Origin of the sequence: Paenibacillus intestini (genome assembly GCF_030803945.1) — a bacterium.
GTDB lineage: Bacteria > Bacillota > Bacilli > Paenibacillales > Paenibacillaceae > Paenibacillus > Paenibacillus polysaccharolyticus.
This window is the reverse complement of record NZ_JAURUN010000010.1, coordinates 1-230,686: the sequence shown is the minus strand read 5'-3', so window position 1 is coordinate 230,686 and position 230,686 is coordinate 1. Positions and strand designations below refer to the sequence as shown.

Genomic DNA, 230,686 nt, shown 5'->3' with positions numbered 1-230,686 from the left:
CAGGTGCTGGAGCACTGAACTATGGTCATAACAACGATTATATTAAAGGTCGGATTCTAGATTATCTGACCTCCGATCGGATTATGCATGGTCTCGATATGTACACAATGGCCAAGCGCGAATTCATCCAGAGCTTCTCGGAACGGATCTTGGAGCCAAAGAAGCTGAATTACAAGCTTCAATTCTGCGGTCCGACGGGTACAAATGCGGTGGAAGCGGCACTCAAGCTTGCACGCAAGGCGAAGAAAAGAACCGGCATCTTTGCATTCATGGGTGGTTTCCACGGCATGTCACTTGGCAGCCTCTCGGCAACAAGCTCTAAGTCGATGAGGGAAGGAGCGGGGCTTCCTCTGGATGGAGTTACCTTCATACCACATCCGAGTGGAGCTTTCGCAGATATGGATACACTTGGTTATATTGAAAATATTCTAACGGATTCGCACTCCGGAGTTGATAAGCCGGCTGCCATTCTGCTCGAAACAGTTCAAGCTGAAGGCGGCATTCATGTTGCTGACGCACAGTGGTTACGCGGATTGCAACAGATTTGCCGCAAGCACGATATACTGCTCATTACCGATGAGATTCAAGTCGGTTGCGGCCGAACTGGCGAATTCTTCTCCTTCGAACGTGCGGGGATTGAGCCGGATCTGATTACCCTGTCAAAGTCGATCAGCGGGTACGGCCTGCCAATGTCCCTCCTGCTCCTGAAGCCTGAACTGGATCTCTGGACGCCAGGGGAACACAACGGCACCTTCCGCGGCAACCAGCTCGCTTTTGTGGCTGCCAAGGCTGCTCTTGAGTTCCGGGATAGAGTAGCCTTGGAACAACAGGTGAAGCAGAAGGAAGAGTTCGTGCGAGCGTTCCTTGATAAAGAAATCAAACCTCTACATCCTTCCATCACCATCCGCGGAATTGGCCTGATCTGGGGCATTGACGTTTCGGGCTTTACGGATGAAGCCGGGGCGAAGCGGATGTCGGAGATCAGTTTTGAGAATGGGCTTATTATTGAAAGGGCCGGCAGAGGGGACCTCGTCCTGAAGATCATGCCTCCGCTGACTGTTTCCATGGAGAATCTGGCTGCTGGTTGCGATATTATCAAGTCTAGTATTCAGCAGGTAATCTCTCAAGAGGCCCAGCGTTTGCTGGTAACAACCTAAGCTTGGTCAAATTGACGGGTGCGCTGGCAATAGGAATAGAACTTCTTTCAGGGGGCCGCGCGTCAGGCAACATGGAAATTCCTAGGGCTAACCCGTTCATCTAATACAGAGCATTTTTGAGAACCTCATGAAATACCATCTTCACATGTAATCGCCCGGGAAAAGATCACTACCCCGCGGCCTGATCTTGACTTATCCACATCGGGACTGCGGGGGAATGCACTAAGCGTACATAGAGTGTATCAATGCCCCTTAACATAGGTTTTGATCAAGGTAACTCCGTTGCAACATCCGAAGGTACGGCTGATTTTCTGCTGCCTCTGGAATCCTACAGCACGTCTTACATCAATGGGAGAAGCCTCCCTTGTCCACCTCTAATTCCAATTCCGAATCCAAGGTTAAATGTAAGGTCCGTTTTCGGGCATCTGTGTTCACAGTAAACATATTGAAGCAAGGGAGTCAGTAACAGATACACCTTTTGCGTAAACGATGTCTCTATTTTTTTCAAGCAGTGTAGTCGTTCGAGATCGTTGCCAGGCAGAAGATTGCCATATGCGATCAATTGGATAAGCAGAGCGGTGATTTGGCATAAGCCATAGCTATTGTTATCACATTTTGAAAAGGCGGGGAGCATTGCTGCGGCATAGGCTCTGCCGGATTGCTTTTACCGATGAAGAGAGGGGAACGATCCAGGTGGCTTTTGAAAAAGAAACGTTGTTTTGGAACGAAAAACTCGGTAGTGATGATGATATTCTGACGCGGTTACCTTACAGCAAAACGCAAAGCCCTTTAAGACCCATGATGACAACCGTTAGTGGTTCGCTTTCAGAGAAAGCGTCACAACGTGTCCTACAAATGAGTAAGGGGACTCCGCTGGCGACGTTTATGATTATGCTTGCGGGTGTGCAGTCACTTTTATATAAATATACAGGCGCTTCCGACATTTTGGTTGGTATGCCGATTGTGCCGAAGAAGACAGATCAGCGCCGATCCATTAATCACACTGTCATATTAAAAAACTCGTTTGCGGCGGGTGTGACTTTTAAAACACTTCTGAATGAATTGAGGACTTCCTTACCGGAAGTGATTCAGCATCAACATATTCCGTTCTCGAAAATGACGGAGAAGGTGGACTTGCAATATGAGGACGGGAAGCCAATCATCCATACACTAGTATCTCTAAAGGAGCTACATACGGATGAAATCACATCATATGTGGTCACGGATTGTTCTTTTGAGTTCAGCATAACCGGCGGGACCATACAGTTAGCTCTTTTATACAACGAGCATTTATATGATTCTGAATTCATGACTCGGGTTGTTGGTCATCTCAACAGCCTGTTAACTGTGGGTCTCAACGAGCTGGAACTGGACATCGTGAAGATTGATATGTTGTCTGAAGAAGAGAAAATTAAATTGCTCCAAAGCTTTAACGATACCAAGCAGGACTATGCCCGGGATTGGACAATCCATCAACTCATAGAAGAACAGGTACAGCGGGTGCCAGAAGCGACGGCAGTTGTTTTTGAGAATCAGCAACTTTCATACGCGGAGTTGAATGAACGAGCTAACCGGCTGGCGAGAACGCTACGATCCGTCGGCGTGTTACCCAATCAATTGGTCGGCTTGATGGTAAGGAGGTCGCTGGAGACGGTTGTTGGTATTCTGGCGGTTCTAAAAGCTGGCGGTGCTTACGTACCCATTGATCCCGAATACCCGGAAGAACGAATCCGATACATTCTGGAGGACTCTAACGCGCAGCTGCTACTGACTCAAAGGGAGCTGATGCACCAAGTACCTTTCAAAGGGACTGTTCTTGCGCTGGATGACGAGAACTCCTATGACAACGATGGGGCGGATCTGGAGCTCGCTAGTGGCCCGAATGACCTCGCTTATGTCATCTATACGTCAGGTACGACAGGCAAACCCAAAGGAGTCATGCTGGAGCATCGGGGCTTGGTAAGCTTGAAATTGATGTTTGCAGACAGGCTTGGTATTACGGAGCGAGACCGAATTGTTCAATTCGCCAGTCTGTCATTCGATGCATCCTGCTGGGAAATGTTCAAAGCGCTCTACTTTGGTGCGACTTTGTACATTCCTACAGCCGAAACGATTCTCGACACTCGTTTGTTCGAGCATTATATGAATGAGCATGCAATTACAGCGGCGATTTTGCCGCCAACGTATAGCGCTTATTTGCACCCGGATCAACTCCCTAGTTTAACGAAACTCGTAACGGGAGGCTCGGCAGTATCAGCCGAATTCGTGCAACAGTGGAAAACGAAGGTTCACTATTTCAATGCTTATGGTCCTACTGAAGCGTCCATTGTTACGACACTTTGGGATGCGAATGAGGAGCAACCGGAACACAGAGTGATTCCGATCGGGCGGCCACTGGCGAATCACCAGATTTTTATTCTGGATGCCCACCTGCAACTTGTACCTCCAGGAGTGGACGGCGAGTTGTGCGTGGCAGGTGTGGGACTTGCGAGAGGTTATCTGAACCAACCGGAGCTAACGGCAGAGAAGTTCGTGGAACATCCGTTTGCACCGGGAGAACGCCTTTACCGGACGGGAGATCTGGCCCGCTGGCTTCCAGACGGGAATATGGAGTATTTGGGACGGATCGACCATCAGGTGAAAATCCGTGGATTCCGAATCGAGATTGGGGAGATTGAAGAGCAACTTCTGAAGATTGACTCTGTGCAGGAGACAATCGTAATAGCGAGGGAAGGTAAAAGCGGCCAAGAACTGTGTGCTTACCTGGTCGCGAGCCACCCACTTACACTAGGTGAGCTGAGAAGCACGCTGGCACAAAACTTGCCGAATTACATGATTCCGGCCCATTTTGTTCAGCTTCCAAGGATGCCCCTTACGCCGAACGACAAAATTGACCGCAAGGCTTTGCCTGCCCCAGAAGGAAATGCACTGATTGGAGGCGAGTACGTAGCTCCCCGAAATGAAGTGGAGCGGACTCTTGCTGATGTATGGCAGGCCGTATTGAACGCTGATCGCGTTGGGGTAACGGATCACTTCTTTGAGCTTGGTGGAGACTCGATTAAGTCCATTCAAGTATCTTCGCGTCTTCATCAAGCCGGGTACAAGCTGGAAATCCGGGATTTGTTCAAATATCCGACGATCTCACAGCTCAGTCTGCATGTGAAACCGATTGGACGTACCATCGATCAAGGAGAAGTTACGGGTGAAACAGTACTGACGCCGATCCAGCAATGGTTTTTCGAGAGCTCCTTTGTGGATTCCCATCATTTCAATCAGTCGGTGATGCTGTACCGAAAGGACCGATTCGACGAAGAAACGGTAGGACATGTACTGCAAAAGCTAGCCGAACATCATGACGCTTTGCGAATGGTATTCCGTAAGACGGAACAAGGGTTCAGCGCCCGGAACCGAGCAATTCAGGAAGGCGGGTTGTTCACTCTGGATGTGTTCGACTTCAAGGATGAGCAACACACCGGGCAGGTTGTGGAAGCGAAGGCAACGGACATTCAAGCAGGTATTGATCTGGAGAATGGGCCTCTTATGAAAGCAGGACTGTTTCAGTGTGCGGGTGGGGATCATCTGTTACTGACGGTTCACCATGCCGTGGTGGACGGTGTATCTTGGCGTATTTTGATGGAGGATTTCGCACTGGGTTACGAGCAGGCAGTCAAAAACGAGGACATTCGTTTCCCGGCGAAAACGGATGCGTACCGCACTTGGTCAGAACAACTGGCCGCTTACGCACAAAGTGCGGAGCTTGCGAAGGAGCGAGCCTACTGGCAGGACGTGGAGCTAATTGAGGTTCCGGCCATACCGAAGGATATGGAGACGGATATGACGACACAACAAGACAGCGAATCACTATTCGTCCGTTTAACTCCCGAAGAAACAGAGCTGTTACTGAAGCGGGTTCATCGAGCTTATAACACTGAAATGAATGATATTTTAATTACGGCGCTCGGCATAGCCATTCGTAATTGGACAGGACACGAACGTGTGCGGATCAATCTCGAAGGACATGGACGTGAATCCATCGGAACTGATATCGACATTAATCGCACAGTTGGCTGGTTTACGACCAAATTCCCAGTGGTCCTGGAGCCGGAAAGCGATCGGGATTTGGCCTACCAGATTAAACAGGTCAAGGAACGCTTGCGCCGCATTCCTAACAAAGGTCTTGGCTATGGCGTATGCCGTTATCTCTCCAAGTCGGAGGATAGCTTGGTTTGGGGCGCAGAGCCGGAAATTAATTTTAATTACCTCGGTCAGTTCGACGATGATGTCAATCAAGATGAGATCGGCATATCAGCTTATTCCAGTGGTAGCCCGGCTAGTGATCGGCAGGCCCGCAGCTTTGTGCTGGATATTAACGGCATGGTGCTGGACGGAGCTTTATCGCTTGATCTTAGCTACAGTCGAAAGCAGTATCGGAAGGAAACAATGGAATTTTTTGCTCAAGGACTTGAGCAAAGTCTCCGAGAGCTCATAGCGCACTGTGTAGGGAAAGAACATACCGAACTGACACCAAGCGACGTACAATTTAAAGGTTTGACCATTACAGCATTGGAGCAAATCGCTCAGCGTTCCGGTCATCTCGGGGAAATCGAAAATATTTACTCGCTTACGCCGATGCAAAAGGGTATGTGGTTCCACAGCGCGCTTGATCAGCAAACAGCCGCTTACTTCGAGCAGACGCGATTTACGATGCGGGGAGCACTCAATGTCCAGCTTTTCGAGAAAAGCTGGATGGAGCTTGCGAAACGACATCTGGTGTTACGGGCGAATTTTGTGAAAGGTCCGACAGGGGAGCCGTTGCAAATTGTGTACCGTGATAAACCAGTTGGCTTCGAATATGAAGAGTTGCTTCATTTGAAAATGGATGAAAAACAGAAACAGGCCTATCTGGACAAAAAGGCTGAGGATGACAAACTTCGCGGCTTCGACATGGAACATGATGCACTTGTTCGCTTTACGATCCTCCGTACTGAAGAGCAAAGCTACCATGTATTGTGGAGTTTCCAGCATATTTTAATGGATGGTTGGTGTCTGTCTCAGCTGACACAGGAGCTGTTTGAGGTGTATTCTGCTTTGATCTCTGGTGAGCAACCGGTGGTAGATAAAGGAGCAGATTACGGTACTTATATCGAATGGTTGGAGAAGCAGGACGAAAAGGTAGCATCCGATTATTGGACGGCATTCTTGGCAGGTTATGAGGGGCAAACGGTACTCCCCGGGCAAAAGGAATCAGCGCCGCATAACAGATTTAAAGCCGATCACGTCACAGCTCTGCTGGGCAAGGATTTAAGTGAACGGATGGATCAGGTAGCGAAACAGCACCTGGTTACGGTAAATACACTTTTGCAGGCTACATGGGGTGTAATGTTGCAAAAATATAACGGAACCCACGATGCCGTATTTGGTAGCGTTGTAGCCGGAAGACCGGTGGAGATTCCAGGCGTTGAGTCCATGATCGGTCTGTTTATCAATACAGTTCCGGTTCGTGTCACGAGTGAAGCCGACACCGGATTTGCCAACTTGATGGTGAAGCTTCAGGAGCGAGCGCTGGAGTCCGGGAGTTATGATTACTATCCGCTGTATGAGATTCAAGCTCTCAGCTTGCAAAAGCAGAACTTGATCAACCATATCATCGCTTTCGAGAATTATCCTGTAGATGAACAGATGGAGCAAGCGGGCGACCAGAACCATGGGGAACTGACGATCGCAGACGTTCAGATGGAGGAGCAGACGAACTATAACTTCAACGTGACCGTATCACCAGGAGCCGAGATCGAAATCAGGTTCGATTTTAATGCTGAAGTGTTCGACAAAGATAGTATCGAGCGACTGAAGGGGCATCTCGTACATCTGCTGGAGCAGGTGACGGCTAATCCGAAAATTGCGGTGGGTGAGTTGGAACTTGTGACGGAGGCAGAAAAGACGGACCTACTCGAACGTTTTAACGATACCACCACAGCGTTCCCTCGCGATAAGACGCTCATTCAATTGTTCCAGGAACAAGCGGGGCGCATCCCGGATGCAACTGCTGTCACCTTGAATGGACACGAGATGACCTACCGCGCTCTGAATGAACGTGTCAACCGCCTTGCCCGTACCTTGCGTAGTCACGGGATAACCCGAGGGAGACTAGTCGCTATTATAGCTGAGCGTTCCATTGAAATGGTGGTGGGTATGCTGGCGGCACACAAAGCAGGAGCGGGTTACGTACCAATTGATCCGGAATATCCCGAGGAGCGTATCCGTTTTCTGATCGAGGATTCGGGAGCTCAGGTCATGCTGACCCAAAGCCACTTGCGTGAACGTATGGCGGATTCGGACTCCGTGATCTTATTGGATGATGAATTTTTCTATCACGAGGATAGCACTGATCTACATCCAGGCACGGAAGCGACGGATCTGGCATGCATCATCTATACGTCAGGCACGACGGGCAAGCCGAAAGGCAACCTTGTTTCACATCGTAACATCGTGCGTATCGTGCGAAATACGAATTATATCGACATCACGGAGCACGACCATGTCCTCCAGCTTTCTAGTTATTCGTTTGACGGAGCGATCTTCGATATTTTTGGTGCTTTGACCAACGGAGCAAAGTTAGTACTGGTTCCCCGTGAGACTGTGCTGGAGATTGGTCAGCTTGCAGATCTCATTCAGCGTGAACATATCTCTGTGATGCTGATAACGACGGCGTTTTTCAACGTGCTTATAGATGTGAACATCGACTGCTTGCGAGATGTCCGGGCAATATTGTTCGGAGGAGAGCGAGTGTCGGTTGGCCATGTGCGTAAAGCGCTCGCCCATATCGGACCGGGAAAACTTAACCACCTATATGGCCCATCGGAAAGCACAGTGTATACCACATACCTTCCGGTCGACTTCATTGATGACGCAGCCGTTACCGTTCCTATAGGAAGACCCATCAGTAATACAACGGTGTATATCGTGGACAGCCGGAACCAACTTCTGCCGATCGGTGTGGCTGGCGAATTATGCGTTGGTGGAGAAGGCTTGGTACAGGGCTATAATAACCGGCCTGAGCTGACGGCAGAGAAATTCGTGGAACATCCTTTTGAACCGGGAGCACGCATGTACCGAACGGGGGATTTAGCGAAATGGTTGCCGGACGGTACGATTGAATACGTTGGACGGACGGATGACCAAGTGAAGATTCGTGGCTTCCGGATTGAACTCGGCGAGATTGAAGCTCAGCTTCAGAAAGTGGAGGGCATTCGGAAAACAACGGTATTTGCCAGAGAGAGTGCTTCCGGCGAAAAGCAACTTTGTGCGTATTATGAAGCAGACGTTGAGCTTCCAGCGGCTGAGGTGAAGAGTGTACTTTCCCAGGAGCTACCGGCCTATATGATTCCGTCGTACTTGATCCAGCTAGAGCAACTCCCGCTGACAACGAACGGTAAGGTTGACCGCAGGTCTCTCCCGGCGCCAGAGGAGAGCTTGCAGGTAGGCGAAGATGGGACTCCACCACGGACTCCACTTGAAGCCAGCCTGGCTGATATTTGGAAAAGTGTGCTCGGACTCGCGCACATTGGCGTTCATGATAATTTCTTCGACCTTGGCGGACATTCACTTCGGGCGACAACACTGGTAAGTAAGGTGCACCAGGAGTTGAACGTTGAGTTGCCTCTGCGGGACGTATTTCGCTATTCGACAATTGAAGAGATGGCCCTAGCCATATCCCGGATCGGAGAGCAGACGTTCTCGTCGATTCCGTTGGCAGACAGAAGAGCATATTATCCACTTTCATCAGCTCAGAAGCGGTTGTATATCCTAAATCAGCTGGAAGGTGCAGATCAGAGCTACAACATGCCTGGTGTGTTACTGGTGGAAGGAACAATCGATCGGAGTCTGCTGGAAAAGGCCTTCCGTGGACTGATTGCACGGCACGAAACGCTGCGAACCGGCTTCGAGATCGTGCAAGGCGAAGCAGTACAGCGCATTTATGAGAGTGCCCACTTTGCTGTGGAGTACTGTCTTGGGAACGAGGAAGAAGCGCCAGACGTTGTACAGGTCTTCATCCAGCCTTTCGACTTGGCGCAGCCTCCACTGCTGCGAGCGAAACTCGTAGAGCTGGCGACCGAACGTTATTTACTGATGTTTGACATGCACCATATCATCTCCGACGGGGTTTCGATGGACGTATTCGTTGATGAACTCGTTCGTCTGTACAGCGACGAGTCATTAGAGCCTTTACGCATTCAATACAAGGACTATGCGGTATGGCAACAGTCAGACGAGCAAAAGGAGCAGTCGAAACGGGAAGAAAGCTATTGGTTGGAACGTTACCAAGGCGATTTGCCAGTGCTGGAGATGCCGACCGACTACCCGCGTCCTGCCGTGCAAAGTTTTGAAGGACAGACGTTAACATCTTTCGTCGATGAGAAGACGAACGAATGTTTGAAGCAACTGGCCGCTCAAAGAGGAACAACGCTATATATGGTGTTACTTGCGGCATATACCGTGCTATTGCATAAATACACAGGTCAAGACGATTTGATCGTCGGAACGTCGATTGCGGGCAGAACACATGTAGACACGCAGCCTTTAATCGGAATGTTCGTTAATACGCTGGCGCTTCGCAATTATCCGACTTCGGACAAAACCTTCCTTTCGTATTTGGAAGAAGTGAAAGAAACGACTTTAGGAGCTTACGAGCATCAGAACTACCCGTTTGAAGAGCTTGTCGACAAAGTGCAAGTCACTCGTGATCTGAGCCGCAACCCGCTCTTTGATACGATGTTCTCCCTGCAAAACTTGGAGGAAAAAAAGATAGAACTGAAAGGACTGAAGTTATCACCGTACTCTAGTGACTACGGCTCAGCCAAGTTCGACTTGAGTGTGGATGTTACAGAAGAAGACGGCGTGTTGGAGTGCAACTTTGAATTCGCAACGGCTCTTTACAAAGAAAGCACGATTCGAAGGTTGCAGGCTCATTTCGGACATTTGCTTGCGAAGATCGTAAGCCGTCCGGATGCGAAGATTGCTGAGCTACACCTGTTGACTATAGCGGAAAAGGAAGAATTGATCAGCGCATTTAACCCGGCGCAACCCGAAGCAGAAACGGCTCCCGCGGCTGCGTTCCACCGTCTGTTCGAGGAACAGGCGCAACAAGCGCCTGAATCGGAGGCCGTTGTGTACGAGAACGACCGTCTAACGTATGCGGAGCTGAATGAGCGGGCGAACCGTTTGGCCGCTACACTGCGTGCAAGCGGCATCGGCCGTGAATCCATCGTCGGTATTCTTGCCGAACGTTCGGTGGATTTGCTGGTAGCCGTGCTGGCTGTCTGGAAAGCAGGCGGCGCGTATGTACCGCTCGACCCGGATTACCCGGCAGACCGTGTGCGGTTCATGCTGGAAGACAGTGGAGCAAAGGTACTACTCACCCAGAAACCACTTCAAGAACGTGCCGAAGCTTGGCTCGTTGAAGAGGAACTGGCTTTGTCGGCAGTACTGTACCTCGACGACGAAGCAACCTACAGCGAGGAGCGGGTCAATGCACCGATGAGTTCTGGTATGGGTGATTTCCATGAAGCCCGTCCAGAGGATCTGGCCTACGTGATCTATACGTCGGGAACGACAGGACAGCCCAAAGGCGTCATGATTGAGCACCGCAGCCTGGTGAATACGGCGGCAGGATACCGACGGGAATACCGATTAGATCAGTTCCCGGTACGGCTATTGCAGCTTGCCAGCTTCTCGTTTGACGTGTTCGTGGGCGATATTGCACGCACGCTATATAACGGAGGCACGATGGTCATTGTGCCGAAGGACGACCGGATTGATCCGTCGCGTCTGCACCACTGGATCGAGCAAGAGCGGGTGACCCTTTTTGAATCGACGCCAGCGTTAATTGTGCCATTTATGGAATATGTGCATGAAAATCAGCTGGATATGAGTCAGATGGAGTTGCTCATCACAAGTTCGGACAGCTGCAGCGTAGCCGATTATCGAACCTTGCAGGAACGTTTTGGCTCGCAATTCCGAATCATCAACACCTATGGCGTAACGGAAGCAGCGATTGACTCCAGTTTCTACGACGAGTCACTGGAAATGCTGCCCGAGACAGGGCATGTGCCTATCGGAAAAGCTTGGTTGAATGCGAAGTTTTACATTGTGGATGCGCACCTGAATCCGGTGCCTGTGGGGGTGCTGGGCGAACTGGTTATCGGCGGAGTTGGGGTCTCGCGCGGATATTTGAACCGTCCAGAATTAACAGAGGAGAAGTTCGTAGACAGTCCGTTTGCCGCAGGTGAGCGGTTGTATCGCACAGGAGACTTGGCGAGGTGGATGGAAGACGGCAACGTGGATTTCATCGGTCGAATGGACAACCAGGCTAAAATTCGGGGCTACCGGATTGAAACAGGTGAGGTCGAAGCGAAGCTGTTGCGTGTGGAAGGTGTTCGCGAAGCAGTCGTTCTGGTTCGAACTGATGGAGAAGGACAGAAGATGTTATGCGCTTATTACACAACGAATACGGGAACGGATCTGGCAATGAACGTTCTGCGAGGTGCACTGGCACAAGAGTTGCCGGGATACATGATTCCATCGTACTTCGTTGAAATGGAGTGTCTGCCTCTGACGCCGAACGGAAAGATCGATCGGAAGGCGTTGCCAGCGCCGGAAGGGGAGGCAGGAAGCGGAACGGAGTATGTCGCACCACGCAATGAGCTAGAAAGAAAATTGGCCTCGATATGGCAGGAGGTGCTGGGGCTTACGAAGGAGATCGGCGTGTACGAGAACTTCTTCGACATCGGCGGTCACTCCCTACGGGCAACGACACTGGTCAGCAAGATTCATAAAGAGTTGAACGTGGATTTGCCACTGCGAGAGGTGTTTCGTCATTCTATGATCGAGAACATGGCGGTTGCCATTTCCCGGCTAGATGAGCAGAAATTCGTTGCTATTCCGCTGGCGGAGAGACGTGAGGTGTACCCACAATCTTTTGCTCAAAAACGTCTCTTTATCTTGAATCAACTAGAAGGTGCGGAGCTTAGTTACAACATGCCAGAAGCCATGGTGCTAGAGGGGGCTTTGGATCGTGCAAGGTTCGAAGACGCATTCCGTAAGCTCGTGGATAGACATGAAATGTTGCGCACCGGGTTCGAGATGGTGGATGGCGAAGCAGCGCAACGGATTTACCAGGACTCGAATTTGGCCGTGGAGTTCTATTCAGCAGATGAGCAAGAGGTCGAAGAGATCGTTCATCGTTTTGTCCGTCCGTTTGACTTGGCGAAACCTCCGCTACTGAGAGTAGGCCTTGTCCAGCTTGCTCCGGAACGCCATATTCTAATGTACGATATGCATCATATTATTTCCGACGGTGTATCGATGGAGATCTTTGTTGAAGAATTCGTCCGCTTGTATGGGGGAGAACAACTGGAGCCTTTACGCATTCAGTACAAAGATTATTCCGTTTGGCTACATTCACAGGAGCAGAAGGAACGGCTTCAGCATCAGGAAACGTACTGGCTGGACATGTTCCAAGGAGAACTTCCGGTGCTGGAAATGCCAACCGATTATCCGCGTCCTGCTGTGCAGAGCTACGATGGTCACACACTGGAGTTTTTCTTAGAAGCTTCGAAAACCGATGCCCTGAAGCAGTTGGCTTCAGAAACGGGCACGACACTGTTCATGGTGTTGCTTGCTGCTTATAACGTGCTTCTGCACAAATATTCAGGTCAGGAAGATGTAGTTGTTGGTACGCCAATTGCCGGAAGGAACCATGGAGATGTGCAACCGTTAATCGGGATTTTCTTGAATACACTGGCGATTCGCAGTTATCCGTCTTCGGAGAAGACATTCCTGTCATACCTGAACGAGATTAAAGAAACGACCCTTCATGCTTTCGAGCATCAAAACTATCCGTTCGAAGAATTGGTGGACAAGGTGCAAGTCACCCGTGATTTAAGTCGTAATCCCCTTTTTGACACGTTGTTTACGATGCAGAATACGGAGAACGAGGAATTCGAGTTGGAAGGGCTCCGCTTGACTTCTTATCCGAGCGCAATGGATACCGCCAAGTTTGATATTAGCTTGGATGTGGGTGAGGAGAACGGAGGCTTGGATTACAGCTTCGAATATGCGACGGCTCTTTATAAAAGGGAGACCATCGAACGGCTGGCCAAACATTACGAGCAATTGCTCGTCACGATTGTAAGCCGTCCGGATGCGAAGATTGCTGAGCTGAGCTTGTTAACGGCTGAGGAAAAAGAAATGCTCAGCGCATTTAACCCGGCACAACCAGCAGCAGAAACGGCTCCTGCGCTTGCGTTCCACCTTCTGTTTGAGGAACAGGCGCAACGAGCGCCTGAATCAGAGGCCGTTGTGTATGAGAACGAACGGCTAACGTATGCGGAGCTGAATGAACGGGCGAACCGTTTGGCGGCTACACTACGCGCAAGTAGCATCGGCCGGGAATCCATCGTCGGCATTCTTGCCGAACGTTCGGTAGATTTGCTGGTAGCTGTGCTGGGCGTCTGGAAAGCAGGCGGCGCATATGTACCGCTCGACCCGGATTACCCGGCAGATCGCTTGCGGTTCATGCTGGAAGACAGTGGAGCGAAGGTACTACTCACGCAAACGCCACTGCGAGAGCGTGCTGAAGCTTGGCTCACAGCAGAGGCACTGGCGTTGGCGGATGTGTTGTATCTCGATGACGAAGCATCGTACAGCGAGGAGCAGGCCAATGCGCCGCTGATTTCTGGCATGGATGATTTCCACGAAGCCCGTCCAGAGGATCTGGCCTACGTGATCTATACGTCGGGAACGACAGGGCAGCCCAAAGGCGTCATGATCGAGCACCGCAGTCTGGTGAATACGGCGGCAGGATACCGACGGGAATATCGATTAGATCAGTTCCCGGTGCGGCTATTACAGCTTGCCAGCTTCTCGTTTGATGTGTTCGTGGGTGATATTGCACGCACGCTGTACAACGGAGGCACGATGGTCATTGTGCCGAAGGACGACCGGATCGACCCATCGCGTCTGCACCATTGGATTGAGCAGGAGCGAGTGACCATTTTTGAATCGACGCCAGCGCTGATTGTGCCGTTTATGGAATATGTGCATGAGCAGGGACGAGATATGAGCGGAATGGAACTGCTTATCACAAGTTCGGACAGCTGTAGCGTGGCAGATTATCGGATCTTGCAGGAACGTTTTGGCTCGAAATTCCGAATCATCAACGCCTACGGTGTAACGGAAGCAGCGATCGACTCCAGTTTCTACGATGAGCCAGTGAAAATGCTTCCCGAGACAGGGCATGTGCCTATCGGCAAGGCGTGGTTAAATGCGAAGTTTTACATTGTGGATGCGCACCTGAATCCGGTGCCTATCGGGGTGCTGGGCGAACTGGTTATCGGCGGAGTTGGGGTCTCGCGCGGATACTTGAACCGTCCAGAGCTGACGGAAGAAAAGTTCGTAGACAGCCCGTTCTCAGCAGGTGAGCGTTTGTATCGCACGGGAGACCTGGCGAGATGGACAAAAGACGGCAACGTGGACTTCATCGGTCGGATGGATAATCAGGCGAAAATCCGGGGGTATCGGATCGAAACAGGCGAGATCGAGTCACAACTCTTGCGGGTGGAAAATGTACGCGAAGCCGTGGTGCTGGTTCGAAATGATGCAAACGGGCAGAAAGTGCTATGTGCATATTACACACCGGATACAGGAATGGATCTGGCAGTAAACGATCTGCGTGGAGCGCTGGCACAGGAGTTGCCGGGGTATATGATCCCATCGTACTTCGTGAAGATGGAGCATCTGCCTCTGACGCCAAACGGAAAAATTGACCGGAAGGCGTTGCCAGCCCCGGAAGGGGCGGCAGGAAGCGGAGCGGAGTATGTCGCACCGCGCAATGGACTGGAAATAAAATTGGCCTCGATTTGGCAAGAGGTGCTGGGGCTAACGAAGGAGATCGGCGTGTACGAGAACTTCTTCGACATTGGTGGTCACTCTCTACGGGCAACGTCATTGGCAGGCAAGGTATTTAAGAAATTAAATGTCAATCTGCCGCTGCGCGACGTATTCCGTCACTCGACCATTGCAGCGATGGCCGAGGTAGTCGCCCGGATGGAGCGACGGGAGCATGACGCCATTCCTCAAGCGGATATGAGAGAATACTACCCTCTCTCCTCTGCGCAGAAGCGATTGTTCATTCAGCACACGCTGGACGGAGCAGACCAGCTTTATAACATGCCGGAACTGGTGCAGTTGGAAGGTGAGTTTGATTTAGAGCGTTTTGAAGATGCCATGCGTAAATTGATAACTCGCCATGAATCACTACGTACCGGTTTTGAAGTTGTGAAGGGTGAAGCGGTTCAGCGCATTTACCAGCAGGTTGATTTTGCTATCGAGCACCATCAAGCAGATCCAGAGGATGTGACTCAAATGGAGCAGACCATTCGCGGCTTCGTTCGCCCGTTTGACCTTGGCAAGCCGCCACTTCTGCGCGCCGGAGTCATAGAACTGGAGCGGGACCTGCATATTCTCCTGTTCGATATGCATCATATTGTGTCCGACGGCGTATCGATGGCAATTGTGATGGATGAGTTCTCAAGTTTATATGCCGGTGAAGAACTGCCTCCACTACGGATTCAATACAAAGATTATGCTGTTTGGCAACACTCTAAGGATTACCAAGACCGGATCGGGCGGCAGGAAGCGTACTGGCTGAAAGCCTTTGAAGGCGAGCTCCCAAGGGCCGACTTACCGATGGACTATGAACGGTCTGCGATTCGCGATTACGAAGGCATGCATCTGGATTTTGACGTTGATGCTTCTCTCTCTGAGCGATTGCGTCAATTGGCAGCCCAGCAAGAAAGCACGCTGTACATGGTGTTACTAGCGGCGTATACCTTGTTGCTCTCCAAGTACAGCGGACAAGAGGATATCATCGTGGGTACCCCGGTGGCGGGAAGAACGAATGCCGATTTGGAGCCAGTTATCGGGATGTTTGTTAATACGTTGGCGCTCCGCAATCGTCCTTCAGGCGACAAAACGTTTTTGTCCTACCTTGAAGAAGTGAAGGAGACAGCTTTGGGTGCTTTTGAGAACCAGGATTATCCGTTCGAAGAGCTTGTGGATCGTTTGAATGTGAAGCGGGAACCAGGGCGCTTCCCGTTATTCGATGCTGTTTTCGACTTGCAAAATATCGAAGAACACGACGTCGAACTGGAAGGGGTCAACCTGAAAAATGTTGAACTCGACCAGTTGGAAGAAGCCAAGTTTGATCTAACCCTGTTTATGTATGAAAACAACGGCACGCTGAGCGGAGGCTTCTTCTATGCCACGAAGCTGTTCAAAGAGACGATGATTCGTACCCTGTCCGAGGATTACCTGCGGGTGCTGTCTCAAATCGTGGAAAATCCACATCTTGAGCTAAACCGCATTGAATGTCATAAACCGGAGACAAGCGGAAAGAATGCGGTGGATACAATCGAATTCGCGTTTTAACTCTACAGACGTACCTTTGATGTCTAGCGAAATCTGCACGCATACCAAGTAAGATGACGAACAACATGCAAGCCCATAGATGCACAGATCCGAAAACAAACATTTTGGATCTGCGCGGGGCGTGCGGTCACTTCATTTTAGAGGAGGTATCCATGAAATCTTTATTTGAAAAGGAAGAACAGTACTGGAGCAGCAAGTTTGATGCCAGTGACAGCCTGAGCTTCCTTCCTTACAGTCAATCCTCCAAATGTTCTGCAAGTGGGGAAGTCCAGGCCAAGCCGGGCTTGCTTCACCGCATTCTGCCAAGCGAGCTCTCGGAGAGAATTATTGGCCTAGCGAGTGGTTCCGATTTGGCGATATACATGGTTGCTTTGGCAGGAGTAAAAGGCCTGCTGTTCAAATATACAGGGCAGGGTCAAGTACTGGTCGGTATGCCTTCTTATCATGCAGAAGCGGATGAGATGCCGACGTCCCATGAAATCCTGGTCATCAAAACGGCTGTAAGCCATCAGACGACGCTTAAAACGTTACTTGGAGGAATTAAAACCTCCATCGGCGAGGCATTGGAGCATCAGCACCTGCCTTTTCGGAAAATGGTGGAGCCGTTCCATCTGGGTTACACGAAGGATGGCTTCCCAGTCATTAATACCGTGGTCACCTTCGCCCCGATTCATCCTGAACCGCTGGGCAACCGGATGGTGAACGATATGATTTTTCGCTTCGACCGCGAAGACAGCTCGATCAAGTTGGAGATAAGTTATGACGGGCAGCGGTATGAGCATGCGTTTGTGGAACAGGCTGCCGACCATTTGGTTCGGCTACTATCCTTACTTTTATTTCAGCCCGATCTGGAGATTGGACAAGCCGATGTACTATCTCCAGATGAGAGGGAAACGCTCCTGAATCAATTTAATGACACCGAAACCGGATTTGAACGTGGGCAAACCATTCACGGCTTATTTGAAGAACGGGCAGTGCTTTACCCGAATAACGTAGCCGTTATCATGAATGAAGCGCAGTTGACTTACCGCGAATTAAACGAACGATCCAACCGCCTTGCGCGGAAGTTGCGGGAGACAGGAGTTAAAGCCGATCAACTGGTCGCGATTCTAGCCGAACGCTCGATTGATATGGTTGTTGGCATCCTAGCGATTCTCAAAGCCGGCGGGGCTTACGTGCCTGTCGATCCCGATTATCCAGAGGAGCGCATCCGATTCATGATTGAAGATTCAGGAGCACCGTTATTACTGATTCAAAAGCATTTGCATGAAAAGACCGACTTCGCAGGGACTCGGCTTGAATTAGATCATTTTGTTTGGGAAGAGAATGGACTCGGCTCCGAAGGTACACTGGACTCTTCAAACTTAGAACCGATCTCTGGATCGGGGAACTTGGCCTATGTTATCTACACGTCAGGAACGACTGGTAAACCTAAAGGAACGCTAATTGAGCATAAAAATGTCGTGCGCCTTCTGTTTAACGACAAGAACTTGTTCGATTTTGGGCCAGCCGACACATGGACACTGTTCCACTCCTTCTGCTTTGATTTTTCTGTTTGGGAAATGTACGGAGCGTTGCTGAATGGAGGTAAGCTGGTCATCGTACCACCGCTGACGGCGAAAAGTCCCGCTGATTTTCTGACGCTGCTAAGCCGCGAACAAGTTACGATTTTGAATCAGACGCCAACGTATTTTTACCAGTTGCTCCGTAAGGTCTTGGTCGATCATGCATATCATCTACGGATTCGTAACGTCATCTTCGGAGGCGAAGCGCTCAGTCCGTTATTACTCAAGGGTTACAAGACGAAGTACCCAGAGACAAAGCTGATCAACATGTACGGCATTACGGAAACGACCGTTCATGTGACATATAAGGAAATTACGTGGACCGAAATAGAGGCGGCGAAGAGTAATATCGGCAAGCCTATCCCCACGCTTCGTGTGTATGTTCTGGATGAAAACCGCCAACCCGTTCCAATTGGTGTAGCGGGTGAAATGTTCGTTGCCGGGGAAGGCCTTGCGAGAGGATACCTGAACCGTCCGGACTTGACAGAAGAGAAGTTCGTCGATTCCCCGTTTGTGAAGGGGGAGAAACTGTACCGCACGGGCGATTTGGCAACTTGGTTGCCAGACGGCAATATCGAATATCTGGGCCGGATCGATCATCAGGTGAAAATTCGTGGGTACCGGATCGAATTGGATGAGATCGAGAACCAGATGCTGAAGATTGAAGCTGTGCAGGAAGCCAAAGTGCTTGATCGCGACGACGCGAACGGTAATAAGCTTCTTGTTGCGTATTACGTCGCAGAAACCAGGTTTTCGGCGCATGAACTTAAGGAGGAGCTCTCCAAGCAACTTCCGGGGTATATGATTCCTTCTCACTTCGTTCAGCTTCCGCAGATGCCGCTGACCTCGAACGGGAAAATTGACCGCAAAGCATTGCCCGCGCCAGGGGAAACCGCGGCCAGGGAAGCCGAATATGTCGCGCCGAGAACGTTGCTTGAGATGAAAATCACCCGTGTATGGCAAGATACGCTTGGCGTTCCGCAGGTCGGAGTAAAGGATAACTTTTTTGAGCTCGGTGGCAATTCGTTAAGCCTGATGAGGCTCGTTCAAGCTGTTTACGATGAAACAGGAATTGAGATCCCGCTGAACCGCGAATTCCATCATTTCACCGTTGAAGCCATGGCTTTTGGAGAGGGAGATATGGGGCTAGATCAAGGGGGAGACTCTTTCATTAAGTTGAATAAAACAGGTGATCTTAACGTGTTCTGCTTCCCTCCCGGTAGCGGCTTCGGCATAGGTTACCGGGAACTCGCAAGTAGGCTCGATGGACGATTCATACTCTACGGTATTGATTTTATCGACGATGCCACCGATTACGAGTCCATGCTGAACCGCTATGTGGATGAGATTGTTCGCATCCAGCCAGAAGGGCCCTACGTGTTACTCGGTTATTGCTTTGGAGGCAACCTGACGTTTGAGGTAGCTAAAGTGATGGAAAAAAGAGGGCATGTCGTAACGGACGTGCTTATGGTGGACTCGTGGATTAAGGAAACGCTGACGCCTGCTGAAACGTCAGAGAAAGAGCTTGAAGAAATGCTTGCCGATTTTGACGAAGAAGAGAAGGAATTAATGAGTAACTCACTCGTACGGGAGCGGGTTCATCGTAAGGTTAAAGCGACCTTGATGTACGAGGCACAGCTTATTAATTCTGGAACGATCTCGGCCCGGATTTATGAATTGATTGCGAAGGACAGCGAGGCGTTTCGTCTGGAGCACCAATTGCCATCCTGGAGGCGTGCGACAAGGCAAGCTTACACCGACTATCGTTTGGAAGGCGCGCATGAAGAACTATTAGAGCTTGTGCGTGTGGACGAAACGGCCGTCGTCATCCGGGATATTTTAGAGCAAGTTAAGCGGCAGATCGAGGCGGAGGCTGGAGTACTGCATGGAAGCTGAGCGGCAACCATTCGTTCGAGAACAAGTCACAGCGGAACCTTCCAAGCGTCACACCGCTTACGCCACATGGAAAGCGTTTCGCTGGCTGATGTCTTATGTAGGCCGTCACAAGGGCTGGATGATCGTCGGTATATTGTCCGCAATTGCTGCGGCCGTCATTGAGATATGGACGGGAAGTCTGATCGAGCAACTGACCACGCAGGCCGAGAAAGGGGCAGGGCCAATCGTGTTACAGATCGTGTATGCGGTCTTTGTGGTCATCCTGATCGGTGTACCTGCGAAGTTTTTCATGAGTTTCGGCGTGGAGCGAAGCAGTGCCTCTGCGGTTCAGGATGTCCGTAACGATGTCATGCGTCATATTGGCAAACTTCGGGTCTCCGATTTGGAAAAGCAACACTCTGGTGACATGCTGTCACGGATCAACAATGATCTGCAGCTCATCCAGCAGTTTATGATTCGGGATTTTGCCCAGTGGTTCTATCATCCGCTATTGTTCATTGGCTGTTTTGCATATTTGATCTACCTCCAATGGGAGCTGATGCTGTACAGTCTGCTGTTATTTCCGGTAGCCTTGCTGGTTTCTCAGTGGATTGGCAAGCAATTGGAGCGGTTGACGGAGGAAGCTCAGACCAATATGGGCCGAATGAACGTTAACCTCCAGGATACGCTCGGGGGGATGCCTGTTGTAAAAAGCTACCTGTTATCCGGAATGTTATCTCGATCCTACCAAGTGTTGCTGCAATTGACAGCTCAAAAAAAACTGGCGGTAAAAAAGCGGGAAGCCTGGGTCAACCCGTTGCTTTCTACACTGATGATCAGTCCGATCATTTTTGCAGTCAGTTACGGAAGTTATTTGATCTATCAAGGGCAGTTAGGCGCGGGAGAACTTGTAGCCTTCTTATACTTGCTGAATCTGTGTCTGGAACCGCTGGAACATATTCCCGAGCTTATCACGCGTACGTTCGAAATGGCCGGTGCCTTGAGAAGGGTTTCCGACATCGTTGAGCAACCAACCGAAACAGAAAATGGCCGTTTAATTCCGAAGGCCAACGCAGCTCCTATTGAATTTAAGAATGTAACCTTCGGATATGAAGATCACTCTCCGATCCTGCGGAATGTTAGCTTCTCGGTACCGGAGGGTAAGACGATTGCTCTTGTCGGGGCGAGCGGCGGAGGGAAGAGCACGGTGTTTAAGCTGATTTGCGGCTTTTATCCGCTACCGGAGAAAAGCGAAGGTGAAATTCGCGTGTTTGGCAGCCAGATTGATGGTGCCGATCCGGAGCAACTGCGGTCACATTTCTCCGTGGTCACTCAGGATTCGTATTTGTTTAGCGGGACGATTGCCGAAAATATTGGCTACGGGCAGGAGGGAGCATCGATGGACGCGATTATTGAAGCTGCCAAAGTTGCTCAGGCGCATTCCTTCATTATGCAGCTCTCTGATGGATACCAGACGTATGTCGGAGAGCGCGGAGGATTTTTGTCCGGCGGACAGCGTCAGCGTATCGCCATGGCTCGGGCCTTTTTAAAGGATGCTCCCGTGCTGTTGTTGGACGAGCCTACGTCGGCCCTTGATCCGGAGTCGGAAAGTGCGATTCAGAAAGCTCTGGGTGTATTGATGAAACAGAGAACAACGATGGTTATTGCTCACCGACTTTCTACGGTACAAAGTGTCGACGAGATTTGGGTCATGGAACAGGGAAATATTGTGGAGAAGGGCACTCATGAACAATTACTGGGGATGAATGGGCTGTATGCCCAGTCTTACTACCAGGAGTTTACCGAGTCCGCCGAACGCAGGGAGGTGGCGCACACATGAAAAAGGGCGGATGGATCTCGCAAGTTAAAGAACTTGGCTATTTGCTGACATTTATGAACCGCAAGCAAAAAACTCAGTACGCCACCGGCCTGGCTGTAACGGCTCTCACCCAGACATTGTTTCTGATCGCCTTCAGTTTGGTCGTACATAACTTGGTTGATTTCGCCGTATCTCGAGACACGTCTCTGATGGTGAATGCTTTTATCATTTTGGGCACGGCGCTGTTTCTGGAAAATATCATTTCGCCCTGGTTCATTTACTTGTACCAGCGGAGTGTCGAGCTGACTGTACTGAACATCCGCGAGCGTCTTTATAACAAACTATGCCGAGTACGTCCGAGATTCCTGGAGCAAACGCACCACGGGGACTTGTTGTCGCGGGTGAACAACGACGTAACGACAGTTGAGTTTACATTTTCACAGGTTTACTTCGTTCTGTTGCTACAAGTTGTTTTTTGCATCGGCTCTATTGTTTCCATGGTGTTGATCGATTGGCGGTTTGCTGGCGTATCTTTTGTCATTCTGCTATTGTCCTCCGCGGTCAGCCTGAAATTTGCACGAGATATTCGTGTCTTGTCCGAACAAGGATTGCAAACGCTTGGTAAAATGACTGAAAAATTCAAAGATTTCATGGGCGGCATTCAGATGGTGAAACTGTTTCGAATCCGTTCGATTTATAGCCAGTATGAGACGTTGAACGAACAGATGACCCAGACGCTTCGGCAAACTGCACAGAAGAACGGCATGCAGGCTGCGGTGAATCATTTTATTAGTTACGTCACGTTCTGTGGCATTATCGTCATCGGTAGTCTTCTCTATGCCTATGGACTTATGGGAATGGGGAGTGTTGCTGCCCTGGCGGTTTTGCAAGTGAATCTGACGCACGCTTTATTGAACCTGGGGATGGTTCTGTCCATGACTCAGAATTCGCTCGCGGGGGCTCACCGGATTCAAGAGGTACTTGCAGAGGAAGAGGAACCAGAGCGACTAGGATCTCCAGATAGTAAACATTTTTCGGATGCTGCGGTGGAGTTTCGCGATGTGGAATTTTCCTATCAGATGGATAAAAAGGTGATTGAAGGCATGTCCTTGAAGGTGTTTCCCGGCCAGGTCGCAGCAATTGTGGGAGCCAGCGGTAGCGGCAAAAGTACGCTGATCAAGCTATTGCTCGGCTTTTATCCGGTGGACAGTGGAGAAATCCTGCTCCAAGGCAAAGCGTTTGGCCATTACACACTGGAGGAAATCCGCAGGCAGATTGCTTATGTTCCGCAGGAGCCGTTCTTGTTTGCAGGCACGATTGAGGAAAATATCCGCTATGGCAAGCCGGAAGCCACGGATGAAGAAGTTGTCGAAGCTGCCAAGGCGGCATACGCTCATCATTTTATTCAGGAACTTCCTGAGCAGTATCAAACGTCGGTTGGAGAGAGAGGCGCATCGTTGTCAGGCGGACAAAGGCAACGCATTGCGATTGCGCGGGCGATTCTTAAGAATGCACCAATTCTCCTGCTGGACGAAGCAACCTCTGCACTGGATAACGAATCCCAGCATTGGGTACAGCAGGCTCTGAACGTACTGATGAAGGGGCGTACGACTATTCTGATCGCGCACCGTCTCAGCGCCGTGGAACATGCAGATTTGATTACGGTTATGAACCAAGGGACAGTCGTTGAGCGGGGCCGGCATCAGGATCTGCTCGCGCTCGGAGGTTATTACGCCCGGCTTTACAGTTAGCTGATTTACAAACAATCTCTAAAACGGGAGTGTGTCGATGTGAGAGAAAATACCAACAAGCAATACGGATTAACGCAAGCCCAGCGCCGAATATGGTTTATGGAAATTATGAATCCGGGTACGTCCATCACGATGCTTTCCGCAACTTACCAAATTACGGGTGAGATTGACACACCGCTTCTGGAGCAAGCGACGGGTGAAATCGTCAAAACCTATGATGCTTTCCGCATCCGTCTTAGTGGAGATTTACAACATCCAACACAGTGGTTTGAAGAACTGGAGAATGTGCAAGCCAGGATAAGCCACCTCGAATTAGATACAACTGAACAATTTTATACATGGGTAAACGGAGTAAGCGAAAAACCGGTAAGCGTGTTTGACGAACACCTTTACCAATTTACAATTATTCATTTTGCAAATGGTCAGGTATGGCTTAATTTGACGATAAATCATATCATTGCTGACGGTTTGTCCGTAAATGCTTTGTTGCATGCCGTGATGGAAAAATATCTGAAACTGCGCAAAGACAAAGGTAAGGTAAAAGGCAAAGTCAAAGAGAATGAGAATGAGAATGGCAGAGATAAAGATATCTCAGGTAATGATCAGGCTCCCTCCTATTTGGATTATATTTCTGCTGAGCAAGAGTATGAGCAATCACAACGCTATCAAAAAGGCAAGGAATATTGGCTGACAAAGTACAGTACGTTGCCTGAAACGACGGGCATTAAATCGGTGCCATCATTCTCCGTTGGCAGTGAGTCCAATAAACTCGCCATCACTTTGGACGGTTCCCGGTATGAACGCATTCTGGCCTTCAGTGAACGATATCAGGTCAGCTTATATACGTTATTTCTGTCCACCATGTACGCCCTGCTGTACAAGCTGACTGACAGCACCGATGTGCCGGTCGGCACGGTTTTCGCCAATCGTACCAGCAAAAAGGAAAAAGAAACCATTGGTATGTTCGTCAGCACTGTGGCCACACGGATTCATCTTGATCCAGACGCTCATCTGATGTCCCTGATCCAGACCGTTTCCAAGGAAAATACGGCGGATCTACGGTATCAGAAATATCCGTATAACCAATTGATCCAGGATTTGCGTGAGCAACATGGACGCAACGATCTGTCGGAGCTTTTCCGCACATCTCTGGAATATCTGCCTCTGAAAATTGAGGAGTACGAAGAAATCAAAGTACGCCTGGAGGCTCATTTTGCCAGACATGAGATGGACGATTTGTTGCTGCGCTTCGACCATATGCTGAATGAAGGACATGTCATTCTGCATGCTTCTTACCGTACTGGCCTGTTCAAGAAGGCCGAAATTGATCGGATTATGGAACAGTATGTAACGGTTCTGGATCAGTTCCTTCAGACACCCGAACTACGGGTATGTGAACTTTCTCTGCTCAGTGATGAGGAGAGACATCGCATATTGAACGTTTTCAACCCGCCAGTGGCAGAACTCAGCGAGGCACAAGCGTTTCATCGATATATTGAAAAGTTTGCAAGGGAAATACCGGATCATCCTGCAGTCATCTATATGGATCAACAGCTGACGTATGGCGAGTTGAACGAGCGGGCCGAACGTCTGGCTTCTCTCCTTCGTGAACAGGGTGTGGGAAAGGAGAGCATTACAGGGATCTGGGCGGAACGTTCGGTCGAACTGCTGGTAGGGGTACTCGCTGTATGGAAAGCGGGCGGAGCCTATGTGCCGCTAGATCCTGATTATCCGGCAGAGCGAATCGAGTATATGCTAAGCGACAGCGAGGCATCGGTGTTGCTTACGCAACGTCATTTGTTGGAGCGGGCCGGAGGTTGGCTGGCTGATGACAGGCTGAAGCTTCAAGCGGTTTATGCCATGGACGATGAGCAGCTTTATACCGGGGACGCGGTTGGCATGGGATTTGACTCTGTCGACAGTGCTCCGCAAGACTTGGCTTATGTGATTTACACCTCGGGTACAACGGGACATCCGAAAGGTGTCATGGTTGAGCATGGCAGTCTCGTAAATACGGCGGATGCATACCGCCTTGAGTACCGATTGGATCAGTTCCCGGTACGGCTGCTGCAACTGGCGAGTTTCTCGTTTGACGTATTCGTCGGAGATATCGCACGCACGCTGTACAACGGGGGTACTATGGTGATTGTGCCGAAGGATGACCGGATTGATCCAAACCGATTATACGGCTGGATTCGGGATCAAAACATTACGGTATTTGAATCAACGCCTGCGCTCATTCTGCCGTTCATGCAACATATCTATGAAGAAAAGCTGGACGTTAGCTCCATGCAGTTGCTGATTACCAGCTCGGATGCTTGCAGTGTTAACGACTATCAATTGTTACAGGAAAGATTCGGCGGGCAATTCCGCATTATTAACAGCTATGGAGTGACGGAAGCGGCGATTGACAGCAGCTTTTACGATGAGCCGTTGGACAAACTGCCGACGTCGGGCCATGTGCCAATCGGCAAAGCTTGGCTGAACGCCAGATTCTATATTGTTGATGCTGCATTAAAGCCAGTGCCTATAGGGGTTCCGGGGGAACTTGTTATTGGTGGTGCTGGGGTAGCCCGCGGATACTGGAAACGTTCCGACTTAACCGCTGAGAAGTTTGTAGAGAGCCCGTTTGTACCGGGCGAACGTCTGTACCGGACAGGGGACTTGGCTCGTTGGCTTGAAGACGGAAACGTGGACTTCATCGGCCGGATCGATTACCAGGTGAAAATTCGCGGGTTCCGAATCGAACTCGGGGAGATTGAAACGGCTTTGCTACGTTATCCTGGCATTAAGCAGGCTGTAGTGATCGACCGTATGGATGAACAGGGGCAGAAGTATTTGTGTGGTTACGTTGCTAGCGATGTATCTTTGCAGATAAGCGATCTGCTGTCTCAATTGAAGGAAGAGCTACCTGTCCATATGATCCCGGCTCGATTCGTATCACTCGATAAGCTTCCCCTTACGCCGAACGGTAAAATTGATCGTAAAGGGTTGCCTGAACCGAGCGGAGAGGTAGAGGCAGGACATGAGTATATAGCACCTCGCACAGGGCTTGAAACAAGGATTGCGCTCATTTGGCAACAGGTGCTGGGTATTGCGCGAGTTGGCGTTCAAGATGATTTCTTCGACCTGGGAGGGCATTCCTTGCGGGCCTCCTCACTGGTTTCCAAGATTCGGAAGGAACTGCAAGTCGAGGTTCCGTTGCGGGATGTTTTTCGCTACACCACGATTGAACAGTTGGCCCAGAGAATCGGTGGCTTAAAGCAGCAGGAGACATACGAGATTACAAAGACAGCCCAGGCAGAGTACTATCCGGTTTCATCTGAACAAAAGCGTTTGTACATCCTGCGCCAGCTTGATGGAGCCGAGCGTAGCTACAATATGTCAGCGGCGCTTCTACTCGAAGGTGCATTGGATCATACGCGCGTCGAGCAAGCATTCCGGGCACTGATTCAGCGCCATGAGACGCTGCGCACCGGGATCGAGCAGGTTCAGGGCGAGCTTGTGCAGCGCATCTATGATGAGGTGCAGTTTGCCGTGGATTATTTCCAGGTGAACGAGCAGGAATTAGATCAAATGGTGGAGGCTTATTATCGCCCGTTTGATCTGACCAAGCCGCCACTTCTACGTATCGGCCTGATCCAAGTCGCCAAGAATCGCCACATTATGTTGTTCGATATGCATCATATCGTCTCCGATGGCATTTCGACTGCGTTGCTTTTCGACGAGTTCAGTCGTCTGTATCGGAGTGAAGCATTGGCTCCACTACACATTCAATACAAAGACTATGCTGTGTGGCAACATTCCGAAGCCTATGGGCTGATGCTTGAGCCGCAGAAGGAGTACTGGCTGGAACAGTTGTCGGGTGAATTGCCTGTTTTGGAGCTACCGACGGATTACCCGCGTCCTGCGGTGCAGAGCTTTGACGGCCGGACTGTAAAGTTTAATATCGGGAAAGAACGAACGGAGAAGTTGAAAGAACTTGCGGCACGGACGGGAACGACCCTGTATATGGTGCTACTGTCGGCGTACTCCATCCTTATGCATAAATATTCGGGCCAGGAAGATCTGATCGTAGGAACGCCGATTGCCGGAAGAACGCAAGAAGAAGTGCAACCTATCGTGGGAATGTTCATCAACACACTGGCCATTCGTAGCCGTCCAGAGCGTTCCAAGCTTTACCTTTCCTACCTTGATGAAGTTAAGGACATCACACTTGGGGCTTTTGAAAATCAAAATTATTTGTTCGAAGACTTGGTGGAGAGTCTGCACATTGCGCGCGCGACTGGCCGGAATCCGCTCTTTGATACGTTCTTCTCCCTGCAAAATACGGAGAACGAGCGAATTGTCATCGAGGGGCTTGAACAATCTTTTTATCCGCTGGAAAACCGAACATCCAAGTTCGATTTGCTACTAGATATTTCGGAGCTGGATGGTCAGCTTGAATGTCGGTTGGAGTACGCTACGGCTCTGTACAAACAGGAAACTGCGGAGCGGTTCGCCAGACATTATGACAAGTTGCTCGAAACCATCGTAGCAGCACCGGACAGGGACATTGCATCACTGGAAATGCTTACGGGTGAGGAAATCCACGAGCTGATGCACGGGTTTAACGATTCGGAGGCGGACTACCCACGTCAGAAAACCATTCACGGACTGTTCGAAGAACAAGCAGAGCTCTACCCGAATAACGTGGCGGCTGTTATGAATGAGAAGCAATTGACCTACCGCGAGTTAAATGAACAATCGAATCGCCTCGCACGAAAACTGAGGGAGACCGGAGTCGAAGCGGATCAGTTGGTGGCCATTTTGGCCGAACGTTCGCTTGATATGGTCGTCGGCATTCTGGCGATTCTCAAAGCGGGCGGAGCTTACGTGCCTGTCGATCCCGACTATCCGGAAGAGCGTATTCGTTTCATGATCGAGGATTCCGGTGCACCATTATTGCTGATTCAAAAGAAATTGCATGAGAAGACGGACTTCGCTGGAACTCGGCTTGAATTGGATGATTTTGTTTGGGGAGATGGCAAAGCGGACTTGGGAAGTGCGCTGGATGTCTCGAACTTGGAACCGATCTCTGGCCCGGGCAATCTGGCCTATGTCATCTACACATCGGGAACGACGGGCAAACCGAAAGGAACGTTGATCGAGCATAAAAACGTTGTGCGCCTCCTGTTTAATGACAAAAACCTGTTCGACTTTGGACCGTCTGATACGTGGACGTTGTTCCATTCGTTCTGCTTTGACTTCTCTGTCTGGGAAATGTACGGAGCACTACTGTACGGAGGTAAGTTGGTCATTGTACCACCGCTCACAGCGAAAAATCCAGCCGATTTCCTGGCACTGTTAGGCCGCGAACAAGTCACCATTCTGAACCAGACGCCAACGTACTTTTATCAACTGTTGCGGGAGGTATTGACGGATCATGCATATGATCTGCGGATTCGCAATGTCATTTTTGGGGGAGAAGCGCTTAGTCCATTGCTGCTCAAGGGCTACAAGACGAAATACCCTGATACGAAGCTGATCAACATGTATGGTATTACGGAGACAACGGTTCATGTGACGTATAAGGAAATTACGTGGGTCGAGATAGAGGCAGCCAAAAGTAATATCGGTAAACCGATCCCTACGCTGAGCGTATACGTTCTGGATGAAAACCGCCGTCCTGTGCCGATTGGCGTCTCCGGCGAAATGTATGTGGCTGGGGAAGGGTTAGCCAGAGGATATCTGAACCGTCCGGATCTGACAGCGGAGAAGTTCGTCGATTCCCCTTTTGCGGAGGGGGAGAAACTGTATCGCTCGGGTGATTTGGCGACCTGGCTACCGGATGGCAACATCGAATATCTAGGCCGGATCGACCATCAGGTGAAAATCCGCGGTTACCGGATTGAGCTGGACGAAATCGAGACTCAGCTTCTAAATGTAGAGGGCGTGGAAGAGGCAGTGGTGCTCGCTCGTGAGGACAGCGGAGGTGAGAAGGCGCTTGTCGCTTACTTTGTGGCGGATCGAACGCTGACAGTCAGTGCCATGAGAACTGCATTGGCGGAGGAAATGCCGGGATATATGATCCCGTCATACTTCGTGCAGCTGGAGCGTATGCCGCTGACGTCCAACGGTAAAGTCGATCGCAAATCATTGCCTGAGCCACAAGGTGGCATGGAAACAGGCGTTGAATACGTAGCACCGCGTAACCAGTTGGAGGCTCAACTCGTGAAAATTTGGGAGGAAGTGCTGGGCTATTCTGGCATTGGAGTCCTGAACAATTTCTTCGAGCTCGGAGGCCACTCCTTGCGGGCAATAAACCTTGTCAGCAAAATCAGGAAGGAGATGAACGTCGAACTCCCGTTACGTGATGTATTCCGCTATATGACGGTAGGGGCGATGGCCGAGGCTATTGCCAGCTTAGAAGTAACGAAACATACTTCCATTCCCAAAGCGGAGGACAAAGCATACTATCCGGTTTCTTCTGCGCAAAAAAGGTTGTATGTCCTAAACCAACTGGATAGCTTGGAGCTGAATTACAACCTCCCAAGCGCCTTGCGATTAGAAGGTGTTCTGGATGAAGCCAGAGTGGAAAGAGCACTGGATACGTTGATGGCCCGTCATGATATGTTACGCACCGGTTTTGAAATTGTAAATGGAGAGCCGGTTCAACGTATCCATCCACATGTCGCTTTCAAGATCGAGAAGCTTCAAGCCAGTGAAGATCAGATTGCGTCCATTCTTGAAGGCTTCATTCAGCCTTTTGACTTGAGCGCGCCGCCTTTGCTACGTGCCCTGCTGATCGAACTGGGAGAAGAGCAGTTCCTGCTCGCACTGGATATTCATCATATTGGTTCCGACGGCCTTTCTATGGACGTACTACTGCGTGAATTCGTGCGGCTTTACAATGGGGAAGAGTTACCGGAGATGCATATTCAATACAAGGATTATTCCGTTTGGCAACAATCCGAGGAGCAGCGACAGCGCGTTGAGCAACAGGAGGAATACTGGCGTGGGGTATTTAGCTCCGAGCTTCCGGTTCTTGAGCTACCATCTGACTTCTCGCGTCCAGCTGTTCAGCAGTTTGACGGTCAAACGCTCACGTTTACACTGGATGAAGCCAAAAGTGAAGCCCTTAAACGTCTTGCAGGTGATACGGGCTCAACGCTGTACATGCTTTTGCTGGCCGCATACTCCGTATTGCTTCATAAATATGCGGGACAGGAGGATATCGTAGTCGGCACGCCGATTGCCGCCCGTTCACACGCCGACCTGCAACCGATTATCGGCATGTTTGTCAACACGTTGGCTCTTCGTTTGGGTCCAGCGGCAGAGCGGACGTTCATGGAATACTTGCAGGAAGTGAAGGAAACAACACTTGGAGCCTATGAGCATCAGGACTATCCGTTTGAGGAACTGGTGGAAGTACTTCAGGTGAACCGGGATTTGAGCCGGAATCCGCTGTTTGATACGATGTTTTCTTTACAAAAGCACGAGAGCTTGGATTTAAAGATGGAAGGTTTGCAATGGGCGCTATTCGACATCGAGGAGAAGACAGCAAAGTTTGATCTTAGCTTGGATATCGTGGAAGCGGGGAGAGAACTGGTTTGCAAGATTGAGTATGCTACCTCGCTATTCAGACCTGAAACGATCGTACGGCTGGCAGGGCATTACGAGCATCTTCTGGAGTCGATTCTGGCTCAGCCTGGAGCACGGATTGCGGATCTGGATTTCCTGACGGATGACGAAAAGCATGATTTGCTGGTTGGGTTTGACGTGTCGTCTCTGGCTCTCGCGAAACAATCCTCCGAAGAGGAAGAGGGCACAGATCCGGAAGCACATGAAGCTTGGCGGGAGAGAACATTCCACGAGCGATTTGAGCAACAGGCGGAGCGTACGCCAGAAGCGCTGGCCGTTGTCTACGAAGATAGCAAGCTGACATATGCGGAGCTGAACGCCAAAGCGAACCGTGTGGCATATATACTGCGGACGCACGGAGTGAAGCCTGAGCAGGTGGTTGGCATTTTGGCTGGTCGTTCCACGGAGCTATTGATTGGGGTGCTTGCCGTATGGAAGGCAGGCGGCGCTTATGTACCGCTTGACCCGGATTACCCTGCTGAACGAATTGAGTATATGCTCGCGGACAGTGGTGCATCTGTCCTGCTCACGCAGACTTGCCTGCTGGAGCAAACAGAAGTCTGGCGTACTGATACAAATCTGATGCTGCAAACGGTGCTTGCGCTTGATGACGAGACAACGTACGGACTTGCAGGGGAAAATGGGGCTGTAGGTACACAAGCTTGGGGTGAAACATGCGCTGAAGAGAGAGCTACGTTGCAGGCGGAAGTGGAATTGGCTGCTGCCCAAACCTCTGCCACAGCAGAAGCTGAGAAGCGCACACAAGTAGCAGATCCGGCATCCAATCCTGCAAATGTGAACAAGGCGGGTGATTTGGCTTACGTCATTTACACCTCAGGTACAACAGGCCAACCGAAGGGCGTGGCAGTGGAACACCGTAGCTTGGTGAACACGGCATCTGGCTACCGGAGGGAATACCGTCTAGATCAGTTTCCGATCCGGTTATTACAGCTCGCGAGCTTTTCGTTCGACGTGTTCGTCGGCGATATTGCGCGCACGCTGTATAATGGCGGCACCATGGTCATCGTACCGAAGGATGACCGAATTGATCCAAGCCGGCTGTACGGCTGGATTCGTGACTATGCCATAACGGTGTTTGAATCGACTCCGGCGTTAATCATACCGTTTATGGAACATGTGTATGCCGAAGGTCTCGATATCAGTTCGATGCAGTTACTGATCACAAGTTCCGATGCGTGTAGCGTAGCAGATTACCGTACTTTGCAGGAGCGCTTCGGATCCCAGTTCCGTATTATTAACAGCTACGGCGTAACGGAAGCCGCGATTGACTCCAGCTTCTATGATGAGCCGATGGAGAAACTGCCAAAGACGGGGAGTGTGCCGATCGGGATGGCTTGGCTGAATGCCAAGTTCTATATCGTGGATGCGAACCTGAAGCCGGTGCCAATCGGCGTACTCGGGGAGCTTGTTATTGGCGGTGTGGGTGTAGCCCGCGGTTATTTGAACCGTCCGGATTTGACGGCGGAAAAATTCGTAGATAGCCCGTTCTCTGCTGGAGAGCGGTTGTACCGGACGGGTGACCTGGCCCGCTGGATGCCGGATGGAAACGTAGATTTCATCGGTCGGATCGACAACCAGGTGAAAATTCGCGGCTATCGGATCGAGCTTGGTGAGATTGAAGCAACCATGAACAATGTGGCTGGTGTGCGTCAAGCACTTGTCATGGATCGGATGGATGAGCGGGGACAGAAATATTTGTGTGCGTATGTCGTAGCGGATTCAAGCTTCGATCTGGAAGGGCTGGTGGCTCATCTGGACACAACCCTGCCTTCCCATATGGTGCCTGCGCGCATGATGCGTCTGGATCAGATGCCGCTTACGCCGAACGGAAAGGTAGACCGAAAAGCGTTACCTGTGCCGGAAGGGAGTATTCGCGCCGAGGTTGCATACACGGCACCACGTACTAATGCCGAGCAAGCACTTGCGTTAGTATGGCAGTCTGTACTTGGTGTGGATCAGGTCGGCACAAAGGACAATTTCTTTGCGCTCGGCGGTGATTCGATCAAGGCCTTGCAGGTATCGTCCCGTCTTTTGCAAACGGGCTACAAGTTGGTCATGAAAGATTTGTTCCATTACCCGACAATTTCTGCCCTTAGCTTAAGGCTGCAAACGGTGGAAAAAACGGCTAGCCAAGCCGAAGTAACGGGTGAGGTGATCTTAACTCCGATTCAGCACTGGTTCTTTGGACAAAATCCGGCTGACGTGCATCATAGCAACCAGGCGTTCATGCAATTTTCCAAGCAAGGTTTTGACGAAGAAGCATTACGCCATGCGATGCATCAGCTAGTTGTGCATCACGACGCTCTCCGCACGGTTTACCGTCAAAGCGAGAACGGTTGTACAGCTTGGAACCGAAGCGCCCTGGAGAATGAAGCGCTGTTCGATCTGGAAGTTATCGATCTCAAGGGAGTCCGCGACGTTAAAGAAACGGTAGAGGCTAAGGCGAATGACATTCAAGCGAGCATCGATCTGGAAAACGGCCCCTTGGTGAAGCTCGGTTTGTTCCGCTGTGACGACGGCGATCATCTGCTCATTGCGATTCATCATCTGGTTGTAGACGGTGTATCCTGGCGGATTCTGCTTGAGGATTTGGCTACTGGCTATGAGCAGGCTATGCAAGGACAGCCAATTCGTCTACCGCTCAAAACGGATTCATTCCAAACGTGGGCAAAACAACTTGCTGATTATGCCAACAGCTCGGCAATAGATAGCGAAAGAGCGTACTGGCAACAAGTCGAGCAATTGACCTATGAATCGCTTCCGAAAGATTTTGAACAAGGCAGATCCAGGCTGAAGGACAGCGGGATTGTGACTGTTCGCTGGTCAGCAGAGGAAACGGAACAGTTGCTGAAGCAGGCACACCGTGCATACCATACGGAAATGAACGATCTGCTGCTGACTGCGCTTGGCCTTGCGGTACAAGCTTGGAGCGGTCAGGAACGTGTGCTGGTGAATCTCGAAGGCCACGGCCGGGAAGAACTTTTGCCAGATGTGGACATTACACGTACAGTAGGCTGGTTTACAAGTCAATTCCCTGTTGTACTGGAGCTGAGTCATGTTCAGGCTCTCGGTCATCAGGTAAAGCAGGTGAAAGAAAGCTTGCGCCGTATTCCGAACAAAGGAATCGGTTATGGCATCCTGCGTTATTTGTCGGCACCGCGTGACGGTGAGGCCTTTACTTTGGAACCAGAGATCAGCTTTAACTATTTGGGTCAGTTCGACCAGGATGTCGAAAGCAACGGGGTGCAGCCGTCTCCATTCAGTGCGGGCGCGGATTCAAGCCCGAATGCAGTGATGGATTTTGTCCTCGATATCAATGGTATGGTGTCAGAAGGCATGCTGGAATTCACGATTCGTTACGGGGAGACCCAGTATAAACGGGAAACGATAGAGAAATTAGGCACCTTGCTTCAAACGAGTTTACGCGAAGTCATTCTTCATTGTGTTTTGAAAGAGCGACCAGAGCTTACACCTAGTGATGTACTGCTTCAAGATGTGACAGTGGAGGAATTAAATCAGTTAGCTGAACAGACGGCGGCGATGGGCGAAATGGAGAATGTGTATATCCTGACTCCACTGCAAAAAGGGATGTTGTTCCACAGCCTGCTGGATGCTGATTCGGAAGCGTACTTCGAACAGGTGACCTTCGATCTGTACGGAAGCTTGAATGTCGAAGCCTTTGCTAAAGGATTGGATACGTTGGTGCAACGGAATGAGGCATTGCGGACCAACTTTATTACGGGCTGGAGAGACGAGCCGATTCAAGTGGTATTCCGTGAGCGAAAGTGTGAAGTGTACTTTGAAGATATTCGCTCGGTAAGCGGTGAAGACATGGAGAAGACCATAGCCGATTTCGTTAGCGCGGATAAAGCGAACAAGTTCGATTTGGCTCAAGGCTCTTTGATGAGAGTGACCGTATTGCGTACAGGCGACGAGTCCTACCATGTGATCTGGAGTCACCACCATATTTTGATGGACGGCTGGTGCATGTCCTTTATGATCAAGGAAGTGTTCGAAACCTACTTCGCGTTGCAAGAGAATCGGAAGCTGGAGCTTCCACCGGTTACTTCGTACTCCAAATATATCGAATGGCTGGAAACGCAAGATGTTGCGAAAGCTTCACACTACTGGTCCGAGTATTTGAAGGGTTACGACGAGCAGACCAGACTGCCTCAGGAAAAAATGAAGCTGAATCAGCATGCTTTTGAGATGGCTGAAATGGATGTGGAACTCAGCAAGGAATTGACCGGGAAAATCGAACGGGTGGCACGCCAGCAGCAGGTGACGCTTAATACCTTCATGCAAACCGTATGGGGACTGGTTCTGCAAATATACAACAACAGTGAGGATATCGTATTCGGCTCGGTCGTATCCGGGCGTCCGGCTGAAATTCCAGGCATCGAAAGTATGATTGGTTTATTTATTAATACCATTCCGGTTCGTATTCAAAGCAAAGCATCTGAAACAGTAGCTAATATTTTGAGAAATACTCAGGATCAGGCACTGACATCGGGAGCTTATGAGACATATCCGTTGTTCGAAATTCAGTCGCTGAGTAAGCAAAAGCGCGACTTGATCAACCATATCATGGTCTTTGAAAATTATCCGATGGAGGAACAGATTGAGCAGGTTGTTGGCGGGGACAAAGCAGCGCTGAAAATCGCTAATATCCAGTCACCGGAGCAAACGAATTACGATCTGGACATTACTGTCATTCCGGAAGAGCATATTTGGCTACGATTTACGTACAATGCACTGACCTTCAGAGAAGAAGATATCAGGTCGATCCACGGTCATTTTGCCCGGGCACTGGAGCAGGTCGCGGCTAATCCGAACATCCGTGTGAATCAGTTGGAACTGCTGACAGCGGCAGAAAAGGAACAAATTCTCGGGGGCTTTAATCCTGCACAACCAGAAGCAGAAACGGCTCCTGCGCTTGCGTTCCACCGTCTGTTTGAGGAACAGGCGCAGCGCGTGACTGAATCGGAGGCGGTCGTTTACGAAAACGACCGCCTAACGTATACGGAACTGAACGAGCGGGCGAACCGTTTGGCCGCTACACTGCGCGCAAGTAGCATCGGTCGTGAATCCATCGTCGGCATTCTTGCCGAACGTTCGGTGGATTTGCTGGTAGCCGTGCTCGCTGTCTGGAAAGCAGGCGGCGCGTATGTACCGCTCGATCCGGATTACCCGGCAGACCGTGTGCGGTTCATGCTCGAAGACAGTGGAGCAAAGGTACTATTAACGCAAACGCCACTGCGAGAGCGTGCTGAAACATGGCTGGGTGAAGAGGAACTAGCGTTGTCTGCAGTGTTGTATCTCGATGACGAAGCATCGTACAGCGAAGAGCAGGCCAATACGCCGATGAGTTCTGGCATGGATGATTTCCACGAAGCCCGTCCAGAGGATCTGGCCTACGTGATCTATACGTCGGGAACAACAGGACAGCCCAAAGGCGTCATGATTGAGCACCGCAGTCTGGTGAATACGGCGGCAGGATACCGACGGGAATATCGATTAGATCAGTTCCCGGTGCGGCTATTGCAGCTTGCCAGCTTCTCGTTTGACGTGTTCGTGGGCGATATTGCGCGCACGCTGTATAACGGAGGCACGATGGTCATTGTGCCGAAGGATGACCGGATCGATCCGTCTCGTTTGCACCACTGGATTGAGCAAGAGCAGGTCACTATTTTTGAATCGACGCCAGCGCTGATTGTGCCATTTATGGAATATGTGCATGAGCTGGGGCTGAATATGAGCGGGATGGAGCTGCTTATCACAAGTTCGGACAGCTGCAGCGTAGCAGATTATCGAACCTTGCAGGAACGCTTTGGCTCGCAATTCAGAATTATCAATGCTTATGGTGTAACGGAAGCGGCGATTGACTCCAGTTTCTACGACGAGTCACTGGAAATGCTTCCCGAGACGGGGCATGTGCCTATCGGAAAAGCATGGCTAAATGCGAAGTTTTACATTGTGGATGCACACCTGAATCCGGTGCCTGTCGGGGTGCTGGGCGAACTGGTTATTGGCGGGATTGGGGTCGCGTGCGGATACTTGAACCGTCCAGAGTTGACGGAAGAGAAGTTCGTAGACAGCCCGTTCTCAGCAGGTGAGCGTTTGTATCGCACGGGAGACTTGGCAAGGTGGACGAAAGACGGCAATGTGGATTTCATTGGTCGGATGGACAACCAGGCAAAAATCCGGGGTTACCGGATTGAAACAGGCGAAGTCGAAGCAAAGTTGCTGCGTGCAACGGGTGTGAAGGAAACCGTCGTTGTAGTAAGGGAAGATCAAGAAGGTCAGAAAGCCTTGTGCGCCTATTATACTGCGGAAGAAGGCTTAACCGTAGCAGACCTGAAACGAGCCATCTCAAGCGAGTTGCCGGGGTACATGATCCCGTCATACTTCGTAGAAATGGAGCATCTGCCTCTGACGCCGAATGGAAAAATCGACAGGAAGGCACTGCCGGCACCAGAGACGGGAGCAGATGGAGGTCGTGAATATGTGGCTCCGCGCACCGAACTGGAGGCCAAGCTGGCTGTTATCTGGCAAGATGTGCTTGTGCGGGAGAAAGCAGTGGGCGTAACCGACAATTTCTTCGATCTGGGCGGACACTCTCTGCGGGCGACAACGCTGGTCAGCAAAATGCATAAAGAGCTAGGCGTACAATTCCCGCTTCGCGACGTATTCCGCTACTCCACGGTTGAGGAAATGGCCACGGCTATGGAGAAGCTGGAGAACGGCTCGTTCACAGCTATTCCGGTTGCGGAACCGAGCGCGTATTATCCGCTCTCTTCCGCTCAGAAACGTCTTTATATTTTGAACCAGCTGGAAGGAGCCGAGCTGAGCTACAACATACCGGGAGCTATGTTGCTCGAAGGTGAGCTTGACCGACAGCGGTTTGCGGAAACATTCCGTGAACTCGTAGCTCGTCATGAAACGCTGCGTACTGGCTTTGAGATGATAAAAGGCGAAGCGATTCAGCAGATTTATGATGAAGTCGTCTTCGATGTGGAATATGTGCATATCAGCGGAGATCAAGCGGAAGAGACGGTGCGCCAATTCGTTCGTCCGTTTGATCTTGCGAAGCCGCCACTGCTGCGTGTAGGTCTTGCCGAACTGGCGCCGGACCGGCATATTCTGATGTTTGATACGCATCATATCGTATCTGACGGTGTCTCAATAGACGTACTAATCGAAGAATTCGTACATTTGTACAGCGGTAAGTCGCTTGATCCGCTCCGCATTCAGTACAAAGATTACGCGGTATGGCAACAATCAAACGAGCAGAAGGCGCAGCTTGCTAAGCAAGAAGCCTACTGGCTGGACATGTTCCGCGGAGAACTGCCGGTTTTGGAATTGCCGACTGACTATCCGCGCCCGACAATGCAGCGTTACGAGGGACGTACACTTCAATTGTTTATGAATAGCGAGCAAAGCGAGGGTCTGAAACGACTTGCATCCGAGAACGGTGAAACACTTTACATGGTTCTACTTGCTGGATATACGATATTGTTGCAGAAATACACAGGACAAGAAGACGTGGTCGTCGGTACACCGATTGCGGGAAGAAATCATAGTGACGTTCAGCCATTGATCGGTATGTTCGTTAATACTTTGGCTATTCGCAGTTATCCGGCTGCCGATAAGACGTTCCTAGACTATTTGAAGGAAATCAAGGAGACCACCCTGGGTGCTTTTGAACATCAGAATTATCCGTTTGAAGAACTGGTAGATAAGGTGAGTGTGGCTCGGGACCTAAGCCGTAATCCGTTGTTTGATACGATGTTTGCTTTGCAGAATACAGAGAATTTGGAAATCCAGCTTCCTGGACTCCGCTTATCGACGTACGCCAGCGAAGAGATTGTTTCTAAATTCGATCTAAGTTTAGACGTGACGGAGATTGAGGAAGGGTTGGAATATCTGTTTGAATATGCCACAGCTCTTTATAAAACCGAAACGGTGGAGAAAATGGCATCTCATTACTTGCAACTGCTCGAATCCATTCTCCGTAACCCGTTAGGGACCATTGCTGAATTGGATCTCTTAACCACTGTGGAAAAAGAACAAATTCTCTGCGCGTTTAACCCGGCGCTTTCAGAAGTGGAAGCTGCTCCTGCAGCTACGTTCCACCGTCTGTTCGAGGAACAGGCGCAACAAGCGCCTGAATCGGAGGCCGTTGTGTACGAGAACGACCGTCTAACGTATGCGGAGCTGAATGAGCGGGCGAACCGTTTGGCCGCTACACTGCGTGCAAGCGGCATCGGCCGTGAATCCATCGTCGGTATTCTTGCCGAACGTTCGGTGGATTTGCTGGTAGCCGTGCTCGCTGTCTGGAAAGCAGGCGGCGCGTATGTACCGCTCGATCCGGATTACCCGGCAGACCGTGTACGGTTCATGCTGCAAGACAGCGGAGCGAAGGTGCTACTCACGCAAACGCCACTGCGAGAGCGTGCCGAAGCTTGGCTCACAGCAGAGGAACTGGCGTTGTCTGCAGTGTTTCTCGATGACGAAGCATCGTACAGCGAGGAGCGGGCCAATGCGCTGATGAGTTCTGGCATGGATGATTTCCACGAAGCCCGACCAGAGGATCTGGCCTACGTGATCTATACATCGGGAACAACAGGACAGCCCAAAGGCGTCATGATTGAGCACCGCAGTCTGGTGAATACGGCGGCAGGATACCGACGGGAATATCGGTTGGATCAGTTCCCGGTACGGCTATTGCAGCTAGCCAGCTTCTCGTTTGATGTGTTTGTGGGCGATATTGCGCGCACGTTATACAACGGAGGCACGATGGTCATTGTGCCGAAGGACGATCGGATTGATCCGTCTCGTCTGCACTACTGGATTGAGCAGGAGCAGGTGACCATTTTTGAATCGACGCCAGCGCTGATTGTGCCGTTTATGGAATATGTGCATGAAAATCAGCTGGATATGAGTCAGATGGCGTTGCTCATCACAAGTTCAGACAGCTGCAGCGTAGCCGATTATCGAACCTTGCAGGAACGATTTGGCTCTCAATTCCGAATCATCAACGCCTATGGTGTAACGGAAGCAGCAATCGACTCCAGTTTCTACGATGAGCCACTGAAAATGCTTCCCGAGACAGGGCATGTGCCTATCGGAAAAGCGTGGTTAAATGCGAAGTTTTACATTGTGGATGCGCACCTGAATCCGGTGCCTATCGGGGTGTTGGGCGAACTGGTTATTGGCGGAGTTGGGGTCGCGCGCGGATACTTGAATCGTCCAGAGCTGACGGAAGAAAAGTTCGTAGACAGCCCGTTCACAGCAGGTGAGCGTTTGTATCGCACGGGAGACTTGGCGAGATGGACGAAAGACGGCAACGTGGACTTTATCGGTCGGATGGACAACCAGGCCAAAATCCGGGGTTACCGGATCGAAACGGGCGAGATCGAGTCACAACTCTTGCGGGTGGAAAATGTACGCGAAACCGTGGTGCTGGTTCGAAATGACGCAAACGGGCAGAAAGTGCTATGTGCATATTACACATCGGATACAGGAACGGATCTGGCAGTAAATGATCTGCGCAGCGCGTTGGCCCAGGAGTTGCCAGGTTATATGATCCCATCTTACTTTGTAGAACTGGAAAACTTGCCACTAACGCCGAATGGGAAAGTTGACCGGAAGGCATTGCCAGCGCCAGAAGAAGGAGCTGGAGGAGGACGCGAATACGTGGCGCCGCGAACCAAGCTAGAAGCGAAACTGGTCGCCATCTGGCAGGACGTGCTCGGACCAATAACAATAGGTGTAACGGATAACTTCTTTGATCTTGGTGGGCACTCCTTACGGGCAACAATGCTGGTTAGCAAGGTGCACAAGGAGTTGAGTGTAGACTTGCCGTTGCGCGATGTGTTCCGACACTCGACGATTGAAGCGATGGCTGAAATAATCAGTCAATTGGAGTGGCAGGAACACCGATCCATTCCGGTGCTGGATCAGAAGGATTACTATCCGCTTTCCTCCGTGCAAAAACGGTTGTACATCCAGCAACAGATGGAGGGTGCGGAGCTTAGTTACAACATGTCAGGCATGACGGTTCTCGTCGGGCGTTTGGAACGGAATCAATTCGAGTCCGCGCTCAAAGGATTAATCGCTCGTCATGAAGTTTTGCGAACTGGCTTCGAAATGGTGGACGGTGAACCCGTACAACGAATTTATCCGAACTTGGAGTTTGCCGTCGAGTATACCAAAGCGACAGAAAGTGAAACGAGAAATATCGCAGACGGATTTGTGCGAGTCTTTGATTTGGAGCGGCCGCCGCTGCTACGTGTGGGCTTAGTTGAATGGGAAGCGGAACGGCACTTGCTTATGCTGGACATCCATCATATCATCACGGATGGCATGTCGATGGGCATATTCGTCGAAGAACTCTTACGTCTGTATAACGGCGAGACTCTTGAACCGCTTCGAATTCAATACAAGGAATATGCCGCTTGGCAACAGTCTGAGCCTGTAAAAGAACAGCTGAAACGTCAGGAAGCCTATTGGCTGGACGTGCTGGAAGGCGAACTGCCGACGCTTGAACTGCCGACGGATTTTGTCAGACCTGTCACTCGCAGCTTTGAGGGAGATGTGCTACCTTTCAATATCGACCAGCAGATGACGGAAAGCTTGGAACGCATCGCCAGTCAGAACGGTGCTACTCTTTATATGGTATTATCGGCGGCCTATTCTATCCTGCTCAGCAAGTACTCGGGGCAAGAAGACTTCATTGTAGGCACGCCGGTTTCGGGTCGCACACATACCGACTTGGAGCCACTGATCGGAATGTTTGTCAACACGTTGGCCATTCGCCATTATCCTTCGGGGGAGAAGACATTCCTTGCTTACTTGAACGAAGTCAAAGAAACGATGCTGGGGGCTTACGATCACCAGGATTATCCGTTTGAGGAGCTTGTGAAGAAACTTCAGGTACCGCGAGATCTAAGCCGCAATCCTGTATTCGATGTCATGTTTGCTCTGGAAACGAAGGAAGATAACGTTCAAAGCTTCGGAGAGATCCAGATCGAATCTTATCCGGAAAAGCATACAGTTGCTCAATTCGATCTGACTTTGGTCATTTCGATGCTAGATGAGGGGATGACCGGGCAGTTTGAATATGCGACCAAGTTGTTTACACGCAATCTGATCGATAATTTCGCTCAGGATCTGCTCGGAATCATCAGCCAGATTGGCGAACAGCCTTCGATGTTGCTGAAGGATATTTCCCTGAACGGTCAATCTGAACAGGAACAAGATGAGCTAGAGGCCATTGATATTATGTTCTAATCTTATACCCGGCTTGGGTGTATGCCGTATTTTTTCTCGGTATGCACTCTACCGGGTATTTTTTATTAGCATCAAATACACTCCAACAAATTTAAATAGTATTGTCTCAACGATTCCTTCAACATCTCAGGCTCAACAATCTTAATGGAAGTACCGTACCCTGCAAGGTAGCTCACAATGAACTCCAGTTCATGAGGTTCATAGGTTCCGACGAGCAGATAGAATCCGTCTTGTTCTTCAAGGCGCATGGAGGGATAGTGGTTTTGCTGAAATTGCTCCATGCCCGCCTCACTGATCCTGCATTGAAACGAAATAGCTTGTTCGGAAGGTTTCCATAGGGATTGGAGATGTTCACTTTGTATTTCAGCAAGGTGTGAGACAGGTTCGATATGCGTTAATACAGCCGAAATGATTCGATCACAGCGAAATACACGGTACGCTTTTTTCTTCAGATCGTATGACTGGCAATACCAGTACCCTTTAATGGAATATAGCGCAATGGGCTGTATAATACGGGTGCTGGTTTTTGTTTTGGAAACTGCTTCTGACTGATCATGGTAATCTTCCAGATTCTCTTTCGTAGGCTCTTTGTTCTCAATAGAAACTGTGACTTTACTCTGCTCCGCCGCACTCCTGTTTTTGTCATGATACGTAATTTGAATAACGATCTGCTGTACTGCGGCATTTAATAGAAGCTCCAGATGATCACTGTCTTTGATCTGTTCGGTATGTTTAAAAGCAACACGCTGTTGAATGTTATGAATGTTTTCTTGCTGTCTGTCTGATAATGCTGCCATAAATTTCTTATGAACAGATTCAAATGTGGTTCGAAAAGGCAAACTGGTGAAGCTGCGAAGAGCCTGCATAGCGAAATACAAGGCATAGAGCTCATCTGTATTAAAAGAGATCGGAGGCAGTTGCATCTGCTGAAGTAGACGGTAACCGCCATAACGTCCGTACTCCACATAGATGGGCGCACCCATCTCTTCCAGAGACGCAATATCTCGTAATGCGGTTCGTTTGGATATTTGAAACTCTTGCATTAAGTCAGGCAGCGTGAAGTGCTGTTTATGATTAATAAAGCGAAGCATATGGTGTAGACGTTCAGTCTTTTTCATTTGTTCGCATCTCCTCTTCTCAATGGTGCCATCTATTGGCACCTTTAGTCGTTATAGTAATAAGTGTAAGACAGACAAATGAAGGAGGCAAGCCACATGAATGTTGAAGTTATCCCCTTTCTCTCGATGAACGGAGAGGCGGCAGAAGCAGTTACATTTTACGAAAAAACATTGGGTGCAAAAGTGTTATTCCGAAAAAGCTACAAAGAAATGAAGCAGATGAGTCCCGATTTCACGTATCCTGACGGTCAGGATGAGTACATCACCCATTCGGTGCTGGAGATCGGAGCGAACAAAATCATGATTGCGGAGGAAGCGATGGATACGGAGAGACCTTGGGAACTGGGAAACAGTACATCGCTGTGCATTCAATCTCAGGATCAAGGCCAAATGGATGGACTATACGAGGCGTTGACGCAACATGAAGGGGTGAAGGTGCTTGTGCCTTATGCAAGGAATGAATTTAGTCCCGGCTACGGGATTGTCCGTGATCCGTTTGGTGTTGTCATTCAGTTATGTGTAACGGTACATGATTTCTAAGTTTTTAGGTCAACTTATATAGAATAAAGTTTCCAGAAAAAAGCAAGTTATGATTATCCATAACTTGCTTTTTATGTTGCTTTATGTTCCCACAGATCGTGAATTATGACCCAGAGTATGAAGGTTGTATGTACACAAAAAAATATTTTTTGGGATTCGTGCAAATTAGTGATCCAAAAGTCCCGAATTCGGGTATCATTACTAGGAGTCAACGCATCGCATGAATACATCTGTCATGAACGGCATGAAGTAATTAAATGCAACACTTTATTGACTATGGGACGGATTGTGGGGGATTTGGATGTCTTTATTGGAGACGGGGCGGCAAGATCAGGTGACGGACGATTTAGTGGTCAAGGCGATGGAGAAAAGTTTGGCGATTATTCGCTTCGACTTAAACCGTAGGGTTACATACGTGAATGATGTATTTGCTTCAAGAATGGGGTATACCAAGGAAGAGATGTATGGAATGCAACATCGGCAACTATGCTTTGCAACATTTACAGATAGTCCGGCATATGAGGAGTTCTGGAGAAGTATTTTGGCCGGGAACAGCTTTCAGGACAAGATTGAGCGTATGGATGCCAAAGGCCAATCGGTATGGCTCGAAGCTACATACATGCCCGTGTTTGATGCGTCGAATCAGAAGGTGCTTGGCGTTTGCAAGATGGCTACGGATATTACGAATCGCCAAAATAACATTACAGCCGTTGTTCAGGAATTGAAGACGCTATCTCAAGAGCTGAATGAGCAGGCAGGGGCAGGGATTGGCCGAAGCCATGAATTAATGTCCAGCGTTTCTTACATCTCGGAAGTATCTGCAGCTAACCAATCTACGCTAACCCATCTGCAAGAACAGGCTGGCTCCATTCAAGGCGTGGTGCGAACGATTCGGGAAATCTCTTCTCAGACACAATTACTCGCGCTCAATGCAGCGATTGAGGCTGCACATGCAGGAGAGTTCGGCCGAGGATTCGATATTGTGGCGAAAGAAGTGCGCAAGCTGTCAGCCATGGTGGAGAATTCAATTAATGAGATTCGAGACAGTGTAACAGGCATCACCAAAGAGATTACCAATATTACCAATGGTACGAAAAAGGTAGAGGACTACGTGCAACAGAGTCACGAAAGAATTGAGATTGCGTTAAATGATTTCAAAACGATCGCGGCCGCGGCCACTTTACTGGATGATAAGGCACAGCATGTAACCCGAATTGTGTAAGCGAAAAATAAATACGGTATGAATTCCAGAACGATTCTGTGCTCATGGCAGGGTCGTTTTTTTGCTGTTTGGATCATATTCCTCGCAAATCAAAGTGGTCGTTAACCATCAGGCAAGAAAGTGTTCTATTGCATATCCTGCCAAAATCACGGAATTTTTATGGGTAAACAGGACACAATAAGCCGGGAATACCTGTGGTTTGATTTTACAGAGAAGGGAGGATGGATGGAGGGTGTGGTCAACGATCTTATCTTATGTACCGAAATGGACCATCTGGGCACAGGCACTCATGGTGTTTATTGTACCGATTATGATATATTTCACGACCAACTGGTTCCATACGGCAATCAAGCGGGGCAGCTTCTCTCGCAAAAATAAAATGACTCTTTCCCCGAAAGATATTTCACCAGCGGAAGCGGGCATCGGGCCAGGCACAGAAACGGGGCACTATGCCAACATTAAGTTAACCGGAATATACACGACAGATCTGATAACGGTTCGAGAGACGTTTGGCAAAAATGCAGATGTACATATTCGAGAGTTCACCATTCGAGGAACGAACACGAGAGCGGCGATCATGTATACCGAAGGGCTTACGGATACAGATCTGATCGACCAATATTTAATTGAACCTTTGATGATTAAGGGAATACCTGAACTCAAACAGGAAAGCTTCCTTCATCCTGAACAAGCAGGCTTCCTGTCCACGTATCTGAAAACTCAGATTCTTCCCGTCAGCGAGGTTCAGGAGACAGAGTCTCTACAGAAGCTTGCAAAAAGTGTATTAACGGGCAAAAATGCCTTGCTAGTGGATGGCATGCCGGGAGCCATGTTGATCGGAACGTCCAGATTAAAGACGCGCGGGGTGGATGAACCCTTATCGGAAGGTCTGTTACGCGGACCGCGTATCGGTTTTACAGAGGAGCTTAGTGATAACACGGGCATTTTACGACGTTATGGAAGCGATCAGAGTTTGTTTATCGAAAAGCTTGAAGTGGGCAGCCGGATCAAAAAAGACTTGGCTATTGCTTATATTCAGGATATTGCCGACCCTAAACTCGTAACCGAGGTTATGAAACGGGTGAAAAGTATTGATATGGACATGATGCTGGAGTCCGGTTATGTAGAACAACTGATTGAAGATGATGCCTTGAGTCCTTTCCAGCAGATTCTGAACACGGAAAGACCTGACCGCGTCATCGGTGCTTTACTAGAAGGGCGTGTAGCTATTTTGCTGGACGGAACTCCGTTTGTTCTGGTTGTGCCGGTCACCTTCAGCATGCTACTTCAATCTCCTGAAGACTACTATGAACGCTGGATTCCAAGTACGTTCCTTCGAATTCTACGTTTTATGGCGGCTATGTTAGCCTTGCTTGCTCCGGCGCTTTATATCTCTTTCATTTCGTTCCATCCAGGTCTGATTCCAACGAAACTGGTATTAACGATTATTGAAACCCGTTCGGGCGTACCCTTTCCTTCCATTATCGAGGCTTTAATTATGGAGCTGTCCATTGAGATTCTAAGAGAGGCCGGGATTCGTTTGCCCAAACCTATTGGACCTGCAATGGGAATCGTTGGTGGTCTGATCATCGGTCAGGCAGCAGTACAGGCAGGTATTATAAGCCAATTTCTAGTTATTGTTGTAGCGGTCACAGCGATTTCGTCCTTCACCATTCCAGTGTATAGTGCGGGATTAACGCTCCGTTTGCTCCGTTTTGCCGCCATGTTTAGTGCCGCGGTGATGGGATTGTATGGTGTGGTCATGTTCTTCTTGCTGATGTGCACACATCTGGCTCGACTATCCAGCTTCGGAGTGCCTTACATCGCGCCAGCGGTTCCGTATCATTTGAGTGATTGGAAGGATTTTGTCATCCGCGCTCCGCTTAACATGATGAGAAGACGCCCTGCCATGATGAATCCGACCGATGATGATCGGAAGAAATAATGAAGTTTGAAGTGGATTTTCGTGCAAAGCAGTTCTGTGCAGTCCAGTTTCGTACAATCCACAGATGGTCTGGAGGTGCTAAGAAGTGAATGACTCCCAAGTAAAAATAAGCACGACACAAGCCGTGGTCATTATCGTCAATTACATGCTTGGTGCAGGCATATTGACACTGCCTAGGACAACCAGCAAAGCTGTCGGAACACCTGACGTATGGATTTCTATCCTCCTCTCCGGGCTGATTATCACGGGTGTGGGAATCATTCTGGTGACCTTATGCCGACGTTTCCCGGAAAAGACCGTTTTCCAATTCACTCGGGAAATTACGGGGCGCCCGATTGCTTACATACTGGGCTTTGCGAACATTCTTTATTTTATGGTGATTGCCGCCTTCGAAATTCGGGTGATGGCTGACGTTACCGGAATGTATCTGCTCGAACGTACCCCTACTTGGGCCATTGTGATGGTGTTTATGTGGATTGGAATCTATCTGATCTCTGGCGGACTTCCAGTCATCGTGCGTGTGTTTGAGATCATTTTGCCGATTACCTTGGTCATATTTGTGATGGAAATTTTGCTTAGTAATCAGTTGTTCGAGATCGGTAATCTCAGACCTGTACTTGGAGAGGGCATCATGCCTGTTGTTAAAGGGTTGAAACCTTCCTTGCTCTCATATACAGGTTATGAAGTGATGCTGGTCATTACGGCATATATGCAAAATCCGAAGAAAAGCAATAAGGCCATGACTTGGGGGCTGGGCATATCTACATCGATTTATTTGATCACGGTCGTTATGGTCGTTGGCAGTTTATCGCTCGATGGAATTAAAACGAGAACCTGGCCAACGCTGGATCTGGTTCGAAGTTTTGAGATTCAGGGTTTGATCTTTGAGCGCTTCGAATCATTATTGCTGGTCATCTGGATTTTGCAGATTTTTTCTACATTTGCCATCACCCATTATTGCGCTTCTGTGGGGATTCGTGATCTGTTTAAAGCTAAAAAGATGCGGACCATTATGTACTGTCTTCTACCGTTTATCTATTTGGCAGCCATGGTTCCCAAAAATGTATATGAAACATTTGCACTAGGTGACATGCTGGGCAATGCATCTGTCGTTTTGTTTGCCATCATGCCTTTGGTATTGTTACTGCTGAGCATTATTCGAAAAAAGGGAGGTAAGCATGCATGATTCCAATCCGGTGGATGCGTATCATCTCTGCGTTACTGATTCTCGGTCTGATCTCCGGGTGCTGGAGCAGCCGGGAAATTGAGGATTTGAGCCTGTATGTTGGTCTCGGCATTGATGTTGGCAAGGAAACCGAGTTTGAGAAAAAAATAGCAGCCCAGAGAGGGGGCTATCCCAAAGAAGATAATGTCACCGCAACCGTTCAGATTGCTCCAGGGAAATCGAGTGGTCAGCAGAGCGATGAGGGAGGGTCACCTTCTTCTGGAAAATCATCCTACTCCAATGAACAACTTACCGGGGATTCGTTGCTTCAAATATTTCGTCAGTTTTCCTTACGCCGAGATCGTCCGCTCATTGGACATCATCTGAAAGTTATCGTGATTTCCAAAGATATTGCTAAAAAGTATGGACTACAACAGTTGCTTGATTTTGTGCTGCGGGATAACGATATTCGCCCCAATTGCCTTGTGCTGATTAGCCATCACCGTGCGCTGGATGTACTCACTTCGAGAGATCCTTCCCGGATTCCAGCCTTTTATCTTACGGGTATCACAAATAATTCGTACATCTCCAATAAGATACTGGAGCCGGTTTCGCTAGCCAAACTGGATGCGGAGATGCAGTCTGGATCCAGCTTTTTGCTTCAAAATGTGTTGAATGCAGATGGCGAGGATAAATTTTCAGGAGGCAGCATCTTTAAAGCGAAAACAACGAAATATATCGGGGAGCTTAGCCAAACCGACCTGGAAGCATTATCTTGGATTAAGCCCAAGGAAAAGGCGGGCGGGGTCATTAAAACATACAGTAAAGAAGGCTTCACTGTCCTCTATGAAATTAAGAAAAAGACCACAAAAATCATTCCGAAGGTAGTTCGAGGGGACATCTCATTTCACGTCAAGGCAGAGTCCGAAGGCTGGCTAATGGAGGATTGGCGTTCCCCTGAAAAAGAAGAGAAGGGAGCCTATCTGAAGGAACTGGAGAAGGATTTTGCCAAAATCGTAGATCAACAGATCGATCAAATGCTCTATAAACTCCAGCATACGTATAAAGCTGACGTTGCCGGTTTTCGGGACAGCATTCGCATCCATTATCCAAAAACGTGGAAAAAGGTAAAAGATAACTGGGATGAAGTGTTTGCGACAGTACCTATTACCTATGAGATTAAAACGAGTATTATAAATCCGGGTTCCTCTACAGAGTAGCTCTATACTCCCGTTCGCAAAAACTTTATGTGTTAATTTCAGCACAAGAATATGGAAAGCTCTGCTTGGGTCGGTTATCGTGTTTATTTAAATGTTGACACATCAGGCAGCAGTCGATATAGTTATACAAAATCATTTTCTTATCCAGAGAGGTGGAGGGACTGGCCCTTAGAAACCTCAGCAACAGATCTGAAGGATACTGTGCTAATTCCAGCGGGTGAAAGCCTGATAGATAGGAGCGTTTGTTTTTATTTGTCAGTTACGGCGCACTCTTCAGGAAAGAGTGGGTCTTTTTTGTTTGTTCTGGATGAAGAAGCAGGGAGCAGGTTATATGGAGAATAGTAACGATAAAGGCCAATTTCAGCGAAAAATGCAAACGAGGCATGTAGTTATGCTCTCTCTTGGTGGCGTCATAGGAACAGGACTGTTCCTTAGCTCAGGGTATACCATTCAACAAGCCGGACCGCTCGGTACGATTTTGTCCTATTTGATCGGTGCTTTGGTGGTGTACCTGGTGATGCTCTGTCTTGGCGAACTGTCTGTGCATATGCCGGAGACGGGTGCATTCCATAGTTATGCGGCTAAATACATTGGACCAGCGACAGGATACACGGTGGCCTGGCTGTACTGGCTTACTTGGACCGTAGCGCTCGGATCAGAATTTACAGCCGCAGGACTGCTTATGCAACGCTGGTTTCCGTCTGTGAACGTCTGGATCTGGAGTGCGTTGTTTGCCGTGATGATCTTCCTGTTTAATGCGTTCACGGTAAAACTTTTTGCCGAATCAGAATTTTGGTTCTCCTTGGTGAAAGTGATGACGATTGTCATCTTTATTATTCTTGGTGGTGCTGCCATGTTTGGTATTATTCCGATGGCAAATGCTGAACCGGCTCCGTTCTTTTCCAACATTACAGCGTCTGGGTGGTTCCCATACGGGGCAACTGCGATTCTGATGACGATGCTGGCGGTCAATTTTGCCTTTTCGGGTACGGAACTGATTGGTATTGCCGCAGGCGAAACGGAAAATCCGGAAAAAACCATTCCGAAGGCCATTCACACCACGCTGTGGCGTTTGATTATTTTCTTTATTGGCACGATTGTTATTCTGTCAGCATTGCTTCCGATGTCAGATGCGAGCGTGCTGGAGAGTCCGTTCGTTGCTGTCATGGAGCGGATCGGTGTTCCATATGCAGCCGACATCATGAACTTTGTTATTTTAACGGCGATTCTATCCGCAGCGAATTCGGGGTTATATGCTTCATCACGGATGCTCTGGTCATTGGCGGATAAAAAAACCATCTCTCCATGGTTTGCCCAGTTGACCAAACGCGGTGTGCCGTTCAATGCACTTGTGCTTAGTATGGCCGGTGGTGCACTGGCTTTACTGTCCAGCATCATTGCACCCGGGACGGTCTATATTACACTTGTATCCATCTCGGGTCTTGCTGTGGTAGTTGTCTGGATGAGCATCAGCGTGTCTCAATACATGTTCCGTAGACAGTATCTGCGGGAAGGACATGACGTGAAAGACCTGGTTTACCGAACGCCGCTGTATCCATTTGTGCCTATCGTTTCATTTGTATTGTGCCTCGCATCCTGCATAGGTATCGCTTTTGACCCAACACAGCGGATTGCTTTATACTGTGGTATTCCATTCATTATTTTGTGTTATATCGTGTATTATTGGACGGATCGTACGAAGAAGAAAAGAGGGCTGACTTCATGACTCAACGTGAGCAAACGAATGATATAAATGTGGTTCAACGTATTCTGGACGAGTATCGAATTATGATTCTGGATGGAGCACTGGCGACGGAACTGGAACAGCATGGCTGTGATCTGGATGACCCGCTCTGGTCTGCACGTGTGTTGCTGGAGAACCCGGATGTTATCGTGAACGTGCATGCTGATTATTTCCGAGCAGGGGCAGATTGTGCAATTACCTCCAGTTATCAGGCAACAGTGGAGGGTTTCCGCAAGCGTGGAATCGGAGAAGAGGCTGCCCTGGATCTGATTCGAAAAACAGTGGAACTGGCGGCGAAGGCCAGAGATGATGTATGGGCAGAAGTGCAGGGAGCCACAGTAGCTGAAGGTTCAACAGGACAGCTTGTTGACATTTCTTCGGGACGAGCCGAGAACGTGGGGAACGAGCAGAGTGAATATCGTACTGGTGAACACACTAGTGGCGAGAAGTTGCGTCGTCCGCGACCTGTCGTTGCTGGCTCTGTCGGCCCATACGGTGCCTATCTGGCAGATGGTTCGGAATATGTGGGACATTACGGTGTATCAGATGAGACACTGGCTGCATTTCACCGACCTCGCATGGCTGCGCTAATTGAAGCAGGAGCTGACATTCTGGCCTTCGAGACGATTCCTTCGTTGCAGGAGGCTCGTGTTCTTGTAGAATTGCTTAAGGAGTTTCCAGAGGCTTATGCGTGGCTTTCTTTTTCATTAAAAGATGGGACAAGCATCAGCGAGGGAACATCGCTTGAGGTATGCGCACAGACATTTGGCTCTGAACGGCAGATTGCGGCAATCGGCCTGAATTGCGCTCCAATGGAAGTGGTCACGGAAGCCATTGGTATCCTGCGCCAAGCTTGCGATAAACCAATCATCGTGTACCCGAATTCAGGTGAAACCTACGATGCCGAGACCAAAACATGGAGTGGCCAAGGTTCCTGCGGAAGCATGAAGGACGCATCAGAACAATGGGTTGCCGCTGGTGCTCAGATTATTGGTGGATGCTGCCGGACAACACCGCATCAGATCAGCGAGCTGGCAAAGAAGTGGCGTAGTTAGTAGACCGAATTTTTTTATAGAACAAACCTGAATAAGAACATAAAAATATATATAAACCTAAAAAACTTATATAATCTCCAACAGCCCTTACCTTTTTTTAATAGGTAAGGGCTCTTTTCAGATTTTTTTTAGGTTATTCAATAACTAACATACGTGGTGATGCCTTGCGAATTTCCCGGGATGCCAGCCAGCATCCGATTGCTGCTGCCAATATACTCAAACAGGCGAATAGCAGAATGCCCCATCCATTCAGAACCAAGGGAAGGTGTACGATTCCATATCCTGAGAGAACTTGTTCAAGTAGCCGGGGAAGAAGGTATACACCCGCAATAACACCAAACATCGAACCAATCAGGGATAACGATGCGATACCAAACGTGAGAGATGAACGAATACTACTGGATGTCATACCTATTGATTTGTAGATGCCATACGTCATGTTTTCTTTGCGAATACTGATCCGGCAGGTACTGAAGATGATCATAAAGGTAACGATGATGAACAGTAGACCAATCAGAGCCATTGGATATATAAGAATGTTTGCCGCTTCTGCAAAAACGGAATCCAGCAGTGTTTTTTGCGTGACGATGGAAGCAGAGTCTCTGAACCGCTCATTCAGTTGGGCTGCAATTGCCCCTGCTTGTGATGGGTCGGTGACATTAATAAAGGCAACATCTACATCACTGTAACTTGGATTTACGTTCTTAACCGCCTGAACGGTGATTCTCCCGGATACCGACATGTTTGCGATTGCTTGATAGATACCCGAAATGATGAATGTGCGCTTCTCTCCTTCAACGTAAAGATCGATAAGGTCTCCCAAATCCTTGTTTAACATCTTGGCCACACTGACTCCGATTGAAATTTCATTCTCGCGTTCAGGGTTATTTCCTCTTAACGTCTCGAATCCGGAGTCCTTATAGCTCCCGTCCAATACACCCAAATAAAGACTGATCGATGGACGGGTTGTATGGTTTTCCAAAACTTCGGAGGGAATTACGCCGGTAAGGTTTCCCTGCCAGCCCACATTTTTGATGCGGTGATCTTCTTCCAGTACACGTTGAAGTGCTGCTTTTGGAAATGTCGTTTTGTCTACGACCACAGCAGCAATGTTGGCATTGTCATACCCCCATTGGGCTGCCGTCTGATTGATTCCGATGATGCTGGTCAGAACAACATATCCGAAGACAAGAACGGAAGCGGCTACTGATGTCAGAAGGAGCATTAAGACGGAACTTTTGCTATTTTTGATCAAACTACGTAAACCGATGACCCAAGAAACAGGCTGCTTTCCAAATGAAGCGATATGTGCTAGTGGTGAATTCATTCGTTGCACCATGCGTACATTGTCGCTCTCCGACATACCGTACCGAATGGCCTGAACAGGCTGGATCGTGCGAGCTTTTTTGGCGTATAACACGACAAATGCAATAACCAAGACGAGTAACAGCAGCCCTACAACAATAGCAGCTCCAATGCCCTCAATTGCAAGATCACCCTGGTCAGTCCGCAGGGATGATACGGAGATGTTGATGATGAATTTGGAGACGAATACGCTGAGTACCACCCCGGGAAGAACGGCGATGATGGACAACAGGGCATATTGAATAACGTAGGTAGCAATGGTTGCTCGGGAGGTCAACCCAAGCGACTTGAGGATACCTATCGTTTTGTAGTTGGACAGAATGGCATCGGATATGGTGAAGCCAATCGTAATGAGCGCAATCATCATCATGACGGTCCCTAAGAATATCATAATGAAACCGATGATCTGGTTGATGATTAGATAGAAGGATGAGATACTTTCGAATTCCATTTTGGTTTCCAGAAATGGAGCACCCATCTCGCTTGTATAGCGGTCCCAGTAGCTGGGGCTCGTACTGTAATCATCAAAATGTATGCCCATCATGTGATGTTCTTTGCCTGCAAGCGTGCTGAAATCATGTTGATAATCGCCAGGGTTCATCCAGATTCTTGCCGTATTGCTGAACGGTGCTCCGTAAGGAACATCTACAACAACCGCTGATACGGTGAGACTTAGCGTAGAAGGTCCCGTTCTGAATTGAACGACATCACCGACATTAATGTTATAACTGTAGGCCATCGAAGTAGGAATCCATACATTTCCTTGTGCGGGAGACGGGCTTTCTTTACCGGATGCAAATACGAGTTGATCTACATTCCATGGAGGTGGAGGGGTGTTCATCATATACAGATAAATGTTGGGGATATCCACATTATCCAAGGTCATGCCTGACAACGTACGGTAAGTAAGCAAAGGCGAGACCTGAACACCGTTCTGAGCGGCCCACCAGTCATACACCGTTTGGGGATCATTTAGATCTTTTTCGAATGTCAACATCTGATGCGATCCGTTTGTTCGGCTATGCATTTCCTTGAACTGATGACCTGTGTTCGCCAAAATGATAACGGAAGTGCACACGAGAAGGGTGGAAAGTAATATAAGCAGGGTAATAAACAGGTTTTGGATTTTATTTTGAGTGAGATAAGAAAAACTCAGCTTCAGGATGGCAGCCATAAATTACTCCTTCCCCGATACAAAAGCGAAGACAATGGACTCCCGCTCCGGAATTTGATGCTCGTGATATTTGTCGAATTCCAGAATACCGCCGATTTTACCATCCTGGATCAAGATCAGACGATCAGCCCGGCAAGCGGCTTGGATGTCATGGGTTACCATCACGACGGACTGTCCTTCCCGGTTCATATCTGTCAGGATGTCGAGCACCGCTCTTCCATGTTCGAAGTTTAAACTTCCGGTAGGCTCATCAGCGAACAGGATATCCGGTGAATTGATGAGTGCACGGGCAATCGCAGCCCGTTGTTGCTGACCCCCGGAGGTCTGGGAGGGCAGGCGATTGTGTTGTTCATAGATGTCCATGTCGCGCATAAGTTGTTTCGCCCGCGCTTGAACCTCATTTTTTTTGTTTCTGGCGATGTACCCGGGAAGAGCGATGTTTTCGTGAATAGAAAGGTCGGGAACAAGGTTGATGCTTTGATAGATGTACCCGATTCGACGTGTGCGGAATGCAGACAATTCTCGTTCGCTATAGGTATCAATACGTTGATTTTGAAAATAAACCTCGCCAGCAGTGACTTGGTCCAGTCCACTCAGTAAATATAACAGCGTAGATTTGCCTGAACCGGAATTACCCATGATCACAGTGAAATCCCCTTCATAGATATCGAGATTAACGTTACGAATCGCATGGTACTGTTCATTCCCGGTCTGGTAGGTTTTACACAAATTTTTGGCACGAATGATGGATGTTTTGTTCAAGCAGATTCACTCCCCGTTGCAGTATATCGTTCATCATAAAGGGAAGATATTGAGAAACCCTTATCCAAATATAAATAAAGTATTACAAACCTAGGACAGCTCAGAGTTAAAAAGGTATTCATGATCAGTATCCCTTCATTGCTATTTGTCACTTCAACATAAAGGCAGACTGAACTGAAAGAGAGTTTCTTGACCGTTTTTGCTGGAAAAATGAATCTGCCCTCCATGCGCTTCAATGATGCTTTTGCAGATCGAGAGGCCAAGTCCTGTTCCTTCCTGAATTGGAGTGGAATAGGGGGAAGAGGAAGAGCCACCTCTAAAATACCGTTCAAATACAAACGGCATGTCCTGAGCCTGTATGCCTCGCCCCGAATCAGTGATGGTCAGCTTGAACTGTCCCGAGTGAACCTCGGCATGAATGCGGATATAATCACCGGGAGCAGTATGTTTAAGTGCATTAGATACCAGATTGGAGACGACCTGTTCTATGCGTACCGGATCAATCCGAATAAGTACGTCAGGGATAGGGCTAGGCTGTACGTAGGTCAATCCGTGGGATTGCACGATATGTGCAATGGGTCTCAGCATATTTTCGAAGACGGAACGACTGTATCGTTCTTGTGGCTCAACCGAGATCTGCCCAAGCTCATGTAAGGCGTGAACGAGCAAATCCTCTACTAGCCGGGCTGTTTTGTCTGTATGGATCTGCATAATATCCAAATATTCTTTGAGAGTATCCTCATCTTCGCATACCCCTTGGGAGATCGCATCTATGTATGCCTTTATCGTGGTAATGGGAGTCTTGAGATCATGAGAGATATTGGTGATGAGCTCTTTCTGAGTCTTTTCCTGCCTCATGCGCTGTGTACTCAAATGCATAAGCTCCATCCGCATCAAGTCCAGCATAGCGTAGAGGTCACCTATTTCGTCCGTGCGTTGATATTGGATTTTCTCGTCGTATTTGCCTTTAAGAATCGATTCGGCATGATGTTTCAGCTGATTGACCGGGGTTAACATCTGTCCTTTGATCCGGCGAACGATGGTGTATAGAAGAAACATGAGCAGAAGGGAAAGTATGATTACTGCAACCAGCAAGAATATGGGAACAGTAGACGTCTTGTGAGCAAATACAAGAGATTGGGGTACGGTGAAAATAACATTTCCGACCTGATGGCTATTTGGCTTTGGGCTTCCCATAACGGGAAAAGCAATATCCAGCAATTCATTACCGTCCGCAATCTGTAACACATCTGCCAAATTGTAATGTAACGCAGATCTAAGGTTTACTAATGTGCCTTCGGATGATGGTACAGAGGAAAGTATGATTAGACCATCCAATCCTACATAGGAAAAAGGAATGTTTTCTTTGCTCGCTGTGGCGCGGATTTGCTCCTGAACAACAGGGTTAGCAAGACGATTATGATTTTGCTCCAATTCAAGCAGTATCGGGTTAACCTTCAGGCGCACCTGATTAATCATCGGTGCAGACTCACTGGAAGAAGGAGATGTGAGCATATGAAGGAATAAGCCAAGGCTACACAGCAGAATTAGAAGTAGGATTGCTAATGATAATTTCAGCCATCGTGTAGACCAGTTATGTAGTGACATGAACGCTTCTCCATTCGTGCTTAGTCATGATTAAACTTGTATCCGACTCCCCAGACGGTTTTGAGTAGGGTTGGATGAGAGGCATCGTGTTCGATCTTTTCCCGCAGTCTACGTATGTACACCGTTACTGTATTTTCATCTCCGTAAGCGTCGAAGCCCCAGATCGCATCAAGTAATTGAGATTTGGAGAAGACCTGATTTTTGTTGCTGGCGAGATAATATAGCAGTTGGAATTCTTTGGACGATAGAGAGACTTCATTACCATTTACGGTAACTTTATAAGCCTTCTTGTCAATCTCCAGGTTAGCAAAACGTAGCAGATGGGAGTGATCCTGTACCGTGTTCAGACTGTCGTATCTTCTGAAGTGAGCATTGATTCTGGCGAGCAGTTCGCTCAGGGAGAAAGGTTTGCTCATATAGTCGTCTGCACCAAATCCAAGCCCCAGTACCTTGTCGGTATCACTTCCTCTGGCACTTAGGATAAGAATGGGAATGTTGTTCCGCCTGCGAATTTCACGGCATACATCGATACCGTCCTGATCTGGCAACATAATATCGAGAATAATATAGTCCGGCTGGAGCAACTCCATAATCTGAAGTCCATCCTCTCCAGTGGCAGCAACGGCGGCCTCATATCCATTTTTTATCAGATAATCGCGTAAAATGCGAGAAATGTCATTTTCGTCCTCGATAATGAGAACTTTGCGTTTCGAGTTCATGGGATCACTCCAGTACATCCAGTTTTATAATGAAGGTAATAAGTAATGATTCAGAATACATCGCCGAATGGAATGGAATTAAAGTGTTTCACTTTACACATGCTCCAGATCATCTATCGGTTCATGTTGCTTTGATTTTTGGTACTCTGCTGGAGACACGCCAAAATGCGCCCGAAACACCCGGTGGAAATAGGAGTAGCTGGCAAAACCGCAGGACTCGGCAATATGCTCTAGTGTCATCTCGCTGTATTTCATACGCTCCAATGCTGCATTCAGTCGGATTTCGATGGCATATTGGATCATGGTCTGATTGTAGTGTTCCTTGAATAAACGCACGGCCCGCGATAGACTCAGTCCGGCGTAACGGGCGGCCTCCTCCAATTTGAAGGTAACCGTGGCATGTTCTTCGATAAAACGCTTCAGCTTAAGTGCCGAAGAAACAGCACGGTCGGTCTGAATATTTTCCGTAATCGCCCGATCAATGTACAAGCATAATCCCCGCAACAGAGCGTCCTTCAGCTCCGCATTTTCCTCCAGCGGGCCGCGACGTTTCTCCAGTAGCATGTTGCGCCACAGGCTGATCAATTTGTCATCCAGACCAATACGGCTTACCGTCGGACGTTGCTGGCGTTTCCACCACTTTTCAATCCAGTCGCCTTCACAGAAGAGATAGTAGTCCCCACTCGACAAACGTCCTTCCTTGTGTGGTTCATCTACGACGAGGCGATAATCGTCCCCTGGTTTTAATAAAAGCAAATCACCGCTGGTCATACGGAATTCCTCTTCCTGTACATATACTTTGCACGAGCCTTCCGTCTGCAAGCGGAACAGATAGGTGGCTAGCTCGCCTTTCATATTATGGGTGAATGCCTTGTAGTGATAGGAGTAATCACAGATCAGTACGGATGTGTCCAAAGTTTCCACAGATGTACGTCCCCAATCATTCGATCCTGTTGTATCATCGATTCATCATCCTGTCCGAGTGCAGTTAAACGGCTGAAATGATGGGACAATCCAGGATGGAAATAAAATTTGATCAGATAGTTCATGTTCTGACTATATTGTATATGTTCATTTTAGCCTGTTTTGCGTTAGGATGATACCAGATAGAGCAATGTAAGCAAATTTGAGAGCAGAGGAGTATCTGTCATGAAAAAATTGAACATTGGTTTGCAACTTTTTACACTTCGTGATGAAACTGCAGCGGATTTTCGTGGTACACTGCGCAAAGTGGCCGCCCTTGGATATGAAGGGGTTGAATTTGCCGGATATGGCGACATTCCAGCAGAGGAAATGAAAGCGCTACTAGATGAGCTGGGTCTAAAAGGTTTCAGTAGCCACGTGTCCCTTCATGCGATGCGCGAAGACCTGCAAAAACAAATCGATTACCTGAAAACAATTGGTGCACAATATATGATCTGCCCTTATCTGATGCCTGAAGATCGCCCGGACAATGCAGAAGGTTGGACAAAGCTGTTTGAAGAATTGCAACAGTATGGAGCAGAAGCGGCAAAACAAGGTTTGATCTTTGGTTACCACAACCATGACTTCGAATTCCATGGCCAAGTTGGGGATGCAAATGCTTTTGATGCGATGTTCGCTCAAACGACTCCAGAAGCGGTACAAGTGGAAATGGACGTATGTTGGGTACAGTTTGCCGGACAAAATCCAATCGAGTATATTAATAAATATGCGGGCCGTTTGCCGCTGCTTCACTTGAAAGATTTCAGCAAAGACGAGCAGGGTCAGATGAAAACACTGGAGCTGGGACAAGGTGAAGTGGATCTGCCGGCTGTAATTGAAAGCGCAACAAATGCAGGTGTAGAGTGGCTGATCGTGGAACAGGACGTATGTCAGAACCCTCCGCTTGAGAGCGTTGAGAACAGCCACAACTGGCTGAAACAAAACTATCTGAACCAGTTTTAAGAGTTAAACGACTCAACATAACATCTAATCGTGTCAAACATGAATCTAATTGTCAAAGGAGACTTTTGTACATGAGTAAAATTAAAGTTGCTGTATTCGGCTGTGGAGCCATCGCTCAGCGCAGACATATTCCAGAGTACGCTGCCAATGAGAACGTAGAACTTGTCGCATTTGCTGATCCGGTAGTGGAGCGTGCGCAGGAAATGGCTGAAATGTACGGCGGTAAAGCATATTCCAGTTACGAGGAATTGCTTGCAAACGAAACAACAGTAGAAGCGGTTAGCGTATGCACACCGAACTATCTGCATGCACCGATGACGATTGCCGCTGCCAATGCGGGCAAGCATGTGCTGGTTGAGAAACCGATGGCGGTTTCCACTGAAGAAGGCGAGCAAATGATTGAGGCGGCTAAGAAAAACGGGGTATATCTGATGGTAGGTCACAACCAACGTCTGATGCCTCCTCACGTGAAAGCAAAAGAAATTCTGGATTCCGGCCGATTGGGCAAAGTGCTGACCTTCCGTACTGCTTTTGGTCACCCGGGTCCGGAAGGCTGGAGTTTAGATGGAGCAGGTAGCTGGTTTTTCCGCAAAGAAGAAGCTATTATGGGCGCGATGGGTGACCTTGGCGTACACAAATCCGACTTTATCCGTTATTTGCTGAACGACGAAGTATCCGAAGTAGCTGGTTTCATCAGCACGCTGCACAAAGAAGGTACGGATGTGGATGACAATGCGACATGTTTGCTGCGCATGAAGAGCGGCGCAATCGGCACACTCGTAGCCAGTTGGACACAATACAGAGGCGGAGACAACAGCACCGTGCTGTGGTGTGAGAACGGCGTAATGAAGATCGGTACAGTGGAAGGTGACGAGGTCATCGTTGAGTTGACCAACGGTACGGTTGAAACGTACAAAGTTGGCGCGATGGCTACCAATGAAAAACAAGTACCAAGCGGCGTGATCGATGCATTCGTAGAATCCATCGTAACCAAGACGCCTCCATCCATCTCGGGTGAAGAGGGCTTGCGTTCCCTGCAAGTCATTCTGGCTGCGTTTGAATCCGAGAAAACAGGTCAGGTCGTTAAGCTGTAACAGACTTAATAGGTCGTAACAGGCTGTAATAGACTGTAATGGACTATATTTAGGATAGAAATTGCTATTGGTTTGCAATCATTAAATTTAGAGGACATTCCCCAGCGCAGTGTGCTGGTGGATGTCCTTTTTATGTGAGTCATCAGTTGACATGCGACTGTTAAACACATTACATGCTCGTATAGGATGCAGGCAGAATATAAATTTAATCGAAGGCACATTCTCCAGTAAACTATACTTGAGAATGTCTTTTTTTGCGAGTAATCTAGGGAGGAATCGTATGTGCAAACATCAGGATTGCGCTAACGATCTCAGATGAGCTTATTTGCATGATTTTGGCAGGCTGAAAAATGTAACGATCACCAGCGACGCTATTTCTCTAAAAATACCTCTAAAAGGGCAAAATTGAGGGTGAAAATGAGAAAATAGCGTTTCCTGTGATCGTTAGATTTGAGAATAGGCTAAAATCGGCAGAATAGCCTCATCTGAGATCGTTAGAAATCTAGCGCAAGTCTTTTGGCTGTAATCCTCGACTCAAAGTGCCACAAATGAGGGATTTACTGTGTATCCGTGAGTAATTATACTTTGCGACGGGTGCGGGTGCGGGTGCGGGTGCGGGTGCGGGTGCGGGTGCGGGTGCGGGTGCGGGTGCGGGTGCGAGGTGTAATGCCAAAAACAGCAGGTCCAGCTATTGTTCAACTTCGTAGAGCATGTTGTTTAACCGGCGTCTCTCCATTAGTTCAGTTGCACAGCTATCAAAAAAACGGGACAAGGCGGAAAATCCGTTACCTTGATCCCGTTTTTAGCTTGATTTGTGGTTTATTTTAAGATTTGTTCTTTGCGTTTAGCAAGTTTAGAATTTCAGGACATTATCTTCAGACGCCGGCTGGCTTAACCTCACTAGCCAGATCGATCCAGGCGATCTCTTCCGAAGTTAGCGTGATGCGGGATCCTTCGTCACAGGAGAGCAACTCTGCCTGATTTTGTGCCCCAATTAATGCGCAGGTCGGGAAGGACTGATTCAATACATAGGCTAACGCAATCTGAATCGCCGTTGTATTCTTGGATGCAGCCAATTCCCCGGCACGACGCAGTCGTTCCCAGTTGCCATCACTGTAGAATACACGCACCAAGTCTGCATTGTCGCGTACCTCTGGTGTGAATCGACCAGTGAAGAAACCGCGTGCCTGGGAAGACCAGGACAGGAGTGGCAATTGTGATTGCTCATGCCATGCGAGCGTTTCGGCATCCGCCGATACACAGCCTGCCCAGAATGGCTCGTTCGCTTTGGCGAGACTGAGGTTCGGGCTGCTGAATGTGAATCCTTTGAGACCATGGGAGGCGGCATAAGCGTTAGCTTCTTCTAACCGCTGCCAGGTCCAGTTGGAGGCGCCGATGGCGCCGATTTTGCCAGACTCGATGTGTTCGTTCAGTGCCTCCAGAATGGCAGCCACAGGCATGTTAGGATCATCCCGATGCAGTGCGTACAGCTCGACATGCTCCGTCTGTAAACGCTCAAGGCTTTCAGTTAGGTCTTTGCGAATGGCATCCGCATTTACGCGAGGGCCGTTCTGGTCATGGTGTGCCCCTTTGGTGAGAATCACCATCTGGTCGCGATTGCCGCGTTCCTTCATATAACGTCCCAGTACCTCTTCGCTCTGTCCGCCGCAATAGATGTGCGCTGTATCTACCGTGTTGCCGCCGATCGCCAGAAACGAATCCAGGTTTGTCGCAGCTTTCTCATACGTATCATGAAAGAAATAGTCTGTTCCTTTGATTAGCCTTGAGACTTTTTTGCCAGCACCGGCGATTTCAATATATTCCATAGATAAACCGTCCTCTCTTATATAAAGTTCCTCACAACGTAATTCGTGTACGTTCTTCCGCCGAGCGAAGGCAAGCTTCAAGCACTTTCATATTGGCTGCCGCATCGGAAGGGGCGAAACGAAGTTCCTTGCCCTGAAGTACAGCGCGAGCCATATCGTCCCCTTGTAGCGCATAATGATTGACTTGCTGCACCTCCACTTCACGGCGTTCACCGCCTGCCGTAACAAAGAAGTTGGAGCTACTGTCTGTACGAGCAATATAAGCCGAAGGGACTTCAATAATACCCTCAGAGCCAAGTACCTCCAGCGTATTACGGAAGGCTGCCCACATACTGCTGTCAAACGTAACGCCAACATGGTTATCGAATTCAAGCAGTCCGGAAGCCATCATATCGACCTGATCATGCTCTGGTGAGAACATACCGATAACAGTCACTGCCTTCGGCTCCTGTCCCAGCAGGAGGCGAGCCGCACTAATGGAATAACAGCCGATATCATACAGCGCGCCGCCACCCCATTCTTTGCGGAAACGCACATTGCCGGACGAACCCGAATTGTTAAACGAAAACGTACTGTGGATGCCACGAATTTCACCAATCTCGCCGCTGGCAATAATCTCCCGAATCTGGTCATAACGCGGATGATGGCGGTACATAAACGCTTCAGCCAGATGCACGCCTGCATCTGCACAAGCTTCAACCATCTCTAGTGCTTCTTTTTCCGTGAGAGCGAGTGGTTTTTCGCATAAAATATGTTTGCCAGCTTGTGCTGCGCGGATCGTCCATTCCCGGTGCAGATGATTGGGAAGTGGAATGTAAACGGCATCAATTGAATCATCTTCCAAAATGGCTTCATAGCTTCCGTAAGCCTTTTCAATTCCAAGTTTATCAGCGGTTTGCTGTGCTTTATCGAGATCACGGCTGGCAATAGCGGTAACCTCGTTCAACTCCGATTGCTGCAAGCCAGGAATGACGGAACCTATTGCAATGTTGGCGCTGCCGAGAATGCCCCAGCGTAACTTTTGAACAGAATTCATAACTTGTTTCCTCCTGTAATTGAATGTATATTGTGATTATAAAGAATAGATGAATGAATTAAAATGATAATATATTGAATTGAATTAACACAATATTGCTTAATGGGGTGAACCAACCATGATGAGACAAACCGTATTGCTGACCCTGCAGGATATCCCCTATTTCTGTTACCCGGAGTCCGTTGGACATTATACGGATCATACCCAGCACGCTGTATTACGTGAGGCAGGGGTGCTTAATAATTTCAACATTCACTATGTTGCGGCAGGTAAAGGATATGTGGAGGCCGATGGGATAGTGCACGAGCTTCGGGCAGGTCAAGCGGTGCTCTATTTTCCGCATCAACGGCAACATTACTATAGTAGCGAAGATGAGCCGTGGGACGTACGCTGGGTCCATTTTTACGGAGAACGGCTACATGATTATATGCTGGAACGGGGATTGCACCGCAACCTTTTATGGACGCTGAGACAGCGTACTTCCTGGGAGGACGCTCATCTGGCGTTGCTTGAAGAGGTGGAACAGAACCGGATGCTTCGTCCAGCCCAGTTGTCCACGTTGACCTATGCTCTGCTGGCGGAATTTGTACAGCATGCGGTACCCCTCAAGAACACACGTACCACAAGCAAAACGGAGAGCCGAGTGCTGTCGTTATTGCCGCAGATGCAGCAGGAGGCTTGTGAGCCTTTTCTGTTACAAGACTGGGCAGACCGCGCAGGAGTGAGTACGTATTATTTTTGCAAAATGTTCAAGAATGCCGTAGAGATGACGCCAATGGAGTTTATCACACGTTCACGGCTACAGATGGCCAAGCAGTGGCTACTTGAACGCCCGTCGGCCAACATTGGGCAGATTGCCGAGGAAGCGGGATATCCTAATGCGAGTTATTTTAACCGTCAGTTTATGGCGCATGAGGGCATGACACCTACTGATTACCGTGGGCTTTACCATAAATAAAAAAGAAAAATGGATGAATCAAACCTTCAGCAAAGCCATCTACCTTGGGACTCTCATGTGGATTCGTTTGACAGGGCCTTCAATCAGGTCTATTATGGATAAATTAAATCCGTATATATGAGGTGTTCTCTCATGAAATATTCCAAAGCGACCAACTATGCGCTCCATACAATGTTATATCTGGTTAGCACTGCGCCTGAGCAACTGATTAGCGTGCATCAACTGGCTGAATTTCAGAAAGTCTCCCCAACGTACCTGTCCAAAATACTAACCAAACTGGTCAAAGCGGGCATGATCGAATCCACATCCGGTGCCAATGGCGGTTATCGACTTAGTCGCAAGAACCCTGATCCTTCTTTTCTGGAAATCATTCATGCCATCGAAGGCAAGGCTTCCTTGTTTGAATGCTCACAGAATCATAATGCAGCATGTTTGATCCAGCAGGTTATGGTTCAGGCGGAGGAAGAGATGGAAAGTTTCCTGCAACATAAAAAAATGTCTGAGCTCGCATCCCAGATGAGGGAGGCTCATTCGTTGTAGTATTTATCGCTCTAGTGTGCCTCAAGTATGTTTCTGTTCCAGTGACTTCTAGAAGGAGTATACTTTCTCTGGAACTATACGACGATAAGGCAATCCCCCGAATCTCTCCAGAGAATTGGGGGATTTTTGACATGTGAATCAATATGTTACCTCTGGATTGGAAAAAGGCGTGGGTATCATATATCACAGTAGTGGTATGGAAACTTATGGTATAATAAGTAAATTTTTAGCATCATTCCATTGAAAATTTTTCTTTTTGGAATGAAGCTTCATATTCATATTAGAGAGGTGCCTACTATGAAACATCAACAGCTCACTATTCCGTTAATGTTGATCTCCCTACCAGGTATATTTCTGTGGGTTTTACTCCCGATTTATATCAAAGAGTTAGGATATAGCACGTTTCAATATTCATTAACCGTATCGATTCTATCTTTTACACAAATCTTGTTGAAGCTTGTACTTGGTAAAGTATCAGATCGTTATAGCCGTCATCGTATATTTCTATGCGCATTATTATGTTGTACGGCATCTTACTTTATCTATGCAGCAGCAACGAACTTATCTATTATCATTGTTGCAACTATTATGAATGGAATAGCCGGAATTCTGCTGACGATGGCATTAATCGGCCTCATTTCGGACAGTAATCAAAAGTTAGGCCAACAAATGGGAGCCTTCAGCAGCAAACAGCAGATTGGTCGTCTGGCGGGGGTGGGGATCTGTTATCTCGTATTAAGCAGTTACGAATTTGTTCAAGGCTGGAGTATGTTGTTCCTCATTTGTGGGGTGGCTTCTCTACTCGGATTTATTTATACGTTGAAATTGCCTGAGATCCCCAATAAAGAGATAACAAATGAAAAGAAGGGTAAAGTCAAATTATCCATTGGGCAGCGTAAAATCTGGTGTTTTAACTTATGCCTTAGTATGATATCCGCTATATCGGGTATCATTTTTATTCCATATATGCAGAAGGTGTACGATGCCAGCATCGAGCTTATCACGGTTGTATTCCTTGTGCCCATGATTATTTTTCCTTTCGTAAGTGCAAAACTGGGGAGGGTGGGAGATCAGAAAGGATATCGAAGAACAATTTTTGTGTCTCTGGCTGTATGCAGCATGGGTGCACTCGGTCTGGCCTTTTCACCGAGTTTACTTTTGTTTGCGATTATCTGCACGTTAATAGATTTATTTTCTACTGCTCAGGAGTACGCTTTGGACGGTGCGTTCATTAAAGGAACACCACAAGCTCATATTGGAGATGCATTCGGTAAATTCTCAATCAGTAACAATCTGGGAGGGATGGTCGGCGCAGCAGTCGGGGGATATATATTTGATACGTTTGGTTCCAACGTGCCCTATATTGTGTTTGCTGTGATGATGCTATTATTTTTGCCATTCGGATTGTACCTGATCCCCTCAAGTAAAGAGCAGAGTAGGCAAGAACGGGTAGTCTAGTATTTCATGAAGGCAAAATGCTACAATAAGGAAGATACTATATATACATACTTAATCACATCTTACACCTCTGGAGGGAAAACACATGAGCCAAACGACGACGATGACGGAACTGGAGCAACTGCTTGCACTCGAAAATATTAGAAATACCAAGGCGCGTTATTGCCGCTATATTGATACAAAAGCATGGGATGAACTCGGTGACGTATTTGCACCGGATGCCGTTGCTGATTTCAGTACGGAAGGTAATCCGATTCCGGTTTTGACTGGACGTGACACGATTGTACAGGTATTCCGTGACCTTGTAGACCCGGCGGTGACTGTGCATCACGTACATAGTGCGGAGGTGGAGTTTGTATCTGCGACTGAAGCGAAGGTTATTTCTCCGATGGAGGACTGGGTAACGTTCCCGGAAGGTAACGAGAACAAATCTTTCCACGGATTCGGGCATTATCACGAAACATTTGTCAAGATCGATGGACAGTGGTGCATTAAGCACACCAGCTTGAAACGTCTGCGCCTGGATCTGTTTGAATAACGAAATGTAAATATAATGAGATCGGAAAAGAACCTGAACAATTTCAGGTAAAACAAAGGAAGAAGCCGTTAATTTTATTGGCTTCTTCCTTTGTTTTATTGAAGTATTTTTAAATTAGTTAGAGGTTAATATTACGCCACCTTATCTTTCCGTGGTTGCATCCTCAAATAAATTTGCGAAAAGATAACCGATGCGAGGCCGACCGCGGTCATACCCCAGAAGATAAAGCTATACGCTGAAGATAGCTGCATGTTCTGCATCGCGGTCAAAGCAACCCCGGTTACAGCTACGCTGAATGCACCGCTGAAAAATTGACTGAGCTGGAACAGTCCCATGCCTGCGCCCACTTGATCCATGGACAGATTGCCTGACAATTCGTTGGATACGCTGGTCGTCAAGGAAGAGAAACCAACGCTGAGCAGCATGTACACAACCATGATGGCATAGATGCTTTGGTCTGCAAACAGAGCGAACAGCCCGGCAGCGGCCAGGAGCAGCCAAGGTGCAAACTTCAATAACAACGTATTGCCGTGACGATCAATCATACGCCCGATGCGGTTGGACAGTAGCATGGACACAAGCGCACCCGGGAAAATCACCAGTCCTGATTGTGCAGGTGTCAGTCCATAGAGATGTGCCAGAACCTGTGGCAACAGGAACAGCGTGGCGAAGTTATTAATATACGATACAATTCCCAGTGAGCTGAGGATCATATATTTTTTGTCTTTGAACAATGCGGGTTGCACAAACGGATCAGTTGCACGGCGAATGCGGAACCAGAACAGCAATAGTGCGCTTACCCCGATAATAAGTGTAATGACCTGACGAGAAGTCAGGAATAATAGAATCCCGGTTGTACCGATGGCAAGCAAGACCGCACCGAGCATGTCGAAGGAACCCTTTTGCGGCGTTTCTCGCGGTAACAGTTTATAAAAAACAGGAATTAAAAATAGCGCTAAACCGGTAACGATAAACAGATCATGCCATCCCAAAAACTGTGTAATGCTACCGCCAAGTACCGGACCGAGTCCCAGACCTAGCGAACTGGCGGACATGATGACGGCCATCGATTTACCCCGGCGGTCATTCGGAATGTAGCGTGTAATCAGCACAATCGCTAGTCCCGGAACGGATGCTGCACCTGCAGCCTGAACCAGACGGGCAATGAGCAGAACAATGAAATGGTCACTGAAGAAACCCAAGACAGACGCGCTTCCAAGCAGGGTAAGTCCCGTAGTGAACAGGGTGCGTATCGGTACAAAATCGGACAAACGTGAGAATGTAATCGAGGAAATCGCAAATACGATGGAATAACCCGTAACAATCCAGGATGAAGCGACAGAGGTCAGCTTGAATTCGGCCGCAATTTTGGGCAGAGCCAGATTAAACATCATCGTGTTCATTACGACGAGCACAACGGTGAATCCAAGTAATGCCACAATTAATCCTTCTTGTATGCTAGTCCGTTCCATCGGAGTTGCCGTAGTCGTGTTGTTCATAAAAACCTCCTATCATGATGTGTATTTCGCAACATTTCAGAAACGGTGTGTAACATTTACAAAATGGTGTATAATGTCAGCCCCTGTGTTTCACAACAAGGGATGCATGCGAAATGATATAAGTTCGATTGGTATCGAACATTAGAAATATATCATGGATGTATGTTAGAATACAATGCATAGTCTTAAAAAAGGAGACTGCCGTATGAAAATTTTACATCATCCACAAGTGGCGGATATCGAGCTTTCTTCCGTGCTTTATGCGCTCAGCGACCCGACACGGCTAGGAATAGTGGCCGAAGCCGCTAGAAGCGGGGAGCAACCGTGTAGTCATTTTCATGCTCGTGTTGTGAAATCAACGATGTCGCACCATATTCGCACCTTACGGGAAGCGGGTGTCATTCGCGTCCGAGTACAGGGCACACAGCATTTTATTACACTACGGTCTGAGGATCTGGAAGAGCGGTTTCCAGGGTTGCTACAACCTCTTCTCCAAGCCGCCGCAGAGACAAGTGCAGAAACGGCTGAGTGAATGTCCTTTCTTCTATATGAAGAAGGGGCATTTTTTATTTTTTAGAATTCGATAAAAGATTACTCCTGATGCGACATTCTATGTCGTCCCAATGCCTCTATACTGATGGTGAACAAAAACACATAAACCCTATTGAAAAGAGGTTCACAATCATTGGCTAAAACAAAAAGAGGTCGCGTTCTGTGGAGTCTTCCGTCCAGAGGACGGGGAACGTGTCCAATATGCAAGAGTACACGAATCAAATTGTTGTATACGCAAACGAAAACAGATGGTACGAGTCTGAAAGTTTGCAAAAAATGCTCCAAAGCTGTGCAGTCCAGAGTAGATCTGGCAGAGGCAAATGTGTAGAGCTGAAGGACAAATCACGTAAGGAAATGTATACGGATAACCTGTCATGGCCTGTTCTTCGGAACAGGCTATGTCCTTTTGATATAATACAGGAATAAACGTTGGAATGATTCGGGGGGTGAAATCGCTTGAGTAGCATGCATCGGATTCATTGGTTTGATGAACAGATTCGAGGCGGGCGTTTTCCAAACAGCGGTGGTCTGGCCCAACAATTCGAGATATCTCGGCGTCAGGCGCAGCGTGATATTGAATATATGCTAAATACTCTCAGAGCCCCATTGGTGTATGTAGCCAAGTATCGAGGGTACTGTTACGAGGATCAGACCTTTCGTTTGCCGCATTTATATATGACGGATGAGGAACAAGGCGTTCTCAAATATCTGGCTCATCGATATCGGCATTATGACTATGAGCATTCGGATACGGTGAAACGGGTGGCACACTTATTGGAACGTTTTACGATGGAGGATCACCTGCCCAAAGAGCAGTATCCGGTGTTTACAGCACCGCCCAGGCACCTTCAATGGTTTAAATTGTTGTCCCATGCGATAGAGGATGCACGAAAAGTGCATATCTATTACAAGGATCATGAGGGGGAGCACCAGATTACCTTCTGTCCAGCGAAGCTAACCGCTCAATTTAATGCAGACTATGTAGTCGGTTATGAGACAGACCCGCTGCAACAGACACCGATTCGCCTGGAAAGCATCGTGCAGCTGACGCTGCTGGAGGAACGCTTTGAATGCAGCCAGGATACATGGATGAGCACCTGGGGAGATGCATTGCCTGTTCGAAAACCGTTTGTGGCCGAGATTCGTTTCCGTGAGATGCAGCAATCGGAGCTGTGGCGAGGGTACCGGATTCGGGAGCAAAAGGGGCAGGTCTGCTTGATTGAATTTCACGATGCGGACGTATTTTTGCAACATCTGTACGCTGCGGAGTGGGAGGAACTACTCTCACCAGTATGGCTTAGACGCAAGCTGATGAAGCAGGTAGAAGAAATGACAGAGCGGCTCAGCAGGGGACAGAAAGGGAGAGAACAGGATGGCTGAGAACATGCTGGAGCATCTGGTGATGACAAGGGAATCAAAGTCATTTGTGGACAGCCTACATGCGATTTTGCGGCATACAGGTCAATTCCAGGGTGAGAAGTATATGCTTGCAGGGTACACCGGCATGGCCTTTAAATTGTCCGTCCATAAGAGATTACTGCCGATGTCGGTAACGGCATACGGACAGTGGGGAGTGTCTCATCAAGGCGGTATCGACAATCTTGGCCTATTCACAATATATGGTGCAGGGCGAAGCCGACATCCGACATTTGCTTCGTATAAGCAAGACGCCGTGAATGGGGTCAGACGGAGTTTGGATGAAGGTAAAGGTGCGATCTACTGGATGCCCGAGTTTGGTGTCATTTCTGGATATGATGATGCAGATCGGGTCTTTTATGTGCAGGATGGCTGGAGCAAAGAGCCGCATATTTTGCTGTATGATAATTTCGGATTGAATTTCACCGGTTTCTGGTACTGTCAGATCTTTGGTGATCAGGTGCAACGTACAGAGCAGGAGATGGTGCTGGAATCTTTACGCCTGGCAGTGGAGGATTGGGATATTCCGTACCGTTTGTTACCTGATCAAAATATAGCTTCTGGACGGCTTGCATACGATGTTTGGATAGAAGGACTTCGCTCTGGAGATTACGATGGTGCAGGAGCAGCTTACCTTCTGGATTCGTACTGCCAATCGCGTACCGAGATTCGAATGTATTTACATGATGTTCGCGGCTTATGGACTGAACTGGAGCAGGCCTGGATGTGTTATAACCGGATTGCTGAACTGATCCAGCAGATGAGAGCACTTCTGTTACGGGAAAAACATGGGCTTGCGCTGCGGGAGGATGCCAATGAGCAACTTGCGCAGTTTCTTGGACAGGCGAAGTTACTCGAAGAGCAGGCGGTAGATTCTTTTCGTACCATATCCGCGCAGTATGCGGACCGTAAACGATCTACGGTACCCCGCTGGGGCACACACTCCGCACGTTAGAATTGGGGATGCAGAGGTACGATGAACAAAAGGAAGGCAGAATGGATGCAGGAATGGGGCTCAAAGCATGAAAAAAACGAGGTTATTGACCGATTTGGCTGATTTAATTCAGCGACCTCAGACCAATTCGGGTACCACGAACACGGACACACGGCGATACGGAGCAGGCACCTATGCAGATGCGTTATACCCTATTTTGTTACACAAAAAGTGGACACATCTTCCGCGATATATGATTGCAGGCATGACAGCAAGTCTTTTTCGTTTCGTGGTGGACCGTCGTCTGACGAAAGAATCCATCTCGGCATATAACTGGATGGCAGAAAATTTTGTTGCTGCCGATTTCATCGGAGTGACAGCGAGTCAGGCTGCCGGGTTTTCCTTTGAACCGACGTTTCCGCTCTATCAGAAGCATGCATTACTGAATATCAAAAATTCGATCGACCGGGGAACCGGGGCGGTGTTATGGCATGATCAATTTGTGGTGGTTGTTGGATACGACGATGACGAGGAGGACTTATTTTTCTGCACAGGAGATGAGCCTGACGTGCTTCGTTTACCCTATTCCTTAGTCGGCTGGAATAACTCACCCTATTGGTATTATCAAGTGTTGGAAGCTCACCAATCGATCGATATGTGGGAAGTGTGCAAGGAGTCGTTAATACAGGCTGTATACAAATGGGAAACGCACGACTATATGCTGCCAGCGCAAGATTACGCTTGCGGTTCTGCCGCATACACCGCGGTTGCGGATGTGCTGCAGTCCGGAAACTATGAGAGCAATCAGGCGGCAGCGGTGCTTCGCTATTATGCTTATACAAGAGGGGACATCGCCTCATATGTCAGAGCGCTTGAACATTTATCGCCGCATATGGATCAAGTCATTGTAAAATATACACAGCTCGCTGATCTCTATGCATCTATTGTTGAAGTACTGGATGATTCCGCGGCATGGGATGCAAGGGAACCCGAAAGTGTACAGCAAGTTATTGAACTGATTCGAAACGCAGGGGGTACGGAACAGGCTGCCATTGATGCAATTAAACATGCTTTTCCTGAAACGATCAACAATCGCTTCTCGGATATTGGGCTCAGATAACAATGCGACACTTTAACATCGAATAAGCTGTACATCTAGACATGTTAGACACCAGAAAGGCGATAAGCCAATCTGGTGTCTTTTTGCATATCATTCGAGTTTCGAACTCAATAAGGATAAACGCTGCTTTTAGAAAAATAATATATAAAATTTGAAATAAAGGTAATCTGAATCCTGCTTCATTCCGAATATTATAATATATGGTCTTATCTGGATGATGAATTCAAGGAATGAATGGGGGCAGAACGATGGTACGGAACCCGGAAACCCTTCAGGAATGTATCGAAAACGCAAGGCAGAGACTTTACCAGATGGCAAACCAATATACGAGTCTGCAACATCCAGAAGTCATTCGTCAGTCGATGGTGCTGGATGAATTAATTAATGAATATAACGATGCCAAACGCTTCATTTCACATACGAACCATCGTAGCTAGGGTCAAGTGTACGAACGGCTGACTGAACCTCCGAAACAAGTCGTTCGCGTTCTTCGTAAAGCGGGTACTCTTCTTTGTCAAACTGAAAGTGAATCGTTCGGACATCGCCTTCAGAGAATGTTATTTTTTGTGACTCTAATTCAATGAAAAATGAGTCATCAAACCTAAATCCGTCTCGATCCCGGTAGCAGTACATATAGTCAATATCCTTTTCTTCAAGCACTAACACACCTTGTTCCGTCAACTTCATCATTGGATCCTCCTTCATAAGTGTGGTATGCAATATCTATTTACATTATATAGCGTCTGTTAAAATTTGGGGATAGCTATATCATACATGGCCTGAATATTTTATAACTTAAATGATTTCTGTTTTCCTGAGTCATAGGAGTTTAGTCTTCAAGTAATCATACAAAAGTCGGACAAGGCTATAGACAATTTCATAAATACACTGAAATAGGACAGATGATGTCTACATTCAGTGTTTTTTTTGTGCTTCCTCCGAAGTTTCACGCCGGAGAAGAGACTTGCTACTTCGGCATTGATAGGGAACAACCGTGCGTAAGACTTATTGTTGCGAGTATAGTTGAACGTGTAAAATATAGGTGGATTGCGAACGGAAATACGTATTTAACATTGAATAGACAGGTTGCCGGTCTGGTTGATATAGAATCATTAGGGTTGCAGAACAAGAGTACATACAACATGTTTTACGGAAAGGCAGGAGATAGAATGACAGCAGCAGTGGAACAAGCTTTGGAAGAGATGATTCAGGCTATTCATGAATGGTTTGATGAGCAAACGGCACGTAAGGATTTAGAGCAGACGATCCAAAGAACGAAACTGCAGATGGGCATATTTGATGATATTTTTGTTTTGTACAAGCCGGGAAGAACGATCGTGGATAGCCTGGATATGGGATGGGATGAAGGTTCACTATCGACGCAGACGATCCGGTTTACAGAAGAACTGGTACGCACCGAGATACAGCCGCGGCTGGTCGAGGTGGTTCAGGAGAAGTTAGCCGAATGGGCAGATACACCGCTGATTGATTACCGGTTTACGTTTAGAGGAAAGTTTCCTACAAGCAACGGGATGCTGAAGCTGACGTTGCTGGAATACATCAATGAAGAGAAAAGACAGAAGCTGCTCGAACGGATTCGGACGTATACGGAGCAAAAACTGGAGAATGGTGTATACCCGACCAAGCCGCTCGAAACGACTTTTTTGGCAAAACATCTGCTCGATCCCGTGTTGTTTCCATCGATGGATGCAACATGGATCATTAGACAATATGAACAGATTCAAACGTTAAATCGGGAGCGAAAGGATGCTCTCGCCGAGCACCGTCATACGATCATTTATGCCTTGACGCTATGGGCGGAGAAGCAGTTTTTACCACAGTATTTCGACGTACAGATTTCAGAATATTGTGAAAATGAATACTCGTTGAAGCCAGATCAGAAGCTGGACGGGCAGGTTAAGAGTTCACACTCTATAGATCTGCTACTCTATGCAGCGGTGATGATTTTGCGTTTCGAACCTAGCTACAGCAAGCCAAGAGGGCTTAGGTTTCTGGAACTGGCCAAGCAGCTCGGTAGTGAGCAGGCAGATCGGATGTTGACTGAGGGCAGCGGTACATATAAGCCGGAAGATACTTATGTTAAGACGGAGCAAGTGGAATGCCAGGCCAATGATGTTTTTGCGAGGATAGCGATTCAAATACATCAGGAAGGGGCGGGAGCATATCAACAGGCGCTTACCTTTATTATTCGTTTGCTGGAGCAGGGTTTCCCCAAGAGTTATCACATCAAACTGAAATCCAAAGTAAAACAGTACCTGCCGGTCAAAGGACTTGCCAAATCGGATACACACCGGTTCTTTGCGAATGCTCTAGAATATCCTGAGCTGTATTCACTTCTGGAACAATACGCACGAGTAGCCATACAGGAATTTGAGTTTTATGCAGATACAGAAGGGGAGAAGAGTGGGATGCCGGGAAGTTATGCCGCCTTTGGGCTTGGACTTACGAGCGAGCAGTATTTTCCTCTGATTTACGAATATATGGCGCAGGTCGATGATGAACATCAGATGATTCAGGACAAATTTATTGTTGCTTTTGCCGATAAGTATGGTGTGACAGCAGACTCAGTGCCAGTTCTCGTTCACAGTTTGCGCCGTTCAACGGACGGATTGAAACTCAAATTGTTGCCGGAGTTCGAGCAGGACGAGAAGCTTGAGTGGTTGCTGGAACAGGTTCAGGAGTTGGAATCATATGAAGTTCAGCGAGTGCTCTACCCGATTTTTGGCAAGGTAGAGAAACTGGCTGCACTGGCCCGTAAGGCGGAGGGCAAACGAAAAGAATTGTTACTGAGGCTGTCGCATGCCGCAGGCAAATAAACGAGCTGTCACCAATCCAAATAAACGGGCCTGGTGACTCATTAACTAAAGTATTAGACGCCAAAAGTTGCAGTGAGAGGTGGATGGAGATGGAAGCTTTAACGAAAAGCGTCTGGCAGGGGCTGTCTGAACAGGACAAGCAGGAATGGATGCAACGCATTGCGCTTCAACTGCCAGAAGGGATGCAGTATGAGGGATTGCGAACGTTTGAACGATATGGACAGCGGACTCTGACCGGAGTATTTACACAGGATGAACAGCGATTCGTATTTGTGCCAGGTAACCAGGTAACATTAGGCTGGGAAAAGTGGCATCACGGAATGGATGAGGAAACGACTGCTGATCTGCACGAAACTGCAAGCAGTTACGGGATTGAGGACGTACAATCCTTTCTGGCAGGCCAGATGTCACCTGTGAGAGAGGTCAATATTGGCCCGATGCTTGTGGAGTGTGAGACCATCTCCCTGGGGTGGATTGAGGTAACCGAAGAAGAAGCATTTGCCCAGGAACATGAAGATTTTCCTAAAGCCTTAGCCGAATTCAAGGAATCGGGGCTGAATGAATATGAACTTCATCTGGAATTCAAACTGATTCAAGACCAAGGAGAGGTTCGAATTCTCTGGTTTAATGAAGGGATCGAACTGGAGGACATTGTAAAGGAAGAAACAGCGGCGGGATTCAGTTTGTTGACGGAAGACGAGTGGGAGTATATCTATGGTGGAGGTTGTCGCACTTTATTCCCTTGGGGAGACAGTTTTGACTATACGATGAGATTAAGGCATTTGGGAATACCTAAAAATCAAGATCAGCTAGATTCATCGTTTGTGCATTCAGAAACAGATACAGGTGTGGATACTGGGACAGATGCACTTACGGAGCCGATTGAATCCTCGCGAGCTGGAGCAAATCATCAGTTGTATGATCTGGAGTTGCCGAATTTCTTCGGTGTACAGTTTGCCGGAGATCCATATAAGTACGAGCTTACACTGGGTGCAGATGAAGAAGTGATGCCAAAAGGCGGAGATGGTGGAGCTCTAATCTGTGGAGGAACAGGGCCATTACTTAGCTTCCTTCCTTCTGCTTCAGTATTTTTCCGGGACGTGAATGTGGATGAGCTGGATTGGGAGGAATTGATGGATGCGTTGTATTACAGAAGAGTGATCCGAGTAACAGATATGAAGATGAACTAAGGCAAAAAAATAGGGGGACAGCATATTTGCTGTGCCTTTTATATTTATAATTGGGTATATATAATCAGGCCTGACTGCTTAACTTCAGGAATGGGGGCACATTGAGCAGCGCCCGCGTTCCTTTTACAATAAAAGAATGAGTGCTTTTTAAGGGTATTCATTTTTGAAAAGGGGAATACACGTGTCATTTTATACATCCTTTCAGTGTAACGGTTCGGAGACGCTCTTTCTATTTGATATCTTGAATATACCAGAGGCAAAACAGCTTCGGGCAGAATTGCATGCTGCTGCAGGCCGGGGAGAGGCTGCACCTTCGTACACGCAGATTCTCAAAGGCTTGGTACAGGATCATGTAATAAACATTAGCGATCAGGAAATTACGTTAGAACCTCAGGTACATACGCTGCTTACGGCTTGCAAACTGAGCAGTGCGGTAACTCGTCTGGAGTTATTCAACACGGATCAGGGCAGATCCGTAACGTATGGTTTTTTATCAAGTAATCTGTTGGTCGAATGGATCTGGAAGCCTATGCATCACCAGTCCGTATTCACTTCATATCCCTCCTTACAGGATATGTTTCAAGTTCTCGGTAACCGACTGGATATGAATGATACTCCGCCAGAAGCTGTTCCTGATCTGGGACAAGAGAGTATGCGCACGTCCATCGGGGCCGACACATTGCGCCGCTTGTTTGAATTGGAGATAAGTCCAGCGGGACATGGTGATGAACAAGCGGGGATAAGCGAAAGAACCGAAGATGCTAAAGAAACCGAAGCAACCGATAAAATGCAGGTCATATTGGAAGAAGATAAACATCTGGATCAGGGCTGGGTGCAGCCCTTGTGCTGCAGTTTTGCTGCTCTAGAGCAGCAGAGCCGATTTGAAGTATATACCCGGGGTGCAGATGAGAGATCACAAGTCATTTATTTTATCGGCAGTACGAGTGGAAACTGGCTCTTTCTTGAAGGGGAGACAGAGGATGTGTTTACTGCATTCATCGTAACGGAGGAAGAGCTGGTACAGAGTCTCTTTCTGCTGACAACACGTTCCATATCCGTTCTTCCCTATGTGCGCTGAACGGGAGGGACATTACGTCCGAAAAGTTAGGGGGATTGAACATGACAAAGATTGTTATGAAAGCAGAATATCTGAATGCTCTTGCCCAGCAGATTGAACAAGTCACTGCACAGCTACAGCAGGTTGATGGTATGTTGCAGCATGCGATCCAAGGAGCCGCATGGCAATCGGGTAACCGGCAGACGATTATTGGGCTGTATCAGGCGCATCAGCAACGTTTCCAAAGTGCAGGGCAAAGCATGCAGCAGCTGGCCGCTTATGTGAAAACAACCCGGCAGACGATGGAGCAGAAGGATAACTCTGGTGGCCAATTTGGAGTGACGGGCATTAATCTGCTTGCTCCGTTTGATGGGCTGGGCAGCACGGTCGGTACATTAACTGCAGCTATGGCGGTTGCCCGTTTGGGATATCGAGTGAAGAACGGTTACATGGTGAAAGCTCAGCTGGATCGAAATACACCTCGGGTTCTGGTTCGTGAGAGTCATGATGCAGTCAAAGGAAATAAGGCTCCAAATGGGCGGCCAAGAGACTATAAAATCCATTATGTACGTGACATTGAGGCCAAAATTGCCAACGGAACGGCCACCCCGCAGATGAAAGAAGTTGCCGCCATGATCAAACCAGGTTATGCCGTCAAATCAGCGTTGACGGACAAGCTGGGTTGGGCCAGTGTGGGTATAGATGTATTCAACGATACGAAAGAGAATATTAGTCAGAATGCAGGTACCGACAAGATCGCGGGTGACATTATCGGGAATGTTGTCGTAGGAGGAGCCACCACTGTAGGAGCGACTCTTCTAACTGCGGCCGTTCTGCCAGCAGCAGCACCTGTACTGGCAGTAGGTGCCGTTGGCCTGGGGGTTTCGGTCGGTCTAACCTATCTTGCGGAAGGGATAAAGCTGGATATGGACCTGGACGGTGACGGAAAGGATGATTCGGTGAAGGATGTTGTCAAGCATGGCGCGAAGAAGGCCTGGTCTACCGTGGCGGGGTGGTTTAAGTAGATGGCGAATAAACAGCGTTCAAAACCTTCAGTGCATAAGGGAAATACGGCTGCTGGTCCCGTGATGTATGAAGGGACATCGTATCCCAAGGAAACGTTCGAGAATTATCTGGTCATCTATGCGCTGGATGGTATTCGGCTCAGCGCAGGCACACTGGTTCTGTTTTTTCTCAATGTATTTCTTGTGATACCTATATTCAGTGTTCCGTTTCAAGCTCTGTATGCCTATCTGCTACTTCCGCCGCTAGCTGTTATGAATCTATGGGCCATTGCCCTGATTGCATTCCCGCGCAGGCTACAGCTCAATTATGTCTTGTTTCGAGGCGTATTCGGACTGGTGTGTTCAGCTTCATTTATGGTAGTTATACAGAAATTCGCCTATGAAGCACTGGGACTGACTACGCCATGGTATGCGATTGGATCTTTTGCAGTATACTTCTTTGCCTTATCTCAGTATGTAAGGTTTCGTTTACAAAAATTAAAGCAGCCGTCCCAGCGTAAAAAGGGGGAGAAAAGTAATGGTATACCCATTGCTACCTTAACCGCAATTACAGGAGGGGCATACTTGCTGGCCAACATTTCATTGGCCTTCGTAACACAGCAGACAGTGGCTGTTGTTCTGATATGTGTATACATCCTGCTGGCTTTTGTTGTCTTTCATTTTGTTATGGATCTGCATCGATATTACTGGCTTCGCCGAGTCATGAACAGACCAAAATCGGTTTAATTCAGCGAAAAGCAGACCTAATTACAAGGTCACTAGATATGAGGAGGATGAAAAGTTTGGAAAATAATATACCTGCACTGTTGCCCAACGGGTCTGTAATTCGTTTGAAAGAGGGTACAAAAAAACTCGTCATCTATGGAAGGAAACAAATGTTAATGACCGAACCTCCGCGGCAGTTTGACTATATTGGCTGCCCGTACCCGGAAGGTTACATTAATCCAGATTACACTTATGTATTTAATCACGGAGACATTGATGAAGTTATTTTCAAGGGGTATAGTGATGAAGAAGAAGAGGTTTTTGCGGCAGAGCTTGAGCAGGCGTGACAATACATTACGCTAATTCTGATGTTGGCCGCGGCTGCTGGTATTCTTGATACAAACGGATCAGTACTAACGTGACTGATCCGTTTCACGGAAACGTTCTGCAGTCTGCTGCAGCTGCGTGCCTGTCTCCATTAAACCTCGTAAATAACTGCTCACCGTGGTCATACTGTTATTCATACGCTCAAGGAAATCACGCTGCCGATTGCCTTCCCATTGACCTTCGGATTGATCAATCATCGTTTTGAGTTGGTTAACGATGTCTTGTCCATTCTGCGAAGCTTTGTTGAATTGGACGGCAAGCTGCTGCAGCTCCTCTGGCGACAGATCAATGCGCTGATTCATAGTACACTCATTCCTTTCTGTTTGTATTTTGCAAAAATCGGGATAACTTTATTTATTATAACCCTTTCCGCATCAAAATGAAGCCGGACAAAAGCCGCGTTTTGCGAGCAGCATAAACGGCCTATAACCAAGACAAAACACACACTATACGGCTCCCAAGTCTGAAGAACGGAAGAGCCGATATCGTATGTGTTTTGTTATTTTATTTATGATGTTATGGGTTTATGATCAGATGATGCTTTATGAGCGTTACGCAGAATAGGATTGCATTATTTTACTTTTTGCACAGCTACGGCCATCTGTTCCAGTTGGGTATGCGTCAATTGGTTATTTGACGAGCTGAGTGTGACATAACGATCATCCAGCTTGAATGTAAGCATGTCAGTTTTATCCGGTGTGTACCATTTGGCAGATACGCCGTTAGGCAATTTTACTGTTTTGCCATCATAGCTGAACGAGTAGTCTCTAGGAGACACCGTTACATTCATGCGGTTGAAGACAAAGTTCACGCCATCGCCGCCTGCACCTACACTTTTGAAAGCATCTCCCGCAACCATATGTTGTGGAGCATAAGCAGTGGTGAAACCATCAAATTGAGCAAATGATTTACGGATCTGTTCCAGCTGCTGTTTGGAGTAACTTACATTTTCAAAAGCCGTAATACCTTGATCATTGCCGCCTTTTACTTTTTGTACAGAGACAGCGACTTGTTGCAACTGTGCTTGGGACAGCTTATGATCTGGCGAGCTGAGTGTGACATACCGATCATCCAGTTCGAAGGTTAACATGCCGATATCGCTTGGTGTATACCATTTTGCACTAACACCATTGGACAGTTTAACCTCTTTGCTCGTGTAACCGTCCGAATAATCTCTTGGAGAAACATCAACCTTCATGTGATTGAAAATGAAGCTTACACCGTCGCCAACGGCTACGCTTTTGAATGTATCACCTGCAGTCATTTGCTGTGGAGCATATGCTGTCTCAAAGCCATCGAATTGAGCAAATGCTTTCTGGATCGCTTCTTTTTGCGCTACGGTATAGGTTACATTGGTTAGTGCAGTTGGATTGCTGTTCGCTTCACCAATAATAACTTGTTTATTGGCACCATCATATGTTACAGGCACATGCAGTGCATCAGCCAGTGCGCGAACCGGTAGATAAGTCGAGTTATTGTACGTGATTGGAGCCAGTTTTTTACCGTTCCCGTCAGTCGGCGAGTATGCTGCACCGTCTACATTAAAGCTGATTCCATGATTGAGGTAAGCTGAGATTTTCTCCAATTGTGTTCCGGCGTATACACCGGCTGCTCCGGTTAAGGTCATACCCAGCACCATCATTGTAGCTACGGATTTCTTCATGTTTTTCTTCATCATATATCTCTCCTTTAAGTTGGGTTATTTGTTGTCTTGCTGTTCCTTATGGCTTTATATTACCCCCCGAACTTATCCAGAATAATTCTGAATTATCTCCAACTTGTAAACATGTGTAACGATCTTTGCATCATGATGGGTAGTCGCCATGTAAAGGTTATAGGGGAAGCATCTTGTTTGGGTTTCATAATTAAGGAGGGGAGCAGATGGATCATCGCGTTATGAAAGAGTTTATTGAAGAGTTTTATGATATTGGTCGGATACAGCGCGTGGAAGTGATGAAACAGGGGACGAGCTCTGAAGCAAAATGCATCGATTCTTCAGCAGGTAGATTCGTGTTACGTAAACTTAGAGATGAGCGGCAGGCTGTAAACGAAGAGAGACTTCATCACGTTCTGTCATTGCAAAACATCTCTCCAGCAATGGTCATTGCGCGGAATGGGTTGTCCTATGTGCATTTGAATGATGAAATTTATAATTTGCAGTACTACGTGGAAGAAACGGTACCGTACGATCAGGAAACCATGCATTTTGTTGAATTTGGGAATATGCTTGCTCGCTTCCACCATGCTGCTTACAAGCTTGAAATCATGGATCAGCAGGATCGTTTTGCGTTATCTCTATTATGGTCACAAGTCCGTGATGAAGTCAGGGGATCTTCGTCAGCTATTATCGGTTCACTTGAGGGGCATGTAGAGCAATGTACGGAGTACATCGTGAGAAATGATAGCTTGATTCATGGTGATCTGGGTGTGTGGAATATGTTATTTATGAAGCAAAAGACGCTTTTGATCGATTTTGGAGAGGTGAGAAGAGGTGATCCGCATTTTGATGTGGCTGCCGCGCTTACCTCGATGATTCCTGCAACCGTAAGAGCGAATGAGTGCTTATCAATCATAGAAGATGTGATGAAAGGGTACGCTGAGGCCGGGGGACTGCTCACAAGAGAACAGTTGTATGAACAAATTCATCTATGGTTGCTGCGCGGCTGGCTGGCGTGGATCAGGGAGAGGGGAGTTACCTCCCCGATGGTGCAACACATGGAGCGAGGCGTGCGGAGAGTTGCCGTATTCAAAGAGATGTTACTTTAGCATTCAGTGGATGATGATCAGTTGTACAAATACAGGACAAATCCGCCTATACCCAGTACGATGGCGCCGACGTATACATATGTAAGTTTACTCAGATTTTGCCGTGTACGGCGATCATACTCGGGGTTACTGATGCGATTGGCTTTCGAATTCCCGATGATAAGTGTAGCAATCCCACCAAATAAGGCAATACCGATAACCAATGCATAAGGTAGCCAAGTCATGAGTTGACCTCCTTTTCCATTCGATGGAGAGCGTTTGCCTCTATTGTATCTCAGGTTTACTCGCAATGTAAGCTATTATTGAGAAATATAGGAAATTTATTCAGTTTGAAATATTATAGGGTGAACACTTCTTTTACACGTTAACGGAGAAGACAGAAAAAACCTGGAAAAGCGAAGCGCTCGCCTTTATCAGCGGATTTTCCCTTTGGAAAAGGGAATTCAAAAAAATCTGGGGATAACAGCGATTGAAAGGTTATTCTGTCATCGGAGTGGACTGTGTAAAATCTTTAGTTTAACTTATATAGATAAAAAAACATAGATGTATCAAGCATTTGCGGCTTTCTTTATCGAAAGCTGTAATTTTTTTTGCCTGCGGAGTGATCCAGAATGGAGAACCGTGCGTTACACCCTATGAAGACAACGACAAAGAAACAAACGAACCAAAAACATACTTAAGGAGTGACTCACCAATGAAGATGAAAATGAAAACATTTATTGCACCTGTACTTAGCTTGTCGCTGTTAATGCCGGGAATCGCGGGAGCTGCTTCTGCGCCTCAGACATCCACTTCCATGACCATGATGAAAGCATCCGTGAACACCCCTGCGGCTGACCTGAGAGCGAATCTGGATCATCTGTTGTCTGAGCACTTTGCTCTGGCGGTGACAGCTATGGCGAAAGCTTATGATGGAGCCAAAGATGCAGATGCAGCCTACAAAGCACTTGATCAAAATGCACTGGATATGCAACCGGCGATTGCTTCTCTCTACGGTGAAGCGGGAGCCAAAGAATTCGAACGGATCTTCCGCGCACATAACAAATACACCGATGATCTGGTGAAAGCAACCAAGATGGGTAACCAAGCTGGTATCAAGCAAGCTCAGGATAACATCAACGGATTCGTGGATGAATTCTCCACATTCCTGAGCACAGCGACAGAAGGCAAACTGCCTAAAGACGCAGCAAAACAAGCATTGAAAGTGCATGAAGATCTCGTGCAGAAAGTATTCGACGAGTACGTAGCCGGAGATTACACCGATGCATACAAGGCATATCGCGAAGGCTTCAAGGAGATGTTTGACGTAAGTAAAGCACTTTCCACCGCGATTACAACACAGATGCCTGAGAAGTTTAACAACACCAAAGCGGATACCAAAGCAGCTGACCTGAGATCTGCACTTAACCACTTGGCTTCGGAGCACTTTGCGCTTTCCGCTCTGCAAATGCAAGAGCAATATGATGGACGCACAGCGGCATCGAATGCCCTCGTAACCGCAGAAGCTGGAAATACAGCGGACTTCAAAGCTGCAATTGCTTCTATTTATGGAAATGAAGGAGCGAATGCATTCGAAAAAATCTGGGTAACTAACCATGTTAACGCTCAGAGTGATTATGTTAAAGCTGTAAAAGATAATGATGCTACCGCACGTACAGCTGTGCAAAAACGAATCGACGGCTTCACAACGGAGTTTGCTACATTCCTGGATTCCGCAACAGCAGGCAACCTGCCTAAATCTGCAGCACAACAAGCGCTGACAACACATGAAAACCAAGTGCAAAAAGTGCTGGATCAATATGCGGCAGGCAACTATGATGCTTCTTACACCACGAATCGCGAAGGCTTCAAAGTGATGTTCGGGGTAGGTCAAGCGCTGGGTAATGCCATTGTGACTCAGTTCAATGACAAGTTCCAAGAGGCAGCACCAACACCAGCGCCAGATATGACAACGGTTTGGATGAAGCTGAACAGCAAAATGCTGAAAATTAACGATAAAACAACGAACATGGACACCACACCTGTGCTTTGGAAAAATACAACATACATCCCACTGCGTTTCCTGAGTGAGGGAATCGGCGCAACGGTGAAATGGGACAAAAAAGCACAGCAAGTTACCGTTATGGCTGGTGATGATACACTCGTATTCTGGGTGAACAACACGGTCATGGAAGTCAACGGTATGAAGAAAAACGTAGGTTCTACCGTGTTTGTTAACAAAGACGGACGTACACAAGTACCGCTGCGTTTCATTGCTGAATTGTTACAATGGAATGTGAAATGGGCTCAAAAAGATGGATCTATTACACTGACTAAAGCAATGTAAGGCAAGCTTAATGCAACAATCAACAATGTGATTCCATACGGTCTTATGTTGATATAATTAATCTCACATTCAAACCGAAAAGGCTGCCCCTGTGGCAGCTTTTTTGTATTCGCCTGAAAGAGCAAATATTTGGTATAATTAATCGCGTAATCAATTACATAAGCATGCAGTGAACTCAGAGAATACAAAGGAATGATAAAATCATTCAAAACGAACAATGGAAGAGGAGGACAGAGGTATGAGTGCAACATCCAATTCAGAGAAGCCTGCACGGAGTGTAGATACCCGATTATTTATTGCCTGGGCTATGTCTGTCATTGCAACCTTGGGAAGTCTTTATTTAAGTGAGATCAAGCAGTTTCTGCCATGTGATCTGTGTTGGTTTCAGCGCATCTTTATGTATCCGTTAACGATTTTGCTAGGAATTGCGTATTTCAAGGATGATGTGGGGATTGCCAAGTACGTGCTTCCGCTCAGCTTTATCGGGGGCGGCATTTCTTTGTATCACGTAACAATTCAGCGGATCTTCTCGGCTACCGGCAACGCTGTGGCGTGTGGTAAGGTTCCATGCTATACCGATTATTTGAACTGGTTTGGTTTTATCACGATTCCATTGCTGGCTCTGATCGCATTTATCATCATTATTGTGATGTTGTGGGGAATCGGTAAAACACGCAGAAAGGACTAACGGTGATGAAGGGACAAGCTCGCTGGTTTACACCTCTGCTTATACTGGTGCTGATCATGTCCGGCTGCTCTTATACGGAGCAGTCGGCCTCTGGCGAGATGCCGGAGATGATTCGAGTGAAACTGATGATGCCAGATCAGGCGAAGGTGAACGAAGAAGTCGCTTTACAGATCAAACTAACCCAGGGAGAGAAGCCTGTAGATGATGCTGATCAGGTACAATTCCAAATCTGGGACGAACAGAACGAACCTGCGGCACCTTCCATTGAAGAAGGAATGATGAATGCCGATGAGCTTGAGGCACGTGGGGCAGTGAAGGCTAGTTCTGTAGGTGATGGCATATATGAAGTGAAGTATACATTTCAGGAGCCGGGGGTATATGTTGTCCAGGCACATGTAACTTCGGGTGCAATGCATACCATGCCGCGTACGAAGGTGACTGTCGAATAATTTAATGATTTTTCATTTCAATCCTTGACCTTGAAGTATACTTCAAGGTTTATTGTTGTTGTATCAACAACGTTTGGAGGAAAAATCATGAAGATATTCGAATGGATTTTCGTACTAGTAACGATAGCAGGGGCGCTGGGTTTACCGTTTTATGCGAAAAGGCGAAAGCTTGCGATAGGCATGCTCAGTGCCTTGGTGATTGCTTTTCTGCTACATGCGATCATGGACTCAGTACGGGTGATGTTACTGCCGTCTTATATTGTCGCGCTCATTCTATTTATCCTGTTAATGATTCAAGTGATGAAATGGACTCGCAGTGTTGGAAGTGTAGCACCAGAAATACATAAGAAGAAGTCAAAAGGACGTGCCTGGATGCGCGGTCTCTTCATCCTTCTTCTTGCCGCTTTCTCGGGAATTGGATCAGGAATGTTTACGAGGTATTTCCCAGCATTTACAATGCCCGAGCCAACGGGGCGATTTGCCATCGGTACATTTTCACAACATATCGTAGATGAATCTCGTGAGGAGACTCTTTCGCCTGAATCCGGGGACAAGCGGGAACTGATGATTAATGTGTGGTATCCAGTAGACCCGGAAGTTGCAAAAGGCATTAAACCGGAGTCATATCCTGCTGAATTGGGGGAAGCGATCAGTCTGGTGTTTGGCATCCCATCTCAAGTATTCAGTTATCTGGATACGATACCCACCCATGTGGTAAAAGGTGCAGCGATGTCTAATGCAAGTAGCTCGTATCCTGTTGTAGTATTCTCTCCGGGTGTCCGTTCGGCTCGTTTTCAGAGTATGACCGCCGTGGAGGAGCTGGTTAGCCATGGTTATATCGTCGTAGGGATGGATCATCCGTATACGTCGGCTCGAGTAACTTTCCCGGATGGTCACAAGGTTTCTTATGATGCCGGGCCAGAATTTGCAACATCAGAAGAGTTGTATCAATATAATGTACAGGGAGTGGGCATTCGTGCGGCCGATGCACGTTTTGTACTCGACACGCTTGAACAGTGGAATGTGAGTGACCCGAATCAGGTGCTGGAGGGCAGACTTGACCTGAGCCACACGGGTATTATGGGACATTCGTATGGCGGGGCAACAACAGCCGAAGCGCTCGCACAGGATGAACGTTTTCATGCAGGACTAAGTTTGGAAGGTGGTTTCTGGGGCAGTGTTTCCAAGTCGTCGCTGAAACAGCCGTTTATGTACATCATGTCTGGCAAGACAGCTAAAAGCCTGGGACCCAATCCTACCGAGCATGAAAAATTATTCTATCCCGAATTTGAACCTGATCTGAAACATGTTATGAATAATAGTCTGAATGATACTTATTATCTGACCGTGGATGGATTTTTCCATCAGAGCTTCACGGATATTGCGTTAATCTCACCGCGTTTGTTTGCCAAGAATATGTCTGCGGAGCATAATATCGATATTACGAGAAGTTATGCACTTGCCTTTTTTGACCGTTATCTGAAAGGTGAAGCACAACCTCTACTGCAAGGAAGTTCAGTGAAATTTCCCGAGGCATCTTATGATCATGAGTATACGCAGATACGTAACAAACAAGCGCAATGAGTCAGTTGGAAAGGGGAGAGCGTTGTGCAGACCATGACAAGAGGTCAATTGGCTAAAGAGACGGGAGTAAGTATGGCAACCCTTCGTTATTATGAGGACAGCGGCATACTGCCTGCTCCGCATCGATCCTCCAACGGATATCGCGTATATACCGAGGATTATCTGGTGAAAGTCAACTTCATTAAGGGTGCACAGACGCTCGGTTATTCGCTCAAAGCAATAAAGGAAACGCTGGAGCTGCTAAGCAATGACGATATGGAAAAAGAGACGTTGAAAACACTTGTACGTGAACGGATCACCGATATTCAACAGCACATTGAACATCTGGAGCAGATGCAAAAACAGCTGGCCGGATTGTTGCTTGTACCTGAGGACGAAATCGATAGTTATATCCAGTCCTTTAGAGTGGAGAAAAAAGAGCCATAGAGCCGTGATCACGGCTCTTTTTCTATTTTTTAAGAGTAGACCAGTCGTATGTAACGAGCAGGAAACGGGGGGAGAGAAACGAATATAACGAATACAACGTTTGAATTTTCCATTCGAGGTTGGTTAGCGTCATGTACCTATTCGAATCGGAGAAACAGAGCTTTATTTCGGTTGGCAAGAGGATACGGCGTTGGATCAGCCGATCGTGTGGACGAGTATCTGGATGCGATCTATAAGTTTTTTACGAAAAAAGATCTGTATCCGCTCACGTTTCTGGAGCCTGTAGGCAAGGATATACTGGAATCCGTGATGCAGAAAAAATACCCCCGGTTGAAGTCGTGCTTTGCTTATTCCTATATATTAAAGGAGGTATTCAGGATGCTTGATGAGTTGGAAATAGCCATAAAAGAGAGGATGCAAGAGAGGTACGATATTCTGGCAGAACTTTATTCCATATGGTTTTCAGCAAGTGAGTCTGCCGTTGTTCCTAAAAGCGCATTCTACCAAACAGAACATATAGAAAAACATAGGGCGATAACCTATTTATCAGATAGAAAATATATTGTAGTTGATTCGGTAGAAAATGATGTTGAAATGGTGGCAATTACAATAACCTCCAATGGAATTGATTTTTACGAACAGGGATACCTGAGCGGAAAAGCTAAAGGCTTCCAAGTTGTATCTGATGTAAAAAGCATGGAGCAATAAAGAATAGAATCGCTGCTTCAAAATCGATTTCACAAGTTCAGTTTACTGATAAGGAGCCGTAAGGATGGAGTTATTCAAAGCGTTTAAAGATTGGTCTGACCAAAATGATGGCCAGATTGAAATATTTACTTCTGCGGGGAAAATGACAGCTATAAACAGGCTATGTGAAAGTATGAATCCCGTTGATTTTTCAGGTCACTTTAATACTAATTTCAAAACATGGCTGGAGCGATTTATTATCTCTCAGGGAGAAAAATTCTGGTATTGGAAAACAGATCGGTATATTTTCTAAAGAAGGTTCTCTAAACATACTGGAATTCGTGATGCTGCATGGATGATACAAAATAACACCCCCATTGTGCCCGTCGATGTCATTCATCGGCTTCTGTGCAATGGAGGTGGTTTTTGTTTTTCGCTCAAGTCATACCTGCTTCTCGTAGAAAATGATGAACAATTTCCGTCTGGTACTTGATCCGTACAGCGCGTTTCAGGCTCCAGCACGTTTCCACGGTGATAGACTTCGCATGTAGCAACCTTGAAGCCGCTGTCCGAGCGGAGCCGGGCAACTCATGCCGCTTCAGATTAAAATGATGCTTGCCCACCAGTATAGAGCGGTTCATGCGCTCAATCACCCTGCGGCAGATCGGCACGCTGGAGCTACCGGGATTGGTGATCAGCGTTTGTCCAAGCACGCGTGGACTGAGCTGAGACAGACCATTTGCCTCATGCAGATCGAGCCACCAGTCAGGCTGATGCTCGCGTGCAAGCTTGAACACGGCGGCTGCCAGTGGATGCTTCGATTTTCCTGACTTGCGGCGAGGAAAGGTGCGGTTCAGGTCAGGTTTGCCTCTGATTTTTTTCGCATAAGCCTGCTGGTGGACTCTCGGCACAATAATCAAGGTTCCGCGATGAATCACACGCCGCCCCGAAGCACAATCATCGGCAAGCTTCTGTGCAGCAGCCATGCTCGCGGTTTCATTGCCATGAACTCCGGATGTAATCATCATGACGGGTCCGGGATTCGTTCCACGCACGATGTAATAAGGCGTAGCATAGGGACTGGGTGCAGCAAGAACATGTCTGGTCACAAGCATGACCCTCACCTCCGTTACTACAGTACGTCATGTCCCTCTCTCCTGTAACGGCGTTTGAACAGCCCTATAACCCGTTTCACTATAAGATAGGCCAACCCTTAGATTAATTAATATACTTTGTGTATAACATCCTCGAAGTCGGGTTCCTTCATCTCAATATCGTCAATCTCTCCCCACTGCTCCAGCTCTTTCAAAATATCCATCGTACGCCATTCCTTCCGATTCACCAGTGCCGTCAGCACCTGATTGTCCATACTTGTAACCTGAATGGCGGAAGGTAATGCATCTGGCAGTTGAACCCTTCCGCGGAAGGCGACACGGATCAATGTAGGCAAACCGATCGTATCTCGAAGGGAGGCGATGGTTCCGTCATAGGTCAGTTGTCCGTGGTTAATAACCATGACACGATTGCATAGCTGTTCGATATCATCCATGTCGTGGGTAGTGAGCAGAATGGTTTTGCCAAACTCTTCATTTAATGTGCGCAGGAACTGGCGAATATTTCGCTTCGCATTCACGTCCAGTCCGATGGTGGGTTCATCGAGAAAGAGCAGCTCTGGATCATGCAGCATGGATGCCGCCAGATCGGCCCGCATGCGCTGTCCAAGAGAGAGCTTGCGAACCGGAGTGGCCCAGAATGATTCGAGGTCCAGCAGTTCAGCAAACTGGGACAACCGTTTCTTTTTGACCTCCGAACTCACGCCGTACATCTCTGCCAAAATGTCATAGGAATCTTTCACGGGTAAGTCCCACCAGAGCTGACTTCGCTGTCCAAACACAACGCCGAGCTTGCGCACTGTCTTGCGCCTTTCCTCATGTGGATTCATCCCGCCAAGCATCACCTCACCCGCAGTCGGGTGAAGAATGCCTGTCAGCATTTTGATCGTAGTGGATTTGCCAGCCCCGTTGGGACCGATATAACCAACAAACTCTCCTTGCCTGACATCAAAACTGATATCACGTACCGCTTCTTTGGTTACATACTGGCGTGAAAACAAGGTGCGTACGCCTGAGAAGCGGCCTTCCCGCACGACAGGAGTTTTGAATTGTTTTTGCAGGTTGCGTGCTGTAATCATATTCATGTGTATTTCGCCTCCTCCGTTATGTGTAAATATATCGTTCAATGTATATAACTTCTCTAACTGCCCGTACTTTGATATTTAGTCATACCGAACGCCCAGAAACGTAAGCTTGCAACCAAACATATCACAGCTACCGCAGCAATGACGGCCAGTACCCAAGCGCCGCCTTCACCGCGCAACAGGTAGAGAGAGGGGATGTAGTTTACAAAACCTACAGGAATGACGGTCAGCAGAAGACTGGACATCCATTTGGGATAGAGGGTGAGCGGATATTGAGCCGCGGTGCGGGCTGCATCCTCTGTGATGACTTGCAACTCTTCAATACGTGTCGTCCAGAAACCAAGTGTGGCTGTAGCGAGTCCGATGGAAAAAAGAATGATAGCTCCAGTCACAATGACAAACAGGGAGAGCGGAACAACCGTCCAGCCGATCTGCCCACTGTGCATCATGCCTGCAAGCGACCAGCATAGAATGAATCCGCCTTGCAGTACTTCACCGATCATGATGCGGAAGTTCTGCGGCATCAGCGCGAGCAGGACAGGCATAGGTCGTGTCAGCAGTTGATCCAGCTCACCGCCCACCAAATATTTCTCCAGATGATGCACTTCATTGCCGAATGTGCGATATAGCGTTTTGGATAATGTCATAATCGCAAAAAGATAACCGATCTCATGTAGCGACCAGCCCTTGATCGCACCGAATTTGTGCAGTACTAACGCGACCATCAGAAATTCGGAGATTTGAATCAGAGCGGCCAGGATAGCTCCCAGCACGAAGTTAAACTTGTACTGCATGCGGCTGCGGATGCTGGTTCGAATGAGTATTTTATATAAGTGGAACCACGAGATAGGTTTCATCCCCCTTGCACCTCCACTTTACGACGTAACACTTTGGTGACGGCAAGGCAGAGCAGGGTCATGAAAACACACCAAAGCAAGGTTCCCCATAGGAAGGAGCCGTCTTCAAAACCAAGGTAAATTCGGGTAGGTACATAGAGTAAAAAGGGATAGGGCGACAGCCAGGCCAGTTGTTCCAGCCAGTTCGGCAACCATTCCAGCGGGATGAAGAAACCAGCCATCAGGTTCATCAAGGCATGATTGGCCCAGTGTAGCCAGGATGATTCCGTAGTCCACATGGATGTGACACCGATAATATAGTTCATGCAGATGGACAAGTATGCTGCGCCAGCAAGTGCAAGTGCGGCATAGCCCAGAGTCCAGGCCTCTGAAGGCCATTTTAGGGAAAAAACGATGGAGTAGAGAAGGTAGATGGGAAGGCTTTTGTACACGAACTGGTAGGCGATCTGCCCCCATTCCCGTGCCATCAGGTGAGTAAACAGATGTACCGGACGCATGAGATCCAGTGCGATCTGCCCTGTCCTGACACTGAGCGGAATACCGAGTCCGTTCGTCAGGAAACCTGAAATCCAGAGTGATGATTGCGTGAATGCAATGTAACTGATCATCCCCTGCACCCCGTATTCTCCGAGCTGGTGGTCGGCCCCGATGCCGATCCAGAGACAAGCATACATGTAACCAAACATGGCGCTTGCCAGGTTATGTACCATGTGTGCCCCGCGATATTGCAGGTTTCGGGCGTAGGCTTTGGAAGCCAACGTAAAATAAAGCATATGACACCTCCGATAAGTGGATTGAACGGCGGACCCGTTCACTTCAGTCAAGGCGAAAAAGAGAGAAGGACAACAGCATACCAATATATTCCTTCACAGGCAAGACATTTTTTTAGCGAATACTGGAACGTGAGGGATTGTTCATGAATGCGCCACAAGACAGGCAGGGGAGAATTCCTTTATAATGAAGAGGTAAGACCGCAAGCGTTTACAATTGTGTTTATTCAAATTTAAAATAACGGCCGGGCATGTGCCTGACGACGGGTAGATGATTACCAGCACGAACAATCCGGCAAGAGAGAAGGATGTCATGAAGAAAATTGCATGGGTCACCGATAGCACCAGTACACTGGATTCCGCTTTTGCGGAGCAAAATCATATCTACATTGTGCCGCTGCGCATTGTATTTGGCGAGGAATGTTACCGGGAAACCGAAGAAATCTCGTCCGATACCTTTTATGAGAAATTGGCAACTTCATCGCGCGCGAGCAGTTCACAACCGCCGATTGGTGAGTTTATCGAACTGTATGAATCCATTAAGGATCAGTATGATGAGATTATAACGATTCATTGCTCCACAGCACTTAGCGGAACGCTCCACACCTCGATGCAGGCAGCAGAGATGGCAGGCGTGACGGTTACCGCAATTGATTCAAGGGCAGGCGCTTATCCTCTTCGCGAGATGATTATGCAAGGTCTGGAATGGCAGAAGCAGGGATGTTCCGCTACCGAGATTAAACATCATATTGAGCAGATGATTGATAACATGTCTTTTTATCTGATTCCTGCAAGTCTTCAGAATCTTCATCGCAGCGGCCGTGTGACAGGAACTCAACTGATTATCAGCCAACTGCTCAAAATACACTTGTTGCTTCGATTCGAAGAGGGCAAAGTGGTCGTGAACGAGAAGATTCGCACGTTTAAGCGGACCAAGGAGCGCATGCTCGAGATGCTGAAAAAGGACATGGAGAAGGTTAAACATGTGTGTATTATGCATGCAAACAACCAGGAGGAAGCACACACGATTAAACGACAAATCACTGAACTGCTTCCACGCTTGAAAACCGAGATTATGCCGTTTATCCCAGTGGTCAGCATTCATGCCGGGGCCGGTACAATCGGATTGTGCTGGATTCGTGGTGAACAAGCATAGCTGCAAGATAACTGTTGATCCACATCGTATCGTTTAGTGAACGAACGCAATCATAAATAACGTCATTAATAAACCTGATGGAGCACACTTCAACCCGAAGTGCCTGCTTGGTCAGGTTTTTTTGATCTGTCATTGCCAATTTCATCAAACTGTGAGGTAATAAAGAAAACGGTCTTATAGAATAGCTTCATAGAAAATGTTTTATGCCGGAGGGGAGTTTATGTCAAGTCATCGCTTGTTGCTTGTGGAAGATGATCGTTCGATTAGTGAGATGGTTGGTCCCTATTTGGAAAAAGAGGGCTTTGACCTTACATATGCCTATGACGGTCTGGAGGCAGAACGGCTGTTCAACGAGGCGAAGCCTGGTTTTGACCTGATTATTCTTGATTTGATGCTTCCGCATCGCAGCGGGATGGAAGTCCTGCAAACGATTCGCGCGAGAAGTCTGGTGCCCGTACTCATTCTATCTGCCAAAGATGGGGACGTAGACAAAGCACTGGGTCTTGGCTTCGGGGCTGACGATTACTTGAGCAAACCGTTCTCGCTGATTGAGCTGACAGCTCGCATCAAAGCGGCCATCCGCCGTGCCAATTACACTGCTCAGCCTGCGGAAGAAGAAGCCCACGACCACAGGATAATTCTCGGCGGACTTGTAGTGGACATGGAAACGTATGAGGTAGAGCGCGAGGGAGAGCCAATCAAATTAACGTCCAAGGAGTTTGGCATTTTAAAATTATTGGTCACCCATCCCGGTAAAGTGTTCACCAAGGCTCAGATATACGCGTCCGTCTGGAATGATCACTATTATGGCGATGAAAATATTATCAACGTACATATGCGCCGCTTGCGAGAAAAGCTGGAAGTTGATCCTTCTGCTCCACGTTACATTAAAACGTTATGGGGCATTGGATATAAGCTGGAGGCGGAGCCGGTATGATGATGATGCTCTGGTTGCTTGCGGTATCAACGATCCTGCTTGCGTGTGCTGTTATTGTGCTTGGACTACGCCTTCATAAACGAAGTAAGCATCTAACGTATATTCACAACAAAGTGTCGGGTATTCTCGAACAGGGCACGTTTGAACGTCTGCTTGTATTTGATAGTGATGCACAGGTAAGCCGGCTGTTGAACGACATGAACCGGTTGCTTGAACACGCCCATCTGGCCAAAGCAGACTATGCCAACCAGGAGAAAGAAATGCGTCATATGCTCTCCAACATCTCACATGATTTGAAGACCCCGCTTACGGTGGTACTCGGGTACAGTGAAACGTTGCTGTACAGTTCTTCTCTGACCGATGCGGAGCGGAGGGTAATGACGGAGAAAATACAGGATAAAGCACAGGAAGTGCTGCGACTGATGCATTCTTTTTTTGATCTCGCCAAGCTCGAATCGGGAGACCGTCAGCTGGAACTTAGCCGGGTGAATATCAGTGAGTTGTGCCGGGTAAAAATGTTATCGTTTTACGAATTGCTTACAAAGCTCGGGTTACAAGTGGAACTGAGCATTCCAGAGCAGGATGTGTTCGTTCGCGCCAACGAAGAGGCACTGGATCGCGTGCTGGACAACCTGATCACCAATGCGATGAAATATGGCGCCGATGGCAAGCAACTCGGAATATCTATACTGAACAGAGAAGGAGAGCCCGTTACTGTGCAGGTATGGGACCGAGGAAAAGGTATCTCGGAACAGGAACACAGTCGTGTCTTTGAACGAATGTACACGCTGGAAGATTCCCGTAATCGGATGTATCAGGGTAGCGGTCTCGGCCTAACCATCACGAAGCGACTCGTTGAACGCATGGGTGGACGTATTGATGTTCATAGCGTGCCACATCAGCGGACGGTGTTTTCTTTTACGTTGGAAGAAATGCAGGACGTGAAGGGTCGAACTATATAAGTTGAACTATTCTGTTACATGTCATCGGAGTGGACTGTGTAAAATCTGTAGTTCAACTGATATAGCACAGGTTCGAACTTAAGGTTTTTGTAAGATTTGATTAATAAAAAAGCAGACTTTTTTCTTTACAATACAGTTATAAGCACCCCAGCAGGGGGATGTAAAGGAGAATGACCAGATGAGTTATATTGCACGGACCATAAATCTTACCAAGGTGTACGAAGGAACAGAGGTCGTATCCGGTGTTAACATGAATATTAAGCAAGGCGAAATCTATGGGTTTTTAGGGCCGAACGGAGCAGGGAAAACAACATTAATGAAGATGTTAACCAACCTTGTTAAACCTACTGCGGGTGAGATCGAACTCTTCGGCGAAAAGCTAAACCCGGACTCTTACGAGTTATTGAAACGAATGGGCAGTATTATCGAGTATCCCTTTTTCTATGACAAACTGTCTGCATGGGAAAATCTTGATCTGCACTGTGAGTATATGGGATTCACGAGCAAACAGATGATTGGGAAACATATGGAAATGGTCGGTTTGAAGGATGCGGGCAAAAAACCTGTGAAGGACTTTTCTCTCGGTATGAAGCAACGTCTTGGTCTGGCTCGCGCGCTGATCACAACACCCGAGTTGTTAATTCTGGATGAACCGATCAATGGACTTGACCCGGTGGGGATCAAAGAGATGCGTGATCTCTTCAAACGATTGAGCACAGAATATCGCATTACGATGCTGATCTCCAGTCACATTCTGGGTGAAGTGGAGCAGGTTGCGGACACGATTGGCATCATTCGCGAGGGAAGGTTTGTCGAAGAAGTATCCATGGAGAGTATCCGTGGCAGTCATACCGATTATATTGAAGTACAGGCTGCGGATCCTAATAAAGCTGCATACGTCGTAGAACATTTGTTGCATCTGAGCAATTATAAGCTGTTCGATGAGCAGACGTTACGTGTCTATGACCCAGATATAACGGCTTCCGATCTTAACAGCAAATTGGTTCAGCACGGGGTTGCGGTGGAGTCGATCTCTAAACGTTCGCATTCCTTGGAAGAGCACTTCATGGGTCTGATGAAAGGGGCTGATGACGTTGCTTAAACTCATTCGTCTGGAATGGCGCAAGCATCGCTTTGCTCGGAATTTTGTGGGTGCAGGCATCGCCATTGTCAGCATTCTTCTATTTATGATTATGATTGGTGTTACCGATTTCGGGGCTGAAGATTATGCCTTGGCCGATTACCACGGGGCCTTTACGCTAATCGATACATTTTCCAGAGCAGTGTTTATTATATTTGCTGGTTCCTTGATATCTAAATTGATCATCAGCGAATACAGGGACAAAACGATGAATGTGATGTTTACCTATCCGATCAAGCGGCATAAAATCATTGCTGCGAAGTTAATGTTAATTTTTATTTTTACGTTTACGATGATCATGTTTACGGACATTCTAATGGGTGTGCTCCTGCTGGCGGCCAATCAGTACTATGGTTTTATTACCGAGCCTGTAGAATCCGTGGCTTTGGGGAAGATCGTGCTAAAATATACCATCAGTTCCCTCTCTGCCGCCGCCATGGCCCTGATTCCTCTATTCTTCGGTATGCGCAAGCATTCGGTGACGGCTACAATGGTTGCTTCTATTTTCCTTGTTCTCATCGTATGCTCGGGTTTTAGCGGTTCTAATGGACCAACAATGTCGATCAATAACATCATCGTGATTCCGTTGACCTTGGGCGCAATAGGCTTATGGATTGCTACACTTTCCATGACACGGTTGGAAACCAAAGACTTGAATTAGGATAAGATCTCTTTTGTGCTGAAAAGCATGCTAGGTATGGCCTCACATGCCATTGACATCCGCTCGTACAAGGGATAGGATAGTGTCAACTGAGACACGAAGGAGAATAGAACGACCATGACGATTCCAAAAACATTAACTATCGCTGGCTCGGATACGAGCGGTGGCGCAGGCATTCAAGCCGATTTGAAAACATTCCAGGAGCTTGGCGTATACGGCATGACCGTATTAACAACGGTTGTTTCCATGGAACCTGAGACATGGGATCACCAGGTCTTTCCTGTAGAATTAAATGTAGTCGAAGCTCAGCTTCGCACCGTGCTGGACGGTATTGGTTTTGACGCGATGAAGACAGGCATGCTCGGTTCGGTGGATATCATTGAGCTTGTTGCCAAACATATTCGCCGTACCGGTCTGCCACAAATCGTTATCGATCCAGTTATGGTGTGCAAAGGTACGGATGAGGTGCTACAGCCTGAAAACACCGAAGCCATGATCGAATTTTTGCTTCCAGGTGCGGATCTTGTAACGCCTAATCTGTTCGAAGCTTCCCAACTGGCGAAGAGTGGCCCGATTCGTTCGAAAGAGCAGATGGAAGCTGCGGCAGCCACCATTCACGCGCATGGTGCCAAACATGTCCTGATTAAAGATCGCGGTGTAATTAACCCGGGTAAAGCCATGGACTTGCTCTATGACGGAACCAATTATGATTGGTTCGAAGCTGATGTTGTCGGTTCCGGTTATACCCATGGTGCAGGTTGCACAACATCTGCAGCCGTTACTGCCGGGCTCGCTCGCGGACTTTCCGTGAAAGAGGCTGTACGTGAAGGGAAAGCTTTTGTAACCAAAGCGATTGCTGGCGGGTTCCCGTTGAACCGCTTCGTTGGACCTACACTGCATGTGGCACATCGTTTGGAGCACCAACGTTAATCAGCGTCTGGAGGGCATTTTTCCAGATAAACATATTCTGAATTTCATCTCAGGAGCGGTCAAAGAACAGTGTAATATCTGTTGGCTGCTTCTTTTTTTGCGCATTTTGATAAAAAATAGTAACTTTTGGTATATATTAATCGTATATATGGTGGAGCCGGTTCTTGAATATAAATGGATTTATATGGATGAATCAGGACACATGAACGACACATGGAGCAAGTATGTTATGTATAGAAATAAAGAAGGAGAGTCGGTCATGATCAGAACCGTGCTTCTGGTAGAAGACGAAAGCCGCATTCGTGAGATTGTGGCCGATTATTTTATAAAAGAACAATGGAATGTTATTGAAGCGGAAGATGGAGTCCAAGCGCTGGAACAGCTGGCTTTGCATCAGGTAGACCTGGTCATTCTGGATGTACTGATGCCTGAAATGGACGGATGGACATTATGTGGTCATATTCGCTCTACTTCTGCCGTACCTATTATCATGCTAACCGCAAGGTCGGAAGACGATGACAAAATCCATGGATTTCAGTTAGGTGTAGACGATTATGTTACCAAGCCGTTCAGTCCCCGGGTTCTGGTTGCACGGGCTGAGACGCTGATGAAACGAGTGGAAGGTGCGATGGGGCGGGAGCAGGGGGTCATTCGTTTTGGCGATGTTATTCTCGATCCATGGGGTAGACGTTTGGAGAGAAATGGGATTGAAGTTGAGCTTGCACCGAAGGAATATGATCTGCTACTCTATCTGGCTCGGAATGCTGGCATTGTCTTATCCCGTGAAGCCATATTAAATCGGGTGTGGGGATTTGATTTTGAAGGGGATTCTCGTGTGGTAGATACGCATATCAAAAAGCTTCGCAGTAAACTGGGCGATGAAGCAAAGTGCATTCGTACTGTGATTGGTACGGGGTACCGTTTTGAGGCAGAAGAATGAGAAGAAATGGTGTAACGATGAAGCTGTTTCTGGTCATGGCCGGATTTGTGGTCCTGCTGTATGGGACAACGGTGCTTGCCCAACTGATCTGGTTCCCCGATTTTTACCAGCATCAGAAGATTAGCAGTATGAAAAAGAAGCTGTCCAAGTTTGAACAGCAATTCTCTGCCAGTCACTGGAGTGATATGCAACTCGCGAAGGAAATGGGCAGATTCATGCGGCAAAATCAGTCTCATCTCATTATTTTAACGAACACAGGCAAGCTGGTGGATGATCCCTTTCATATCACGCTTCTTCAGGAAGACGGCAAACGTGTGAAGGTATCTCTGTCGTTGTTCATTAATGGTGAAAACGCAGGCTGGATCAGGTCACATCTCAAATTTGGACAAAAACTGACCGTAAAGGGATCTTCCAGCGATCAGGGTAAAACTGAGCCTACGGTATATCCCTTCAAAATTCAAGATGCAGCTTCTGCTGCATGGGGCACAGAAACTTTTCAAGAATCGTTGCTACCTGTGCAGGAATGGACGGGAGTTCTGACGGAGGTTGTGTTACCGGATCTTGCTACCTGGAGTCAGAGACAAGGCCTGCTCGTGCAGGCTCTGGACAGTCGGTTCCCGTTGTCGTCAGAAGATCAGCAAAAGCTGTCTAATGGCAAAATGATTAATGAAGAATGGAAGGAAAGCTGGAGCGGAGTGCGTAACGTCGTTACCATTGCTCCTGTGCAACGTGTCGGCGCGGAACAACAGTTGATTTTCTCGCTCACCTCCCTGCAGGAGGTTCGGGAAGCGAATGAGGCTACTCGTTTATTCTATGCGTACTTCGGTATGGGCGCGTTTGTGCTGATTCTGTTGCTCGCCCTGTTATTGTCCAAAATCATAACGAAGCCGCTGCTCGCTTTGAATCATGTGGCGAAAAAGATGTCCACGCTGGATTTCACGGTCAGATCATCGATCCGGCGCAAGGACGAGATTGGTAGCCTTTCTGATAGTCTGAATGCTCTATCAGGCACACTGGGTCAGACGCTGGAAGAGCTTAAACAGGCGAATGAACAGATGCGTACCGACATGGAATTGAAACAGCAGATTGAACAGCGTCAGCGTAAGTTTTTTGCCGATGCTTCTCATGAACTCAAAACACCGATCAGTATTATCAAAGGATATTCTGAAGGGCTGAAAGACGGTGTGAGTGAAAACAAGCGGGAGCGCTACATTGAAGTCATTGTAGATGAAGCCATTAAGATGGAAACGATGGTTGAAGAAATGCTGGATCTGGTCAGGTTGGAATCTGCTGCGATTCAACTGAATACCGGAGCGATTGCTTTGGCTGACATGATTGAAGATATTGCTGGGCGCCTCGGGCCTCAGCTGAAAGATAAAGGGCTTGAAGTGGTGCTTATATCCACGACGGAGCAGACGGTCGAAGGGGATCGAAGCAAGCTAGAGCAAGTGTTTTACAATATTATGATGAATGCTATACGTCACGCGGTTCCGCAAACCGATATAATGATTGAGATTAACAGGCATGAAGGTTGTGTTCACGTCACGATTGAGAATAAAGGTGAACACATTGCGGAAGAGGAACGGCAATATATATGGGAGAGGTTCTACCGTGTAGAGCGCTCGCGCAATCGCAAAATGGGAGGGACCGGGCTAGGCCTGGCCATTTCAAAACAGATTCTCGATCTGCACGGATGTGGTTATGGAGTGGAGAATACACCGGATGGCGTACGTTTTTATATTACATTTCCTAAAGCCTAGTATGAAAGGAAGTTAAATTTTATGAAGTCTTTACCATCCATTTTAACCTTGGGGAATTTAAGTTCGGGGATGCTCGCGGTCATTATGGCGATTCATGGGGAATTTGCCTTGGCTGTGACAATGATATGGGTAGCGATGTTCTTTGATTTATTTGATGGATATGCGGCACGCAAGCTTAATTGTGAAGGGGAATTTGGTAAAGCGCTTGATTCACTCGCTGATGTCGTTTCCTTCGGGACAGCACCTGTGCTAATTCTGTACCTTAATTCGATGACTGAAGTTGGTATGCTGGGCATGGTATTGACAGCACTGTTCCCGGTGTGCGGAGCGCTTCGTCTTGCAAGATATAACTGCCAGAAAACACCAGTTAGTGGTTTTGTCGGAATGCCGATTACATTTGCAGGTGGACTGATGTCCTTCTTCGCTCTATGGAGTCCTTATTTTAATCATGCTGTAGCATATCTTGTTATTGTGGTATTATCCGGTCTCATGGTTAGTCAAATCCGTTTCCCTTCATTGAAGCAAATACTGCCCTCTCATGAGAAGGATATTGTGGAACCGAAATAAGGAGCGAGTTAAGTTATGGAATTTGCTAAAGAAATTATTAGTCAATATGGGTATTTCGCAATATATGGTTTACTCGCTCTTGGTGTTATTGGGCTACCGATTCCGGATGAGGTGTTGATGACCTTTGTCGGTTATCTCGCCTCGATCTCCGTTCTGGATTATTCCGTATCCATCGCTGTCTGTTTTGGCGGGGCCTTTACGGGAGGCATACTGAGTTATACGATTGGCCGAAAAGCCGGCAGGCCCCTGTTTGACAAGTATGGTAAATGGATTGGGGTAAATGCCAAGCGATTTAGCAGGGTAGAAACGTGGTTTCTCAAATATGGCTCATGGTCCGTTATTCTGGGTTACTTCATCCCAGGCGTGCGTAATCTAATGTGCTGTTTTTCTGGCATGAGCCGCATGAGGATGGGGAAATATGCTGTTATTTCTGGAATCGGTGCATTTGTTTGGTGTGTTCTGTTTATCTCGATTGGTTTCTATGTAGGTGTGTTAACTTAGGCTGGACAAGCCTAATAGCAGACGGAGATACTGTTGCATGAATGAGTTCTGATAGTTAGTGAAATCCTTTGCAAAGTGAACGTACAAGTAGCAACAAACGGATAAGAAGCGACTCAGAAAATTGACAAATACAACTTAGGATGAAAGACCTCTTCGTGTGTAAGGTGGTCTTTTTTTTGTTGTTCTTCGAAACAAGATACCCAACCCAACCCTCTTATCTGTGCCAACCAGGGAGCGGATCTGATTTGCACATTGCAAACATCTGAGGACATCACTACCATACAGATGGAAACTCAGAAACAAAACATAAACGCAATACACAGAAAGTACAAATCTCCATTAGAAGTCTCCACAAACCTGCTAGAGTAAAGCCAATGAAATGTAAAACTCCTCCTGAAAATTCTAACGATCACAGATGAGCTTATTTGCACGATTTTGAGCTCTCTGAAATTCTAACGCTCACCAGGGAGCTTATTTCAACAAAAATACATGAAATAGGCTTGTTTTCGCTCCAAATTACCGAAATAAGCTTCCCTGAGATCGTTAGAGATTAAAAAGGTGTGATATACGCCGAATAGCGTCTCTGGTGATCGTTAGAATTGCGGAGATGAGTGCACACATAAGGAAATACTTTCAACGTGACATAGCGTAGCCTCATTCACTCATAAATCAGCCACGAGCAAGTAATCATTAACATAAACAGTGCAATGCCCGTCCACATGCTTGCTTTACGGGATCAAACACAGTGGTTACACCACGGACCCACGTTTGCCAATTACGCCTAACTCCCGCACCACGGACCCACTTTCACTATGTATATGATAACACTAGCGATCACTGCACCTGGGACATTCGACTGCGTAGTCGAGCCACGTCCGAGACATATGCACTTACTCCGTTTTACATTCGTAGAGCATAAGTGCGATACCGCTGAATGCCGCTCGCAACATATATAATTTCTTGATCCAACAGGCTGCGGAGGACTCTTCTCGTATGTGCGTCAGAGATTCGCAGATGTGTTGCCAATTCCAAAGGTGTAAACGGCCGGATTATACGTCTCGCATACCGCACGGCCTCAGCATCCAACCAGTTGAGGGCTGCGGGCGCATCTGAAGCCATAAATTTTCCCATAAATGCTAGCACCAGTTGCTGACACTGTTTTGGTTCATCTTTAATGGAGAGGTAGGCAATCGGCAGGAAAAGCCAGTCTTCCAATGTTAGGAGACATTGTCGCCAGCATAGATCTTTGAAACGTCTCGCATCAAGATCACGAGCATGAGGCCCATAACCCTGAATCTCAATACCGCCTTTCACACCGTTCCCTGGTAAGTAGGCAAGATCCAGATAACGATAACCGTTGTGAAAATCTCGAACTTCCCACTCGGGATGCAAATGGTTGAAATTTTTCATGACGGGGAACCAGACGGAGCGCAAAAATTCCAATGTACCATGTTCAAGTCCATGTTCAATCCGTGATCGAACGCGGGGGTTGGTTTCTTTTGTGAGCAGAGTTCTCATCCATTCTTCATATGCTTCATCAAAGTTTTGGATTATTGTACTCATGGCATGATAACCTCCTAAGATAAGTTAGTGGGAAAATGTAAAAAGCCGCTTTACCCAATCTTTCCTGCCTCCATAATTGGAAGGTTGGAAAAATGGACAAAGCGGCGTGTGCTTCACGACCGATTAATTAATATCTATTTACTAACATCTATAGCTACTTTTTCTACAATAATTCCAAGTATAACCTAGACCCGGTTTTGATGCTACTCCCACTTACCTCCAGCGCCTACTAAGTTGTGTAGTTAATCGCATGAAGATTTTACAACGCAAGTATGAGTGAGTTCTAAAGAGTGAGTTAAGAGTGAGTTAAGAGTGAGTTCATTATGGTAAGGATGTCTTGGGCTTAACACAGAAGTACCACTTTTACTATGAGTAAGTTTATGTCGGATTGGATGAACAACCAAGTCGTTTAACCGTTTCTGCTAAAAGAGAGCAACGCTTCCACGTACCATTCACCTCACCTGTTCAGATGAGGATCCTCAATCCCTTGTTCCACACGTTGTTCACCCTTTTTACGGGCAAACGTGATTTTGAGTAGCGGTGGTGTGACCAGTGTGGTGACGATGACCATAATAACCACGCTGGTAAAATATTCGGCATCCAGCAAGCCAGATGCAAGTCCAGTCGAGGCAATAATAAGCGCAACTTCACCTCTGGAGATCATGCCTGCACCGATTGCAATTGAGGAGGAGCGATCAAAACCAGTCAACCGAGCTCCGGCCCCGCCGCCGAGAAGCTTGGTGACAATGGCAACGATGCTGATGACGATGATCAGACCGATCTGTGAGCCTACGCCGTCAAAAGTTACATTCAGTCCAATACTAACGAAGAAAACAGGTACAAAAATACTGTACGCGATCGGTTCCACCTTTTGCTCCACTTCATGTTTGAATCCAGTTTGGGAAATCGCGATCCCTGCCGCAAATGCACCGATAATCCCTGCAACACCCATCCATTCTGCAAAATAAGAGAAGCCAAAGCAGATGATGAGTCCTGCCGTAATAACGGTTTCCGTTACCCGCAGAGGAGCCATCCATTTCATGATACGAGGTACAAGTAGCCAGCTTGCCGCAATGATGATGACAAAGAACAACAGCTTTTTACCAATCAACAAGCCGATGGAGACATCTCCGCCGCCTGTTCCGAGCACACTCATCATGACAGCGAGCAGTACAACGACGAGCACATCATCCACTACCGCTGCCCCCAGAATGGTGGTGCCTTCACGTGAACCGAGCTGGTTCATATCCTTCAAGGTTTGCACGGAAATACTTACCGAGGTGGCACAGAACAACAGACCAAAGAACAGTGCGTGTGTCTGAGACATGCCAAAAGCAACAGCCGAACTGTATCCTCCGATAAAAGGTAAGATGACTCCGCCCACTGCCACAGCGAAAGCGGACTTCCAGTTTTTCTTCAATTGCTCCAGGTCGGTTTCCAGACCGGCGATGAACATGAGCAATAATACCCCGATCTCGGCCATATAATGCACAAAATCACTTTTATCCACCCAGCCCAGTAGGGCAGGTCCAATGACAACACCCACAATAAGTTTACCCAGCACCGATGGCTGGCCTAACCGAACGGAGAGATCACCAGCCAGTTTGGTGAAGATCAAAATAAGGGCAAGAACTAAAATAAATTCCACAGATGGTTTCTCCTCTCTGATCGCGGCAACCTTAGAATATCCTTTCCAAGGGAAAACATCCCTGTTCCACCCAATTTGATCATAACAAAAGGCACGGAACAACGATAACAAGTTACCGTTCCATGCCTGTAAAAGACAAAGAGGGGCCCTTGGTGACAGGCTCCTCCATAGTCGACGCGTATGTGATTAAGTGCATTAATTATACCACAATTTAAGACTAGGGTAAAATCATACTCGCACGAAAAGGCATGAAAACAGTTTAAAACGGGCATTTATACGTAAGGACAGCCTGTTTTTGTTCAGAGTGTTGTCACTTAACAGCCCTGATTTGCCGCGATATAATGATATAGAACACAGAAAGTTAGGATATGAGGAGGATTTTGCATTGGCTAACAAGGAAAGAGGGAATCTGAATGCTTCATCGAATCAGACAACCCCGACCAGTAATAAAAATTTCGCAGGTATCATTATTACCATCTCCATTCTTGCTAACGTTATCATCTTGTTATTGTTTTTCGCACCATCGATCGGGTACAAAGGTGAGGTTACGTTCGACATCACCGTGTTGCCACGCTTCAATGCCGTGTTTAACAGCTTTACCTTTATCTTTTTGCTGGCTGCGCTGATTGCGATTATCAAACGTAACGTCAAGCTGCATAAACGCTTTATTTTGGTGGCATTTTCAACCACGTTGCTGTTCCTGGTGACGTATCTGACGTTCCATTATCTGTCTCCGGAAACGTCCAAGTTTGGTGGCGAAGGTATTGTTCGTTCGATCTACTTCTTCATTTTGATCACACACAGCATTCTGGCTGCCCTGATCGTGCCACTTGCGCTCTTTACGCTCGTATGGGGCTGGACAAACCAGTTGCAGAAACACCGTAAAATCGCACGCTGGACCATGCCAATCTGGCTGTATGTCAGTTCTACAGGTGTAGTCGTTTACTTGATGATGGCACCGTATTATTGATTTCTTTTTATGCCATTAACGATATCCACCAATTACGCGCAGGGCTAATGATGTATAATTTCGCTGGTTCTGCGGGTAATGTATCCAAGGAAGGAGGGTCACGTGATGTACAGGATAGTGTTGATTCGCCATGGACAGAGCATGTGGAACGTGGAAAACCGCTTTACGGGTTGGACGGACGTGGATCTGACCGAGGATGGGTATGGTGAAGCGCGCAAGGCCGGGAAAATCCTGAAAGAGCAGGGGTTTGATTTTGACTGTGCCTACGCTTCGGTATTGAAACGTTCCATTCGTACACTTGACATTGCGCTGGATGAAATGGACTTGATGTGGATTCCGATTGAGAAGACGTGGAAGCTGAACGAGCGCCACTATGGTGCGCTGCAAGGACTGAACAAGCAGCAGACGGCTTTGAAATACGGGGAGGATCAGGTTCACGAATGGCGTCGTTCCATTAACATTTCCCCACCACCTCTGGATGAGAATGACGACAGATATGTGCAGGATCTGGACAAGTACAAGCGCCTTGGCTGCACCATCCCGCGTACGGAGAATTTAATGGATACGTCCAAGCGGGTGTTGGAGTACTGGGATGCAGAGATTAAACCGATGGTTTCTTCGGGAAAAAGAGTGCTGATCTCCGCGCATGGCAATACGCTCCGTTCACTTGTCATGCATCTGGACCAATTGTCCGAAGCAGACGTGATGGCGCTCAACATCCCGACTGGCATTCCGCTGGTCTATGAGTTGAACGAAGAGCTGCACCCGACCGGTCATTTTTATCTGACCGCCGATGGTTCGACCTACAAGCATGAAGAGATGAGCCAAGTAGCCCGACCTTCCGACTGATGACGCGGGGTTAGGACAACAGAACTCAATAAAGCATATGAAACCACTACATGTTTCCTTATAAGCTCCTAACCTAATGGCTCACATATGGATTCAAAACAAAGTCCTGTATGGCTCATATAGGCTCACGTTACGGAGCATAATAACCGAGCAAAAGATGATTACCGAACCATTCTTCATTTTGGTGATCATCTTTTTTTGTACTGCTCAATCGTATAACTGGGTGTGCCAGTTGGAGAAATATTTTATTTTTTACAGGCAGGCAAGCTTGGATATCGTTTCGTTTGTGCTAGATCGGGTAAAACTCAAACAAGACACGATGTACATGAATCCAGAAGGAGGAGAGTTACATGTCGAAACGCAAATTGCTCATGACGGCGATTGGAGCTGGCGTGACGTATCTGATGAGGAATAAACAGGCCAGGGACAAAGTCATTAGCACCGTATCTAATATGGTGAAAAAGAACGGATCATCATCTCGTACCGCAAGACCGCGGGTAGAGGTTAGCAACCAAGAGTGGAGAAATTGAGTAATCCAGGAGTCTTACATGACGGCTAACCAATAGCGTGGGCAGTGTAAGGAAGCCCTGTTATCTGTTCGATACACGTAAAAGTAAATAAACGTACTTGCTTGCTACTTGCAGGCGCATATGGTGAGCAACATCAAAGAGACCTGGGACGATCGTTCCGGGTTTTTCTTATGTGCGTCTGAGCATCACTGGAGATTGCACACTATGCGATTTTTTCCATGAAGAATGATACAATGAATACTTGCAGAACGTATGGAGAGGAGATGAACTTGTGGATAAAGGTCAAATGGGCACTTCTATGAAGAAAAATCGTTTGGGTAATTCGGAATTGATGGTGGGGGAGATCGGACTGGGCTGTATGTCGCTCGGAACGGAACTGAAACCTGCAGTGGAGCTGATTCACGAAGCATTGGATCTCGGGGTTAATCTGCTGGACACAGCTGATCTGTATGATGCCGGACGGAACGAAGAGATTGTGGGACAAGCGATCAAAGGGCACCGGGATCAAGTCATTCTGGCAACGAAAGTGGGGAACCGCCGTATTCCTGGCAAAGAGGGCTGGTCATGGGACCCGTCCAAAGCTTATATTAAACAGGCCGTGCATGAAAGCCTCAAACGACTGCAGACCGATTACATTGATCTGTATCAGCTTCATGGTGGCACGCTGGATGATCCAATCGCTGAGACCATTGAAGCGTTTGAGGAGTTGAAGAAGGAAGGACTTATCCGATACTACGGCATCTCTTCCATTCGTCCGAACGTGATTCGGGAGTATGTAGAGAAATCATCCATTGTCAGCGTGATGAATCAATACAGTGTAGTGGATCGCCGGGCGGAAGAGGAAGTATTACCTTTACTTGAGCAAAAAGAAATCAGTATCATCGCTCGCGGCCCGGTTGCCAGTGGTGTACTGGCAGCATCGGGAACGGCGAAGGCGGATAAAGGGTATCTGGATTATACGCCAGAGCAGTTGCATCACATCCGCCAAGGCCTGGCTGGACTGGTCACAGATGATCGCAGCATGGCACAGACGGCAATCCGTTATGCGCTTGCGCAACCTGCCGTTGCTGCTGTCGTTCCAGGAGCCAGTTCCAGAACACAATTGTTGCATAACATTGCTGCTGCTTCATCGGCCCCGCTCACCCCTGCCGAGATTCAGGTCATACGGGAACAGAGCCCTGCTAACCGTTACACGCAGCATCGCTAATGGATGGGTTGCCTGTTTTCAAGTGTAACTATTTAAGGTACAATAAAAGCACCATCTCTACACAAAGTACAGTACAACTATTAACTAGAACGACATAAGGAGAGAATAGATATGGAAAGAATTCAAAGTGAACAGCAATATCGCGACCTGATTAACTCCGACGGTATGACGGTCATTAAATTTGATACAACGTGGTGCCCGGACTGCAAAAACCTGGATCGGTTCATCGGTGACGTTATTGATCAGCATGCCGATAAAACTTTTTATGCGCTGGATGCAGAAGAATTCCAGCCGTTTGCTGAAGAGAACGGTGTACGCGGCATTCCAAGCCTGCTGGTATTCCAGAACGGCAAAAAGCTTGCACATCTTCACAGCAAATGGGCAAAAACCCCTGCACAAATCTCGGAGTATCTGGAGACTCTTGAGTCTAAAGTCTAAGCGGAATAGCCTTATATATTATGATTGATATTGTTTTTGATATTGATATGGCTCAATTAACCCTATGTATCGTTTCAGAGCATAACCACATCCCCTGCTTGTCTTCAGACATGTAGGGGATTTTTTTAGTTCTGCTATAGCACCTTGTTTAGAATTTGTTCAGTATCGTTCGGTATACTTGATAGAACAAACTGAATATTGGAGTGAACAAGAGCCACATGAGCAGAGAGATTATAGATGAGATGCACCAATTAAGCCACAATGATGATCGCCGATATCACTTGTTGATGATGGGTGTCAAGCAAATGTTACATGAACAGAAGCTGAACAGATATCGCTGGCTGGGAAGACTTAAGGAGCGAAGAAGACAACGAAGCATACAAGCAGATCGTTGGGAGTAATGATCTAACTTCCTGAACATGCCTTAGAAATATCATAATGGTACATTTACATATGAAGTGATAGCAAAATGGCGGCCCGACTTCCGTGAGGAAGACAGGGCCGCCATTTTCCAATTAAAATCAACGGATCTGTTTGATGTTTGATATGAATTGAACTATGTTTACACAGAAACGGAGAGGACAGAAAAAACCTGAAAAGCGAAGCGGCCGCCTGAAAGCTTTCTGAAAGAAAGCTACATCGGAAGCATATGCTTATCACCGGATTTTCCCCTTGGGAAAAGGGAATCAAAAAAATCTGGGGATAACAGCGGTTGGAAGGTTATTCTGTCATCGGAGTGAGACATGTAAACCTATTCTTTCAATTTATAAGAATTACATCATCAGGATCACAAAGAATACAGCTGCCAGTACAAAGCGGTACACAGCAAAGACAGTCAGGCTCAATCTTTTCAAAATAGACAGGAATGTCTTAATCGCCAGCATGGCAACGATGAACGCTGCGATAAATCCGATCGCAAAGATCAGAAAATCATCGCTGTTCAGATGATCGATGCTTTTGTACATATCATATCCAGTGGCACCAATCATAATTGGAACGGACACGAGGAAGGTGAACTCTGCCGCAGCTACCCGGCTGATTCCGGCAAACAAGCCGCCCGAGATCGTAGAGCCGGAACGGGAGAAGCCTGGCCACAACGCCAAAATCTGAAACATCCCCACAGCAAATGCCTGTTTGTAGGTAATATCGTCTACATCATGTGTGGTAATCCGTGAGCTCTTATGGCTCCAGCGTTCAGCTACGATCATCAATATACCACCGATCACAAGGCTGTACAGTACGGTTTGTGGACCAAACAAGTGAGCCTTGATCCAGTCCCGGAACACAAGTCCGATGACAACGGCAGGAACCATCGCCAAGATGATATGTCCCAGATTAAGGCGTCGGGAATACGGCCTTTTGCCCCCGGTGAAGCGAAACATATCAATGAATTTGTTCCAGTACAGTACAACAACAGCCAGTACAGCACCAAGCTGGACAACCACCTCAAACGTTTTGACTGACTCGTTGTCCTCTGATAGACCCAGCAAGTGAGCTGTCAGAATCATGTGTCCTGTAGAGGACACGGGCAAAAACTCAGTCAAACCTTCGATGATGCCCATAATAATGGATGATATAAAGTCCAATTCTCTTCCTCCTTGAAATGCAGATGACAGCAGCCACAAGGCCTGTCCTGCTATAACGATGTCTGTCCTTTCGAACAAGACTATCCTCTATTATGCTCAGAATTGCCTCTCACTTCAACTCTATGCTTGTAACCCGTTGTTTAAAACTATATTGACAAAAACCTAGTTATCCCATAGGATATACATTAACTGACTGACTGATCAATCGGGAGGGTAAAAAGCATGGCCAAAGTTAACGGTTTGGGACCCGGAGAAGAACGAAGGGACCAAATTATTCGCATAGCGATGGAACGATTCGCAACTCAAGGGTACCATCAGACGAAAATCTCTGATATTGTTCGCGAAGCTGGAGTCGCTCAAGGCACCTTTTACTGGCACTTCAAGAGCAAGGAAGCCATTGCTTCCGAGATTTTGTTAACGGGCAGAGAACAACTACTTGAAGCAATCGGGCAGGGGTACCGGAAGGATGCCGGGTCGGTTGAAGATATGGTGAAGGCCTCGGAGAAGCTGTTTACCAATTTGTTCACCTTTGCTGCGCAGAACCGATATTTCATGGAGTTGTTGCTTAAGGGCATCGTGACCGAGGAATCCGTCCAGAGGTTAGTTGAAGAGACTCGTAATGCCGTGGAGACAGCATTCCGTCACAACATGGAGCGTGCCATTGAACTGGGGATGTTGCCGGCAGATATGAATGTACCCTTACGTGCGGCATTGCTTGTAAGTATGATCGAGGGCATGATCTCGCGCTGGTTATTCGGCTCAGACGCACTGCACAGCCGTTTCACGGAGATGAGTGCTACAGCATTAGCAGCTGAAGCGGCGAGTTTTGAGTTTTACGGCCTGCTCGGTACATAATGTCGGCAGGGCCTGGGGCTTTATTTTTCAGGCAAAAGATGCAGGAAGGATTCACATTTAACACACTTCTTCACATGATTAAGCCAGTCACAGGGAATAATGGAATCACCAAGAGAACATAAGATGAATGAGAGGAAGTTAACGTCATGAATAACACATATGGAACTAAAATTCGCAAAGGGTGGTCTATCACCACGATTCTGCTCATGGTTGTGCTCGTACTGAGTGCTTGCGGTAGCAAACCCGCGGCGGAGAATGGCAATACAAACAATGCAGCACAGTCTGGTGGCAACGAACTGGAACAGATCAAATCAGCAGGTGTCATGAAAGTCGGCATGATGGGTACGTATCGTCCATACAACTTCCTGAATGACAAGAAAGAAATGGACGGATTTGATGCGGATATCGCACGTGAAGTCGCGAAGCGTCTTGGCGTTAAGGTTGAGTTTGTATCTCAGGAGTTCTCCGGTCTGACACCAAGTCTGCAAGCGAAAAAGCTGGATGCGATTATCAGCCAAATGACGATTACGGACGATCGTAAAAAAGTGCTGGATTTCAGTGATCCGTACATCACCAACCAGGTCAAAATTATTGTCAAAGAAGACAACAACGATATTACGAAACTGGAAGATTTCAAAGGCAAAACAATCGGTGTAGGTTTGGGCACAAACGATGAAACGTACCTGCGCAACGAAGTGTTGCCCAAAGTCGGAGATTTTACAATTAAAACGTATGATGATGTTATCTCATCTCTGAAAGACCTGAACGCAGGACGGATCGATGCAACGATCAACAACCTGTATGCGTTGAAACCTATCGTAGATGCGAATGGATTCAAAATTAAAGCTGTTGGCGAAGCGATCAAGAGTGACGAGGCAGGTATCGCGGTGCGTAAGGACAACCCTGAACTTGTAGCGGCACTGAACGATGCACTGAAAGGCATGAAGGATGACGGCACGTACAATACCATTTTCAAAAAATGGTTTGGTGAAGAGCCTGCGCAATAATGAACCTGCAAGGCGAAGGGAAGTTTGATCCATGGAACTGATATTCGAAAATATCCCCTTCTTTTTGAAGGGGGCTTATTATACGCTTTATGTTACGGTGATCTCTATGTTTTTTGCCTTTATTATCGGGGTGCTTGTAGCCATTGCCAGGCTTAAAGGACCGATGTGGCTAAGATTGATCGCCAGATTTTATGTATCCATCATGCGGGGAACCCCGCTGCTGGTGCAATTATTCGTTATCTATTACGGGCTTGTGGACTACGGCGTAACTCTCGGGTCACTAACGGCCGCTTGTCTTGGTCTCAGTCTGAACGCGGGGGCTTTCCTGTCGGAAACGTTCCGCGGTGCGATTCAAGCTGTACCGAAAGGGCAAACGGAAGCGGCATACGCTACCGGTATGACTCCGGCACAGGCGATGAGACGGATCATTTTCCCGCAGGCTGTGCGCATTGCCATTCCACCGATGGGGAATACCTTTATCGGAATGCTCAAGGAAACATCGCTTGTTGCTGCAATTGGCGTTACCGAGCTGTTGCGGTCTGCGCAGCTTCTGGTTTCGCAGTATGCGCTCAACATGCCATTTTATTTGGCAATCGGCGTGATTTATTGGATTATGAGCATCGGTTTCTCGGCCATTCTGGAACAAGTGGAGCGCCGGCTGGCCCGGGCTTACTAAAGGGGGAGAGAACCGGGTGATTACTACAACTGGATTAACCAAACGTTTTCAAAATCATGAAGTGCTCACCAATATCGATATGCATGTAGATGCCAAGGATATTGTTGTCCTGCTGGGTCCCAGTGGCTCAGGCAAAAGTACACTGCTACGCTGTCTCAATGGACTCGAGCAGTTGTCCGGCGGACAGATCGAAGTGAACGGCATTGTGGTAAACAGCGCAGATCCGCTGCGTGTGCAACGTGCCCGGGTGCTGGAGATTCGTCGCCAGACCGGTATGGTGTTCCAGCAGTTTAACCTGTATCCGCACAAGACGGTGCTTGGTAATGTTATGGAAGGTCTTGTGACGGTGAAAAAAATAAAGCGGGACGAAGCCGCCGAACGCGGCCGGCTTTTGCTGGATCGTGTAGGGCTGTCGGATAAGCAGGATGCTTATCCTTCCCGTTTATCCGGTGGACAACAGCAACGCGTAGCCATTGCACGGGCACTGGCGATGGAGCCGGAAGTGATGCTGTTTGACGAACCGACCTCGGCCCTCGACCCCGAACTGGTTGGAGAGGTGCTGTCGGTGATGAAAGAGCTGGCGCAGGAAGGCATGACGATGCTGGTCGTGACACACGAGCTGAAATTTGCCCGGAACGTGGCGAACAAAATTGTCTTTATGGCAGACGGCTCCATTGTGGAGACAGCTAGCCCTGAAGCCTTTTTTGAACATCCGGAGCAAGAGCGTACACGCCAGTTCCTGCGGCAGATTACCGAATTTTAAACCACCCAGTGATGGGAAGGTTATTCTGTCATCGGAGTGTATGTGTAAACTAATTATAGAAAGAAGGAAAACATCATGAACGTAACCACAGTATGGAAGGGAAAACGCGCGTTTACCTCCGAAGGACCCTCAGGGTATGCTGTAGGCATGGATGCCACAGCGGCATATGGCGGTGATAGCCAAGGCGCTACGCCGATGGAATTGTTACTCGCTGGCCTTGGTGGTTGTATGGGAATCGACATCACGATGATTCTGGATGCTTTTCTGGACAAGATCGATTCGATTGAGATTGAAGCACAAGGGACGCGGAGCGAGGATATGCCCAAAGGTTTTACGTCCATTGACCTGATCTTCAAAGTGGACGGAGATATACCGGATTACCGGATCTGGAAAGCCATCCAGATGGCTGAAGAGAAATACTGCGCCGTTTCCGCATCACTGAGCGCAGATATCCATCCGAAGCTGATCCTCAATGGCGTGAGCACACCTCGTCCTTAAAAAGCTTTAATTTCACTTTAGTTTGAATGAAAAGGCACTTCCAATCGCGGAAGTGTCTTTTTAGCATAGTCATATTTTATTGAATCCCATCGATGTATCCATAACAACTCAGGTCCATATCTCCACTTTAATGTCAAATCGAAGGCTGCAGTTATGTGGTATGATGGATGCGCAGGTGAGAGTGACCTGCTTCGGATGATCGCAAGTTGTAAGCGCTTATACAAGATGACGGAAGGTGCGGATATGTTAAAACGGCTGATTCGTATTACAAATGATCTCAAATTAAAGCATAAATTGCTCATTTCCTACGTGCTTGTTGTCATGGTTCCCGTCCTGATTATTGGTCTCGCAGTGACCAGTTATTTTCGTCAGCAAGCGCTGGATAATGCCATTGGGCAAACGATCATCAATGTGGATAAAATTAAAAGCCAGACGGCAACGATGCTGCGCGTACCTACAGACATATCCAACTTGCTCATGTTTAACACCGATCTCAAGGAGATCGTGAATCGACAGTATAAAAGTGTGGTGGAGCTGACCTCAGCTTACCTCGCATATAAAGATTTTCAAGAATACAGGCGGTTATATCGGGAAATTGCAGGTATACGTTTTTACTCGACGAACCCGACGTTGATCAACAATCTGGAATTTATTCCGGTCAATGAGCGAACCAAGCAGAGCTACTGGTATAAGGAAGCGCTGAAAACAACGAGCATCGGCTGGTTTTATATCCCTGGCAACGAAGACAATCCGGTTCACCGGCTCAGTCTGGTACGTAAAGTTCCTTTTGCCGAATATAAGACCGAAGGTGTGCTGATGATCGTAATCAATCAGGAAGAACTTAACGGTTTGTTGCGCCAAGAGCAGTTTGAGACATTGATTACCGATGAGCAGGGTTACGTTGTTGCAGCGAAAAATACCGACCTGGTCGGGAAAACGCTGGGTCAGCTTGATTTTGGCGTAGACCTCCAGAGTCAACCTAAGGGTACCATTGAAGCTGATTTTCAGGGGGAACCCTCGAATATTGTCATTGATGAATTGGGGCCGGGATCAAGCTTTAACAAACTGAAGGTTATCTCGGTGTTTGCGACCAAAAATATCGTGAAAGATGCCAACCAGATTAGCCAGATCGGCATGATTTTTATTACCATGGTGCTGGTGATTGCGTTGTTGCTGGTGTACATTATTTCATTCCTCACTTCGAACCGGCTACTGCGCCTCAGTAAACATCTGAACAAGCTGGCTCTTGGAGATTTGAACGTCACTTCGCGCATTGACGGGAACGATGAGATCGGGCAATTATCACGTCAGTTCAACTACATGGTGAAAAGTATTAACGAACTGATGACTCAGGTGGTCGAGACAACAGAACAGAACAACCAATTGGAAATCGCCCAAAAAGAGATTAAACTGAAAATGATGGCCAGCCAGATTAATCCTCATTTTTTGTTTAACGCACTTGAATCCATTCGCATGAAGGCTCATATCAAGGGAGAAGCGGAGATTGCGAATATTGTCAGGTTGCTTGGCAAACTGATGCGAAAGAGCCTGGAGATTGGCAGTGGCAAAACAACGTTTCGGGCAGAACTGGAAATGGTACGTTCCTATCTGGAGATTCAGAAGTTTCGGTATGGGGACAGGTTAGCCTTTGAGATTCATCTGGACCCTGAGGTGGAGAGGATGTATATCCCGCCTTTGATTATTCAGCCGATTGTAGAAAACGCTATTGTGCATGGACTAGAGAACAAAGAAGGAACCGTGCGGGTGCATATTCTGATTTGTATGGTGGATCGTATGGTCACGGTACAAGTGAAAGATGATGGAGCGGGCATCACGCCGGAACGGCTTGCAGAAGTGATGCAGTTTGTCAGCGGTCCTGAAGAAGAGGAGAAGAGCCGGATTGGCATGCGCAATGTGCATCAGCGTTTGACTTTGACGTATGGGGAAAATGCCGGGTTACAGATTAACAGTGTGTACGGGGAAGGAACAGAGGTTTCTTTCACCTTGCCAGCAGGAGGGAACCAGCATGTATAAAGTATTGTTGGTAGACGATGAACCAAGCATTCGCGAGGGATTGACCACGATTATCGATTGGGAAAAATACAGCTTCCAGGTCATGGCTACAGCCGGAAGCGGGCGCGAGGCCATCGCCTGTTTCAACGAAATCAAGCCGGACCTGACCATTATTGATATACGGATGCCAGGCATGACTGGCCTGGAAGTCATCGAAGAGATCCGCCAGCATGAACCTGACGCACATTTTCTGATTTTGAGCGGTTATGCTGACTTTGATTACGCCAAAAAAGCAATCAGCTTCGGCGTAGATGGTTATCTGCTGAAGCCGGTTGACGAAGAAGAGATCATCGCTGAACTGGAACGAATTGCGGGACAGCTTCATCAGGAACAGGAAACGCAGGCTCGTTACGCTGGAGAAGATACAGCATATAGAGAACATCAGATTGAAGAACTGTTATATGACTCTTTACAAGGTAAGGGGAACAAGGGAGAGGACAGTCTTGGACTGCATTGGCCTCAGTATCAAGTGATTTTGCTGGAGATTCATGCAACGCTTGATCTGCAGCGGGGGAATGAGATGAAACGCAAACTGATTGAAGCATTCGATCAGAAGGACAAAGGTATCGTATTTTCATATCATTCCGGCTTGGGGTTACTGATCAAAGAAGCAGTTACTCAGAATACCTCATTACAGAATCTATATGATGAATTGCAAACATTACTCGCAGAGTGGAACATTCACATGTACGCTACCGCTGGAGAACCGGTACAGTCTACTACTGAGATTGCCAGATCATACACACAGGCGAGCAGCCTTATGGCAGAACGGTTCCTGTTCACAGAGCAACGGATCAAACGCTGGGATGAAGGGCGACTGTCACCTTCAAGTGCGGAGAGTAACGGTATGGGAGCCCAGGCAGACGGCATTCAAGAGCCTGATGAAGTTGAGCTGGCGGACAAGCTGTATTATGCCTTGGACATTCGCAGCAGTGAATCTGTTATGCGTGTGCTTGGAGAGATGGAGGAGCGACTGATTCCGTATCATTGGACGGAGCAAGCAATCAAAACGGCATTTTCGCAGGTGTTCTCGCTCGTGTTCAATAAACTTGCTGCGGCGAATCAGCACATGCAAACCATTATGCAGGATCACTCCGTGCTGATTAATGAGGTATATCATCAGTTCACGATGGCTGATCTTAAAGCGATGGCGGCGGAACATTTGCATCGTCTGATTCAGCGTATGGGCGGAGGCAGTACAGATACCGTGATGAAACAGATGATTGAGTTCATTCAGCGTAATCCCGGTGAGAATCTGAAGCTGGAGGTTCTGGCCGAGGTGTTTAACTACAACAGCAGTTATCTGGGGAAATTGTTCAAGAACCACACGGGCGAATCTTTTAACGCCTTTCTGGATAAAGTTCGGATCGAGAAAGCGAAAGCATTGCTTGACGAAGGGTTAAAGGTGCATCAGGTAGCTTCAAGAGTCGGTTATGCCAATGTGGACTATTTTCACGGTAAGTTCAAAAAATACGTAGGAGAATCTCCTTCGGCGTATAAACAATCCAGATCCCAATCTCACACGAGAGAAACGAATCACCATGACAATGAAGATGAATAACCGGCGGTGCTGGAGTTCTTCATAATATAGTCCATGTACTTCCCCGAATAAGCAATGGTATGTCCAAGCTGTACACCGTAGACTGATTGTACAAGGTACAAGAGTCCAGATGAAGGGATGGCTGCAGGATATGAATCGTACTGATTTAACAACTGTACGTCACACGATCAATTTGAACGGAACATGGCATTTTCAATTAACTGAACTGAGTGGAGAACGAAGAGAGGGAGAGAATGCTGGGACATGCACCCCCCCGCACCGGGATGATGCCTTATGGGATACGATTCAAGTTCCGGGGTCATGGGAAGAGCAAGGATACGGCGAAGAACCGGGGTATGCCAGAATCGACACGTGGACCAAAATCCGAGAGTATGAGGGGGCGGCATGGTATGCGCAGGATGTCCATGTTCCACATGATGCACAGAACGGACACTATGTATTCAGACTGAAAGGTGTACGCTGGACATCAAGGCTGTGGTTCAATGGGAACGAAGCGGGAGAAAGGGATAGTCTGCTGACGGAACAGACGTGGGATGTGACACCTTGGGTGAAGCCTGGCGAGATGAACCGTGTAGAGATTTGGGTTGACAACACGATGAAGCTTAAACTGGCAGGCAGCCATATTCATTCTTTGCATACCGCTACGGCTTGGGGAGGTATTACAGGCGGAGCATATCTGGAAAGGCTACCGTTGCGGCGAGTACATACCGTGCGTATTGAACCTGATCCTGCTAACGGAAGGATAGCAGTTCGGTACACGGTTAATAATCCAGCTGAAGACTCAGTCGCACCGTTGCAGCTTCTAATCAATATCCAGCATCCGGATGGCTCATGGCTAAAGCGCGAGTGTTTGGATATCGATTGTACTGGGAACAGTGCAAACACTGGAAGTCAGGATGGCTCCTTGAACAAGGGTGTGGAGAGGGGCCTGATTACGGGGGAACACCAAATCGCATTGGACTCCGAGAGCAGGATCGCTATGTGGAGCGATGAGAACCCTGCCTTATATCGGGCGATGATCCGTTTGCAGGCAGGTGAACAGGTGCTTGACCAGGTGGAGCAGCGGTTTGGCATGCGTTCTTTTGCATCCAAGGGAAAACAACTTGTCCTGAACGGAACACCAGTGTTTTTGCGCGGGTATGTGGACTGTTGTATCTTTCCACTTACGGGATATCCCGTTTGGGATGCACAGTACTATGTGGAGCAATTTCGCATAGCCAAGTCATATGGCTTCAACCATGTTCGTTTACACGGGTGGAGTCCACCGGAACCATTCTGGGAAGCTGCCGATGAAGAGGGTATGCTTGTACAAGCAGAGCTTCCTCACTGGTCACGTTTTTTTGAACAGCGGGATATGCCTGCTCCAGTTGAAATACGTACGTATCTGACACAGGAGCTAGATCGGTTGCTGGAAGCATTGCATCGTCATCCTTCCTTTGTCCTGTTCTCCCTCGGCAATGAGTTAATTGACGCTAACGGGCATCCAGAACTGAATGCACTTATCTCAAGAGCGAGAGATACAGATCCATCGAGACTATATACAGATAACACAGGCTTTGGACACCTTCCAGCTCAAGGTAGAGAGACCGATTATTTTATTCAATCATTCAACTGGCATCCCCCGCTGGAATCTGTATTGGCGGCGGTACCCGATACTACGCTGGATTATCATGCGGTTACACGGCTTGCATCACATCCGGTGATCGGGCATGAACATGCGCAATTTACGATGTATGTACGTCCGCAGGAACGAGAGAAGTATACAGGTGTCCTTCGTCCTACATGGTTAGAACCTGTCGAAGAGTCGCTTACACGTAAAGGCATGATGGCAAAGCTGGAACAATATCAGCAGGCAACGGGTATACATCTGATGCGATCCCTTAAAGAGGCGATGGAGCGAGTAAGACGTACGCCAGATGCTGCGGGCATCCAACTGCTGGATATCCGTGATTTCCCGGGACAGGGACACGCCACCACGGGTTTTCTGGATGTCTTTTGGGAAGATAAAGGGATAACCACACCGAATGAAGTAAAACAATTCAATGCTGAGGTAGTCATCCTTCTTGGCTCCAGAGAGCGGACATACTATGCTGGAGAACCGATTGAAATCGAAGTACGTGTATCCCACTTTGGCAAAAGGGTGTTAAAAAATGCTTCCATTCACTGGAGAATGGTTACGGTTACGGACGAACGGATGCTGGCTGAAGGAGAATGGAGCTGCGGAGATATGCCGTGCGGTGCGGTAACATCTCTCGGGAGTATAATGGTTAACTCTCAGGCCGAAGGTGTAGTTGCGTTTCGAGTGGAGGCTGAGCTACGTTGCGACCATGTGAATGATCCGCTGCATCCCGGTAATGCGGAGCATTCCACCATTCACTCTTCCCATCGTTTAGCAACCGTTAAGGTAGCTCAGAATGAGTGGCATGCTTGGTCTTTCCCGCAGATGAAGATGCAAAACGAACGTCATGGAGAGATGAAGCGCATCTGGAATACGGTAAAAGAACTACAGCCCCTACTCGCTGATTCTTATCATGATGCTGTAGATCATGTGAATGGCTTCCGATGGTTAAAGGAAAATCAGCATGACCTGCTGATTGTAAAGTCCTTAACCTCCAATGTACTGGATCTTCTCTTGAATGGTGGAAGAGTTTGGCTTATGCCGGGTGCAACGGATCTGTATGATCCAGTGGAAACGAAGTACCTGCCGGTGTTCTGGAATTATCTCATGTTTGCCACCCAGCCGGGGGCTACGATGGGTATGTATATGGAGAAAGAAACAGCTCTTCTCGGAGCTTTTCCGCAGGATGGAGCTTCGGACTGGCATTGGTATCATCTTGTGAATGATACGCCGGCCATATGCCTGGATACCATGCAGGGGGCTACACCGCTGATCGAGGTGGTAGATCATTTTCACCGGGCGAAACGGCTCGCTTATGCTTTTGAGGCCAGAGCAGGGAAGGGGAGTATCCTGGTATCCACTTTTCCTTTTACCGATACAGCCTTGATGAAGCGTCCGGAAGCTGCTTGTCTTTTTCAAGAGATGTTGTCTTATGCCCGCGGAGAGCAGTTTCATCCGGAAAGCTCCGTTACAGCCGCCGAGTTGCTAGGAGTATTCAAACTTCAACCTATTCAATTCACATTGTGATAAGACACGAATCAAGACACTAAAGGGACCTAACCAGGTCTCTTTTTTGATGTATAAAATGTAAAGTAAACGATTTCCGAAAAACGTTTTCGTATTTTAGTTAAAAAAGTTATTTTTTACTTCATATAGATTTTGTGACACTAATAAGTATTTAATATCTCTAATTTTAACGGATAAATGTCTGATTCTAGAGGGGGATATCTAATTTTTATATGATTTTCTCTAAAATCCAGATGGTATTTTGAAAACGCTCTATCGATTATGATTATTTTATAAAAACAGAGGAGGGGGAACGGAGATGGAAACGCTAACAAAGAAATCCGCTTCCGCGAAAAGAGGCAGTGACTCCCAGCCGCCATTGAAGCCAAGGCGTAACGGAGTTTGGGACAGAATGAAACAGCAGAAGTATCTTTATCTTATGTCATTGCCATTCGTCGCTTGGGTATTTGTATTTAACTATCTTCCGCTGTGGGGATGGACGATGGCTTTTCAAAACTATAAACCAGCCAGGTCGTTTGGTGAACAGGACTGGGTTGGTTTTAAACACTTTGTAGAATTGTTCAGTGATGACAGGTTCTATCTGGTGCTTCGAAATACACTTGCGATGAGTTTGATGGGACTGGTTGTCGGTTTTATCGTGCCGATTTTCTTCGCGATCCTCCTGAACGAAATGAAAGGCATGTTCTTCAAACGGGCTGTACAGACCGTATCGTACCTGCCTCACTTTGTATCCTGGGTCGTTGTTGCGGGGATTATTACCAAGATGCTGTCCACGGATGGAGGCATTATCAATGACCTGCTCATCGGTCTCAATATTATTGATCAGCCGATTCAGTTTATGGCCAAGGGAAATCTGTTCTGGTACATTGTAACCGCTTCAGATATGTGGAAGGAAACGGGCTGGAATGCGATCATCTATCTGGCGGCCATCACTGGTATTGACCAAGAACTGTATGAAGCATCCCGTGTAGACGGTGCAAACCGTTTTAGACAGATGTGGCATATCACACTGCCAGGTATCCGGACGACGATTTCTGTATTGTTCATCATGTCCATCGGACATCTGATCAGCATCGGTTTTGAGAAACAATTTTTGCTACAGAACAGTCTGGTCCTGGATTACTCCGAAGTCCTTGATCTCTATGCACTCAATTACGGTTTGAATATGGGCCGATTCTCGTACGGTACAGCGATAGGTATCTTCAACTCTGTTGTCAGTATCATCCTGTTGTTTACGGCCAACGGTTTGTTCAAAAAATTCACCAAAGAAAGCATCATGTAGGGAGGGGGAGACATTATGGCGAACAAAACATTCAATGCCACACGGGGCGATAAAGTGTTCGATATATTTAATATCCTCGCGATGACCATGGTGCTGATTGTAACACTCTATCCATTTCTTAACGTACTGGCGATCTCACTGAACAACTCAGCAGATACAGTACGCGGCGGAATTTACTTATGGCCTCGTGAATTTACATTACAGAACTATCAGACGATCTTCCAGTATGAAGGTCTGCTCCAGGGCTTGAAAATCTCCATTATGCGTACGCTTGTAGGTACACTGCTTGGACTGATCAGTTCATCCATGATCGCCTTTACGCTAAGCAGACCTGACTTCGGTCTTCGGAAATTTGTATCTACAACACTGGCGCTGACGATGTATTTCTCGGGTGGTCTGATTCCGGTATATATCCTGATGCGTGATCTGAACCTGATCGGTACATTCTGGGTATACGTATTGCCTGGTATGATCAGTGCCTGGAACGTATTTATCATCCGTTCATTCATTGACGGGTTGCCCTATGCCTTGCAGGAATCAGCGAAGCTGGACGGCGCGAATGATTTCAAAATCTATTACCGGATCATTCTACCGCTGTGTAAGCCGGTACTCGCAACGATTGCTTTGTTTCTGGCAGTAGGTCAGTGGAATGCGTGGTTCGATACGTATCTGTATAACGGCTCAAAAGCACATCTGACGACGTTGCAATACGAGTTGATGAAAGTACTGCAAAGTACACAACAAGGTTCGGGAGCCGGAAGAAATGCGAATGATATGGCACAGCAAATGACGCAAATCTCTCCAGAGTCGATCAAAATGGCGATTACAATCGTCGTTACCGTTCCAATTTTGATTGTGTATCCATTCCTGCAAAAGTATTTTGTTGGCGGAATGACGCTTGGAGCGGTAAAAGCATAGACCTGTGATCCGATGTAAAGACTGGCTTAATAATGGATTGTACACCTATAATAAAGTACTTATACAAGAAGCTCGGGATATCCGAACTGCTGCCGTAACGGCTTGATTTTCAGCTACTGCGGCAGAGGATACTCATGAAGCTATAGAGAGGAACAGAACAGTTCCGTATAAGACAGACGTATGAATAGGGAGGATTACCATTATGTCCAGTTTCAAAATGAAGGTCGCACTGGCGCCTGTTCTGGCTTTACTTGTGCTTACAGCCTGTGATGGAGGCGTTGGCGGTAAAACGTCACTTACGAATACGAGCGGAGCGCCATCTCCACTTACGTTCGATTTTTTCAGTGTTGATCCGAGTCCGAACTGGAATGGCATGAAGGATGAAGTGGGCAAGGTCATTACAGCTAAAACAGGCATCACCCTGAACGGTGAATTTGCCGTTAGCGGGGGACAGGATAGGATTTCATTAATGGCAGCAAGCCGAGACTATCCAGATATCGTTTCTCCCAAGGGGGAACTTAGCAAGCTGGTTGATGCTGGAGCGATGCTCGACCTGACAGACCTGATTGAACAACACGCTCCCAACCTGAAGAAGCTATATGGTAATTCCATGAATCGGTTGAAATATAGCAACGAGGATCAGTCTATTTATGTATTGCCGACGTATTATGCGGTGGATCAGAAGTATTTTGACGCCGGCGGTGGATTCGGTATTCAGCATCGTGTGCTCAAAGAGCTGGGATACCCCAAGGTTCGTACACTCCAGGATTATGAAAATATATTGCGAGCTTACAGCGAAAAACACCCCATGACGGATGGTCAGCCGACCATTCCGTTAACGCTGGATGCTGACAACTGGAGAATCATGATCACCGTTACGAATCCTGCGTTTCTGGCGACAGGCGCGCCGGATGACGGCGAATACTACATTGATCCGATTACCTATGAAGCGAAGCTACATTATAAGCGCCCAGAGGAAAAGGAGTACTTCCGATGGTTGAACCATATGTATAACGAAGGTTTGCTGGATCAGGAAAGCTTTGTACAAAAGTCAGATCAGTATAAATCCAAGATTGCGAGTGGACGCGTACTGGGCCTGATCGATCAGGATTGGGGATATGCCGACGCTGAGGACGCATTGAAATCGGCGGGCAGAGCGGAGGCAACCTATTCACATTTTCCGGTGACGTTGTCCGAAGACATGAAGGATCATTCTTTTCAAGACACGGGATTTGTATCAGGCTGGGGAATTGGTATAACGACTTCTAACCCTGATCCGGTGCGTACCATCAAGTTCTTTGATTATTTGGCTTCCGAGGAGGGTCAGATCTTGATGAACTGGGGCATTCAAGGCAAGCACTACGAAATCAAGGATGGCAAACGTGTAATTCCCGCAGAAGTCCAGGATCAAAAAACAAACCATGCTTCTGCTTTCCAGAGAGAGTCTGGCATTGGACTATATAAAAATATGTCTGGACGTTACGGGGATGGTGTAAAAGACTCGACTGATAATTATTATACGACGAATTTTCCTGAGCAAATTCAGGCTTCATATACCCAGGCGGAGAAAGAGACCCTACGGGCATATGGTGCATCCACTTGGAAGGACCTGTTTCCAAAGGAAGAGGAATTCCCGGTTAAACCTTGGGGAGCAGCTTATAACATGCCTACACCCGGAGACTCGGATTATAATGTCATTTTCCAGAAAACACAGGATATCATTCGCAAACGGATTCCCGAAGCTGTTTTAAGTTCGCCGGATCAATTTGATGCCATTTATGATGGCTTGATCGTTGAACTAAACCAGGCAGGAGCAGAAAAAATGGAAAAACAATATACCATTTTAATTCAAAATCGCGTTCGTTTGTGGAACGCTGATTAGTGTTGGAGTAGTACAGACTTGTCTGTTTCAAAAATGGAAACAAACCCGGAATATCGGGTTTGTTTTATACAGAAAACGTTTTAGTGAAACCGTTTTAGGTTTTTAAAATTAGCTATTGACAAGGGAATTTTTAGATATTATGATTCAACTGTGAAAGCACTTACAAAACTTGTACGCTGTTGGATAGACTCAAACGTTAGTACTAAATTGAGTGAACGTGTGATTCATCAAAGCTCAGCTAGGTCAGATTCTCATCCCCACAGACGGGGGAAAAGTAAGCGCTTTTAATGTCACCCGAATCTGAGAAATGCTATTTGATTCACCCGGATATGGTATGAGCAGGCGTGTCCTGTTGTACAAATACACAGCTTCATTTTATCCAAAGGGGGATTATACATGAAGGGCAGAACACCAAAAACATTTGCAATGCTTTTGTTAGCGAGCGCTCTTGCGATCACAGCAGGATGCGGAACTAGCGGAGGGAAATCAGCTGAAGAAAAACCGGTGGATACGGGGGATACAACAACGCCAATCACCTTTACATTCTTCGGAGCCGATGCAAGTCCGAACTGGAATAACATGAAGGATGCTGTTGGGCAAGAGATTACGAAGGCAACCGGTGTTACGCTTGAAGCTGAGTTTGACGTGAATAACGGTGGAGACCAGAAAATTCCGCTGATGGCTGCTAGTGGTGATTACCCTGATATTATCTATCCTAAAGGAAACCTGTCGAAGCTGGTGGATGCAGGTGCCATGCTTGATCTAACCGACCTGATTGAGGAACATGCACCTAACCTGAAAAAAATCTATGGTGACCAGATGAACCGTCTGAAATATAGCAATGAAGATCAGAAAATTTATACGATTCCAACGAATATGGGTGTAGGTAACGTCGCATTCGATGCTACCGGCGGATTCGAGATTCAGCAGAAAGTGTTGAAAGAGCTGGGTTATCCCGAAGTGAAAACCCTTGAAGATTATGAAAACGTGCTACGCACTTATTATGAGAAGCATCCAACCATTGATGGTCAGCCTACGATTCCGCTCACGCTGAATGCGGATGACTGGAAGATTATGATTACGGTTACAAACCCGGCCTTTCAAGCAACGGGCGGACCAGACGATGGTGAATATTATATTGATCCAGAGACGTATGAAGCAAAGCTGCACTACAAACGTCCAGAGGAAAAAGAATACTTCCGCTGGCTGAACAAAATGTACAACGAAGGTCTCTTGGATAAAGATACGTTTGTTCAGAAGGATGACCAGTATAAGTCCAAAATCGCCAGTGGCCGCGTACTGGGTCTGATCGACCAGGAGTGGAACTATGGCGAAGCTGAGAATGCGCTCAAATCCAAAAACAACGGCGAGAGCACATATGCTCACTTCTCCGTGTCCCTGAACAAAGACATCGTAGATCATACGTTCCAGCCAACCGGTTTTGACGGTTACGGCATTGGTATTACAACGTCTGCGAAAGATCCGGTTCGTATCATCAAGTTTATGGATTGGCTTGCTTCTGACGAAGGCCAGGTGCTCCGGTACTGGGGTGTTGAGAACCAGCACTACAAAGTAGAGAATGGAAAACGCATCGTACCAGATGATGTGCAGGATCGTAAAACTAACGATAACTCCGCGTTCACAAAAGAGTCTGGAGTCGGAATGTATAACATCTTTAGTGCCAGATATGGTGATGGTATGAAAGATTCCACAGATAACTACTACACAACGAACTTCCCTGAACAGATTCAGGCTGGATATACGGCAGCTGAGAAAGAAACGTTGAAAGCGTATGGCATTACAACATGGAAAGATTTCTTCCCATCTGAGGATAAGTTGAAACTGAAAGATTGGGGGGCAGCATATAACATGCCGGTGCCTTCCGATACCGAATACAACGTGACTTTCCAGAAAACACAGGATATCATTCGCAAACGTATTCCAGAAGCGATCTTGGCCAAACCGGATCAATTCGACAGTGTATATGACGGGCTGCTGGCTGAACTGGATAAAGCAGGCGCAGTGGAGATGGAAAAACAATATACCGTCTGGATCAAGGATCGTGTATCCCTCTGGACAGGTAAAGATGTGAAATAAGTTTTAGCATGACAAATGCATTGAAGGAAAAATGTAATTATATTTTTCGAGATTAAGCAGCTTGGCTCAAATAAGAAGTGGTATTCACAGGCACCAAGCCTGTTATACAGATAAAACCTTCATAAATAGGGGAGATAGACAAATGAGAGGCAAAATGAAAGGCAGAATGACAGGTAAGACACCCAAGACGTTTGCGATGTTAATGTTGGCTAGTGCAATGTTGGTTACAGCTGGATGCGGTAACTCCGGTAGCAAAGAGACTACCGAATCCAGTGGTACCGACCCGATTACGATCTCGTTCTTTGGCGCAGATCCAAGTCCAACCTGGAACAACATGCAGGATGCCGTTGGTAAAGAGATCACGAAGCAAACCGGCGTTACGATTGAGGCTGAGTATGATGTCAACAATGGCGGTGACCAGAAGGTTGCGCTGATGGCAGCAAGCGGCGACTATCCAGACATGATTTTCCCAAAAGGAAACTTGTCAAAATTGGTGGATGCAGGTGCAATGATTGACCTTACCGATCTGATCGAAGAGCATGCTCCTAACCTGAAAAAAATCTATGGTGATCAGATGAATCGTCTGAAATACAGCACCGAAGATCAGGCGATCTATACCATCCCGACCAACATGGGGGTAGACAACGTTGTTTTTGACGCTACAGGCGGATTCGAAATCCAGCAAAAGGTACTGAAAGAACTGGGTTACCCTGAAGTAAAAACACTTGAAGATTATGAAAATGTACTACGTGCCTATTATGAAAAACATCCTACCATCGACGGACAGCCAACGATTCCACTGACGCTGAATGCCGATGACTGGAAAATCATGATCACGGTTACGAATCCGGCCTTCCAGGCAACGGGTGCACCGGATGATGGAGAGTATTACATCAATCCTGAGACATATGAAGCGATGCTTCATTACAAACGTCCAGAGGAGAAAGAATACTTCCGCTGGTTGAACAAAATGTACAACGAAGGTCTCTTGGACAAAGATACATTTGTGCAAAAGGATGACCAGTACAAGTCCAAAATCGCTAGCGGCCGTGTTCTGGGTCTGATTGATCAGGAGTGGAACTATGGTGAAGCAGAGAATGCGCTCAAATCCGCAGGCAAAGATGACAGCACGTATGCTCACTTCTCTGTGTCTCTGAACAAGGACATCGTAGACCACACGTTCCAACCAACCGGCTTTGACGGTTATGGCATCGGGATCACGACGTCTGCCAAAGATCCGGTCCGCATCATCAAGTTTATGGATTGGCTCGCATCCGATGAAGGTCAAGTCCTGAGAAACTGGGGCATTGAAAATGAGCATTACAAAGTAGAGGATGGCAAACGTGTCGTTCCACAAGATATTCAGGATCGCAAAGTAAACGATAACTCCGCATTCACCAAAGAAACAGGTATTGGCATGTACAACATTTTCAGTGCCCGATACGGTGATGGTGTGAAGGATGCAACGGACAATTATTTCACGACCAACTTCCCTGAGCAGATTCAGGCTGGATACACAGCGGCTGAGAAGGAAACGTTGAAAGCTTATGGTATTAATACTTGGAAGGATTTCTATCCTGCTGAAGATGATCTGAAGCTGAAAGAGTGGGGGGCAGCGTACAATATGCCCGTACCTTCCGGTACAGATTACAGTGTGAAATTCCAGAAAACACAGGATATCGTGCGCAAACGTATTCCGGAAGCTGTTCTGACTTCACCAGCGAACTTCGATGCAACCTATGATGCATTCCTGGCTGAACTGGATAAAGCCGGTGCAGTAGAAATGGAGAAACAATACACGGAATGGATCAAAGATCGTGTATCCCTGTGGACGGGTAAAGACGTTAAATAATAAGAGTTCATCTTTATCCAGTTTCGAATCGGAGTAATAGGAAAAGGCCCTCATTGTGAGGGCTTTTTTCTGTAGTAGTATCTTTTGAGAATTCTGTAACGAGAATCATTGACGACATTTTTGAAATCGCATATAATCCTCTTATTGTAAGCACTTCCAGTCAACATAATGGATGAATTCTAAGTTTTGCATGTTTACACCATTTAAACTTTTTATTTTCGCATTTTCGAAAACGTTTTAGGAAACCAGTTTCGCTAACTCCCTATTTCAAAAAAAGAAAAAAATAGGTGTTAAGCGAGATTGAATCATGCCTCACATGCACTAACCTATTACTAATGAATGGCGTGGGATACACGATCCGTACGTCATCTGAAATGGAGGAGTTAATTATGACGATTTTTCAATTTCCCCAAGATTTCCGCTGGGGAACCGCAACCGCATCCTATCAGATTGAGGGGGCTGCACAAGAGGGAGGGCGTGGAGTATCCATCTGGGATACATTCGCACGTACTCCTGGTAAAGTGTTTAACGGTGATAATGGTGATGTTGCGTGTGACAGTTACCACCGTTATGAAGAAGATATTGCACTGATGAAAAAGCTTGGCATTAACACGTATCGTTTCTCTATTGCGTGGCCACGCATTATTCCAGATGGGGATGGAGAGATCAACCGTGAAGGTCTGGATTTCTATCATCGTTTTGTAGATGCTCTGTTAGATGCTGGTATTGAACCGTTCCTTACACTGTACCACTGGGATTTACCACAGACGCTGGAGGATGACGGAGGCTGGGGAAACCGTAGAACGGTGAATGCATTTGTAAAATATGCTGAAGTGATCTTCAAAGAATTTTCAGGCAAGATCAACTTCTGGTTAACCTTCAATGAACCATGGTGTATTGCCTTCCTGTCCAACATGCTTGGCATTCATGCGCCGGGTAATAAAGATGTGCAAACGGCTATTAATGTGGCTCATGGTCTGCTCGTGGCACACGGCAAAGCTGTACAGTCTTTCCGCCGTATGGGCATTACGGGTCAGATCGGTATCGCTCCGAATGTATGCTGGGCTGAGCCATATAGTAAATCTGCTGAGGATCAGGCAGCGTGTGACCGCTCTATCGCACTGAATACAGACTGGTTCCTTGATCCAATCTATAAAGGCTCCTATCCTCAGTTTCTGGTGGACTGGTTTGCAGAAGCAGGAGCAACTGTACCGATTCAAGATGGAGATATGGAAATTATCTCAGAGCCGATTGACTTGCTTGGCATTAACTACTATACGATGGGCATTAACCGTCATAATCCCGAAGCCGGTGTGCTTCAGTCGGAAGAAATGAACATGGGATTAATTAAAACAGACATCGGCTGGCCTGTGGAATCACGCGGTTTGTATGAATTCATGCATTACCTGCAAAAGTACGGTAACGTGGATGTATATATTACAGAGAATGGTGCATGTATTAACGATGATCTGGAAAATGGTAAAATTAACGACGATCGCCGCATTTCGTATTATGAGCAACACTTGGCCCAGATCCATCGCATCATCAATGACGGCATCAACCTGAAAGGGTATATGGCCTGGTCGCTGATGGATAATTATGAATGGGCTGAAGGTTACCGGATGCGCTTTGGTTTGGTGCATGTTGATTTTCGTTCACTTGTGAGAACGCCTAAGGAGAGCTTTTACTGGTATCAGAACGTGATCAAAAATAATTGGCTTGAGATCCGGAATTAAACTTTGAACGAATAACTCTTTAACAAAAATTATTTTTTCTACTATTATATAGGCGGTTCTGTCGGACTTCTAAGGCAGACCGTCTTTTTCTTATTCTAACGATCTCAGATGAGCTTATTTGAGCGAAATAGAGCCTTCTGAAATTGTAACGATCTCCACAAAGCTTATTTCAACAAAAACAGAAGAAACAAGCCCATTTTAGCGCCAAACAACTCAAATAAGCTCTCCTGTGATCGTTAGAAAATAAAAAGGTGTGATATACCCTAAATAGCGTCTCTGGTGATCGTTAGAAAATCGAGCCGTCTCAGCATCTTAGCATTCCCAATCTAACTTCCTCTTCGTTTAACTAAAAGAACAGAGCCAGATAATCGTTAAGCATCTCTGTTGTCACAAGTGAAATCGGAATTTACTAAACTGTTCATAAGGTTAACTAAGTTTCTGTTATAAATGGATTGTTTTTGGGTTATAAGAAGTATAGAGATGGTGATAATAACTTTGTCAATACAATTAAAAGAAATAAAGTGTCCAAAATGAGAAATAAATTTGAACATTTCTTGACTAAAATTCATACTGATGTGGTATATTGGTATTAGGAAAGCACTTACAAAAAGGGAAAAGGAAGTGTTTACTATGGCATCTAAAACAGCAATGGTCAGCCAATTAGAGCGTAAAGATAAAAATATGCGTCGCGCAGTTTTAACGATGACAGTTCTGGCATGGGTTGCGCTCATCACTGGAGTGGTACTGTGCCTCATCAACTTGAATGATTTTAATGATCGCAATTTAGGATTAATGGTCGGCATTGGCTTTCTTGTAGGTAGCGTATTTATCTACGTCATTGCTAAATCGATTGGTCTGGTTCATACACGGCATGAAGATGAAGGTGCAGATTAATTATAATCTTGCGTAATATCGTCCATAATAAGACTGGAGTATTCCTCGGAAATCCAGTCAATAAAGCCCTTTGCGGATACGTTGACAATCGTTCAACGGGACTGCAAAGGGTTTTATTTTGTGACCTGGAGTGTAAAGATTACAATGTACAAATATCAACCGATCAAGCGATTTGTGAGAAAAAATTCACACATTTGGGGTGTAAAATCGACAAATTTGTTAACATGAACAAAAAAGTCGTTCGTTTCTGATATCTTTAGTAGGAAGAGAGTAGTATACTGATTTTTTAGTATTAGCGAATATTTAAGGAGAGGGGATCAAAATGAACAAGAAACCTAGGTCGCTTATCCGGATTATTATTCCGGTTGTCCTGACGTTGGTTACAATTGCGTTGATTGTCTGGCCAATGCTGGCAGGCGGGCAGTATGTTGTTCTGGATCCGAAGGGGCCTATTGGCGCCGCACAGAAAGATTTGATTATTATTTCAACTCTTCTGTGTGCTGTTGTCATCGTCCCTGTGTTGATTATGTCCGCTGTAATCGTTTGGCGTTACCGCGACAAACCAGAAAACAAAAATGAGTACAAGCCAAATTGGGCTCATAGTACAAAGGCGGAAGTCATCTGGTGGACAATTCCGATTGTTATCATCGGACTTTTGGCCATCGTTACTGTGCGCTACACCTATGATTTGGAGCCTTCCAAACCACTGGCACATGAGAAAGAGCCCATTACGATTCAGGTATCTTCACTGGATTGGAAATGGTTGTTCCTCTATCCTGAGCAGGGCATTGCAACAGTTAACACACTGAATATTCCTGCAGACCGGCCTGTGAAATTTGAGCTCACTGCGGATTCACCGATGAACTCGTTCTGGATTCCGCAACTGGGTGGACAGATTTACACGATGTCAGGAATGGCAATGACCTTGTACCTGCAAGCTGACCATGAAGGTCAATATTGGGGTTCAGGAGCCAACTTCACTGGTGAACACTTCGGAGAGATGCGTTTTGATGTTAATGCAACGTCGGATGAAGAATTCGATAAATGGGTAGCTGAAGTGAAGCAACAATCCCAGCCAATGACTCAAGAAACGTATGACACACTGGCTAAGCCAGGAACAAGCAATGTTGCGTATTATTCTGCATTCCCTGAAGGACTGTTCCAGAAAATCGTAACTAAATATGTTGTTGACGGTAAAAGTGCTCACAGCAAGCATGAAGGTTCAAGCTCGAACGAGTCTGCTGCTGGAGATAAATCCTTGTCTGTACCGAAATTAAATACAAGTACGAACTAAAGATTCGAAAGGAGGCCCCCAATGTTAGAGAGATTAAAGGAGTTTGCATCGGAGTTTTTCGTTACCGGTGACCCGCTGATCTATGGAGCAGACGTGGCGATCGGGATTACGATGATTACCATCGTAACGGTGCTGACTTATTTCAAAAAATGGGGCTGGCTCTGGCGTAACTGGTTAACTACTGTCGATCACAAAAAGATCGGTATTATGTATATCATTGCTTCCATTATCATGTTGTTCCGTGGTGGTGTGGATGCATTGATGATGCGTCTGCAGCTGGCTATGCCTAATATGGATTTCTTACATCCAGAACACTATAATCAGGTCTTCACAACACATGGTACGATCATGATCCTGTTCATGGCGATGCCATTTATGTTCGGTTTGTTTAACGTTATTGTGCCGTTACAGATCGGAGCGAGGGACGTTGCATTCCCGTTCCTGAACGCACTGAGCTTCTGGTTATTCTTCCTAGGCGCAATGCTGTTCAACCTGTCCTTCGTCATCGGTGGTTCACCGGATGCAGGATGGCTGAGTTACCCGCCTCTATCGGAGCTGTCACACAGTCCAGGGGTAGGACAGAACTTCTATATATGGGGTATCCAGATATCGGGTATCGGTTCCCTGGCAACCGGTATCAACTTTATGGTTACCATCATTAAAATGCGTGCGCCAGGCATGAAATGGATGAAACTGCCGATGTTCACATGGTCAGTATTCTCCACTTGTATCATTATCTTGTTTGCATTCCCGATCTTGACTGTGACGCTTGCATTGCTCTTCCTCGACAGGTTTGCCGGGGCGCATTTCTTCACACTTGATCTGGGCGGCAACCCAATGATGTATATCAACTTGATCTGGATGTGGGGTCACCCTGAGGTATACATTGTCGTCTTGCCGGCATTTGGTGTGTTCTCCGAGATTGTAAGTACATTCTCGAAGAAAAAACTGTTTGGTTACAAATCGATGGTATTCGCGATGCTGATCATCAGCTTCCTGTCCTTCTTCACTTGGGCGCATCACTTCTTCACGATGGGTTCCGGAGCGGACGTTAATGCATTCTTCGCGGTTACGACGATGTTGATTGCCATTCCAACAGGGGTTAAGATATTTAACTGGCTGTTTACGATGTATAAAGGAAGGATACGCATGGCCACTCCGATGATGTGGACACTTGCCTTTATCCCGTGCTTTATCGTCGGGGGTATGACAGGGGTTCTGTTATCCGTTGCTCCTGCTGACTTCCAGTTCCACAACAGTTACTTCCTGATTGCCCACTTCCACCAAGTATTGATCGGTGGCGTTGTCTTCGGATACTTCGCAGGTCTGTACTACTGGTGGCCAAAAATGTTCGGTTTCCAATTGGAAGAGAAACTGGGCAAATGGGCATTCTGGACTTGGAATATTGGTTTCTACGTGTGCTTCATGCCGCAGTATGCTGTCGGTCTGATGGGTATGACTCGTCGTCTGAGCACTTACGGCTGGGATACCGGCTGGTGGGAACTGAACTTCGTATCCACAATCGGGGCATTCCTGATGGGTGTTGGATTCTTGTTCCAAGTTGCACAAATTGCAGACGGTATTCGCAAATACAAAACACTCAAAGCTTCTGGCGATCCATGGGATGGTCGTACGCTCGAGTGGTCGATTCCTTCACCAGCACCAGAATACAACTTCGCTGTTACACCGCGCGGAGACGATGTGGATGAGTGGTGGGAAGAGAAAGAACGTCGTGCGAAAGGCATTCATCCGCCTGAGCCTGTATATGAGCCAATTCATATGCCGAAAAATTCCTCGATTCCGTTCATTATGTCTGTCTTCTGGTTCGTTGCTGGTTTCGGCTTCGTCTTTGGATGGCTGTGGATGGCAATCCTCGGACTCGCTGGCGTGGGTATCTGCATGATTGCTCGTTCCTTCTCTTACGATACGGATTATTACATTCCGGTCGATGAAATCAAGCGTACCGAAGCGTCGTTAAGGGGGTCGGTATAGATGGCTCAAGCAGCCGCTAAACACGGTGAGAATCATGCACACGGTCATGACCATGGCCACCATGATCCACAGGAAATGAAAATTCTCGGATTCTGGTTCTTCCTGATTTCCGACGTTATCCTGTTCTCCGTATTGTTCGCAACCTTCATTGTGTTGCGTGACAATACGGCGGGCGGACCGATTTTGTCTGAACTGATCAAAATGCCTGGTGTTATTGCTGAAACCTTCTTGTTGCTCACAAGTTCATTTACGAGCGGACTTGCGGTTCTGGCAATGAACCAAGGCAAAGTAAAACAATTGATTAACTGGCTGATTGTTACAGCCGTTCTGGGTGCAGGCTTCCTTGCCCTGGAGATTTATGAGTTTGTTGAGATGGTTCACGAAGGATTCAGCTACACAACAAGTGCAGCATCCGGCGCGTTCTTTACCCTCGTGGGTACTCACGGACTTCACGTATCGCTCGGTCTGATCTGGATGATCGGCCTGATGTTCCAACTGAAAAAACGGGGTATTACCGATGTCACTCGCGGTAAAATCAACGTAATCAGCTTGTACTGGCACTTCTTGGACGTTGTATGGATCTTCCTCCTGACCATCGTCTATCTGATGGGGGTGATGTAGATGGCACAGCACAACGCACATGATTCTCATGGCCATGAACAACATGGTTCCCTGAAGTCTTATGTCATCGGCTTCATACTGTCCATCGTTCTGACCATCATTCCTCTGGTAGTGGTGCTGAACGACATGATGGGCAAAACAGGAACGATGATTGTTATTCTGGGAACTGCGGCACTGCAGTTTGTCGTTCAACTCTTCTTCTTCATGCATATCCGTGAAACAGAGAAACCTCGCTGGAACGTGATGGCTCTTATTTTCGGATTGCTGATGATGTTGACTATCGTTATTGGTTCGATCTGGATCATGCTGAACAACGCAGTTGCACATTAATAGTCTTTAACGAGAACCTTCTTGTCTGAATTTTCAGACAGGAAGGTTCTTTTTTTTTCAATTAGGTCTGATGGCGGTATGGTTACAAACCGATATAGACTTTATAGGGATGATTTGTGGGAGGGGCTGGGGTGAAACTTTAAATTTAGGATTCTAAAATTAGTGATGTAATCTCGGTCAAAATAAGATTTGTAATAACTCTTGCATAATCTACGGTTCAATAAAAAGGAGAATAGCGATGAAAAAGGCCATAGCTGAGGAAACCGGGCTGCAAAGACATTTATCCCATCCAACAAAAAATGCGAAGAGCTACCTTAATAAGGTGTTCTCTTCTTTCATGGTAATTGTACTTTTCGTTAGTTTGCATTCTTTTCCTGTATCGGCTGCTTCAGGAATTACAAGCAATTCATATCCTGAATTTAATGGCATACCATCGGCAGTGGCCAAAGCCTCGAATGGGGATATGTATCTCGCATATCCTCAAATGGGAACTATTCAAGGTGGAAGCCAGGGTATTAAGGATTTTAAAATTTATAAATGGACTTCAGCGAGCAATTCTTTTTCACTAGAAACAAGTGTCAACGCAGCGGTTGGACTGAACCAATTTGATGTCTATTATGGGGAATTAAAGATGGCAGTTGACACCAACGGCACATTATACATTGCTTTTATAAAAACAGGTTCTTTCTATGATTCGAATTGGTACGCCTATACCAAAGGAGTATATTACGGCACATACAATACAAACAGCAATTCTTGGTCAAATGAATTTTCGGAAATGGAGACACAGGGTCTTCCTACACAATTAAGTGCAACCCGTTACTTTTATACATCGCTACAACTTCAAGTGAATTCATTGGGTGAGGCTGCTATTGCCTATGTGAAAAATACAAATCCAAATCAGAATTACCATATTAAAATTAAAGTCGGTTCGAATTCAAATACCACTTGGTCCGAGACCATATTGAATACAGGAGTTTCCGTAAGCATTAATAGCCTTTTGAGCGATCATAACGGAAATTTAAGTGTTGTTTATTCAGTTGAGACGGGGATTGGTCCAGATATTTATGTATCCAGCGCCCCCTTTGCCACTTCCACTAAAGTACTAACTGGAGACAATAACTATTATTCTTATTATGGATCCGCAATAGATTCATCGGATCACATTCATGTTCTCTATGGGGATGCAGGTTTTAAAGTTGTATCTAATACCGGAAACGGGGGTTCATGGGAAACAACAGTAATTGATAATGTCGACTACGTCGCAACTTCAAACGATTCTCCTCAAGCGGTGAGCCGCTTGGTTATCGATGCTAATGATAATATGTTTGTCCTTGCAGCTTCCATTGATCCATCAAATTATGTGGCTACCTCTTATTATTATTATGGAAAATTCGCTGGAAGTAATACTTGGATGAAAGGGAAGAATGATATTCCCGAATTAAGCAATATGATAGGCAAGAATTTGGACTGGTTGCATCCTTTTGTTCCGTCAACCGGGAATCTGATGTTGCAGTACTTTGAAAAGGACACAACTAAAGCAAGTTATGTTTATGGAAAACAAACCGACTTTTTTGCTTCTTCCAGCGCAAGCAACGATGCAAGTTTGAGCAGTGTATTGGGGCAAAACATTACAACAGGAGCGGAAGCGGGTACAACGTCAGCTCCGAAGACTGCAACCATCGAGGTAAGCAATGGAGTATCATCTGCATTGGCCGGGGATATCGTCAAGCACGACGCAGGTGCAATGGTGACTTTCTACGGAACAGACAGTACATTCGTGACGCCTGAGGTCGGGACAGTAAACCTTACATCGGGTTCAGGAACAGATGTATACATCAAAGTCGTTGCAGAAGACAATACAACCTTGTACTACAAGATCAGTATCAACAGGATGGCACCAATCTCTAACTTTGTGAGTACGGCGAAGACGAGTACAACTGCAAGCTTTAGCTGGACAGCAACCAGCGGGGCAACTGGAATTGTGATTGAACAATCCCCTGCGGGCGCGAACACGTGGACTACAGCGTCTACAAGCGGAGCCCTTGCGACCAACGACACAAGTGGCACGGTAACAGGATTGAACCCGGCTACATCGTATGACTTCCGTCTTGTGGTCACTGGTGGTACGAACGCTGGCACATCGAACGTGGTTTCGAACATCACGACGGACAATGCACCGAGCGTACCGCTCACCGATTTTGCGAGTACAGCGAAAACGAGTACAAGTGCAAGCTTTAGCTGGACAGCAGCGAGCGGAGCAATAGGGATTGTGATTGAACAATCGCCAGCGGGCTCGAATACATGGACTACGGCATCTACAAGCGGAGCCCTTGCATCCAATGCCACAAGTGCCACGGTAACAGGATTGAACCCAGCCACGTCGTATGACTTCCGACTCGTGGTTACTGGCGGTACGAACGCTGGCACATCGAATGTGGTCTGGAACATCACGACAGACAATGCACCAAGCGTGCCGCTCACCGACTTTGCGAGTACGGCGAAAACGAGTACAAGTGCAAGCTTTAGCTGGACAGCAGCGAGCGGAGCAATAGGGATTGTGATTGAACAATCGCCAGCGGGCTCGAATACATGGACTACGGCATCTACAAGCGGAGCCCTTGCATCCAATGCCACAAGTGCCACGGTAACAGGATTGAACCCAGCCACGTCGTATGACTTCCGACTCGTGGTTACTGGCGGTACGAACGCTAGCACATCGAATGTGGTCTGGAACATCACGACAGACAATGCACCAAGCGTGCCGCTCACCGACTTTGCGAGTACGGCGAAGACGAGCACAACCGCAAGCTTTAGCTGGACAGCAGCCAGTGGAGCAACTGGCATTGTGATCGAACAATCTCCTGCGGGCACGAATACGTGGACTACAGCGTCTACAAGCGGAGCCCTTGCATCCAATGCCACAAGTGCCACGGTAACAGGATTGAACCCAGCCACGTCGTATGACTTCCGACTCGTGGTTACTGGCGGTACGAACGCTGGCACATCGAATGTGGTCTGGAACATCACGACGGATAATGCACCGAGCGTGCCTCTTACGGACTTCGCCAATACGGCGAAAACGAGTACAAGCGCAAGCTTTAGCTGGACAGCAGCCAGCGGAGCAACCGGGATCGTGATCGAACAATCCCCAGCAGGTGCGAACACATGGACTACAGCGTTTACAAGCGGGGCCCTTGCGACCAACGCCACAAGTGCCACGGTAACAGGGTTGAACCCAACCACGTCGTATGACTTCCGACTTGTGGTTACTGGTGGTGGGAATGCCGGTACATCGAACGTTGTTTCGAACATCACGACAGACAATGCACCGAGCGTGCCACTCACCGACTTTGCAAATACGGCGAAGACGAGTACAAGTGCAAGCTTTAGCTGGACAGCAGCGAGCGGAGCAACAGGGCTGGTGATCGAACAATCGCCAGCGGGCACGAACACGTGGACAACGGCACAAACGAGTGGAGCGATTTTAGCAAACGCCACAAGTGCCACGGTAACAGGGTTGAACCCAGCCAAATCGTATGATTTCCGACTTGTGGTCACTGGCGGTATGAATGCAGGCACATCGAATGTGGTCTCGAACATCACGACAGATAATGCACCGAGCGTGCCAATCACCGACTTTGCGAATACGGCGAAGACGAGTACAAGTGCAAGCTTTAGCTGGACAGCAGCCAGCGGAGCAATAGGGATTGTGATTGAACAATCGCCAGCAGGCACGAATACGTGGACTACGGCCTCTACAAGCGGAGCCCTTGCGTCCAATGCCACAAGTGCAACCGTAACAGGATTGAACCCGGCAACGTCATATAATTTCCGCCTCGTAGTCGCTGGCGGCGCGAATGCCGGTACATCGAACGTTGTCTCGAACATCACGACGGATAATGCACCGAACGTGCCTAACAACCCTAACGTACCTAACAACCCTAACGTACCAAGTTCGCCGACTAGTTCGATAAATAGCGGTTCTGGTAGCATCGCTCCTTCAAGCGGCACTACTGGAGTAGACATTCTTGTTAACGGGAAAGTGGAGAGTGCGGGTACAGCCACGACATCGCAACGCAACAATCAAAGCGTGACCACGATATCCGTCGACCAGAACAAGCTGGACAACAAGCTTGCATCGGAAGGTTCAGGAGCCGTAGTGACTTTACCGGTTAATACGAAATCGGATATTGTGATTGGTGAATTGAACGGTCAGATGATTAAAAATCTGGAAAACTATAGTGCAACATTGGAGATTAGAACAGCCCGAGCAACATATACCTTGCCAGCTCAACAAATAAATATTAATGCCCTATCCGCCCAATTGGGTAAAGAGTTGAACCTGCAAGACATCAAAGTTCGCATTGAAATTGCCGCTCCAATAACGGATATGATGCAAGTGGTAGACCAAGCGGCAGGGAAGATTGGGCTCACGCTCGTTGCTCCACCGACGGATTTCAAGATTAGCGCAACATATGGAAGTACGACCATTGACGTATCAAAATTTAACGCATATGTTGAAAGAAGCGTTGCTCTTCCGAACGGTATTGATCCGAATAAGATCACAACAGGCTTGGTGGTAGAGCCGGATGGATCGGTAAGGCATGTACCAACCAAAGTGATTTTCAAGGAGGGAATGTATTACGCTCAGATCAACAGTTTAACAAACAGCACTTATAGCGTTGTCTGGCACCCACTAGAATTCAGTGATGTTGCAAAGCACTGGGCTAAAGAAGCTGTGAACGATATGGGTTCCCGAATGATTGTCAACGGTACCGGCAATGAACAGTTCAATCCCGACCAAGATATTACACGTGCCGAATTCGCAGCCAGCATTGTTCGAGGACTGGGACTTAAACTTGAGAACGAGACTACGCTTTTCTCGGACGTTAAGTCTTCCGATTGGTACAGCAGTGTAATTAGTACGGCTTATGCATACGAATTGCTTGATGGCTATCCAGATGGTACCTTCCGTCCGATGGATAAGATTACACGTGAACAGGCAATGGTGATCATTTCCAAGGCAATGACTCTGACCAGATTGAAGGAAAAGCAGCCTGTACAATCGACAAATGGAATACTTCATTCATTCCAAGATGCGGCTAGTGTCTCTCAGTGGGCACAAAGTAGCGTTATGGAAAGTGTACAAGCAGGCATCATATCTGGCAGAAGTGCCACAGCACTTGTACCTAAGGCTTATATTACAAGAGCTGAGGTAGCCACGATTATCCGGAAGCTTCTTCAAAAGTCCGAATTGATCTAATGTAAATACAGTTCTATTCATCAAGTGATCTAAAAAAAGAGAGTTGACTAAAAAAGGGTGATCTCTGCTATCTTGCAGAAATCATCTTTTTTTCGTAGTGAGTTTTATTGTTACTGGAGTCACAAGTTTTACTAGAAATAGCCAACACAATTCAGTGATTTGGTTGAATCATAAAAATAAGGGTACACAAATGATAGGAAATGAACTAAAATGAACTCATATGAACTTTAATAAACATAGTGAACTTCATTGAAAGCCACAAGGCATCAATGAGCTCAACTCTAAACTTAATTCACAAGACGAAAGGAATGGATTACTAATGGAAAACCGTTATGCAGCACACCCGAATGAAGTAAAAACGTATGATACAGCTCGTTTGCGTGAGGAATTCCTTATGGAGCAATTGTTTGCCAAAGACGAACTGGTGACTGTGTACTCCCATGTGGATCGTTACATTGTCGGAACTGCAGTTACACAGAGCAAGGACATCACTCTTGAAGTTAACTTGAAAGATATCGGAACGGACTTTTTCCTGGAGCGTCGTGAAATCGGTATCATTAACGTGGGTGGACAAGGCACAGTAACAGCGGACGGAGAAGTGTATGAGATTGGAGCCAAAGAATGCCTCTACATCGGTAAAGGGGTTAAGGAAGTGGTATTCAAGAGCAATGGCACAGAGCAGGCGGCTCAGTTCTACTTTGTTTCTACACCAGCTCACCATACCTATCCAACGGTAAAAGCAACTCAAGAGCAAGCACAGCCGAACCACCTCGGCAGCATCGAAACCTCCAACGAACGTACCATCTACCGTTACATTCACCAAGGTGAAGGCGGGATCAAGAGCTGTCAGCTCGTTATGGGTATCACAGAGTTGAACAAAGGTAACATGTGGAACACGATGCCGGCACATACGCATAACCGCCGTTCCGAAGTGTACCTGTACTGGAACCTGCCTGAAGATGGCGTTGTATTCCATATGATGGGCGAGCCAACGGAAACGCGTCATCTCGTTGTACGTGATCGTCAGGCGATCATCTCTCCAAGCTGGTCTATTCACAGCGGTGTGGGCACAAGCAACTACACTTTCTGCTGGGCAATGGCTGGAGAAAACCAAACGTTCGAAGACATGGACGGCGTAGCGATGAAGGATCTGAAATAAGAAAGAAATAGGAAGTTGATTAGATGAATCCATTGAAACGACATGAAAAGATCATGGAGGCTCTGCTAGAACGCCAGGAGGTCACGGTTAGTGACCTGAGCGAACTGTTGCAGGTGACTGGCAAAACGGTGCGAGAGGATCTCGATAAGCTGGAGAGTATGGGATTGCTCGTGCGTGTACACGGCGGAGCTATGCTGGCTCAGAATGACCAATATGGGATTCTGAACAGCCGCGGGGCACTGGAGAAACACCAGTCCGAGAAAACCGAGATTGCCGAACGAGCACTTGCTTATATTAAGCCTGGGGATATTGTAGCACTGGATGGTGGCAGCACCACGCTAGAGATGGCCAAGCGGCTCGATAACCAGCCGCTGACGGTGATCACAAGTGATTTGTACATCATTGCAGAGCTGACGAAAAAGGAACAGGTGCGACTGGTCGTTCCTGGTGGAGCGCGTGTGCGTAATATGCTGGTGGGTGAAGATACGGCGGCATTTATTTCCGGTCTGAACATTCACAAAGCCTTCATTTCAACAACGGCGCTTCATCCTGAATTTGGCTTGTCCATCTATACCGGGGATTTGGTTCCTCTGAAGAAAGCAATGATTGCTGCTGCACAGCAGGTGTTTGGCGTAGTGGATCATTACAAATTCGGGCAATTTGCACTCCGTACCTTCGCACAGTGCTCTGAACTGGATTATATTATCAGTGACCGGAATCTGGACGAAGGGACAGCGGCTTTATACAGGCAGAGTGGTGTCAACGTGGATTACACAAGTTAACTTCATGTATTTTTAACGGGATGAAATAACGAACGATACAGTTGTAATTTGCATATCAAAGACATGTGGAGGAAATGTTCATGAACCCATTTGATTTAAGCGGACAAGTTGCAATGGTGACAGGTACTTCAGGAGGACTCGGGCAAGGAATGGCAGTTGGCCTCGCTGAAGCGGGGGCAGATGTGGTGCTGGTGTCTTACTCCAAACCGGCGGAGACGGCAAGTGCAATTGAAGCACTGGGACGTAAAGCATATATCATCGAAGCTGATCTGAGCAAGGAAGAGGAACTGTCAGCTGTGTTTGAAAAAGCACTTTCTTTCCAAGGCAGAATTGATATTCTCGTCAACAATGCCGGCATTATTCGCCGTACTCCGGCAGCGGATCACGCACATCAGGATTGGCATGATGTCATCGCGTTGAACCTGAACAGTGTATTTTTCCTGAGCCAGCTGGCGGGGAGACATATGATTGAACGTGGAAGTGGCAAAATCATTAACATTGCATCGATGCTTTCCTACCAAGGTGGCATTAATGTTCCAGGATACACGGCTAGTAAACACGGCGTTGCCGGGTTGACGAAAGCCCTGGCTAATGAATGGGCTGGCAAAGGCATTCAGATTAACGGTATCGCTCCAGGTTATATGGAAACGGATAATACAACTCAAATTCGTGCGGACGAGAACCGTTACCGCGATATCACGGCACGTATTCCAGCAGGTCGCTGGGGAACACCTGAGGACTTGAAAGGTCCAGTGGTGTTCCTGGCTTCTGCTGCATCGGATTATTTGAATGGTCACGTACTTAATGTGGATGGCGGATGGATGGCGCGTTAATCCGTCATCCAAGATCCGTTTTGCAGAAGGAGGCAATGAGATGAAACTTGGTGTTCTGGCCCATACGTTTGGTAAACGGCCTACAGCTGAGCTGGCGCAAATCATTGCGGACAACGGATTCAACTCCGTGCAACTGGCTCTTGCCAAAGCATTGTCGGACATGGATTCAGCGAACGGCAAATTGAGTCCTGGATTCGCTAATGAGGTAGGAGAACAATTTGCTAGCCGCGGGGTGAAAATTGCCGTTCTAGGCTGTTACATCAACCCGATTGATCCTGATCCTGTACGCCGTCGCGCAGATATTAACCGGTTCAAGGAACATCTGCGTTATGCCCGGGATTTTGGGTGCAGTATGGTGGCAACAGAAACAGGAGAACGAACGACTTATAAGGATTCTCATCCAGACACATATGATGAAAAGTCATGGAGTGTTCTGAAAGATACGCTGGAGGAGATCACGGAGGAAGCTGAAAAATGGGGCGTACATGCTGCCATTGAACCCGTGGCGACCCATACGCTTCATACGCATGAACATATGACCCGGTTGTTTGAAGAGATTCCGTCATCCAATCTGGGCATGTTGTTTGATCCGTGCAATCTTATTAAACAGCATCATACAGCAGATCAAGGAGCTTTTCTGCGTGAAGTAATGGAGAAGCTGTATGAGAAGATGATCGTGATTCATGCGAAAGATGTAGCTTTCAATGCACAGGGTGAGAAGTATAATCCCGTTCCTGGTGCGGGCATTCTGGATTATCCTTTGTTCTTCGAATTGCTCAAGACATATAAACCACACATTGATATCTCGCTGGAAGGTGTGAATGCAGAAGAGGCTGTGCCTGCTGCCAAGCATCTGCGAGCGGTATGGGACGCTGTGAAGGTTTAATAACCGTAAGCATTGAATGACTAGTAGAGAATTGGTCAACGATCCGTTCCTTTAGCGGATGAAAAGTTTTATGCTGAATGATGAAGCTGCACGAAATGCAATGAGAGATTAGAAGAAATTCTAACGATGAATGAACTGAAAAACCTTTGCCATGGCAAAGGTTTTTTTAGTACAGCAGGATCATACTTTACATATTAACATTTCTTATCGGAAAAATCGGAAATAACTCTTTTCAAAACCGACATCTTGTGAGAGAATATGGAAAACATAAGCCGCCATGATGAGACATCAAGAAGCCAGTAATTGAGATCAGGATGCACCAGAGTGCATATATCAAGGGAGGATTCAGAATTATGTCAAACGAACGTGAACTTTCATTTGAAACATTAGCTATTCATGCAGGTCAAGAGATTGACCCAACAACCCAATCTAGAGCTGTACCTTTGTACCAGACAACATCTTATGGATTCCGTGATACGGAGCATGCTGCTAATCTGTTTGGTTTGAAAGAGTTTGGCAACATCTATACGCGTCTGATGAATCCAACAACGGATGTATTTGAACAGCGGATTGCTGCTCTGGAAGGTGGAGCAGGCGCATTGGCTACGGCTTCGGGTCAGGCAGCTATTACGTTCTCTTTGCTGAACATTGCCGGTGCTGGAGACGAGATCGTGTCCTCGGCAAGTCTGTATGGCGGAACGTATAACCTCTTCTCCACAACGTTGCCGAAACTGGGCCTTGATGTGAAATTTGTAGATTCCAGTGATCCGGAGAACTTCCGAGCGGCGATTACGGAGAAAACAAAAGCATTGTACGCTGAAACGATTGGTAACCCGAAAGGTAATGTACTTGACATTGAAGCCGTGGCAGCAATCGCCCATGAGCACGGTATTCCTCTGATCGTGGATAACACGTTCCCAAGTCCGTATCTGCTTCGTCCAATTGAACATGGAGCGGACATTGTCGTTCACTCGGCGACCAAGTTCATTGGCGGGCATGGTACATCCATCGGTGGTGTGATTGTAGATAGCGGTAAATTCGACTGGAAAGCAAGCGGCAAATTCCCAGGACTGACTGAACCAGACCCAAGTTATAACGGGGTTGTATACACAGAAGCGGTTGGACCGATTGCTTATATTATCAAAGCACGTGTACAGTTGCTACGTGACTTGGGAGCGTCCATTTCACCATTTAACTCCTGGCTGTTGGTACAAGGTTTGGAGACATTGCATCTTCGCGTGGAACGTCATAGCAGCAATGCACTGGCAGTTGCAGAGTATCTGGAGAAACATGAGGATGTTCTGTGGGTGAGTTATGCTGGTCTGCCAAGTCATCCATCCTATGAGCTTGCGCAGAAATATCTGCCAAGAGGACAAGGTGCGATTCTGACGTTCGGCATTAAAGGCGGTGTAGAGGCAGGGCGTAAATTGATCGAAAGCGTGAAACTGTTCTCCCACCTTGCGAACGTAGGTGACTCCAAGTCATTGATCATCCATCCGGCAAGCACAACCCATGCTCAATTGACGGAAGAAGAACAAACAGCAGCTGGCGTAAATCCGGAATTGATTCGTTTGTCCATTGGGACGGAGAACATTCAGGATATCATTTATGATCTGGAGCAGGCGATTAAAGCGAGCCAAGGTGCGAGTGTAGGCGCGTAAAAGTAAATTACAATTGTAGGTGTATCAAAGTATGTCGTACTTGAAAGGTCAAAGCCATGTTCAGTGGGCTTTGGCCTTTTTGTATGAAGAGTTCTTTGTGGCAAAGCTTTATGGTAGGTACATAACGAACGAGTATCCCTTTATCTTTAGGTCATTGGAACGAGGAGAAGGAGGAGCTAGCGCTAACGATCTCCACGGAGTTTATTTGCCTCTTTTACCGAGATTTAAAATCTAACGATTAGCAGAGAAGTTATTTATTCATTTTTCAGCATTTAGGGGCGAGAAATGGGCTAAATGCAAAGAATAGTGTTCCTAGTGATCGATAGCATTAAAAATGATGCATTTTCGATGAAATAAGGTTTCTCATGATCGTTAGCCTGAAACACCCATTTACAAATGAACAATACAGGCATATAATTGAGAAAAAGTTGTATTGAGTAAAAATAATTGCATAAGTACAAAAATGATTATCATTCTCACTGGATTAATGATCTAATGAAAGTGCCGATCGTCTCAAAATCATGCTGCTACGGGATTCCCGTAGCAGCATGTGCCATTTTTAGGGCAATAACAATGGCTCTCATTCTCAATACAACTTGGGCAATGCAGTCAGATGAGAACAAAACCTTCGAAGGGAACGTGATTTATATGCAAGCGATACATCAGCCTTTACAAGGGAAACAGCAAGCCAAGCAACAATCGGCCCATACTCCTGGACCCAAACGGGGCAAGAAACCGAATTTTCGCGCGATGTTGCAGAACAAGGAGATGCAGGCAGCGCTGGGCAGTGGCATCATGATGCTGATTGCATGGGGGATAGCACCTTATTTTGCCACGTTGTCTGTGATAATCTACATTGCCGCTTATGGGATTGGCGGCTGGACGAAGGCCAAAGAAGGTGTCGAAACTTTGGTTAAGGATCGTGATCTGGACGTTAACTTGCTAATGATTGCCGCATCACTTGGAGCGGCGACAATTGGTTATTGGAATGAAGGCGCGATGCTGATCTTTATTTTTGCCCTTAGTGGAGCACTGGAAAGCTACGCGACGGAGCGTAGTCACAAAGACATTTCATCTTTGCTGGCACTTAAACCGGAGACGGCACTGCGGATCGAGGATGGACAAATGAATGTCGTGGCGATTGAAGATTTACAACCGGGGGATCTGCTACTCGTGAAGCCAGGCGAGCTGATTCCTGCGGATGGAGTTGTTTATCGGGGAAGTTCTTTTATCAATCAATCGTCGATTACCGGGGAATCGATGCCAGTAGATAAGAGTGCAGGGGACGAAGTTTACGCTGGTACAGTGAATGGTGAGGGGGCGTTATATGTTGAAGTCACCAAGTCGGCCGAGGGCTCACTATTCGGAAAAATCATCAAGCTGGTGGAGGAAGCGCAAGCCGAGGTACCGGATTCGCAACGTTTTATGGAACGTTTTGAAGGTATCTATGCACGAATTGTTGTAGGTGTTACGCTTCTTGTTATTGTAGGAGCACCACTACTCTTGGGATGGACGTGGAATGAAGCTTTTTACAAAGCCATGGTCTTTCTTGTCGTGGCATCACCTTGTGCACTGGTGTCTTCCATCATGCCTGTGATGCTGTCTGCAATGTCCAGCAGCGCTCGCCGCGGGATTTTGTTCAAGGGAGGGGCGCATATGGAGAATATTGCTCATACCCGAGTGGTCGCTTTTGACAAAACAGGTACGCTCACGATGGGAACTCCCAAAGTAACGGATATCTTCACTGCACCGGGCGTAAGCAGAGAGCAATTATTGTCCGCAGTGGCGTCTGTTGAAAATCTCTCGATGCATCCCCTTGCTCGGGCTATCGTGGAACAGGCGAGTAAAGAAAACTTACCTCTACAAGAGGCAGAGCATGTGCAGTCTATTACAGGACACGGCATTCAAGGAAGCATAAGTGGCGTCGTGTGGAAGATTGGGCGGCTGGATGGAACAGTTTGGGCACAAGAGATACAAGAGAAGCAGACGATGGAAGAGAGAGAAGCTAGGGAAACACTAGCTGTAACGCCAACTGGCGAATTAAAGAATGGCAAAGCTGTGGAGTCTATAGCCAATGATGTACTCGTAAACGGTGAAGCAGACTGGGAAGCGGTATGTACCCGACTGGAGCAGGAAGGCAAAACGATATCTGTTGTAACTGTCAATGGTGAGTTTGCGGGTTTGATTGCGATGCGGGATATGATCCGTCCACAGGCGGTTGAAGCTGTGAAGAAGCTGGAGAGCATGGGTGTCAAAGTAGCGATGTTAACCGGTGATCGTGCCCGTTCAGCTTGGGTCATTGCCGGTGAAACCGGGGTTAGTCTGGTCTATGCTGAACTGCTACCTGAAGATAAGGTCACACAGGTGCAAGCGCTCCGTGAGCAATATGGTCATGTGCTGATGGTTGGTGACGGGGTTAATGATGCGCCTGCACTTGCGGCAGCAACAGTGGGGATGGGCATGGGGTTATCAGGCAGTGGGACAGCAATTGAAGTGGCCGATGCGGTGCTTATGAATGATAATATCGAAGAGATTGCTTGGGTAATCGGGCAAGCTCGGCGAGCCGAACGCACGGTGAAGCATAATATGTGGTTTGCCATTACAGTTATGTTAGCGTTAATCGCAGGTAACTTCTTACAAGATATTGCTTTGCCACTTGGAGTGGTTGGTCATGAAGGCAGTACCATTTTGGTGATTCTGAATGGACTTCGACTGTTGCGTTAAGTTGTGCTTTAACGCACAGTGCCCCAGCAGCTCCCGTTTGAACCTGTTGTCAGAGGGTAATAGTCGAAGAGACGATACAATGTAATGCAATGTATCTCACTGACGATAATTACTTTTAACGATAAAGGGAGCTGTGAACAATGGGCCGTTATGTACAAGTTGAACCGAATGTAAAAGTATATGTTGAAGATATTGGTGAAGGGACTCCGGTACTATTTTTGCACGGCTGGCCTGTCAATTATAAAATGTTTGAATACCAATTGAATGTGCTACCGAACCACGGCATTCGTACCATTGCAATGGATTTCAGAGGTTATGGTTTATCCGATAAGCCGTCTACTGGATATGATTATGACCGCATGGCAGACGATGTTCGTGCTGTTATTGACGACCTGGGGCTGACAGATGCCATACTCGCTGGTTTCTCCATGGGTGGTGCTATCGCGGCACATTATATGGCGCGTCATCAGGGACACGGAGTATCGAAGCTGGCACTGCTGTCGGCGGCGGCACCTGTATTTACGCAGCGTGAAGGTTATCCGTACGGTTTAACGCCGGATGAGCTGAATGAGCAGATTATTGAGCCGATCTTCACGGATCGTGCGAAGCTATTGGATACGTTCGGCGGAATGTTTTTTGCGAAGAAGCACAGCCAGCCTTTCATGCAATGGTTCCATGCACTAGGCATGGAAGCTTCGTCTTATGGTACGATTAACAGTGCGATGGCGTTGCGTGATGAGGATTTGCGCGGGGAATTGAAAACGATCCAGGTGCCTACAGCCATTTTCCACGGTAAAAAAGATGAAATCTGTCCGTTCGAATTCGCTGAAGAGATGCACAAAGCGATCCCTTCGGCTGAAATGGTTGTGTTTGAAGAGAGTGGACACGGTGCATTTTACGATGAGTTGGAAAAATTCAATGCTGAACTGATTCGATTTATTCAATCTTGATCGTTTAAATAAAAAGAAAATATAAATTGCCTTACAGATGATTTCAGCAATTTCAGTAATTTCATGGAATCTTCATTTGTGGCTAAAAAAAGAACCCGACTTCAGCATCCGCTGTGGTCCGGGTTCTTTTGCCTTTCACCCATCTAGAACAGTTCGGTTAGTCCGATCATCGTAATCAGACCAAACAGGAAGGAGATCGTAGCTGCGCGTGCATTGCCGTCACCATGACTCTCAGGGATGAGCTCTTTATAAACGATAAACATCATCGCACCTGCTGCGAACGCGAGACCGTAAGGCACCAGTCCGGCAACAAGACTACTGAGTGTATATCCGATCATGGCCGTTATAATCTCTACAGCCCCAGTCAATGTTGCAATACCAAGTGCTTTAAAGCGGCCGATGTTCTGATTGACGAGAAAGAGAGCGACGAGAAAGCCTTCCGGTGCATTTTGCAAACCGATAGAAAAGGCAATCAGGTTGCCTAAGTTTTCATCCGTACTTGCATAACTTACACCGACAGACAAGCCTTCCGGCAAGTTATGCATCGTAATGGCTGCGATAATCATGAAAGCTTTGCCTTCAATTTTGAAAGGCATCTTTTCGGGGTTTTCCAGATCTACGTGCGGAATACGCATCTCCAGCACCAGCAGAACCAGACTGCCGAGCATAATGCCAAAAGCAAGAACAAATAAATTAGATTGTCCCAGTGCTTCGGGAATGAGATTGTACACCGAGGCTGAAGTCATAATACCCGCTGCGTAAGCGAGCAGAATGTCGCGCAGACGATGTGATATTTTACGCATAAATAAGATCGGTACGGCCCCAAGTCCGGTAGACATGGCCGAAATAATACTGCCGAGTAGAGCGTCGTTCATGCTTCCATTTTCCCTCCTGATGAAGACTTCTTCATAATCGCTGCCGAGCATTGACACCGTACATAAAAGAGATCATAATGAACAACAGATTAGAATGATTATAAATTAGAATTCCGTTTCTGCATAGGTGAATCGTCATATTCGTAGGCAGCTCTTATGGACATGATGTGGGCTATCCGTTCTAGTGTATGCAAAGGCTCGCGCTTTTGATGCCGGAGAGCTTGATCTTTTTGCAGAACATGGGGGAGGAACTATACATGTATAAATCAATTATTATTGGAACAGGCCCTGCAGGGCTGACAGCAGCAATCTATCTGGCACGTGCCAACTTGAACCCACTCGTTATTGAAGGACCGCAACCGGGTGGACAACTTACAACAACGACAGAAGTGGAGAACTTCCCGGGTTTCCCTGATGGCATCATGGGCCCTGAACTGATGGACAACATGCGTAAACAAGCGGAGCGTTTTGGCGCAGAATTCCGTACGGGCTGGGTAAACAACATCGACATGAGCGAGCGTCCTTTCAAAATTCAAGTCGAGGGTATGGGCGAACTCGTATCCGAGACGTTGATTCTGTCTACAGGCGCATCTGCTAAATATTTGGGTATCCCAGGAGAAGAAACAAACGTGGGCCGCGGTGTCAGCACATGTGCGACATGTGACGGATTCTTCTTCCGTAATAAAGAAATTATCGTTATCGGCGGTGGCGATTCCGCACTGGAAGAAGCAAGCTTCCTGTCCCGTTTCGGTTCCAAAGTAACACTGGTGCACCGTCGTGAAGAACTGCGTGGCTCCAAAATCATGCAAGATCGTGCACGCAGCAACGAGAAAGTAGAAATGGCACTGAACCGCACACCACTTGAAGTGATTGCTGGCGACAACGGCGTAACTGGACTGAAAGTGCTTAACAACGCAACTGGTGAAGAAGAAGTGATTCCGGCAAGCGGCGTATTTGTAGCGATTGGTCACACACCAAACACAGGTTTCTTGGGTGGTCAGATTACTACAGACGAGCATGGTTACATTTTGACAACTCCAGGTACTTCTGAGACAAACATTCCAGGCGTATTCGCATGTGGTGACGTTCAGGATACACGTTACAAACAAGCCATTACCGCTGCAGGTAGCGGATGTATGGCTGCAATGGACACCGAGAAATTCATTGAAAGCCTGGAGCACAGCGCAGTAGCGTTGTAATTCGGAAAGCCCGATGTTTAAACAGTGCTTCATTTAGCTTATAAATAATTAACCATATATAACAAATAATAATTCTGAGGTGAACTAAACATGGAAAACGTAATTGTATACACATCCACCAACTGCCCGAACTGCAAATCCGTCAAGACTTTCCTGGCTGATAAAGGTATTGCTTACGAAGAGCGCAACATCGAAACAAGTGACGAGTTCGCACAACAAGTATGGGATATGGGCGTACGTGCAGTTCCTTTGACTGTAATCGGTGAACACCGCATTCTGGGTATGAATAAAACACAATTTGCTAAAGTATTGGACGCTTAATTCATGCTTGGCTAGCTATGGTTGCTGGCTATGTAGTTTAACAGAATTGAAGCTATTCCGGTTCGCGCGAGCCGTTTGAATATAGAAGTAAGATTGGGAAGGGACCGTACCGTATAAGGTACGGTCTTTTTTTAATTTTTCTGATGTTGGAAGAAATGGGGGAAAACAAAAAGAAGACGCGTAAGACAACGTCTGGACTTGAGGACATTGCGCATAAGCGTCTCCTTTTTAGTCGGAGCAACATCATTTGCCTTTGAGTATAGGAGTACATTCAAGCGTAAAGAATTCTTCGCTAGAAAAAAATACTCATGCATGTCTGAAATACGACATACACCAGTAAGCCTGACAGCATGTACATGAGACCAGCCTTCTTTTTGCTCTGAAAAAAACGAAGTATGCCCAGGCTGAACAGGGGCGCAAGCACAATCAGGAACAGGAGTACGGTGACAAATACTGGCGCCGAGATATCTGATGTATCCACGTAGGTCACGAGTTTCACTCCGTTTCATTATCGGATAACACGGCAACGAGAACGCTGCCATGACAAAAATCACATAATCTCATTATACCTCTGGATTTCTTTAACAAAAAGGGAGGAAATGGGGCGAAATCTTGTCAATTTTAATGATTTTTAGCTAAATATTAAACAGAGACCCTTACATTACCTAAAAATTGGGATATTGCAGAATAAGCAGCCCCTATTCGAGTCGAACGGCTACCAAGTGCAGCCCATTCCACTTGCAGACTTCGACGGTGATAAGGCAGGGTACGTTCCTCGACCACCTGTTTGAGGGCAGATTCAATCCAAGGCTTAGCCTCCGAAAGCGGACCGCCAATAATAATACGCTCCGGGTTGAAGCTATTTACGATGTTGGTAATGCCAACGCCCAGCTTGCGTCCGATGATATTGTATAAGGCGATCACGTCCTGATGTCCGTTCTGGGCGTGTTCAATCAGTTCTTTGGTCGTATGTGCAGGCAGGTGCTGCTGATCCGGGTGTTCGTATACTTTTTCCGAAGCATATAACTCCCAGCATCCCCGATTACCGCAAGAACAAGGCAGACCCTCTGCTTCAATGGACATATGTCCAGTCTCACCCGCGTAACCCCACGCACCCTTATATAATTCACCATCAACCATAATGCCTGAACCAATCCCGATCCCTGCACTGATATAAATCAGATGACGCACACCAACACCTGCACCAAAGTTTAATTCGCCCCGTGCTCCCGCGTTGGCCTCATTATCAATCGTGACGGGAAGGTTGAAGCTTTCTTCCATCATGGATCGCAAAGGCACCATTTCCCACTTTAAGTTGGGCGCAAACAGTACGGTTCCTTGCTCATCCACCATCCCTGGAACACCGATGCCTATGCCAATTACTCCATGCGGAGAGGGGGGAGCCTGTTCCATCAGGTGCCTCGCAGCCAGCTTTAATTGTTCAAATACAGACGTTGCATCATGCTGCTTCAGATCGACGGCATAATCGGCAACGATATGACCTTCGAGGTCGGTGAGTACTCCCTTCAAACGCGTTACGCTCAGTTCCAGACCAACAGCATATCCAGCCGTACCTCTGAAAAGCAGCATTAGCGGTTTACGTCCACCGCTGGATTCTCCTGGCCCAATCTCCTGCACCAACTCATCGCTGATCAGATCCGCTACCAGATTGGAAACCGTTGCTTTGTTGAGACCGGTCACTTCGGACAATTTCGCCCGGGAAAGGGGGGCATGACGGCGAATCGTATCCAGTACGATCGACTTGTTTATTTTTTTGACCAGCATCTGGTCTCCGGTAATTTTCATATCGATAAGACACTCCTATTCTTTGTAACAAAGGATTTCATGTATATCCGCTAAGAAGCTATTCGACTATTATAGCGTAAACGAAGCGGGAAAAAACAATTTTATTTTTACTTTGTTTAACCAATAGACAAAGTAAAATGGATGTGTTAGGATAACGGTGTAAACGATTTCTTAAACAAACTCTTTTAAAACTTTTGAGGAGGCATTTATCACATGGCCTATTTTGAATCCGTTAATAAGATTGCATTCGAAGGTAAAGATTCCAAGAATCCATTTGCTTTTAAACATTATAATCCGCAAGAAGTTGTTGCTGGCAAGACGATGGAAGAACACTTCCGTTTCGGTATGGCTTACTGGCACACATTAACTGCAGGCGGTAGTGACCCGTTCGGCGCTGAAACAGCAGTACGTTCATGGGATAGCTACTCCGGTCTGGATAAAGCGAAAGTTCGTGTGGAAGCGGCTTTTGAATTTATGGAAAAAATGAATCTGCCATACTACTGTTTCCACGATGTAGACGTGGCTCCAGAAGGCGCATCACTGCGTGAATTCTACAGCAACATCGACACCATCGTTGATTTGCTGGAAGAGCACATGAAAGCAAGCGGCAAAAAGCTGCTGTGGAACACAGCTAACATGTTCTCCAACCCACGTTTCATGTTTGGTGCAGCATCCACTTGCAACGCAGACGTATATGCTCACGCAGCAGCGCAGATCAAAAAAGGTCTGGAAGTAGGTAAACGTCTCGGTGCAGAAAACTATGTTTTCTGGGGTGGCCGTGAAGGTTACGACACATTGCTGAACACGGACATGCAACTGGAGCAAGACAACATTGCTCGTATGTTCCATATGGCTGTTGACTATGCAAAAGAAATCGGCTTCGACGCTCAGTTCCTGATTGAGCCTAAACCTAAAGAGCCAACAAAACACCAATACGACTTCGACGCAGCAACTTCCATTGCGTTCTTGCAAAAATATGATCTCGACAAACAGTTCAAACTGAACCTTGAAGCGAACCATGCAACGCTGGCTGGTCACACATTTGATCATGAAATCCGCGTAGCGCGTATCAACGGCATGCTCGGTTCCCTGGATGCGAACCAAGGCGATCTGCTGATTGGCTGGGATACGGACGAGTTCCCGGTTGATATGTATGATGCTACTCTGACCATGTACGAAGTGTTGAAAAACGGCGGTTTGGGCAAAGGTGGCGTAAACTTCGACGCGAAAGTTCGTCGTGGCTCCTTCGAACCTGAGGATCTGTTCCTGGCTCACATCGCAGGTATGGATACGTATGCGAAAGGTCTGAAAGTCGCTTCCAAGCTGATCGAAGACCGTGTATTCGATGAATTCATCGAGCAACGTTACAGCAGCTTCAACGAAGGCATCGGTGCAGAGGTTGTTGCAGGTAAAGCAACACTTGCTTCCCTCGCGGAGTATGCTTTGAACAACGAAAACCCACGCAAAAACCAATCCGGACGTCAGGAATTGCTGAGAGCAAAGCTTAACCAATACATCCTGGCTGACTAATAACAGTCTTAGAGGAAGAGTAGATTCCTGCCCAAGCGTACTGCCTATGGCTAGATCATTGCCGTAGATAAAGCAGGAATCATACCTCTTCTTACTCGGTGCAAAAGTATGTTGCACCCTGGACGTTGAATAAGCGTGACATTCAAACCGTCCCCGCTTTCCTCTGGGAAGGCGGGGACGGTTTGTTATCATTGTTGGCCCCCGAGTTGCCCCAAACGAGTACGTTTGTACCGTTTGAAAGCAACGTTACAGGGCATGTAGAAACGGAGTGAGCAGAAAGGACCCGGAGAAACGAAGTGTTCGCATTTACAACCGGATTTCACCCTTGAAAAGGGGAAAGTGAGGAAATCCGGGGGTAAGGGGCGATCGGAGGGTTTTCTGCACACGGAGTGGCTCAGCATGCCGCACCTAAGGTTTCAATCCTGTATAAACGAAAGGAGTATACTTATGAGTTATGTAATTGGCGTCGATCTCGGAACGAGCGCGGTCAAGACCGTTTTGGTCAATCGTGAAGGTAAAGTGGCATTTGAAGCATCGGAGGCTTATCCGCTGTACCAGCCTAAAGCTGGATATAGTGAACAAAATCCAGAGGATTGGGTGGAGCAGACAATTGTGTCGCTTCGCAAATTGCTGGAAGTATCTGGCGTGCAGCCTTCCGAGATTGAAGGATTAAGCTTCTCCGGGCAGATGCACGGGCTGGTGCTGGTGGATGCAGAAGGTAAACCACTGCGCAATGCCATCCTGTGGAACGATACCCGAACGACAGCACAGTGCCGCCGGATTGAGAAGGTTCTTGATAGCAAGTTACTCAGCATTGCCCGGAACCGTGCATTGGAAGGATTTACGTTACCTAAAATCTTGTGGGTGCAGGAAAATGAACCTGAATTGCTGGAACAAGCGTCTTTGTTTCTGTTGCCAAAAGACTACGTCCGTTACCGCCTGACTGGCGATTACGCGATGGATTATTCCGATGCAGCGGGTACGTTGCTGCTGGATGTGGCAGGCAAACAATGGAGCACGGAGATCGCATCCGCATTTAATCTGCCGATGACGCTTTGCCCGCGCCTAGTTGAATCATTCGACGAAGTCGGCACCTTGTTGCCTGAGATTGCAGAGCAAACAGGCTTGGCGCCAGCAACCAAAGTATTTGCTGGCGGTGCCGATAATGCCTGCGGTGCAATTGGTGCAGGCATATTGAGTGAAGGACAGACGATGTGCAGCATCGGTACGTCCGGAGTTGTTCTCTCGTACGAAGAACGAAAGGATCTCGATTTCGAAGGGAAAGTGCACTTTTTTAACCATGGTGAGAAAGATGCCTTCTATATTATGGGTGTGACGCTGGCAGCAGGATACAGTCTCTCCTGGTTTAAAGACACCTTCGCAGCGGACAAATCATTTGATGCTCTTCTACAGGGAATTGACCAGATTCCGGCAGGAAGCAACGGATTGTTGTTCACGCCATATATCGTAGGGGAGCGCACACCTCACCCGGATGCCAACATTCGAGGCAGCTTTATCGGCATGGATGCCGGGCATAAACTGGAGCATTTTGGACGTGCTGTAATGGAAGGCATCACCTTCTCGTTACGTGAGTCGATTGATATTTTGCGTGGTGCAGGTAAGACGGTCAATGAGGTGATCTCCATTGGAGGCGGAGCGAAGAACGAAGCTTGGCTGCAGATGCAAGCGGACATTTTCAATGCAACGATTGTGAAGCTGGAGAGTGAGCAAGGTCCGGCGATGGGGGCAGCTATGCTGGCGGCTTATGGCAGTGGCTGGTTCCCGACAATGCAAGAGTGTGCGGCGGCGTTTATTCGTCCAGCGAAATCTTACGTACCAAACCCGGAGACGGTAGCGGTATATGACGGTTTGTTTGCCCTTTATCAAGAGGTGTACGGACAGACACGCGGCTTGAATGATCGTTTGGCGGCATATCGTTAAATCGAAGGTTTCATAAATAGTCCGTATTCAAAAATAAACTGAATAGAAATATCCTGTTCCAAAAGCATTCGCGCAAGCGAGTGCTTTTTTTGTGTTAGGTGTGAAGTAAATCCCGAGGTGGCTATGCCGGAACACTTTGCCCTGCATAACCGGATTCCAGCTTAGCATAGATTGGATATAGAGGGTTTGCGTCTAAAAGAACCGGAAGCATGGGGGTGTGGGGTTGGAAGAACAGGAGCAACACAAACGGGAACAGGGCAAGGAACAACCAGTTAGGAACAGGCCGCATATCACCTTATCCATGATTGTATGCAACGAGGAGAAGCGATATCTTAGGCGGGCACTTATGACACATCGTGCATGGATTGATCGGGCTGTCATTATTGATGATGGAAGCACGGATGGGACGGCTGCTATGTGTAGGGAGCTTTTACACGGTATCCCTCTAGTACTAGTGCAGAATCCGGTCTCGCGTTTTTCCGATGAGGTGAGTCTGCGAAAACAACAATGGGAGGAGACCCTTTCAACTAACCCGGAATGGATTCTTAATTTAGATGCAGACGAGGTTTTAACGCCGGATTTTGGTGTTTTGAGGGATGACCTCTTAAGTGGATTGGAAGAAGCGATTTACTTCCGTTTATATGATATGTGGAGTGAGACTGCGTACCGGGAAGATGTGTACTGGCAGGCTCATATGTATTATCGACCTTTTCTAGTCAAGTATCGTCCCGGGATTGTCTATGAATGGAAGGAAACACCGCAGCATTGCGGACGATTCCCGTTGAGCATTCAGCATCTGCCCTATGCCTGTCATCCCCCGCGAGTAAAGCATTATGGCTGGGCAAGAGAAGAAGACCGCGTTCGCAAATATGAGAGATACCAAACACTGGACCCCGAAGCAAGGTATGGCTGGAAAGAGCAATATGAATCGATATTGGATGCAGAGCCTCGGCTTATTCCATGGTCTGATTAAGGGAAGGGAGTGAGCTTCATTGGTGAAAGACCCGCTAGAACGTAAAAACAGTAACAAAAGTGTCCAAGGTGAAACACAAGCGGATACCATACCCTCCAAATCTCAGAAGGAGAACCAACATCAACAGCCACAGCCACAGGAAAAGGAAAAGGAAAAGGATGAGGATGAGGACATCTCGCAAAGTACCCGTGAGCGTATCCTGATTGCTAGCCCTGTACGGCAGACAGCTGCCATTCTGAATGAATTTCTGAATTCCCTGCAGAGCCTTGAGCGAAAGACGGTGCGTACAGACTATTTGTTTGTAGATGATAATGAGGAGGAAGCCTCCTCCCAAATGCTGAACGATTTTGTACTTCGACATAACGGTAAGGTGATCCATGCTCGCGATATGAATGGTACGGAGAGTGGGGACGCGGCCGACCCAGGAAACTACAACAAAGATGAAGGTGGGCATTACTGGAGAAACGAACAGGTATGGCGAGTGGCCAGGCTGAAAAATAACATTTTACAGTACGCACGTGAACATCAATATGATGGCGTGTTTCTGATCGATTCTGATCTGGTGTTGCACCCTCGAACGCTGGAACAATTGGTATCGAACCAAAACGAGATTGTATCCAATATTTTTTGGACCAGCTGGCAACCGGGAACAAAGGAAATGCCGCAGGTATGGCTTCAGGATGAATATGCACTCTATCGGCGGGGGGGTTCAGTTCTCGAGGCAACAGAGGCGCAGGATGAGGACGCACAGGCGAGCGCCTTTCTAAACCAGCTACGTATTCCGGGTTGTTATGAGGTGGGCGGATTAGGCGCTTGTACTCTAATTCGGCGATCTGTACTTGAAGCGGGAGTGAATTTTGACCGTATCCCGAATGTTTCTTTTTGGGGAGAGGATCGTCATTTCTGCATTCGTGCTCAGGCGTATGGGTTTCAACTGTTTGTGGATACCCACTACCCAGCCTATCATATCTATCGTTTGTCCGATTTACCGGGGGCGGCGGCCTATAACCGCAGAATTAAACGAGGCGAAGAGGGAATTCGAATTAGCTTATGTATGATTGTAAAAAATGAAGAAACTTCCCTCGCCAGATGCCTGGATTCCGTAAAAGGAATTGTCGATGAGATCGTCATTGTGGACACAGGTTCCACGGATCGTACAAGGCAAATTGCGGCTCAGTACACCGACTGTATTTTCGATTTTGAGTGGGTGGATGACTTTGCGGCGGCACGTAATTTCGCCTTCGACCAAGCTTCCTGTGAATATATTATGTGGCTGGATGCGGATGATGTGTTTGAACCGCAGGATCGCGCCAAGCTGATCGCATTGAAACAGTCGCTTGATCCGGCTGTGGACAGTGTAACGATGGATTACAACCTCTCCTTCACGCCAGATGGAAAGGTCTCGTATAGTCTACGGCGAAATCGTCTGGTGCGGCGGGATCGCCAGTTTCGCTGGATTGGTGCAGTGCATGAATACCTTGCTGTAGCAGGCAATTTGCTGCATAGTGATGTGGCTGTGACCCATAAGAAAGATAAGGTGTATACAGATCGAAATTTGCGAATATATCGCAAACGTGAACAGGCCGGTGAAGACTTCTCACCGCGTGACCTCTATTATTTTGGCAATGAACTGAAAGACCATGCTTTTCATGAGGAAGCCATAACCTACTATGAGAAATTTCTGGACACCGGACTGGGATGGGTGGAGGATCGGATTGCCGCCTGCCAAAAAATTGCGGATTGCGAGGCCGTACTGAAACGTCCGGAACGGGAATCGGCGGCGTTGTTTCGTTCTTTTGCCTATGATTTGCCTAGAGCAGAGGTGTGTTGCCGACTGGGGGGATATTTTGCTGACAGAGAAGACTATCGCCAAGCTATATTCTGGTACGAACAGGCTGTGCAGGCGAACCGTCCAGGTGATCCGATGGTTGTACTGAATGAAGCCGCATGGACTTGGATGCCGCATCTGCAACTATGTGTATGTTATGATCGAATGGGCAACCGAGCGAAAGCGAAGGAGCACAACGATATTGCCCTAACTTATCATCCAACTCACCCAAGCATGTTGTACAATGATCGATATTTTAAGGATTTGGCGAAGGAAAGTGTAATGGAGAACGCATAGAGTTTAGTTTAATGGGTTTGAATAGCGATACATGATCAGCACGTTAGTTGCCATAATGCATGTAATGCACGGAAATGTTGCATGTGTAACTCCTCCTTTTCAAAAAAACTAGAATGAATCCCAAGGTTAAAAGAGTCCACCTCTTCGCGATGAAGAGGTTTTTTGTTTCTATTTTAAAAACCAAAATTAAGGTAGTGTGCTCACAGGGGAGAAAATCGGGAGTGTTATAAATGAAGAATTTAAGTAACAAGCGGTGAAATTTATCCAAAACATAAACGAAGGCGCTTGGGGATCTCGCGGAAGAACTTAATATCCCGAAGGATAAGTTTGTGGAAAACCCTCGCTCAGAGTTTTCTTTGGAGAATGTATCTCGGAGTGGATGTTAAAATGTCGGAGCGGTTATTACATTACGTTAATGGGATTCATGGTGCGTGGGTAACTGGCTCCGACTTTATTCTAACGATCACAGGAGAGCTTATTTCAAGACTTTTGGGGGTTTGAAAATTCTAATGATCACCACAGACGCTATTTCGCCAAAAATGGACAAAATCGGGTGAAATCATAACTAATTTGAGTAAATAAGCTCTCTGGAGATCGTTAGAAAATAAAAAGTGGCGAATCAGGCCAAATAAGCTCACTGGTGATCGTTAGAAGATTTAAATGCTATAATGCTATGCCTAAACCGAATCGGCTTTCATAAATTGCAACCACATAATGAAAATGTCTTGATGTCTTGATGTCTTGATGTCTTGATGTCTTGATGTCTTGATGTCTTGATGTCTTGACACCACTGGTGGACTTATTGTTGCTTTGTTTAAATTCCCTAACTTCACATCACTACGTCCACAGTTCCCTAATATGGATTAATGTATTTCATCCAATGGAGCATATGCATTACAATAGTTTTTAACGGAAAAGCAGTGTACACCAAGACGGGTCCTCGGCTGCCGAATCTGAACGAAGTAAGGGAGTGAATGGATATGAATCTGACAAAAGTATTACTCGAATCCAGACTGGTCGCAATTGTACGTGGCATAAGCCGGGAAGCGGCGGTGACAGCCGGTCAGGGGATGACCGAAGGCGGCATTCGTCTAATGGAAGTCACGCTGAATACACCGAATGCGCATCAGATCATTGCTGACTGGCGCGAACGTCACGAAGGACAAGCCTATGTCGGCGCAGGCACGGTACTCAATGTGAGCATGGCGAAGGAGGCCGTGTCTGCAGGGGCACAATTTTTGGTCTCCCCCAATGTCGATCTGTCTGTCATTGAATATGCTGTAGAACACGGTGTTGAGATTTGGCCCGGGGCCATGACGCCTACGGAGATTGTTGCTGCGCATGAAGCAGGAGCACGGGCTGTTAAGCTGTTTCCTGTGGCTAGTCTGGGTATTCCATACCTGCGTGAAATCAAGGCACCTCTCGATCACATCCCACTGCTCGCAACGGGTGGTGCGACGCTGGAGAATATCGCTTCCTATTATGAGGCAGGTGCAGCCGCAGTAGGCTTGGGAAGTGCACTTTTGCCAAAAGAAGCTCTGAATTCAGGAGATAGTGCACAGATTGCAGAGCGAGCGAGAGCATTTGTGAAGGCGGCGACAACGAGAACAGACCGGTAGACTGAGGTTAGGTAACGGTAAGAGTAAAGGCACTGGAGCAGAGGTTTTAATTTAAGAAGAAATAAGTAAATTAGGCGTAATGGGGTATATATAAAAAGAGTTTACACGGTTAATCGTTATAACAAACAAAAAGTGGAGATCATTTAACGTGTAGTTGATCCTGTTATCGTATGATAAGCGTATGTCAGTAGCCAGAGAGGAGAGAGGCCTTGTGAAAGCGAGAACGATGATTGGCGGTATGTTGGCAGTGGCCGCTGTAACTGCGGGTGGTTTATGGAAGGCAGCGGTAAAAAGCCAGACACCCAAAAAAATTCCGATTACGTTGACACCGCCGATGCCTTTTGAGGATATTACCTTTGAAAGTGGAGGGGGACAGGTGCAAGGTTGGTTTATTCCAGCGAGACCCGATGTTCCTAAGCCCTGGCCGCTCGTAATCATCGCACATGGCTGGGGTTCCAATCGCTCTCGTGTATTACGCTATGCACGCCCCATCTGGGAGGCCGGGTATGCACTGTTTATGTATGATGTACGTAGTCATGGAGCCAGTGATCCTGTTCGTGCTGCATCGGCCTATCTGTTCAGGGACGATCTACTGGCTGCGTTGACCTATGTATCAGGCCGTTCCGAGATTGATCCCGAAGCGATTGGCGTGTTGGGGCATTCCTTAGGTGGACTGGGGACGATTCTAGCAATTACAGAAGGCATTCCAGTTTCCGCCGTGGTTACCGACTCCATGCCATCCCAATTTCAGGTGATCGTCAGTTCGGAACTGAGACGCCGGCGTTTGCCGCTGTTCCCACTGGCACAGTTGATCCCCCGAATCTGGTTTTGGCGGTTAGGTGAGTCTTTAAAGACTTATCAGCAGAATGATGCCGTAATGATGCTGAATGAGCGGAGAAGAAGCATGCAGTTGCCATTCCTGATGGTACACTCCAAGGGGGATAACTTTATTCCGCCGAGTGAACTGGAATATTTTATGTCCAAAGCCGATCCGCCGGTAGAGCATCTATGGGTTAACAGTGAAGGACACAGTTGCTCAGAGGAAGACCCGGCTTTTTGGGACACGGTGATTCCGTTCCTGAAAATGCATGTTCGTTCTGCTCCAGAGCGAGTTACGCATGATGAAGCTACAATAAATCAGGACGGAACAGATCTGCATCATAGTGCAGGTTGATAGAAGGAAACGCCAACTTGATTGGCGTTTTTTTGTTTTGTTTTTTCATTATACAGAAATTCACAATTGTAAAATTACCCGGAAAACAGCGATTAAAAAGGAAGCTTATGGTATCATAGATTAGAATGGCAAAATTCATGCGAGAGTATTTATGATGCATTCTGCATGAGATTGAAGGGAGAGGTAACCATTTTGAGTTGGGATTGGAACATGAATGGAAGGCTAAAAACGTTCACAGCCAAAGCCGCAGCAACAGCAATGGCAACTCTGCTGTTTACGACACAGGTACCGGGTTTGACGGGGAGCGCATCCGCTGCTCAGGCGGGAACTGGCTCAGTGAATGAAGCAGTGTCGGGGGAAAACGATCAACTAGACGTAACAAGCAATGACGTGCCGGAGGGTGCAAAAATTTCATCCAGGCAAGCCGCTGATAATATATTAAAGCTGTTTCCGTTATTAAAAAAAGCGACGATCTCGTCTGCTAATTTCGATGTATCCAATTCCTACCCACCGCCGGATTACAAGGTATGGGATATTGGATTTCAAATTGTACAAGGTAATCATTCCATGGGATTCAGCGCGAATGTGCATGCAGGTACGGGGGAAGTCCTAAGCGTACATTTGCCATCTGAATTTGTGGAGAGTCAGCTGTCATCCGGTTCAGATGTTCAACTTACCAAGGAAGAAGCTGAAAAAACAGCTTTGGAACTGCTACATCAGGCAATTCCTGAACTACAGGAAGGACAGTATGTGCCGCTAGGAGACACGGTTTCACCTGTGGAACAACAAGCGTTATTTGGCCGCAATGAATATCAGTTTGTCTATAACTTAAAACATGATGGCGTCGTGTCGGATGCAGAGACAGTCTACATAACTGTGGATGAGAGAGGTCAAGCCACATCGTATTCACGTTCGACCATCTCGGCGAAATATCCTTCCTCCAAGCCGAAGGCCTCGGAAGAGCAGGCCAGACAGGTATTTGAAGATGGATTTGATGTAGAGCTTGCCTATATCTCCAAAGAACAATGGTCATCCAGACAAGGGCAAAAATATGTTCTCGGTTATTTGCCCAAAGGTGATAGTATGGGGCCGATCAACGCTAACACGTTAGACCGAATTGACGTGATGACAGGAAAAGCCGTGGACAAGAGCAGTTCACAACAAAATAAAAAAGTAACAGGCAATGGGCCGGCATTTGTTGCAGCCAACGGTCAGCGCTTAAATGTGCAACAGGCAGTAGAGCGGGTTGCAGCCAATTTTGACATTCCCAAGGATTACAAACTCGAACACAGTCAATTAACCAAAGGTTACTATGGTAATGCGAACAGCCAGGTCTGGAGTCTAAGCTGGAGCAATCGCAATGCAAACATATCCTATATGTTCATGCGTGATATTTCGGCACAGGTCGATGCGGTTACCGGACAGGTCTACAGCTACAATTTGATGCAACGGGTTGGACCAGAGATGGGGCAGGAAAAACCTTCTCAAGAGAAGGAGAAAAAGACGGTTACTTCAACACAGGCCGAGAAACTTGCAATAAATACGATCATTGCCGCTGTACCACAAGCCAAAGAGCAGTATCAATTGGCCAGAATGATAGAAGCAGACGATGCTCGTACGTTTGTATTTCAGCGTTATTTGAACGGGATTCGGGTTCAGGATGACACGGCACAGGTGCAGGTAAGGAACAATGGGGATATTACTGAATTCTATACACGCCTTGCGGCATCTCCTGAGCAACTACCGGCAGATATTACACCTGCAATCTCTTACGAAAAAGCTAAAGAACTCTATCTGAAGAAATATACGTTAACGTTGAATTATGCTCGTTACGGTGGGTTCGGTTTGGGTACTAGTGAACCTGTACCTGTGGGGGTGAATTTGGCTTATGTACCTGTAAGCGGTAAGAAATCTCTATACAATTTGAATGAATTGCTGGATGCTAATACAGGTCAATGGTTCTTCATGTACGGTCTAGACCATGCGGCATCTCAGATCGAACCGACAGATATTGCGGGTCATATTGCTGAATCAGCTTTGCGTAACATGACCAAGCATAAGGTGTTGATTGCTGACGAGCAGGGACGTGTATTTCCGGATCGGGTCATTACCCGGGGGGATTGGTTCAACTATCTGGCAAGAGCAATTAATCCGAACATGGACATGTACTATAACAGTGAGAGCAATGAGAAGCTTTTTGCTGATGTAACGATAGAAAGTCCGTATTACAAGGCAGTGAAAGTCCTTATAGATCAACGATGGATCGGTGGAGCTGACCCTGAGAAGCAGCTAAAACCTGAGGAAGAAATGACACGTGAGGAATTGGCGGTCTTGCTGATGCGTATTCTGCGTTATGAGAAGCTCGCCGGATTCTATATGCAGCCGTCAGATTTGCCTAACATTGCCGACGCCAGTGCGATCAACAATAAGGGCGCTGTTTCTCTGAGCTTGAAGCTTGGCTTGTTACCTTCTATTGAGGGAAGATTCATGCCTGCTCGCAAAGTAACGGTATCTGAGGCATCTCAAGTTCTTGAACGACTTGCCAAGTTGCAAGGGAAGACGGACACGTTCATGACGGGTAGCCGCCTTTATTGATTCCAGGCAGGCTGACCTGCATTAATGTGTACGAATCTGTACGCATGCAAAGCCACTCATAAATTGCTCCAGAAAGACATAGGATGAAGTGAAGCGGCAAACATGATGACTGCAACTAAAGTTCAAGGGGCCTTCCGAGAAGGTCCCTTTTCCACTTGATTCCACTAAGATTGGAAAGATACAAGTCGAATTATTCTTTTACACGTTAACGAAGTGGACTGTGTGAAATTTTTAATTCAACTTATATACAACAATGAAAGCAAGACCTTTTATGATACAATAGGGCATGAGAATGCTACGAAGAAGGGTGGGGTCCTTTCATGGGTAAGAACGGTAAACGAGTGATCACCATGTTGCTGGCAGGCTGTCTTGTTGCCGCTTGGTTGCCGCGTACAGTTGACCTGGATCAATTGTATGCAGCGTCAGGCACGTCCGAACTATCTACAGCGACGGATTTGCGTCAGACACTGTTGAATGCGATGTCGCAGCGTACAGAGAAAGTGGTGTTTACCTACAAGGGGAATGTGAAGGGCCTCAAGAAACAGTTGCAGACCTCTATCGATGAAGCAATGAAGAGTGATCCTTATATTCAATATACAGTGAAAAGTTATGCGTTTAACTATAAAGGCTCCAATACATCGGCCGAGGTGGATGTGACCCTCTCTTACCGGGAAACGAAGGCGCAGACCGATTATGTGAATCGGAAAGTAGCTAGTGTGCTCAAAGAAATTATTAAACCCGGCATGACGAGTCATGAGAAGGTTAAAGTTATTCATGATTGGATTGTGCTGAATCTTGCTTATGATACTTCATTACAAAAATATACGGCTTATGACGGACTTGCGACAGGCAGTACCGTATGTCAAGGATACTCCTTGCTTACTTACCGCATGCTGGAGCGGGTAGGGATTGAAAATCGCATCGTTGAAGGTCAAGCAGGCGGGCAACTTCATGCCTGGAACCTGGTGAAGCTGGATGGAAAGTGGTACCATATGGACACGACGTGGGATGATCCAACACCTGATCGCAAAGGCGTTGTGAGTCATAGCTACTACTTGTTAAGTGATAAAGAGATGGCGCGTGACCATGTCTGGACAGGCAAAAACAAGTACCCTGCAGCCTATGCACCTTACCGTGATGCTCTGCTTAAACTGGCGAAGACGGACGGAAACAAGCAGGAGGTATACCAAAAGCTGTACCATGCACTGGAGTATTCTCTGTATAATGAACAGGATGCAGTCAAGGAACGCGCAGTGCTCAAAACCAAAGTTCAGGGTGTGCTAAATGAGGGCGGAACTTCGTTAACCTTCAGATATAAGGGCACAGAGAGCAGTTTGATCGAAGATTTGCAGGATCTGTACCAGCTGGGTATGAAGTCTATCTCTTATTTTGTCTCCAAGATGGAAGATACAACAGATCTGCGTGTCAAAATTAACTGGACCTTGTAATAGAGGGCAGGAGCATATAGTCTGGTTCAGGTTCAGTGGCGTCAAATATAGCTGTATCAACGTATCTTCGTACCAAGAGCACCGCATGACGGGTGCTCTTTTTGTTGTCCAGTCTGCCAGCATGTCCATTGTCTATTTTTTGTATAGGTTCCCCTGTTATTCTATTCCTCGGCGTCTGCCAACATTATGAGCGAGGAGGATATGCGGAACATGAAGAGACAAGTGGGCATCATGATGATTGCACTTTTGCTGGTTACGCAATTGCTACAAGGGATGGTGTTAACATCAACTGTGCATGCTCAGGATGACACGAACCTGATCTCGGCGGGTACAATGAATAATTTAGAACCACCTTCACCAGAAGAGGATGACACGGTTCCTGAGGAACAGGACAATACGGATACTACTACGGATGATGAATCAGTCCAGGGAGATGTGGATCAAACGGCATCTGTAGAGGAAGCGAACCATACAAACGTAAGCCTTATGGCTACCGCTGCTGCAGCTCCCGAGATTCAGGAGAATCTGATTACGAGTGTGCAGATGTACAACCAGAAGCCGGATTATGACGGCAACGGTCAGATCGAAGTCAAGGGAGACAAGATTGAGGATATTCGCCCACGGATATCGGATGAAGTTGCGGTTGTTTTTAAATGGGGATTTGGGGATGATACCCATTCTTACGGGGATGGATCGACCTTCACATTCCACCTGCCTGACAAGTTTATGATAGGCTCACAGCTGAGGGGCAGTTTGGACGGGGGCGTCGGAGAATACGTGGTGAACCCGGACGGCACCATTGTATTTACCTTTAATGAAATGCTCGAACATGCCAAGCTGGAAGGAAACTTCTATGTGTGGGTCAAATTTGACGAGAGCAAGATGCAAGATGGACTGAAACAGAAGATTGATTTTAGTGGTGCAGGTCAAGGCATTATTGATGTGAATTTTGCAAACACCGCGAAGGATGAACTTCAGAAGACAGGGAAAGCAAACAAAAATAATTTCAATTCGGATGAGATTGAATGGACCGTAGATTTTAATCAGGCCGAAAAGATCATGAACAATGTGGTTTTGGAGGATACATTACCGCTGGGGCTGTCACTTCAAGGGGATATTGAGATCCGCGAGCTGGAGGTCCAGTTAAATGGTTCCGTGAAGGAAGGTCCTGTTGTTAATACAGCAACCCAGTTCCCTGTAAACTTGGGCAATATCGACAAAGCATATCGTGTCACATACAAGACGAACATTCAGGCACCGACTAGTGCTCCCTATACAGGTGTAACTTATTCCAATGAAGTGACGCTGACAGCAGATCAGAGCGAGTATAATGAATCCGATCTTGGACGTGTTACGGTTAGTTTCAATGAACCGCTGAACAAGTCGGGACAAGAAAGTGCATACGATCCAGTTACTCAGACGATTACATGGAAGGTTCAGTACAACTATAATCAGCAAACCATTGCACAGGCAAGTGCATGGCTTGAAGACCGTTTCGATACGGCAAAACAGAGGCTGATTGCAAGTTCACTTCGCGTATATGAAGTACAGATTCAATCGGATGGTCGCCCTGGTACAAGAACAGAGGTTGATCCTGCAAACTACACGGTGACTGGTGTCGGCACCGGTTTTAATGAAGGTTTTAAGCTGCAGTTCAACAACGATATTGATAAAGCCTATGAGATTGAATATGACACCCAGGCCATACAGCGGATATACGAAAATGAGACTGTAGTTAATACAGTAAACACACAGGATGGCACGACCAAGGAAGGTCAAAAAAATATTGAGGAAGTTATTTTTGCGAAGAGTGTAAAAAATGAAAATTTCAATGCCAAGGAAATCGAGTGGCAGATTGTGCTGAACCGGGATCAAAAGGAGATGACGGACATCGTCATCACAGATGATTATACAGGCAGACATATGAAGCTTATTCCGGGCAGTCTGCAGATCAGTGGCGATCAGCAGGATCAGTTCGAGGCAGAACCTGTAGCAGACCCGGCGGATGTGAATTTTGAAAAAGGGTTTACGATTCGCCTGAAACCTGGCGGTATGATTAATAAAGAACATCTGATCACTTATAAAACAAGCTTTGATCCAACGGCTGGAATGCCAACAAACAATGAATATCGCAACACGGCAACGCTAAACTGGAATGAATCAGGCATTCCGCAGACCGCTATAACAAAGTTTGCTGTGGTCAGACCCCAGAATTACACAATTGAGAATGGTAACAAGAGGGGCGAATACAGCGCCAGGGACAAAGCGATTACCTGGACCATTGATGTGAATTACAATCTGTTCGATCTTCAGGAGGCCATTCTCAAGGATGCCTATATCGGGAATCAATCCTTTGTGGATGGATCATTGAAAGTGAATGAGCTTGAATTGAGGGGTGCCAACAATGTTACATCAGTTGGTGATGAGGTCACGTTGACATCGGGTCAATTCCAGCTTAACCCGGATGGCAAAGGTTTTACGCTGAATCTGGGTGACATCGGCAAAAAAGCTTATCGCGTGGTGTATCAAACGAGTCTGGACGGAGCGTATGCAGTGGAGGGTTCGTACAGCAATCATGTTGTTCTGACGGATGCTGAAGGCGGGCCTGTACGTTTTGACAAGAAGGCTGTAGTTACTCCAGCCCATGGCGGAGTATATGTGAACAAAACAGGCCGTCAGGTGGGGACATCAGATCTGGCCTCATGGGTTGTAAACATTAATCCAAGTCAGTCATTCATTGCCGCGGGTTCTGAATTAACGGACACGTTATCCGGCAACCAGATTTTGCTTGCCGATTCAATGAAGCTGTATGAAATTCAACTGCCTGCAAACAATTCAGGCGATGTTTCGGTGAAGGATCGGCTGGTTGATCCATCGGAATATGAATTGGCAGTGGACGGTAACACATTTACTCTCACATTTAAGCACGACTTAAACACGGCATATCTTCTGGAATATCAGTCCTTCATCAATGCTGATGATGGCGAGAGAATTCAAAATCAGGTTGATTTTGCAGGACAGTCCTCTTCCGTTGCGGGAGAAGGTAGCCAGGCTGGTATCAAGGTATCGATGGCTGGTGCAGGCGGAGGGGCATCCACCGGAGTGGGGAAAATCAAAGTGCATAAGGTGGATGACACCGGACAACCGCTGGAAGGAGCCATCTTCGCGATCTATAATGCATCTGGAACAATTCTTTTGGAAACATTGAAACCGACAGATGCGAACGGAATGGCCGAAAGCAGTCGGAATTATCGACTGCATCTCACGAGTGGTGTACCCTACCGTCTCAAGGAGGTTGCAGCACCCGCTGGATATCTAACAGACGCTGAGTATGGTTCTATTTCAGGCAAAACGATACAGTTCAAGGATGCGGATGCAGCCTTCGAGATTGTAAACGAAAAGATTCGTCAGGGCTTTGAACTGACCAAGGTAGATGCAGCAAATCCAGCCAAGACGCTGGAGGGGGCCGTTTTTGAGTTATATCACATTCAGGGCTCAACGCGTGAGAAGCTTAATGAACTCACGTCAGGAGTGAACGGCAGAATCACCAAAGGAGATTTGGAAGCAGGGGCGTATGAATTAATTGAAATTCAGGCGCCGGAATTTTATACAGTGGATAGTACACCTATTCCGTTCACGATTACTGCGAACCAGACACAAATTGTGACACTTACAAAAACGAACCACATCGGTACGGGAGGTAAACTGACCGTAACGAAAGTAAATGCCAAGGATCAAGCTCCATTGAGCGGAATTGAGTTCGAACTGCGTGATTCCTCCAACACGATTGTGGATACCGGGGTTACGAATCAACAGGGTATCATTGAATTTGGCAATCTGACTTATGATGTGTATACACTGGTGGAAACCAAAGCTGAAGGTTTCGTGATAGAAACCCCGGAGACTTCGGTATCCATTACCAAGCCAGACACTCAAGTGACGATCGAAAACAAGGAAAATGACCGTTCGGTAAAGCTGGTGAAATATAATGCAAGCCGAACGCAGCATCTGCAAGGTGCGGTCTTTGAATTACGTGCTCAATCAGCACTTATGGGGCCGGATGGAGAATGGCTGTTTAACGTGGTTACAGGCATCAACCCGACATTATTGACAACCGATCTCCACGGTGAGATTAAATTACAGCAGCTTGAACCCAATATGTATCAGTTGGTTGAAGTGAAGGCCCCTTCTGGTTATCAATTGGATCAGACGCCAGTTGTATTTGAAATTACCAATCGACAAACCGAGGCCGTTGTTGTAGAAAAGACAAACCGGGCTATTCCGGTATCAGGCGGGCCGAGTGAGCCGTATAATCCGGGTACGCCTAACATTGGCAACACTCCAGAACCAACGAAACCAAATACACCTGATGGGAAAACACCGGAAATATCCGTGCCTGGTACGATTGTAACGAAGCCTTCGGAACCCGCAGAAGGAAGCGCGGGTGGAAGCAAGCCGGATGATGATTCCGAGACATCGCCTCCAGCGCCTGAAACGGTCGATGGAAATGAGACGCAGCCTCAGGTGACAGAAGGCAATGATACGGGCGAAGATGGTGATCTTACACGTCCTACGGGTACAGATTCTGATCGTGAGGTTTCATCAGGGAACAGCAGCCATACGTCAGCTCAAGGCATGCTGCCCAAGACAGGTGAAGAGAGCTCCATCGTTTACACGGTCTCGGGATTAATGCTGATGGTTATGGGGAGTGCAGGGTACTTGTACTTCCGGCGCAGAGAGCAGTTCCAACGCTAAAGTGAGATGCTGGACACCCTGATCTGGACAAATACGAATAACGTATAATCAAACACCCTCCGGCCTATGCCACGAAGAATTGATCTTCGTGAGCAGGCGGGAGGGTGTTTTGACGTTTTTTTCTTGGTTAAGGCTGTATCACGGTGTAGCAGTCCATTTAAGTGTTTACTTTTACAGCGCGTATAATGAGCCGATGTGTTGCATCGATCAGCGGATCACAGGTGATCAACGTTAGAACTTCTCCAAGGCCCGGGTCTTCCAGAACAGATACATCGGAAGGCTCTACAACGGAAATCTGATCGATTTTGTAGTGTATGGTTGTTTGATTGGCAAGTATGATCTCTACAGAGTCGCCCATTTGAAGCTCACCCAGCCGGTTGAATAATCGACCTTTTCGATGAGCACGATGAGCAGCAATCGCCGCATTACCAGATTGTCCGATTGAAGCTGTCTCCATCAGATGGGCTGCAGCAAACTTCATATTTTCCTGAGTCGCACCTTCCAGAATAGGCAAGCGCACATCAATAACCGGAATAGAGATAATTCCAAGTGTTCCGGGTGCAAGGGAATTATTGGCGGCAATGTCCCCGGTAGTTCCCTCTTGGTCTGAATGACCGGTATCTATACTGCGTTCAAAGGTAAGATTCAGTTGAGACAGGCCGGACTGAAGATGTTTCAGTTCACTCAGGACTCGGCTCTGCTGCCAGTCATAATACATTCCTTGCAGCGTTGGAAAGCTGATCGTCAACAGGCCTAATAGCACAAGCAGGACAGACCACTTTTTCAAAGTACATCTCTCCTTCGGTTGAGAGTATAATAGGTGTTCCCTTATCTATTGTACGGATCAACCTATACAAAATATGGACAGAAAAATCCCCTGTTCCAAACAGATTGCTCTGTAGAACAGGGGATGAGGATTAGTCTTTTACTCCTTAATACCTGAAGATTCAGCAGGTGTGAAGTCGCATTCCTGTAGAGGGACAACTTTGGTCTTTTTGATCCATTTGTAACCGAGCCATAGTATCAGGAATAACGGTACACTCAGGTAAGCAACAAGGACTCCACTCCAGTCGATCTGGTCACCTGTGAATGCCTGATAGTTCTGTCCCAGAATAACGATGATACACAGCACAAAGGCAAAGATTGGACCAAACGGGAACCACCGCGCACGGTAAGGCAGATCTCTCAGATCCCGACCTTGTGCGACATAGGCTCTTCGGAATCGGTAATGACTGATCGCAATACCCAGCCACGTAATGAATCCACACATGCCGGATGCATTCAGCAACCAAGTATAGACGATACCGTCACCGAAGAGGGAAGCCAAGAATGCAAGCATGCCAACAGCGGTTGTGACAAGCAGCGCGTTCATCGGAATGCCTCGTTTATTCAGCTTGCCAAGAAAACGTGGAGCTTTGCCATCCCGGGCAAGTGCATAGAGCACACGGCTCGAAGCGTACATGCCGGAGTTACCGGCTGAGAGCACGGAAGTCAGGATGACGGCATTCATGACAGAAGCCGCAATCGCAAGTCCTGCTTTTTCGAAGACAAGCGTAAACGGGCTGACCCCGATGTTCTCCAGATCACCTTTGAGCAGATTCGGGTGAGTGTAAGGAATAATTAAACTGATTACAGTAATCGCCAAAATGTAAAAGATCAGAATACGCCAGAAGACCTGGCGAATGGCACGAGGTACGTTTTCGCGTGGATTCTCACTTTCACCTGCGGCGACACCGATCAATTCCGTTCCCTGGAAGGAGAAACCTGCGGCCATAAACACGCCGAGCACAGCGAAGAAGCCACCGTGGAATGGTGCATCACCGATTGTAAAGTTGCTGAAGCCAACAGCTTCACCGCCTAGAATACCAAAGATCATTAATACGCCGACACTCAGGAAGATAATAACTGTGGCCACTTTGATAATGGCAAACCAATACTCCGATTCCCCGTATCCTTTGACGGACAGGATATTCAAGGCAAAGATCAGTACCAGGAATAGCAGACTCCACAACATGGATGAGCTGTCCGGGAACCAATATTTAATCAGAACGGTAGCTGCAGCGAGTTCCGCGGCAATCGTTACCGCCCAGTTGTACCAGAAATTCCAGCCCATGGCGAAGCCGAGTGCGGGGTCAACGAAACGTGCCGCATACGTATTAAAAGAACCGGAGTCCGGCATAAAGGTTGCGAGTTCTCCCAAGCTGGTCATGAGGAAATAAACCATGATTCCAACAGCCGCGTAGGCAAGTAATGCACCCCCAGGGCCGGCAGTTGAGATGGCTGTACCACTTGCCAGAAAGAGTCCGGTACCAATGGAGCCGCCCAGGGCAATCATGGTCATGTGACGTGCACGCAATCCTTTTTTCAGTGTAGGTCCAGTTGTTGTTGTGTGTGATTGGTTGCTGCGGTCTTGCATGAAAACACTCCTTCAATTGTATTGCTGATGCAGATCATAGATCCATAAACAAAAAAAGACCACAGGCATGAGCCTGCGGTCTTAATATTTATATCCGCACCATGTCCCAGATGATTAAGATAGCTCAACACAGAAGAAGTCATACCTTTTTTAGAAAAAGATACGAATACTTCTGTGACAGTTCTGCACCTTTCGGCTGCAGCCCCAGTTCACCGGACCGATAAAGGAACGTCCAGTAAACTTCGGCGGGTACACCTTTCGGCTGATCTCAACAGCGGCTCCTAGCGCCTTCTTCAGCTTACTGATCGCACCCGCGACCTCTACCTCACCATGCAATGGATGAGGTGTATCTATTGTTTATGAAATTAGAAATCACGCTTTGAGCAGCGTGTAACCTGTTAATCAAACAGACAACAAGTATACCGCTCATCGATTTACAGTGCAATAACAAATGTTGGATTGTTCCCTGGAAGGTTCCTAAAGGACAAAACTAAAAGATAAATCTAATCCTGCTTTTTATTTCGTCCTGCCATCTGCTGCCACACCGTTCCGGCCGCCTGTTCACCAGACTCGATACGTTCTAGCGCCATTTTGGCCTGCAAGCTCACTTCAAATTCGGGATCTTCCGCGGCGAGACGTAAAGCCTGCTCCGCTTCTTCGGTTCCGACTTCATACAGAAAACGAGCCGCACGCCAGCGCACAAGTTTGCTCTTGTCCGTCAACGTTTCAATCATGGCCGGTGTGGCAACAGGGTCGCCGATGTCTGATAAAGTATCCCCGGCAGTACGCCGTACAGCGGGAGAACTGTCCCGAAGCGCTTCGTACAGAAGTTCCATCGCTTCAGGTGTACGAATATCCCCCAGATAGACAACGGCCAAGCGACGAATTTGCATTTTGCTGTCACGCAGTGCCTTTGCTACCAGATGCAGTCTTTCCTCTGTTGGTTCCATACCATCCAGTGCGGCATAGCGTACATTCCAGTCTTCATTCTGAAGAGCTTCTTCCAGTTCCGGTCCAGCCAGCGCACGCCGATGCTCGACGAATTCTTCTGTATTTGTACCATGCGCAATAGCTTGCTGAATAACCTGCTCCAATCGCTCCGGTGGATAAGCCGCTTCCAGTTCTTGTTCAACTTCACGCGCAATATCCGGTAGTTCACCGTACCGTACCCCGTAATCGCTCAGTTTACGTTCTTTGATCATTGTAGCGCTGGCAACTTCCGTAACGGCTTTGACAAAACGGTCTGATAGTGAAATCCGTTCCTCTTTCGTTCCGGCTTTGACGCGAATTTGCATCGGCACTCCGCGGAAAAACTGAACAAAAACTTGTGCTTCTCCAAAGTGTTCACCTGAAGCATCTTCTGATTCAATCCAGTCCAGATTTACGCTTTCCTGACCCAGACGGCTCTGTACTTCACCAAGAATCACAGACCAGTCTGCATTGCCTTTACGATCCAGAGCAACGAAGTCGGTCGTGTGGAATACACTTTTCACGCCTGGAATGTGTAACATCTGGCGAATAAACGCCGGGGCTGAACGTTCGTTGTCCAGTGTATAGGTTCTGCGAATCCCGTCTTCCAGACGTTCGTCGAGATGTAACATCATCGTATTTGGACTCGGTGTTGGTTCAATGGAAACTATATTCATGGGTGAAACCTCCTATAATAGCAGATTGATACATAAGCTCCCGTAAAATAAATCACACAGTACCTTTATTTTAACGGACACCTCTATTTTACATGAAATCAGGAAAACTGCGAAATTACATGCCGAGGAGAAGCATTAGCGCAGGTATGTGAAGAAGTGCGAAGATTGTTAACACTTCTTTCATGTTCGTGCACAAACATTTTTAAATGAAACCTGACACAATATAGGTAAGAAGCTATTGGAGGTTATATCTATGGAGCCTGTTACTGTGCTAACGGATGGAGAGCGTTGTATTAACTTTGAGAAAATCAAACCTTTGTTTGAGGATTGGATTGCTTCTGCGCCATCAGATTCAGTAAAGGGAACAGGAAGAGGGGATTGGGAGAATTCCCGTTTTTGCATTGTGGATTATAGGAACGCTGATCAGGCCATAGCCGCGGCGAAAGCCATCCGTGCTTTTGTACCGGATGTTCCTCTACTGGTCATTACCGATTTTACATCCTTGGTCCGTAAGCGTCATCTGCAACAGATTACAGGTATTGGTGTTATGAAGTTGATGCTCTGGAATGAACAAGACCCCGATCAATTGGTTAGCGGCATCGAGAAGTGGCTGCAAACTTTCGGGTACGAAACACCAATAACCATGCCTTCCGCTTTACACATCAGGTAAAACGAAAGAAGCATGGTGCTTGCAACTGTTTTTATACCAACTAGACCATATATTTATAGCCTGTACCCCATACCGTTTTAATAAAACGGGGATTTTTGGGGTCGGGCTCTATTTTTTTACGAAGACTAGAGATATGTACGTCGATGGTTCGATCCAGATAGGCGCGTTCTGAGCCTTTGATGCGGTCCATCAGTTCATTACGGGTAAATACTTTGCCCGGATTGCGATACAATTCCTTCATAATCTCAAATTCGATATGGGTTACATCGATTTCAACACTATCTACAAATAGCGTTCTCCTGTATTCATTTACACTAATGTGACCCGTCACTTCAGATGGCTGATTCTCTTTAACGGGTTTATCCTGATAAGTGATAATCGACCTGCGTAACAATGCTTTAATTCTGGCGTCCAACTCTTTCAGACTGAACGGCTTGCAGAGGAAATCGTCAGCACCGTTATGTAAGGCTCGAAGTCGATCATTTAACATCGTACTCGCAGATATCATCAGGACAGGAACGGTGGAATGTTGCCGAAAAGAATCAACAAGTTCGTTACCGTCAATTTCGGGCAACATCAAATCTGTCACCACAATATCAGGTTGAAACTGGGAAAATAAATGAAGTGCTTCACGGGGATGATGAACCCGCTCGGTTATGTATCCTTCCTCATCAAGAAAAAAAGCGATCATGTCCGCTAAATTCTTTTCATCTTCTATAAGAAGTACTTTGATTGACATAGCTTCACACTCCTTACGAACGAGGATTTGTTAAGAAATTACGATGAAATGATGAAAAATACCGCAAAAAATTTAATGGTTCTATTCCAGAATATAGGAAGTAGCACCAACTTGCAAAAAGACTTTACCTTGATAGTGTAGTTTATCATGAGATTACTTTTTTTGCCGAATCATAATTTTTGCCATACGTATTATGAATGTTAATTAAAGTATAATGGATCAGAGTGCTTAAAGGGAAAAAAGGTTCGAAGTTATCGCCAGCTATTAGGGGGAACAGATGTTGTTAGAGAGAACAAAGAGGGCAGAAGTACCTCGAATCCACGGTGAGGACAGATGTATATGTATGGGATAACGGAAGCGAGGAACCTGTTGGAACGGATTCTACTGCACCTGAGAAGACCCTGGATTGGAACATGTCTTCTGGTGTTCTTTGGCACACTAAGTTCCATTTTTCCGTTTACATTGTTCTATGGTGTTCAATTTGTACTCATTAGTGCCACAGCATTGGTTGCCCTTCGTTTGTATGGAGGGATATACGGTTTTGTATCACTTACGTTAGTCTATCTATCTAAAAGCCTAATCATTGGGCTGGATTCGCATAACCTTTATGTCATGGCTGGACATTTTATAGAGCTGATCTGGATGCTGGGGTGGCAGAGGTATTATAAAAAAGGCAGTCTGATCAAAGCTAACGCTGTGTTCTGGATTGTGATGTTACTTCCTGCAATTGGTTACGGATATTATGTTTTAGGCCTGACTGTGGAAGTGACCAAATATGAATATATGTACGTGGCTGTCGTGAGCATGGTCAACGCCCTGATAGCAGGCATTGTGGTTGATTTTTGGATCACTTTGGGTGAACATCAGGCAAAACGTGCAGGCACGATCCCCCTAGCGAGAATTGCATTTAAATATGTGGTTGCTTTTGTTGTGTTTGTCTCTCTTGTCCTGTTGTCAGTGGATAGTCGCAGACAATTGAGCCAGATGAACGAATCCATCTTACGGGATATGAAACATGCAGCGAATGCTGTGGTTCAGGATTTAGATGAACAGTATGTAACGCCGGATAACCTTGCAGAAAATGTAGAGCGTTACCACCATTTGCTGGGTATGAATGTGATTTTGCTAGATCAGCGTGGAACTGTCGTTGTTTCTGGAATCCCCGAGTATCTTCCGGGAGAATTCATAAACCTGGATAGTTTTCAGGTGCTGACATCCAGGAGCGGCCCAATTCTTTTAAATTCAGAGAAAGCTCATTACAGCGATATATTGGATCATTGGAGGCAAGCTTCTTTTATCTATGAGGCTGAGGAAACGGCTATTACCCCTTATCAGGTGTTTGTTGAAACCAATTCGTCCCAGTATTACACGCAAATTGAGAAGATCTATCTGACTACTTTTCAATCTTTATTCGTTATTATCGTTACATCCATGATTGTGGCAGCTCCTTTGAGTAGCAAAGTGGTTAGTCCCTTACTTCGTTTGACTCGGTTAACAGGTTCTCTTCCTCGTCTACTTTTTCGAAACGGAAATATGGATTGGCCGAGCAGTCATGTGACCGAAGTGCAGATCCTCATTGGAAACTTACGCAAGATGGCGGATGTGTTACTCGAACAATTCGAACAGATTCGACTCGATAAGTTAACACTGGAGGACAGGGTCATTGCTCGTACGAAGGAACTGAAGAACAGCGAAGGCATTAAACGTGCCATTATTGAATCTTCAATTGATGCCATTATCTCGGTTGATTGTCAAGGGGTGATCATTGAGTTTAACCCTGAGGCCGAAAGGATGTTTGGATTGGGGCGGGAAGAGGTTTTGTTGCAGAAGGAAGCCTCATCTCTTTTCCAGGGGATTAGTTTACAGGAAATTAAGTTGATGTTAGAGCAATATGAGTATGTCGAAGGCAAACGGTATATCACGGTTGATGAAATATTAGGTGTTCGCAATGACGGCTCCGTTTTTCCGATTGAGTATCGAATTGTAGAGATTCAATTGGGGAAAAACGAGACGTTATACAATCTGTTCATCAAAGATATTACAGAACGTACTCGTGCAGAAGAAGACCGGGTGCGTCATGCCCTTGTATTGGAGCACCTTAACCTAGAGTTGTTCCAAGAGAAGGCAGCAATTCAGGAACAGCGCGATATCAGTGAACAATTCATTGAATCGGTTCGCGAAGGACTTGTCATGTCTGACCGTTCAGGCACGATTACAATTGTGAACCGCCGAATAGAAGAGATGTTTGGACTAGGTAATTTTCTAGGAGAATCCATCACTGACTTGGCTCAAGCCATCGATTCGATGGTACAGACGGATAACTTCAATCTAACAGAACAGACAAGAGCATTTCTGGATGGAGAACAAGCATTCATCGAGACCAATTTCTATTTTGATAACGTGGAGCAAAGCGTTTTTTCGTTGTACATGAAACAGATGGACGTGCCAGGGAAAAATCATGGATTCCTGCTCGTATTTCGTGACTTAACGGGTGAAGAGCGGCTGAACCGGATGAAAAACGAATTGATTAGTGTTGTTTCTCATGAACTTCGTACACCTGTGGCTACCATCATGGGATATGTTGAACTGATGTTAATGTATGACCTCCCGGCATCCCAACGTAAGGAATTTATGGAGACTATTGCGTCTGAAGGCAAACGTCTGAGCAGCTTGCTGGATGATGTGCTTGATATCCAACGACTCGATAATGAAGGGATGACTTATCATATGACCTACGTTCCTCTCGTGGACCTTGTTGAAGGTGTAGCAGAACAATGGAACATGAAGTCTTCTCAGCGGATCTATGTGCATGTCTTTAATGGTGATCTCTTTGCTTATGCGGATCAGAACCGGATGGTTCAAGTATTGCATAATCTGATAGGCAATGCGGTAAAGTACTCTCCAGGAGCAGAGCGAATCGACGTCACATTATGGGAAGAAGAGGGAGCACTGTGCATCGATGTAAGGGATTATGGCATAGGGATTGCCGAGAGTGAGAAGGATCTACTGTTTAACAAATTCTATCGTGTAGATAATTCAGATCATCGTCAGATTGGTGGCACGGGCCTCGGTCTGTATATCTCCCGCAAAATTGTGGAGGATCATCAAGGAAGTCTGACCTTCATGTCGGCGCCAGGGAAAGGCAGTACGTTCAAAGTCAGGTTGCCCAAGCAGGATGTTGTGCTTTAGTCTGTTTACCGAAAGTTATTATAGTATCGTGAGCTTTTATCTTTTGGCACGTGACCGTGCGGAAAGGTAAAGGCTTTTTTTATCGTTCTAACTTTGTTTTTCGTCATCTGGGATAAAAAAACGGGAACTTTTGCACACTGTATATAGAGCCATAATTTGCATTCTGTGCAAAAGGAGGGCACCACGTATATGTTTCGCAAACAAGAGAAAACGCTCATCATCGTTTGTTTGGTGGCGGCTGTAGTTGTACTGTACGCCGTAGTCAAAAGCATCATCCGTATTATGAGTTATTAAAAATCCGTTCAGGCATGTACATAACCCATAACGATTCAACGAAACAACCAAAACAACGATAACGATTACGCTGAAAGAGGAGTGTACCCATGTCATCTCTGGACCCTGTACTGCTCAGCCGGATTCTGACCGGTCTGACCCTGTTTGTGCATATTATCTTTGCTTCCATTGGTGTAGGTGTTCCGCTCATGATTGCTTTGGCTGAATGGCGGGGGCTACGTACCAATGACATTCATTACACCTTGCTGGCTCGTCGATGGGCGAGAGGTTTTGTCATTACGGTGGCCGTAGGTGTAGTCACAGGCACATCCATCGGCTTACAGCTGAGCTTGCTGTGGCCCATGTTTATGCGTGTCGCTGGTCAAGCGATTGCGTTGCCGCTTTTTATGGAGACATTTGCTTTTTTCGTAGAAGCGATTTTTCTCGGGATTTACTTGTACACCTGGGATCGGTTCAAAAAGAAATACACGCACATGTTGTTGCTCATTCCGGTCGCTCTTGGCTCATCCGCTTCCGCGATTTTTATCACAACCGTGAACTCGTTCATGAACCAGCCACAAGGTTTCACCTTGATTAACGGCATCATGAAGGATATTGACCCGATTGCCGCGATGCTTAACCCGGCGACACCAACGAAAGTATCCCACGTGCTTGCTTCCTCTTATACCTTAAGTGCGGGTGTACTGGCGGGTATTGCGGCGTTCAGTCTGCTACGTGGACGAGATCATGTGTATTACAAAAAAGCGCTCAAGCTCACAACCGTTTCTGCGCTTGTATTTGCAATCAGCACCGTCATGATCGGTGATTCTTCAGGTAAATTTCTGGCGAAATATCAGCCGGAGAAGCTGGCCGCTGCCGAGTGGCACTTCAAAACGATGAAGGAAGCACCGCTGGTGTATGGCGGTATTCTCGATGAAAACAACGAGGTCAAATATGCCATCAAAATTCCTTATGCGCTGAGCATTTTGGCTGGTAATCGACCGGATACAGAAGTGAAGGGACTGGAAGAATATCCTGCCGATCTCAGGCCGCCGTTGTCCATTCATTATATGTTTGACCTGAAAGTAACAACAGGAGTCATTATCCTGCTGATCCCCGTGTTGTACGTGTTACGCCGCTGGCTGCCCGGACGCAAACCTTATCCGAAATGGCTACTGCTTGGCATTGTGCTTCTCGGCCCACTGGCGATGATTGCGATTGAGCTTGGCTGGATGTTTGCCGAGGTGGGCAGACAGCCCTGGATTTTGCGCGGATATATGAAGGTGTCCGAGGCGGCGACGACCTCGACTTCGGTGGGGTGGATGCTCGTGCTTTTTATCCTGCTGTATCTGGTGCTGTGTTTCTCGTGCATTCGTGTGATCAGCAAGTTGTTCCGTAACAAGGAAGCGGAGAAGGAACTGGATTCGCTTGGTCTGGAAGGAGGCATCGTGCATTGAGCTTTGAAATTGCGGGCATCGCGATATTGTGGACGTTTCTGTTCGGTTATCTGATCGTGGCGTCGATTGACTTCGGCGCGGGTTTCTTCAGTTTTTACAGCATATTGACAGGACATGAAAACAAAATTCATAACATTATTCAGCGCTACCTTTCACCGGTGTGGGAAGTGACGAATGTGTTTCTCATCTTCTTTGTCGTGGGGCTGGTCGGCTTCTATCCCGACAGTGCGTTCTATTACGGTACAGCCCTGCTTGTCCCGGGTTCGTTGGCGATTGTTCTACTGGCGATCCGGGGGGTGTATTACGCCTACAATACTTATGGTAACCACGGGAAAAATAGCAGAATCTATCTGGCATTGTACGGAGCAACGGGATTGCTGATCCCGGCAGTGTTCTCCACCATTTTGGCGATATCCGAAGGCGGGATTATCGAACAGGTGGGCGAAAAGGTGTTCTTTCGCTGGCGTGAATTTTTGACAAATCCCTATACATGGTCTGTTGTATTGCTCGCTTTGGTGAGTGTACTGTACATTTCGGCGATGTTCCTGTCCTATTACGCGAAGCGGGCCGGGGATGAACCGGCCTTTGGCGTACTTCGGGAGTATGCGCTGCTGTGGAGCTTGCCCACGATTTTTGCGAGTTTTCTTGCTTTTCTGCAAATCAATAAACAAAATCCGGCTCACTTTGAGCGTATGGTGGACATGTCATGGATGTTTATCGCATCCTTTATCTGTTTTGTTATCGCAGTGTCGCTTGTGTGGAAGGAGAAATACCTGGGCTGGTGTTTTATCGCGGTGATGCTCCAGTTTGCCTTTGCTTGGTACGGATATGGTCGTTCACATCTGCCCTATATTCTGTACCCGTACATCAATATCTACGATAGCTTTACGAACCGAACGATGGGGATTGCGCTGATCACAGCATTCAGTCTCGGGCTCCTGGTGCTCATCCCATCTCTGGTGCTGATTATGAAGCTGTTCCTGTTTGATGCCAATTATGTACGCGGTAACGCAGGGAAAAAGAAAGGATGACTTCGCCATGTTTGCGACGACGATTTCGAATATTCTCTATATGCTGTCTGCTATGCTACCCCTGCAACTTTCGGTGTTGAGATCTGCATGGCCCGCAGGTATTTATCCGGGATTGCACTTGCATCCGCTTTTGGAAGAAGGGGTGAAAGGCATACCGGGCATCACGGGGCTTAGCTTTTTTGAGACGTTTACGATTATGTATGCTCCACCTCTGATTATGGTGACCGCGATTGTCTTTCTGTTTATCTATATGGCGGTATGCAAAAATCCAAAGGACTGATTACATTGACGCTGTACTTATGTCAGGTGGTACGTCCACTGCCGATACGGGTAATCTGATGTTAAGAACTGAGGAAGGGAGGAGGCCCCTTCATGCCCAAAATTCGTTATAACAATATCGATAATGTCAGTACAGACAAAACGCTGAAGGAGTTCAAGCAGTGGAGAGAACAGCGGCGCCGCAAAGTAAAGGACTATTCCTACAAGGTGCCGAAGCACGAGCCTGAACTGGATTATTTACATGCCAACCGGGAAGAAACCACGATCACGTGGATCGGACACTCCACCTTTTTCATCCAATATTATGGACTGAATATCGTGACCGACCCGGTGTGGGCGGAAAAGATGGGATTCCAACGCAGGCTGGGTGACCCCGGTATTCCGATTCAGGATATTCCACCGCTCGACGTCATCCTTATCTCTCACTCACACTATGATCACTTGCATTTGGCTTCCCTGCGCAAATTGATTACATCGAAGACACTGCTGATTGTGCCGGACGGCTTGAAACGCAAGATGATCCGTAAGGGATTTCACCGTTGTCAGGAGATGAAATGGTGGGATCATATGGTGCTTGGTGGAGTGAAGATTACGTTTGTGCCTGCTCAGCACTGGACACGCCGAACGTTATTTGATACCAATACGTCCCACTGGGGCGGTTACGTATTGGAGCCAAATCATGTCGTACATGCATCAGAAGAGAGTGCGGCAGCAAGAGAAGTGCCGGAACAGTCCGCTTCAGCAATTTCTGAATCCCAGAAAGCTCACGATGACAAACAAGCAGGAGGTTATCCACCTGTCCTGTATTTTGTCGGGGATACCGGGTATTTCAAGGAGTTCAAAACGATTGGTGAACGCTTCGACATTGGCGTAACATTGATGCCGATTGGCGCGTATGATCCCGAATGGTTTATGACTTCCCAGCATGTGACACCAGAGGAAGCCTTGCAAGGATTCGTGGAGACAGGCTCACAGCTTATGGTGCCCATGCATTACGGAACCTTCAAGCTGGCGGACGACACACCCAAGGAAGCACTGGACCGGCTGGAGGTGGAGCGAGAACGGCTCGGTATTGCCAAGGAACGGATTCGGGTGCTGGGACATGGCGAGACTCTTCGCATTCGACATGAAGCTGATGAGACCGAGTGAGTATTCATTAAAATTCCATGAAAAGTACAACAACTGGGCTAACAAAAGCCAGCCAGATATGGTAATCTATAAACATACGTGCATGAACAGCATATTTACCAAAACTTTAATCCGTAAAAAGCGGCTGATTTTCGAATTTGCCGCTTTTTTGTGTTATAATATGGTGCCAGAATAGGCATCGGATATTGAATCCATGATTTTACGCAGGTTGCTATTCATGCAGTATGCAGATTAACGAATAAAGGATGGTATGCTTAATGATCAGTACAAGCGGCATCACGCTCCGCTACGGAAAACGTGCACTTTTTGAAGATGTGAATATCAAATTCACGCCAGGCAACTGTTACGGCCTGATCGGTGCGAACGGAGCCGGCAAATCAACGTTTTTGAAAATTTTGTCCGGTGAGATTGAAGCCAACTCGGGAGAGGTGCACATCACCCCGGGCGAACGTATGGCCGTTTTGAAGCAAAACCACTTTGAATATGATGAGTATCCGGTTCTCGAAACGGTTATTATGGGTCATGCTCGTCTGTATTCCATCATGAAAGAGAAGGATGCTTTGTATGCGAAGGCAGACTTCACAGAAGAAGACGGTTTGCGTGCAGGTGAACTTGAAGGGGAGTTCGCTGAGCAGAACGGCTGGGATGCTGAGCCGGATGCAGCGGCACTCCTGATCGGTCTGGGCATTGATCGTGACATGCATGACAAAAAAATGATAGAGCTGAGCGGGAACGAAAAAGTCCGCGTATTGCTGGCACAAGCGTTGTTTGGCCGTCCAAACAACCTGTTGCTCGATGAGCCTACCAACCACTTGGATCTCGAATCCATTCAATGGCTTGAGAACTTCTTGATGGATTATGAAGGCACCGTTATTGTTGTATCCCATGACCGTCACTTCCTGAACAAAGTATGTACGCATATCGCAGATATTGACTTTGGTAAAATTCAGATGTACGTAGGTAACTATGACTTCTGGTATGAGTCCAGCCAATTGGCTCTTGCGTTGCAACGGGATGCCAACAAGAAAAAAGAAGAGAAGATTAAAGAGCTGCAAGCCTTTATTCAACGTTTCTCCGCGAATGCTTCGAAGTCCAAACAGGCGACTTCCCGGAAGAAACAACTCGACAAAATCACATTGGATGACCTTCGTCCATCCAACCGTAAATATCCGTTTATTAACTTCAAACCTGAGCGTGAAGCAGGGAAACAATTGCTGACGGTGGATCGTATTCACAAATCCGTAGATGGTGTGGAAATGTTGAAAGATGTGAGCTTTGTGGTGAACAAAGGTGACAAAATTGCATTTGTTGGCCCGAACGGAAATGCCAAATCACTGTTGTTTGATATTCTCATGGGTGAAACGGAAGCGGACAGCGGTGAATATACTTGGGGTGTGACGACAACTCAGGCTTATTTCCCGAAAGATAACTCCCAATTCTTTGACGGTGTGGATATGACACTCGTAGATTGGTTGCGTCAGTATTCCAAAGATCAGGATGAAACGTATCTGCGTGGCTTCCTGGGCCGTATGCTGTTCTCTGGTGAGGAGTCCCAGAAGAAGGCTAGCGTACTCTCCGGGGGAGAGAAAGTTCGCTGTATGCTGGCAAAAATGATGCAGACAGGTGCAAACGCATTGATTCTCGATGAGCCAACAAACCACTTGGATCTCGAATCCATTACTGCGCTAAATAATGGTATGATTGACTTTGATGGAACGATGTTGTTTACTTCCCATGACCATCAGTTTATCCAAACGATCGCAAACCGGATTATCGAAATCACGCCTACAGGCCTGATTGATCGTCAAATGAGCTATGACGAATATCTGGAAAGTGACGAAATCAAAGAATTGCGTAACAAGATGTACCCGGTGGAAGCTTAATTCCACTTTAAATACGTGCAAGCGAAAAACCGCAAGTCCTCCTAGTGGAGGGCATGCGGTTTTTTGTCGTGCTCATGCTGATATACAGCTCTTATGCTGGCGCGAACCTAAGACCCGCCTGTACGGCGACGCTGGTTGTTCGGCTTTTTGTTGTTCTGGCTCTTCATGGCTTTAGGGCCGCCTTCAAAGTAAGCACCCGACTGGTTGCCGGAGTTTTGCTGTTCTTTCTTTTGTGCCAGCTTTTGACGGATCGCGTCTTGCAAGCTGACCTTTTTCGGTTCATTATTTTCGCTCATTATATATCCCTCCCGGTCTTGCAGTAAGCCGTCCAATTTGGACGGGATGTACTCATTTTATACGTTTTATAAAGGCCTCACAAGGGCAACCTGATAAAATGCCGCTTTCCACCAGTTTTACCTGAACCAACATTGTTTCTTCATCACTAAAGCCCTGCCTCTTGGAAACTTTGTTTCGGCTTGCCTACAGCCATGCTACCCGGCAACACTGTTTCTGTAGACCCACACGGCTTGCATTTGGTACCATGGAAAAACTAGTTATTGGAAACGTGAAAAGGAGTGTCGTCCCCTTGAACGCTTATGAAGAGATACGTAAAGGAGAGCGGGGAGCCTGGATCAGCATCGCGGCGTACCTCGTTTTGTCTGCATTTAAGCTGATTTGTGGATATTTGTTTGCTTCCAGCGCTCTGGTTGCAGACGGAATCAATAATGCTACGGACATTGTGGCTTCTGTCGCGGTATTAGTTGGCCTGCGCATATCGCAAAAACCGCCGGATTCGGATCATGCCTACGGTCATTTTCGGGCCGAAACGATTGCGGCATTACTTGCCTCATTTATTATGGCGGTTGTAGGACTTCAAGTATTGGTTGAGGCGGTACGATCCTGGTATGCTGGCGATTACACTGCTCCGAACCTGTGGGCAGCCGGCGTAGCTTTGATCTGTGCTGTGGTTATGCTGGGGGTGTACCGCTACAACTCGCGTCTAGCCCAAAAAATTAATAGTCAGGCTTTGCACGCGGCGGCTAAAGATAACCGGTCCGATGCCTGGGTGAGTATCGGTGCTGCTGTTGGCATCGTTGGTTCACAATTCGGACTCCCTTGGCTGGATAAAGTCGCTGCTATCTTGGTAGGTCTGCTAATTTGTAAAACAGCCTGGGAAATTTTCCGTGATTCGACTCATCTGCTTACCGATGGCTTTGATCAAAAGCAATTAACGGATCTGAGATCTGCCGTTGCCCGGGTTCCTGGTGTAGAAATGATCAAGGATGTTAAGGCACGAGTACATGGCAGCCATGTTCTGGTAGATGTAGTCATTGAAGTGGACGGGGGATTAACACTGGTAGAAGGTCATGAAATCTGTAATCAGGTGGAGGCACGACTGAAACGTTCGCATAACATTATGCACGTTCATGTACATGTAGAGCCTCGATCTGAAGAAACACATCTGTCATAAATCGCTTGAAGCAGGAGTTTTCACAAAATAGATATATCAAAAAGAGGACAGACGCGAATGTGGCGTACTGTCCTCTTTACTTATGTTAGAAACGATTATACGATATTATTGAATCGCAACGTGAATCCAGGCTTTACCTTTCCAAGTGTATACTTGGACCCATTCTCCGCCATCGAATCCGTCAACAATTTCACCTGTTGTATCAACGACTTGCGCGCTCAGAGCACCGATCGGTTTACCGTTTGGTGCATCATAGAACCATGTGCGCTCCAGCAAGTTGAGCAGCATTGTCGGCATCAGAACTTCGTCACCCGGTTTTACAATTGGCTCGTCAAACATTAAGTCAGATCCAGGCACAGGATTATTACCATTCTCACTGTAGGTACTACCTGTTACAGTTTCAACCTTGCCTTCAACAGTCTGAACAGCAGGTTTGTTTACTTCTACAGCCGGCGTTGTTGTTGCCGGTGAAGTTGTAGTTGCTTCAGTACCGGAAGTTGTTGGTGTTACCGTGCCGGTAACCGCTTCCTCAGCACCTGCAGCGGCAGCCATGGAACCCATCAATGTTAAAGCAGCGGCAAAACTTACGATTTTTTTCATTTGTTTTTCCTCCTCGGTTAAATATGTAGTTTTTGATGTCCTGTGTTAAAAGTAACCAAGCAAGCTGGTCTATGAATCACAAATTATAACAATTTTTTCTTGGTTCCTCCAGAGTCAACTGGCGCATATGTGGGTAAATAGAAAGCCTGTAAAAATCAGACTTACGAGGCATAAAATCGGGCTGGCTATATCATTAAAGTCCTGTTTTTCAGGACTCCTCGGCGGTGTATTTTGGAATAAAGCAGGAGGGAGTGTAATACATAAATATAGAAAAATAGGTAGGTGTACCTGTCTTGGAACGCACAAAAGCCGACGTGCCCGGAGGCATCATCGGCTTTCGTATGTAATGCAATCATCAGATTCAGACATCCGCTTTTATCGCATTCGGCTTCGTCCCGTAATGAGGGAAATAACGAAGAGTACTACAAAGATGAAGAACAATACTTTTGCAATCGAAGCAGCCGCTTCTACAATCCCGAAGAACCCGAAAATTCCGGCAACCAGTGCAATAATCAGAAATATGACAGACCATTTTAACATGAGAATTCATCCTTTCGTGTTAAAGTTTGTGGCGTGAATTGTGCTGTCTCACTGCCCTGTGTAGTCTAACCTTAACCGAGGTCCAATGACTTGAAACATGGTGTTTTTTTCTTCTTCTATACATCGCTGGAGGACCATTTTTCTTTTGTTTCGCCCGGGAAAGCCTCGGGTAACTATAGCAATAACAAAACCGAACGCAACCATGGAAAGAGAGGTTCTTTTATGATCTATCAACTGAGCGTGGCCCTTATTGCAGTGGCATTTGCTGTACTGGTTTTCTTTTTGATTCGCACGTTAAAATCTGCCCAGAGCTCACTGGACAATGTTTCTCAGACACTGCAGGAAGTACAAAAAACGATTGATGAACTCAGTTATGAAGTAAAACAGACAGTACGACATGCCAATGACATTACGGCTGATGTACAGCACAAAATGAAGAAGATTGACCCGGTAATGGAATCCGTTGAGAATTTGGGAGAAGTTCTGAGTGAAGTAACGGCAGCTGCCAAGCAGGTGTCCACTACACTGATGACCCGATTTCAGAATAGACCATCCAAAGCAGAAGCAGGCAAAACGTCCGAATCCAATCAGGTAACAGCTCCACCTGCGACGCCTGCGGAGCGCACCGTGCAATCCTACGAAGCTACATATCAGGATAAAACAAAGGGAGGGAAGAACTGGATGAATTATATTGATCTTGCCGCTAATGTGTGGCAACGGATGCGTAAATAACATGACTGCTCTCTGAAAATTGGTGAAGCCTTCAGGGCGGTGATGAACTTGATGAAAGGGTGAGAATCATGATGAAACTACTGCTAGTGACTATGTTTAGCGTAATTTCTCCCTTTTCCGTTCAACCGGCAGCAACACCAGCTGCTCACGACATGCAATGGACGGTAATGGAGGAACAGGAGCCAGAGATGACTCTGGCTATGGATCGTTCCGAGACGTTCGAGCAGTTTCGGACTCTGAATGGCGTTTCACTAGAGGATGGAAAGCATGAATTATTTGCCAAGTTAGGTCAGCCAGATGCCATCAAAGAAGATCCTTATATGGGATGTCCAGAATATCATTTTCGTCATGTGAATGTTGGGATATGTGAAGACACAGACATGATTCAGTTCATACGTGTGGATGGTTCGCATAACTACTTGAACTTGAATGGGGAGTCTGTCCCAATGCACATGGATGCTATTCATCAAATCTTGGGCGAGCCTTACGCTGTTGCTGAGGATGGCGAGGTGTTTCTTCGTGGTCATTACGCGATTAAAGTATATATGAAATCAGGCTCTAACCAGATTGACGCTGTTGACTTTTTCGACGATACGGTTTCCTGAGATTCTGATCCAGCTTCCGTTTCAACGTAAAATAGTATGGTTATATACTATAAGAGCGCGATAAAGAAGATTAATCAGAGGAGAGTGGAAACGATGAATTCAACCAATGCACAGGCGTATGCCAAAGTGGTAGAAAACGGAGTTCAAGCAGTAGAAGCGGTGAAAGAACTGCAGACTACTGGATACTTAGCTGATCATATCTTCGTTCTTGCCCATGAGAAGGATCGCACAGATCGCATTGCAGATACCGCAGATGCTAACGAGATTGGCATCAAGGAGGAAGGTTTATTTGATTCCATGGCGAATCTGTTCCGTTCACGCGGTGACGAACTTCGGGCCAAAATCGTATCGATGGGTTTTACCGAAGCCGAGGCTGATTTCTATGAAAGTGAATTGGATAAAGGCAAGGTACTGATCATTGCCAAAAAGAAAGACTAATATGTACATCCTGAGCGCAGGAGTGTTATATCAAATAGTGCCCTGCGGTGAACCGGGACAGACTTAATCAAAAACATAGATAAGGAATGGGGGAAACCCCATTCCTTATCTATGTTTTTGCAAGTTCTGCCTCAGTCATGGGCCAAACCCTTGGTATAAACCGGTGCAAAAACCATAAAATCAAGGGAAAGCTACCTCTAATGGTTTGATTTGCTGATAGTCATTTTCTGGATTTATCATTATAGTTAGACTATGAATTGTTATGTCTACTGCCCGCTCTAGATGCAAATTTTGTATAAATAAGGTTGTTCGTTGAATAGATAACTATCGACAAACCCGGACGCCAAAGATAAGGAGATAGAAATGAGAATACTTATTGTTGACGACAATCCGACGAATGTCATTATCATTCGAGAAATTTTGAAAAAAGAAAATTACCGCGATATTGTGACAGCAAGCTCAGCTATGGAGATGTTCGAAGTATTGGGAATTGGTGAAGATAACAGCGAACTACGTCCCAAGCCGTCGGATATTGATCTGATCTTGCTCGATATGATGATGCCTGAAATGGATGGCATCGAAGCATGCAGTATTGTACAAAAATATGAAAACCTGAAAGATATCCCGATTATTATGGTGACTGCGATTGGTGATTCCAAGAAGCTGGCCGAAGCGCTCGATGCAGGTGCATCGGACTATGTAACGAAGCCGATTAACAAAGTGGAATTGATGGCCCGAATCCGGCTGGCCTTACGTCTGAAACAGGAGAAAGACTGGCACAAGGAGCGTGACCAGCGGATTCAGGATGAGCTTAAACTGGCAGCAATGGTGCAAAGTGCCGTGCTGAGTCATGCCATCGAAGATCCGTTGTTTCAGGTACATGCCATCTATAAACCATCTTTTGAGCTCGCAGGTGATCTTTACTCCTGGTTCCCGCTTGGAGAGGGACGATACGGGGTTTTGCTTCTGGACATGATGGGACATGGCATATCTTCATCCCTGTTCACGATGTTTATCGCATCTGTGCTTAAGGATACAGTGACGACATATGTAGACCCGGAGAAGGTTATTCAGGAGTTAAATCGTCGCTTTAACCAGTTGCATCTGGGAAAACAATTGGTGCAGTACTACTTTACAGCGATCTATTTAGTCGTAGACACGCGTATGAAACGGATTGATTATGTGAATGCCGGGCATCCTCCAGCTCTGTTTTTCCGCAGTGACGGCAGTGTAACTTCATTTGACAGCGTATGCTACCCAGTGGGATTGTTCGACAAAATGGATATTGAACCGCAGACCATTCATTACGAAGGCGATGGACATATTGCGCTGTATACGGATGGCTTGCTTGAAGCCGTTCAGGGCGATCAGGAGCAACAGTTGGAATTTTTGAAAGAGCAATTAAGAGGCTCCCATGCATGGAATGAAGAGGCGATGCAGGCATTGTTCTTCGATGATGAATTGAATCCGGAACGGGATGATGATAAGTGTCTCGTATGGATTACGCTAGATAAAGGGGCGGTAACGGAATGAAAATCAGAAATAAACTGCTGATTGGTTTTACCGCCTTGATGGCCATTATGATTGCTCTTACTTTTGTAAGCTACGAGCGGCTTAACAGCAGTAATAAACAGATCGATCAGATGTATCAGGAACGTTATCTCAAGGTGCGATTTACTTCCGCGGCACGTGGAGAAGTCAATGATATTGCCAAAGTGCTAGCTAACTTGTTGTTAAACCCGAGCAATTCGGTCAGCGCGACAGAAGCAGATCTGAAGGAAATGAAGGACAGAGGTGTCCGTTATCTAGAACAGGTGAGAGACCGGGCAGATACCGCTTCTGAACATCAACTTGTAGACCGTGTGAATAATGCGTGGGATGCTTACACGAATTATGCAACAAGAATAACCAGCTTGATGTCCCAGAAACGGGTGGAGGACGCTAACAGTTATCGTAATTCCACTGGACTTGCGGTGCAGAAGGAAACGGTGGACAGCTTGAATGCATTGTCTCGTTATCAGGATCAGGAGATTGATGCCGAGATCAAAGATGCCAACGCTGCATATACCAGAGCGGTTCAGATTACGATCAGTATTATGGTCGCGGGATTACTGCTTGCCTTGGGAGTCATCCTGTGGGTGCTTCCTAGCATTACGCGTGGGCTGAATACAGTGTCGATGATGATTACGAGTTTTGGCAAAGGGCGATATAGAACCATCCGCCGGATTCAAATCAAGTCCACGGATGAGATCGGTCAGATTGCCAACGTGTTCAAAGAAGTCTCTAACGATCTGGAAGAGAAGCTTGAGATCGAGAAAGCCTATGTACAGGCTCAGCAGGATCAAAACTGGATGAGTTCCAACATTGCGAGAGTGCCCGAACTTCTGCGGGGAATCGGCTCCATTCGTCAAATTTCCCAGATGTTTATCAGTGAATTTACACCTGTGCTTGGTGCACAGCTTGGTGTGGTGTATTTGATTGACGAAGAGAAGCATCCGGATGAGCTGAGACGTTATGGTTCATATGCTTTTGAAGAAAATGGGGAGCTCGGTAAAGAGGTGTATCGGATCGGGGAAGGCATGATTGGTCAGGCTGCCCTGGATATGAGTCCAATTGTGCTGGATCATACACCTGACGAATATGTGAGCATTGGTTCTGCTTCGGGTTCTGCGCGAGCTGCAGGAATTATGATCTACCCGGTTGTGTTTGAAGACGAATTAATCGGTGTGGTGGAGCTGGCTTCGTTCGAAGGTTTTAATGAGATGCACAAGCAGTTGTTCGGTCAGTTGATTATGAATTTGGGTGTCATCCTCAATAATGTTCGGCGACGTCTTCGTGTGGAAGAGTTGCTGCGGGAGTCGCAGGCGCTTACGGAAGAGTTACAGGTGCAATCCGAGGAACTGCAGACACAACAGGAAGAATTGCGCCGTTCCAATGAGAATCTGGAAGAACAGACGGATGCGCTTAAACGTTCTGAGGAGTTGCTACAGCGTCAGCAGGAGGAATTGGAACATTTTAATACCGAACTGATTGCCAAAACGCGTGCGCTTGAAGAACAGGTACGTGAAGTGGAAGAGAAAAATGATGAAATAGAGAAAACGAAGACACAATTGGAACAACAGGCGATGCAATTGTCGATGACCAGTAAGTACAAATCAGAATTTTTGGCCAATATGTCGCATGAACTTCGTACTCCACTGAACAGTCTGCTCATATTGTCTCAGTTATTGTCGGAGAACAAGGATGGCAATCTCAGCAGCAAACAGCAGGAATATGCACAAACCATTTATATGTCAGGTGCAGATTTGCTGAAGATGATTGATGAGATTCTCGATCTGTCTAAAGTAGACGCAGGCAAGATGGACATCAACTACGAAACCGTCCGATTGGATGAATTAACGGGCTTTGTCACCCAGAACTTTGGTCCGATGGCTAACAAGAAGGAACTGGATCTAAATATTGATTTTGATAGTTCCCTACCGGAATGGATTTATACAGACAGTCATCGAGTGAAACAGATTTTAAGGAACTTGTTATCGAATGCATTCAAGTTTACAAATCGTGGTTCGGTAAGTCTGATTGCAAAGCGTATGAAGCCAGAGGAATTGCCTGGATATCTGAATACGAATCAGCAATATCTTGGATTCAGCATCAAAGATACCGGCATTGGCATTCCATCAGACAAGACGGATCTGATCTTCGAAGCGTTCCAGCAGGTAGACGGTACGACGAGTCGCAAATATGGCGGTACGGGTCTTGGTTTATCGATTAGCCGAGAATTGGCACGTCTGCTTGGTGGGGCAATACAGGTGAAATCTTCAGAAGGCGTGGGAAGCACCTTTACCCTGTTCCTGCCGGATAATCATGAAGAGGTTGAATGGGCGGAGGAAAAGGCAACAAGAGAAGCGGCAGTATCTTCAGAACAACAACAAACGCTGGTGCCGGATATTCAACCTGTCCGTATTCCGCAACAATCCATTTTGGCATCTGAACCGGAAGAAAGTCGTATGGCTGAATTATCGCCTGCTCGCAGTGCAGAGCTGTCACGAATAGAAGACGATGCTAACACCATCGTAGAAGGTGATAAAACGTTGCTGATCATCGAAGATGATGTGAAATTTGCTCATATTCTGATGGACATGGCGAGAGGCCGCGGCTTCAAGGCATTGGTTGCCCTTCAGGGAGATACTGGACTGGAGATGGCTCAGGAATACTTGCCTGATGCGATCATTCTGGATATACAGCTACCTGTGATGGATGGTTGGACGATCTTGGGTGAACTGAAGAGTAATTCCGTAACACGTCACATCCCGGTGCATGTTATTTCGGTTGTGGATGATATGAAACAGGGGTTGATGATGGGGGCCATCGCATATCTGAAAAAACCATCCAGCAAAGATTCGTTGGATAAAGCATTCTCCCATATCCAATCCTATACGGAAAATCAATTAAAACGACTGCTCATCGTTGAAGATGATGAAATTCAGCGCAAAGCAATCATTGAATTGATCGGTCATGATGATGTGGCTATCACGGCTGTTTCTACAGGGCAAGAGGCACTGAATGAATTACACAGCCAGCGTTACGATTGTATGGTACTGGATCTGATGCTAACGGATATGACAGGTTTCGAATTGCTTGATCAGATTCGGGATGATGAATATCTGAATGATTTGCCAATCATCATTTACACGGGTAAAGAGCTGGATTCCAAGGAAGAGATGAAACTTCGTAAATATGCGGAATCGATTATTATCAAAGACGTGAAGTCACCGGAGCGATTATTGGACGAAACGACATTGTTCCTGCATCGGGTAGAAGCCAACCTGCCAGAGGACAAACGCCGTATTTTGCAGAAGCTTCATAATAAAGAAACATTATTCGAAGGTAAAAAAATATTGCTTGTCGATGATGATATTCGAAATGTGTTTGCATTATCCAGTGTGCTTGAAGGGTACCGTATGGATGTTACATTTGCTGAGAACGGTCGTGAGGCGCTAGAGGCACTCGAGAAAAATCCGGAGTTTGATCTGGTGCTGATGGATATGATGATGCCAGAGATGGACGGATACGAGGCGATGACACGGATCAGACAGAACCCGAAATTTGATAAATTGCCGATTATTGCCCTCACAGCCAAGGCGATGAAAGAGGATCGAGGGAAATGTATTGAGGCTGGGGCATCCGATTATGTGAAAAAACCGATTCAAACCGATCAATTGTTATCGTTAATGCGGGTATGGCTGTATTCGTAAGCGTATGGTTTGGGTAATGAAGGAGAATAACGCATACGCAAGTAACCAAAGACGAAGTGGAGAGAAGTTATGACACCGTGGGAACCTAACGAGACGGGAGCAGATACGATCCGTATACCGCAAGATGAAGAACGGGAACTGATCGAGATTGAATTGCTGCTGGAAGGAATGCATCGTTTGTATGGGTATGACTTCAGAAATTATGCGTTGCCATCCCTAAGACGAAGAATATGGCATTATGCGCATGCGGAAGGAGTGAAAAGCATATCCGGGCTACAGGAAAAGGTACTGCACAATCGTTCATCGTTTGAACGGTTCGTACAGAATTTATCCATTCCGGTAACGGAAATGTTCCGAGACCCATCGCTTTTTCGCATGTTTCGGGAGAAGATCATTCCTATTCTGAGAACCTATCCTTATATTCGGATATGGCATGCAGGCTGCTCTACGGGTGAAGAAGTGTATTCCATGGCAATTATGCTGCATGAGGAAGGTCTGTATGACAAGGCACGAATCTATGCAACGGATATGAATGACCGCTCACTGCAACAGGCCAAGGAAGGCGTATACGGTATTGAGAAAATGAAGTTGTTTACAACAAATTATCTGGAGGCAGGGGGCACGAAAGCCTTCTCCGAATACTATACAGCGAAATATAATTCCGTTATATTTCACCCGTTTCTTCAGAAAAACATTATTTTTGCCGAACATAATCTGGCAACTGACAGGTCGTTTAATGAGTTTAACGTTATCTTTTGCCGCAATGTCATGATCTATTTCAACGATGAGCTGCGGAACCATGTGCACGGGCTGTTTCATGAGAGCTTGAGCCACTTTGGCATACTCGTTCTGGGATCGAAAGAATCCATTCATTTTACAGAATATAGTGATGCCTATGAGCCGTTAGACCGGACCGAAAAAATATACCGGAAAATCAAATAGGGGGTTAGGCTTAGTTATGGGGCTCAATGAACCAATCCACATATTATTGGTAGATGACCGCCCTGAGAACCTGCTTGCGCTCGAAGCGGTTCTGGAATCAGAGCAATACAAACTCGTCAAGGCAAATTCCGGAGAAGAGGCACTCCGGTGTCTGCTCAAAGACGAATTTGCGGTCATTGTACTTGATGTGCAGATGCCTGGGATGGACGGGATTGAGACAGCGAAATTAATCAAGGCACGAGACAAATCCAAAGATGTGCCCATCATCTTCATTTCCGCGAATAGCAGAGAGGCTGAGCATTTGTTTGCCGGATATTCAGCGGGAGCCATTGATTATATGGTCAAACCGTTTATTCCCCAGATTTTGAAGTCCAAAATCGAGGGTTTTGTAGAGATGTTTATCTCCAACAAAAGACTAAAGACACAGACAATGTTGCTTCACCAGAAGACGCAGGAGCTGGAGAAAATGAATCAGCAGCTTGTACAGGCCAAAGAAGAAGCCGAGATTGCGGCTAATGCCAAAACGGAGTTTCTGGCCATGATGAGCCACGAGATTCGTACGCCCATGAACGGAGTCATTGGCATGGTTGACCTGTTGATGGAAACCGAGTTGAAGGAAGATCAGAAGGAATATGTGGATATCGTTCGCCGCAGTGCCGATGCACTCGTCACGGTAATCAATGATATTCTAGATTTCACCAAAATGGAGTCCGGCAAAATGGAGCTGGAGGAGCATCCATTTGAACTCGTTTCCTGCATACGTGAAGTGCTCGGTCTGTTCGCTGCAGAAGCAGGTAAGAAAAGTCTGGAACTGGATTTTTTCCTTGAAGATGCTGTGCCTGAATTAATCTATGGAGATATGGCACGCCTCCGCCAAGTGCTGCTGAATTTGATTGCCAACGCGGTGAAGTTTACGGAGCAGGGCGGTGTTTATCTCATTGTGTCTGTGAACGAAGAGAAGGACGGCAATATGTCATTGGAATTTGCTGTAAAAGATACAGGAATAGGCATCGCACCTGAGAAAGTGGATCGCTTGTTCCAGCCGTTTTCTCAGCTTGATACGTCCATGACTCGAAAATATGGTGGAACTGGCCTTGGCCTTGCCATCTGTAAAACACTGGTCGAAATGATGGGTGGGCAGATTTATCTTGATATCTCTGAAAAGCGGGGGGCTACCTTCGTGTTTACCATTCAGGCCAAGCGTTACATTGAAACGGAACTGGTCCAGGGTAGCGGCGAAGAGAAGCTGACAGACGTTAATCATGAAGATAAACATGCAACGGTATTAATCGTGGATGACCATCCGATCAATCAGAAGTTGATGGCCATCATGTTGCACAAGCTTGGACTTCTCTCAGATATTGCGGAAGATGGGCAGAAGGCTCTCGACATGGTGCTCGAAAGCTCGTCGCCATATGACTTTATTTTTATGGATCTGCAGATGCCAGTGATGGATGGTCTGGAATGTACGAGAAAAATACGCGCAAGCGTGTCTCAGAAGCAACAACCTGTCATTATAGCCATGACAGCTAACGTAATGGAAGGTATACAGCAACGCTGTACCGAGGCAGGAATGGACGATTATATCAGTAAGCCGGTGAAAATGGGCAGTGTCAAACAGAAACTTTCCCATTATCAGAAGAAACGCCAGGTTATTAATCCGGGTGGTTCGGCAATGAATCAGGCCAATTGAAGTTTTTACCAGTTATGTTTCCTGTTTCACTCGTGCGTAAGTTGGGTTATAAGGTAAGGAAACCATTGATCAGGAGAGAGATGTCTAATGAATACAAATAAAAATGAAAAATTCAACGCAAGAACCGAAACACATGACGGTGTATGCACAGTGTATTTGACTGGCGAACTGGATTTGTCGGTTGCTCCTGACTTCCGTTTGGTAATGGAACCGCTCGTGGACAACAAGGAGCAGGATCTGATTATTAACATGAAAGATCTGAAGTACATTGATAGCACAGGGATTGGTATCCTGTTATCTGTTCTCAAGGCCAGACATGGAATGGAAGCTCGCTTTGAAGTACAGGAAGTTCCTGCGCAAATTCAGAAACTTTTTGATATGACGGGTATAGCTAAATTCTTTGTTACACAGAAGAATTCCCAATAGGAAAGGATCGAAAAAGGAATGAATGCAGAAGTCCAAAGAATTACGCTGAATTTACCGGCGACAGCTGAATATGTGGATATTGTAAGACTTAATCTATATGGTGTTGCGTCCAAAATGGGATTCTCTTATGAAGACATTGAGGATATGAAGGTTGCTGTATCCGAAGCCTGTAACAATTCCGTATTGTATGCCTACTCTCATGAAGGCGGTATGGTTGAAGTCGTTTTTGAAGTAGATGGTGAGATGCTCGCGATCACTGTCAAAGACGAGGGTTCCAGCTTCGAGAATGTGAACCCAGCCGCAACACGTTCCGGACTTCATGACAAAGAACTGACAGACGCTCAGATTGGCGGACTTGGGTTCTACCTGATGCAAGCCTTGATGGATGATGTCAGTGTTGAAAGTGAGACGGGCAAAGGTACGAAAGTAGTACTCGTAAAACGTCTTGCAAAAAGTGAGGAGAAAGTATGAATGAGAAAGTGACTCCCCCAGAGTCCATGTCTGAAGCGATTGGTTTGATCTGGGAATACCAACAAACACAGGACAACGAAATCGCTACGGTTCTGATCCGCAAGTATGAGCCGATGGTCAAAATGGCTGCGGGTAAAATTGCCCGGAATCGACCTGATTTATACGAGGATCTGTACCAGACAGGGCAAATGGCATTGATCCGATTGTTGAAGCAATATGATATCAATCTGGGGATTCCATTTGAACCGTATGCGATGAAAAGTATGATCGGTCATATGAAAAATTATCTACGGGATAAGTCATGGTACATTCAAGTACCGAGAAGAATCAAGGAAAAAGGGGCATTGGTGCAACATGCCATTGATGAGCTGACGGTAAAGCTGGAACGTTCACCCGGGGTTAATGAGATTGCTGAGTACCTGGATCTTACTCCGGAGGAAACGATTGAAGTTCTGGCTGGTCGGGAGTGTTACCACTATGTTTCTCTGGATTCTCCATTATCTCAGGATGACAGTGCTGCGACACTAGGAGAACTGATCAGCGCGGATGTGAATGACTTTGATTCGGTGGAAAAACGAATGGATTTGCAGCAGGCATTAGGCCAGCTTAAGGAACAAGAACAGAAAGTACTTATTTTAGCCTTTCAGGATGGACAGTCACAGCGGGCTATAGCCCAGAAACTGGGTGTCTCGCAGATGAGCGTCTCCCGGATTCAGAAAAGGGCTACGGAGAAACTGAAGCAGATTATGTCTAACGCTTCTCTGCTATGAACCATTATTCTAATTGTTGCCCCAATACGGCTTGACGAGGACACGGTATTGCACTGGAATGCATACGTGTCCTTTTTGAATTGATTGAGAGGAAAATTTAGTGGCAATAGAATAAAACATGTTCAGGAGGAATGTCAGGTGGACCAAATCAAACTGGAAGCTCGGCGTGATCAGTTATCCTGCTCCGAAGATTGGCAGTGGTGGGATTGGGTAGCTCCGGATTCTAGTAGTATGGAGAGCGCACTTTGTGATCTGGAACAGTCATTTCCAGAGATGCAATACTGGCTAAGCAAAATACCGGAAGCCGAATCGAACTACTTGTCCGTTCGTTATTTTAATGGCACAGATGCGGTTATTTTTGGCTCGTTTTTATATGCTGTAAAAAATGAGAGAGAAGATCAACGAAGAGATAATCAGATGTTTTTTTATGTCGACAAGCAGAATTTGGTCACGCTTAATTTGGACGACAATACGAGAGGCATTATGAAATCGGGCGAACGAATGCACATGTTGCACCAATGTACGCAGGCTAGAGAAGGTATGTTTGTGCTTTTTCGGGCCATTCTACATTATTACCATGTCGGTATGGATCATTTTGAGATGAATCTGCGTGACCTGGAACGGAGAATGGAATCACGGAATGCGCGGACATTAATGGATCAGATTCTGGCAGCACGCTTCGAATTGCTGTACTGGAGTAACCTGTTCATTCCTTATACCGAATTAATGGCCGCTTCCCGGGAAGCCTATCTTCAAGAAATTACAGAGAATCGCTTCTATCAGCAACTTCAATACCGCGTTGAACGAATGGAGTGTCTGTTCCAGCATTATGAAAAGGAGATTGATACCTTAATCTCGATCGACAACGCGATATCAGGCGTACGCGGCAACGAAATTATGAAGACACTGACGATTGTGACATCCGTATTCACACCTGCAACAGCCGCAGGTGCTATATGGGGGATGAATTTTGAGAATTTGCCCCTGATCGACAAAACATGGGGAGTCGTGCTTGTTATTGCACTCATCATCTGCAGCATGATCAGTATGTATATATGGATGATGATGAAAGGATGGACAGGGGATTTGTTAAAAGTAAAATCTGCACAGTCCTCCGCTCGGGGAAACCGTGACAGAGGAAAAAAGGAACCGCGATAGTCACAGACTGGGCGGTTCCTTTTTTATTTTTTGTAATCCTCAATGTAACCGAGCAAGTCGGCGATGTATTGACCCACGATAGGCATATTGACAAATTGGCTAAGAATGAAGGCAAGCAAACCGAGCACAACAAACGTCCCGACGGTCAATCCAAGTCCACGAGCCATACCTGCTGTAAAGTTGGTAATGATTCGTTTCTTGGGACTACTGTAATTTTCAATGATGTCTTTGATTTGAGCCCTCTCCAGACTGTCGGCAATCTGATCAAGCCGTGTGTTCAGGCGCTTGACCTCGTGACGCAATTCGAATGGATGTTCACTGGTATCATACTGCTGTGCAGGTGTTCCTCCCGGTACTGAGGTGTTGCCATTAATCGTGACTTTACTCATATCTGTCATTCCTCCGTTCGCTTTGGATAAAAAATAGCCAGCTGGAATGCAGCTGGCTATTCATTGCTCGATCTCATCAGGCCTTACAGGCTTGTCGAGTTCAATTGTTTACGCGCATCTTCCTTCGCTTCTACGGAAGCGGCAGCCACTTCTTCAGATGCACGTGTTGCTTCCTCAGCAACATCTGCTGAAGCTTTTCTTACGGAATCCATAACGTCATTGCGCCCTTGGTTTACTGTTCTTGCCAGATCGGACGTTTTGGAAGATACCGTTTTGGCAATTTCAGAAGCTTTGTCACCAACAACAGTGGCCACTTCCTTTGTACGGTCAGTCACCATACCTACCTTTTCAGAAAGATCACCACGCAATTCGCGTCCTGGTTTAGGGGCGAATAACAGGGCAGCTGCAGCGCCCAACAAACCTCCGATGAAAATCCCTTTGGCGAAAGTCGAACCACTTTGTACAGGATATTGCTCTTCTGCTTTATTCATGTCTAATCACTCCTTCATTAATTTAGGAAACAAATACGAAACAACGAACACCATCTAACCCGAATCAGGCAGCCTGTCTTAGCAGTCTGGACACAAGCCCCAGCAAGAAAACAAAGAGCGCTGTACCAATGATGGCGGGAATGACGGCAAAGTTACCGATAACCGGTCCCCAGTTACCAAGCAAAAGTGCTCCTAGCCAGGCTCCGGCGAATCCGGCAATCATCGCACCAATCACGCCGCCCGGCATGTTATGACCGGCAAGTGCATCTCCAATCAAACCGATAATGATTGCCATGACAATGCTGATAATAATGCCCCACATAACAACCGCCTCCTTTCAACTTGATGCAGGATGTTGTCTGTTCGCGTTTGCTTACTTCGTATATAAACGCCGTGCAACATGGTGAAACAACTAACTGTCCGATGAATAAGCTGGAAATTAGATACAGAGGATCAAATGGCAGGGTGTTTTATTCCCTGAATCATACAGCCAATCCAGACGAAGCCTGCGGCAAATCCGGCAAAAACATCGGTAGGATAATGAACCCCCAGCATAACCCGACTCACGCCGATCAACAGAACAAATAGAATACCGCAAATGACAGGAAGCCATCTTCTAAGTACATCCCGTTTCTTCCATTCGATGGCCCAGATGACAAAAAGCATACCGTAAAAACCCATCGAAATCATGGCATGACCACTGGGATAACTATATCCATGCACAACGAGAAGGTGATCCAGTTCGGGTCTGCTTCGTCTAAAGATTTCTTTTAAAAACGTGTTCAAAATCCACATCATTCCGAAACTTGCGCAGATGATATAACCATACATCATCGTTCTGGGATGACGCTGTAAGAAACATAATAGTGCGAACCCTGCTGCAGCAAGTGCTGATATTTTAAATGAACCCAGTGCCGTGATGAAGGAAGTGTAGGGTAGCAGAGACAGACGGGATTGCGAGTGGAGATAAAACATTTGCTGAACTTGACTGTCCAGTCGAATTAAACGTTCCAGACCCAGCCAGGCTCCAACACCAGCCAATAATAAAACAGTAGCTGAGCTTAGCAGTGAAGCAATCAGGACGTATTTCAGCAGAGATTGCAAAGACATCACATGAGATGATTCAGATGATAGATGTTGAGAATTGCGTAGCATGAAACGTATCTCCTTCTATAAAGAGTAGTCCTACAGTAAGGCTGATAAAGCTTTACCCGAAACGACTGTCGAAAAAACTGTAAAACCGTCGTTTTTGTACTATACTAATGAGGATATCCCATGCGGCGCCGTGAAGCAAAGCAGAGAAGAAATTAGCTATTTAAAGGAGAGAAACTCGCGTGGAGAGTGCTTTGTTAGTTAAAGAATACCGTGCGGGCGTGATGGAATGCGCTCACTACGGACACATATGTATTACAGATGAGCATGGCCGGGTTGTATATTCGGCTGGTGATCCTCATTTCAGAGCGTTCACACGTTCATCGGCCAAACCTTTTCAAGCGATTCCAGGTATTCGGGCCGGAATTGATCGACATTATAGTCTTAAGCCACAAGAGATTGCGATCATGGCTTCATCACATCGCTCTGAGCCGGAGCATATTCAAGTGCTGGAGCATCTGACTCATAAAATCGGACTTGGTGAGGAATGTCTGATCTGTGCACCAAGCTATCCGCTTAATGAAGAAAGCCGCAATAACTGGTTGAGGGCGCAAGGAGAGAAACGCAGAATATTGCATAACTGTTCGGGGAAACATCTGGGCATTCTGGGTTATAGTCAGATGAGGAAACTTGATTTGGGTAGCTACGCTGAGCCGGATCATCCAGTGCAACGAGAAATCCTAGAAACACTGGCAGGTCTCGCAGGCATTGAAGAAAAAGAGATTCAACTAGGGACGGATGGCTGTGGTTTTCCGGTATTTTCGCTACCTTTGTCTGCACTGGCCAATGCATATCTCAAGCTCGCATGTCCTGACCTGATTGCAGATGAGCCTACACGCATGGCTGTAAAGACGATCACTTCGGCTATGAATCAGCACCCTCTGATGGTCGGTGGCCAGAATCGGGTGGATTCGGTGTTGCTGGAAGACGATAATATTGTCGCCAAAGGCGGATTCAAGGGTGTATTCGGTTTTGCACTGAAAAAAGAAAGATTGGGCATCACCTTCAAAGTGCTGGATGGCTCTGAGGAAGAATGGGCTTCCATTGCACAATCGATATTGAAGCAACTGAACTACTCCAATCCCAAAACCATTGCTCGTCTCGCAGAAGTATTTTCTGCAGACATTCGTAATGATGCAGGTACTATAGTGGGTCGGATGGATAGTGAATTTGTGCTCCGCTCATGAAAAGATAGCGTGTAACCTTTAGAAGGAACGTGATTAGAATGACCGGACCCCGGGTAAAGATCACATACCAACTGGTATTGACCTATATCATTTTGAACACGCATGGATTATTGCCATACGGCAGTTCCAATCCTCTGGAGGTGGATGAATATGATTAAAGTAGTGACATCGGAAGAAAGACACACGTCGGATCGCGGTTGGATACACAGCGAATTCAGCTTTTCCTTTGCGGATTATGAGGACCCGAGCAATGCTCATTTTGGCTGTCTGTTAGCCCACAACGACAACATACTGATGCCGCAAGAAGGCTTTAAGAAACATCCACATCACGACCTTGAAATTGTCAGTTATGTGATATCAGGCACGCTTAAACATACAGACAGTATGGGCACAGAACAGTTGCTCGAAGCGGGGACAGTTCAGGTGATGAGTGCAGGCACAGGCGCAGAGCACTCCGAAACCAATCCAGCCACGGATGAACCGGTACGTTTCTTGCAAATGTGGTTTTTGCCCTCTCAGCGCATGCTGAAGCCATCTTATGCTTATCGGAAAATAGAAGAGTCCGCCCAGCTCAATCGGCTATGTCCAGTTGTGTCAGGTGCATCTGGCCAAACGGATGAATCGATAGAAGAAAACTCACTCCACATCGCTCAGGATGTTACCTGTTATCTGTCCAAGCTGGAGTCAGGAAAGAAATTAATGTTTCCGCAACATGAGGAGCGTCGTACACATTTGTTTCTCATTAACGGACATCTCGAAATGCAGTGTTCCGATGGAAACTTTAATCTCAAGCCCGGAGATGCGGCCCGTATCCGTAAAAGCTGTGATTTACAAATGACAAGTACGGGCAGCGAGCCTGCTGAATTCGTACTTGTGGATCTTCCTTAATACAACAAAAAGGACTTGTCCTGCATCAGTGTTCTGATGTAAGACAGGTCCTTTTTGTTGCTCATCTTGTGCCAGGTGTGAAGATCACATGTGGAGAGAGAAGTTTATTTACGGAGTTTACCGAGTTCAGAAGCAACCGCTTCTACTTCGGAGATGCTCAAATGTTCTTTGCTCATCACCATTTCGTACAAATCCTGCAAATCTTCATATTTCTCAAGCGGGAACGCTGAAGCTTGCATCGCGGCACCACTGGCCATCCGCAGCTTGGTTTTGATCGCTTCAATCATATATTCCATATTTTCTGCTGTTGCTTGTGTTAAATCCATCGTTAACTTCATCCTTTCCATCTCCGGAGATGGGTTGCTCATTTGTCCAAACGGAACTTCTGTTATTGTAGCATGAGTAGAAGGGGACAAGCCAATGATTTTGCGGGAGAATGGAGCATCGGTTACAATATGAGAATAGATCACAACGACTGGAAGTAAAGGTAGCACTAGGGTTGTCCAATATTCTCATGTGTAACAAGGAGGAATTCAGTTTGGCTTTATATAAACGGGAACTTGTCCGGCAACAGAGCCGAGGTGTACGCAAAGGCATGCCTGGAGACAAGATGGCCCTTTTTTTCAAGGAGATCTCCGAGCTCCATAAACTGAACGAGATTACGTTTCTATGTATTGGCACAGATCGCTCGACCGGGGATGCTCTTGGACCGATGACGGGGGCTTTGCTGGAGGAGCGTGGCATACCTCATGTAATCGGTACACTGGCAACGCCTTGTGATGCAGATACTCTTGAAAAGAGACTGGCCCAGATTCCTTCACACCATAAGGTTATAGCAATAGATGCATGTTTGGGCCCAAAAGATGCTACCGGGACATACTATGTATCGGGAACATCCTTGCGCCCTGCCCAATCCGTTGGGGGTCATTTGCCACCTGTTGGAGAATACAGTGTAGCTGCAGTAGTAAATGCCAACGGACCAAGACCCTATTCGATTTTGCAGATGACTTCGCTGTACTTGGTCATGGGCATGTCACAAACGATTGCAGATGCTGTGACGGAAGCCTGGAATGTATGATAAACGTTTCATTTATGAGATGAATGCTTAATAATATACAACCTGAAATATTACATTCGCGCAGAGAGAGGGATTAATATGGAAAAAGTGATGTGTGATGGAACAACGATTTGTTATGCTGAGCAGGGTAAGGGAGAAGTGCTTGTACTGCTTCACGGATACTGCGGAAGTTCTTCCTATTGGGATGAAGTAGTACCGGAGCTGGCTCGCAGCTATCGTTGTATCGTACCTGATCTGCGTGGGCACGGCAAAACGGATGCACCTGTAGGCAGTTACACCATTGAACAGATGGGCAACGATGTGTTGCAATTGCTCGATGAGCTAGACGTGGAAAAAGCAGTGATTCTAGGACATTCCATGGGCGGATATATTGCACTCTCCATTGCACAGCACCATCCGGAGCGACTCAACGCGTTCGGTTTGATCCATTCAACAGCGTATCCGGACGGCGACGAAGCGAAGGAGAAACGTTTGCGTGCAGTATCTACAATTCAGACCGAAGGCATTGTGAATTTTGTGGACGGGCTGGTACCTGGTCTGTTCGCTCCAGAGCATATTGAATCGATGTCGGCACATGTGAATCGTGTGAAGGAAATTGGTTATCAAACTGCCCCTCAAGGTGCGGTTGGCGCGGCACTGGCTATGCGTGAACGTCCAGATCGCCGTGATGTATTGTCTGCCACACCGCTTCCAGTATTACTTGTAGCAGGGGAGAAGGATGGGCTGATTCCACCGGAACGTACTTTTACGAGTGACAAGCCTCATATTGTGCAGGCCACCATTGCAGGTGCAGGACATATGAGTATGTATGAAGCGCCGGAACAATTGATTCAGGTAATTCAACAGTTTATGACGGGATTGTCTGACTAACCATAAGATCACTCAATCGAGTTTGTATATGCAGCCCCTGTGTGTCCATATGGACAAGCAGGGGCTTTGATGTGTTTGCTGACCGGCTTCGGAAGCAGGAGAGCAGGACTTTCGCTTTTTTTCACGGCATGAATTAAAATAAATCATATGAATACGCGATATAAAGTATGCGATAAATGAGTGAAGATATAAGGGGGCGCACCGATGTTCAGGAAGGATTATCTGCTCCGCATGATGGAGGAAATGACAGAGGCGATTGGCAAGGCTTTTACGCTTAGACAGCAACGTAAACATACGGAGGCTTTATCTGAACTGGATGAGTTAATGCGCAGACAATTTGGCATGAATCTCAATCTGCTGAACTCTCTGCCTGCAGAGGATGTGATTGAGATGTTCCGTTTTCGAGGCGTCATTGAGGTGGACAATCTGCAGCAAGCGGCGAGACTCATTGAGGAAGAAGCATATATCTATCACGAAAAGGCCAGAGTCGAAGGCATTGATGATGAGGAGAAAATGGACGCGGAGAATGCGGCGCTTGTTCGTTTAATGCGAGCTTTACATTTTTACCTGTACGCCCAGAATCATGGTGCTAATCGCGAGTTGTTACAGGTGCCTGACCGTATAGAAGGAATTATAGAGCAAATTAAGGGATATGAGCTTCCTGCGCGAACGGAGAAGCAACTTGCGTTATATCGGGAGCAACAGGGCCGATATGATGCGGCGGAGAACGGCTGGTACAGACTGATGCATCTTGGTGCGGATTATCCGGTACAGTATGAAGAGGAAGCGCGAGCATTTTATCAGAGGTTGACGGAACTTACGGATGAGCAGCTTGAACAGGGCGGTTTGCCGCGGGCTGAGGTCGAGGAGGGGCTGGCACAGATTGCAGCACTGGAAACCAAACGTCAGCAGGTCGTAACAGAAGAATAACCGAATGGATCGCTGAACTTATAGAATATCTGATGACTGAACTAATGGAGCGTAGCTCTTCACTTGGAGAGGGAACGGAATTATGGTATGGTAACGGTTGACCAAACCAAACCGAAAGTGAGATGTACCCCGTGGATTCGTTGCGAAAGCTTATACAAGATATTTTTGAACAGAACTCGCTGATTACGGCGACCTGGAGTCAGCTGCGCAGACGGGACAATGTCTCGTTTACCAAAGTGCAGGTGAAGCCGGTTACGCTGAAGAATCAGCTTCATTATCAGTTTGCTTTTCATTATGCGAATAAAGTGCTGCATGAAAATTTGACCCCGGCTGAAGCGCTGGAGCGTATGACTTTGTTGTGTGAAGAGACGTTCCGTCAGGGATTGCTGTGTACGGCAGATGCCGATTATCAAATTTTGATCAGCAAAAAATATAAAGTATCGATTCTGACCAAATCCCCATCCAAAACAGCGGTGGATCTGTCCCATAATCGCAAAAAGCAATATGTACTTGAAGAGGGCGTTCCGGTTTCTTTCCTCGTTGAACTTGGGATAATGAACGAGGAAGGACGTGTGCTTGCACGTAAGTACGATAAGTTCAGGCAGATCAACCGTTTCCTTGAAATGGTGCAGGATGTTATTGCTCATCTGCCGGAAGGACGTCCGCTGACGATTGTAGATTTTGGCTGCGGCAAGTCGTATCTGACTTTTGCCCTGTATCATTATTTGTCCGTACAACAGCGACGTTCGCTTAACATCATCGGTCTGGATCTAAAGGCGGATGTTATTGAACACTGTAATGATCTGGCCAGACGTTTGCATTACGGTGATCTGAAATTCCTCGTTGGTGACATTGCGGATTATGATGAATTAAACGAAGTGGATATGGTCGTTACTCTTCATGCTTGTGATACGGCTACCGATGCGGCAATAGAGAAAGCAGTGCGCTGGGGAGCTTCTGTCATTCTGTCGGTTCCTTGCTGTCAGCATGAGCTATATGATCAGGTCGAATCTTCGGTGATGAACCCGCTTCTGTCCCATGGCATTCTGAAGGAGCGTTTCTCCGCACTGGCAACAGATGCGATTCGCGCCAAACTGCTGGATATTATGGGATATAAAACACAGTTGCTCGAATTCATTGATCTGGAGAATACACCGAAAAATATTCTGATTCGCGCCGTTCGCGGTCAGGCGGGTCAAGTGAAGGACATGTGGGATGAGTACACTGCATTCCGTGATTTCATTCATGCCGATCCATATCTGGAACGTGCTTGTGCGGATCTGCTACCGGTTGAAGGAAGCATAACTGGTGGGAAAGTGGACAGGGAAAACTTAGAGCGGTCTGCGAAGTGTAATCTTCACTAATGTTGGGCATGCAGGTAATGGATGAGAAAGGGTTCAAAAGAGAACATAAGAAGAACCAAAGTAGGGATGTTTCGTGCACGACTGGTCTGTATACCTGAAGAAGGGGACATACTGGTACCAGGGTCGCTTTACTTGATGTGCAAGATATAGGATGCCATTGCTGTCGGCATGATGCGTGAACAAGTTCATAATGGTTAAGGATGTAAACCAAGGCTGAAGGACCCGAAGAGGGATTCTTCTGCCTTTTTTTATTTTCAAATAAATGAAGGAAGTAGGAGATGGGGGTGAGAGACAGAGAGCGAACCTCTGACGGATCAGAATTCGTGGGAGTGAGTATGAATGTGGGCACAAGTAATCCTCCGAAAAACGGGGACTATTTCAGAGATCGGTACAATACATATAACGATATAGCCAGTCCACGTCGTTTCTTGATCTCTGGGCATGGGATATCAGCGTCCAGTTGTGAGATTGAAATGGGGAGTAAGGGTAGTGAGAAGCGTAATCGTGAATCCAGATGGTGGATTGTAGTCTTAGGTTTAAGCATGGCAGCTATATTGCTGGCAGGATGTTTGCGAAGAGGATTGTACCATCCGGCCGACCTGTACCCCGTTATTCTGATGACTGGTGTTGTCGTGCTATTCTCTCTTGTGGTGTATAAACGAGGCGTACTGATAAGGGGAATTGATGGCATCGCCTCCGTTCGGTCGGAATCCACTCGGCTGGGAGTCGTAGATTTAGTGCATGTAGGATTTCCTTTGGCAATCATGGTGTGTTATGCCCTGCATGCTTGGGCAGGCTCGGTAAGTACGCAGGGCAGTATCCATGAGCTGTTGCGTTGGAGCTTGCTCGCGATGTTTGCCCTGCTCGCTGTGTTGCTGGCAGCGAGTAAGGGTGGTGTGCGCTGGCTAGCCTTTGGCTGGCAGCTGGCAGGCGGCGTGCTTGTGCTAAGCGGCATTTTAGCCGTGTGCGGTGTGCTGCCGCTGCCCTACGGGGTCATGCGGACAGCTGACCCCGAGATCAGCTCCGCCGGTGCCCGGCTCGGCGGATTGCTGCAGTACCCCAATGCGTACGGTGCCGTTGTTGGCATGTACGCATTGGAGCGGCTGACGGCCGCCGCGGGGGTGCTGGCCGGGCGAGCCGTCCCGGCACGCCGGCTCTTCGCGGCGGTGCTGCAGCTCATGCCCGCGCAAGCCGCGCTCCTGCTGAGCGAGTCGCGCGGCGCTTGGCTAGCGGCCGGCTGTGCCGCGGCCGCCGCCTTCTTGCAGCAGCGCGGTGCCCGCCTGCCGCTGCTGCTGGCCTTGGCCGCGCCCCTGGCCTGCGCGGCCTGGCTCTACCGCCAGCTGGCTGCTGCCCAGCTGGCGCCTGCACCCGTGCCCGGCCTGCTGGCACTGGCCGGGGCATGGGCAGCTGCGCTGCTCGGCACGCTGCTGCTGTGCCGTCTCTGGCACAGCGGCGGCCCAGCCGGGCGCGCCACTGCTCTCGCGGCCACCGTGCTGGCGTGCATCGCCGCCGCACTGATGGCCGCAGCCTCCACTGCCGAACGTTTCGCGGCGGGTGTCGGCACAGGGGCATCCCGCCTGCAGCTGTGGCGGGATGCCCTGCGGTTATGGACCGAGGCCTCATGGCTCGGCCACGGAGGGGATACATGGCGCAACATGTTCCGCGCCATCCAGTCCTCGCCGTATGTCGGCGGCGAGGTACACAGCGGGCTGCTCGATCTGGCCCTGGATACGGGCCTGCTCGGCATCGCGCTGATTGCAGGGTGGATATTCTTCACCCTGCGCAGTATCCGCCGCTTCGCACCGCGGCTACTGCCGCCCGTGCTTGTCTTCGTCCTGCATGGAATCTTGGACTTCGACTGGAGTTATGCACTCAGCTGGATGCTCTTCATCTGGCTCGCGGCATGGGCGGTTGCGCTGAGAATAGAAGCGGGGCCAGTCTCATCGCATCAACACTGTCTTACGAATGACAGGGTTGAGACCCACATCTATGCCTACGTTTGTAGCTACATCCGTACCTGGACTCGTACTTCGTTTTCTTACGTCATATCAGGTCACGTCAAACGATATGTAGTCGTATTTATGCTTACATGCTGGCTGGGAAGTACCGTCTGGATCACAGCACGTTACGCATGGGCAGATATGCAATATCGTCACGCACTGACTGAGCCAGTGGGAACAACAGAGAGTGCCCAGTATCTTCGATCAGCACATCGTTTGAATCCAAGTCGGCCTGATTTGGCGATTTCCCTTGCGCGTACGCTGCCTCAAGCGGAGGCCGAATTCATCTTATTGAATAGTTTGTCGCATTCACCTGGTAATCCTGATCTCTATGTGGAGCTCGGCCGATTAGAAGCCAAATCCGGAGAAGGGAAGCAAGCGGGGGGATATTTTATTTCAGCCATTACCCTTAATCGTTATGATGCTATAACCCAGAGAACGGTGCTCTATTGGATGGAACAGGCGACGATGCGTGAGTTTTCAGAAGGAAAAGTCCGACAAGCCCAAAAGACTGCGGCGCTAGGAATAGAAATATATGAACGTTACAAAGAGTTGGCATCACAGGTAAATACAGAACGAATGCGTAACGATCGTCGTTTTCAATTGCATCCTTCATCTTCGTTGACAGCAGAGAAGTTGCACAGAATTGCTGCGGGGTGCTTTTGCTTATCTAAGTAGGTCTTGAACAGGCGGACGAGAATGCTTTCGCCGGCCTGTTCAAACTTTTCTACAGACGGTAACCACCAAAGGCATGTTTGAAAGCTTCTTTCAGCGGTTCAACCTCAACGTCCCAGAGCGCAGCAATATCTGCGCTGACTTCGTTATTCCACCATTCGCACAGTTTTTTACGATCATTGCGGTTTTCTCCGATCCAGAGCAGATTCGCAATAACTTTGGCGTAGTATTTTTCCTCGGCCTGTTTCATACGTTCTGGAGAGATATACAATTTCAACCGCTTGGATGTCCGGTATAATTCCTTGCTGCAGGCACGGCGAATGCCTCGGGCGGAGGGTAAATTTTGGCCGGATTGCTTATGCTTGACCGGGGGAGACCCGGGCGCAGATTTAAATGACACGTTCCCACACTCCTCTCCCCATACCATATGCGGAGTAGTGCCTGCGGGACACTGTCCCGTTCTCGCAAGTAGCCACGTTCAGGGGGCTGTGATAAAATAAGGACGAACATCCATGGTGCGACAGGGCACCACCATTCAGGAAAAAGAAAGAGGGTTGAGATGGACGTTATTCATAGCATTGTCAGCCAATTATTCGACTGGATTCAAAGTCTCGGATACTTTGGCATCATGCTCGGGTTAATGCTGGAGGTTATCCCAAGTGAAATTGTGCTGGCATATGGTGGTTTTCTCGTTTCTCAGCATAACATTAACTTCTTCGGTGCGATGATTTTTGGTACAGTGGGCGGAGTGCTGGCTCAGCTGTTTATTTACTGGATCGGTCGTTATGGCGGCAGACCTGTACTTGAGCGCTACGGTAAATACATATTGATCCAGAAAAAACACATCGATCATTCTGAAGAGTGGTTCCGCAAATACGGCACAGGTGTTATTTTCACTGCGCGATTTGTTCCGGTCGTAAGACATGCGATTTCGATTCCGGCTGGCATCACGAAAATGCACACAGGCAAATTCATTCTGCTGACCACACTCGCTGTTATACCTTGGACTGCATTGTTTATATATTTAGGGATGATTCTCGGAGATCAGTGGAAGCATGTAGATGAGAAAGCGGCCCCGTTTATTACGCCGATTCTGCTTGTCGCCCTTGCTCTTATGATTATTTATGTTGTTATCAAATGGATGAATGTACGTAAAAAGAGAGGAAGTGTGAAGTAATGTCCAAACCTAACTTGTCTCACAAATTCGGTAAAGGTTTGCCACCGAAGGAATTTATCGCAAGTATGACCAAAAACCAAAGTGAGTTTCAGACGAACTATGACAGCTTTGTCTGGGCAAGCGAAGAGGATCGTGAGTTTTTCGAAAGTCTGAACTATCGTGACGACCTTCGTGTACTGATTCTGGCAGCCGATTGGTGCGGTGACGTTGTGCGTAATATTCCGGTCGTATTTCAGGCGCTGGAGATTTCAGGCATTCCGACTGAAGTTCTGATTATGGAAAATCATCCGGATGTGATGGATGAATTCCTGACGATGGGTGGCCGTTCTGTGCCGATTGTGATCGTAGCAGATACAGGCGGACATGTGCTTGGTCAATGGGGGCCGCGCCCACAACACGTACAAGAGGTCATGGTTGAGTTCAAACGACTGAATCCTGATCGTGAAGCTGCAGACTACCAAGACAACATGGCCGAAGCGCGCAAAGAGATTTTGAAACGTTATGGGGAAGGAACGGAGTCCCATGCAGTGATCATTCGTGAGCTGCGTGAACTGATTTCGGGTTTTTAATTCATATGCTTAACATTCGTACATTTACGCTCGGTCCGTTGCAAACCAATGCCTACCTGTTACAGGGCGAGGACCCGGGTAAAGCTGTTATAGTTGACCCAGGCATGAATCCTGGACCGCTACTCAAGGCTATTCAGGATCTGGAGATTGAAGCGATTCTTCTGACCCATGCTCATTTCGATCATATCGGCGGTGTGGAGGAGATTCGTAAGCTGAAGAGCTGTCCCGTCTACTTGCATGATCTGGAAAGTGACTGGCTGACTACGGCCAAGTTGAACGGGTCGTTGAATTGGCCGCAAGTCACACCACCGATCACGGCGAATCCGGCAGAGTTTGCCTTGGATGAAGGTCAAAAGCTGCAATTGATTGGTCACACGTTTCAGGTATACCATACGCCAGGACATTCTCCAGGTAGTGTCAGTCTCCTTTGCGAAAATGATCTGTTTGCTGGAGATGTGTTGTTCCGCATGGGCGTAGGCAGAACGGACCTCACAGGTGGACGTGAACGCGATCTGGTGGACTCCATTCAGAATAAGTTGTATCGTTTCCCGGATGAGGTTAAGGTATATCCGGGACATGGCCCCAAAACAACGATAGGATATGAGAAACAGAATAATCCTTACGTTCCTGCCAGATAATTCGACAGAATATATGAATTAAGTCTGGACAAGTGTTAGCTTTTTCATTAGAATAGCAATTAGTTATTACAAGCGTTAAGGCATCACTTAACTAAAGCATTGAATAGAAATACCCTAACTTGCGAAGCACGCAGACTGTGGTCTATACCCGGTTTGCGTTCTTTTTTTGTTTTCAGCTTTTTTTAGCTGGATTTAGAAGAATATAAGGAATAAATATTCATAAGCGAGAGTGAGGGAGAACGATGTGGAGAAAATAAACATGTTTCAGCCGCAACAGCCAGAATACACATGTCTTGATGATCGACGACTTGAATTACATTCCGTCATGAATTCCGTTATTAAGGAAGCAGTTCATCAGAAAGCATACATACCTAATAGCAGTTTGAGTCCAATTCATAGAAATAAACATTCCCATTGGAGTGTAGGTCATCCTTATACTGACTCAGATCATTCCATTTTAAGAAAAGCAAAGCAAGGCAGCTCTGAGCAGGGGTATTCTAAATTAGATCGCACTAAACCAGACCTCAACTTTCAGCAAAATATATGGACCAGTCGTGTGTTGCAGAACGGAGCCCGTGATCAGCGATGGTTCGACAAACTGCAAGATTACCGAAATGGAGTCTGATTGCCCGGGAAATTGTCGTATTCATATTACTCCAAAATCGAAACGATAAAGTCCTTCCCAAAAAAACATTTCATTTAGCGTTGAACGTTTGAACGGAGTCTATCGTATTACCTTTAGATTGAACAGAAAGCGGGTGATCATCATGATGAGAACGGCTGAATTGGAGGAAGTGCGCAGAGCGGCAGAGGGCGATGACAGTGCATTTGCATCACTACTACAGCGACATTACTCGTTTGTTTATAAATATCTTGTGAAAGTTACGATGGATCCTAATCTGGCTGAAGAGATTGTGCAGGACACCATGATTCGCTGTATGGAAAATATTCGGCGTTATGATGGTACATCAGCGTTTTCATCATGGATGATCACCATCGGAACCCGTATCTACATTGACAGAATCAGGCGAAAAAAGAGGGAGCAGAGCTGGCTTGACCTGATTCGCCATCAGGCTATCCGTCGTTTTCGCTGGCAACTCGAAAGTCGAAACGAGGAATGGACAGATGTGATGGACGCGATGACGAGGCTAACCCCTGAGCATCGTGTTACTGTGCTGCTGAAACATTATTATGGTTATAGTTACGATGAGATCGGCGATATGCTGGGCATACCTGCCGGAACGGCAAAGTCTCGGACAGCTTATGGTCTCCGTCAATTAAGAAAGGAGTTGGAATAACATGAGCAGATCGAATGAGTCACAGGACCAGGAAATCGTGCAGCGATTACAACAGTCTATGAAAGCACTGGATGATGTCTGTGAACCTGCTGATATTCCATCCTTGGCAACACTCGAATCCCGTGTAAGGGAACAAAGACGTATCAAGCGCAGAGCTAATCTGGTTGAGATCATCTGTTTCTGGCTTGTCGCGTTGATGGTAATTACACTGGCGACGTTGTTGTTTGTTTCTTCTCCTGCCGTGTATTTGGGTATACAAGTTCTGGGCACAGTCATTGCAGTTATAGCAGCTGCATTATGGTTGGTCCGGCACCGGAAGGAGACGATGCATCATGAATAGATTGCATTATTCGTTAGCAGAGATTCCTCCGGTTTTGCTTGTATTCCTTGCGTTTCTGTTGTTGTTTCAAGGAACCTGGATTTTTCTGGACGCACGTAAACGAGGTCGTTTTCCTTGGTTATGGGGATTGTGGGGCATTACTAGTGTTCCAGGTCCACTGTTAATTTACTGGTTAGTTGTCATTCGTACAGACATGAAACGACACAGCAAGAAGTGAACATAACAGATGATATGGGAACGATCGGGGTTGTCATGAGGAAAACTCCAAAAGATTTTGCACAAATATGTTGTTTAAATCTAGTATTCCTAGACATCGTTATTCTTTTCTAGTAGACTATACAAATAAATATGAATGATAGACTACCAGGAGGTTAGGCGATGCTACGATTAGGAGAGAAAGTTGTCATCGTCGCGGATGCGTTTGAGCAGAATCTTCCTGTGGGGGAATATGGATACATCATCGCTTATGACCGGAATCCGGACAATGCGTTCGATTACGTGCTTCGAGTGCCGTTGGTTAATCGGAACTTTTTTGTTCCATCCGGCGACATCGATCTGGAAGAGGTTCTGCTGAAGCAGGAAGCTGAGCGGGTCGAGCGAGAAGCGTTGATAGATTACGCCCTTGCGACACATAATGAGAAGCTGTTTCATCAACTGATGAACGGGGAGCCTCAAGCTGTGGAAGAGGAAGAAGAAACCGCGATTGATGTAATGTCTCAGGCGGATTTTATAAAGCAGGTTAATCTGCGTGCATGGATTTAAGGACTAGTATTTCAGGAGTCGGCTAATGCCGGCTCCTTTTTTGCATTTGCATTGAATTGTCGAACTAACTCACCTATAATGAGAAAAGTTATCTTGGGACTTTAGCCCGTTAAACGAACGCTTCGTTTGCAGGTTTGTCTCAGGCAAAGAACGATTGAAGGAGGCATCCGGTAATGAGTATTTCGAACAATGACGTTCAGCATGTGGCCAAGTTGGCTCGGCTCAATCTAACTGCTGAAGAAGAACAGACGCTGACAGGTCAACTGAACGCGATCTTAAAATATGCAGAGAAGCTGAACGAGCTGGACACGGACAATATTGAGCCAACAACTCACGTTTTGCATGTCAGCAACGTGATGCGTGAGGATGAAACCAAGGAAAGCCTGTCCATAGAACAGGTGATGCACAACGCACCAGATGAAGAAGATGGGCAGTTTAAAGTGCCTGCTGTGATGGAATAACGGATAATTGGAAGGAGGACAAGCACTGTGAGTTTATTTGAACAATCGTTGCCTGAGTTACATAACAAACTGCACGCCAAAGAACTATCGGTCAGTGATCTGGTCGATCAGGCGTATCAGAATATCGGCGCGCATGACGACAAAGTGAAGGCTTATTTGACACTGGACGAGGAGAACGCACGCGCACGCGCTCGTCAACTGGATGACCGACTTGTCAGTGGTGAAGAGAAAGGTTTGCTGTTTGGCTTGCCCGTGGGTATCAAAGATAATATCGTGACGAACGGACTGCGTACGACTTGCGGAAGTCAGTTCCTTCGCAATTTCGACCCGGTGTATGATGCAACGGTTGTCGAGAAGCTCAAAGCAGCGGATACCGTAACCTTGGGCAAACTGAATATGGACGAATTTGCCATGGGTGGTTCCAACGAGAACTCCAGCTTCTCACCTGTGCATAATCCATGGGCACTTGATCGTGTTCCGGGTGGTTCCTCAGGTGGTTCTGCTGCAGCGGTTGCTGCGGGAGAAGCGTACTTCACACTTGGATCAGACACGGGCGGTTCTATTCGTCAGCCTGCTTCCTATTGCGGAATTGTCGGTTTAAAGCCTACTTATGGACTGGTTTCCCGTTTTGGCTTGGTGGCCTTTGCGTCATCCCTCGACCAAATCGGTCCTTTGACCAAAAATGTAGAAGATTCTGCTTATGTATTGCAAGCCATTGCCGGTTATGATGCCAAAGATTCGACATCTGCCAAGGTGGATATCCCGGATTATTTGAGCGGACTGACAGGTGATGTCAAGGGATTGCGTATTGCCGTACCGAAGGAGTACATCGGTGAAGGCGTTGACCCGCAAGTAAAAGAGAAAGTTCTTGCCGCACTGAATGTGCTGGAAGGCCTTGGAGCGACATGGGAAGAAGTGTCTCTGCCGCATACCGAATATGCAGTAGCTACCTATTACCTGCTTGCTTCTTCTGAAGCTTCTTCCAACTTGGCTCGTTTTGACGGTGTACGTTACGGTGTGCGTGCGGACAATCCGGAGAATTTGCTGGATCTGTACCACCAGTCTAGAAGTCAGGGCTTTGGTCCGGAAGTAAAACGGCGTATTATGCTCGGAACCTATGCACTTAGCTCCGGTTACTATGATGCGTATTATTTGAAAGCTCAGAAAGTACGTACATTGATCAAACAGGACTTCGATGATGTTTTTGCCAAGTATGACGTGATTATCGGACCTACTGCACCTACAACGGCATTTAAGATGGGGTCTCAGGTAGACAATCCGCTTACGATGTACCTGAACGACATTCTGACGATTCCAGTCAGTCTGGCGGGTGTTCCAGCGGTCAGCATTCCTTGCGGATTCGCAGACGGACTGCCTGTTGGTTTGCAGATTATCGGTAAAGCTTTTGATGAAACAACCGTACTGCGCGTAGCGCATGCGTATGAACAAAATACAGCATTCCACAAGCAGCGTCCGCAGCTGTAGACTGCCCGGAACGGAGGTAATTAGAAATGTCCGCATCTAAATATGAAACGGTCGTTGGACTCGAAGTCCACGTGGAGTTGCATACCAACTCCAAAATTTTCTGTGGCTGCTCTACTGCTTTTGGAGCTCCGCCTAATACACACACCTGTCCGGTCTGTCTCGGACACCCGGGCGTATTGCCTGTGCTGAACCGTCAGGCCGTTGACTATGCGATGAAAGCCGCAATGGCTCTCAACTGCACAATCGCCGATGTCAGCAAGTTTGACCGTAAAAACTACTTCTACCCGGATTCACCTAAAGCGTATCAGATATCACAATTTGATCGGCCGATTGGTGAGAATGGCTGGATTGATATCGAAGTCAACGGAGAAACGAAACGGATCGGTATCACGCGTCTGCATCTGGAAGAGGATGCAGGAAAGCTCACACACGTAGATGGTGGTTATGCCTCACTTGTGGACTTTAACCGTGTCGGAACTCCTTTGGTCGAGATTGTATCCGAACCCGAGATTTCTTCTCCCGAAGAAGCGCGTGCGTATTTGGAAAAACTTCGTGCGATCATGCAGTACTGTGATGTTTCTGATGTGAAGATGGAAGAGGGGTCACTTCGTTGTGATGCCAACATCAGCTTGCGTCCACATGGTCAGGAGAAACTGGGCACTCGGGCGGAGCTAAAAAATATGAACTCCTTCCGTGGTGTACAGCGCGGTCTGGAATATGAACAATATCGTCAAGCCGAGATTCTCGATGACGGCGGAGAAGTTGTTCAAGAGACACGCCGCTGGGATGAAGCTCAGGGCAAAACCTTGTCGATGCGTGGCAAAGAGCAAGCGCATGACTATCGTTACTTCCCAGACCCGGATCTGGTAAAACTGCATATTGATGCCGAATGGAAGGAACGCATCAGAGCTTCCATTCCTGAACTGCCGGATCAGCGTAAAGCCCGGTACACTGCGGATTACAGTCTGCCTAGTTATGATGCCGAGGTTATCACCTCTTCCAAAGCGATTGCAGACCTGTTTGAAGACAGTCTGAAATATACCCAGGATGCCAAATCCGTTTCCAACTGGATTATGGGTGACCTGCTTGGTTATCTTAACACCAATAACCTTGAAGTAACGCAAGTTCCGCTGACGGGGCAAGGACTCGGTGAGATGATCGGATTGTTGGAGAAAGGCACCATCAACAGCAAAATCGCTAAAACGGTATTTAAGGAAATGCTGGAAAGCGGCAAGCTTCCACAACAGATCGTTGAAGAAAAAGGACTTGTACAAATCAGTGACGAAGGAGCGATCCTCGCCATTGTTGAGCAGGTCGTTGCGAACAATCCGCAATCTGTCGAGGATTACAAGGCTGGCAAACAAAAGGCCATCGGTTTCCTTGTAGGTCAGGTCATGAAAGAAAGTAAAGGCAAGGCGAATCCGGCCCTTGCTAATCAACTGCTCGCAGATGTATTGAACCGCTAATCCTTCCAGTGAGGTCGGACAGAAAGAGGCTCGTCCCTGTGACAGCCTCTTTTTTGGTATAAAGAATTCTGACGCACCGTGTTATTTAGGTTTTAACGGTTTATGAAGTCTGATACGGAGGAGCTGTGCTTAACCATGAGTATTCAAACATTGTCACTACGCGATGAAGATATGTTGGCCCAATTGTGGAGGTTGCAACATATGGCTTACCGATTGGAAGCAAAGATTATCGGATTTCAAGACATTCCACCTTTGCTTGATACGGTGGAAACATTACAGAACTGCGGGGAAACATTTTACGGATGTGTTGATAAGCAGGATGGAGAGTTGCTTGGCGCAGTGGCTGTGATGGAGGAAGAACGGGACACACTAACCATCACACGTATGATGGTACATCCCAACCACTTTCGCAAAGGGATCGCCGCTTCATTAATGAAGCATGTCTTCGAACAACATCCCGATCTGCCACGTTATATCGTATGCACAGGAACGCTGAATATAGCAGCGGTGAATCTATATATGAAGTTTGGATTTAAACCTGTCGATGCTGCAGAGATCGCACCTGGAGTGGAATTAACGACATTTCATAAGAATAAGCTTTAAGCATGTGAACAACTTAGAGGAGGAACTAGAACGTTGAGCAATCCTTGGTTTATTGATGAATGGCATATTTTGCTTCGTTTATTGCTGGCAATGCTGCTTGGTGGACTCGTCGGGCTGGAACGTGAGCGTTCCAATCATGCTGCTGGACTACGAACTCATATTTTGGTTTGTCTTGGATCGGCGCTGATTATGATGCTGTCTATTTATGGTTTTAAAGATTTTGCACATGAATTAAACGTGCGGATTGATCCTGCGCGTCTGGCTACAGCAGTAATCACCGGTGTCGGTTTCTTAGGAGCAGGTACAATTCTTTTCACAGGTAAGTCCATAACGGGACTCACAACCGCAGCGTCGATATGGGTGGTTGCCGCGATAGGTCTTGCCTCAGGGGCTGGCTTCTTTTTTGCCTCCATCGTTTCCACCGTGCTGGTACTCTTAAATCTTTGGGTTTTTAACAAATTAGAGCTGAGGTATTTGCGCGGCAATAAGCTGCATGTCATTACCCTTCATACCTTGTCCGAACCAGGGACATTAGAGAAGGTCTCGTCTTTTATGGAACAGGAAAAGATCAGAGTTCGTAAGATTACCGTGAATGAACCAGATTTGGCTTTTGCAGAAGTTGTATCCGTTGAGCGGAAAATAGAAATTGTACTGCATGTGCAAGTGCCGCATGACTTTAAGACAATACAGATTGTCTCCAAGTTAAGACAGTGGGAACACATGACCAAAGTGTCGATTGAATAAAGGAATTCTTAACCCTCTGAGCGCTGGCATCGCAGAGGGTTTTTCTTAATATCCATTTTAATTCCAGTTACTCTTCAGGCGCTTTAGGGTACTATCTAACCAAATGCATGATGAGAGGTAACGGTCATTTTTTGGAGAAAGGAGCATGTTATGAAGAAGGGGAAGGGCCATACAGATCGCGCAAGAAGAGGAAAGACTAGGAAACCCAAGAAGGTGCGGAATAAAACACATAAGTTTATTGCGGGGCTTTTAAGTGCCATTGTTCCGGGCTTGGGACATATTTATTTACGTCTGTACATGCGCGGATTGACTTTTATTTTGCTTGTTTTGCTTGATTTGTCCGCTCTGTTATACTTCTCGTCCATCGGCATACAGATCAATGTACCTCTACTGATCTTGCTGGCTCTTTGTATTCCGGTGATTTATTTCTACAACGTATATGACGTATTGCAATCAGCTGATTGGGTTATGCTGCGCAGGCGACGGGCTGTAACGCAAGGCAATATGGACAAGCGGCTAGTTGGCGAACGATCTGAGCGGGATCGAATGATGGTGTGGGAACGTGGCATTTCGTTTGGCCTTCTGTTAATTGTGGGAGGTTCACTGATGGTGCTATTCTTCCGTAAACCACGCTGGTTTCAAGATCTGATTGCCATGTATGGCGGATATTCTTTTGCTATTCTGTTGATCGTAGGTGGCTTATTACTATTCGGCCGGGAATTTTGGGTTATGTTACGTAAGAAGAAATCATAGGGTACGGATGTGGACGGAAGGAGGGAAAAGAATGAACCGCAAAATCAGGGTAGGACGTTTTACGGCTGCTGCTCTAATAGCTACTGTTGGTGTACTGTTCATAATGGATAAACAGTGGGGCACAGACTACCTCTACGAATTCGTGGATTGGTGGCCATTTTTGCTTGTGGCTCTGGGTGTGGAATGGATTGTATTGTTCCTGTGGACACGCATGAGAAGTAAACGAGATTTAGATCGTTTGTCCACGCCCGATGAGCGCCCAAAAGCACGTTTTAGACCGGATGCCAAAGGCATTCTGGCCTCTTTGATTCTAACCGCTTCTGTATTTATTGTGACAGAACAAGATCACTACATGCATCTGTGGAACCGCGTCAGTCTTAATCTGGGAGCTGCCTCAATGGACTACAGTCAGGCTGCAGGTTATAAGGAAGATAAGGTCACGATCGGAGTTCCTGTCCGTATGGATACTTCGGATATCGTGGTCGAAGGTGTGAACGGAGATATAACAATCCAGCGGGGAGATACGGATGAGATTAAAGTGAATACCGTTGTCTGGGTCGACCAAGCATCTGAAGTCCAGGCCAAGGCAGTAGCCGCGGCTTCTTTTGTAGAAGCGGAAGGGGATAAGGTCATTCATATTAAAGCGACAGGTAAGGCGTATGGTGAAAATGAAAAAACGCAACCACGCATGAATATGACGATCACCATTCCAGACGACCGCCGTTTCAATCTGGATATCCGCACATCGAATGGTGCCATTTTGTTAAACCGTCCTGAAGCCATCAAGACCATTCTTGCCGAGACAGGCAATGGACGAATTCGGATTACGAATGCGGTTGGCGATATCTCGGGGAAAACGCTCAACGGGGACGTAATCGTAGCGAACGCTATAGGCAACGTGGACATGGATAGCAACCGTGGCGATATGAAAGCACGTGGTGTTTCGGGAGATGTAGATTTAACCACGCAAGTGGGAAATGTCAGCATTACAGACTCTTTTGGCGAGTTTTCAGCTGAAACCCGGAATGGCAATATTACACTGGATGGTGCTAATCTGGGCGTGAAAGCTCAGTCTCTGAATGGCAGTATTAACATTGTTTCCGCTAAAGTCGGTGGAGATTGGGATGTATATAGTGCAGTGGGAGCCATTAACGTTGTGATCCCTGAACGTGGTGATTATAGTCTGTCGGGCTCCAGCAGTTACGGTGATTTGAAGACGGATATGCCGTTCAACGTCAAAAACAAAACGATTGAAGGACAACTGGGTGAGGGAGAATACAGAATCAAAATTGAAGGAAATAGTGATCTGACGGTAGAACGTAATCCGGCAGTTTCTACACCGGAATCCATATTGCAAGAGTCTGTGGAAACAAATGGGGAAGGACAGCAGACGACAGGTGAAGGTCAGAATTCCCAAGAGGATACGACCGAAGTTCCTGCATCGCCGCGTTGACAATAAACTTGCAATCGCCGTACAATAAATGTACACTGGCAAGGTTACATGACGTCAAAGAGCGTTTGTCGTTGTGTACAGCCGGGAAATTATACTCTGTATGACAGCGAAGATTCATTTTTTCAAACAGAGAATGAAAGGTAAGGCGGTGGGCTTTATGGCAACACGTGTCCAACATGCGTTGGAGCAGCTCAAAACGACCGGTGTCCGTATTACACCCCAGCGTCATGCCATATTAAACTATTTGATGGAATCGATGGGGCATCCGACAGCCGATGAGATTTACAAGGCACTTGAACCCCAATTCCCTAGTATGAGCGTGGCGACCGTATATAACAATTTGAAAATGTTTCTGGAAGCCGGTATGGTTCGGGAACTGACTTACGGAGATAATTCAAGCCGTTTTGATGCCAATGTAACGGATCATTATCATGTGATATGTGACCAGTGTGGCAAGATTGAAGACTTCAGTTATCCATCGTTAAAGAGTGTGGAGCTTCAGGCTGAGTCAAGCACGGGATTTGAGGTACATGGTCACCGATTGGAAGTATATGGTGTGTGCAAAAGTTGCAGGCATCAATAGAGATGATTTACAATATTAACGTGTGGAATTCAGTATGGATTCTTCACGTTTTTTATTTATACAGAGTTCTGAGAAAAACATCCATGTGAATATATCCATGATTTTTGGGATGTTTACCATCATCTATGGAATTAACGGAGGTAGTCGTTTGGGTAGAAAAAGCAAATATACACGTCATAAACGACGTTCATTTTGGCCAGGGTTACTTGGTGCATGTTTGGTGGCAGGTGGTGCCTATTGGCTTATTACCAGCGTATGGTTGAATAAGGTCTATGAGGACCCGGATTGGCTCGGGAGAAATCAGCCTATTTTTGTAGATGGACAGCTTATGGATGAGGATGCTTCCGGCACAGGTGGTCAGCTTAAACTGCCCGTGAAAGTGTTGCAAGAAACAATAGATCCGGGAATACGATACGAACCTGACTCGGGGGATATCATCATCGCTTCTCCGCAGAGAGTGTTGCATATGAAAGAGGGCAGTACCCAGGCTGAACTGAATCATCAAAATTATCCGCTGAAAGTAAAGCCGGAGGTAAAGTCTAATGAGGCGTATATTCCCCTTCAACCGTTGAAGGAGGTGTACGGGCTGACCGTTCAGGAAGATCCGACAACAGGAGCCGTTATTTTGATGCGCGGTGGAGATATGATCCAATATGCAACGATTGATACGTTGTCATCCAAAGAAGATCAGACCGTTCCTCTGTATAAGAGCGGAGAAGAGTCGTCACCCATTCTCACGGATATGAAGCAGAATGTAAGAGTGCGGGTGTGGCAGACTGGAACAGATCAGAGCTTTGTGCAGATGGATAACGGTTATGCCGGTTATGTAGATAATGATCATCTTGTTCTAGGTGAGAAAAAGACGCTGGACATACCGAAGTTTACACCTACTGCGGCGGAGAAAAAGTGGAAAAACAAACCGGTGAATCTGGTATGGGAGGCTGTCTACAATCGTCAGCCTGACGTAAGCTCTATTGGCAAGATGCCTGGGGTAAACGTAGTGAGCCCGACATGGTTCCATATTACGGATGGCAATGGCTCAGTGAAAAGCAAAGGAGACCAAGCCTATGTGAACTGGGCGAAGCGTTCAGGGATGGAAGTATGGGGATTGATGGATAACAGTTTCGATCCAGACATCACGAAGGAGGCACTGTCTACCTACGCCAAACGTACACACATCATTGAACAAATGCTGGACTATGCTAAAACGTTCCGGCTGGATGGTATTAATATCGACTTTGAAAATGTATATACCAAAGATGGAGCGAATGTTACCCAGTTTGTACGTGAAATGAAGGCGATGGCTCGTATTCACGGCCTGATGTTATCAGTGGATGTTACGCCAAAATCAAATAGTGAAATGTGGTCTGCGTTTTTGGATCGTCGTGGATTAGGAGCTTTTGCCGATTATATTGTCGTGATGGCGTATGACGAGCACTGGGCAGCCAGTCCAAAAGCAGGTTCTGTTGCCTCACTGCCATGGACCGAGTCCTCGATGCGCCGCATACTGGAAGAAGATGAAGTGCCTTCAGACAAGCTGATTATGGCCGTTCCTTTATATACACGGATTTGGACTGAAAAAGCGAATGAGCAGGGAGAGATCAAAGTTTCCTCCAAAGCGGTAGGTATGAATTCCGTGCAGGAGTTAATTAAAGAGAAGAAACTCAAGCCTGTTCTGGATCAAGCAAGCGGACAAAACTATGTAGAGTATAAGGAAGATGGCGCTGTCAAAAAAATCTGGATCGAAGATGCAGTATCCTTACAAGCAAGGGTAGATCTTATTTCTTCGTTGAAACTGGGCGGAGTAGCTGCATGGAATAGAAGCTTTGCTAATACATCGGCATGGGAAACACTCAAAGAGGCTGGTTATTCTAAATAAATTAGAATAAATCGAACTTATTATTCTCATCATTTTCCATATCCAAAAAGACCCGGTAAAGATACCGGGTCTTTTTGTTGGGACGACTACTGTTTCAGAACGTGTTAACAACAGATACACCTGCAACTATGCGCTACAAACCGCGCTGGATACCGTGTAGCCACCTTGTAGGTTGAGTACAAAGTTTAAGAGTGTACGGTGAAGGTTTATGGACAAAATGCATTAATGGGATTTTGGCGCCTGTGAGTTACTTGGAAGGCGCGGCTGGTGGAGTAGCTGGTTCCACAGGTGGACTCATCGTATTGGCTTTGTTCGGGTCCATCGTTAGAATCGTATGACAGAACATGCAACGATCTGTTTTACCCAGCATCTTCGTTAACTTGCCGCATTCTGGACAATCGACCTGCACAGCACTGGTTGAGAGCATGCCTGCCCAAAAATAAATGATCAAACTGCCCAGCATGGCAACAAGCCCGATTACAAGGCCGACCGCTGCGATGACCTTTCCGGCATGTCCCCAGAATACAATTCCGGCTGTGCCGAGTATCATTAGGCCCATTCCTAGCATGGTTAACAGCAATCCCCAAGTGCGAAAAGCATTAATTTTTGCTGATTTAAAAATCATAAAAAATGCTCCTATCGTATGAGTAGTATCGGACCTGAAAAAGAAGGAAACATTGTATATCATGTCGAATTACATTATAACTGACTTGGCGCTAAACTGCCATGAATTGTATAAATTGTATGGAGGGAATCGTGGAATTAAAGAACCTTGCTTTTTTGTCCGAGCAGTCGGAAGAGACAGGGGCAGTTGGGGCTATCGCTTATTCCCACCCGGGAGAGCGATTCCACGGCTCCCTGATCCAGGATTTTGACTTGATGGTACTGATCGTGCATAACACAGATCAATCGATGTCAACGGTCGAACATTACAGATACGGAGATCTTCGTTATCAGTTGATCTATGTCAGCCAGTCTGATTTACAGATTACTGCGGTTACGGGAGAACATGATAATCTCATGCAATGCCTGATTGATGGGGAGATTATCTGGGAAACGGGCAACCAGATTAGCGATTTGAGAGAAGAGTTATCTTCGTTCGGGAACGAGTTGCGTGAGCAAAAACTGTTTCACGAGTTCACCAGTTTTCTAAGGATGTACGTTGAGGCGAAGCGTCATATCCAGCAGGGGCATGTTGTGGATGCCTATTACAATGCATTGGAGGCACTGGGAAGTTGGGCAAGGATTGTGCTTATTGAACAGGGGATCTACCCTGATCATGCCGTCTGGACTCATGTGCAGCAATTAGATCGTGCATTATGGAAGCTGTATCAGGAGCTAACAGTAAGTTCTGAGACTTTGGAACAGCGCGTGGAGCTTGTATTGCTCGCTTGTGAGTTTTCTGTCATGTCGAAAATGGGAGAATGCTCTGAACTTCTGCTCCGTGTGATTAGAAGCCGAAAAGAGCCATGGAGTATTAATGAACTGGTTCATCATCCTCAATTAAGATTTGTTCGCAAGGACCTGCCGTTGGTACTTCGAAAACTTGTGTTTCGTTCTATAGTTAAAGAATCAGCTGGATGGCCCTCACTAGAAGGGGAAGGCCGGGAAATTCGCTATTGGATCGAGATTTGATTGATTCTATCAATGAGATAATGTGAAATGGTTTATAAAGGAGGGGGAACCTTCCTTTTTTGTTTGTTTAATAATTTATATGTTTAGGTGTTGACTCTGATCTGGAGATTATGGTACATTATATTTCGTTCCCCAAATGAGTGAATCATCATAAAATGACAAATTCAGTTGAGGAAAAGTGAAGAACATAAAGTGTTAGAAAAGAAATTCAAAAAAAGTTCTTGACGAAAACAAACGAAATGTGTTACATTATTCAAGTCGCCGCCGAAACTTGGTGAGGACGAGGAAGTAAGTAAAACAATCGTGTTTGATCTTTGAAAACTGAACAACGAGTGAGTAAACATTCTGCTTGCAGAATGATGTGAAAGTTTTTGGTACATGCCATCTGGCTGTATGAAAACTGGAACACAAATGAGATTTTTAATCTCGTCAGATTCAAAATGAGCTTATCGCTCTTTTCAA

General features: G+C 47.0%; 174 protein-coding genes and 2 riboswitches (1 of these 176 cut by a window edge). Of the genes, 136 read left to right on the top strand and 38 right to left on the bottom strand.

The annotated features are described in order from the left end of the window. From ectB to J2T16_RS23180, 6 genes are all read left to right on the top strand, one after another. A protein-coding gene (gene ectB, locus J2T16_RS23205; RefSeq protein ID WP_154891780.1) for a diaminobutyrate--2-oxoglutarate transaminase crosses the window boundary here: on the top strand, positions 1 to 1,157 show its 3' portion. Its footprint begins 127 nt before the window's first position; only the last 1,157 of its 1,284 coding nucleotides appear in the window; the start codon falls outside the window, past its left edge; it ends in the stop codon at positions 1,155 to 1,157. 615 nt (positions 1,158 to 1,772) lie between these two features. Beyond that, on the top strand, positions 1,773 to 16,643 hold the full coding sequence (locus J2T16_RS23200; RefSeq protein WP_499019372.1) for an amino acid adenylation domain-containing protein: 14,871 nt from the start codon (positions 1,773 to 1,775) through the stop codon (positions 16,641 to 16,643). Between the two features lie 152 nt (positions 16,644 to 16,795). After that, positions 16,796 to 20,104, top strand: coding sequence for a non-ribosomal peptide synthetase (locus J2T16_RS23195; protein ID WP_499019370.1), 3,309 nt, complete (start codon positions 16,796 to 16,798; stop codon positions 20,102 to 20,104). Continuing rightward, positions 20,094 to 21,923, top strand: a complete 1,830-nt coding sequence (locus J2T16_RS23190) for an ABC transporter ATP-binding protein (RefSeq protein ID WP_221786773.1) — start codon at positions 20,094 to 20,096, stop codon at positions 21,921 to 21,923. Before J2T16_RS23195 ends, J2T16_RS23190 begins: the two co-directional genes overlap by 11 nt. Then, positions 21,920 to 23,653 (top strand): ABC transporter ATP-binding protein, encoded by a 1,734-nt coding sequence (locus J2T16_RS23185; protein WP_221786774.1) that lies wholly within the window; start codon positions 21,920 to 21,922, stop codon positions 23,651 to 23,653. The genes J2T16_RS23190 and J2T16_RS23185 overlap by 4 nt, the downstream gene beginning before the upstream one ends. A 39-nt stretch (positions 23,654 to 23,692) precedes the next feature. Then, on the top strand, positions 23,693 to 42,592 hold the full coding sequence (locus J2T16_RS23180; protein WP_499019368.1) for a non-ribosomal peptide synthetase: 18,900 nt from the start codon (positions 23,693 to 23,695) through the stop codon (positions 42,590 to 42,592). A gap of 71 nt (positions 42,593 to 42,663) precedes the next feature. On the opposite strand, the gene J2T16_RS23175 is transcribed toward J2T16_RS23180, so the two are convergent. Beyond that, positions 42,664 to 43,710 (bottom strand): helix-turn-helix transcriptional regulator, encoded by a 1,047-nt coding sequence (locus J2T16_RS23175; protein ID WP_221786776.1) that lies wholly within the window; start codon positions 43,708 to 43,710, stop codon positions 42,664 to 42,666. A 96-nt stretch (positions 43,711 to 43,806) separates the two neighbouring features. Here J2T16_RS23175 and J2T16_RS23170 point away from each other — a divergent pair, with 96 nt between their 5' ends. From J2T16_RS23170 to mmuM, 7 genes are all read left to right on the top strand, one after another. Continuing rightward, a complete protein-coding gene (locus J2T16_RS23170; RefSeq protein ID WP_221786777.1) occupies positions 43,807 to 44,250 on the top strand; it encodes a VOC family protein in 444 nt (147 codons plus the stop codon). Positions 44,251 to 44,551: 301 nt separating this feature from the next. Then, on the top strand, positions 44,552 to 45,472 hold the full coding sequence (locus tag J2T16_RS23165) for a methyl-accepting chemotaxis protein (protein ID WP_221786779.1): 921 nt from the start codon (positions 44,552 to 44,554) through the stop codon (positions 45,470 to 45,472). 232 nt (positions 45,473 to 45,704) lie between these two features. Further along, positions 45,705 to 47,417, top strand: a complete 1,713-nt coding sequence (locus tag J2T16_RS23160) for a spore germination protein (RefSeq protein WP_499019364.1) — start codon at positions 45,705 to 45,707, stop codon at positions 47,415 to 47,417. Positions 47,418 to 47,502: 85 nt separating this feature from the next. Beyond that, positions 47,503 to 48,603: a GerAB/ArcD/ProY family transporter gene (locus J2T16_RS23155; RefSeq protein WP_221786783.1), complete on the top strand. Its 1,101-nt coding sequence runs from the start codon at positions 47,503 to 47,505 to the stop codon at positions 48,601 to 48,603. Further along, positions 48,600 to 49,802, top strand: coding sequence for a Ger(x)C family spore germination protein (locus tag J2T16_RS23150; RefSeq protein ID WP_336121830.1), 1,203 nt, complete (start codon positions 48,600 to 48,602; stop codon positions 49,800 to 49,802). The genes J2T16_RS23155 and J2T16_RS23150 overlap by 4 nt, the downstream gene beginning before the upstream one ends. Before the next feature lie 137 nt (positions 49,803 to 49,939). Next, a riboswitch (SAM riboswitch) is annotated at positions 49,940 to 50,041 on the top strand. Positions 50,042 to 50,133: 92 nt separating this feature from the next. After that, positions 50,134 to 51,528, top strand: coding sequence for an S-methylmethionine permease (gene mmuP, locus J2T16_RS23145; protein ID WP_499019376.1), 1,395 nt, complete (start codon positions 50,134 to 50,136; stop codon positions 51,526 to 51,528). Further along, a complete protein-coding gene (mmuM, locus tag J2T16_RS23140) occupies positions 51,525 to 52,601 on the top strand; it encodes a homocysteine S-methyltransferase (protein WP_499019362.1) in 1,077 nt (358 codons plus the stop codon). The genes mmuP and mmuM overlap by 4 nt, the downstream gene beginning before the upstream one ends. A gap of 133 nt (positions 52,602 to 52,734) precedes the next feature. Here the strand turns inward: mmuM and J2T16_RS23135 are convergent, their stop codons facing one another. From J2T16_RS23135 to J2T16_RS23110, 6 genes are all read right to left on the bottom strand, one after another. Next, on the bottom strand, positions 52,735 to 54,963 hold the full coding sequence (locus J2T16_RS23135; protein WP_499019361.1) for an ABC transporter permease: 2,229 nt from the start codon (positions 54,961 to 54,963) through the stop codon (positions 52,735 to 52,737). A gap of 180 nt (positions 54,964 to 55,143) precedes the next feature. Beyond that, positions 55,144 to 55,902, bottom strand: coding sequence for an ABC transporter ATP-binding protein (locus J2T16_RS23130; RefSeq protein ID WP_499019360.1), 759 nt, complete (start codon positions 55,900 to 55,902; stop codon positions 55,144 to 55,146). Positions 55,903 to 56,055: 153 nt separating this feature from the next. Beyond that, positions 56,056 to 57,510, bottom strand: coding sequence for a sensor histidine kinase (locus J2T16_RS23125; protein WP_499019359.1), 1,455 nt, complete (start codon positions 57,508 to 57,510; stop codon positions 56,056 to 56,058). Positions 57,511 to 57,530: 20 nt separating this feature from the next. Next, on the bottom strand, positions 57,531 to 58,229 hold the full coding sequence (locus J2T16_RS23120) for a response regulator transcription factor (RefSeq protein WP_336121835.1): 699 nt from the start codon (positions 58,227 to 58,229) through the stop codon (positions 57,531 to 57,533). Between the two features lie 93 nt (positions 58,230 to 58,322). Continuing rightward, positions 58,323 to 59,144, bottom strand: coding sequence for a helix-turn-helix domain-containing protein (locus J2T16_RS23115; RefSeq protein WP_499019375.1), 822 nt, complete (start codon positions 59,142 to 59,144; stop codon positions 58,323 to 58,325). Further along, entirely contained in the window at positions 59,126 to 59,278 is a 153-nt protein-coding gene (locus J2T16_RS23110; RefSeq protein WP_499019357.1) for a hypothetical protein, read from the bottom strand. The genes J2T16_RS23115 and J2T16_RS23110 overlap by 19 nt, the downstream gene beginning before the upstream one ends. Before the next feature lie 100 nt (positions 59,279 to 59,378). On the opposite strand from J2T16_RS23110, the gene J2T16_RS23105 reads away from it, so the two are divergent. Together J2T16_RS23105 and J2T16_RS23100 are read left to right on the top strand one after the other, a co-directional pair. Beyond that, the gene (locus tag J2T16_RS23105) at positions 59,379 to 60,155 is read left to right on the top strand and encodes a sugar phosphate isomerase/epimerase family protein (RefSeq protein ID WP_145334688.1); all 777 of its coding nucleotides are present in this window, start codon (positions 59,379 to 59,381) and stop codon (positions 60,153 to 60,155) included. Between the two features lie 71 nt (positions 60,156 to 60,226). Beyond that, entirely contained in the window at positions 60,227 to 61,249 is a 1,023-nt protein-coding gene (locus tag J2T16_RS23100; protein ID WP_499019355.1) for a Gfo/Idh/MocA family protein, read from the top strand. An 875-nt stretch (positions 61,250 to 62,124) separates the two neighbouring features. Here the strand turns inward: J2T16_RS23100 and J2T16_RS23095 are convergent. Beyond that, on the bottom strand, positions 62,125 to 63,075 hold the full coding sequence (locus J2T16_RS23095) for an aldo/keto reductase (protein WP_499019354.1): 951 nt from the start codon (positions 63,073 to 63,075) through the stop codon (positions 62,125 to 62,127). Positions 63,076 to 63,106: 31 nt separating this feature from the next. Further along, complete coding sequence (locus J2T16_RS23090) at positions 63,107 to 64,111, bottom strand: Gfo/Idh/MocA family protein (protein WP_154891798.1); 1,005 nt, start codon at positions 64,109 to 64,111, stop codon at positions 63,107 to 63,109. Positions 64,112 to 64,229: 118 nt separating this feature from the next. Between J2T16_RS23090 and J2T16_RS23085 the strand changes: the two genes are divergently transcribed. The 4 genes from J2T16_RS23085 (at position 64,230) to J2T16_RS23070 (ending at position 67,605) form a co-directional block, all read left to right on the top strand. Continuing rightward, on the top strand, positions 64,230 to 65,069 hold the full coding sequence (locus J2T16_RS23085) for an AraC family transcriptional regulator (protein WP_090924328.1): 840 nt from the start codon (positions 64,230 to 64,232) through the stop codon (positions 65,067 to 65,069). A gap of 132 nt (positions 65,070 to 65,201) precedes the next feature. Further along, positions 65,202 to 65,609: an RrF2 family transcriptional regulator gene (locus tag J2T16_RS23080; protein WP_090924327.1), complete on the top strand. Its 408-nt coding sequence runs from the start codon at positions 65,202 to 65,204 to the stop codon at positions 65,607 to 65,609. A 297-nt stretch (positions 65,610 to 65,906) separates the two neighbouring features. Continuing rightward, on the top strand, positions 65,907 to 67,067 hold the full coding sequence (locus J2T16_RS23075; protein ID WP_499019352.1) for an MFS transporter: 1,161 nt from the start codon (positions 65,907 to 65,909) through the stop codon (positions 67,065 to 67,067). Positions 67,068 to 67,152: 85 nt separating this feature from the next. Then, on the top strand, positions 67,153 to 67,605 hold the full coding sequence (locus J2T16_RS23070; protein ID WP_499019351.1) for a nuclear transport factor 2 family protein: 453 nt from the start codon (positions 67,153 to 67,155) through the stop codon (positions 67,603 to 67,605). 131 nt (positions 67,606 to 67,736) lie between these two features. Here the strand turns inward: J2T16_RS23070 and J2T16_RS23065 are convergent, their stop codons facing one another. Further along, a complete protein-coding gene (locus J2T16_RS23065) occupies positions 67,737 to 69,104 on the bottom strand; it encodes an MFS transporter (RefSeq protein ID WP_154985085.1) in 1,368 nt (455 codons plus the stop codon). Between the two features lie 205 nt (positions 69,105 to 69,309). Here J2T16_RS23065 and J2T16_RS23060 point away from each other — a divergent pair, with 205 nt between their 5' ends. From J2T16_RS23060 to J2T16_RS23035, 6 genes are all read left to right on the top strand, one after another. Continuing rightward, the gene (locus J2T16_RS23060) at positions 69,310 to 69,636 is read left to right on the top strand and encodes an ArsR/SmtB family transcription factor (protein ID WP_154985086.1); all 327 of its coding nucleotides are present in this window, start codon (positions 69,310 to 69,312) and stop codon (positions 69,634 to 69,636) included. A gap of 153 nt (positions 69,637 to 69,789) precedes the next feature. Continuing rightward, entirely contained in the window at positions 69,790 to 69,984 is a 195-nt protein-coding gene (locus J2T16_RS23055) for a hypothetical protein (protein WP_123065938.1), read from the top strand. 137 nt (positions 69,985 to 70,121) lie between these two features. Beyond that, the gene (locus J2T16_RS23050; RefSeq protein WP_499019374.1) at positions 70,122 to 71,036 is read left to right on the top strand and encodes a helix-turn-helix transcriptional regulator; all 915 of its coding nucleotides are present in this window, start codon (positions 70,122 to 70,124) and stop codon (positions 71,034 to 71,036) included. Beyond that, positions 71,029 to 72,027 (top strand): hypothetical protein, encoded by a 999-nt coding sequence (locus J2T16_RS23045; RefSeq protein WP_499019350.1) that lies wholly within the window; start codon positions 71,029 to 71,031, stop codon positions 72,025 to 72,027. The genes J2T16_RS23050 and J2T16_RS23045 overlap by 8 nt, the downstream gene beginning before the upstream one ends. Positions 72,028 to 72,094: 67 nt before the next feature. Beyond that, positions 72,095 to 73,126: a hypothetical protein gene (locus J2T16_RS23040; RefSeq protein WP_499019349.1), complete on the top strand. Its 1,032-nt coding sequence runs from the start codon at positions 72,095 to 72,097 to the stop codon at positions 73,124 to 73,126. A gap of 248 nt (positions 73,127 to 73,374) precedes the next feature. Further along, complete coding sequence (locus J2T16_RS23035; protein WP_090924319.1) at positions 73,375 to 73,563, top strand: aspartyl-phosphate phosphatase Spo0E family protein; 189 nt, start codon at positions 73,375 to 73,377, stop codon at positions 73,561 to 73,563. On the opposite strand, the gene J2T16_RS23030 is transcribed toward J2T16_RS23035, so the two are convergent. Continuing rightward, the gene (locus J2T16_RS23030) at positions 73,535 to 73,813 is read right to left on the bottom strand and encodes a hypothetical protein (RefSeq protein WP_090924318.1); all 279 of its coding nucleotides are present in this window, start codon (positions 73,811 to 73,813) and stop codon (positions 73,535 to 73,537) included. The genes J2T16_RS23035 and J2T16_RS23030 overlap by 29 nt on opposite strands. A gap of 482 nt (positions 73,814 to 74,295) precedes the next feature. Here J2T16_RS23030 and J2T16_RS23025 point away from each other — a divergent pair, with 482 nt between their 5' ends. The 6 genes from J2T16_RS23025 (at position 74,296) to J2T16_RS23000 (ending at position 80,287) form a co-directional block, all read left to right on the top strand. Next, complete coding sequence (locus J2T16_RS23025) at positions 74,296 to 75,963, top strand: DUF6138 family protein (RefSeq protein ID WP_499019348.1); 1,668 nt, start codon at positions 74,296 to 74,298, stop codon at positions 75,961 to 75,963. Positions 75,964 to 76,052: 89 nt separating this feature from the next. Then, positions 76,053 to 77,153, top strand: a complete 1,101-nt coding sequence (locus J2T16_RS23020) for a hypothetical protein (RefSeq protein ID WP_499019347.1) — start codon at positions 76,053 to 76,055, stop codon at positions 77,151 to 77,153. Positions 77,154 to 77,334: 181 nt separating this feature from the next. After that, positions 77,335 to 78,231: a hypothetical protein gene (locus J2T16_RS23015; RefSeq protein WP_494390534.1), complete on the top strand. Its 897-nt coding sequence runs from the start codon at positions 77,335 to 77,337 to the stop codon at positions 78,229 to 78,231. A gap of 41 nt (positions 78,232 to 78,272) precedes the next feature. Then, positions 78,273 to 79,235, top strand: coding sequence for a hypothetical protein (locus J2T16_RS23010; RefSeq protein WP_260511191.1), 963 nt, complete (start codon positions 78,273 to 78,275; stop codon positions 79,233 to 79,235). After that, entirely contained in the window at positions 79,236 to 79,961 is a 726-nt protein-coding gene (locus J2T16_RS23005; RefSeq protein WP_499019346.1) for a hypothetical protein, read from the top strand. A 56-nt stretch (positions 79,962 to 80,017) separates the two neighbouring features. Beyond that, entirely contained in the window at positions 80,018 to 80,287 is a 270-nt protein-coding gene (locus J2T16_RS23000) for a DUF4176 domain-containing protein (RefSeq protein WP_260511189.1), read from the top strand. Positions 80,288 to 80,353: 66 nt separating this feature from the next. On the opposite strand, the gene J2T16_RS22995 is transcribed toward J2T16_RS23000, so the two are convergent. Together J2T16_RS22995 and J2T16_RS22990 are read right to left on the bottom strand one after the other, a co-directional pair. After that, the gene (locus tag J2T16_RS22995; RefSeq protein WP_090924313.1) at positions 80,354 to 80,629 is read right to left on the bottom strand and encodes a WXG100 family type VII secretion target; all 276 of its coding nucleotides are present in this window, start codon (positions 80,627 to 80,629) and stop codon (positions 80,354 to 80,356) included. A gap of 269 nt (positions 80,630 to 80,898) precedes the next feature. Then, on the bottom strand, positions 80,899 to 82,002 hold the full coding sequence (locus tag J2T16_RS22990; protein WP_499019345.1) for a stalk domain-containing protein: 1,104 nt from the start codon (positions 82,000 to 82,002) through the stop codon (positions 80,899 to 80,901). Positions 82,003 to 82,208: 206 nt separating this feature from the next. Between J2T16_RS22990 and J2T16_RS22985 the strand changes: the two genes are divergently transcribed. Then, positions 82,209 to 83,093 (top strand): phosphotransferase, encoded by an 885-nt coding sequence (locus J2T16_RS22985; RefSeq protein WP_221791595.1) that lies wholly within the window; start codon positions 82,209 to 82,211, stop codon positions 83,091 to 83,093. A 17-nt stretch (positions 83,094 to 83,110) separates the two neighbouring features. Here J2T16_RS22985 and J2T16_RS22980 read toward each other — a convergent pair whose 3' ends face one another. Continuing rightward, positions 83,111 to 83,317 carry a hypothetical protein gene (locus tag J2T16_RS22980; protein WP_090924310.1) on the bottom strand — a complete coding sequence of 69 codons (207 nt, stop codon included), beginning with the start codon at positions 83,315 to 83,317 and terminating at the stop codon, positions 83,111 to 83,113. Between the two features lie 476 nt (positions 83,318 to 83,793). Here J2T16_RS22980 and J2T16_RS22975 point away from each other — a divergent pair, with 476 nt between their 5' ends. The 7 genes from J2T16_RS22975 to J2T16_RS22945 all read left to right on the top strand — a co-directional run bounded on the left by J2T16_RS22975 (position 83,794) and on the right by J2T16_RS22945 (position 89,566). Then, on the top strand, positions 83,794 to 85,419 hold the full coding sequence (locus J2T16_RS22975; protein ID WP_221791628.1) for a copper amine oxidase N-terminal domain-containing protein: 1,626 nt from the start codon (positions 83,794 to 83,796) through the stop codon (positions 85,417 to 85,419). A gap of 238 nt (positions 85,420 to 85,657) precedes the next feature. Further along, positions 85,658 to 86,107, top strand: a complete 450-nt coding sequence (locus J2T16_RS22970; RefSeq protein WP_499019344.1) for a disulfide oxidoreductase — start codon at positions 85,658 to 85,660, stop codon at positions 86,105 to 86,107. A gap of 5 nt (positions 86,108 to 86,112) precedes the next feature. Beyond that, positions 86,113 to 86,556, top strand: a complete 444-nt coding sequence (locus tag J2T16_RS22965) for a FixH family protein (RefSeq protein ID WP_154891812.1) — start codon at positions 86,113 to 86,115, stop codon at positions 86,554 to 86,556. A gap of 87 nt (positions 86,557 to 86,643) precedes the next feature. After that, entirely contained in the window at positions 86,644 to 88,140 is a 1,497-nt protein-coding gene (locus tag J2T16_RS22960; protein ID WP_339832779.1) for an alpha/beta hydrolase, read from the top strand. Positions 88,141 to 88,173: 33 nt separating this feature from the next. Continuing rightward, a complete protein-coding gene (locus tag J2T16_RS22955; protein WP_339839672.1) occupies positions 88,174 to 88,566 on the top strand; it encodes a MerR family transcriptional regulator in 393 nt (130 codons plus the stop codon). A gap of 171 nt (positions 88,567 to 88,737) precedes the next feature. Then, positions 88,738 to 89,274, top strand: coding sequence for a hypothetical protein (locus tag J2T16_RS22950; protein WP_499019343.1), 537 nt, complete (start codon positions 88,738 to 88,740; stop codon positions 89,272 to 89,274). Between the two features lie 64 nt (positions 89,275 to 89,338). Then, on the top strand, positions 89,339 to 89,566 hold the full coding sequence (locus J2T16_RS22945; RefSeq protein ID WP_499019342.1) for a hypothetical protein: 228 nt from the start codon (positions 89,339 to 89,341) through the stop codon (positions 89,564 to 89,566). Positions 89,567 to 89,690: 124 nt separating this feature from the next. Here J2T16_RS22945 and J2T16_RS22940 read toward each other — a convergent pair whose 3' ends face one another. From J2T16_RS22940 to J2T16_RS22925, 4 genes are all read right to left on the bottom strand, one after another. Further along, positions 89,691 to 90,368: a M14 family metallopeptidase gene (locus J2T16_RS22940; protein ID WP_221791587.1), complete on the bottom strand. Its 678-nt coding sequence runs from the start codon at positions 90,366 to 90,368 to the stop codon at positions 89,691 to 89,693. 107 nt (positions 90,369 to 90,475) lie between these two features. Continuing rightward, a complete protein-coding gene (locus J2T16_RS22935) occupies positions 90,476 to 91,444 on the bottom strand; it encodes an ABC transporter ATP-binding protein (protein WP_221791626.1) in 969 nt (322 codons plus the stop codon). Between the two features lie 62 nt (positions 91,445 to 91,506). After that, positions 91,507 to 92,307, bottom strand: a complete 801-nt coding sequence (locus J2T16_RS22930) for an ABC transporter permease (protein ID WP_499019340.1) — start codon at positions 92,305 to 92,307, stop codon at positions 91,507 to 91,509. Further along, the gene (locus J2T16_RS22925; protein WP_090924301.1) at positions 92,304 to 93,080 is read right to left on the bottom strand and encodes an ABC transporter permease; all 777 of its coding nucleotides are present in this window, start codon (positions 93,078 to 93,080) and stop codon (positions 92,304 to 92,306) included. Before J2T16_RS22925 ends, J2T16_RS22930 begins: the two co-directional genes overlap by 4 nt. 268 nt (positions 93,081 to 93,348) lie before the next feature. Between J2T16_RS22925 and J2T16_RS22920 the strand changes: the two genes are divergently transcribed. The 10 genes from J2T16_RS22920 (at position 93,349) to J2T16_RS22875 (ending at position 102,632) form a co-directional block, all read left to right on the top strand. Then, a complete protein-coding gene (locus J2T16_RS22920) occupies positions 93,349 to 94,233 on the top strand; it encodes a DegV family protein (RefSeq protein WP_336121849.1) in 885 nt (294 codons plus the stop codon). A gap of 220 nt (positions 94,234 to 94,453) precedes the next feature. Continuing rightward, complete coding sequence (locus J2T16_RS22915; protein WP_154891757.1) at positions 94,454 to 95,170, top strand: response regulator transcription factor; 717 nt, start codon at positions 94,454 to 94,456, stop codon at positions 95,168 to 95,170. A 5-nt stretch (positions 95,171 to 95,175) separates the two neighbouring features. Beyond that, positions 95,176 to 96,132 (top strand): sensor histidine kinase, encoded by a 957-nt coding sequence (locus J2T16_RS22910; protein WP_499019373.1) that lies wholly within the window; start codon positions 95,176 to 95,178, stop codon positions 96,130 to 96,132. Positions 96,133 to 96,310: 178 nt separating this feature from the next. After that, entirely contained in the window at positions 96,311 to 97,234 is a 924-nt protein-coding gene (locus J2T16_RS22905) for an ABC transporter ATP-binding protein (RefSeq protein WP_499019339.1), read from the top strand. Then, positions 97,227 to 97,934, top strand: coding sequence for an ABC transporter permease (locus J2T16_RS22900; protein ID WP_499019338.1), 708 nt, complete (start codon positions 97,227 to 97,229; stop codon positions 97,932 to 97,934). The genes J2T16_RS22905 and J2T16_RS22900 overlap by 8 nt, the downstream gene beginning before the upstream one ends. A gap of 117 nt (positions 97,935 to 98,051) precedes the next feature. Beyond that, positions 98,052 to 98,864: a bifunctional hydroxymethylpyrimidine kinase/phosphomethylpyrimidine kinase gene (gene thiD, locus J2T16_RS22895; protein WP_499019337.1), complete on the top strand. Its 813-nt coding sequence runs from the start codon at positions 98,052 to 98,054 to the stop codon at positions 98,862 to 98,864. Positions 98,865 to 99,123: 259 nt separating this feature from the next. Then, positions 99,124 to 99,804, top strand: a complete 681-nt coding sequence (locus J2T16_RS22890; protein WP_090924295.1) for a response regulator transcription factor — start codon at positions 99,124 to 99,126, stop codon at positions 99,802 to 99,804. Continuing rightward, positions 99,801 to 101,564, top strand: a complete 1,764-nt coding sequence (locus tag J2T16_RS22885; RefSeq protein ID WP_221791578.1) for a sensor histidine kinase — start codon at positions 99,801 to 99,803, stop codon at positions 101,562 to 101,564. Before J2T16_RS22890 ends, J2T16_RS22885 begins: the two co-directional genes overlap by 4 nt. 21 nt (positions 101,565 to 101,585) lie before the next feature. Then, complete coding sequence (gene pssA, locus J2T16_RS22880; RefSeq protein ID WP_221791576.1) at positions 101,586 to 102,131, top strand: CDP-diacylglycerol--serine O-phosphatidyltransferase; 546 nt, start codon at positions 101,586 to 101,588, stop codon at positions 102,129 to 102,131. Between the two features lie 15 nt (positions 102,132 to 102,146). Further along, complete coding sequence (locus J2T16_RS22875) at positions 102,147 to 102,632, top strand: DedA family protein (RefSeq protein WP_221791574.1); 486 nt, start codon at positions 102,147 to 102,149, stop codon at positions 102,630 to 102,632. 900 nt (positions 102,633 to 103,532) lie between these two features. On the opposite strand, the gene J2T16_RS22870 is transcribed toward J2T16_RS22875, so the two are convergent. After that, positions 103,533 to 104,195, bottom strand: a complete 663-nt coding sequence (locus tag J2T16_RS22870; protein ID WP_260511186.1) for a transcriptional regulator — start codon at positions 104,193 to 104,195, stop codon at positions 103,533 to 103,535. A 457-nt stretch (positions 104,196 to 104,652) separates the two neighbouring features. Further along, positions 104,653 to 105,843 carry a cation:proton antiporter gene (locus J2T16_RS22865; protein ID WP_090924936.1) on the bottom strand — a complete coding sequence of 397 codons (1,191 nt, stop codon included), beginning with the start codon at positions 105,841 to 105,843 and terminating at the stop codon, positions 104,653 to 104,655. A gap of 385 nt (positions 105,844 to 106,228) precedes the next feature. On the opposite strand from J2T16_RS22865, the gene J2T16_RS22860 reads away from it, so the two are divergent. From J2T16_RS22860 to J2T16_RS22835, 6 genes are all read left to right on the top strand, one after another. Further along, on the top strand, positions 106,229 to 106,813 hold the full coding sequence (locus J2T16_RS22860; RefSeq protein WP_499019336.1) for a DUF420 domain-containing protein: 585 nt from the start codon (positions 106,229 to 106,231) through the stop codon (positions 106,811 to 106,813). Positions 106,814 to 106,918: 105 nt separating this feature from the next. Continuing rightward, the gene (gene gpmA, locus J2T16_RS22855) at positions 106,919 to 107,662 is read left to right on the top strand and encodes a 2,3-diphosphoglycerate-dependent phosphoglycerate mutase (protein ID WP_090924937.1); all 744 of its coding nucleotides are present in this window, start codon (positions 106,919 to 106,921) and stop codon (positions 107,660 to 107,662) included. A gap of 350 nt (positions 107,663 to 108,012) precedes the next feature. Continuing rightward, positions 108,013 to 108,192 carry a hypothetical protein gene (locus tag J2T16_RS22850; protein WP_090924938.1) on the top strand — a complete coding sequence of 60 codons (180 nt, stop codon included), beginning with the start codon at positions 108,013 to 108,015 and terminating at the stop codon, positions 108,190 to 108,192. A gap of 298 nt (positions 108,193 to 108,490) precedes the next feature. Then, the gene (locus J2T16_RS22845; RefSeq protein WP_339839664.1) at positions 108,491 to 109,399 is read left to right on the top strand and encodes an aldo/keto reductase; all 909 of its coding nucleotides are present in this window, start codon (positions 108,491 to 108,493) and stop codon (positions 109,397 to 109,399) included. A 111-nt stretch (positions 109,400 to 109,510) separates the two neighbouring features. Then, positions 109,511 to 109,837 (top strand): thioredoxin family protein, encoded by a 327-nt coding sequence (locus tag J2T16_RS22840; protein ID WP_090924939.1) that lies wholly within the window; start codon positions 109,511 to 109,513, stop codon positions 109,835 to 109,837. 218 nt (positions 109,838 to 110,055) lie between these two features. Further along, positions 110,056 to 110,238 (top strand): hypothetical protein, encoded by a 183-nt coding sequence (locus J2T16_RS22835; protein WP_123065904.1) that lies wholly within the window; start codon positions 110,056 to 110,058, stop codon positions 110,236 to 110,238. 372 nt (positions 110,239 to 110,610) lie between these two features. Here J2T16_RS22835 and J2T16_RS22830 read toward each other — a convergent pair whose 3' ends face one another. Beyond that, positions 110,611 to 111,399 carry an undecaprenyl-diphosphate phosphatase gene (locus J2T16_RS22830; protein WP_240037061.1) on the bottom strand — a complete coding sequence of 263 codons (789 nt, stop codon included), beginning with the start codon at positions 111,397 to 111,399 and terminating at the stop codon, positions 110,611 to 110,613. Positions 111,400 to 111,645: 246 nt separating this feature from the next. Here J2T16_RS22830 and J2T16_RS22825 point away from each other — a divergent pair, with 246 nt between their 5' ends. From J2T16_RS22825 to J2T16_RS22695, 27 genes are all read left to right on the top strand, one after another. After that, positions 111,646 to 112,278: a TetR/AcrR family transcriptional regulator gene (locus J2T16_RS22825; RefSeq protein ID WP_154891750.1), complete on the top strand. Its 633-nt coding sequence runs from the start codon at positions 111,646 to 111,648 to the stop codon at positions 112,276 to 112,278. Positions 112,279 to 112,424: 146 nt separating this feature from the next. Continuing rightward, positions 112,425 to 113,285 (top strand): transporter substrate-binding domain-containing protein, encoded by an 861-nt coding sequence (locus tag J2T16_RS22820; protein ID WP_339832730.1) that lies wholly within the window; start codon positions 112,425 to 112,427, stop codon positions 113,283 to 113,285. Positions 113,286 to 113,316: 31 nt separating this feature from the next. Beyond that, positions 113,317 to 113,961, top strand: a complete 645-nt coding sequence (locus J2T16_RS22815; RefSeq protein WP_123065900.1) for an amino acid ABC transporter permease — start codon at positions 113,317 to 113,319, stop codon at positions 113,959 to 113,961. 16 nt (positions 113,962 to 113,977) lie between these two features. After that, complete coding sequence (locus tag J2T16_RS22810; RefSeq protein WP_145405987.1) at positions 113,978 to 114,724, top strand: amino acid ABC transporter ATP-binding protein; 747 nt, start codon at positions 113,978 to 113,980, stop codon at positions 114,722 to 114,724. Positions 114,725 to 114,799: 75 nt separating this feature from the next. Beyond that, the gene (locus tag J2T16_RS22805; RefSeq protein WP_090924948.1) at positions 114,800 to 115,222 is read left to right on the top strand and encodes an OsmC family protein; all 423 of its coding nucleotides are present in this window, start codon (positions 114,800 to 114,802) and stop codon (positions 115,220 to 115,222) included. Positions 115,223 to 115,465: 243 nt separating this feature from the next. Further along, the gene (locus J2T16_RS22800; RefSeq protein ID WP_090924963.1) at positions 115,466 to 117,256 is read left to right on the top strand and encodes a cache domain-containing sensor histidine kinase; all 1,791 of its coding nucleotides are present in this window, start codon (positions 115,466 to 115,468) and stop codon (positions 117,254 to 117,256) included. Next, positions 117,249 to 118,856: a response regulator gene (locus J2T16_RS22795; protein WP_499019335.1), complete on the top strand. Its 1,608-nt coding sequence runs from the start codon at positions 117,249 to 117,251 to the stop codon at positions 118,854 to 118,856. The genes J2T16_RS22800 and J2T16_RS22795 overlap by 8 nt, the downstream gene beginning before the upstream one ends. 130 nt (positions 118,857 to 118,986) lie before the next feature. Continuing rightward, positions 118,987 to 122,001 carry a glycoside hydrolase family 2 protein gene (locus tag J2T16_RS22790; protein ID WP_499019334.1) on the top strand — a complete coding sequence of 1,005 codons (3,015 nt, stop codon included), beginning with the start codon at positions 118,987 to 118,989 and terminating at the stop codon, positions 121,999 to 122,001. A 298-nt stretch (positions 122,002 to 122,299) separates the two neighbouring features. Continuing rightward, positions 122,300 to 123,283, top strand: a complete 984-nt coding sequence (locus tag J2T16_RS22785; protein ID WP_145334795.1) for an ABC transporter permease — start codon at positions 122,300 to 122,302, stop codon at positions 123,281 to 123,283. Between the two features lie 15 nt (positions 123,284 to 123,298). Further along, positions 123,299 to 124,201 (top strand): carbohydrate ABC transporter permease, encoded by a 903-nt coding sequence (locus tag J2T16_RS22780; protein WP_090924952.1) that lies wholly within the window; start codon positions 123,299 to 123,301, stop codon positions 124,199 to 124,201. A gap of 202 nt (positions 124,202 to 124,403) precedes the next feature. Further along, positions 124,404 to 126,083: an ABC transporter substrate-binding protein gene (locus J2T16_RS22775; protein WP_154985109.1), complete on the top strand. Its 1,680-nt coding sequence runs from the start codon at positions 124,404 to 124,406 to the stop codon at positions 126,081 to 126,083. A 396-nt stretch (positions 126,084 to 126,479) separates the two neighbouring features. Further along, on the top strand, positions 126,480 to 128,180 hold the full coding sequence (locus J2T16_RS22770; RefSeq protein ID WP_154891745.1) for an ABC transporter substrate-binding protein: 1,701 nt from the start codon (positions 126,480 to 126,482) through the stop codon (positions 128,178 to 128,180). Positions 128,181 to 128,346: 166 nt separating this feature from the next. Then, entirely contained in the window at positions 128,347 to 130,032 is a 1,686-nt protein-coding gene (locus J2T16_RS22765) for an ABC transporter substrate-binding protein (protein ID WP_145334946.1), read from the top strand. A gap of 389 nt (positions 130,033 to 130,421) precedes the next feature. Next, the gene (locus tag J2T16_RS22760) at positions 130,422 to 131,768 is read left to right on the top strand and encodes a GH1 family beta-glucosidase (RefSeq protein ID WP_336121859.1); all 1,347 of its coding nucleotides are present in this window, start codon (positions 130,422 to 130,424) and stop codon (positions 131,766 to 131,768) included. Positions 131,769 to 132,398: 630 nt separating this feature from the next. Further along, entirely contained in the window at positions 132,399 to 132,662 is a 264-nt protein-coding gene (locus J2T16_RS22755) for a hypothetical protein (RefSeq protein WP_090924956.1), read from the top strand. A 322-nt stretch (positions 132,663 to 132,984) separates the two neighbouring features. Next, entirely contained in the window at positions 132,985 to 133,956 is a 972-nt protein-coding gene (cyoA, locus tag J2T16_RS22750) for a ubiquinol oxidase subunit II (protein WP_154891743.1), read from the top strand. Between the two features lie 21 nt (positions 133,957 to 133,977). Next, positions 133,978 to 135,948: a cbb3-type cytochrome c oxidase subunit I gene (locus tag J2T16_RS22745; RefSeq protein ID WP_090924958.1), complete on the top strand. Its 1,971-nt coding sequence runs from the start codon at positions 133,978 to 133,980 to the stop codon at positions 135,946 to 135,948. After that, the gene (gene cyoC / locus J2T16_RS22740) at positions 135,949 to 136,569 is read left to right on the top strand and encodes a cytochrome o ubiquinol oxidase subunit III (RefSeq protein ID WP_090924959.1); all 621 of its coding nucleotides are present in this window, start codon (positions 135,949 to 135,951) and stop codon (positions 136,567 to 136,569) included. Next, entirely contained in the window at positions 136,570 to 136,899 is a 330-nt protein-coding gene (gene cyoD, locus J2T16_RS22735) for a cytochrome o ubiquinol oxidase subunit IV (RefSeq protein ID WP_090924960.1), read from the top strand. A gap of 238 nt (positions 136,900 to 137,137) precedes the next feature. Continuing rightward, positions 137,138 to 142,165 (top strand): fibronectin type III domain-containing protein, encoded by a 5,028-nt coding sequence (locus tag J2T16_RS22730; protein ID WP_499019333.1) that lies wholly within the window; start codon positions 137,138 to 137,140, stop codon positions 142,163 to 142,165. Between the two features lie 319 nt (positions 142,166 to 142,484). Continuing rightward, positions 142,485 to 143,324: a 5-dehydro-4-deoxy-D-glucuronate isomerase gene (kduI, locus tag J2T16_RS22725; protein WP_090924443.1), complete on the top strand. Its 840-nt coding sequence runs from the start codon at positions 142,485 to 142,487 to the stop codon at positions 143,322 to 143,324. Positions 143,325 to 143,347: 23 nt separating this feature from the next. Beyond that, entirely contained in the window at positions 143,348 to 144,106 is a 759-nt protein-coding gene (locus J2T16_RS22720) for a DeoR/GlpR family DNA-binding transcription regulator (protein ID WP_499019331.1), read from the top strand. An 80-nt stretch (positions 144,107 to 144,186) separates the two neighbouring features. Beyond that, positions 144,187 to 144,939 (top strand): 2-dehydro-3-deoxy-D-gluconate 5-dehydrogenase KduD, encoded by a 753-nt coding sequence (gene kduD, locus J2T16_RS22715; protein WP_145334813.1) that lies wholly within the window; start codon positions 144,187 to 144,189, stop codon positions 144,937 to 144,939. 40 nt (positions 144,940 to 144,979) lie between these two features. Further along, positions 144,980 to 145,825 carry a sugar phosphate isomerase/epimerase family protein gene (locus tag J2T16_RS22710; RefSeq protein ID WP_336121861.1) on the top strand — a complete coding sequence of 282 codons (846 nt, stop codon included), beginning with the start codon at positions 144,980 to 144,982 and terminating at the stop codon, positions 145,823 to 145,825. Positions 145,826 to 146,178: 353 nt separating this feature from the next. Continuing rightward, positions 146,179 to 147,486: a homocysteine synthase gene (locus tag J2T16_RS22705; RefSeq protein WP_154891739.1), complete on the top strand. Its 1,308-nt coding sequence runs from the start codon at positions 146,179 to 146,181 to the stop codon at positions 147,484 to 147,486. 648 nt (positions 147,487 to 148,134) lie between these two features. Continuing rightward, entirely contained in the window at positions 148,135 to 150,210 is a 2,076-nt protein-coding gene (locus tag J2T16_RS22700) for a heavy metal translocating P-type ATPase (protein WP_499019329.1), read from the top strand. Positions 150,211 to 150,350: 140 nt separating this feature from the next. Beyond that, a complete protein-coding gene (locus J2T16_RS22695; RefSeq protein WP_499019328.1) occupies positions 150,351 to 151,160 on the top strand; it encodes an alpha/beta fold hydrolase in 810 nt (269 codons plus the stop codon). A 143-nt stretch (positions 151,161 to 151,303) separates the two neighbouring features. Here the strand turns inward: J2T16_RS22695 and J2T16_RS22690 are convergent, their stop codons facing one another. Continuing rightward, positions 151,304 to 152,035 (bottom strand): ZIP family metal transporter, encoded by a 732-nt coding sequence (locus tag J2T16_RS22690; RefSeq protein ID WP_090924449.1) that lies wholly within the window; start codon positions 152,033 to 152,035, stop codon positions 151,304 to 151,306. A 257-nt stretch (positions 152,036 to 152,292) separates the two neighbouring features. Between J2T16_RS22690 and trxB the strand changes: the two genes are divergently transcribed. Together trxB and J2T16_RS22680 are read left to right on the top strand one after the other, a co-directional pair. Beyond that, a complete protein-coding gene (gene trxB / locus J2T16_RS22685; RefSeq protein WP_090924450.1) occupies positions 152,293 to 153,234 on the top strand; it encodes a thioredoxin-disulfide reductase in 942 nt (313 codons plus the stop codon). A 90-nt stretch (positions 153,235 to 153,324) separates the two neighbouring features. Then, positions 153,325 to 153,555, top strand: a complete 231-nt coding sequence (locus J2T16_RS22680) for a glutaredoxin family protein (RefSeq protein WP_499019327.1) — start codon at positions 153,325 to 153,327, stop codon at positions 153,553 to 153,555. A 292-nt stretch (positions 153,556 to 153,847) separates the two neighbouring features. On the opposite strand, the gene J2T16_RS22675 is transcribed toward J2T16_RS22680, so the two are convergent. Together J2T16_RS22675 and J2T16_RS22670 are read right to left on the bottom strand one after the other, a co-directional pair. Continuing rightward, positions 153,848 to 154,036, bottom strand: a complete 189-nt coding sequence (locus J2T16_RS22675) for a hypothetical protein (RefSeq protein WP_260510823.1) — start codon at positions 154,034 to 154,036, stop codon at positions 153,848 to 153,850. 161 nt (positions 154,037 to 154,197) lie between these two features. Continuing rightward, positions 154,198 to 155,361: an ROK family protein gene (locus J2T16_RS22670; protein WP_499019326.1), complete on the bottom strand. Its 1,164-nt coding sequence runs from the start codon at positions 155,359 to 155,361 to the stop codon at positions 154,198 to 154,200. A 213-nt stretch (positions 155,362 to 155,574) separates the two neighbouring features. On the opposite strand from J2T16_RS22670, the gene xylA reads away from it, so the two are divergent. The 9 genes from xylA (at position 155,575) to J2T16_RS22625 (ending at position 173,521) form a co-directional block, all read left to right on the top strand. Next, positions 155,575 to 156,891 carry a xylose isomerase gene (xylA, locus tag J2T16_RS22665; protein ID WP_090924454.1) on the top strand — a complete coding sequence of 439 codons (1,317 nt, stop codon included), beginning with the start codon at positions 155,575 to 155,577 and terminating at the stop codon, positions 156,889 to 156,891. 447 nt (positions 156,892 to 157,338) lie between these two features. Next, positions 157,339 to 158,832: a xylulokinase gene (xylB, locus tag J2T16_RS22660; protein ID WP_154891737.1), complete on the top strand. Its 1,494-nt coding sequence runs from the start codon at positions 157,339 to 157,341 to the stop codon at positions 158,830 to 158,832. A gap of 301 nt (positions 158,833 to 159,133) precedes the next feature. Continuing rightward, complete coding sequence (locus J2T16_RS22655) at positions 159,134 to 159,805, top strand: glycosyltransferase (RefSeq protein ID WP_154960189.1); 672 nt, start codon at positions 159,134 to 159,136, stop codon at positions 159,803 to 159,805. A 22-nt stretch (positions 159,806 to 159,827) separates the two neighbouring features. Further along, positions 159,828 to 161,930, top strand: a complete 2,103-nt coding sequence (locus J2T16_RS22650) for a glycosyltransferase (protein ID WP_499019325.1) — start codon at positions 159,828 to 159,830, stop codon at positions 161,928 to 161,930. A gap of 980 nt (positions 161,931 to 162,910) precedes the next feature. Next, positions 162,911 to 163,549, top strand: a complete 639-nt coding sequence (locus tag J2T16_RS22645; protein ID WP_221788296.1) for a bifunctional 4-hydroxy-2-oxoglutarate aldolase/2-dehydro-3-deoxy-phosphogluconate aldolase — start codon at positions 162,911 to 162,913, stop codon at positions 163,547 to 163,549. Between the two features lie 211 nt (positions 163,550 to 163,760). Continuing rightward, positions 163,761 to 164,723, top strand: coding sequence for an alpha/beta hydrolase (locus J2T16_RS22640; protein WP_253491369.1), 963 nt, complete (start codon positions 163,761 to 163,763; stop codon positions 164,721 to 164,723). A 210-nt stretch (positions 164,724 to 164,933) separates the two neighbouring features. Beyond that, positions 164,934 to 167,318, top strand: coding sequence for an S-layer homology domain-containing protein (locus J2T16_RS22635; protein ID WP_499019324.1), 2,385 nt, complete (start codon positions 164,934 to 164,936; stop codon positions 167,316 to 167,318). Between the two features lie 320 nt (positions 167,319 to 167,638). Continuing rightward, a complete protein-coding gene (locus tag J2T16_RS22630) occupies positions 167,639 to 168,766 on the top strand; it encodes a transglutaminase domain-containing protein (protein ID WP_090924460.1) in 1,128 nt (375 codons plus the stop codon). Positions 168,767 to 168,976: 210 nt separating this feature from the next. After that, positions 168,977 to 173,521: a collagen binding domain-containing protein gene (locus J2T16_RS22625; protein WP_221788298.1), complete on the top strand. Its 4,545-nt coding sequence runs from the start codon at positions 168,977 to 168,979 to the stop codon at positions 173,519 to 173,521. Positions 173,522 to 173,678: 157 nt separating this feature from the next. Here the strand turns inward: J2T16_RS22625 and J2T16_RS22620 are convergent, their stop codons facing one another. From J2T16_RS22620 to J2T16_RS22610, 3 genes are all read right to left on the bottom strand, one after another. After that, positions 173,679 to 174,308, bottom strand: a complete 630-nt coding sequence (locus J2T16_RS22620; RefSeq protein WP_154891732.1) for a class D sortase — start codon at positions 174,306 to 174,308, stop codon at positions 173,679 to 173,681. Positions 174,309 to 174,446: 138 nt separating this feature from the next. Further along, positions 174,447 to 175,937 (bottom strand): amino acid permease, encoded by a 1,491-nt coding sequence (locus J2T16_RS22615; protein ID WP_154891731.1) that lies wholly within the window; start codon positions 175,935 to 175,937, stop codon positions 174,447 to 174,449. Between the two features lie 112 nt (positions 175,938 to 176,049). After that, positions 176,050 to 176,268, bottom strand: a riboswitch (Lysine riboswitch). 172 nt (positions 176,269 to 176,440) lie between these two features. After that, entirely contained in the window at positions 176,441 to 177,583 is a 1,143-nt protein-coding gene (locus J2T16_RS22610; protein WP_154985122.1) for a virulence factor, read from the bottom strand. Between the two features lie 253 nt (positions 177,584 to 177,836). On the opposite strand from J2T16_RS22610, the gene J2T16_RS22605 reads away from it, so the two are divergent. Continuing rightward, positions 177,837 to 178,253, top strand: coding sequence for a hypothetical protein (locus J2T16_RS22605; RefSeq protein WP_154960162.1), 417 nt, complete (start codon positions 177,837 to 177,839; stop codon positions 178,251 to 178,253). A gap of 40 nt (positions 178,254 to 178,293) precedes the next feature. On the opposite strand, the gene J2T16_RS22600 is transcribed toward J2T16_RS22605, so the two are convergent. Next, complete coding sequence (locus tag J2T16_RS22600; protein ID WP_090924466.1) at positions 178,294 to 178,992, bottom strand: response regulator transcription factor; 699 nt, start codon at positions 178,990 to 178,992, stop codon at positions 178,294 to 178,296. 339 nt (positions 178,993 to 179,331) lie between these two features. Here J2T16_RS22600 and J2T16_RS22595 point away from each other — a divergent pair, with 339 nt between their 5' ends. The 6 genes from J2T16_RS22595 (at position 179,332) to J2T16_RS22570 (ending at position 188,253) form a co-directional block, all read left to right on the top strand. Further along, positions 179,332 to 182,181, top strand: coding sequence for a PAS domain-containing sensor histidine kinase (locus J2T16_RS22595; RefSeq protein ID WP_186809831.1), 2,850 nt, complete (start codon positions 179,332 to 179,334; stop codon positions 182,179 to 182,181). 383 nt (positions 182,182 to 182,564) lie between these two features. After that, positions 182,565 to 183,911, top strand: coding sequence for a cytochrome ubiquinol oxidase subunit I (locus J2T16_RS22590; RefSeq protein WP_336121869.1), 1,347 nt, complete (start codon positions 182,565 to 182,567; stop codon positions 183,909 to 183,911). Further along, on the top strand, positions 183,908 to 184,942 hold the full coding sequence (locus J2T16_RS22585) for a cytochrome d ubiquinol oxidase subunit II (RefSeq protein ID WP_090924469.1): 1,035 nt from the start codon (positions 183,908 to 183,910) through the stop codon (positions 184,940 to 184,942). Before J2T16_RS22590 ends, J2T16_RS22585 begins: the two co-directional genes overlap by 4 nt. Positions 184,943 to 184,949: 7 nt before the next feature. Next, positions 184,950 to 185,222 carry a hypothetical protein gene (locus J2T16_RS22580; protein WP_221788333.1) on the top strand — a complete coding sequence of 91 codons (273 nt, stop codon included), beginning with the start codon at positions 184,950 to 184,952 and terminating at the stop codon, positions 185,220 to 185,222. Between the two features lie 92 nt (positions 185,223 to 185,314). After that, positions 185,315 to 186,370, top strand: a complete 1,056-nt coding sequence (locus tag J2T16_RS22575) for an MBL fold metallo-hydrolase (RefSeq protein ID WP_221788300.1) — start codon at positions 185,315 to 185,317, stop codon at positions 186,368 to 186,370. A gap of 257 nt (positions 186,371 to 186,627) precedes the next feature. Next, positions 186,628 to 188,253, top strand: coding sequence for an ABC-F family ATP-binding cassette domain-containing protein (locus J2T16_RS22570; protein WP_090924472.1), 1,626 nt, complete (start codon positions 186,628 to 186,630; stop codon positions 188,251 to 188,253). Between the two features lie 107 nt (positions 188,254 to 188,360). Here the strand turns inward: J2T16_RS22570 and J2T16_RS22565 are convergent, their stop codons facing one another. After that, positions 188,361 to 188,549, bottom strand: a complete 189-nt coding sequence (locus tag J2T16_RS22565) for a hypothetical protein (RefSeq protein ID WP_090924473.1) — start codon at positions 188,547 to 188,549, stop codon at positions 188,361 to 188,363. A gap of 290 nt (positions 188,550 to 188,839) precedes the next feature. Here J2T16_RS22565 and J2T16_RS22560 point away from each other — a divergent pair, with 290 nt between their 5' ends. Continuing rightward, entirely contained in the window at positions 188,840 to 189,724 is an 885-nt protein-coding gene (locus J2T16_RS22560) for a cation diffusion facilitator family transporter (protein WP_336121871.1), read from the top strand. 105 nt (positions 189,725 to 189,829) lie between these two features. Here the strand turns inward: J2T16_RS22560 and J2T16_RS22555 are convergent, their stop codons facing one another. Then, positions 189,830 to 190,324, bottom strand: a complete 495-nt coding sequence (locus J2T16_RS22555; RefSeq protein ID WP_090924475.1) for a hypothetical protein — start codon at positions 190,322 to 190,324, stop codon at positions 189,830 to 189,832. Between the two features lie 375 nt (positions 190,325 to 190,699). After that, complete coding sequence (locus tag J2T16_RS22550; protein ID WP_090924476.1) at positions 190,700 to 190,864, bottom strand: DUF1328 domain-containing protein; 165 nt, start codon at positions 190,862 to 190,864, stop codon at positions 190,700 to 190,702. Positions 190,865 to 191,086: 222 nt separating this feature from the next. Here J2T16_RS22550 and J2T16_RS22545 point away from each other — a divergent pair, with 222 nt between their 5' ends. The 11 genes from J2T16_RS22545 (at position 191,087) to J2T16_RS22495 (ending at position 203,354) form a co-directional block, all read left to right on the top strand. Next, positions 191,087 to 191,596 (top strand): DUF948 domain-containing protein, encoded by a 510-nt coding sequence (locus tag J2T16_RS22545; RefSeq protein WP_090924477.1) that lies wholly within the window; start codon positions 191,087 to 191,089, stop codon positions 191,594 to 191,596. A gap of 92 nt (positions 191,597 to 191,688) precedes the next feature. Further along, complete coding sequence (locus J2T16_RS22540; RefSeq protein ID WP_499019321.1) at positions 191,689 to 192,201, top strand: hypothetical protein; 513 nt, start codon at positions 191,689 to 191,691, stop codon at positions 192,199 to 192,201. Positions 192,202 to 192,294: 93 nt separating this feature from the next. Beyond that, positions 192,295 to 192,639 (top strand): YflT domain-containing protein, encoded by a 345-nt coding sequence (locus J2T16_RS22535; protein ID WP_090924479.1) that lies wholly within the window; start codon positions 192,295 to 192,297, stop codon positions 192,637 to 192,639. Between the two features lie 363 nt (positions 192,640 to 193,002). Further along, positions 193,003 to 194,172, top strand: coding sequence for a PP2C family protein-serine/threonine phosphatase (locus tag J2T16_RS22530; RefSeq protein WP_154891721.1), 1,170 nt, complete (start codon positions 193,003 to 193,005; stop codon positions 194,170 to 194,172). Continuing rightward, positions 194,169 to 197,894, top strand: a complete 3,726-nt coding sequence (locus J2T16_RS22525; protein WP_221788307.1) for a response regulator — start codon at positions 194,169 to 194,171, stop codon at positions 197,892 to 197,894. Before J2T16_RS22530 ends, J2T16_RS22525 begins: the two co-directional genes overlap by 4 nt. 69 nt (positions 197,895 to 197,963) lie before the next feature. Continuing rightward, the gene (locus tag J2T16_RS22520; protein WP_090924482.1) at positions 197,964 to 198,836 is read left to right on the top strand and encodes a CheR family methyltransferase; all 873 of its coding nucleotides are present in this window, start codon (positions 197,964 to 197,966) and stop codon (positions 198,834 to 198,836) included. A gap of 16 nt (positions 198,837 to 198,852) precedes the next feature. Beyond that, positions 198,853 to 200,529, top strand: coding sequence for a hybrid sensor histidine kinase/response regulator (locus J2T16_RS22515; RefSeq protein ID WP_090924483.1), 1,677 nt, complete (start codon positions 198,853 to 198,855; stop codon positions 200,527 to 200,529). Positions 200,530 to 200,616: 87 nt separating this feature from the next. Beyond that, positions 200,617 to 200,955 (top strand): STAS domain-containing protein, encoded by a 339-nt coding sequence (locus tag J2T16_RS22510; RefSeq protein WP_090924484.1) that lies wholly within the window; start codon positions 200,617 to 200,619, stop codon positions 200,953 to 200,955. Between the two features lie 18 nt (positions 200,956 to 200,973). Next, positions 200,974 to 201,426, top strand: coding sequence for an anti-sigma B factor RsbW (gene rsbW, locus J2T16_RS22505; protein ID WP_090924485.1), 453 nt, complete (start codon positions 200,974 to 200,976; stop codon positions 201,424 to 201,426). Beyond that, positions 201,423 to 202,196 (top strand): sigma-70 family RNA polymerase sigma factor, encoded by a 774-nt coding sequence (locus J2T16_RS22500; RefSeq protein ID WP_090924486.1) that lies wholly within the window; start codon positions 201,423 to 201,425, stop codon positions 202,194 to 202,196. The genes rsbW and J2T16_RS22500 overlap by 4 nt, the downstream gene beginning before the upstream one ends. A gap of 138 nt (positions 202,197 to 202,334) precedes the next feature. Next, positions 202,335 to 203,354: a magnesium transporter CorA family protein gene (locus tag J2T16_RS22495; protein ID WP_499019319.1), complete on the top strand. Its 1,020-nt coding sequence runs from the start codon at positions 202,335 to 202,337 to the stop codon at positions 203,352 to 203,354. A gap of 23 nt (positions 203,355 to 203,377) precedes the next feature. Here the strand turns inward: J2T16_RS22495 and J2T16_RS22490 are convergent, their stop codons facing one another. The 4 genes from J2T16_RS22490 to J2T16_RS22475 form a co-directional block, all read right to left on the bottom strand. Then, complete coding sequence (locus J2T16_RS22490; protein ID WP_139168946.1) at positions 203,378 to 203,743, bottom strand: DUF5665 domain-containing protein; 366 nt, start codon at positions 203,741 to 203,743, stop codon at positions 203,378 to 203,380. An 83-nt stretch (positions 203,744 to 203,826) separates the two neighbouring features. Further along, on the bottom strand, positions 203,827 to 204,234 hold the full coding sequence (locus J2T16_RS22485) for a YtxH domain-containing protein (RefSeq protein ID WP_090924487.1): 408 nt from the start codon (positions 204,232 to 204,234) through the stop codon (positions 203,827 to 203,829). A gap of 64 nt (positions 204,235 to 204,298) precedes the next feature. Beyond that, positions 204,299 to 204,556, bottom strand: a complete 258-nt coding sequence (locus J2T16_RS22480) for a GlsB/YeaQ/YmgE family stress response membrane protein (protein ID WP_090924488.1) — start codon at positions 204,554 to 204,556, stop codon at positions 204,299 to 204,301. Between the two features lie 131 nt (positions 204,557 to 204,687). Further along, positions 204,688 to 205,389: a phosphatase PAP2 family protein gene (locus J2T16_RS22475; protein ID WP_499019317.1), complete on the bottom strand. Its 702-nt coding sequence runs from the start codon at positions 205,387 to 205,389 to the stop codon at positions 204,688 to 204,690. A 179-nt stretch (positions 205,390 to 205,568) separates the two neighbouring features. Here J2T16_RS22475 and J2T16_RS22470 point away from each other — a divergent pair, with 179 nt between their 5' ends. Together J2T16_RS22470 and J2T16_RS22465 are read left to right on the top strand one after the other, a co-directional pair. Continuing rightward, positions 205,569 to 206,573 carry an asparaginase gene (locus tag J2T16_RS22470; protein WP_499019316.1) on the top strand — a complete coding sequence of 335 codons (1,005 nt, stop codon included), beginning with the start codon at positions 205,569 to 205,571 and terminating at the stop codon, positions 206,571 to 206,573. 150 nt (positions 206,574 to 206,723) lie between these two features. Continuing rightward, entirely contained in the window at positions 206,724 to 207,461 is a 738-nt protein-coding gene (locus J2T16_RS22465; protein WP_499019314.1) for a pirin family protein, read from the top strand. Positions 207,462 to 207,565: 104 nt separating this feature from the next. On the opposite strand, the gene J2T16_RS22460 is transcribed toward J2T16_RS22465, so the two are convergent. Beyond that, positions 207,566 to 207,787 (bottom strand): DUF1128 domain-containing protein, encoded by a 222-nt coding sequence (locus J2T16_RS22460; RefSeq protein WP_123065974.1) that lies wholly within the window; start codon positions 207,785 to 207,787, stop codon positions 207,566 to 207,568. Positions 207,788 to 207,897: 110 nt separating this feature from the next. On the opposite strand from J2T16_RS22460, the gene yyaC reads away from it, so the two are divergent. The 5 genes from yyaC to J2T16_RS22435 all read left to right on the top strand — a co-directional run bounded on the left by yyaC (position 207,898) and on the right by J2T16_RS22435 (position 214,381). Then, the gene (gene yyaC, locus J2T16_RS22455) at positions 207,898 to 208,539 is read left to right on the top strand and encodes a spore protease YyaC (protein WP_499019313.1); all 642 of its coding nucleotides are present in this window, start codon (positions 207,898 to 207,900) and stop codon (positions 208,537 to 208,539) included. Positions 208,540 to 208,617: 78 nt separating this feature from the next. Continuing rightward, the gene (locus J2T16_RS22450) at positions 208,618 to 209,409 is read left to right on the top strand and encodes an alpha/beta fold hydrolase (RefSeq protein ID WP_090924492.1); all 792 of its coding nucleotides are present in this window, start codon (positions 208,618 to 208,620) and stop codon (positions 209,407 to 209,409) included. Between the two features lie 204 nt (positions 209,410 to 209,613). Next, positions 209,614 to 210,339, top strand: coding sequence for a DUF6483 family protein (locus tag J2T16_RS22445; RefSeq protein WP_499019312.1), 726 nt, complete (start codon positions 209,614 to 209,616; stop codon positions 210,337 to 210,339). Between the two features lie 122 nt (positions 210,340 to 210,461). Continuing rightward, complete coding sequence (locus J2T16_RS22440; RefSeq protein ID WP_221788313.1) at positions 210,462 to 211,703, top strand: class I SAM-dependent methyltransferase; 1,242 nt, start codon at positions 210,462 to 210,464, stop codon at positions 211,701 to 211,703. A 542-nt stretch (positions 211,704 to 212,245) separates the two neighbouring features. Then, positions 212,246 to 214,381: an O-antigen ligase family protein gene (locus J2T16_RS22435; RefSeq protein WP_499019311.1), complete on the top strand. Its 2,136-nt coding sequence runs from the start codon at positions 212,246 to 212,248 to the stop codon at positions 214,379 to 214,381. Positions 214,382 to 214,430: 49 nt separating this feature from the next. Here J2T16_RS22435 and J2T16_RS22430 read toward each other — a convergent pair whose 3' ends face one another. Further along, positions 214,431 to 214,805, bottom strand: coding sequence for a dehydrogenase (locus J2T16_RS22430; protein ID WP_499019310.1), 375 nt, complete (start codon positions 214,803 to 214,805; stop codon positions 214,431 to 214,433). Between the two features lie 132 nt (positions 214,806 to 214,937). Here J2T16_RS22430 and uptA point away from each other — a divergent pair, with 132 nt between their 5' ends. The 16 genes from uptA (at position 214,938) to J2T16_RS22350 (ending at position 228,589) form a co-directional block, all read left to right on the top strand. Next, complete coding sequence (uptA, locus tag J2T16_RS22425; protein WP_090924497.1) at positions 214,938 to 215,555, top strand: undecaprenyl phosphate transporter UptA; 618 nt, start codon at positions 214,938 to 214,940, stop codon at positions 215,553 to 215,555. Beyond that, entirely contained in the window at positions 215,555 to 216,124 is a 570-nt protein-coding gene (locus tag J2T16_RS22420; RefSeq protein ID WP_154891714.1) for a thioredoxin family protein, read from the top strand. Before uptA ends, J2T16_RS22420 begins: the two co-directional genes overlap by 1 nt. 5 nt (positions 216,125 to 216,129) lie before the next feature. Further along, complete coding sequence (locus tag J2T16_RS22415; protein ID WP_221788316.1) at positions 216,130 to 216,762, top strand: MBL fold metallo-hydrolase; 633 nt, start codon at positions 216,130 to 216,132, stop codon at positions 216,760 to 216,762. 743 nt (positions 216,763 to 217,505) lie between these two features. After that, a complete protein-coding gene (gene sigY / locus J2T16_RS22410; RefSeq protein ID WP_499019309.1) occupies positions 217,506 to 218,060 on the top strand; it encodes an RNA polymerase sigma factor SigY in 555 nt (184 codons plus the stop codon). A 1-nt stretch (position 218,061) separates the two neighbouring features. Further along, complete coding sequence (locus tag J2T16_RS22405; protein WP_090924501.1) at positions 218,062 to 218,400, top strand: YxlC family protein; 339 nt, start codon at positions 218,062 to 218,064, stop codon at positions 218,398 to 218,400. Further along, on the top strand, positions 218,393 to 218,617 hold the full coding sequence (locus J2T16_RS22400; protein WP_499019308.1) for a hypothetical protein: 225 nt from the start codon (positions 218,393 to 218,395) through the stop codon (positions 218,615 to 218,617). Before J2T16_RS22405 ends, J2T16_RS22400 begins: the two co-directional genes overlap by 8 nt. A 161-nt stretch (positions 218,618 to 218,778) precedes the next feature. Continuing rightward, the gene (locus J2T16_RS22395) at positions 218,779 to 219,162 is read left to right on the top strand and encodes an ATPase (protein WP_090924503.1); all 384 of its coding nucleotides are present in this window, start codon (positions 218,779 to 218,781) and stop codon (positions 219,160 to 219,162) included. A 173-nt stretch (positions 219,163 to 219,335) separates the two neighbouring features. Beyond that, entirely contained in the window at positions 219,336 to 219,623 is a 288-nt protein-coding gene (gene gatC, locus J2T16_RS22390; RefSeq protein WP_090924504.1) for an Asp-tRNA(Asn)/Glu-tRNA(Gln) amidotransferase subunit GatC, read from the top strand. Between the two features lie 27 nt (positions 219,624 to 219,650). Continuing rightward, positions 219,651 to 221,108: an Asp-tRNA(Asn)/Glu-tRNA(Gln) amidotransferase subunit GatA gene (gene gatA, locus J2T16_RS22385; RefSeq protein ID WP_154985137.1), complete on the top strand. Its 1,458-nt coding sequence runs from the start codon at positions 219,651 to 219,653 to the stop codon at positions 221,106 to 221,108. A 26-nt stretch (positions 221,109 to 221,134) separates the two neighbouring features. After that, entirely contained in the window at positions 221,135 to 222,574 is a 1,440-nt protein-coding gene (gene gatB / locus J2T16_RS22380; RefSeq protein ID WP_499019307.1) for an Asp-tRNA(Asn)/Glu-tRNA(Gln) amidotransferase subunit GatB, read from the top strand. A gap of 135 nt (positions 222,575 to 222,709) precedes the next feature. Further along, entirely contained in the window at positions 222,710 to 223,177 is a 468-nt protein-coding gene (locus J2T16_RS22375; protein ID WP_336121883.1) for a GNAT family N-acetyltransferase, read from the top strand. A 33-nt stretch (positions 223,178 to 223,210) separates the two neighbouring features. Continuing rightward, positions 223,211 to 223,921 (top strand): MgtC/SapB family protein, encoded by a 711-nt coding sequence (locus J2T16_RS22370; RefSeq protein ID WP_090924508.1) that lies wholly within the window; start codon positions 223,211 to 223,213, stop codon positions 223,919 to 223,921. Positions 223,922 to 224,071: 150 nt separating this feature from the next. Next, entirely contained in the window at positions 224,072 to 224,674 is a 603-nt protein-coding gene (locus tag J2T16_RS22365; protein WP_499019306.1) for a hypothetical protein, read from the top strand. 31 nt (positions 224,675 to 224,705) lie between these two features. Next, the gene (locus J2T16_RS22360; RefSeq protein ID WP_499019304.1) at positions 224,706 to 226,127 is read left to right on the top strand and encodes a DUF4097 family beta strand repeat-containing protein; all 1,422 of its coding nucleotides are present in this window, start codon (positions 224,706 to 224,708) and stop codon (positions 226,125 to 226,127) included. 157 nt (positions 226,128 to 226,284) lie between these two features. After that, positions 226,285 to 226,710 (top strand): peroxide-responsive transcriptional repressor PerR, encoded by a 426-nt coding sequence (gene perR, locus J2T16_RS22355; RefSeq protein ID WP_090924521.1) that lies wholly within the window; start codon positions 226,285 to 226,287, stop codon positions 226,708 to 226,710. A gap of 148 nt (positions 226,711 to 226,858) precedes the next feature. Next, positions 226,859 to 228,589, top strand: coding sequence for a glycosyl hydrolase family 18 protein (locus tag J2T16_RS22350; RefSeq protein WP_499019303.1), 1,731 nt, complete (start codon positions 226,859 to 226,861; stop codon positions 228,587 to 228,589). Positions 228,590 to 228,836: 247 nt separating this feature from the next. Here J2T16_RS22350 and J2T16_RS22345 read toward each other — a convergent pair whose 3' ends face one another. Beyond that, on the bottom strand, positions 228,837 to 229,214 hold the full coding sequence (locus J2T16_RS22345; protein ID WP_499019302.1) for a DUF2614 family zinc ribbon-containing protein: 378 nt from the start codon (positions 229,212 to 229,214) through the stop codon (positions 228,837 to 228,839). Positions 229,215 to 229,345: 131 nt separating this feature from the next. Between J2T16_RS22345 and J2T16_RS22340 the strand changes: the two genes are divergently transcribed. Beyond that, positions 229,346 to 230,224, top strand: coding sequence for a nucleotidyltransferase-like protein (locus J2T16_RS22340; protein WP_499019301.1), 879 nt, complete (start codon positions 229,346 to 229,348; stop codon positions 230,222 to 230,224). The last annotated feature ends 462 nt before the right edge of the window (positions 230,225 to 230,686 follow it).

Coding starts and splice junctions, on each gene's coding strand:
- J2T16_RS23095 (WP_499019354.1), bottom strand. CDS start 63,075: ATGGAATATATTGAAATCGCCGGTGCTGGCAAAAAAGTCTCAAGGCTA.
- J2T16_RS22475 (WP_499019317.1), bottom strand. CDS start 205,389: ATGCTACGCAATTCTCAACATCTATCATCTGAATCATCTCATGTGATG.
- J2T16_RS23050 (WP_499019374.1), top strand. CDS start 70,122: ATGCATCGGATTCATTGGTTTGATGAACAGATTCGAGGCGGGCGTTTT.
- J2T16_RS23175 (WP_221786776.1), bottom strand. CDS start 43,710: ATGAAAAAGACTGAACGTCTACACCATATGCTTCGCTTTATTAATCAT.
- mmuP (WP_499019376.1), top strand. CDS start 50,134: ATGGAGAATAGTAACGATAAAGGCCAATTTCAGCGAAAAATGCAAACG.
- J2T16_RS23120 (WP_336121835.1), bottom strand. CDS start 58,229: ATGAACTCGAAACGCAAAGTTCTCATTATCGAGGACGAAAATGACATT.
- J2T16_RS22625 (WP_221788298.1), top strand. CDS start 168,977: ATGAAGAGACAAGTGGGCATCATGATGATTGCACTTTTGCTGGTTACG.
- J2T16_RS22925 (WP_090924301.1), bottom strand. CDS start 93,080: ATGCTTTATTTTACGTTGGCTTCCAAAGCCTACGCCCGAAACCTGCAA.
- cyoA (WP_154891743.1), top strand. CDS start 132,985: ATGAACAAGAAACCTAGGTCGCTTATCCGGATTATTATTCCGGTTGTC.
- J2T16_RS22845 (WP_339839664.1), top strand. CDS start 108,491: ATGAAGAAAAATCGTTTGGGTAATTCGGAATTGATGGTGGGGGAGATC.
- J2T16_RS23100 (WP_499019355.1), top strand. CDS start 60,227: ATGAGTAAAATTAAAGTTGCTGTATTCGGCTGTGGAGCCATCGCTCAG.
- J2T16_RS22795 (WP_499019335.1), top strand. CDS start 117,249: ATGTATAAAGTATTGTTGGTAGACGATGAACCAAGCATTCGCGAGGGA.
- J2T16_RS23150 (WP_336121830.1), top strand. CDS start 48,600: ATGATTCCAATCCGGTGGATGCGTATCATCTCTGCGTTACTGATTCTC.
- J2T16_RS22835 (WP_123065904.1), top strand. CDS start 110,056: ATGAGCAGAGAGATTATAGATGAGATGCACCAATTAAGCCACAATGAT.
- J2T16_RS23190 (WP_221786773.1), top strand. CDS start 20,094: ATGGAAGCTGAGCGGCAACCATTCGTTCGAGAACAAGTCACAGCGGAA.
- J2T16_RS22555 (WP_090924475.1), bottom strand. CDS start 190,324: ATGAAAAAAATCGTAAGTTTTGCCGCTGCTTTAACATTGATGGGTTCC.
- J2T16_RS22395 (WP_090924503.1), top strand. CDS start 218,779: ATGCTACGATTAGGAGAGAAAGTTGTCATCGTCGCGGATGCGTTTGAG.
- J2T16_RS22575 (WP_221788300.1), top strand. CDS start 185,315: ATGCCCAAAATTCGTTATAACAATATCGATAATGTCAGTACAGACAAA.
- J2T16_RS22815 (WP_123065900.1), top strand. CDS start 113,317: ATGGAACTGATATTCGAAAATATCCCCTTCTTTTTGAAGGGGGCTTAT.
- J2T16_RS23020 (WP_499019347.1), top strand. CDS start 76,053: ATGGAAGCTTTAACGAAAAGCGTCTGGCAGGGGCTGTCTGAACAGGAC.
- J2T16_RS22365 (WP_499019306.1), top strand. CDS start 224,072: ATGAAGAAGGGGAAGGGCCATACAGATCGCGCAAGAAGAGGAAAGACT.
- gatC (WP_090924504.1), top strand. CDS start 219,336: ATGAGTATTTCGAACAATGACGTTCAGCATGTGGCCAAGTTGGCTCGG.
- J2T16_RS22635 (WP_499019324.1), top strand. CDS start 164,934: ATGAATGGAAGGCTAAAAACGTTCACAGCCAAAGCCGCAGCAACAGCA.
- J2T16_RS22465 (WP_499019314.1), top strand. CDS start 206,724: ATGATTAAAGTAGTGACATCGGAAGAAAGACACACGTCGGATCGCGGT.
- J2T16_RS22915 (WP_154891757.1), top strand. CDS start 94,454: ATGTCAAGTCATCGCTTGTTGCTTGTGGAAGATGATCGTTCGATTAGT.
- J2T16_RS22595 (WP_186809831.1), top strand. CDS start 179,332: ATGTATGGGATAACGGAAGCGAGGAACCTGTTGGAACGGATTCTACTG.
- rsbW (WP_090924485.1), top strand. CDS start 200,974: ATGAATGCAGAAGTCCAAAGAATTACGCTGAATTTACCGGCGACAGCT.
- J2T16_RS22440 (WP_221788313.1), top strand. CDS start 210,462: ATGTACCCCGTGGATTCGTTGCGAAAGCTTATACAAGATATTTTTGAA.
- J2T16_RS23030 (WP_090924318.1), bottom strand. CDS start 73,813: ATGAAGTTGACGGAACAAGGTGTGTTAGTGCTTGAAGAAAAGGATATT.
- J2T16_RS23045 (WP_499019350.1), top strand. CDS start 71,029: ATGGCTGAGAACATGCTGGAGCATCTGGTGATGACAAGGGAATCAAAG.
- J2T16_RS22535 (WP_090924479.1), top strand. CDS start 192,295: ATGAATTCAACCAATGCACAGGCGTATGCCAAAGTGGTAGAAAACGGA.
- J2T16_RS23085 (WP_090924328.1), top strand. CDS start 64,230: ATGATGAGACAAACCGTATTGCTGACCCTGCAGGATATCCCCTATTTC.
- J2T16_RS22460 (WP_123065974.1), bottom strand. CDS start 207,787: ATGGATTTAACACAAGCAACAGCAGAAAATATGGAATATATGATTGAA.
- J2T16_RS22745 (WP_090924958.1), top strand. CDS start 133,978: ATGTTAGAGAGATTAAAGGAGTTTGCATCGGAGTTTTTCGTTACCGGT.
- J2T16_RS23075 (WP_499019352.1), top strand. CDS start 65,907: ATGAAACATCAACAGCTCACTATTCCGTTAATGTTGATCTCCCTACCA.
- J2T16_RS22720 (WP_499019331.1), top strand. CDS start 143,348: ATGAATCCATTGAAACGACATGAAAAGATCATGGAGGCTCTGCTAGAA.
- J2T16_RS22530 (WP_154891721.1), top strand. CDS start 193,003: ATGAGAATACTTATTGTTGACGACAATCCGACGAATGTCATTATCATT.
- trxB (WP_090924450.1), top strand. CDS start 152,293: ATGTATAAATCAATTATTATTGGAACAGGCCCTGCAGGGCTGACAGCA.
- J2T16_RS22590 (WP_336121869.1), top strand. CDS start 182,565: ATGTCATCTCTGGACCCTGTACTGCTCAGCCGGATTCTGACCGGTCTG.
- J2T16_RS22945 (WP_499019342.1), top strand. CDS start 89,339: ATGGAGTTATTCAAAGCGTTTAAAGATTGGTCTGACCAAAATGATGGC.
- J2T16_RS22790 (WP_499019334.1), top strand. CDS start 118,987: ATGAATCGTACTGATTTAACAACTGTACGTCACACGATCAATTTGAAC.
- J2T16_RS23170 (WP_221786777.1), top strand. CDS start 43,807: ATGAATGTTGAAGTTATCCCCTTTCTCTCGATGAACGGAGAGGCGGCA.
- J2T16_RS22985 (WP_221791595.1), top strand. CDS start 82,209: ATGGATCATCGCGTTATGAAAGAGTTTATTGAAGAGTTTTATGATATT.
- J2T16_RS22570 (WP_090924472.1), top strand. CDS start 186,628: ATGATCAGTACAAGCGGCATCACGCTCCGCTACGGAAAACGTGCACTT.
- J2T16_RS22565 (WP_090924473.1), bottom strand. CDS start 188,549: ATGAGCGAAAATAATGAACCGAAAAAGGTCAGCTTGCAAGACGCGATC.
- J2T16_RS22615 (WP_154891731.1), bottom strand. CDS start 175,937: ATGCAAGACCGCAGCAACCAATCACACACAACAACAACTGGACCTACA.
- J2T16_RS22705 (WP_154891739.1), top strand. CDS start 146,179: ATGTCAAACGAACGTGAACTTTCATTTGAAACATTAGCTATTCATGCA.
- J2T16_RS22695 (WP_499019328.1), top strand. CDS start 150,351: ATGGGCCGTTATGTACAAGTTGAACCGAATGTAAAAGTATATGTTGAA.
- J2T16_RS23185 (WP_221786774.1), top strand. CDS start 21,920: ATGAAAAAGGGCGGATGGATCTCGCAAGTTAAAGAACTTGGCTATTTG.
- J2T16_RS22485 (WP_090924487.1), bottom strand. CDS start 204,234: ATGAATAAAGCAGAAGAGCAATATCCTGTACAAAGTGGTTCGACTTTC.
- J2T16_RS22780 (WP_090924952.1), top strand. CDS start 123,299: ATGGCGAACAAAACATTCAATGCCACACGGGGCGATAAAGTGTTCGAT.
- J2T16_RS22520 (WP_090924482.1), top strand. CDS start 197,964: ATGACACCGTGGGAACCTAACGAGACGGGAGCAGATACGATCCGTATA.
- J2T16_RS22805 (WP_090924948.1), top strand. CDS start 114,800: ATGAACGTAACCACAGTATGGAAGGGAAAACGCGCGTTTACCTCCGAA.
- yyaC (WP_499019313.1), top strand. CDS start 207,898: ATGGAGCATCGGTTACAATATGAGAATAGATCACAACGACTGGAAGTA.
- J2T16_RS22655 (WP_154960189.1), top strand. CDS start 159,134: ATGATTGTATGCAACGAGGAGAAGCGATATCTTAGGCGGGCACTTATG.
- J2T16_RS22500 (WP_090924486.1), top strand. CDS start 201,423: ATGAATGAGAAAGTGACTCCCCCAGAGTCCATGTCTGAAGCGATTGGT.
- J2T16_RS22755 (WP_090924956.1), top strand. CDS start 132,399: ATGGCATCTAAAACAGCAATGGTCAGCCAATTAGAGCGTAAAGATAAA.
- J2T16_RS22700 (WP_499019329.1), top strand. CDS start 148,135: ATGCAAGCGATACATCAGCCTTTACAAGGGAAACAGCAAGCCAAGCAA.
- J2T16_RS22610 (WP_154985122.1), bottom strand. CDS start 177,583: ATGAATATAGTTTCCATTGAACCAACACCGAGTCCAAATACGATGATG.
- J2T16_RS23195 (WP_499019370.1), top strand. CDS start 16,796: ATGAAATCTTTATTTGAAAAGGAAGAACAGTACTGGAGCAGCAAGTTT.
- J2T16_RS23110 (WP_499019357.1), bottom strand. CDS start 59,278: ATGAACTATCTGATCAAATTTTATTTCCATCCTGGATTGTCCCATCAT.
- J2T16_RS23135 (WP_499019361.1), bottom strand. CDS start 54,963: ATGTTGACATTCGAAAAAGATCTAAATGATCCCCAAACGGTGTATGAC.
- J2T16_RS22920 (WP_336121849.1), top strand. CDS start 93,349: ATGATTACCAGCACGAACAATCCGGCAAGAGAGAAGGATGTCATGAAG.
- J2T16_RS22580 (WP_221788333.1), top strand. CDS start 184,950: ATGTTTGCGACGACGATTTCGAATATTCTCTATATGCTGTCTGCTATG.
- J2T16_RS22710 (WP_336121861.1), top strand. CDS start 144,980: ATGAAACTTGGTGTTCTGGCCCATACGTTTGGTAAACGGCCTACAGCT.
- pssA (WP_221791576.1), top strand. CDS start 101,586: ATGAAGTCTTTACCATCCATTTTAACCTTGGGGAATTTAAGTTCGGGG.
- J2T16_RS22820 (WP_339832730.1), top strand. CDS start 112,425: ATGAATAACACATATGGAACTAAAATTCGCAAAGGGTGGTCTATCACC.
- J2T16_RS23165 (WP_221786779.1), top strand. CDS start 44,552: ATGTCTTTATTGGAGACGGGGCGGCAAGATCAGGTGACGGACGATTTA.
- J2T16_RS22905 (WP_499019339.1), top strand. CDS start 96,311: ATGAGTTATATTGCACGGACCATAAATCTTACCAAGGTGTACGAAGGA.
- J2T16_RS23040 (WP_499019349.1), top strand. CDS start 72,095: ATGAAAAAAACGAGGTTATTGACCGATTTGGCTGATTTAATTCAGCGA.
- J2T16_RS22630 (WP_090924460.1), top strand. CDS start 167,639: ATGGGTAAGAACGGTAAACGAGTGATCACCATGTTGCTGGCAGGCTGT.
- kduI (WP_090924443.1), top strand. CDS start 142,485: ATGGAAAACCGTTATGCAGCACACCCGAATGAAGTAAAAACGTATGAT.
- J2T16_RS22415 (WP_221788316.1), top strand. CDS start 216,130: ATGCTTAACATTCGTACATTTACGCTCGGTCCGTTGCAAACCAATGCC.
- xylB (WP_154891737.1), top strand. CDS start 157,339: ATGAGTTATGTAATTGGCGTCGATCTCGGAACGAGCGCGGTCAAGACC.
- J2T16_RS23065 (WP_154985085.1), bottom strand. CDS start 69,104: ATGAACAACACGACTACGGCAACTCCGATGGAACGGACTAGCATACAA.
- mmuM (WP_499019362.1), top strand. CDS start 51,525: ATGACTCAACGTGAGCAAACGAATGATATAAATGTGGTTCAACGTATT.
- thiD (WP_499019337.1), top strand. CDS start 98,052: ATGACGATTCCAAAAACATTAACTATCGCTGGCTCGGATACGAGCGGT.
- J2T16_RS22765 (WP_145334946.1), top strand. CDS start 128,347: ATGACAGGTAAGACACCCAAGACGTTTGCGATGTTAATGTTGGCTAGT.
- J2T16_RS22670 (WP_499019326.1), bottom strand. CDS start 155,361: ATGAAAATTACCGGAGACCAGATGCTGGTCAAAAAAATAAACAAGTCG.
- J2T16_RS22445 (WP_499019312.1), top strand. CDS start 209,614: ATGTTCAGGAAGGATTATCTGCTCCGCATGATGGAGGAAATGACAGAG.
- J2T16_RS22975 (WP_221791628.1), top strand. CDS start 83,794: ATGAAAATGAAAACATTTATTGCACCTGTACTTAGCTTGTCGCTGTTA.
- J2T16_RS22940 (WP_221791587.1), bottom strand. CDS start 90,368: ATGCTTGTGACCAGACATGTTCTTGCTGCACCCAGTCCCTATGCTACG.
- J2T16_RS22400 (WP_499019308.1), top strand. CDS start 218,393: ATGAATAGATTGCATTATTCGTTAGCAGAGATTCCTCCGGTTTTGCTT.
- J2T16_RS22760 (WP_336121859.1), top strand. CDS start 130,422: ATGACGATTTTTCAATTTCCCCAAGATTTCCGCTGGGGAACCGCAACC.
- J2T16_RS22870 (WP_260511186.1), bottom strand. CDS start 104,195: ATGAGTACAATAATCCAAAACTTTGATGAAGCATATGAAGAATGGATG.
- J2T16_RS22510 (WP_090924484.1), top strand. CDS start 200,617: ATGAATACAAATAAAAATGAAAAATTCAACGCAAGAACCGAAACACAT.
- J2T16_RS22960 (WP_339832779.1), top strand. CDS start 86,644: ATGAAGATATTCGAATGGATTTTCGTACTAGTAACGATAGCAGGGGCG.
- cyoC (WP_090924959.1), top strand. CDS start 135,949: ATGGCTCAAGCAGCCGCTAAACACGGTGAGAATCATGCACACGGTCAT.
- J2T16_RS22680 (WP_499019327.1), top strand. CDS start 153,325: ATGGAAAACGTAATTGTATACACATCCACCAACTGCCCGAACTGCAAA.
- J2T16_RS22990 (WP_499019345.1), bottom strand. CDS start 82,002: ATGAAGAAAAACATGAAGAAATCCGTAGCTACAATGATGGTGCTGGGT.
- J2T16_RS22830 (WP_240037061.1), bottom strand. CDS start 111,399: ATGGGCATCATCGAAGGTTTGACTGAGTTTTTGCCCGTGTCCTCTACA.
- J2T16_RS22480 (WP_090924488.1), bottom strand. CDS start 204,556: ATGTGGGGCATTATTATCAGCATTGTCATGGCAATCATTATCGGTTTG.
- J2T16_RS23005 (WP_499019346.1), top strand. CDS start 79,236: ATGGCGAATAAACAGCGTTCAAAACCTTCAGTGCATAAGGGAAATACG.
- J2T16_RS22645 (WP_221788296.1), top strand. CDS start 162,911: ATGAATCTGACAAAAGTATTACTCGAATCCAGACTGGTCGCAATTGTA.
- J2T16_RS22875 (WP_221791574.1), top strand. CDS start 102,147: ATGGAATTTGCTAAAGAAATTATTAGTCAATATGGGTATTTCGCAATA.
- J2T16_RS22955 (WP_339839672.1), top strand. CDS start 88,174: ATGACAAGAGGTCAATTGGCTAAAGAGACGGGAGTAAGTATGGCAACC.
- J2T16_RS22850 (WP_090924938.1), top strand. CDS start 108,013: ATGTCGAAACGCAAATTGCTCATGACGGCGATTGGAGCTGGCGTGACG.
- J2T16_RS22825 (WP_154891750.1), top strand. CDS start 111,646: ATGGCCAAAGTTAACGGTTTGGGACCCGGAGAAGAACGAAGGGACCAA.
- kduD (WP_145334813.1), top strand. CDS start 144,187: ATGAACCCATTTGATTTAAGCGGACAAGTTGCAATGGTGACAGGTACT.
- J2T16_RS22910 (WP_499019373.1), top strand. CDS start 95,176: ATGCTCTGGTTGCTTGCGGTATCAACGATCCTGCTTGCGTGTGCTGTT.
- J2T16_RS22435 (WP_499019311.1), top strand. CDS start 212,246: ATGGCAGCTATATTGCTGGCAGGATGTTTGCGAAGAGGATTGTACCAT.
- J2T16_RS23070 (WP_499019351.1), top strand. CDS start 67,153: ATGAGCCAAACGACGACGATGACGGAACTGGAGCAACTGCTTGCACTC.
- J2T16_RS22550 (WP_090924476.1), bottom strand. CDS start 190,864: ATGTTAAAATGGTCTGTCATATTTCTGATTATTGCACTGGTTGCCGGA.
- J2T16_RS22775 (WP_154985109.1), top strand. CDS start 124,404: ATGTCCAGTTTCAAAATGAAGGTCGCACTGGCGCCTGTTCTGGCTTTA.
- J2T16_RS22420 (WP_154891714.1), top strand. CDS start 215,555: ATGTCCAAACCTAACTTGTCTCACAAATTCGGTAAAGGTTTGCCACCG.
- J2T16_RS23080 (WP_090924327.1), top strand. CDS start 65,202: ATGAAATATTCCAAAGCGACCAACTATGCGCTCCATACAATGTTATAT.
- J2T16_RS22540 (WP_499019321.1), top strand. CDS start 191,689: ATGTTTAGCGTAATTTCTCCCTTTTCCGTTCAACCGGCAGCAACACCA.
- perR (WP_090924521.1), top strand. CDS start 226,285: ATGGCAACACGTGTCCAACATGCGTTGGAGCAGCTCAAAACGACCGGT.
- J2T16_RS23105 (WP_145334688.1), top strand. CDS start 59,379: ATGAAAAAATTGAACATTGGTTTGCAACTTTTTACACTTCGTGATGAA.
- J2T16_RS22930 (WP_499019340.1), bottom strand. CDS start 92,307: ATGAAACCTATCTCGTGGTTCCACTTATATAAAATACTCATTCGAACC.
- J2T16_RS22490 (WP_139168946.1), bottom strand. CDS start 203,743: ATGAGTAAAGTCACGATTAATGGCAACACCTCAGTACCGGGAGGAACA.
- J2T16_RS22600 (WP_090924466.1), bottom strand. CDS start 178,992: ATGTCAATCAAAGTACTTCTTATAGAAGATGAAAAGAATTTAGCGGAC.
- J2T16_RS22430 (WP_499019310.1), bottom strand. CDS start 214,805: ATGGTATGGGGAGAGGAGTGTGGGAACGTGTCATTTAAATCTGCGCCC.
- J2T16_RS22840 (WP_090924939.1), top strand. CDS start 109,511: ATGGAAAGAATTCAAAGTGAACAGCAATATCGCGACCTGATTAACTCC.
- J2T16_RS22345 (WP_499019302.1), bottom strand. CDS start 229,214: ATGATTTTTAAATCAGCAAAAATTAATGCTTTTCGCACTTGGGGATTG.
- J2T16_RS22730 (WP_499019333.1), top strand. CDS start 137,138: ATGAAAAAGGCCATAGCTGAGGAAACCGGGCTGCAAAGACATTTATCC.
- J2T16_RS23035 (WP_090924319.1), top strand. CDS start 73,375: ATGGTACGGAACCCGGAAACCCTTCAGGAATGTATCGAAAACGCAAGG.
- gpmA (WP_090924937.1), top strand. CDS start 106,919: ATGTACAGGATAGTGTTGATTCGCCATGGACAGAGCATGTGGAACGTG.
- J2T16_RS22785 (WP_145334795.1), top strand. CDS start 122,300: ATGGAAACGCTAACAAAGAAATCCGCTTCCGCGAAAAGAGGCAGTGAC.
- J2T16_RS22450 (WP_090924492.1), top strand. CDS start 208,618: ATGGAAAAAGTGATGTGTGATGGAACAACGATTTGTTATGCTGAGCAG.
- J2T16_RS22770 (WP_154891745.1), top strand. CDS start 126,480: ATGAAGGGCAGAACACCAAAAACATTTGCAATGCTTTTGTTAGCGAGC.
- J2T16_RS23025 (WP_499019348.1), top strand. CDS start 74,296: ATGACAGCAGCAGTGGAACAAGCTTTGGAAGAGATGATTCAGGCTATT.
- J2T16_RS22545 (WP_090924477.1), top strand. CDS start 191,087: ATGATCTATCAACTGAGCGTGGCCCTTATTGCAGTGGCATTTGCTGTA.
- J2T16_RS22375 (WP_336121883.1), top strand. CDS start 222,710: ATGAGTATTCAAACATTGTCACTACGCGATGAAGATATGTTGGCCCAA.
- J2T16_RS23060 (WP_154985086.1), top strand. CDS start 69,310: ATGAAAATTTTACATCATCCACAAGTGGCGGATATCGAGCTTTCTTCC.
- J2T16_RS23010 (WP_260511191.1), top strand. CDS start 78,273: ATGACAAAGATTGTTATGAAAGCAGAATATCTGAATGCTCTTGCCCAG.
- J2T16_RS22935 (WP_221791626.1), bottom strand. CDS start 91,444: ATGATTACAGCACGCAACCTGCAAAAACAATTCAAAACTCCTGTCGTG.
- J2T16_RS22995 (WP_090924313.1), bottom strand. CDS start 80,629: ATGAATCAGCGCATTGATCTGTCGCCAGAGGAGCTGCAGCAGCTTGCC.
- J2T16_RS23125 (WP_499019359.1), bottom strand. CDS start 57,510: ATGTCACTACATAACTGGTCTACACGATGGCTGAAATTATCATTAGCA.
- uptA (WP_090924497.1), top strand. CDS start 214,938: ATGGACGTTATTCATAGCATTGTCAGCCAATTATTCGACTGGATTCAA.
- J2T16_RS22885 (WP_221791578.1), top strand. CDS start 99,801: ATGAGAAGAAATGGTGTAACGATGAAGCTGTTTCTGGTCATGGCCGGA.
- gatB (WP_499019307.1), top strand. CDS start 221,135: ATGTCCGCATCTAAATATGAAACGGTCGTTGGACTCGAAGTCCACGTG.
- xylA (WP_090924454.1), top strand. CDS start 155,575: ATGGCCTATTTTGAATCCGTTAATAAGATTGCATTCGAAGGTAAAGAT.
- J2T16_RS22965 (WP_154891812.1), top strand. CDS start 86,113: ATGAAGGGACAAGCTCGCTGGTTTACACCTCTGCTTATACTGGTGCTG.
- J2T16_RS22690 (WP_090924449.1), bottom strand. CDS start 152,035: ATGAACGACGCTCTACTCGGCAGTATTATTTCGGCCATGTCTACCGGA.
- J2T16_RS22980 (WP_090924310.1), bottom strand. CDS start 83,317: ATGACTTGGCTACCTTATGCATTGGTTATCGGTATTGCCTTATTTGGT.
- J2T16_RS22970 (WP_499019344.1), top strand. CDS start 85,658: ATGAGTGCAACATCCAATTCAGAGAAGCCTGCACGGAGTGTAGATACC.
- J2T16_RS22605 (WP_154960162.1), top strand. CDS start 177,837: ATGGAGCCTGTTACTGTGCTAACGGATGGAGAGCGTTGTATTAACTTT.
- J2T16_RS22405 (WP_090924501.1), top strand. CDS start 218,062: ATGAGCAGATCGAATGAGTCACAGGACCAGGAAATCGTGCAGCGATTA.
- J2T16_RS22800 (WP_090924963.1), top strand. CDS start 115,466: ATGTTAAAACGGCTGATTCGTATTACAAATGATCTCAAATTAAAGCAT.
- J2T16_RS22360 (WP_499019304.1), top strand. CDS start 224,706: ATGAACCGCAAAATCAGGGTAGGACGTTTTACGGCTGCTGCTCTAATA.
- J2T16_RS23090 (WP_154891798.1), bottom strand. CDS start 64,111: ATGAATTCTGTTCAAAAGTTACGCTGGGGCATTCTCGGCAGCGCCAAC.
- cyoD (WP_090924960.1), top strand. CDS start 136,570: ATGGCACAGCACAACGCACATGATTCTCATGGCCATGAACAACATGGT.
- J2T16_RS22525 (WP_221788307.1), top strand. CDS start 194,169: ATGAAAATCAGAAATAAACTGCTGATTGGTTTTACCGCCTTGATGGCC.
- J2T16_RS22890 (WP_090924295.1), top strand. CDS start 99,124: ATGATCAGAACCGTGCTTCTGGTAGAAGACGAAAGCCGCATTCGTGAG.
- J2T16_RS22515 (WP_090924483.1), top strand. CDS start 198,853: ATGGGGCTCAATGAACCAATCCACATATTATTGGTAGATGACCGCCCT.